This window comes from Siccirubricoccus phaeus (genome assembly GCF_008360935.1).
GTDB classification, from domain to species: Bacteria; Pseudomonadota; Alphaproteobacteria; order Acetobacterales; family Acetobacteraceae; genus Siccirubricoccus; species Siccirubricoccus phaeus.
In genome coordinates, this window is sequence record NZ_SRXO01000004.1 from 57,672 (window position 1) to 284,446 (window position 226,775).

General features: G+C 71.9%; 200 protein-coding genes, 1 tRNA gene and 2 pseudogenes (2 of these 203 cut by a window edge). 111 read left to right on the forward strand and 92 right to left on the reverse strand.

Annotated features, from left to right (window positions below):
- From E5N76_RS06905 to E5N76_RS06920, 4 genes are all read left to right on the forward strand, one after another.
- On the forward strand, positions 1-52 hold the 3' portion of the coding sequence (locus E5N76_RS06905; RefSeq protein ID WP_149536559.1) for a class I SAM-dependent methyltransferase. 842 nt of this gene lie to the left of the window's left edge; 52 of the gene's 894 nt are visible here — the last part of the coding sequence; the start codon falls outside the window, past its left edge; it ends in the stop codon at positions 50-52.
- On the forward strand, positions 49-816 hold the full coding sequence (locus tag E5N76_RS06910; protein ID WP_149536560.1) for a thioesterase II family protein: 768 nt from the start codon (positions 49-51) through the stop codon (positions 814-816). Before E5N76_RS06905 ends, E5N76_RS06910 begins: the two co-directional genes overlap by 4 nt.
- Before the next feature lie 83 nt (positions 817-899).
- On the forward strand, positions 900-1,973 hold the full coding sequence (locus E5N76_RS06915; RefSeq protein WP_187830026.1) for an efflux RND transporter periplasmic adaptor subunit: 1,074 nt from the start codon (positions 900-902) through the stop codon (positions 1,971-1,973).
- Positions 1,970-5,116 carry an efflux RND transporter permease subunit gene (locus tag E5N76_RS06920; RefSeq protein ID WP_149536562.1) on the forward strand — a complete coding sequence of 1,049 codons (3,147 nt, stop codon included), beginning with the start codon at positions 1,970-1,972 and terminating at the stop codon, positions 5,114-5,116. The genes E5N76_RS06915 and E5N76_RS06920 overlap by 4 nt, the downstream gene beginning before the upstream one ends.
- Before the next feature lie 41 nt (positions 5,117-5,157).
- Here the strand turns inward: E5N76_RS06920 and E5N76_RS06925 are convergent, their stop codons facing one another.
- Positions 5,158-5,574, reverse strand: coding sequence for a tellurite resistance TerB family protein (locus tag E5N76_RS06925; protein WP_149536563.1), 417 nt, complete (start codon positions 5,572-5,574; stop codon positions 5,158-5,160).
- Positions 5,575-5,620: 46 nt separating this feature from the next.
- A complete protein-coding gene (locus tag E5N76_RS06930) occupies positions 5,621-8,434 on the reverse strand; it encodes an ATP-dependent DNA helicase (RefSeq protein ID WP_149536564.1) in 2,814 nt (937 codons plus the stop codon).
- A gap of 236 nt (positions 8,435-8,670) precedes the next feature.
- Between E5N76_RS06930 and E5N76_RS06935 the strand changes: the two genes are divergently transcribed.
- The gene (locus E5N76_RS06935) at positions 8,671-9,474 is read left to right on the forward strand and encodes a ChbG/HpnK family deacetylase (protein WP_149536565.1); all 804 of its coding nucleotides are present in this window, start codon (positions 8,671-8,673) and stop codon (positions 9,472-9,474) included.
- Here E5N76_RS06935 and E5N76_RS06940 read toward each other — a convergent pair.
- Positions 9,434-10,426: a hypothetical protein gene (locus E5N76_RS06940; RefSeq protein ID WP_235907599.1), complete on the reverse strand. Its 993-nt coding sequence runs from the start codon at positions 10,424-10,426 to the stop codon at positions 9,434-9,436. The two genes, E5N76_RS06935 and E5N76_RS06940, sit on opposite strands and share 41 nt — an antisense overlap.
- A gap of 24 nt (positions 10,427-10,450) precedes the next feature.
- Between E5N76_RS06940 and E5N76_RS06945 the strand changes: the two genes are divergently transcribed.
- Positions 10,451-10,990: a cytochrome b gene (locus tag E5N76_RS06945; protein WP_187830027.1), complete on the forward strand. Its 540-nt coding sequence runs from the start codon at positions 10,451-10,453 to the stop codon at positions 10,988-10,990.
- A gap of 461 nt (positions 10,991-11,451) precedes the next feature.
- Here E5N76_RS06945 and E5N76_RS06950 read toward each other — a convergent pair whose 3' ends face one another.
- Positions 11,452-11,667 (reverse strand): hypothetical protein, encoded by a 216-nt coding sequence (locus E5N76_RS06950; RefSeq protein ID WP_149536568.1) that lies wholly within the window; start codon positions 11,665-11,667, stop codon positions 11,452-11,454.
- Between the two features lie 93 nt (positions 11,668-11,760).
- Between E5N76_RS06950 and E5N76_RS06955 the strand changes: the two genes are divergently transcribed.
- From E5N76_RS06955 to E5N76_RS07020, 14 genes are all read left to right on the forward strand, one after another.
- Positions 11,761-12,093, forward strand: coding sequence for a DUF1491 family protein (locus tag E5N76_RS06955; protein WP_149536569.1), 333 nt, complete (start codon positions 11,761-11,763; stop codon positions 12,091-12,093).
- 163 nt (positions 12,094-12,256) lie between these two features.
- Positions 12,257-12,967, forward strand: coding sequence for a response regulator transcription factor (locus E5N76_RS06960; protein WP_149536570.1), 711 nt, complete (start codon positions 12,257-12,259; stop codon positions 12,965-12,967).
- A 114-nt stretch (positions 12,968-13,081) separates the two neighbouring features.
- Positions 13,082-13,939 carry a MaoC family dehydratase gene (locus E5N76_RS06965; RefSeq protein WP_149536571.1) on the forward strand — a complete coding sequence of 286 codons (858 nt, stop codon included), beginning with the start codon at positions 13,082-13,084 and terminating at the stop codon, positions 13,937-13,939.
- Positions 13,939-14,556, forward strand: a complete 618-nt coding sequence (locus E5N76_RS06970; protein ID WP_149536572.1) for a 3'-5' exonuclease — start codon at positions 13,939-13,941, stop codon at positions 14,554-14,556. The genes E5N76_RS06965 and E5N76_RS06970 overlap by 1 nt, the downstream gene beginning before the upstream one ends.
- A gap of 119 nt (positions 14,557-14,675) precedes the next feature.
- Positions 14,676-15,503, forward strand: coding sequence for an isocitrate lyase/PEP mutase family protein (locus tag E5N76_RS06975; RefSeq protein WP_149536573.1), 828 nt, complete (start codon positions 14,676-14,678; stop codon positions 15,501-15,503).
- A 147-nt stretch (positions 15,504-15,650) separates the two neighbouring features.
- A complete protein-coding gene (locus E5N76_RS06980) occupies positions 15,651-16,346 on the forward strand; it encodes a 3-oxoacid CoA-transferase subunit A (protein ID WP_149536574.1) in 696 nt (231 codons plus the stop codon).
- Between the two features lie 116 nt (positions 16,347-16,462).
- The gene (locus E5N76_RS06985; RefSeq protein WP_187830029.1) at positions 16,463-17,101 is read left to right on the forward strand and encodes a 3-oxoacid CoA-transferase subunit B; all 639 of its coding nucleotides are present in this window, start codon (positions 16,463-16,465) and stop codon (positions 17,099-17,101) included.
- Positions 17,102-17,248: 147 nt separating this feature from the next.
- Positions 17,249-18,307, forward strand: coding sequence for an acyl-CoA dehydrogenase family protein (locus E5N76_RS06990; RefSeq protein WP_149536575.1), 1,059 nt, complete (start codon positions 17,249-17,251; stop codon positions 18,305-18,307).
- Complete coding sequence (locus E5N76_RS06995) at positions 18,304-19,077, forward strand: enoyl-CoA hydratase/isomerase family protein (RefSeq protein WP_149536576.1); 774 nt, start codon at positions 18,304-18,306, stop codon at positions 19,075-19,077. Before E5N76_RS06990 ends, E5N76_RS06995 begins: the two co-directional genes overlap by 4 nt.
- A 2-nt stretch (positions 19,078-19,079) precedes the next feature.
- Entirely contained in the window at positions 19,080-20,249 is a 1,170-nt protein-coding gene (locus tag E5N76_RS07000; protein WP_149536577.1) for an acyl-CoA dehydrogenase family protein, read from the forward strand.
- Between the two features lie 203 nt (positions 20,250-20,452).
- A complete protein-coding gene (locus E5N76_RS07005; RefSeq protein WP_149536578.1) occupies positions 20,453-22,312 on the forward strand; it encodes an ABC transporter ATP-binding protein in 1,860 nt (619 codons plus the stop codon).
- 168 nt (positions 22,313-22,480) lie between these two features.
- On the forward strand, positions 22,481-23,887 hold the full coding sequence (locus tag E5N76_RS07010) for an amidase family protein (RefSeq protein ID WP_149536579.1): 1,407 nt from the start codon (positions 22,481-22,483) through the stop codon (positions 23,885-23,887).
- 5 nt (positions 23,888-23,892) lie between these two features.
- Complete coding sequence (locus E5N76_RS07015; RefSeq protein WP_149536580.1) at positions 23,893-24,213, forward strand: hypothetical protein; 321 nt, start codon at positions 23,893-23,895, stop codon at positions 24,211-24,213.
- Between the two features lie 62 nt (positions 24,214-24,275).
- The gene (locus E5N76_RS07020) at positions 24,276-24,641 is read left to right on the forward strand and encodes a hypothetical protein (RefSeq protein ID WP_149536581.1); all 366 of its coding nucleotides are present in this window, start codon (positions 24,276-24,278) and stop codon (positions 24,639-24,641) included.
- A gap of 409 nt (positions 24,642-25,050) precedes the next feature.
- Here the strand turns inward: E5N76_RS07020 and hemA are convergent, their stop codons facing one another.
- From hemA to E5N76_RS07050, 6 genes are all read right to left on the reverse strand, one after another.
- Positions 25,051-26,277 carry a 5-aminolevulinate synthase gene (hemA, locus tag E5N76_RS07025; RefSeq protein WP_149536582.1) on the reverse strand — a complete coding sequence of 409 codons (1,227 nt, stop codon included), beginning with the start codon at positions 26,275-26,277 and terminating at the stop codon, positions 25,051-25,053.
- A gap of 201 nt (positions 26,278-26,478) precedes the next feature.
- On the reverse strand, positions 26,479-26,592 hold the full coding sequence (locus E5N76_RS07030) for a DUF2474 domain-containing protein (RefSeq protein ID WP_149536583.1): 114 nt from the start codon (positions 26,590-26,592) through the stop codon (positions 26,479-26,481).
- Positions 26,593-26,965: 373 nt separating this feature from the next.
- On the reverse strand, positions 26,966-27,997 hold the full coding sequence (cydB, locus tag E5N76_RS07035) for a cytochrome d ubiquinol oxidase subunit II (RefSeq protein ID WP_149536584.1): 1,032 nt from the start codon (positions 27,995-27,997) through the stop codon (positions 26,966-26,968).
- Positions 27,994-29,529, reverse strand: a complete 1,536-nt coding sequence (locus E5N76_RS07040; protein ID WP_149536585.1) for a cytochrome ubiquinol oxidase subunit I — start codon at positions 29,527-29,529, stop codon at positions 27,994-27,996. Before E5N76_RS07040 ends, cydB begins: the two co-directional genes overlap by 4 nt.
- A gap of 129 nt (positions 29,530-29,658) precedes the next feature.
- Positions 29,659-29,931 carry a hypothetical protein gene (locus tag E5N76_RS07045; RefSeq protein WP_149536586.1) on the reverse strand — a complete coding sequence of 91 codons (273 nt, stop codon included), beginning with the start codon at positions 29,929-29,931 and terminating at the stop codon, positions 29,659-29,661.
- 382 nt (positions 29,932-30,313) lie between these two features.
- Positions 30,314-31,348, reverse strand: coding sequence for a DUF2125 domain-containing protein (locus tag E5N76_RS07050; RefSeq protein ID WP_187830030.1), 1,035 nt, complete (start codon positions 31,346-31,348; stop codon positions 30,314-30,316).
- A gap of 64 nt (positions 31,349-31,412) precedes the next feature.
- On the opposite strand from E5N76_RS07050, the gene E5N76_RS07055 reads away from it, so the two are divergent.
- Positions 31,413-31,970, forward strand: a complete 558-nt coding sequence (locus E5N76_RS07055; RefSeq protein ID WP_149536588.1) for a gamma-glutamylcyclotransferase — start codon at positions 31,413-31,415, stop codon at positions 31,968-31,970.
- Between the two features lie 203 nt (positions 31,971-32,173).
- Here the strand turns inward: E5N76_RS07055 and E5N76_RS07060 are convergent, their stop codons facing one another.
- From E5N76_RS07060 to E5N76_RS30350, 6 genes are all read right to left on the reverse strand, one after another.
- Entirely contained in the window at positions 32,174-32,983 is an 810-nt protein-coding gene (locus E5N76_RS07060) for a class I SAM-dependent methyltransferase (RefSeq protein WP_149536589.1), read from the reverse strand.
- Positions 32,984-33,131: 148 nt separating this feature from the next.
- Complete coding sequence (locus E5N76_RS07065; protein ID WP_149536590.1) at positions 33,132-33,329, reverse strand: hypothetical protein; 198 nt, start codon at positions 33,327-33,329, stop codon at positions 33,132-33,134.
- The gene (locus E5N76_RS07070) at positions 33,326-33,907 is read right to left on the reverse strand and encodes an FkbM family methyltransferase (protein ID WP_187830031.1); all 582 of its coding nucleotides are present in this window, start codon (positions 33,905-33,907) and stop codon (positions 33,326-33,328) included. Before E5N76_RS07070 ends, E5N76_RS07065 begins: the two co-directional genes overlap by 4 nt.
- 121 nt (positions 33,908-34,028) lie before the next feature.
- Complete coding sequence (locus E5N76_RS07075) at positions 34,029-38,645, reverse strand: AAA family ATPase (RefSeq protein WP_187830032.1); 4,617 nt, start codon at positions 38,643-38,645, stop codon at positions 34,029-34,031.
- On the reverse strand, positions 38,642-39,292 hold the full coding sequence (locus E5N76_RS07080; RefSeq protein ID WP_149536593.1) for a thioredoxin domain-containing protein: 651 nt from the start codon (positions 39,290-39,292) through the stop codon (positions 38,642-38,644). Before E5N76_RS07080 ends, E5N76_RS07075 begins: the two co-directional genes overlap by 4 nt.
- 59 nt (positions 39,293-39,351) lie before the next feature.
- A complete protein-coding gene (locus E5N76_RS30350; protein WP_235907625.1) occupies positions 39,352-39,759 on the reverse strand; it encodes a DciA family protein in 408 nt (135 codons plus the stop codon).
- A 579-nt stretch (positions 39,760-40,338) separates the two neighbouring features.
- Here E5N76_RS30350 and E5N76_RS07090 point away from each other — a divergent pair.
- On the forward strand, positions 40,339-41,415 hold the full coding sequence (locus E5N76_RS07090) for an A/G-specific adenine glycosylase (RefSeq protein WP_149536595.1): 1,077 nt from the start codon (positions 40,339-40,341) through the stop codon (positions 41,413-41,415).
- Positions 41,416-41,587: 172 nt separating this feature from the next.
- Here E5N76_RS07090 and E5N76_RS07095 read toward each other — a convergent pair whose 3' ends face one another.
- Together E5N76_RS07095 and E5N76_RS07100 are read right to left on the reverse strand one after the other, a co-directional pair.
- On the reverse strand, positions 41,588-42,310 hold the full coding sequence (locus E5N76_RS07095) for a YdcF family protein (protein WP_149536596.1): 723 nt from the start codon (positions 42,308-42,310) through the stop codon (positions 41,588-41,590).
- Positions 42,311-42,554: 244 nt separating this feature from the next.
- Complete coding sequence (locus tag E5N76_RS07100) at positions 42,555-43,478, reverse strand: glycosyltransferase (RefSeq protein ID WP_149536597.1); 924 nt, start codon at positions 43,476-43,478, stop codon at positions 42,555-42,557.
- A 109-nt stretch (positions 43,479-43,587) separates the two neighbouring features.
- Here E5N76_RS07100 and E5N76_RS07105 point away from each other — a divergent pair, with 109 nt between their 5' ends.
- From E5N76_RS07105 to E5N76_RS07115, 3 genes are read left to right on the forward strand one after another with little or no spacing between them, the layout of a single operon-like run.
- On the forward strand, positions 43,588-44,694 hold the full coding sequence (locus E5N76_RS07105) for a GNAT family N-acetyltransferase (protein WP_149536598.1): 1,107 nt from the start codon (positions 43,588-43,590) through the stop codon (positions 44,692-44,694).
- Between the two features lie 49 nt (positions 44,695-44,743).
- Positions 44,744-45,007, forward strand: coding sequence for a hypothetical protein (locus tag E5N76_RS07110; protein WP_149536599.1), 264 nt, complete (start codon positions 44,744-44,746; stop codon positions 45,005-45,007).
- 3 nt (positions 45,008-45,010) lie between these two features.
- Positions 45,011-46,384: a putative O-glycosylation ligase, exosortase A system-associated gene (locus E5N76_RS07115; RefSeq protein WP_149536600.1), complete on the forward strand. Its 1,374-nt coding sequence runs from the start codon at positions 45,011-45,013 to the stop codon at positions 46,382-46,384.
- A gap of 73 nt (positions 46,385-46,457) precedes the next feature.
- On the opposite strand, the gene metW is transcribed toward E5N76_RS07115, so the two are convergent.
- Entirely contained in the window at positions 46,458-47,057 is a 600-nt protein-coding gene (gene metW / locus E5N76_RS07120) for a methionine biosynthesis protein MetW (protein WP_149536824.1), read from the reverse strand.
- Between the two features lie 71 nt (positions 47,058-47,128).
- A complete protein-coding gene (gene metX, locus E5N76_RS07125) occupies positions 47,129-48,283 on the reverse strand; it encodes a homoserine O-acetyltransferase MetX (protein ID WP_149536601.1) in 1,155 nt (384 codons plus the stop codon).
- A 320-nt stretch (positions 48,284-48,603) separates the two neighbouring features.
- Here metX and E5N76_RS30965 point away from each other — a divergent pair, with 320 nt between their 5' ends.
- From E5N76_RS30965 to E5N76_RS07175, 10 genes are all read left to right on the forward strand, one after another.
- Complete coding sequence (locus E5N76_RS30965) at positions 48,604-49,428, forward strand: chorismate mutase (protein ID WP_187830033.1); 825 nt, start codon at positions 48,604-48,606, stop codon at positions 49,426-49,428.
- 5 nt (positions 49,429-49,433) lie between these two features.
- Positions 49,434-50,531 carry a histidinol-phosphate transaminase gene (gene hisC, locus E5N76_RS07135; RefSeq protein WP_149536603.1) on the forward strand — a complete coding sequence of 366 codons (1,098 nt, stop codon included), beginning with the start codon at positions 49,434-49,436 and terminating at the stop codon, positions 50,529-50,531.
- Positions 50,521-51,411, forward strand: coding sequence for a prephenate/arogenate dehydrogenase family protein (locus E5N76_RS07140; protein WP_149536604.1), 891 nt, complete (start codon positions 50,521-50,523; stop codon positions 51,409-51,411). Before hisC ends, E5N76_RS07140 begins: the two co-directional genes overlap by 11 nt.
- A gap of 94 nt (positions 51,412-51,505) precedes the next feature.
- Positions 51,506-51,976: a DUF29 domain-containing protein gene (locus E5N76_RS07145; protein ID WP_149536605.1), complete on the forward strand. Its 471-nt coding sequence runs from the start codon at positions 51,506-51,508 to the stop codon at positions 51,974-51,976.
- A gap of 280 nt (positions 51,977-52,256) precedes the next feature.
- Complete coding sequence (locus E5N76_RS07150) at positions 52,257-54,401, forward strand: TonB-dependent siderophore receptor (protein ID WP_187830034.1); 2,145 nt, start codon at positions 52,257-52,259, stop codon at positions 54,399-54,401.
- Between the two features lie 113 nt (positions 54,402-54,514).
- A complete protein-coding gene (locus tag E5N76_RS07155; RefSeq protein ID WP_149536607.1) occupies positions 54,515-56,686 on the forward strand; it encodes a TonB-dependent siderophore receptor in 2,172 nt (723 codons plus the stop codon).
- The gene (locus E5N76_RS07160; RefSeq protein WP_235907600.1) at positions 56,683-56,988 is read left to right on the forward strand and encodes a DUF3649 domain-containing protein; all 306 of its coding nucleotides are present in this window, start codon (positions 56,683-56,685) and stop codon (positions 56,986-56,988) included. The genes E5N76_RS07155 and E5N76_RS07160 overlap by 4 nt, the downstream gene beginning before the upstream one ends.
- Complete coding sequence (locus tag E5N76_RS07165) at positions 56,985-58,541, forward strand: PepSY-associated TM helix domain-containing protein (protein WP_149536609.1); 1,557 nt, start codon at positions 56,985-56,987, stop codon at positions 58,539-58,541. The genes E5N76_RS07160 and E5N76_RS07165 overlap by 4 nt, the downstream gene beginning before the upstream one ends.
- Positions 58,541-58,870 carry a DUF3325 domain-containing protein gene (locus tag E5N76_RS07170; protein WP_149536610.1) on the forward strand — a complete coding sequence of 110 codons (330 nt, stop codon included), beginning with the start codon at positions 58,541-58,543 and terminating at the stop codon, positions 58,868-58,870. The genes E5N76_RS07165 and E5N76_RS07170 overlap by 1 nt, the downstream gene beginning before the upstream one ends.
- A 17-nt stretch (positions 58,871-58,887) precedes the next feature.
- Positions 58,888-59,547, forward strand: coding sequence for a DUF4198 domain-containing protein (locus tag E5N76_RS07175; protein WP_187830035.1), 660 nt, complete (start codon positions 58,888-58,890; stop codon positions 59,545-59,547).
- A 309-nt stretch (positions 59,548-59,856) separates the two neighbouring features.
- Here the strand turns inward: E5N76_RS07175 and E5N76_RS07180 are convergent, their stop codons facing one another.
- From E5N76_RS07180 to E5N76_RS07205, 6 genes are all read right to left on the reverse strand, one after another.
- On the reverse strand, positions 59,857-61,026 hold the full coding sequence (locus E5N76_RS07180) for a 2OG-Fe(II) oxygenase (protein WP_149536612.1): 1,170 nt from the start codon (positions 61,024-61,026) through the stop codon (positions 59,857-59,859).
- 43 nt (positions 61,027-61,069) lie between these two features.
- Positions 61,070-62,434 carry an MATE family efflux transporter gene (locus tag E5N76_RS07185; RefSeq protein ID WP_149536613.1) on the reverse strand — a complete coding sequence of 455 codons (1,365 nt, stop codon included), beginning with the start codon at positions 62,432-62,434 and terminating at the stop codon, positions 61,070-61,072.
- The gene (locus E5N76_RS07190) at positions 62,424-62,930 is read right to left on the reverse strand and encodes a winged helix-turn-helix transcriptional regulator (protein WP_149536614.1); all 507 of its coding nucleotides are present in this window, start codon (positions 62,928-62,930) and stop codon (positions 62,424-62,426) included. The genes E5N76_RS07185 and E5N76_RS07190 overlap by 11 nt, the downstream gene beginning before the upstream one ends.
- 636 nt (positions 62,931-63,566) lie before the next feature.
- The gene (gene folE / locus E5N76_RS07195) at positions 63,567-64,205 is read right to left on the reverse strand and encodes a GTP cyclohydrolase I FolE (protein WP_149536615.1); all 639 of its coding nucleotides are present in this window, start codon (positions 64,203-64,205) and stop codon (positions 63,567-63,569) included.
- A 286-nt stretch (positions 64,206-64,491) separates the two neighbouring features.
- The gene (locus E5N76_RS07200; RefSeq protein ID WP_149536616.1) at positions 64,492-65,136 is read right to left on the reverse strand and encodes a CoA transferase subunit B; all 645 of its coding nucleotides are present in this window, start codon (positions 65,134-65,136) and stop codon (positions 64,492-64,494) included.
- 3 nt (positions 65,137-65,139) lie between these two features.
- Positions 65,140-65,871: a CoA transferase subunit A gene (locus E5N76_RS07205; RefSeq protein ID WP_149536617.1), complete on the reverse strand. Its 732-nt coding sequence runs from the start codon at positions 65,869-65,871 to the stop codon at positions 65,140-65,142.
- Between the two features lie 161 nt (positions 65,872-66,032).
- Here E5N76_RS07205 and E5N76_RS07210 point away from each other — a divergent pair.
- Together E5N76_RS07210 and E5N76_RS07215 are read left to right on the forward strand one after the other, a co-directional pair.
- Positions 66,033-66,108: transfer RNA gene (locus E5N76_RS07210), tRNA-Ala, on the forward strand.
- Between the two features lie 193 nt (positions 66,109-66,301).
- Positions 66,302-66,763: a hypothetical protein gene (locus E5N76_RS07215; protein ID WP_149536618.1), complete on the forward strand. Its 462-nt coding sequence runs from the start codon at positions 66,302-66,304 to the stop codon at positions 66,761-66,763.
- On the opposite strand, the gene E5N76_RS07220 is transcribed toward E5N76_RS07215, so the two are convergent.
- Complete coding sequence (locus E5N76_RS07220; RefSeq protein ID WP_149536619.1) at positions 66,727-67,179, reverse strand: hypothetical protein; 453 nt, start codon at positions 67,177-67,179, stop codon at positions 66,727-66,729. The two genes, E5N76_RS07215 and E5N76_RS07220, sit on opposite strands and share 37 nt — an antisense overlap.
- A 366-nt stretch (positions 67,180-67,545) precedes the next feature.
- Here E5N76_RS07220 and E5N76_RS07225 point away from each other — a divergent pair, with 366 nt between their 5' ends.
- On the forward strand, positions 67,546-70,863 hold the full coding sequence (locus tag E5N76_RS07225; protein WP_149536620.1) for a DEAD/DEAH box helicase: 3,318 nt from the start codon (positions 67,546-67,548) through the stop codon (positions 70,861-70,863).
- A 125-nt stretch (positions 70,864-70,988) separates the two neighbouring features.
- Here the strand turns inward: E5N76_RS07225 and E5N76_RS29390 are convergent, their stop codons facing one another.
- The 4 genes from E5N76_RS29390 to E5N76_RS07235 all read right to left on the reverse strand — a co-directional run bounded on the left by E5N76_RS29390 (position 70,989) and on the right by E5N76_RS07235 (position 73,538).
- The gene (locus tag E5N76_RS29390) at positions 70,989-72,005 is read right to left on the reverse strand and encodes a CBASS cGAMP-activated phospholipase (RefSeq protein WP_187830036.1); all 1,017 of its coding nucleotides are present in this window, start codon (positions 72,003-72,005) and stop codon (positions 70,989-70,991) included.
- A 14-nt stretch (positions 72,006-72,019) separates the two neighbouring features.
- On the reverse strand, positions 72,020-72,451 hold the full coding sequence (locus tag E5N76_RS29395; RefSeq protein WP_187830037.1) for a PIN domain-containing protein: 432 nt from the start codon (positions 72,449-72,451) through the stop codon (positions 72,020-72,022).
- 3 nt (positions 72,452-72,454) lie between these two features.
- Positions 72,455-72,874 carry a hypothetical protein gene (locus tag E5N76_RS29400; RefSeq protein WP_187830038.1) on the reverse strand — a complete coding sequence of 140 codons (420 nt, stop codon included), beginning with the start codon at positions 72,872-72,874 and terminating at the stop codon, positions 72,455-72,457.
- Positions 72,875-73,262: 388 nt separating this feature from the next.
- Entirely contained in the window at positions 73,263-73,538 is a 276-nt protein-coding gene (locus E5N76_RS07235; RefSeq protein WP_149536621.1) for a hypothetical protein, read from the reverse strand.
- A 112-nt stretch (positions 73,539-73,650) separates the two neighbouring features.
- On the opposite strand from E5N76_RS07235, the gene E5N76_RS07240 reads away from it, so the two are divergent.
- A complete protein-coding gene (locus tag E5N76_RS07240; protein WP_149536622.1) occupies positions 73,651-74,172 on the forward strand; it encodes a type II toxin-antitoxin system CcdA family antitoxin in 522 nt (173 codons plus the stop codon).
- 6 nt (positions 74,173-74,178) lie between these two features.
- Positions 74,179-74,673, forward strand: a complete 495-nt coding sequence (locus E5N76_RS07245) for a hypothetical protein (protein WP_207791892.1) — start codon at positions 74,179-74,181, stop codon at positions 74,671-74,673.
- Between the two features lie 153 nt (positions 74,674-74,826).
- On the opposite strand, the gene E5N76_RS07250 is transcribed toward E5N76_RS07245, so the two are convergent.
- From E5N76_RS07250 to E5N76_RS07290, 9 genes are all read right to left on the reverse strand, one after another.
- Entirely contained in the window at positions 74,827-75,708 is an 882-nt protein-coding gene (locus E5N76_RS07250; RefSeq protein ID WP_149536624.1) for a hypothetical protein, read from the reverse strand.
- A gap of 129 nt (positions 75,709-75,837) precedes the next feature.
- Positions 75,838-76,071, reverse strand: coding sequence for a type II toxin-antitoxin system ParD family antitoxin (locus tag E5N76_RS07255; protein ID WP_149536625.1), 234 nt, complete (start codon positions 76,069-76,071; stop codon positions 75,838-75,840).
- Positions 76,072-76,534: 463 nt separating this feature from the next.
- Positions 76,535-77,452 carry a class I SAM-dependent methyltransferase gene (locus E5N76_RS07260; RefSeq protein WP_149536626.1) on the reverse strand — a complete coding sequence of 306 codons (918 nt, stop codon included), beginning with the start codon at positions 77,450-77,452 and terminating at the stop codon, positions 76,535-76,537.
- A 252-nt stretch (positions 77,453-77,704) separates the two neighbouring features.
- On the reverse strand, positions 77,705-80,662 hold the full coding sequence (locus E5N76_RS07265; protein ID WP_149536627.1) for a phospholipase D-like domain-containing anti-phage protein: 2,958 nt from the start codon (positions 80,660-80,662) through the stop codon (positions 77,705-77,707).
- A complete protein-coding gene (locus E5N76_RS07270) occupies positions 80,659-80,991 on the reverse strand; it encodes a hypothetical protein (protein ID WP_149536628.1) in 333 nt (110 codons plus the stop codon). The genes E5N76_RS07265 and E5N76_RS07270 overlap by 4 nt, the downstream gene beginning before the upstream one ends.
- 97 nt (positions 80,992-81,088) lie before the next feature.
- Positions 81,089-84,271, reverse strand: coding sequence for an anti-phage-associated DUF1156 domain-containing protein (locus E5N76_RS07275; protein ID WP_149536629.1), 3,183 nt, complete (start codon positions 84,269-84,271; stop codon positions 81,089-81,091).
- A gap of 16 nt (positions 84,272-84,287) precedes the next feature.
- The gene (locus E5N76_RS07280; protein ID WP_149536630.1) at positions 84,288-84,950 is read right to left on the reverse strand and encodes a DUF3780 domain-containing protein; all 663 of its coding nucleotides are present in this window, start codon (positions 84,948-84,950) and stop codon (positions 84,288-84,290) included.
- Positions 84,947-88,126, reverse strand: coding sequence for an anti-phage-associated DUF499 domain-containing protein (locus E5N76_RS07285; protein ID WP_149536631.1), 3,180 nt, complete (start codon positions 88,124-88,126; stop codon positions 84,947-84,949). Before E5N76_RS07285 ends, E5N76_RS07280 begins: the two co-directional genes overlap by 4 nt.
- Before the next feature lie 12 nt (positions 88,127-88,138).
- A complete protein-coding gene (locus tag E5N76_RS07290) occupies positions 88,139-88,333 on the reverse strand; it encodes a ribbon-helix-helix domain-containing protein (protein WP_149536632.1) in 195 nt (64 codons plus the stop codon).
- Between the two features lie 1,321 nt (positions 88,334-89,654).
- Between E5N76_RS07290 and E5N76_RS07300 the strand changes: the two genes are divergently transcribed.
- A protein-coding gene (locus E5N76_RS07300) for an IS5 family transposase (protein WP_149536827.1) occupies positions 89,655-90,466 on the forward strand; the annotation gives its coding sequence in 2 pieces (ribosomal slippage) (positions 89,655-89,985 and positions 89,985-90,466; 813 coding nt in all).
- A gap of 106 nt (positions 90,467-90,572) precedes the next feature.
- Here E5N76_RS07300 and E5N76_RS07305 read toward each other — a convergent pair.
- Genes E5N76_RS07305 through E5N76_RS07320 form a run of 4 tightly spaced genes read right to left on the reverse strand, consistent with a single transcriptional unit; the run spans position 90,573 to position 96,114 of the window.
- Positions 90,573-93,674: an error-prone DNA polymerase gene (locus tag E5N76_RS07305; RefSeq protein WP_149536633.1), complete on the reverse strand. Its 3,102-nt coding sequence runs from the start codon at positions 93,672-93,674 to the stop codon at positions 90,573-90,575.
- The gene (locus E5N76_RS07310; protein WP_149536634.1) at positions 93,671-93,898 is read right to left on the reverse strand and encodes a hypothetical protein; all 228 of its coding nucleotides are present in this window, start codon (positions 93,896-93,898) and stop codon (positions 93,671-93,673) included. Before E5N76_RS07310 ends, E5N76_RS07305 begins: the two co-directional genes overlap by 4 nt.
- A 13-nt stretch (positions 93,899-93,911) precedes the next feature.
- Complete coding sequence (locus E5N76_RS07315) at positions 93,912-95,441, reverse strand: Y-family DNA polymerase (protein ID WP_149536635.1); 1,530 nt, start codon at positions 95,439-95,441, stop codon at positions 93,912-93,914.
- Complete coding sequence (locus E5N76_RS07320) at positions 95,350-96,114, reverse strand: ImuA family protein (RefSeq protein ID WP_408021698.1); 765 nt, start codon at positions 96,112-96,114, stop codon at positions 95,350-95,352. The genes E5N76_RS07315 and E5N76_RS07320 overlap by 92 nt, the downstream gene beginning before the upstream one ends.
- Positions 96,115-97,085: 971 nt before the next feature.
- Here E5N76_RS07320 and E5N76_RS07325 point away from each other — a divergent pair.
- Positions 97,086-97,682, forward strand: coding sequence for a hypothetical protein (locus E5N76_RS07325; RefSeq protein ID WP_207791893.1), 597 nt, complete (start codon positions 97,086-97,088; stop codon positions 97,680-97,682).
- Positions 97,683-97,971: 289 nt separating this feature from the next.
- On the opposite strand, the gene E5N76_RS07330 is transcribed toward E5N76_RS07325, so the two are convergent.
- Positions 97,972-99,810 (reverse strand): sensor histidine kinase, encoded by a 1,839-nt coding sequence (locus tag E5N76_RS07330; RefSeq protein ID WP_149536637.1) that lies wholly within the window; start codon positions 99,808-99,810, stop codon positions 97,972-97,974.
- Positions 99,811-99,939: 129 nt separating this feature from the next.
- Between E5N76_RS07330 and E5N76_RS07335 the strand changes: the two genes are divergently transcribed.
- The 5 genes from E5N76_RS07335 (at position 99,940) to E5N76_RS07355 (ending at position 104,883) form a co-directional block, all read left to right on the forward strand.
- The gene (locus E5N76_RS07335; RefSeq protein ID WP_149536638.1) at positions 99,940-100,365 is read left to right on the forward strand and encodes a PadR family transcriptional regulator; all 426 of its coding nucleotides are present in this window, start codon (positions 99,940-99,942) and stop codon (positions 100,363-100,365) included.
- 57 nt (positions 100,366-100,422) lie between these two features.
- Entirely contained in the window at positions 100,423-101,880 is a 1,458-nt protein-coding gene (locus tag E5N76_RS07340) for an FAD-dependent oxidoreductase (RefSeq protein WP_149536639.1), read from the forward strand.
- Positions 101,877-103,109, forward strand: a complete 1,233-nt coding sequence (locus E5N76_RS07345) for an MFS transporter (protein ID WP_149536640.1) — start codon at positions 101,877-101,879, stop codon at positions 103,107-103,109. Before E5N76_RS07340 ends, E5N76_RS07345 begins: the two co-directional genes overlap by 4 nt.
- 101 nt (positions 103,110-103,210) lie before the next feature.
- The gene (locus E5N76_RS07350; protein ID WP_187830039.1) at positions 103,211-104,536 is read left to right on the forward strand and encodes a SidA/IucD/PvdA family monooxygenase; all 1,326 of its coding nucleotides are present in this window, start codon (positions 103,211-103,213) and stop codon (positions 104,534-104,536) included.
- Between the two features lie 89 nt (positions 104,537-104,625).
- The gene (locus tag E5N76_RS07355) at positions 104,626-104,883 is read left to right on the forward strand and encodes a hypothetical protein (protein WP_149536642.1); all 258 of its coding nucleotides are present in this window, start codon (positions 104,626-104,628) and stop codon (positions 104,881-104,883) included.
- A 114-nt stretch (positions 104,884-104,997) separates the two neighbouring features.
- Here the strand turns inward: E5N76_RS07355 and E5N76_RS07360 are convergent, their stop codons facing one another.
- On the reverse strand, positions 104,998-106,260 hold the full coding sequence (locus E5N76_RS07360; protein WP_149536643.1) for an MFS transporter: 1,263 nt from the start codon (positions 106,258-106,260) through the stop codon (positions 104,998-105,000).
- Positions 106,261-106,264: 4 nt separating this feature from the next.
- Entirely contained in the window at positions 106,265-106,840 is a 576-nt protein-coding gene (locus tag E5N76_RS07365) for a GNAT family N-acetyltransferase (RefSeq protein ID WP_149536644.1), read from the reverse strand.
- Between the two features lie 77 nt (positions 106,841-106,917).
- Between E5N76_RS07365 and E5N76_RS07370 the strand changes: the two genes are divergently transcribed.
- Positions 106,918-107,814 carry a LysR family transcriptional regulator gene (locus E5N76_RS07370; protein WP_149536645.1) on the forward strand — a complete coding sequence of 299 codons (897 nt, stop codon included), beginning with the start codon at positions 106,918-106,920 and terminating at the stop codon, positions 107,812-107,814.
- A gap of 21 nt (positions 107,815-107,835) precedes the next feature.
- Here the strand turns inward: E5N76_RS07370 and arsH are convergent, their stop codons facing one another.
- The 5 genes from arsH to E5N76_RS07395 are packed head-to-tail and all read right to left on the reverse strand — an operon-like array spanning position 107,836 to position 111,587.
- A complete protein-coding gene (gene arsH, locus E5N76_RS07375) occupies positions 107,836-108,585 on the reverse strand; it encodes an arsenical resistance protein ArsH (RefSeq protein WP_149536646.1) in 750 nt (249 codons plus the stop codon).
- Positions 108,586-108,597: 12 nt separating this feature from the next.
- Positions 108,598-109,680: an ArsO family NAD(P)H-dependent flavin-containing monooxygenase gene (locus E5N76_RS07380; RefSeq protein ID WP_149536647.1), complete on the reverse strand. Its 1,083-nt coding sequence runs from the start codon at positions 109,678-109,680 to the stop codon at positions 108,598-108,600.
- Between the two features lie 13 nt (positions 109,681-109,693).
- A complete protein-coding gene (arsB, locus tag E5N76_RS07385) occupies positions 109,694-110,788 on the reverse strand; it encodes an ACR3 family arsenite efflux transporter (RefSeq protein WP_235907602.1) in 1,095 nt (364 codons plus the stop codon).
- Positions 110,785-111,222 (reverse strand): arsenate reductase (glutaredoxin), encoded by a 438-nt coding sequence (gene arsC / locus E5N76_RS07390; RefSeq protein WP_149536648.1) that lies wholly within the window; start codon positions 111,220-111,222, stop codon positions 110,785-110,787. Before arsC ends, arsB begins: the two co-directional genes overlap by 4 nt.
- 11 nt (positions 111,223-111,233) lie before the next feature.
- A complete protein-coding gene (locus E5N76_RS07395) occupies positions 111,234-111,587 on the reverse strand; it encodes an ArsR/SmtB family transcription factor (protein WP_235907603.1) in 354 nt (117 codons plus the stop codon).
- Between the two features lie 2,015 nt (positions 111,588-113,602).
- Between E5N76_RS07395 and E5N76_RS07405 the strand changes: the two genes are divergently transcribed.
- Entirely contained in the window at positions 113,603-114,985 is a 1,383-nt protein-coding gene (locus E5N76_RS07405; RefSeq protein ID WP_149536651.1) for a carbohydrate porin, read from the forward strand.
- A 135-nt stretch (positions 114,986-115,120) separates the two neighbouring features.
- Here the strand turns inward: E5N76_RS07405 and E5N76_RS07410 are convergent, their stop codons facing one another.
- On the reverse strand, positions 115,121-117,727 hold the full coding sequence (locus E5N76_RS07410; protein ID WP_207791894.1) for a heavy metal translocating P-type ATPase: 2,607 nt from the start codon (positions 117,725-117,727) through the stop codon (positions 115,121-115,123).
- Positions 117,728-118,794: 1,067 nt separating this feature from the next.
- On the opposite strand from E5N76_RS07410, the gene E5N76_RS07415 reads away from it, so the two are divergent.
- Together E5N76_RS07415 and E5N76_RS07420 are read left to right on the forward strand one after the other, a co-directional pair.
- Complete coding sequence (locus tag E5N76_RS07415) at positions 118,795-119,028, forward strand: hypothetical protein (RefSeq protein WP_187830040.1); 234 nt, start codon at positions 118,795-118,797, stop codon at positions 119,026-119,028.
- Positions 119,029-119,049: 21 nt separating this feature from the next.
- A pseudogene (locus E5N76_RS07420) lies at positions 119,050-119,889 on the forward strand (carbohydrate porin).
- A gap of 1,504 nt (positions 119,890-121,393) precedes the next feature.
- On the opposite strand, the gene E5N76_RS07430 reads toward E5N76_RS07420, so the two are convergent.
- The 11 genes from E5N76_RS07430 to E5N76_RS07480 form a co-directional block, all read right to left on the reverse strand.
- Positions 121,394-122,128, reverse strand: coding sequence for a hypothetical protein (locus E5N76_RS07430; RefSeq protein ID WP_149536655.1), 735 nt, complete (start codon positions 122,126-122,128; stop codon positions 121,394-121,396).
- 265 nt (positions 122,129-122,393) lie between these two features.
- Entirely contained in the window at positions 122,394-123,743 is a 1,350-nt protein-coding gene (locus E5N76_RS07435; protein ID WP_149536656.1) for a sensor histidine kinase, read from the reverse strand.
- Positions 123,740-124,495, reverse strand: coding sequence for a response regulator transcription factor (locus E5N76_RS07440; RefSeq protein ID WP_149536657.1), 756 nt, complete (start codon positions 124,493-124,495; stop codon positions 123,740-123,742). Before E5N76_RS07440 ends, E5N76_RS07435 begins: the two co-directional genes overlap by 4 nt.
- A gap of 13 nt (positions 124,496-124,508) precedes the next feature.
- Positions 124,509-124,829 carry a TFIIB-type zinc ribbon-containing protein gene (locus E5N76_RS07445; protein WP_207791895.1) on the reverse strand — a complete coding sequence of 107 codons (321 nt, stop codon included), beginning with the start codon at positions 124,827-124,829 and terminating at the stop codon, positions 124,509-124,511.
- A 104-nt stretch (positions 124,830-124,933) separates the two neighbouring features.
- Complete coding sequence (locus tag E5N76_RS07450) at positions 124,934-125,371, reverse strand: hypothetical protein (protein WP_149536658.1); 438 nt, start codon at positions 125,369-125,371, stop codon at positions 124,934-124,936.
- A gap of 115 nt (positions 125,372-125,486) precedes the next feature.
- Positions 125,487-128,765, reverse strand: coding sequence for an efflux RND transporter permease subunit (locus E5N76_RS07455; protein ID WP_149536659.1), 3,279 nt, complete (start codon positions 128,763-128,765; stop codon positions 125,487-125,489).
- A 12-nt stretch (positions 128,766-128,777) separates the two neighbouring features.
- Positions 128,778-130,040 carry an efflux RND transporter periplasmic adaptor subunit gene (locus E5N76_RS07460; protein WP_149536660.1) on the reverse strand — a complete coding sequence of 421 codons (1,263 nt, stop codon included), beginning with the start codon at positions 130,038-130,040 and terminating at the stop codon, positions 128,778-128,780.
- Positions 130,037-131,287 carry a TolC family protein gene (locus E5N76_RS07465; RefSeq protein ID WP_149536661.1) on the reverse strand — a complete coding sequence of 417 codons (1,251 nt, stop codon included), beginning with the start codon at positions 131,285-131,287 and terminating at the stop codon, positions 130,037-130,039. The genes E5N76_RS07460 and E5N76_RS07465 overlap by 4 nt, the downstream gene beginning before the upstream one ends.
- 218 nt (positions 131,288-131,505) lie before the next feature.
- Positions 131,506-131,874 (reverse strand): hypothetical protein, encoded by a 369-nt coding sequence (locus tag E5N76_RS07470; protein ID WP_149536662.1) that lies wholly within the window; start codon positions 131,872-131,874, stop codon positions 131,506-131,508.
- 12 nt (positions 131,875-131,886) lie between these two features.
- The gene (locus E5N76_RS07475) at positions 131,887-132,282 is read right to left on the reverse strand and encodes a hypothetical protein (protein ID WP_149536663.1); all 396 of its coding nucleotides are present in this window, start codon (positions 132,280-132,282) and stop codon (positions 131,887-131,889) included.
- A 123-nt stretch (positions 132,283-132,405) separates the two neighbouring features.
- Positions 132,406-132,897, reverse strand: coding sequence for a MerR family transcriptional regulator (locus E5N76_RS07480; RefSeq protein WP_408021695.1), 492 nt, complete (start codon positions 132,895-132,897; stop codon positions 132,406-132,408).
- A gap of 171 nt (positions 132,898-133,068) precedes the next feature.
- On the opposite strand from E5N76_RS07480, the gene E5N76_RS07485 reads away from it, so the two are divergent.
- Entirely contained in the window at positions 133,069-133,449 is a 381-nt protein-coding gene (locus E5N76_RS07485) for a hypothetical protein (RefSeq protein WP_149536664.1), read from the forward strand.
- A 12-nt stretch (positions 133,450-133,461) separates the two neighbouring features.
- Positions 133,462-134,436 carry a cation diffusion facilitator family transporter gene (locus E5N76_RS07490; RefSeq protein ID WP_149536665.1) on the forward strand — a complete coding sequence of 325 codons (975 nt, stop codon included), beginning with the start codon at positions 133,462-133,464 and terminating at the stop codon, positions 134,434-134,436.
- 52 nt (positions 134,437-134,488) lie between these two features.
- On the opposite strand, the gene E5N76_RS07495 is transcribed toward E5N76_RS07490, so the two are convergent.
- From E5N76_RS07495 to E5N76_RS29410, 3 genes are all read right to left on the reverse strand, one after another.
- Positions 134,489-134,737 carry a DUF29 family protein gene (locus E5N76_RS07495; protein ID WP_149536666.1) on the reverse strand — a complete coding sequence of 83 codons (249 nt, stop codon included), beginning with the start codon at positions 134,735-134,737 and terminating at the stop codon, positions 134,489-134,491.
- Positions 134,738-134,891: 154 nt separating this feature from the next.
- A complete protein-coding gene (locus E5N76_RS07500; protein ID WP_149536667.1) occupies positions 134,892-136,394 on the reverse strand; it encodes an alkaline phosphatase in 1,503 nt (500 codons plus the stop codon).
- Between the two features lie 273 nt (positions 136,395-136,667).
- Positions 136,668-136,844 (reverse strand): hypothetical protein, encoded by a 177-nt coding sequence (locus tag E5N76_RS29410; RefSeq protein ID WP_187830042.1) that lies wholly within the window; start codon positions 136,842-136,844, stop codon positions 136,668-136,670.
- A gap of 441 nt (positions 136,845-137,285) precedes the next feature.
- On the opposite strand from E5N76_RS29410, the gene E5N76_RS07505 reads away from it, so the two are divergent.
- Complete coding sequence (locus E5N76_RS07505; RefSeq protein WP_149536668.1) at positions 137,286-138,689, forward strand: HlyD family type I secretion periplasmic adaptor subunit; 1,404 nt, start codon at positions 137,286-137,288, stop codon at positions 138,687-138,689.
- Positions 138,690-139,382: 693 nt separating this feature from the next.
- Here E5N76_RS07505 and E5N76_RS07510 read toward each other — a convergent pair.
- Positions 139,383-139,823, reverse strand: coding sequence for a MerR family transcriptional regulator (locus E5N76_RS07510; RefSeq protein ID WP_149536669.1), 441 nt, complete (start codon positions 139,821-139,823; stop codon positions 139,383-139,385).
- Positions 139,824-139,993: 170 nt separating this feature from the next.
- Here E5N76_RS07510 and E5N76_RS07515 point away from each other — a divergent pair, with 170 nt between their 5' ends.
- The 7 genes from E5N76_RS07515 to E5N76_RS07545 all read left to right on the forward strand — a co-directional run bounded on the left by E5N76_RS07515 (position 139,994) and on the right by E5N76_RS07545 (position 147,578).
- Positions 139,994-142,120, forward strand: a complete 2,127-nt coding sequence (locus E5N76_RS07515) for a heavy metal translocating P-type ATPase (RefSeq protein ID WP_235907604.1) — start codon at positions 139,994-139,996, stop codon at positions 142,118-142,120.
- On the forward strand, positions 142,113-142,652 hold the full coding sequence (gene lspA, locus E5N76_RS07520; RefSeq protein WP_149536671.1) for a signal peptidase II: 540 nt from the start codon (positions 142,113-142,115) through the stop codon (positions 142,650-142,652). The genes E5N76_RS07515 and lspA overlap by 8 nt, the downstream gene beginning before the upstream one ends.
- 25 nt (positions 142,653-142,677) lie before the next feature.
- Entirely contained in the window at positions 142,678-143,397 is a 720-nt protein-coding gene (locus E5N76_RS07525) for a cytochrome c biogenesis CcdA family protein (protein WP_149536672.1), read from the forward strand.
- Positions 143,394-144,020: a cation transporter gene (locus E5N76_RS07530; protein ID WP_149536673.1), complete on the forward strand. Its 627-nt coding sequence runs from the start codon at positions 143,394-143,396 to the stop codon at positions 144,018-144,020. Before E5N76_RS07525 ends, E5N76_RS07530 begins: the two co-directional genes overlap by 4 nt.
- A gap of 146 nt (positions 144,021-144,166) precedes the next feature.
- Positions 144,167-145,840, forward strand: coding sequence for a bifunctional protein tyrosine phosphatase family protein/NAD(P)/FAD-dependent oxidoreductase (locus E5N76_RS07535; RefSeq protein ID WP_149536674.1), 1,674 nt, complete (start codon positions 144,167-144,169; stop codon positions 145,838-145,840).
- A 160-nt stretch (positions 145,841-146,000) separates the two neighbouring features.
- Positions 146,001-146,906: an MBL fold metallo-hydrolase gene (locus E5N76_RS07540; protein ID WP_457852674.1), complete on the forward strand. Its 906-nt coding sequence runs from the start codon at positions 146,001-146,003 to the stop codon at positions 146,904-146,906.
- Between the two features lie 168 nt (positions 146,907-147,074).
- Positions 147,075-147,578 (forward strand): copper chaperone PCu(A)C, encoded by a 504-nt coding sequence (locus tag E5N76_RS07545; protein ID WP_187830043.1) that lies wholly within the window; start codon positions 147,075-147,077, stop codon positions 147,576-147,578.
- A gap of 153 nt (positions 147,579-147,731) precedes the next feature.
- Here the strand turns inward: E5N76_RS07545 and E5N76_RS07550 are convergent, their stop codons facing one another.
- Positions 147,732-148,418 carry a glycine zipper family protein gene (locus E5N76_RS07550; RefSeq protein ID WP_149536677.1) on the reverse strand — a complete coding sequence of 229 codons (687 nt, stop codon included), beginning with the start codon at positions 148,416-148,418 and terminating at the stop codon, positions 147,732-147,734.
- Between the two features lie 338 nt (positions 148,419-148,756).
- Between E5N76_RS07550 and E5N76_RS07555 the strand changes: the two genes are divergently transcribed.
- The 3 genes from E5N76_RS07555 to E5N76_RS07565 all read left to right on the forward strand — a co-directional run bounded on the left by E5N76_RS07555 (position 148,757) and on the right by E5N76_RS07565 (position 152,817).
- The gene (locus E5N76_RS07555; RefSeq protein WP_149536678.1) at positions 148,757-149,791 is read left to right on the forward strand and encodes an IS110 family RNA-guided transposase; all 1,035 of its coding nucleotides are present in this window, start codon (positions 148,757-148,759) and stop codon (positions 149,789-149,791) included.
- Positions 149,792-150,112: 321 nt separating this feature from the next.
- Complete coding sequence (locus E5N76_RS07560; protein ID WP_235907605.1) at positions 150,113-151,144, forward strand: IS110 family RNA-guided transposase; 1,032 nt, start codon at positions 150,113-150,115, stop codon at positions 151,142-151,144.
- Between the two features lie 710 nt (positions 151,145-151,854).
- Positions 151,855-152,817 carry a hypothetical protein gene (locus E5N76_RS07565; protein WP_149536679.1) on the forward strand — a complete coding sequence of 321 codons (963 nt, stop codon included), beginning with the start codon at positions 151,855-151,857 and terminating at the stop codon, positions 152,815-152,817.
- A 1,589-nt stretch (positions 152,818-154,406) separates the two neighbouring features.
- On the opposite strand, the gene E5N76_RS07570 is transcribed toward E5N76_RS07565, so the two are convergent.
- A complete protein-coding gene (locus tag E5N76_RS07570) occupies positions 154,407-155,294 on the reverse strand; it encodes a cation diffusion facilitator family transporter (RefSeq protein ID WP_149536680.1) in 888 nt (295 codons plus the stop codon).
- 241 nt (positions 155,295-155,535) lie between these two features.
- On the opposite strand from E5N76_RS07570, the gene E5N76_RS07575 reads away from it, so the two are divergent.
- The 16 genes from E5N76_RS07575 (at position 155,536) to E5N76_RS07645 (ending at position 169,475) form a co-directional block, all read left to right on the forward strand.
- The gene (locus E5N76_RS07575; protein ID WP_149536681.1) at positions 155,536-155,988 is read left to right on the forward strand and encodes a hypothetical protein; all 453 of its coding nucleotides are present in this window, start codon (positions 155,536-155,538) and stop codon (positions 155,986-155,988) included.
- A gap of 180 nt (positions 155,989-156,168) precedes the next feature.
- Entirely contained in the window at positions 156,169-156,309 is a 141-nt protein-coding gene (locus E5N76_RS31570) for a GDCCVxC domain-containing (seleno)protein (RefSeq protein WP_457852675.1), read from the forward strand.
- 88 nt (positions 156,310-156,397) lie between these two features.
- Positions 156,398-157,249 (forward strand): sterol desaturase family protein, encoded by an 852-nt coding sequence (locus E5N76_RS07585; RefSeq protein WP_149536682.1) that lies wholly within the window; start codon positions 156,398-156,400, stop codon positions 157,247-157,249.
- A gap of 37 nt (positions 157,250-157,286) precedes the next feature.
- On the forward strand, positions 157,287-157,889 hold the full coding sequence (locus E5N76_RS07590) for a Spy/CpxP family protein refolding chaperone (protein ID WP_149536683.1): 603 nt from the start codon (positions 157,287-157,289) through the stop codon (positions 157,887-157,889).
- Positions 157,858-159,051, forward strand: a complete 1,194-nt coding sequence (locus E5N76_RS07595; protein WP_149536684.1) for a putative sulfate/molybdate transporter — start codon at positions 157,858-157,860, stop codon at positions 159,049-159,051. The genes E5N76_RS07590 and E5N76_RS07595 overlap by 32 nt, the downstream gene beginning before the upstream one ends.
- A 45-nt stretch (positions 159,052-159,096) precedes the next feature.
- Positions 159,097-159,459 carry a hypothetical protein gene (locus E5N76_RS07600; protein WP_149536685.1) on the forward strand — a complete coding sequence of 121 codons (363 nt, stop codon included), beginning with the start codon at positions 159,097-159,099 and terminating at the stop codon, positions 159,457-159,459.
- Between the two features lie 184 nt (positions 159,460-159,643).
- Positions 159,644-160,045 carry a FixH family protein gene (locus E5N76_RS07605; protein ID WP_149536686.1) on the forward strand — a complete coding sequence of 134 codons (402 nt, stop codon included), beginning with the start codon at positions 159,644-159,646 and terminating at the stop codon, positions 160,043-160,045.
- 175 nt (positions 160,046-160,220) lie between these two features.
- Positions 160,221-161,369: a TolC family protein gene (locus tag E5N76_RS07610; RefSeq protein WP_187830044.1), complete on the forward strand. Its 1,149-nt coding sequence runs from the start codon at positions 160,221-160,223 to the stop codon at positions 161,367-161,369.
- Entirely contained in the window at positions 161,366-162,967 is a 1,602-nt protein-coding gene (locus E5N76_RS07615; protein WP_149536688.1) for an efflux RND transporter periplasmic adaptor subunit, read from the forward strand. The genes E5N76_RS07610 and E5N76_RS07615 overlap by 4 nt, the downstream gene beginning before the upstream one ends.
- Positions 162,964-166,128, forward strand: a complete 3,165-nt coding sequence (locus tag E5N76_RS07620) for an efflux RND transporter permease subunit (RefSeq protein WP_149536689.1) — start codon at positions 162,964-162,966, stop codon at positions 166,126-166,128. The genes E5N76_RS07615 and E5N76_RS07620 overlap by 4 nt, the downstream gene beginning before the upstream one ends.
- Positions 166,129-166,176: 48 nt before the next feature.
- Positions 166,177-166,305, forward strand: coding sequence for a hypothetical protein (locus tag E5N76_RS30970; protein WP_268921291.1), 129 nt, complete (start codon positions 166,177-166,179; stop codon positions 166,303-166,305).
- A 430-nt stretch (positions 166,306-166,735) separates the two neighbouring features.
- Entirely contained in the window at positions 166,736-167,080 is a 345-nt protein-coding gene (locus tag E5N76_RS07625; RefSeq protein WP_149536690.1) for a hypothetical protein, read from the forward strand.
- 165 nt (positions 167,081-167,245) lie between these two features.
- The gene (locus E5N76_RS07630; RefSeq protein WP_149536691.1) at positions 167,246-167,581 is read left to right on the forward strand and encodes a hypothetical protein; all 336 of its coding nucleotides are present in this window, start codon (positions 167,246-167,248) and stop codon (positions 167,579-167,581) included.
- A 61-nt stretch (positions 167,582-167,642) separates the two neighbouring features.
- Positions 167,643-167,933: a hypothetical protein gene (locus E5N76_RS07635; protein WP_149536692.1), complete on the forward strand. Its 291-nt coding sequence runs from the start codon at positions 167,643-167,645 to the stop codon at positions 167,931-167,933.
- A 70-nt stretch (positions 167,934-168,003) separates the two neighbouring features.
- Positions 168,004-168,549: an ABC transporter permease gene (locus E5N76_RS07640; protein WP_207791896.1), complete on the forward strand. Its 546-nt coding sequence runs from the start codon at positions 168,004-168,006 to the stop codon at positions 168,547-168,549.
- Between the two features lie 311 nt (positions 168,550-168,860).
- Positions 168,861-169,475 (forward strand): class I SAM-dependent methyltransferase, encoded by a 615-nt coding sequence (locus E5N76_RS07645; protein WP_149536693.1) that lies wholly within the window; start codon positions 168,861-168,863, stop codon positions 169,473-169,475.
- Positions 169,476-169,569: 94 nt separating this feature from the next.
- Here E5N76_RS07645 and E5N76_RS07650 read toward each other — a convergent pair whose 3' ends face one another.
- The 7 genes from E5N76_RS07650 to E5N76_RS07680 form a co-directional block, all read right to left on the reverse strand.
- Positions 169,570-170,787 carry an MFS transporter gene (locus tag E5N76_RS07650; protein ID WP_235907606.1) on the reverse strand — a complete coding sequence of 406 codons (1,218 nt, stop codon included), beginning with the start codon at positions 170,785-170,787 and terminating at the stop codon, positions 169,570-169,572.
- Positions 170,788-170,792: 5 nt separating this feature from the next.
- Positions 170,793-173,252, reverse strand: coding sequence for a heavy metal translocating P-type ATPase (locus tag E5N76_RS07655; RefSeq protein WP_149536694.1), 2,460 nt, complete (start codon positions 173,250-173,252; stop codon positions 170,793-170,795).
- Positions 173,253-173,266: 14 nt separating this feature from the next.
- Entirely contained in the window at positions 173,267-173,944 is a 678-nt protein-coding gene (locus E5N76_RS07660) for a hypothetical protein (RefSeq protein ID WP_149536695.1), read from the reverse strand.
- Entirely contained in the window at positions 173,941-174,156 is a 216-nt protein-coding gene (locus E5N76_RS07665; protein WP_149536696.1) for a heavy-metal-associated domain-containing protein, read from the reverse strand. Before E5N76_RS07665 ends, E5N76_RS07660 begins: the two co-directional genes overlap by 4 nt.
- Entirely contained in the window at positions 174,153-174,623 is a 471-nt protein-coding gene (locus E5N76_RS07670; protein ID WP_149536697.1) for a MerR family transcriptional regulator, read from the reverse strand. The genes E5N76_RS07665 and E5N76_RS07670 overlap by 4 nt, the downstream gene beginning before the upstream one ends.
- A 349-nt stretch (positions 174,624-174,972) precedes the next feature.
- Positions 174,973-175,170 carry a hypothetical protein gene (locus E5N76_RS07675; RefSeq protein WP_149536698.1) on the reverse strand — a complete coding sequence of 66 codons (198 nt, stop codon included), beginning with the start codon at positions 175,168-175,170 and terminating at the stop codon, positions 174,973-174,975.
- A 718-nt stretch (positions 175,171-175,888) separates the two neighbouring features.
- Entirely contained in the window at positions 175,889-177,025 is a 1,137-nt protein-coding gene (locus tag E5N76_RS07680) for an acyltransferase family protein (protein ID WP_187830045.1), read from the reverse strand.
- Between the two features lie 494 nt (positions 177,026-177,519).
- Between E5N76_RS07680 and E5N76_RS07685 the strand changes: the two genes are divergently transcribed.
- The 11 genes from E5N76_RS07685 (at position 177,520) to E5N76_RS07725 (ending at position 186,697) form a co-directional block, all read left to right on the forward strand.
- Entirely contained in the window at positions 177,520-179,964 is a 2,445-nt protein-coding gene (locus E5N76_RS07685; protein ID WP_149536700.1) for a heavy metal translocating P-type ATPase, read from the forward strand.
- A gap of 42 nt (positions 179,965-180,006) precedes the next feature.
- Positions 180,007-182,139, forward strand: a complete 2,133-nt coding sequence (locus tag E5N76_RS07690; protein WP_149536835.1) for a protein-disulfide reductase DsbD family protein — start codon at positions 180,007-180,009, stop codon at positions 182,137-182,139.
- A 58-nt stretch (positions 182,140-182,197) separates the two neighbouring features.
- Positions 182,198-182,560, forward strand: a complete 363-nt coding sequence (locus E5N76_RS07695; RefSeq protein ID WP_149536701.1) for a hypothetical protein — start codon at positions 182,198-182,200, stop codon at positions 182,558-182,560.
- 114 nt (positions 182,561-182,674) lie between these two features.
- Positions 182,675-184,090 carry a multicopper oxidase family protein gene (locus E5N76_RS07700; protein ID WP_149536702.1) on the forward strand — a complete coding sequence of 472 codons (1,416 nt, stop codon included), beginning with the start codon at positions 182,675-182,677 and terminating at the stop codon, positions 184,088-184,090.
- A gap of 53 nt (positions 184,091-184,143) precedes the next feature.
- Complete coding sequence (locus E5N76_RS07705) at positions 184,144-184,584, forward strand: DUF411 domain-containing protein (RefSeq protein WP_149536703.1); 441 nt, start codon at positions 184,144-184,146, stop codon at positions 184,582-184,584.
- A gap of 13 nt (positions 184,585-184,597) precedes the next feature.
- Positions 184,598-184,939, forward strand: coding sequence for a hypothetical protein (locus tag E5N76_RS07710; RefSeq protein ID WP_207791898.1), 342 nt, complete (start codon positions 184,598-184,600; stop codon positions 184,937-184,939).
- 12 nt (positions 184,940-184,951) lie between these two features.
- Positions 184,952-185,218, forward strand: coding sequence for a hypothetical protein (locus tag E5N76_RS07715; RefSeq protein ID WP_149536704.1), 267 nt, complete (start codon positions 184,952-184,954; stop codon positions 185,216-185,218).
- 52 nt (positions 185,219-185,270) lie between these two features.
- Complete coding sequence (locus tag E5N76_RS30975) at positions 185,271-185,399, forward strand: hypothetical protein (RefSeq protein WP_268921292.1); 129 nt, start codon at positions 185,271-185,273, stop codon at positions 185,397-185,399.
- 35 nt (positions 185,400-185,434) lie between these two features.
- A complete protein-coding gene (locus E5N76_RS07720) occupies positions 185,435-185,908 on the forward strand; it encodes a c-type cytochrome (RefSeq protein ID WP_408021696.1) in 474 nt (157 codons plus the stop codon).
- 10 nt (positions 185,909-185,918) lie between these two features.
- Positions 185,919-186,062, forward strand: coding sequence for a hypothetical protein (locus E5N76_RS29415; protein WP_187830046.1), 144 nt, complete (start codon positions 185,919-185,921; stop codon positions 186,060-186,062).
- Positions 186,063-186,130: 68 nt separating this feature from the next.
- Positions 186,131-186,697 carry a class I SAM-dependent methyltransferase gene (locus tag E5N76_RS07725; protein WP_149536706.1) on the forward strand — a complete coding sequence of 189 codons (567 nt, stop codon included), beginning with the start codon at positions 186,131-186,133 and terminating at the stop codon, positions 186,695-186,697.
- A gap of 150 nt (positions 186,698-186,847) precedes the next feature.
- Here the strand turns inward: E5N76_RS07725 and merA are convergent, their stop codons facing one another.
- From merA to E5N76_RS07740, 3 genes are all read right to left on the reverse strand, one after another.
- Complete coding sequence (merA, locus tag E5N76_RS07730; protein WP_408021697.1) at positions 186,848-188,320, reverse strand: mercury(II) reductase; 1,473 nt, start codon at positions 188,318-188,320, stop codon at positions 186,848-186,850.
- A 70-nt stretch (positions 188,321-188,390) separates the two neighbouring features.
- The gene (locus tag E5N76_RS07735) at positions 188,391-188,684 is read right to left on the reverse strand and encodes a heavy-metal-associated domain-containing protein (RefSeq protein ID WP_149536708.1); all 294 of its coding nucleotides are present in this window, start codon (positions 188,682-188,684) and stop codon (positions 188,391-188,393) included.
- Between the two features lie 23 nt (positions 188,685-188,707).
- Positions 188,708-189,043 carry a mercuric transporter MerT family protein gene (locus tag E5N76_RS07740; RefSeq protein WP_235907607.1) on the reverse strand — a complete coding sequence of 112 codons (336 nt, stop codon included), beginning with the start codon at positions 189,041-189,043 and terminating at the stop codon, positions 188,708-188,710.
- A 167-nt stretch (positions 189,044-189,210) separates the two neighbouring features.
- Between E5N76_RS07740 and E5N76_RS07745 the strand changes: the two genes are divergently transcribed.
- Positions 189,211-189,636: a MerR family transcriptional regulator gene (locus E5N76_RS07745; RefSeq protein WP_149536710.1), complete on the forward strand. Its 426-nt coding sequence runs from the start codon at positions 189,211-189,213 to the stop codon at positions 189,634-189,636.
- A 342-nt stretch (positions 189,637-189,978) separates the two neighbouring features.
- Here E5N76_RS07745 and E5N76_RS07750 read toward each other — a convergent pair whose 3' ends face one another.
- Positions 189,979-190,176 (reverse strand): hypothetical protein, encoded by a 198-nt coding sequence (locus tag E5N76_RS07750; RefSeq protein ID WP_149536711.1) that lies wholly within the window; start codon positions 190,174-190,176, stop codon positions 189,979-189,981.
- 260 nt (positions 190,177-190,436) lie between these two features.
- Between E5N76_RS07750 and E5N76_RS07755 the strand changes: the two genes are divergently transcribed.
- From E5N76_RS07755 to E5N76_RS07770, 3 genes are all read left to right on the forward strand, one after another.
- A complete protein-coding gene (locus tag E5N76_RS07755) occupies positions 190,437-191,036 on the forward strand; it encodes a hypothetical protein (RefSeq protein ID WP_149536712.1) in 600 nt (199 codons plus the stop codon).
- 368 nt (positions 191,037-191,404) lie between these two features.
- Entirely contained in the window at positions 191,405-192,223 is an 819-nt protein-coding gene (locus E5N76_RS07760) for a hypothetical protein (RefSeq protein WP_149536713.1), read from the forward strand.
- 1,169 nt (positions 192,224-193,392) lie between these two features.
- Positions 193,393-194,061, forward strand: a complete 669-nt coding sequence (locus tag E5N76_RS07770) for a family 16 glycosylhydrolase (RefSeq protein ID WP_149536714.1) — start codon at positions 193,393-193,395, stop codon at positions 194,059-194,061.
- Positions 194,062-194,203: 142 nt separating this feature from the next.
- On the opposite strand, the gene E5N76_RS07775 is transcribed toward E5N76_RS07770, so the two are convergent.
- On the reverse strand, positions 194,204-194,455 hold the full coding sequence (locus tag E5N76_RS07775; RefSeq protein ID WP_149536715.1) for a GMP synthase (glutamine-hydrolyzing): 252 nt from the start codon (positions 194,453-194,455) through the stop codon (positions 194,204-194,206).
- 667 nt (positions 194,456-195,122) lie between these two features.
- Between E5N76_RS07775 and E5N76_RS07780 the strand changes: the two genes are divergently transcribed.
- Positions 195,123-196,670 (forward strand): hypothetical protein, encoded by a 1,548-nt coding sequence (locus tag E5N76_RS07780; protein WP_149536716.1) that lies wholly within the window; start codon positions 195,123-195,125, stop codon positions 196,668-196,670.
- A gap of 715 nt (positions 196,671-197,385) precedes the next feature.
- The gene (locus E5N76_RS07785) at positions 197,386-199,713 is read left to right on the forward strand and encodes a glycoside hydrolase family 15 protein (RefSeq protein ID WP_149536717.1); all 2,328 of its coding nucleotides are present in this window, start codon (positions 197,386-197,388) and stop codon (positions 199,711-199,713) included.
- 81 nt (positions 199,714-199,794) lie between these two features.
- Here E5N76_RS07785 and E5N76_RS07790 read toward each other — a convergent pair whose 3' ends face one another.
- Together E5N76_RS07790 and E5N76_RS07795 are read right to left on the reverse strand one after the other, a co-directional pair.
- The gene (locus E5N76_RS07790; RefSeq protein ID WP_268921293.1) at positions 199,795-202,107 is read right to left on the reverse strand and encodes a heavy metal translocating P-type ATPase; all 2,313 of its coding nucleotides are present in this window, start codon (positions 202,105-202,107) and stop codon (positions 199,795-199,797) included.
- A 790-nt stretch (positions 202,108-202,897) separates the two neighbouring features.
- Positions 202,898-203,260 (reverse strand): hypothetical protein, encoded by a 363-nt coding sequence (locus E5N76_RS07795; protein WP_149536719.1) that lies wholly within the window; start codon positions 203,258-203,260, stop codon positions 202,898-202,900.
- A 257-nt stretch (positions 203,261-203,517) separates the two neighbouring features.
- Here E5N76_RS07795 and E5N76_RS07800 point away from each other — a divergent pair, with 257 nt between their 5' ends.
- Both E5N76_RS07800 and E5N76_RS07805 read left to right on the forward strand, forming a co-directional pair.
- Positions 203,518-203,781, forward strand: a complete 264-nt coding sequence (locus tag E5N76_RS07800) for a DUF2933 domain-containing protein (protein WP_149536836.1) — start codon at positions 203,518-203,520, stop codon at positions 203,779-203,781.
- On the forward strand, positions 203,778-204,443 hold the full coding sequence (locus E5N76_RS07805) for a methyltransferase family protein (RefSeq protein ID WP_149536720.1): 666 nt from the start codon (positions 203,778-203,780) through the stop codon (positions 204,441-204,443). The genes E5N76_RS07800 and E5N76_RS07805 overlap by 4 nt, the downstream gene beginning before the upstream one ends.
- A 188-nt stretch (positions 204,444-204,631) precedes the next feature.
- Here the strand turns inward: E5N76_RS07805 and E5N76_RS07810 are convergent, their stop codons facing one another.
- A complete protein-coding gene (locus E5N76_RS07810) occupies positions 204,632-205,036 on the reverse strand; it encodes a four-helix bundle copper-binding protein (protein ID WP_149536721.1) in 405 nt (134 codons plus the stop codon).
- Between the two features lie 293 nt (positions 205,037-205,329).
- Here E5N76_RS07810 and E5N76_RS31360 point away from each other — a divergent pair, with 293 nt between their 5' ends.
- From E5N76_RS31360 to E5N76_RS07840, 6 genes are all read left to right on the forward strand, one after another.
- Positions 205,330-205,473 (forward strand): DUF2933 domain-containing protein, encoded by a 144-nt coding sequence (locus tag E5N76_RS31360; protein WP_207791914.1) that lies wholly within the window; start codon positions 205,330-205,332, stop codon positions 205,471-205,473.
- Between the two features lie 482 nt (positions 205,474-205,955).
- Positions 205,956-206,816, forward strand: a complete 861-nt coding sequence (locus tag E5N76_RS07820) for a Spy/CpxP family protein refolding chaperone (protein ID WP_149536722.1) — start codon at positions 205,956-205,958, stop codon at positions 206,814-206,816.
- Positions 206,817-206,846: 30 nt separating this feature from the next.
- Positions 206,847-208,763 (forward strand): 2Fe-2S iron-sulfur cluster-binding protein, encoded by a 1,917-nt coding sequence (locus E5N76_RS31245; protein ID WP_207791899.1) that lies wholly within the window; start codon positions 206,847-206,849, stop codon positions 208,761-208,763.
- A gap of 1 nt (position 208,764) precedes the next feature.
- Positions 208,765-209,460 carry an iron reductase gene (locus tag E5N76_RS07830; protein WP_149536723.1) on the forward strand — a complete coding sequence of 232 codons (696 nt, stop codon included), beginning with the start codon at positions 208,765-208,767 and terminating at the stop codon, positions 209,458-209,460.
- A complete protein-coding gene (locus tag E5N76_RS07835; protein ID WP_207791900.1) occupies positions 209,457-210,290 on the forward strand; it encodes a cytochrome c3 family protein in 834 nt (277 codons plus the stop codon). The genes E5N76_RS07830 and E5N76_RS07835 overlap by 4 nt, the downstream gene beginning before the upstream one ends.
- 128 nt (positions 210,291-210,418) lie before the next feature.
- Positions 210,419-211,414, forward strand: a complete 996-nt coding sequence (locus E5N76_RS07840; protein ID WP_149536724.1) for a cation diffusion facilitator family transporter — start codon at positions 210,419-210,421, stop codon at positions 211,412-211,414.
- A gap of 253 nt (positions 211,415-211,667) precedes the next feature.
- Here the strand turns inward: E5N76_RS07840 and E5N76_RS07845 are convergent, their stop codons facing one another.
- Positions 211,668-213,506: a DUF3141 domain-containing protein gene (locus tag E5N76_RS07845; RefSeq protein ID WP_235907608.1), complete on the reverse strand. Its 1,839-nt coding sequence runs from the start codon at positions 213,504-213,506 to the stop codon at positions 211,668-211,670.
- A gap of 385 nt (positions 213,507-213,891) precedes the next feature.
- Here E5N76_RS07845 and E5N76_RS30050 point away from each other — a divergent pair.
- Positions 213,892-214,224, forward strand: a pseudogene (locus E5N76_RS30050) (c-type cytochrome); the annotation flags it as partial.
- Between the two features lie 66 nt (positions 214,225-214,290).
- Entirely contained in the window at positions 214,291-215,376 is a 1,086-nt protein-coding gene (locus tag E5N76_RS07855; protein WP_149536839.1) for a DUF2933 domain-containing protein, read from the forward strand.
- Between the two features lie 729 nt (positions 215,377-216,105).
- Here the strand turns inward: E5N76_RS07855 and E5N76_RS07860 are convergent.
- From E5N76_RS07860 to E5N76_RS07885, 6 genes are all read right to left on the reverse strand, one after another.
- A complete protein-coding gene (locus tag E5N76_RS07860) occupies positions 216,106-216,999 on the reverse strand; it encodes a CopD family protein (RefSeq protein ID WP_149536726.1) in 894 nt (297 codons plus the stop codon).
- Positions 216,996-217,385 (reverse strand): copper resistance CopC family protein, encoded by a 390-nt coding sequence (locus E5N76_RS07865; protein ID WP_149536727.1) that lies wholly within the window; start codon positions 217,383-217,385, stop codon positions 216,996-216,998. The genes E5N76_RS07860 and E5N76_RS07865 overlap by 4 nt, the downstream gene beginning before the upstream one ends.
- Positions 217,386-217,393: 8 nt before the next feature.
- On the reverse strand, positions 217,394-217,897 hold the full coding sequence (locus E5N76_RS07870; protein ID WP_149536728.1) for a hypothetical protein: 504 nt from the start codon (positions 217,895-217,897) through the stop codon (positions 217,394-217,396).
- 332 nt (positions 217,898-218,229) lie between these two features.
- Positions 218,230-218,583: a hypothetical protein gene (locus E5N76_RS07875; protein WP_149536729.1), complete on the reverse strand. Its 354-nt coding sequence runs from the start codon at positions 218,581-218,583 to the stop codon at positions 218,230-218,232.
- A gap of 386 nt (positions 218,584-218,969) precedes the next feature.
- Positions 218,970-219,824, reverse strand: a complete 855-nt coding sequence (locus tag E5N76_RS07880) for a copper resistance protein B (protein ID WP_149536730.1) — start codon at positions 219,822-219,824, stop codon at positions 218,970-218,972.
- A 200-nt stretch (positions 219,825-220,024) separates the two neighbouring features.
- Positions 220,025-221,974, reverse strand: a complete 1,950-nt coding sequence (locus E5N76_RS07885; RefSeq protein ID WP_207791901.1) for a copper resistance system multicopper oxidase — start codon at positions 221,972-221,974, stop codon at positions 220,025-220,027.
- Between the two features lie 302 nt (positions 221,975-222,276).
- Between E5N76_RS07885 and E5N76_RS07890 the strand changes: the two genes are divergently transcribed.
- The 4 genes from E5N76_RS07890 to E5N76_RS07910 form a co-directional block, all read left to right on the forward strand.
- The gene (locus E5N76_RS07890; protein ID WP_187830048.1) at positions 222,277-223,716 is read left to right on the forward strand and encodes a calcium-binding protein; all 1,440 of its coding nucleotides are present in this window, start codon (positions 222,277-222,279) and stop codon (positions 223,714-223,716) included.
- A 1,304-nt stretch (positions 223,717-225,020) separates the two neighbouring features.
- Positions 225,021-225,224 carry a heavy-metal-associated domain-containing protein gene (locus tag E5N76_RS07900; RefSeq protein WP_149536733.1) on the forward strand — a complete coding sequence of 68 codons (204 nt, stop codon included), beginning with the start codon at positions 225,021-225,023 and terminating at the stop codon, positions 225,222-225,224.
- Between the two features lie 31 nt (positions 225,225-225,255).
- Positions 225,256-226,044, forward strand: a complete 789-nt coding sequence (locus E5N76_RS07905) for a response regulator transcription factor (RefSeq protein ID WP_149536734.1) — start codon at positions 225,256-225,258, stop codon at positions 226,042-226,044.
- Positions 226,041-226,775, forward strand: partial view of an ATP-binding protein gene (locus tag E5N76_RS07910; RefSeq protein WP_149536735.1) — the 5' portion only. The gene runs 639 nt beyond the window's last position; only the first 735 of its 1,374 coding nucleotides appear in the window; it begins with the start codon at positions 226,041-226,043; the stop codon falls past the right edge of the window. The genes E5N76_RS07905 and E5N76_RS07910 overlap by 4 nt, the downstream gene beginning before the upstream one ends.

Genomic DNA, 226,775 nt, shown 5'->3' on the forward strand with positions numbered 1-226,775 from the left:
CGCGCTGCTGCAGGCGCTGCTGCGGGAACTGGCAGGGGAGGGGCGGGCATGAGCGCCGATCCCTGGTTCCCCTATGCGCCGGAGGCGGCGGAGACCCTCCTCGTCTGCTTCCCCTTCGCCGGGGGCTCCGCTGCCTTCTACCGCCCCTGGATGGCGCCGGCGCGGGCGCTGGGCCTGGCGCTGCTGCCGGTGGAGCTGCCCGGGCGCGGCTTTAGGCGGCAGGAGGCGCCGCTGCGCACGGCGGGGGCGCTGATGGCGGCGCTGGGCCCCGCGCTGCGCCGCCGGCTGGACCGGCCTTTCCTGCTGTTCGGCCATTCCCTGGGCGCCCTGCTGGCCTTCGAGGCGGCGCGGCATCTGCGCCGGCGCTACGCGCTGCTGCCCGCCGCCCTGGCCGTGTCCGGGCGCCACCCGCCGCATCTCGGCCGCGACCCCACCGGCTTCCGCCACGCCCTGCCGCCGCCGGAATTCCTGCAGGCGCTGCAGGGGCTGAACGGGACGGCGCCCGAGCTGCTCACCCATCCCGAATTCATGGCCCTGGCCGAACCCGCCCTGCGCGCCGACTTCGCCATGACCGAGCTTTACGCCTATGCGCCCGACGCGCCGCTGGACTGCCCGCTGCTGGCGCTGACGGGGGAGGCGGATCCGGAAGTCTCCGTGCAGGAAATGGCGGGCTGGGCGCGGCATGGCGCAGCCGGCTTCCGCCTGGTGACGCGGCCGGGCGACCATTTCTACCTGCGCGACCAGGCGGCGGAGGTGCTTGCGCAATTGCGCCTGGCTGCCCTCCGGCCCGTCCCCCTGCAACCCGCGCCGGCCTGACCGTGCCCGACTCGCTGCCCAGTCGCGATCCAGGCACGGAGGTCGCGGCCCGCGCACCGCGCCGCCGGCGGCTGCTGCTGCTTTTGCTTCCCGCCCTCGCCGCCGCCTGGGTCCTGGCGCGCCCGGCCCGGCTGCCGCCGCCCCCGCCCGCCACGGTCCGGCCGGCCGCGCCGCCCGCCCTCACCGTCGTCGCGGCGCGCGCCGAGCCGCGGCGCGTGCCGCGGCTCGTCCCGGCGGACGGGCCGGTGGTTGCCTGGCAGGAGCTGCGCCTCGGCATGGAGATCGACGGGCTGCGGGTGCGCGAGGTGCTGGTGGAGGAAGGCCAGGCGGTGGAGGCCGGCCAGCTCCTGGCGCGGCTGGACGATGCCGTGCTCGCCGCGCAGCACGCCAGGGCCGCGGCGCTGGTGGAAGAGGCCCAGGCCACCCTGGTCCTGGCGCGCGTCGAACTCGCGCGTACCCGCTCCCTCATCGCCACCCACACCGCCGCGCGGCAGGCGCTGGAGCAGCGCGAGGCCGATCTGACGCGGGCCGAGGCGCGGCTCGTCTCGCTGCGCGCCGAGCGCGACGAGGTGGCCGCCAGGCTGGCCCAGACGCGCATCCGGGCGCCCGATTCCGGCATCGTGCTGAGCCGCGACATCCTGCCCGGCAGCGTCTCCGTGGCCGGCCAGACCGCCTTCCGCCTGCTGCGCCAGGGGCGGGTGGAGATGGAGGCACGGGTGCAGGAGATGGACCTCGCCTCGGTACAGGCAGGCCAGCCCGTCGCGGTGCGGCATGGCAGCCGGCAGGTGGAGGGCAGGGTGCGCCTCGTCGCGCCGCTGCTGCCCGGGCAGGCGCGGCTCGGCATCGTCTATGTGAGCCTGCCGCCGGGCTCCGGCCTCAGCCCCGGCATGTTCGTCCTGGCCGAGATCGCCACGGGCGTCGCCGATCTCCTAGCCGTGCCGCAGGAAGCCGTGGTCTTCCGCGACGGCGCGGCCGGGGTCTTCGTGCTGGTTGGCGAGCATGTGGCGCTGCGGCGCGTGACGCTCGGCCCTAGGCTTGCCGATGGGGCGCTGGCGGTGGCGGCGGGCCTTGCCCCGGGCGAGGCCGTGGTGGGGGTGGGGGCCGGCTTCCTCGCCGATGGCGACCGCGTGCGCCTCGCCGCGGAGGCGCCGCGGTGACGGGCGAGCACGGCAACATCTCCGCCTGGGCCATCCGGAGCCCGGTGCCGACGGCGGTGCTGTTCCTGCTGCTGGGCCTCGCCGGCCTCGCCGCCTGGCCGCTGCTCCGCGTCAACAACATGCCGGATGTGGATCTGCCCGTCGTCACGGTGACGGTGGCGCAGCCCGGCCTGGCCCCGACGGAGCTGGAGGCGCAGGTGACGCGGCGCGTGGAGGACGCGCTCTCCGGCATCACCGAGGTGCGCCACATCTACTCCACGGTCACCGACGGGCTCTCCACCACCATCGTGGAATTCCGCCTGGGCAAGAACATCGACCAGGCGACCAACGACGTCCGCGACCATGTCGGCGAGATCCGCGCCCAGCTTCCGGCCGATATCAGCGAGCCGGTCATCCGGCGGATGGAGGCCACGGGCGGCGCCATCCTCACCTACACGGCGGCGGCCCCCGGGCTTTCCCCCGCCGCGCTGAGCTGGTTCATCGACGACACCGTGGCCAAGGCGCTGCTCGCCGCGCCGGGCGTCGCCGCGGTGACGCGCATCGGCGGCGCCGACCGGGAGATCCGCGTGGCGCTGCGGCCAGACCGCCTGCTGGCCTTCGGCATCACCGCGGGCCAGGTGAGCGCGCAGCTCCGGCTGGAGAACGTCAACCTGCCGGGCGGCCGGATGACGCTGGGCGAGGCGGAGCAATCGCTGCGCGCCCTCGGCTCCGCCGCCACGGTCGAGGCGCTGCGGGCACGCCGCATCGTATTGCCGGACGGGCGCTCCCTGCGGCTCGATGCGCTGGCCGAGGTGAGCGATGGCACGGCGGAGCTGCGCACCGCCGCGCGGCTGGACGGGCTGCCCGTCGTGGCCTTCGAGGTGAGCCGCAGCCGCGGCTCCTCCGAGCTTGCCGTGGCGGCGCAGGTCGAGGAGCGGCTGGACGCGCTGGGCGCCGCGCATCCCGGCGTCGAATTCCATCGCGTCGCCGCCACGGTGACCGACGTGCAGAGCGGCTATGATGCGGCGCTGGAGGCGCTGCTGGTGGGCGCGCTCCTCGCCATGCTGGTGGTATGGCTGTTCCTGCGCGACTGGCCGGCCACTTGGATCGCGGCGCTGGCCATGCCGCTTTCCCTGCTGCCCACCTTCGGCGTGATCTGGCTGGCCGGCTTCTCGCTCAACAGCGTCACCCTGCTGGGCCTCACCCTGGTGGTGGGGGTGCTGGTGGACGACGCGATCGTCGAGATCGAGAACATGGTGCGGCACCTCCAGGCGGCGCCGGAACGGGGGCCGCGCGCCGCCGCCTTCGCCGCCTCGGCCGAAATCGGCCTGGCCGTCATCGCCACCACCGCGACCATTCTCGCCGTCTTCGTGCCGGTGGCCTTCATGCCGGGCGTGGCCGGGCGGTTCTTCCGGGAATTCGGCCTCACCGTGGCCACCGCCGTTGCCTTCTCGCTGCTCGTGGCGCGGCTGCTGACGCCGCTGCTCGCCGCGCATTGCCTGCGCGCGGCGCCGCGCCAGGCGCGGGAGGCAGGCAGGGTCCGGCGCGCGGCCCTCGCCGCCCTTCGCTGGGCGCTGCGCCATCGCGCCCTCACGATTCTGGCGGCCCTGGCGCTGATGGGCGCCAGCCTCGCTTTGCTGCCCCTCGTCCCGCGCGACTTCATGCCGAGCCCGGATCGCGGCCGTTCCGTCCTGGCGCTGGAAATGCCGCCGGGCACCACGCTGCGCGGCACGGCGGCGGCGGTTCGGGAGGCGGAGGCAATCCTGCGCGCGCGGCCGGAGGTGGCCTCGGTCTTCGTCTCCCTCGGCACCACCATCAGCGGCAATGCGGGACTCGGCGCCGCCACGAAGACGGGCGAGCCGCGCATGGCGAATTTCATCGTAACCCTGAAGCCGCGCGCCGAGCGGAGATCGACGCAGCAGCACTTCGAGGCCGCGGTACGGCCCGCCCTGTCGCGCATCCCCGGTGCGCGCATCCGGTTCGGCGCGGATGGCCAAAGCGGGGCGCGGCTGCTGGTGACGCTGGCGGGCACCGATCCCGCCGCGCTCGCCGCCGCCGGGCGCGAGCTGGAGCGGCAGATGCGCGGCCTGCCGCGCCTGGCGGGGGTGCGCTCGGCCGCGAGCCTGGAGCGGCCGGAGCTGCAGATCCTGCCCCTGGAGGCGCGCGCCGCCGAGGCCGGCGTCTCCACCGCCGCCATCGCGACGGCGGCGCGCATCGGCACGATCGGCGACGTGAACCAGAGCCTCGGGCGCTTCGACCTGCCGGGGCGGCAGATCTACATCCGCACCATGCTGGACGAGGCGGCGCGCCACCGGCTGGAGGCGCTGCGCCTGCTGCGCGTGGAAAGCCGCGCCGGCCCGGCCGTGCCGCTCGGCAATGTGGCCGAGATCCGCGCCGGCAGCGGGCCCGCCAGCATCGTGCGGCTGGATCGGCGGCGGCAGGTGACGGTGGAGGTGGAGCTCGGCACCCTGGCCTTGGGAGAGGCGCTGGAGATGGTGAACGCGCTGCCCATCCTGCGCGACCTGCCGCCGGGCATCGAGCGGCGCGAGATCGGCGATGCCGAGACCATGCGGGAGCTGTTCGGGGGGTTCGCCGCCGCCCTCGCCGCGGGCGTGCTGCTGGTCTACCTCGTCCTGGTGCTGCTGTTCGGCGGCGTGCTGCAGCCGATCACCATCATGGTGGCGCTGCCGCTCTCGCTCAGCGGCGCCCTGCTCGCCCTGCTGGGCACGCAGCGGCCCTTCAGCATCTCGGCGGTGATCGGCGTGCTGATGCTGATGGGGATCGTGGCGAAGAATTCCATCCTCCTGGTGGAATACGCCATCCTGGCACGGCGGGAGCGCGGCGTCGGGCGCGACGAGGCGGTGCTGGAGGCGGTGCGCAAGCGTGCCCGCCCGGTCATCATGACCACCATCGCCATGGTGGCGGGCATGGCGCATATCGCGGCCGGGATCGGCGCCGATTCCGAGTTCCGGGCGCCGATGGCCATCGTGGTCATCGGCGGGCTCGTCACCTCCACCCTGCTCAGCCTGGTGGTGGTGCCGGTGGTCTATTCCTGCCTCGACGAAGCGGGGGACTGGATCGCGCGGCGGCGGCGCCGCGCAGGCGGGTCCGATCCGAGGCTTTCCGGCCCCTTGGCCGGCGGTGATCTTCGGCCGCGCCATTGAGCGGGAGCGCAACGGCGTCGCATGGATCCGGCGGACGCGGCCTAAATCACCTGGTACCGCGCCCGCGCCGCGCGCTCGATGGCGCCGGCGATCAGCCGGTCCAGGTCCAGCGCCAGGCGGAATTCCTGCAGGAATTGCAGCTCCGCCTGGGTCGCCTCGCCATCCGCCGCCGCCACCTCGCAGGCCAGGAGATAGGCGGTCTCGCGCAGCCGCGGCGGCAAGGCGTCGCGGATCAGGGTGCAGGCGCGGTCCAGCCCGTCCTCCCGCTCCAGCAGCTTCAGGCAGGTCTCGGTCACGCTGGCGATGCCGCTCGGGTGGAAATCGCCGAAGACCGGCAGCTCCTGCACCAGCCGAGACATCATCCCCAGCTCGGCATCGGACATCTGCCGGTCCGAGGCGCCCATCAGCACCATGGCGCAGACCAGCGCTTCCTGCGCGTTGAATCGGGTATTGGGCATGGGGGCCTCGCTTTCCGCCGTCAGGTCGCTTGCCCAGCGCGCGGCGTCAACTCGCGGTTCCGTCAGAGAGGAAGGCGCGGGTCTCCGCCACCGCCTCCGCCAGCCCCACCCGGCGAGGCTGCACCCCAGGCGGCAGCCCGGCCAGCAGGCGGGAAGGGCAGGAACGATCCAGCAGGACGAACACTCCCTTGTCATCCGCCCGGCGGATCAGCCGGCCGAAAGCCTGGCGCAGCCGATGGCGGGCCAGGGCGTCGTCATAGCCCTTGGGGTCGCCGCCCGAGAGATGGATCCGCCTTTCCCGGTGCAGGATGGAGGGGCGCGGCCAGGGCACCCTATCGAAGACCAGCAGGCGGAGGGACCGGCCGGGGACGTCCACCCCGTCCCGCATGGCGTCTGTGCCCAGCAGGCAGGCATCCTCCTCCGCCCGGAAGACATCCACCAGGGTGGCGTTGTCCATGGCATCCACATGCTGGGCGAAGAGTGGGATGCCGGCCTGTTCCAGCCCCTGCGCCATGTGGTGGTGGCAGTCCCGCAGCCTCCGGATGGCGGTGAAGAGGCCGAGCGCGCCGCCGCCCGAGGCCAGGAACAGCGCCTGCATCGCCGCCGCCACCTGGCCCGGCCGGCCGCGCTCCACATCCGTCACCACGAAGGCGCGGGTACGGGCGGCGTAGTCGAAGGGCGAGGCCAGGGCGGCGCGGATGGCCGGGGAAGGCAGGTGGCTGGCACCGGTGCGGGCCTCGGCGGTGTTCCAGACGGCGTCCGGCTCCTCCGTCAGCCCGGCGTCGCCCAGCCGGTCGAGCAAGGTGGCGGAGGTGATGAGCAGCCCATGCGCCGGCGCCGCGACGTTCAGCGCGAAGGGGGTGGTGGGGTCCAGCCAGTGGCGGTGCAGGCCGGCATCCACCTCCCGCCCGTCGCGCCTTGTCACGGCCAGCCAATCGACGAATTCCCGGCGCTCCCCGGGCGTGGGGGGCGGAGCGGCGAGGGTGCGGAGCATGGATTGCCAGGCCTTCAGCGGCAGCAGGGCGCGGCGTTCGATCCCGCGGGCAGCGGTTTCCAGGCGGATGCGGTCGCTGGTCTCCAGCTCCGAGACATCATCCTCCAGCCGGGCCTGCAGCCGGTCCCGCAGGGTGGCCAGCGGTTCCTCCAGCCGCTTCAGGGCGCGTTCCAGCGCCTCGGCGGCCTCGGCGATGCCCTCGCCCAGCGGGTGCAGGTCGCATTGCTGGTCATAGAGGCCGTCATCCTCTTCCGCCCGGGCCAGCACCTGGCGACGGGCGGCGCGGAGGAAGACCTCGGTGGGGTTGGCCAGGCGCTCCGCGGCGGCCTCGCTGACGGGCTGGCGGGGCTCCTCCGAAAGCCGGCTGGACCAGCCGAGGCCGGGCAGGGCGCGGGCGGCCTGCAACGCCGCCTCCATGGGCGGCAGCAGGTCCGGCAGGTCGCCGGCGAGTTCCTCGATGCGGCGGCGGAGGCCGCGGGCGCGGCTGCGGCCGCCCTCGGCGCCCAGCAGCCAGCGGCGCAATTCCGCTGTCTCGGCGCCAGTGACGGCGGCGCTGAAGGCGGCATCCGCGGCGTCGAACAGGTGGTGGCCCTCATCGAAGACGTAGCGGACCGGGCGGCCATCCTCGCCGCCGCCCAGCGCCGCCTGGACCATGACCAAGGCATGGTTGGCCACCACCAGCGTCGCGGTGCGGGCGCGGCGGATGGAATGCTCGACGAAGCATTGCTTGTAGCGGGGGCAGGCGGAGCGGATGCATTCGCCCCGCCGGTCGGCCAGCGGCCAAAGGGCTTGCGGCCCGTGCAATTCCGCGATCCAGCCAGGGAAATCGCCGCCCAGCAGATCGCCGTCCCGCGTCGCCAGCGCCCAGCGGGCGACGAGGCCGAGCGGCACCGCCATGTCCGGCTGGCTGGCCTGGCCCAGCATCTCCTCCAGATTCAGCAGGCAGAGGTAATTCTCCCGCCCCTTGCGCACCACCACGCGGCGGCGGCGCTCCTCCGGCTCCGGGTAGAGGCGGCCGAGCTCCTGGTCGATCTGACGCTGCAAATTGCGGGTGAAGGTGGAGATCCAGACCGGCGCGCCGTTGCGCTCCGCCCAGAGGGAGGCGGGGGCGATGTAGCCCAGCGTCTTGCCGGTGCCGGTGCCGGCCTCGGCGAGGACCAGGCGGGGCTGGCCCCGGTCGTCGCGCGGGGCGAAGGCGCCGGCGGCGGCGGAGGCGAAATCCGCCTGCTGCGGCCGCTGCTCCGCGCCTTCGCCGAGGATCTGGCCAAGGCGCTGGCGGGCTTCCGCCGGGGAGACGTCGAAGCTGGCGGGGGGCTGGGCCGGGCCGGGATCCTCCCACTCCGGCAGGCGGCGCCAGACCCTGTGGGCGTCGAGCGAGGGCTTTTCCGGGTCCCGGCCCAGGGCGGCGAGCACGGCGGGCGTCCAGGGCCAGCCGGCGGCCTGCTCCATCTGCGCGGCGAGGATGCCGGCATCCCGGTTCAGCGGCGTGTTGCGGCCCTGCGCCAGGTGGCGCAGCAGGGCGGTGGCGAGCTCCGGCAGCAGGGCGGCGGCGGCGGCATCGTCGCGCGGCGGGTCGAAGCCCAGCGCCATGGCCAGGCCGCGCGGGGTAGGGGCGGCAAGCTGGGCGGGGCGGCAGAAGGCGAAGAGGTCCAGCAGGTCGAAGGTGGCCTCGAAGCGGGGCAGGTCCAGGCGGCGGGCGGTGGCGGGGGCATGGACCAGCAGGGGCGGGGGGTGGTCGGCCAGGGCACGGGGCAGGGCAGCCGAGGGCAGCTCCAGTAACTCCCCATCGGGCGTCAGCAGGGTGGCGCGGCCATGGCCGGCGACCAGGGCCGGGGCATCGGGCAGCAGCAAACGGGGGGTTGGCATTGCCCGGCAGCCTAGCAGGGTAGGAACCGCTTCGCATTGAGGAGGGCTCCGCCCTCCTCAAACTCCACCCGCCAGGGCCGAAGAGCCCTTGGAACCCTTGAGTTTTGCGGTAGAACCGCCGCGCCTGGACTCATGGTTCCCAAAGGCCCTTCGGCCTTTGGTGGGGGGAGCCCGAGGGGGCGCGCGCCGTAAGGCACGCCTTACGGCGCGACGCCCCTCTCGGACGATGGTGCCACATGCCCGATGCCCGCTATCTCATCCTCAATTGCGACGATCTCGGCGCCAGCCATGCCGCGAATTGCGCCATTCACCGTGCCCTGACCCAGGGTGTCGCCACCAGCGCCTCGCTGATGGTCCCCTGCCCCTGGGCGCCGGAGGCGGCGCTGCTGTGCCGCGGCCATCCGCTGGGCATCCACCTCACCTTCACCAGCGAGTACCCGGCCTACCGCTGGCGCCCGCTGACCGCCGGCGCCTCCCTGCGCGACGCCGAGGGCTACTGCCACCCCACCACGGCGGCAGCGGTCGCCGCGCTGGACGCCGCCGAGGCCCGCGCCGAAGGGGCGGCGCAGATCGCCACCGCCCTCGCCTGGGGCGTCGACGTCACGCATCTGGACCTGCACATGAACGTGCTGCAGGGGCGGGACGATCTGTTCGAGGTGTATCTCGACCTCGCTTTGGCCTATCGCCTGCCGGTGCGCCTCCTGGGCGAGGCGGAGGCCGCGATCGCCGGCGCGGCGGCCCGGGCCCGCGCTGCCGCGCGCGGCGTGCTGAGCAACGACCACATGCTCTACCCCTGGCCGCGCCCCACGGCCGAGGTGCTGCGCGACGCCCTGCCGCATCTCCGCCCCGGCATCACCGAAATCTTCGCCCATCCGGTGGAGGACGGGCCGGAGCTGCGCGCCTATTCCCCCCGCTTCGCCGAGCTGCGCGCCGCCGACGCCGCCGGCATGCTGGACCCCGCCTTGCCTGCGCTGCTGGACGCGGCCGGCATCGTCCGCATCAGCTACCGGGTGCTGCGGGACCGGATGCGGGCAGGCTGAGGCGCGGCAGCGCCGTCTGCCCCAGCACCCAGCCTTCCCAGTGCCTTATCCAGGGATCCTCCGGCACGAAATCCGGCCTTGCCCCGTCCAGCACGCCGATCAGGCCGAGCAGGCCGATCAGCGAGTCGAAGCGGTCCTCCCCTGCCGCATCCGCGCCGAAGCCGGCCGCGATGGCCGCCGCCAGCGCCGCGCCCGGCACTACGCGACGCGCCGCCATCGCCTCCCGCAGCGCCGCTGCCAGCGCCTGGCGAGGCCCCTGGGCGCGCTTGCTGCCCGCCAGCTTCAGGCCGCAATGGCGCAGCGCCTCCGCCGGATAGACCTCCGCCAGCACCGCCACCCCCGGCGCCAGCAGTGCGTGCAGCCCGCCCTGAAAGGGCCAGAGGCGCACCGGCGCGCCCGAGGCCAGCGCCGGCACCAGCCAGTCCCGCCACGCTGCGATCGCCGCCTTGCCGGATTGGTTGGCGCCCAGGGTCCAGAACAGCGGCGCGCCGGCCGGGCGCTCCGCCGTCGCCCGGTCGCACCAGCGGGACAGCCCCTCCGCGCCGGCGAAGCCCAGCGCGGCGGCATGGGCAGCGCGCGTCATCCCCCGCAGGCCGCGCGCCGGGTAGAAGGGGCTGGCGGCGCACACCGTCTCCAGCCCCGCATTCACCGCGAAGAATTCCGGCCGCGCCGCCAGCCCGGCGAGGAATTCCGGAAACCCCGCCTCCGCCCGTCCCGCCGCATAGGCGCGCGGCAGGCCCAGCGGCAGATCGAGGCCGAGCGCCACCGGCGCCCCTGCCGCCAGCAGCGCCGGCAGCAGGGTGGCCACCTCGCCCACCGGCCGCGGCGCCTCCGCGCGCCAGATGCCGCCCTCGCGCCGCGCCAGGCTCAGCCAGCGCTTGCGCGGGTCGATGCTCCAATCGGCATGGGCGGCGATCAGATCGGGCAGGGCTCGGCCGGGCTGTGGCAGCATGCGGGACATTGGGGGGAGGGCAGGATGCAGAGCTACAACCCGGTTGCGAAGTGGTTCCACTGGATCACGGTGGCGCTGATGGCGGTGGCGCTGCCGGTGGGCTTCGTCATCCAGCACATCACGGAGGCGCAGGAGGGCGCCACCAAGATGGTGTTCTACGCCATCCATGAATCCGCCGGGGTGACGCTGTTCCTGGTGGTGCTGCTGCGCCTGCTCTGGCGGCTGAGCCACAAGGCGCCGCCCCTGCCGGCGAGCATCCCGGCGCCGCTGCGCCTGGCGGCGAATACCGTGCACCACGCGCTCTACGCGCTGCTGCTGGTGCAGCCGCTGCTCGGCTTCTTCGCCACCAACGCCTGGGGTTTTCCGCTGCAGGGCCAGACCGCCTATCTGGGCTTCATCGAGCTGCCGAAATTCATGGACGCGAATGAGGACCTCGCCGGGCAGTTGCAGGCGCTGCATACGATCGGCGGCTGGACCATCCTGGTGCTGCTCGTCCTGCATATCGGCGGCGTGGTGTTCCACCAGGCCGTCAGGCGGGACGGGCTGTTGCTGCGCATGGTGTAGCGCCGCCCCGAGGCTGCCCGCCGCCCCGGCGGCGGTAGGGGCGGCGCAGCTCGCGGAGCCGCGTCTCTTCGGCGCGCCCGCTGTCCTCGCGTGCCTCGCCGCTCCGTGCCGAACGCAGCGCCCGCGCCCTTTCAGGGCCGCCGCGGCAGGCTGCGCAGCGCGCAAAGCCGCGCCTCTGTCGGCGCCGCCCGCTGTCCTTGGGTGCCTTGCGGCCCCGCAAGGCGTAGCGCCCGCGCCCCTTCCGAGGCCGCCGCGGCAGGCTGCGCACTGCCCGCAAGGCGGCCCGTCCCGGGACCTCTCATGGCGCTGCCCATGCGGGCGCCGCGCAGCGGCGCCTCGCGGGGATCGCTAGTGTCCCGATGCTGAAGTCCTGCGGACTTCGTTCTCGGGCCACCAGCTTTGTTTTCAGTGTCCTGCCCGCTGCGTTCGCTGGAAATCCAGCGAACTTTGCGGGCAGGACACTAGATCGGCTTCTGCGCCTTCTCCAGCAGCCGGGAGAAGAAGCCGGGCTTCTTCCCCGCCTCCTTCGCCGGGACGGCCGTCTTCGCCGCCGCGGTGCGCTCCGCCTCCGCCTCCTTCGCCTTCTGGTCGAGCCAGCGCTCGAGGCTCATGCCCGCGCGAGCAGCGCGTTTCGCCTCATAGGCGCGCTGCCCCTCGCTCATCTTACGGTGATCCATGGGAACTCCTACGCGGCGCCAGATGTGGCGGAGCCGGGGCGGCAGGGCAAGCAGAGCTTGCCAGCGGGCGCGCCGGGCGGTTCCTATGCCCGCATGGAACCTCGCGTGAAAGCCGGAATCTGGGTTTCGATGGCGCTGCGCCTGGCCGATATCGCCGGCCGCAGCGGCGCCGTGCTGCGCAAGGGAGACCCGGATTCCGGCGGGATTCTCTGCGTCCTACGCGGTCGCGACGGGCTGCTGGTGCTGAGCCAGGTGCGCGACGCGGAAGGCCGCCCCGCCTGGATGCGCGGCACGGGCGAGGCGCCCGTCAATCAGGAAGCCGCCGACGCCTATGTGGACCGGCAGGTGCGACGGGACCCCGATCTATGGATCGTGGAATTCGACGCCCCCGATCTGCAACCCCCGTTTGAGGGGAAAGTATTGTAACACAACTCGTTGTCACGCTATCGCAATCTTGTGTATCCGCCCCTACGCGCCCGTGAGGTGCGTCTTTCTATCCCTGTGGTTTCAATCCCCCCTGTTCCAAGGCCGGGCGCGGAACGTCCGGGCGAAGGCGACGTTTTCACGCAACCCTATTTCCGGAGGCTTCATGGCATCCCCCCGCCCAATCCTGATTGTCGAGGACGATGCCGCGCTGCGCGCGACCCTCGCGGAGCAGCTTTCCCTGGATGGCGACTTCACCGCCGATGAGGCGGAAAGCGCGAAGGAAGCGGAGCTCAAGCTGGCACATGCGGATGCCCGCTACGACGCCATCCTGCTGGATATCGGCCTGCCGGACGGCGACGGCCGGGATTTTTGCGCCAAGCTGCGGCGGGATGGGCGGCGCATGCCGGTCATCATGCTGACCGGCAAGGACCAGGAGCAGGACGTGATCAAGGGCCTCGATGCCGGGGCGAATGACTACATCGCCAAGCCCTTTCGTCTGCACGAATTGCTGGCCCGGGTCCGCGCCCAGCTTCGCGTCTTCGATAATTCGGAGGACGCGGTCTTCATCATCGGCCCTTACCTGTTCCGTCCGGCCGCCCGGATGCTGCTGGAAGCGTCCCGGAACCGCAAGGTCCGGCTGACCGACAAGGAAAGCAACATCCTGAAGTATCTCTACCGGGCCGGCGGCCGGCCGGTGCCGCGGCAGATCCTGCTGAACGAGGTGTGGGGCTACAACAGCGCCGTCACCACCCATACGCTGGAGACGCATATCTACCGGCTGCGGCAGAAGATCGAGCCGGATCCGGCCAATACGAGGCTGCTGGTGACCGAGGGCGGCGGCTACAAGCTGAACCCCCTGGCCGACGCGGCCTGATCCCTGCCGGGCGCGGCGGGGGCCGTGCCCGGTTGTGCCTGGCGATTTTTCCTGGCCCTTGTCCCCTGGGATGGCAGTGGAGAAACTGCCCGCCCTGACCCCGGGGGAACGCCGATGCCCATCGTCTACGAAAAGCTGCTCAACTACCCGATCCCGGAGATCCGCCAGGCGCTCCGCTGGCAGGATGTGGCGCTGTATAATTTCAGCGTCGGCCTCGGCCAGGACCCGATGGATGAGCAGCAGCTCGATTTTCTCTACGAGCCCCGGCTGAAGGTCATGCCCTCCATGCCGGTGGTGCTCGGCGCGCCGGGCTTCTGGTCCCGCAACCCGGATACCGGCATCGACTGGGTGAAGATCGTGCATGGCGAACAGGGGTTGGTGCTGCACCGGCCCCTGCCGACCGAGGGCGAGATCATCGGCCGCTCCCGCATCACCGGGCTGGTGGACCGGGGCCCTGGCAAGGGCGCGCTGATGTATTCGGAGCGCGAGATCATCGATGCGGCGAGCGGCGCGGTGCTGGCCACCGCCACCTCCACCAGCTTCCTGCGCGGCGATGGCGGCTTCGGCGGGCCGGACGGCCCGGTGAAGCGGCCGCATCCGGAGCCGGAGCGGGCGCCGGACCTGTCGCTCGACCTCGCCACGCGGCCGGAGCAGGCGCTGGTCTACCGGCTGAACAGCGACCTGAACCCGCTGCATATCGACCCGGCCATCGCCAGGGCGGCCGGCTTCCCGCGGCCGATCCTGCACGGGCTCTGCACTTTCGGCACGGTCTGCCACGCCCTGCTGCGCACGCTCTGCGGCTATGACACGGCACGGTTCGGGCGGATGGATCTGCGCTTCTCCTCCCCGGTCTTCCCCGGGGAGACCATCCGGACCGAGATCTGGCATGAGGAAGGCGGCGCCGCCTTCCGCGCCCTTGTGGTGGAGCGGGACAAGGTGGTGGTGAGCAACGGCCTGTTCCGCTTCGCCTGATGCGCGGGGCGATGACCGGCGGGGCCGCGGCGCCGGCAGATGGACCGGCCGCCCTGGCCTGGGATGGCGGCCCGGTGGTGGTCTTCGATACGGAGACCACCGGCACCGGCTTCGGCGACCGCGTCGTCTCCCTGGGCGCGGTGCGGCTGGATGCGGCGCTGGCGCCGGAGGCGACGCTGCATCTCGCCTTCGCCCCCGGCATTCCCTGCCATTGGGGCGCGGCCCGGGTGCATGGCATGTCCGACGCCTTCCTGGCGCTGCACCCGCCCTTCGCCCTGCATGCGGCGGAGATTGCGGCGTTCTTCGCCGGCGCCATGGGCTGCGCCCATAACCTGGCCTTCGACCGGCGCATGCTGGGCGGGGAATTCGAAAGGCTGTATCTGCCGATCCCCTGGGGTGGCGAGCTCTGTACCCTCCGGGCCTGGCGCCGGGCGCGGCCCGGCGGCCGCGCCGGCCTGGCCCATGCCGCCGCGGCATGCGGCCTGGCACGGGAAGGCATGTTTCACGGCGCGCTGGAGGATGCATGGCTGGCCGTGCAGATTTTGCGTGCCCTGCACGGCCTGCCGCCGGCGATGATGCACCTGCACGGCATCACCAACGGGCCCGGGGAGTGCTGAGGCGGGCACGCTGTCCGGCCCGCCGCGGCGGGCTCCCTGGCCGCGCCACCTTTCGTCGCGGCCCGAAGGATTCCGCGCCGGGCTTCGGCTAACCGGTGCGCAGGAGGAGGAGGTCCGCCATGACGAATATCGCCGAACGTGCCGAACGCTTCGTCGCCCTGCATGGGACAGGCTGTTTCGTGCTGCCCAATGCCTGGGATGCCGGCAGCGCCCGGCTGCTGGCGGCGCTGGGGCCGGTGGCGCTGGCCTCCACCTCGGCCGGCGCGGCCTGGACCTTCGGGCGCCAGGACGGGGCCATCACGCGGGAGATGGCCGTCGGCAATGCCGCGGCCATCCTGGCGGAGACCGATCTGCCGGTCTCCGCCGATCTGGAGGATGGCTACGGCCCCGCGCCCGAGGATTGCGCCCTGACGGTGCGCGCCGCCGGCGAGGCCGGTCTCGCCGGCTGCACCATCGAGGACACGACGGGCAATCCCGCCGCGCCGATCCATGAATTCGACGCCGCCCTGGCCCGGGTGAAGGCCGCCATCGCCGCCGCCCACGCCCTCGGTCGGCCCTTCGTGCTGACCGCGCGGGCGGAGAATTTCCTGCATGGCAGGCCGGATCTGGAAGACACCATCCGCCGCCTGACGGCCTTCGCGGAGGCCGGCGCCGATTGCCTCTACGCCCCTGCCCTGCCGGATATGGCGGCCATCCGCCGGGTGGTGCAGGCGGTGGCGCCGAAGCCGGTGAATGTGCTGGCGGGCCCGCGCGCCGGGCTGGTGCCTCTGGCGGAGCTGGCGGCGGCCGGGGTGCGCCGCGTTTCCGTGGGCGGCGCCCTGGCCCGCGCCGCCTATGCCGCCGCGCAGGATTATGCTCGTGCCCTGCTGGGGGGCGATTTGCCGCGCTTCGCCGCCATTGCCCCGCATGCCGCCATCAACGGCGCGATGCGTGGCAAGGCGGGCTAGCGGTTCCGCCCGCAGGCTCATGGTTTCCAAAAGCCTTTCGGCCTTTGGCGGGGTGGGTCCGGGAGGGGCGGCGCCCCTCCCGGCACAGGGGGCTGGACCCAGGCCGCGGTGCGGGTTACCTCCAATCGACCCCCGGGAGGGAGATGGATGATCAACAAGATCGTGGCCTCGGTCGCCGAGGCCCTGGACGGCGTCAAGGACGGCTCCACCGTGCTGATCGGCGGCTTCGGCGCGGTCGGCCAGCCGGATGCGCTGATCGAGGGGCTGATCGAGCAGGGCGCCAAGAATCTTACCATTGCGCTGAACAATGCCGGCAGCGGGCATGTCGGCGTGGCGCGGTTGATGGAGGTCGGCCGGGTACGGAAGATCATCTGTTCCTTCCCCCGCAGCAGCGATCCGGTGGTGTTCGAGACGCTCTACCGCGAGGGCAAGCTGGAGCTGGAGATCACCCCTCAGGGCACGCTGGCCGAGCGCATCCGCGCCGCCGGCGCCGGCATTCCCGCCTTCTACACCGCGACGGCGGCCGGCACGCTGCTGGCCCGCGGCAAGGAGACGCGGGAATTCGACGGCCGGGAATACGTGATGGAGAAGGCGCTGAAGGCCGATGTGGCGCTGGTGGAGGCCTGGGAGGCCGATCGCTGGGGCAACCTCGTCTATCGGGGCTCCGGCGCCAATTTCAACCCGATCATGGCCATGGCGGCGGAGCTGACCGTCGCCCAGGTGCAGCACATCCGGGAGCTCGGGGAGCTGCACCCGCACATGGTCGGCACGCCCGGCGTCTATGTGAACCGCGTGGTCCAGGTGGATCGCGGCGGGGATTGGCTGAAGCCCGAAGCGCGCTAGAGCGGGATCGGTTGAGCTGCGCTCACCCGCCCCGCTCCAGCTCATTGTTCGGTCGTGTGATTCACGGTTTCGGTCGATTCGACCTCAACCGATCACGCTCTAAGGGAGGTTGGAGCATGCCCTTCGATCGTAACCAGATGGCCGCCCGCCTTGCCGCCGATGTGCCGGAGGGATGGTGCGTCAACCTCGGCATCGGCATCCCGACGCTGGTGGCGAACCATGTGCCGGCCGAGCGGGAGGTGATCTTCCAGTCGGAGAACGGCGTCATCGGCATGGGGCCGGCACCGGCCAAGGGCGCCGAGGATCCCTGGCTGATCAATGCCGGCAAGCAGCTCATCACCCTGGTGAAGGGCGCCAGCTTCGTCGGCCATGCGGACAGCTTCGCGATGATCCGCGGCGGGCATATCGACCTCTGCGTCCTCGGCGCCTTCGAGGTGGCGGAGAATGGCGACCTGGCGAATTGGGCGACGGGCGAGAACGACACCGCGCCCGCGGTCGGCGGCGCCATGGACCTGGCGGCCGGTGCCAAGCGTGTCTGGGTGGTGATGGAGCACACCACGAAGGATGGCCGGCCGAAGCTGGTGGAGAAGTGCAGCTACCCGCTCACCGGGCTGCGCTGCATCCGCCGGGTCTACACCAACCTGGCCGTCATCGACGTGCTGCCGGAGAAGGGCTTCGTGCTGCGCGACCTGGCGCCGGGCGTCACCTTCGAGGAAGTGCAGGCCAAGTCCGGCGCCAAGCTGCACCTGAACTAAATCCCCACGACGCCGCTGGCGCGGCGCCATGGGGGCCCCGGGTTTGCTGAAGGCCCGAGGACTCGCACAGTCAGTCGCGGCAAAGCCGCGACTGGACAACGGGTGGGCCGGGTTGGGCCGCCCACACGGGAATACGGGGAAACGCAGATGAGTGCCGCCGTGCAGGATGATCGCGCCGAAAGCATCCGGATGATCCGGGACAGCGCCGCCGCGGTGGCGCCGCCGGGCGGCGACCTGAAGCGGGTGCGGGAGTTGCGCTTCCAGGACCTCGGCTTCGACCCCGCGGTGTTCCGCGACATGGGCGAGATGGGCTGGATCGGCCTGCGCGTGCCGGAGGCGGCGGGCGGCGCCGGGCTGGGCCTCGGCGAGGCCTGCGCCCTGGCCGAGGAGCTGGGCGCTGCGCTGGTGCCGGAGCCGCTGATCCCCGCCATGCTCTCCGCCGCCATCCTGGCCGGCACGCCGCGCCTCGCCCCGCTGCTGGCCGGCGAGGCGGTGCTGCTGACCGCCTGGCAGGAGCGCGCCGATAGGCTGGAGGTGCCGGGCACACCGGACGCGCCGCGCCTGTTCATCCCCATGGCCGCCGGCGCGACCGCGCTGCTGCTGCCGGTGCGGGAAGGCGGCAAGCTGGCGCTGTACGAACATCCGGCGAGCGGCCTGACGATCGAGCGCACCCAGGATGGCGGCAATTTCGGCGCGCTGACGCCGCGGGCCGGCGCGGGCACGAAGCTGGCCGAGGATATCGGCCCCGCGCTGGAAGCGGCGCTGGAGGAAGCCGCGCTGCTGACCGGCGCCTATCTCCTCGGCGGCATGGAACGCGCCTTCGCCATGACGCTGGACTATCTGAAGACGCGCAGCCAGTTCGGCAGGATCATCGGCACCTTCCAGGCCCTGCAGCACCGTGCGGCGGACCTCAAGATGCAACTCGCCTTGACGCGCGCCAGCATCGAAAGCGCCGCCGCCACGCTGGATGCCGGCGCCACCGGCGATGCGCGGCGCGCCGCCGTTTCCCGCGCCAAGGCGCGGGCGGCGGAGGCCTCGCTGCGGGTGACGCGCGAATGCATCCAGCTCCATGGCGGCATCGGCTATACGGACCAGTACGATGTCGGCCTCTACCTGCGGAAGGCGATGGTGCTGGCCAACCAATTCGGCAGCGCCGCCCTGCACCGCAAGCGCTTCATGGCGGTGAGCCCGGAGGTGGAGGAATGAGCGACCCGATCTGCCGCGTCGTCAGCGAACGCGACGGCGCCGTCCTCATCCTCACCATCGACCAGCCGGCGCGGCGCAACGCGCTGGCCATGCCCATCCGCTTCCAGATGATCGAGGCGCTGCGGGCGGCGCAGGGCGATGCCGGCATCCGCGCCATCGTGCTGACGGGGGCGGGCGGGCATTTCTGCTCCGGCGGCGACATCTCCGGCATGGATGTCGAGTCTGCCCTGGCGGGGCGGGAGCGCATGCGGCTCTCGCATGAGCTGGTGCGGCTGATCGTGCTGGGATCGAAGCCCGTGGTCGCGGCGGTGGAAGGCTTCTGCGTCGGCGCCGGGCTCTCGCTCGCCTGCGCCTCCGACACCATCGTGGCGGCGGAGGATGCGCGCTTCGCCGCCGGCTTCGGCAGGATCGGGCTGATGGCCGATCTCGGCCTGCCACACACCCTGCCGCTGCGCGTCGGCCAGGGCAGGGCGCGGCAGATCCTGCTCTACCACGGGCAGATGAGCGCGGCGGAGGCGGAGCGCATCGGCCTGATCGACCAGGTCGTGCCGAAGGGCCATGCGCTGGCCACCGCGCTGGAGAAGGCGAAGTTCCTCGCGGAGCAGGCGCCGGCGCCGATGGCGCTGACCAAGCAGATGCTGGGCGAGGGGCTGGACCGCGCCCTGGAGCAGGAGCGGCATTTCCAGGCGACGCTCTTTCTGACGCAGGATTTCGCCGAGGGCCGCGTCGCCTTCCTCGGCAAGCGCACGCCGCATTTCAAGGGGGCCTGATTATGGACGCCATCCGCATCCCGCCGCCCGCCGAGCTGGACAGGCTGGAGGACGAGCATTTCCGCCAGGTGGTCCGTGCCTTCCTGCACGATAACTACCCGGAGCATCTGCGCAACCCGCCGAAGCGCCTGCACTGGGCGGAGAACAAGGAATGGTACATGAAGCTGGCCGAGAAGGGCTGGCTCTGCCCCGGCTGGCCGAAGGAGTATGGCGGCCTCGGCCTTTCCCCGGCGAAGCAGATCATCCTCACCGAGGAGTATGAGCGCTACGGCGTCGCCCGCACCAACGACCACGGCATCGTCATGCTGGGCCCGCTGGTGATCAAGTACGGGACGGAAGCGCAGAAGAAGTTCTTCCTGCCGAAAATCCTCTCCGGCGAGCATGTCTGGTGCCAGGGCTATTCCGAGCCGAATGCCGGCTCCGACCTCGCCGCGCTGCGGACCGAGGCGGTGCTGGAGGGCGACCACTACGTCGTCAACGGCCAGAAGATCTGGACCACCCTGGCGATGGACGCCAATTGGATTTTCCTGCTGGTCCGTACCGACAAGAACGCGAAGAAGCAGGAAGGGATCAGCTTCCTCCTGGTGGACATGAAGACGCCCGGCATCACCGTGCGGCCGATCATCAACCTCGAGATGCATGACGAATTCTGCGAGACCTTCTTCGACAATGTCCGAGTGCCGAAGGAGAACCTCGTCGGCACGCTGAACAAGGGCTGGGACATGGCGAAGGCGCTGCTCGGCTTCGAGCGCATCTTCCTCGGGTCCCCCCGCCAGTCCGGCTACGCGCTCTCGCGCCTGAAGATCCTCGCCGAGCGGATGGGGGTTTGGGAGGAGGCGGAGTTCCAGGACCGCTACGCCCGCCTGCGCCTCGAATTTGAGGACCTCAAGGCGCTGTTCGGCGTCTATGTCGAGAAGCTGAAGCGCGGCGAGAGCCTCGGCCCCGACGTCTCCATGCTGAAGGTTATCCAGACCGAGCTGTTCCAGAAGATCACCGACACCATGCTGGAGATCGCCGGCGAGAATGCCGGCCTGCTGGAGCCGATGGAGGGCAATCGCGACCTCAATATCGGCGGCCTCTACATCCAGGCGCGGCCGGCCACGATCTATGGCGGCAGCAACGAGATCCAGCGGAACATCCTCAGCAAGAACGTGCTCAACCTGCCGGGCTGAGACCAACGGTCGCTGGCAGCGACCGCCGGTCTCCGCCCTTTTCTTGCCTCAGACGCCGGGCACCAACCTCCGGCTGGCTTGGCTTCGCCGGACCGCCGGCGGGCCGCATTCGCGGCCTCGGCATTTGTCGGAGACAGATGCCGTTGCTACGAGGCGCCGCCGCGGGCATTGACAGCACGCCCCGCCGGGCGTTGCTGGCGCCCATGGCAAGCCTCCCCTTCGAGCGGACCCTCGACCCGGTCGCCGGCCCCGGCGAAAGCGCGAGCCGCCTGCTCGGCACGGCGGTGCCCGCCACCCCGCCGCCCTCCGGCCTGCTCGCCTTCTACTGGTACTTCATCCGCCAGGCGAAGGCGCTGTTCCTGCTGCTCTTCCTCTGCGGCCTGCTGGTGGCGGTGCTGGATGCGCTGATCCCGATCTTCATCGGCCAGCTCGTCGGCCTGCTCTCCACCCATGGCCCGGACCGGCTGCTCGCCGAGGCCTGGCCGCAACTCCTCGGCATGGCGACAGTGCTGCTGGTCGGCCGGCCCCTTGCCATCACCGCGCAGAACCTGGTCGCGGCGCAGGGCATCAACGGCAACGTCACCAGCCTGATCCGGTGGCAGAGCCATTTCCATGTCATCCGCCAGGGCTGGGCCTTCTTCCAGGAGGATTTCGCCGGCCGCATCGCCAACCGCGTGATGCAGGCGGGCCCCGCGCTGCGCGAAAGCGTGGTCCAGGGCGTCAATGCCGTCTGGTACATCATCGTCTATGGCAGCACCGCGGTGCTGTGGCTGACCCGGGCCGATCCGCGCCTGGCGCTGCCCGTGCTGTGCTGGTTCGCCGGCTACGTCATGCTGCTGCGCTTCCTCGTCCCGCGCATGCGCGAGCGCTCCCGCGCCGCCTCCGAGGCGCGCTCGCTCCTCACCGGCCGCATCGTGGACAGCTACACCAATATCCTGACGGTCAAGCTCTTCGCCCGGGCGGCGGATGAGGACGGCTTCGTGCGCGACGGCGTCGAGCGGCTGAATACCGCCTTCCAGCGCCAGATGCGCCTCGTCACTCTGAACAGCCTGCTGCTCTCCAGCCTCAACGCCACGCTGCTGACGGCGATGGGCGGGCTCGCCATCTGGCTCTGGCAGGCGGGCGAGATCGGCCTCGCCACCGTCGCCGCGGCGCTGCCCATGGGCTGGCAGATCGCCAACATCTCCGGCTGGGTCGCCTTCAACGTCACCGCCATCTTCGAGAATATCGGGGTGGTGCAGGAGGCCTCCGGCAGCATCGCCGTGCCCCCCACCGCGCCGGATCCGCCCGGCGCCAGGCCGCTCCGCATCACCGCAGGCGCCATCCGCTTCGAGCAGGTCCGCTTCGGCTACGGCCAGGAACGCGGCGTGCTCGACGGCTTCGACCTCGCCATCGCCCCGGGGGAGCGCGTCGGGCTGGTCGGCCATTCGGGCGCCGGCAAGACCACGGCGATCAACCTGCTGCTGCGCTTCTTCGCCCCCGAAGCCGGGCGCATCACCATCGACGGTCAGGACATCGCGACCGTCACCCAGGAATCGCTCCGCGCCGCGATCGGCGTGGTCACGCAGGACACCGCCCTGCTGCACCGCTCCATCCGCGACAACATCCGCTACGGCCGCCCGGATGCCGGCGAGGCGGAGATCGTCGCCGCCGCCCGCCGCGCCGCGGCGCATGACTTCATCCTGCAGCTCGTCGATTGGCGCGGCCGCCGCGGCTATGAGGCGCAGGTCGGCGAGCGCGGCGTGAAGCTTTCCGGCGGCCAGCGGCAGCGCATCGCCATCGCCCGCGTGCTGCTGAAGAACGCGCCCATCCTGGTGCTGGACGAAGCGACCAGCGCCCTCGATTCCGAGATCGAGGCGGCGATCCAGGAACAGCTCGCCGGGCTGATGGAGGGCAAGACGGTGATCGCCATCGCGCACCGCCTCTCCACCCTGTCCAGGATGGACCGGCTCGTCGTGCTGGATCATGGACGCATTGTCGAACAGGGCAGCCACGCCGCCTTGCTGGACCGCGACGGGGCCTATGCGCGGCTTTGGAAACGGCAATCCGGTGGGTTCCTGTAGAGCGTGATCGCCTGAGGGGAACTCACCAGTCACGCGACCAAACACAAGGCCAGAGCGGGGTGGGTGAGCGAAGCGCAACCCACCCTGCTCCAGGCGCCTTCCCGCGTTGACCACCCACCCCGCGCCGGGGACAATCCCTGCCCTGTCCAGCCTCCGGATATCCCGCCCATGACCGATCTCTGGCGCCTCTCCGCCACCGACCTCGCCACCCGCATCCGCGCCCGCGAGGTCTCTGCGCAGGAGGCGACCAAATCCGCGCTGGCCCGGCTGGACGCCGTGAACCCCGCCCTCAACGCCGTCATCGCGCATGACCCGCAGCAGGCCCTTGCCGCCGCCCAGGCGGTGGATGCGGCGCTCGCCCGCGGCGAGGATCCCGGGAGGCTGGCCGGCGTCCCCGTCACCGTGAAGGTGAATGTCGACCAGGAAGGCTGGGCCACCACCAACGGCCTGCGGCTGCAGCAGGACCTCGTCGCCAGCCAGGACAGCCCGGTGGTCGCCAACCTGAAACGCGCCGGCGCGGTGATCCTCGGGCGCACCAACACCCCTGCCTTCTCGCTCCGCTGGTTCACCCGCAATTCCCTGCACGGTGCCACGAAGAACCCGCGCGACCCGGGGCTGACCCCTGGCGGCTCCTCCGGCGGCGCGGCGGCCGCCGTCGCCGCCGGCATCGGCGCCATCGGCCATGGCACGGATATCGGCGGCTCCATCCGCTACCCTGCCTATGCCTGCGGCGTGCATGGGCTGCGCCCGACGCTCGGCCGCATCCCGGCCTGGAACGCCACGGCGCCGGACCGCGGCATCGGCGCCCAGCTCATGGCCGTCTCCGGCCCCATCGCCCGCAGCATCGCCGATCTCCGCCTCGGCCTCGCCGCCATGGCGCAGCCGGATCTGCGCGACCCCTGGTGGACGCCGGCGCCGCTGGAAGGCCCCGCCTTCCCCAAGCGCGCCGCTGTCTGCCTGGCGCCGGACGGCATGCGGGTGCAACCGGAGGTCGCCGCCGCGGTGCGCGATGCCGCTTCGCGGCTGGAGAAGGCCGGCTGGGTGGTGGAGGAGGTGGCGAACACCCCGCCGCTCGCCGAATGCGCCCGGCTCCAGGCCCTGCTCTGGCTGGCCGAGACCCGTCGCCCCGGCGGCGGTCCCTCGGTCTTCGAAACCGAAGGCGATCCGGATGCCATCGCCGTCTCCGGCTTCATGGCACGGCTCTGCCCGGAAGCCGGCCTGGCGGAGTTCCAGGCGGCGCTGCAGGCGCGCGTCGGGCTGCTGCGGCAATGGCTCGCCTTCCTCGAGCGCTTCCCGGCGGTGGTCATGGCGGTCTCCGGCGAGCTGCCCTTCCCGGACCATGACGACGTGACCAGCTTCGCCCGCTTCGAGGAAATCATCATGGCGCAGCTTCCGCAGGTCGGGCTGCCGCTGCTCAGCCTGCCGGGGCTGACCGTCTCCACCGGGCTGGTCGGCCGCGCGCCGGTCGGCGTCCAGCTCGTCGGCAGCCGCTACCGGGAGGATGTGCTGCTGGCCGCCGGCGCGGCGATCGAGGCCGGTGGCGTGCCGCCCGCGCCGATCGACCCTGTGGGCTGAACGCCATGCGCGGCGCGGCGCTGGCCCCGCTGCTGCTGCTCGGCGCCTGCGCCGGGCAGCAGGGCTGCGAGGCGGATTTCCTCAACCAGGGCAGAATGGCGGTGGAACAGCTCTACCTGACGCCGGAGACGGGCGGGCCAGCCGCGGATCTGTCGCCGGATGCGGCGCTGCCGCCCGGCGGCAGCCTGCGCCTGCCCTTCCCCGCCTCGGGCCGCTACCGGCTGCGCGCGGTCTGGGTGAATGGCCGGGACATCGCGCTCAGCGGCATCGAGGCCTGCGAGGTACAGCGCGTCGTCCTTGGTGACGGGGCGTTAAGTGCCGAATGATACGGATTGTCACGCAGCCTGTTCGATCCTAGTCTGCATCGACTTCCGTTCGGGAAACGTCCATGTTCCGCCGCCTCCTGCCCGCCCTGGCGCTGCTGGCCCTGGCTGCCTGCACGCCGCCGACCCAGACCGTGGTGGTCTCGCAGCCCGCCGCCGGCTGCGATACCCGGTTCAACGTGATCAATAATTCCTCGGGCACGGTGGAGCGGCTCTATTTCAGCCATTCCTCGCAGGGGAGCTGGGGCACCGACCAGCTCGGCCGGAACGTGCTGCCGCCGGGCACCCGCACCTCCTACCGCGCCGCCAATAGCGGCCATTACGATTTCCGCGTGGTCTGGGCGAATGGCCAGAGCGCCGAGCTGCGGCAGGTGAATATCTGCGCCGCCAGCAATATCTACGTCTCCAACCGCGGCCTCAGCGCGAGCTAGAGCAGATCGCCGGAGGGCGGCATCGCCCGGAGGCGTGAATCTGCTCTACCATCCATAAGCTAGAGCGGTTTCGCGCTGCACAGTCAGCGTGAAACCGCTCTAAAGCGCCGGCGCAGGTCGGCCGGCTCAACCCACGGATCGGAAAACTTACAGCCTGTCTCGAAAAGGTCCCGGCGGCGGTTCGGCGCGGGCCTTGCATCCTGGCCAGGGTCGCGGCGCTGCAGCGACGGCGCCAGCCGATGCGGTGGCGTCGGCAAGCCCGTGGAATTCATGCGAACAGCGCGCTGGCGCCAGCGGCAAGACGCGCCGCAGACCCATTTGTCGCACCGGGGGAGGAGTATCCTCCCCGGCGGCGGGTGGCGGCGCTGCCGCCAACGGGCGGCGTCCTCCCCTCGGACGTCAGGGCGCGCTATTCCGCCGCCAGCGGCGCCGTCCGCGGCAGCACCGCCCGCAGCGCCAGCACCAGCTCGGCGATCATCGCATCCGTGTGGAAGGGCGTGGCGCAGAGGCGCAGCCTTTCCGTCCCCCGCGGCACGGTGGGGTAGTTGATCGGCGTGGCGTAGAGCCCGTGCTCCACCAGCAGCCGCCGCGCCACCTGACGGCAGGCCTCCGCCTCCCCCACCCAGACCGGGACGATATGGCTGGGCCCGTCCATCCGCGGCAGCCCGGCCGCGTCCAGCGCCGCTTTCAGCGCCGCGGCGCGCGCCGCCAGCGCCGCGCGCCGGGCGGTATCCCGCTTCAGCACCCGCACGCTTTCCAGCGCCGCGCCGGCGACGGCCGGCGGCAGGGCGGTGGTGAAGATCAGCCCGCCGGCGACGCTGCGGATATAGTCCACCACCTCCGCGTCGCCGGCGATGTAGCCGCCCAGCACGCCGAAGCCTTTTGCCAGCGTCCCCTCGATGAGGTCGATGCGGTGCGCTACGCCATCGCGCTCGGAAATGCCGCCGCCGGTCGCGCCGTAGAGTCCGACGGCATGCACCTCGTCCAGATAGGTCATGGCGCCGTAGCGCTCGGCCAGGTCGCAGATGGCGCCGATCGGGGCGATGTCGCCATCCATGGAATAGACGCTCTCGAAGGCGATCAGCTTCGGCGCCTCGGCCGGCGCGGCGGCCAGCTTGGCTTCCAGATCGGCCAGGTCGTTATGCCGCCAGATCACCTTGCTGGCGCCTTTGGCGCCGCGCATGCCGGCGATCATCGAGGCATGGTTCTTGGCGTCGGAGAAGACGATGAAGCCCGGCAGCGCCTCCAGGATGGCGGCGATGCCGGCCTGGTTGGCGATGTAGCCGGAGCCGAAGAGCAGCGCCCCGCCCTTGCCGTGCAGGCTCGCCAGCTCCCCTTCCAGCGCCGCATGCAAAGGCGAGGTGCCGGAGATGTTGCGGGTGCCGCCGGCGCCGGCGCCGTGCTCCGCGACGGCCCGGGTCGCCGCCGCCAGCACTGCCGGGTGGGCGCCCATGCCGAGATAGTCGTTGGAGGACCAGACGGTGACTTCCCGGACGCCCTCCGGCGCATGCCAGAGATAGGTCGGGAACCGGCCGGCCAGCTTCTCCAGATGGGCGAATTCGCGGTAGCGCCCCTCCCGCTTCAGGGCGCCGAGCTGGTCGCGGCAATGGGCGAGGAAGGTATCGCGTGTGGTCATGGGCCTCGGCGCCGTGGCGATGGGCTGGGGGCGGAGCGGAAGGGCAGCGTAGGGCGGCATGATGGCGGGACCCCGATGACTCCGCCGCACCCCATGTGGCGGCGAGGGCGCCATCCTGTCGTCACCCGGCGCGGCCCGTCTGTGCCACCCGGCACGTGCCGGGTCCTTGATCCAGGTCAGGCCGCCCGGACGGCCCCGGGCCTAGCGCGGGATGAGCAGCCGGACAAGGCCCGCGGCCAGGAAAGTGACGCCCACCCCCGCCGCCCAGAGGGCGATGAACCACAGGATCCGGCGCGGTGCCGTGGACGCGCCCATGGGGTCCGGGCGGGGCGGCGCCCCATGGGCTTCCGGGGATGATCGGGGGCTTTGCCCCCGAACCCCCACCGGGGCCGGGACCTGGCCCCGGACCCCGGTCCGAGTTTCGGACCCGAGGGTTGAACCCGCGGACTCGGACCGGGATCCGGGGGGCGGTCCGCCCCCCGGCGAGGGTGCAGGGGGCAGGGCCCCCTGCCGGGAGTTCGGGGGCGAAGCCCTCATTGCTCCGACCTTATCGGTTTCGCCGAATTCGCACATATCGGCCGCCCCGTCCCGCGGTTTCACGCTGACTGTGCAGCGCGAAACCACTCTAGCTTATGGATTGTAGAGCAGATTCACGCCTCCGGGCGATGCCGCCCTCCGGCGATCTGCTCTAATGGTACCCCGCCCCGGCCTTCACCTTGCCGCGGAACAGCCAGTAGACATAGCCGGTATAGGCCAGGACCACGGGGATCAGCACCGCCGCCCCGACCAGCAGGAAAAGCTGGGAATCGCGCGGCGCCGCCGCTTCCCACAGGGTGATCCCCGGCGGCACCATCATCGGCCACATGGTGATGCCGAGCCCGGTATAGGCCAGGAAGAACAGGCCGAGCGCCCAGAGGAAGGGCCGCGCCTCCTGCGCCGGCGTGCCGTCCGACGGGCCGCGCAGGTCGCGGAACAGCAGCCATCCCAGCACCACCACCAGCACCGGCACCGGCAGGGCGGTGAGGATGGCGGGAAAGTCGAACCACCGCGCCCGGAAGGCGGGCAGCAGGAAGGGCATCACCGCGCTGACCACGGCGATGGCCGCCAGCAGCAGCACGGCGCAGCGCCGGGCCAGGCCGCGCGCCGTCTCCTGCAGCGTCCCTTCCGTCTTCCACACCAGCCAGCAGGCGCCGAGCAGCCCATAGCCCGCCACCAGCGCCAAGGCGGTGAAGACGGAGAAAGGCGTCAGCCAATCCCACCAGCCGCCGGCATAGGCCCGGCCTTCCACCTCGATGCCTTGCACCAGGGCGCCGAGGGCAAGGCCCTGCATCAGCGCCGCCACCAGGCTGCCGCCGGTGAAGGCGCGATCCCAGCCCCGCCGCGTGCCCTCCGTCGGGGCGCGGAAGCGCATCTCGAAGGCGACGCCGCGGAAGATCAGCGCCAGCAGCATCAGGATCAGCGGCATGTAGAGCGCCGGCAGGATGACGGCATAGGCCAGCGGGAACACGGCGTAGAGCCCCGCCCCACCCATCACCAGCCAGGTCTCGTTGCCGTCCCAGACCGGCGCCACGCTGTTGATGGCGGTGCCGCGATCCTCCTCCTTCTCCAGCGCCGGCAGCAGGATGCCGATGCCGAGGTCGAAGCCGTCCATGCAGACATAGAGGAAGATCGCGATGGCGATGATGGCCGCCCAGACGGTGGCGATCAGCTCGGCGCTCATGATTGCACCTGCGGAGCGGGCTGCGCCTGCGGGGCCGCGACCTGCGGCGCGGGCGTGATGCCCGCGGTGCGGATCGGCGGCTCCGACTCCGCCCCGCTTTCCTGCGCTTCCGGCGGATGGGCGAAGAGGCGGAACAGGTACCACATGCCGGCGCCGAAGACGCAGAAATAGACCACGATGAAGGCGGCGAGCGAAGCGGCCAGCGCCGGCGCGGCGATGGGGCTGGCGCTCTCCGCCGTGCGCATCAGCCCGTAGACGGTGAAGGGCTGCCGCCCGGCCTCCGTGGTGATCCAGCCGAAGGTGACGGCGATGAGGCCGGAAGGCCCCATGGCCACCGCCCAGCGCAGGAACCAGGGCGTCTCATACAGCCGCCGCCGCAGCCGGAGCCAGAGCGAGACCAGGCCGAGCCCGATCATCAGCAGCCCCATGCCGACCATGATGCGGAAGGCCCAGAACACCAGCGGCACGTTGGTCGGCCGGTCCGCCGGCGGGAAATCCTTGAGGCCGCGGATCTCTCCATCCCATTCATGCCGCAGGATCAGGCTGCCGAGGCGGGGGATCTCGATCGCCATCCGGGTTTCCTCCCGCGCCATGTCGGGCAGGCCGAACAGGATCAGGGGCGCGCCGCGCTGCGTCTCCCAATGGCCTTCCATGGCGGCGATCTTCTGCGGCTGGTGCTCCAGCGTGGAGAGGCCGTGCATGTCGCCGAGGACGGCCTGCACCGGCGCCACCGCCGCGGCCATCCACATGGCCATGGAGAACATGATGCGCGCCCGCTCGACGGTCGGGGCGGCCGCTTCGGGCGCCGCGCCGCTGGCGCGCCGCGGCCCGGCACCGGCGATGGCGGCCGGTTCATGGTCAGCGCCTGCGGCGCGCCGCGATCGGGCGCCCAGGCGCAGCAGGTGGAAGGCGCCGACCGCGCCGACGATCATGGCCGTCGTCAGATAGGCGCCGGTGATGGTGTGCAGGAAGCGATAGGGGAAGGAGGGGTTGAAGACGATCTGCCACCAATCCGCCGGCACGAAGCGCCCCACCGCATCCACCGCATAGCCCGCCGGGGTGTGCATCCAGGAATTGGCCGAGAGGATCCAGAAGCCGGAGATCAGCGTGCCGATCGCCACCAGGCAGGTGGCGGCGAAATGCAGCCCGCGCCCGACGCGGCCGAGGCCGAACAGCATCACGCCGAGGAAGCCGGCCTCGAGGAAGAAGGCCGTCAGCACCTCATAGCCCAGCAGCGGCCCGAGGATGGGGCCGGTGCGGTCCGCGAAGACCGACCAATTGGTGCCGAATTGATAGGACATGACGATGCCGGAGACGACGCCCATGGCGAAGTTCACGGCGAAGACCTTCAGCCAGTAGCGGAACAGGTCGAGATAGGCGGCCCGTCCGGTCCACAGCCACAGCGCTTCCAGCACCGCGAGGAAGCTGGCCAGGCCGATGGTGAAGGCGGGGAAGAGGAAGTGGAAGGTGACGGTGAAGGCGAATTGAAAGCGCGCGAGGTCGAGCGCGCTCGGCAAGGCGTCCCAGGACATGGGCACTCCTCCGGCGACGGCGGGTAGGCCCAAGCCGCGCCCGGCGAGGCCCCTTCCGGGGCGCCGCCTTCAGGATGACCCGGCCTCGCCGTTTCTGCGCGGCTTCTTACAGGGGAAGGCCCGCGAGGCTCAAGCCGCCGCGGGCAGCGGCTGCGGTATATCCCGCCCGACGAAGGTGACGCCGACCACCTGGCGGAGATTGCCCTCCACCAGATGCACCATTTCGGCCGGCATGGCGTCCAGGCGGATTTCCGCCTGCAGCACCTCGCCCTCCCGCAGCACGAGGAAGGCGTCGGCGGTCAGGTCGCGTTTGGCGAGGGGCTGCAGCAGGCGCGGCAGCAGGCCGGGCGAGGCCTCCGCGGTGACGAGGAAGCGCACGGCAACGAAAGCGGCGTCGGACATCTGGGGAACTCTCCGGTACGGCGGGGTGGGGCGGATACCCGGCGGCGCGGCACGCGCCGTACCCACGGCGCGGCTCAGGCGGCCGGGCCGGTAATTCGCGCAGTACGGAGAGAGAGGCTGATCATCGGGTGGAGCCTAGCCCGGTGGGCAGGTCAGGACAACCCCCGGGGAGGCATTGGAAGATCGGGGGTGCCGCCCCACGGGCGCCAATCCAGAAAAAAGACCCCGCCGCGACCCCGCCGTGCAACTCACGAGGCGCAAAACACCCACCGGGGTCCGGGGACTGGTCCAGTCCCCGGCGGGGTCCAGGGGCAGAGCCCCTGGCCGTTCCTGCTGTTTTTGTTGTTGTTTTCCAAGGTCAGGAGCGCTGCCCCCACGGCGCCTACTCCGGCCAGTTCACCGCCGGCAGCGTCAGCAGCGGCAGCCGGGCCAGCATCAGCAGCCGGTCCTCCAGCGTCAGCGGCAATTCGACCTGCGGCGGGCCGCCACCCTCGGCCGGGCGGCTCATCACCCGCAGCATCAGCCGGGCGGCCATGGCACTGCGCGGCGGCACCGCGCCGGCGGCCTGGGCAGCGTCCAGCGCCGCCTCCCCGCCCGTCACCCGCAGCGTGGCGGCGCCGCGCGGCTGCAGCGCGGCATCCAGCCGGACCTGGCCGGCGCCCTCCGCCCCCAGCGGCCCCCAGCGCAGGGCCAGGGCGGAGAGGGTCAGCACCCCGCCCGCATCCCGCCAGCGCGCCGCCTCCCGCGCCCGCACCGGCCCGGCGGGTAGCGGCCCGCTGAGGGTGCCGGTCAGGCTCAGCGCCTCCACCGCGGGGCCGAGCGCCGCCCCGGCCGGGCCCAGCATCTCCGGCGGCAGGCGCAGCCGGTCCAGCACCAGGTTCAGGCTGGCCGCCGGTTCCCCGGCGCCGGCGGCCAGCACCGTCTCCAGCCGCATCCTGAGGCTGCCGAGGCTGAGGGTACCGAGGCCGATTCCCTCCCCCTCCAGCACCAGCAGCCGCGGCCAGAGCGCGGCTTCCAGCGGCATCCGCGCGGTGAGGGCGGTGGCGCTGAGGGGCAGCTCCGCCCGGTCCAGCCGCAGCGCATGCCGCCCGGGCAACAGCACCTCCAGCGTGCCGAGCTGCGGCGGGGCGAGGCGCAGCATCACCGCCTCCGCCGCCAGCCCCCATTCCGGCTGGGACCAGCGGAGCGCCGGCACCTCCAGGGTCGCGGCCAGCGGCCAGCCGCCGCGCCGGGGCGGGCCATAGGCCACCTGCCGGCCGAGCGAGCGCTGCAGCGCCGCCCATTGGCCGAACCCCGCCTCCAGCTTTTCGGTCAGCCAGAACCAGGCCACGCCATGCGCCACCCCGAGCAGGAGCAGCGACAGGCAGGCCCCGAGGAGCAGGCGCGGCAGGCGGCGGCGGGGCGGCTTGGCGGACATGCAGGGCAGGGATATAGGCCGGAGCGGCGCCGGCGCGAATGCCCGGCCGGGACCGAATGCGCGCATGTCGCCTGCCGAGTTGCTGGATGCCGACGGGCATCTCTACGTCTTCGCCTATGGATCGCTGATCTGGCGGCCCGGCTTCGCCCATCTCGGCGCCCACCCTGCCCTGCTGCGCGGCTTCCACCGCCGCTTCTGCCTGTGGAGCCGGCTGTACCGCGGCACGCCGGAAGCGCCGGGGCTGGTGCTGGGGCTGGACCGCGGCGGGGCCTGCCGGGGCGTCGCCTTCCGGGTGGCGGCGGTGGAGGCCGCTTCGGTGCTGGATTACCTGGATGCGCGGGAGAATATCGGCGACGAGATCGTCTACACCCGCCGCCTGCTGGGGGTGCGGCTGCTGGACAGCGGCGCCGCTGTGCGGGCGGTGACCTATGTGGCACGGCGGGAGCACCCCGCCTATTGCCGGCCGGCGCCGGAGGCCGCGGCGGCGGCCATTGCCCTGGGGGTGGGGCAGGCGGGGCCGAACCGCGACTATCTGCTGAACACCGTGGCGCATCTGGCGGCGATGGGGGTGCGGGATCTGGGGCTGGACCGGATCGCGGCGCTGTTGCCGCCAGGGGGGTGACGGGGGGTTGCTCCCATGCTCCCAGCAGAGGGCGCTCTGCACTCCCGCCGGTGGTTGCCGGCGGCTCCGGCGATCCCTCCCCGGACCCCGATCAGAAGCCGCAGGTTGAACCAGCAAGCTTAGGGCGGGGTCCGGGGGGAAGCCTTCCCCCCGGCGGGGTCCAGGGGCAGCGCCCCCTGGCGGGGGCAGGGGCCGGAGCCCCCTCACCCCGGCAGCCGCGCCTCCGCCAGCGCCGCCATCAGCCCCGCCAGGCCGGAGGCCAGCCGCGCCACCTGCTCCGCCGCTGGCACCTCCGGCGACGCGCCGAGCTTCTCGATCCGCACCATCACGATCGAGGAGGGCTCGACCACAACCCGCGCCGGGGTGCGCAGCGCCGTGGCGACATCCAGCGCCCCCGCCCGGTTCCAGATGACGAAGCGGCCGTCCCGCAGGCTGAAATTATGCTGGTGCAGGCCGCTATAGCCCTCCTTCTCCGCCTCCTCCGGGAAATGCTGCAGCAGCACCCGGCCGCCGATGCGCACCATCGCCAGCATCTGCTCGATGCCTCGCAGCGGATCGTAGGAATGGTCCAGCGCGTTGCGGCAATGGGCGATGTCGAAGCTGCCGGGCTCCAGATACAGGGCCAAATCCTCCGCCGGGGCGAAGCGCGGCGCCACCGGCGGCACCAGCCCGTGCCGGGCGAACAGCGCGGCATAGCCCGCGGCGAGGGGATCGACCGGCACGACCTCCACCTGCCGCCCCGGCAGCACGAAGCCGACGCAGGTCAGCGGCCCGGAGCCGACATCGAGGATGCGGAGCGCCGCCTGGCTCGGCGCCCCTTGGCCCAGCTCCTCCGCTACCGCCGCCAGCCAGGGGTCCAGCGGGCGGCCGGGGTCCATCCGCGCGGCGAATTCCTCCGACCATTGCAGGCCGCCGCTGGCCATCCAGGCATCCCAGAACTGCAGCTCATGCCCGATGCCCGCCGACCAGGCGCGGAGCCGGGCCGCGATGTCGTCCTTGCACTTGGCGTCCATGCCGGAGACAGACCACCTTTCCTGCCCCTGCCACAAGTCGCGATGTGAAGGCGGCCCGTCACCGGGGCTGGCCGAGCGCCGACCAGGCCTCCGGCCCGCCGGAAGCTGCCGCCTCAACGGCCGGCGGGGGCGCCGAAGCCGCGGCGGCTCAGCGAATGGCAGCCAGGGGCGGATTGCCGGCGGCAGCGGCAAGGCCGGCCGCCGTCGTCACATGGAAGTCCAGCCAGCCCACCGCGAGGTCGGGGCTCCGCTCATACAGCCGCCGGAATCCCAGCCAGGCCTCCGCCGCATCGGCAAAGGACAGCCAGCGGCCGGCCGGCAATTCCTGGCCGAACAGCCCGCTCAATGGCCGTGGAATTGGGCCGCGACGAAGCTGCCCTCGCGGGGCGGGTCGGGGGGAACGGCGCAGTAATGCAGCGCCTGGTTCACGATCTGCACGCGGTCATAGCCGCAGGCCCGCAACAGGGCGAGCGCGTCCAACGAACAGGCTTCGATGGAGACATGGGCCGGCCGGCGGCCATCGCGCAGCAATTGCCCGGCGAAGGCCTCATCCATCCCCTCGATGTCGCATTTGAGGTAATAGGGTACGCCATGGCGGTCGAGCAGGTCGGGCAGCGTCAGCGTGCCGACCTCGATCTCCTCCGCCGCGTGCCCGCCCTTCTCGGCCCATGGCCTCAGGGCGCTGCTCCAGTCATCCTTCTCGTGATTGAGCCAGAAGCTGATCCGCTCGCCGCCACTGTGCCACAGCGCGGCCTCCTCGACAGCGAGGCGGCCAGCGGCGATGTCCTCCGGAAAGGCGGCCCTGGCTGCTGCGCAGAAGGCCGGATTCGCCTCCAGCGCCACGACGCGGAATCCCTTGGCGAGGTAGAACCGCGTATCGTCGCCGCGGTGCATGCCAAGATCGTAGATCAGGTCCCGTTGCACTGCGCCCGTCATCCTGTCGCCTTCGCCGCGATGCCTGGTCGGGAGGATATGGCCGGGGAGGATATGGCCGGCGGGCGCCCCCGGTGCAGGGGCCCGGCCCTGTGACACCCGAAGGGGGAGGCTACTCCGCCGCCTTGGAAGGCCCTTCCGCCATCTCCACCGCCCGGCCGAGATCGACGCTGAGCAGCCGACTCACCCCCCGCTCCTGCATCGTCACGCCGTAGAGCCGGTGCATGCGCGCCATGGTCAGCGGGTGGTGGGTCACGATCAGGAAGCGGGTGCCGCTTTCCTCCGCCATCCCCACCAGCAGGTCGCAGAGCCGCTCCACATTCGCGTCATCCAGCGGCGCGTCCACCTCGTCCAGCACGCAGACCGGGGCGGGGTGGCAGCGGAACACGGCGAAGATCAGGGACAGCGCCGTCAGCGCCTGCTCCCCGCCGGAGAGCAGGGAAAGGGCGGAGAGCTTCTTCCCCGGCGGCTCGGCATAGATTTCGAGCCCCGCCTCCAGCGCGTCCTCCGAGCCGACCAGCGCCAGATGCGCCCGCCCGCCGCCGAACAGCCGGGTGAAGAGGGCGCGGAATTCGGTGTCTACGCGGTCGAACACCTCCCGCAGCCTTTCCCGCCCCTCCCGGTTCAGATGGCCGATGGAGCCGCGGAGCTTGGCGATGGCGCTGCCGATCTCCTCCCGCTCCGAGGTGATCTGGCCGATGCGGGCATCCAGCTCCGCCAGCTCCACCTCGGCGCGGAGGTTGACCGGCCCCATCTCCTCCCGCTCCTTCGTCAGCCTTTCCAGCTTGCGGCGGGCGCGGTCCTCGGCGGTGTCGGAGAATTCCTCGGGCTGGGGCAGTTCGGCGCCCTCGCCCAGGCGTTCGGCGATGCGGGCGGCGATCGCCTCCGCCGCCTGCGCCGCCTGTTCCATGGCACCCTGGGCGCGGAGCTGCGCTTCCCGCGCCGTGGCGAAGCCGGCATCGGCGGCGCGGCGGGCCTCGCCGGCCTCCTGGCGCTCGGCCTCGGCGGCGGCGAGGGCGGCGGCGGCCGTCGCATGCGCCGCCTCGGCCTCGGCCAGCACGCGGCCGGCGGCCTGGCGCTGGGCGGCGGCCTCGCCCGGCGCCTCCGCCACCGCGTCGCGGGCGGCGAGGGCTTCCGCCCGGCGCTCCCGCAGCGCGGCCAGGCGGCCGCCCGCCGCCTCCGCCCGCCCGGCCCATTCCGCCCGCTCGGCGGCGAGGCTGACCTGGCGCTCCGCCATCCGGTCGCGCTCGGCGCGCAGCCCGGCCAGGGCTTCCAGCGCCGCCGCCTCGCCGGTGCGGGCGGCGGAGAGGGCGGCGCGGGCCGCCTCCACCCCGCCGCGGATGGCGGCGAGGTCGGGCAGCGCGGCGGCCTGCGCCGCCGCCTCGGCCAGCGCGGCTTCGGCCGTTGCCAGCTCCGCCGCCGCGCTGTCCCGCTGCGGCGCCAGGGCAGCGACGTGGCCGCGCGCCTCGGTGGCGGCGGCGGAAAGGCGGGCGACGGCCTCCTGCGCCTCGGCCAGCGCCGCTTCCGCCGTGGCGCGGGCCTGCCGCGCCTGGGCTTCCGCCGCCAGCGCGGCCTCGGCCGCACCGGCCGCCTCGGCGGCGGCGGCGCGCAGGCCGGGCAGGTCCGGCAGGCTTGCCGCATTGGTGGCGTCCAGCGCCGCCCCGGCCTCCGCCAGCTCCACGGTCAGCCGGGCGAGTTGCGGCGCCAGCGCCTCCAGCCGGCTTTCCGCCCGGGCGGCGGCGGCGGCGAGGCGCGCCGCCTCCCCCCGCGCCCGCTGCAGCGCCATTTCCGCCTCGGCCCGGTCGTCGCGCAGGCTGGCCTCGGCGGCGGCGGCCTGCCGTTCCGCCTGGGCGGCGGCATCGTACTCCGCCAGGGCGGCATCCGGGTTGGGCAGGGCGGCGAGCGCCGCGGCGGCGGCCTCGGCGGCGCGGGCGGCCTCCGTCTGCTCCGCCGCCAGCCTTTCAAGCTGCGGCGCCAGGGCGCCGAGGCGGCTTTCCGCCTCCGCCGCCGCGGCGCTCAGCCGGCTGAGCGCGGCCCGCGCCTCGGCCAGCGCCGCTTCCGTCTGGCGGCGGGCATCGCGGGCGGCGGCCTCTTCGGCCACCGCCTGCTGTTCCGCGGCGGCGGCATCATCGCGGGCGCGGCGGGCGGTCTCGGCCGCGGTGGCGGCCTCGGCCAGACGGGCTTCCGCGGCGCGCAGCCGGGCGCGCTGCTGCAGCCGGACGGCGCCGGGGTTCGGGGCATCCGGCCGCACCACATGGCCGTCCCAGCGCCACAGCGCGCCGTCCCGCCCGACCATCGCCTGGCCGGGCCGCAGCCGCGCCTGGGCCGCCGCGCCATCCGCCCCTTCGGCCAGCACGCCGACCTGGCTCAGCGCCCGGGCCAGGGCCGGCGGGGCGGAGACCAGGGCGGCAAGCGGCGCCAGCCCCTCCGGCAGGGGCGGCGGCTGATCCAGCGGCGGCAGCGCCCGCCAGTGCCGGGGCGCCGAGGCATCCTCCGGGCTGTCCAGCGCCTCCCCCAGCGCGGCGCCGAGGGCGGCTTCCAGCCCGGGCGGCACTTGCACCGCCTCCAGCACGGCGGGGGCGCTGCCAGTGGCCTTGGCCCCGGCGGCGAGGGTCTCGCGCAGCGCCTCCGCCTCCGCCCGGGCGCGGGCATGGGCGGCCTCGGCGGTGGCGGCGGCGCTGCGGGACTCCGCGTGGCGGGCGGCGGCTTCGGTGCGGGCGGCCTCCGCCCGGGCGATGGCGGCGAGCGCCGCCTCCAGCGCAGCCTCGGCCGTGGCGGCTGCCTGCTGCGCCGCCGCCAGCTCGGCAGGCGGGACCAGCCGGGCGCGGGCCGTTTCCAGCTCCTGCGCCAGCCGCGCATGCTGCGCCGAGGTCTCGGCGGCGCGCTGGGCGGCGGTGGCCTGTTCGGCGGTGGCGCGCTCCCGCTCCGCTTCCGCATCGGCGATGCGGCGGCGGGCGGCGGCGTGCGCCTCCTGCGCCGCGGCGCGGCTGGCCTCGGCGGCGGCGAGCGCCGCCTGGGCCTCGGCCAGGGCGGTCTCGGCGGCGGTGGCGGCCTGTTCCGCGGCGGCGAGGTTTTCCGCCGGGATGCGCTCGGCCAGGGCGGCCTCGTGGTCGCGGGCCAGCGCCGCATGCTGGGCGGCGATGCGGCGCTGCCGCGCCTCCGCCTCGGCGCGGGCGGCGCTCAGGCGGCCGGCCTCGGCCTCGGCGGCGCTGGCGGCGCGGCGGGATTCGGCGGCGCGGTCCTGGGCGGCGGCGCGGACCGCTTCCGCCTCGGCCAGGGCGGCGCGGGCGGTCTCCAGCGCGGCGGTGGCAGCGGCCAGGGCGGCGGCGGCCTCCGCCTCCCGCTCCGGCGGCACCAGCGCGGCTTCGGCCTCGGCCAGGGCGGCTTGCAGCCGGTCGTGCTGCTCCCGCAGCCTGGCGGTGCGGTCCCGGGCCGCGGCCAGCGCGGTGCCGGCGGCATTGGCGCGGGCGGCCTGCTCGGCGGCGTCCTCGGTGGCGGCGTTGGCGGCGCGTTCGGCGGTCTGCGCGGCGTCGCTGGCCTCGGCCAGCCGGGCTTCCGCCTCGGCCAGCCGGGCGGGCAGGCTGGCCTCCGCCGCTTCCAGCCCGCGCGCTTCCCGGGCCAGGCGGGTGACCGCCGCCTCGGCATCGCCGGCGGCCTCGGTGGCGTCCTCCAGGTCGCGCTCCGCCTGGGCCAGCCGGGCCCCGGCCGCTTCCAGCGCGGCCAGGGCGCGCTGCTCGGCGGCTTCCAGCCCCTCATTCTCCACCCGGCGGCGTTCCAGGGCGGTGCGGGCGCTGGCCTCGGCGGCGCGCGGGGCAGGCAGGGCGGCTTCGGCGGCGAAATTCCGGCGGGCGGCGGCTTCGGCCTCCGCCTCGGCCGCCTGGGTGGCGGCGCGGGCCGCCTCCAGCCCGGCCTCGGCATGCGCCAGCGCCGCCCGCGCCTTGGCGTTCAGCAGCGCCAGCCACTCCGCCTCCGCCCCGCGCACCAGGCCGGAGAGGTTGCGGTAGCGATTGGCCTGCCGGGCCTGGCGCTGCAGCCCCTGGCGCTGGGCGTCCAATTGCCCCAGCAGATCCTCGGAGCGCGTCAGGTTGGTCTCGGCCTGGCGGAGCTTCAGCTCCGCCTCATGCCGCCGCGCCCGCAGCCCGCTGATGCCGGCCGCCTCCTCCAGCACCTGCCGGCGTTCCTCCGGCTTGGCGCCGATCATGGCGGCGACCCGCCCCTGGCTGACCATGGCCGAGGCCCGGGCGCCGGAGCCGATATCGGCGAACATGGTCTGGACGTCCCGCGCCCGGACCTCCCGCCCGTTCACCCGGAAAGCGGAGCCTTCGCCACGGGCGATCTTGCGGCTGATTTCCAGCTCCGGGCTCTCGGCATGCGGCGGCGGGGCGAGGCCGGCGGCCTCCTCCAGATAGAGCGTCACCTCCGCCAGGTTGCGGCCCGGGCGGGTCGCGGTGCCGGCGAAGATCACATCCTCCATCTCGCCGCCGCGCATCGAACGCGCGGAGGTCTCGCCCATCGCCCAGCGCAGCGCCTCGACGACGTTGGACTTGCCGCAGCCATTCGGCCCGACGATGCCCGTCAGCCCCGGCAGGACCTCGACATTCACCGCCTCGGCGAAGCTCTTGAACCCGGCGATGCGCAGCCGCGCGAGCGTCGCCCGCGGCGCCTTGCGCGCCGCAGCGGACTCCTCCGGGGCGCTGTCCTGGGGGGGGGCGGCCTCCGCCTCGCTCAAGCCTTCTTCGCCTCCTCCACCAGGGCCTGGAAGCGCTCGAAGCTGATGCTGCCGGGCTGGTTGTGCGGGGCGCGGTTGCCGGCGCGGAAGGAGAAGGTGGGGGTGGCGCGGATCTCGTATTCCCGCTCGGCGATGGAGCGCTGCTCCAGGATGGCGCGGGCGAGATTGTCATCCGCCGCCACCTCGTCGAATTTCGGGCGCGGCATGCCGGCCAGGGCGGCCATCTGGGCCAGGCCGGCCAGCGGGTCGCGGCTGAAGGCCCAGCGATCCTGGTTGGCGAGCAGGGTGCCGATGAAGGGCTCGTACCGGTCCTCCGGCAGGGAGCGGGCGATCTGGGCCGCGGTCAGCGCCAGCCGGTCCAGCGGGAAATCCCGCCAGATCAGGCGGACGGCGCCCTTCTCCACCAGCTCCGCCTTCACCTTCGGAAAGACCTCCCGGTGGAAGGCGGCGCAATGGGTGCAGGTGAGGGAGAAGAATTCCTGCACCCGCACCGGCGCCTCGGCCGGGCCGGTGCCGCGCTCCCCAAGCCGCGGATCGGTGCCCGGGGCTGCCCCTTGGCCCACCCCCTGGGCCGGGGCAAGGCCGGGAAGCAGCAGGGCCGGGATGGCCAAGGGGATGGCCAAGGCGGTGCGGCGGGTCGGGGACATCGGACCTCCGGAGGCTGGGCGGAGTCCCCGCGGCCGGGGCTGGGGGCCGGGCCGGGGGGTCATCGGCGGTTCCGATAGACGCCCGCCGCCAGCTTTGCCAGCGCTTCCCGCAACTCGCCGGGGGGCAGGGCGGCCAGGGCGGCGCTCGTTTCCGCGGGCAGAGGGGCGGGGGGCGGCGGCGGTGCCGGGGTTTTCGGGGCGAGGCCGGGGAGCTGGACGAAGCGCAGCCTTTCCACCGCGACGCGGCCGAGATGGGTGTTGATCCGCTGGATAAGCTGGGGGGCGAGGTGGGTCAGCTCCATCGCCACCGGGCCGGCGCAGCCGAGGGTGAGGGTGCCCTGGGCCAGGCGTTGCGGGCGGGTGACGGCGGCGAGGGCCGGGCCGATGACGGTTGCCCAATCCGCCATCAGCATGGCACCGGCCGGGCTGCGACGCTTGAAGGCCGGGCGCGTCAGGGCCGGCAGCAGGGCGCCGAGGGGGCGGGGGCCGTAGGGGGAGCGGGTTCCATCGGGAGCAGCGCCTGCCGGCGGGGTGGCCGTGGAGGGTGGACCGCCGCGCGGCGCGCCCCGCCTCGGCTGGCCGGCCGGCTGCGCGGCGCCGCCGGAAAGGGGACCGCCGCCTGGCGAGCTGACTTCCGCCTTGCCATTCGGTTGTGGGGCGCCGCTGGGCGGGGGGCTGCCGGGGGAGGTGGCCGTCGCCGGGCTGCCCGCCCGCCGGGCGCCGCTGGGCGGAGGGCCGCTTCCTGGCGAACTGCCCGCCGCCACCCCGCCCGGCCGCGGTAGACCGCCGGGCGGAGGGCTGCTTCCTGGCGAACTGCCCGCCACTGCCCCGCCCGGCAGCGGTGCGCCGCCGGGCGGAGGGCCGCTCCTTGGCGAACTGCCCGCCACCGCCCCGTCCGGCCGCGGGGCGGCGGGGGGCAGGGAACCGCCCGAGGAGGCGGCGCGCTGCGGGCTGCCCGGCCGCGGCGCAGCTTTGGACCGGGAGCCCCCGGCGGGGCGCCCCCCGGGTGGGATGAGATTGCGCGGTTCGGGGCTATCCTTGGCCATATGGCCATCCTACCTCCCGCCGCCGCCTTGCTCGACTGGTATGACCGCCACCGCCGGGTGCTGCCTTTCCGCGCCACGGGCGGCGCGCCGGACCCCTATCAGGTCTGGCTCTCCGAGGTGATGCTGCAGCAGACCACGGTGGCCGCGGTGGGGCCGCGCTTCGCTCGCTTCCTGGCGCGTTTCCCGGATGTGGCGGCGCTGGCGGCGGCGCCCGATGCGGCGGTGATGGAGGAATGGGCTGGGCTCGGCTACTACGCCCGGGCCCGCAACCTGCTGGCCTGCGCTCGGGCGGTGGCGGCCGCCGGGGGCTTTCCGCGCACGGCGGAGGGGCTGCGGGCGCTGCCTGGCATCGGCCCCTATACCGCCGCCGCCATCGCCGCCATCGCCTTCGGCGAGGCGGTGGTGCCGGTGGACGGCAATGTGGAGCGGGTGATGGCAAGGCTGGCCGCTGAGGAACGCCCGCTGCCCGGCGTGAAGCCGGTGCTGGCGGCGCTGGCCGGCGGGTTCATGGCGGATGCGGCGGCGCGGGCGCGGCCGGGGGATTTCGCCCAGGCGCTGTTCGACCTGGGCGCGACCATCTGCACGCCGAGGACGCCCGCCTGCGCCCTCTGCCCCTGGCGCGGCGGCTGCGTGGCGCAGCGGCGGGGGGTGGCGGCGGAGCTGCCGCGCAAGGTGCCGAAGCGCGCCCGGCCCTTGCGGCATGGCGCGCATTTCCTGCTGCGGGACGCGGCGGGGCAGGTGCTGCTGCGCCGCCGCCCGCCGCGCGGGCTGCTGGGCGGGATGCTGGAATTGCCCGGCACGCCCTGGCGGGAGGGCGGCTGGGAAACGGCCGAGGCGCTGCCCTTCGCCCCGCGCCCCGGGCTGCGCTGGCAGGCGGTGCCCGGCCTGGCGCGGCATGGCTTCACCCATTTCGAACTTGAGATGCGGCTGTTCAGCGCCGAGGTGCCGGCGCTGGCGGTGGCCGAGGGCGAGGAGCTGCGGCCGCTGGCGGGGCTGGGCGCGGCCTTGCCGACGGTGATGCGGCGGGTGCTGGGGCTGGCATCCTCCTTCCCTCCCCCGCTGGCGGGGGAGGGTTAGGGTGGGGGTGGCGGAGCCGGGCGTGTCGCGCTGAGACACCCCCACCCCGACCCTCCCCCGCCAGCGGGGGGAGCTCCCGCCCTGCGCACCGGCCGCTCCAATGGTGGTGCGCGGTCTCCGGTGGCGGTGCGGTGCCCGGGCACCGGCGGCGACGGGCTTCGGAGCCCGCCCCTCACCCATCCCGCAGCCGGTACACCGCCCGCCCGGCCCATTCCCGCAGCGCGTACCAGCTCTGGGCCCAGCGATCCGGCCGCGGTACCCAGTCCGAGAGCCTGCCATCCGGCACCCGGTCCAGCCGCACCGGCGCCGCCAGCGTCACCAGCCCGGCCCGGGCGAAAGCCTCCTGGGAGCGCGGCATGTGCCAGGCATGCGTCACCAGCCAGGCGGTGCCGATCCCCTCGGCCCGCAGCAGCTCCGCGCTGAACGCCGCGTTCTCCCTTGTGTCGCGGGCGCGATCCTCCACCCAGCGCACCGGCACGCCGAATTCCTCCCGCAGCGCCGCCGCCATCACGCCGGCGATCGGCGGCTCCCCCCGCCCTAGCGCGCCGCCGGTGACCAGCAGCGGCAGGCCGGTGCGCCGTGCCAGCGCCGCGCCGGCGCGCAGCCGCTCCAGCGTCAGCGGCCCCACCTCCGCCCCGTCCCGCGTCCGCGCCGCCTCGCCGGAGAGCACGATGACGGCGCCGGGCGGCGCGCCGGCGGCCGGGTAGGGCTCGCCCACCCGCACCTCCCGCTCCAGCGAGGCGTAGAGCAGCCCGGCGCAGAGCGGCGTGGCGAGGAACAGCAGCAGCAGCGCCGCCAGCGCGACCAGCCCCCGCCGGCGCCCCAGGCCGCCCAGCAGCGCCACCAGCACGAGGAGCAGCGGCGGCAGCAGCAGCGAGGTCAGGGTCCCCTGCATGCCTTGTCCCCACCCGACCCCGCGCCGCTGGAGCGTGACCGGTCGAGGTCGAATCGACCGAGACCGCGAGTCACGCGACCAAACAATGAGCTGGAGCGGGATGGTAAGCGAAGCTCCACTGATCCCGCTCTAGTGTCCTGCCCGCGAAGTTCGCTGGATTTCCAGCGACGCAGCGGACAAGCAGGCCACTGAACAAAAGCTGGTGGCCCGAGAACGAAGTCCGCAGGACTGTGGAATCGGGACACTAGCTGTAGAGATGGGCCCGCTCCGCCTGCCGCACGCTGTCATCCGCCAGGATGTCGCGACGGATGCGGCGGCAGGCGCGCCAGTCGAACCAGGTGTTGAGGCCGTTCCAGCGCAGCCGCATGTGCCGGTGCCGCGCCCGGTAGAGGTCCAGCACATGCGCCGGCATCGCCGCCGCGCCTTCCTCCCACAGCAGGGGGTAGAGCATGTTGGCCTGCTGCCGCCGCACCGCGTAGCGCATCATCCGGTTGTGGTAGATCCGCCAATCGCCCGGGCGGAAGGGGGAGAGGGAGGGGTAGCTGAAGCCCGCCGCCTCGCAGGCGATGATGCGGCGGTCGTCCCGCTCCCCCCTGGTGTCCAGGTTCCATTTGATGAGGGTGCCGACCAGCCCGTCCTCCCCGAACATGCCGAAGGGCAGGCGGAGCCCGCGGCGGCGGAACGCCATCACGCAGCGGTCGCGCAGGGCGTAGAGGTTGCCGGCGATGAATTTCTCCCGCACCAGATTGGCGCGGAACGCCGCCCGGGTGCGGCCGGAGACGGGCAGGCCGGCGCAGGCATCCGCCTCCGGCGCCGCGGCGAAGGCGGCGAGGAAGCCGGCGATGCTGCCCGGGGCGATCATCACATCGGCATCGGTGAAGACATGGATCGCGGCGTCTTCCGGTGCCACCTCATGGGTGTAGTGGTTCCAGGCATTGGCCTTGTCGCCGCGCTGGATCACCACCGGCACCAGTTCGAAGCCTTGGTCCCCCTCTGGCGGCCGGTAGGCGCGGACCACCTCCTCCGTCCGGTCGCGGCAGCCATTGATGAGGACATGGACGCGCAGCCGGGCCTCCGCGGCGCAGGCGCCGATCGCGTCCAGGCAGGCGGCGATGCCGGCCTCCTCGTTGTAGGCGAAGACCGCAATCGACACGATAGGACCGGCCATGCGAATAAGCCCCTGGTTGCCCCTTCAATAGCCTCGCGCCGCGCCGGGCGCAGCCCCCCTTTCGCCATGCCGGCCGGGGAACGGCCGGGCGGAGTCTGGACCCATTGCCTTGCCTGATGATGAAGCCGGGCCGGCACCGCGGCTGAGCGCCGTGCCGGTCCGGGATTTCGCCGCGCTCGGCGCCGAATGGCGGGGGCTGGAGGCGCGGGCGGCGCCCTTCACCCCCTTCCAGTCCTGGTCTTGGGTGGGCTGCCTGGCGGCGGAGCGCTATGCCGACCCGGTGCTGCTGCGGGCGGAGCGCGATGGGCGGCTGCTCGGCCTCGCCCTCTGCAACCGCCGCGCCGGGCGGCTCTGCCTGGCGGAGGCGGGGGAGGCGGCGCTGGACGCGCCCTTCATCGAGCACAACGCGCCGCTGCTGGCGGCGGAGGCGGGGCCGGAGCTGGCCGCGGCACTGCTGCGGCGGGGCTGGCTTGTGCCGGGGGTGCGGTGGCTGGTGCTTTCGGGCGTCGCGCCGGGGCTGGCGGCGGCGGCGGGCGGCACCCCCTGGCGCTGGCAGGCACGGCCGGCGCCCTGGGTGGATTTGGCGGCGCTGCGGGCGGCGGGGCAGAGCCATCTGGCCGCGCTCAGCGCCAATGCCCGGCAGCAGCTCCGCCGCGCCCTGCGGGGGGCGGAACGCCATGGCAAGCTGCGGCTGGAGCGCGCCGCGACGCCGGCCGAGGCCGCCGCCTTCCTCGACCAGCTCATGGCGCTGCATGGTGCGAGCTGGCGGGCACGCGGCAAGCCGGGCGCCTTCGCCACCACCTTCGCCCGGCGCTTCCACCAGGCCCTGGTCGCCGAGGCCCTGCCGCGCGGGGAGGTCGATCTGCTGCGCGTCTCGGCCGGGGCGCGGGTGCTGGGGCTGCTCTACAATTTGCGCCGCTCCGGCCGTATTCACGCCTATCAGAGCGGCTTCGACCTGGCGGGCGAGGCGGGGCGGGACCGGCCCGGCCTGGTCTGCCACCATCTAGCCATCGAGGCGGCGCTGGCCGAAGGTGCCGCATGCTACGATTTCCTGGCCGGCGAGGCGCGCTACAAGCGCAGCCTGGCGAATGCCGAAGCGGCGCTGGTCTGGGCGGAGCTGGTGCCGCGCTGGTCGGCGGCGGGCCTGCTGGCCCGGGCGCGGCGCGGCCGGCTGGGCCAGGGCGTGCAGAGGTTGGTAAGGCGATGCGGGGCGTAATGGCGGCGGCCGGCGCGGCAGGCCGGCGGGGCGAAGGGCGTGGCGCGGCATGATCGATACCCTCGGAATTCTGCTGACCTGCTTGGCCTGCCTCTACGTCGCGATCCGTGCCGTGCAGCTCGACGCCATGCTGCCCTGGTTCCAGCCGCCGCGGCGGGAGGCGGGCGCGCCGGACGCCGCGGTTCCGGGGGAAGGCGCCGGGCCGGCCACGCCGTCGCCCGGGGCCCGGCCCCGCCGCGCGGCCGCACCGGCGCCGCGGCCAGCGCGGCCGGGCGGCTGGCGCGCCCGGGCCTGGCAGGACGGGGAGGGCTGAGCCGTGCTGCGCAGCCTCTTCCTCACCGGCATCTATTTCAGCTTCATCGGCCTCGGCCTCGCCGCGCCCTTCGTGCTCAGCCTCGGCTATGTCTGGGTCAGCATCTTCCGCCCGCAATCGGTGGCCTATGCCATCCTGCCGGCCATCCCCATCTCGCTCCTCCTCGGCGTGCTGGCCATCGGCTGGTTCGTGGTGCGGGATTTGCGCTACCCGCCGCGGCTGACGCCGGTGCTCTGCCTGATCCTCGCCATGGGCCTCTGGGTCACCTTCACCACCGCGGTGCTCGCCGTGGCGCCGGAAGCCGCCTGGGGCAAATGGGACTGGGCCTTCAAGACCATCGTCTTCTCCGCCTTCATGGTCTTCGTCTTCCGCTCCCGCATCCAGATCGAGGCGCTGGTGCAGGTGATCTGCTTCTCCTTCGCCGCGCATTTCCTGCTGGTGGGAGCGAAGACGCTGGTCAGCGGCGGCGGCTACGGCAAGGAGCTCGGGCTGCTCGGCGGCAATACCGGCTTCGGCGAGGGCGGCAATTTCGCCGCGGCGACGCAGATGTGCGTGCCGCTGCTGCTCTACCTCGCCCGCCACAGCCTGCTCGCGCCGCGCTGGAAGCTGACGCCCTTCGGCTATATCGGCCTCGCCTGCCTCGCCGTCGTCGCCTCGATCGGCACCTATCAGCGCAGCGCGCTGGTCGGCATCGGCGTGTTCGGCCTGGCGCTGTGGTGGCGCAGCAAGCGGAAGCTGCTGGTCGGCGGGATCTGCCTGGCGGGGGCGCTGGTCCTCGCCTTCGCCACCTCCTCCGCCTGGCTGGAGCGGATGGGGACGATCGACGACTACAACACGGAATCCTCCGCCCTCACCCGCATCCTGGTCTGGAAATGGACGCTCGGCTTCGTCGCCGAGCATCCCCTGGGCGGCGGCTTCCACAGCTACCTGATCAACGAGATCCGCAGCCCGCCGACGCCCGACCGGCCCGAAGGCGTCGTGCAGCAGGCCCGCGCCTTCCACAGCATCTATTTCGAGATGCTGGGCGAGCATGGCTGGCCTGGCCTGGCGCTCTTCCTGGCGATCAACCTGCTGACCCTGCTGAGCCTGGAGCGGGTGCGACGGCAGACGAAGGGGCTGGAGCAATTCGTCTGGTGCCGGGACCTGGCGACGGCGCTGCAATTGGCGCTGCTGGTGCTGCTCTCGAGCGGCGCCTTCGTCGGCATCGGGTTCCAGCCGATGTTCTGGTACCTCTTCGCCCTCGGCGCCTGCCTGCACCACCATTGGCAGCGCGCCTCCGCTGAAATCCGGGTGGCGCGGCGCGGGGAGGGGCTGGCGGCGGCCGGCTGGGTGCCGCGCCGCGTGCGGGAGGCGCGGGTGCGGGCAGCGGCGCGTTAGCCTGTCGCGACGAAGCCACGACAGGGCACCTGGGCAGGGCCACGGCCTGGCGAGCTCCGCGCGGCGCCCGTGCTCAGCGCCGGCGGAGCTGGAACAGCGCCTGCTCGCCGAACAGGTTGGCGAGGCGGGGGGAGCGGCGCCAGGGCGCCTTCAGCCCGTGCTCATCCACCGCCAGCCATTCCTCCACCACATAGCCGTCCAGGGCGCAGAGCCCGAAGAAATCCCGGATGGTGCAGGGGTGGATGTTCGGCGTCTCGTACCAGGCGCGGTGCCAGGTGCTGGTCATCGGCATGCGGCCCTTGGCCAGCAGGTGCCAGCGCACCATCCAATGGCCGAAATTCGGGAAGCTGACGATGGCGTGCCGGCCGATGCGGAGCATCTGCCGCAGCACCTCCCGCGGCTTCTCCACCGCCTGCAGGGTGCGGGAGAGCACGACATAGTCGAAGGCGCCGTCCGGGTAGAAGGCCAGGTCGTGGTCGGCATCCCCCTGGATGACGGCGAGGCCCGCCGCGACCGCCTGGGTGGCGGCCGCCATGTCGATCTCGATGCCCCGGGCATCGGCCGCCTTCTCCGCGGTGAGATGGGCGAGCAGCGCGCCGTCGCCGCAGCCGATATCCAGCACCCGGGCGCCGCGCGGGATCATCTCCGCGATCAGGCGGAGGTCGAGCCGCATGTTCTTGGCGACGTAGCGGATTTCGCTGCGCGGCAGCGGCGGGCGGAGATCCGCGGGCGAATCCGGCATGGCTAGACCCCCACCCGGTCCGCCGCGCCGGCGAGGAACCCGCCCAGCGCCCGGTGGAATTCCGGCTCCTCCAGCAGGAAGGCGTCATGCCCCTTGTCGGAGGCGATCTCCACGAAGCTGACATTCGCCGCCGCGGCGTTCAGCGCGCGGACCAGGGCGCGGCTCTCGCTGGTGGGGAACAGCCAGTCGGAGGAGAAGCTGGCGACGAAGAAGCGCGTCGCCGTGCCGCGGAAGGCGGCCGCCAGGTCGCCGCCATGCTCGGCGGCCATGTCGAAATAATCCATGGCGCGGGTGATGGTCAGGTAGCTGTTCGCATCGAAGCGGCGCACGAAGGTGCTGCCCTGGTGACGGAGATAGCTCTCCACCTCGAACACGTCCTCGAGGAAGGTCAGCGCCGCGGCGCCGCGCAGGCGGCGGCCGAATTTCCGCGTCAGCGCCTGCTCCGAGAGATAGGTGATATGCGCCACCATCCGGGCGACGGAGAGGCCCTGGGCCGGGATCCGCCCCTCCTCCCAGTAGCGCCCCCGCTTCCACTCCGGGTCGGCATGGATGGCGGCGCGCCCCACCTCGTGGAAGGCGATGTTCTGGGCGCTGTGATAGGCGGCCGTCGCGATGGGGGCGGCGGCGAAGACCGTCTCCGGGAAGGTCGCTGCCCATTCCAGCACCTGCATGCCGCCCATGGAGCCGCCGACCACCGCCAGCAGGCGCGGGATGCCGAGATGGTCCACCAGCTTCTTCTGCGCTTTCACCATGTCCCGAATGGTCACATTGGGAAAATCCGTGCCCCAGGGCCGGCCGAGCGGCCTTCCGGCCGGGTCCGTCATTTCCTCCCGCGGGCCGGTCGAGCCCATGCAGCCGCCGAGCACATTGGCGCAGATCAGGAAATAGCGGTCGGTATCCAGCGGCTTGCCGGGGCCGACCACGCTCTCCCACCAGCCGGGGCGGCCGGTCAGCGGGTGGCGCTCCGCCACATACTGGTCGCCGGTCAGGGCGTGGCAGATGAGGATGGCGTTGCTGCGGGCGGCGTTCAGCCGGCCATAGGTGCGGTAGGCGACAACGACCGGGGCAATGGTCACGCCGCAATCCAGCCGCATGCCCTCCGCGAACAGGGCGCGCTGATGGTCCACCTGCGGGAAGGGGGCGATCTGGGCGGTCATGCCGTTCCGTTCATTGGCCGTGTGCAGATGGGCGTATGCAATCTACTGGTCTGCGGCCGGTATGGTGCCTGCCCGCGCCCCAGGCGCAGCCCGGGGACGGAGAGGGACCCGGCAGGTCATTGGAAACAAAGGCTGCTGTCGCGCGGACGAAAGGGTCCGGCCGCGCGACAGCAGCAGGAATAGGGTGTGCCGGCCCGGTCTTCAACAGCGCCTGCGAGAGCGCCTGCACCCGCAGCCCCTGCCTTGGCGGCGCCCGCCCCCCCGGCTAAAGCAGGGCTGAAAGCCGGATCAAGATGACCCCGCCCCCAGATTCCGCCGCGATGCCAGGCCCTGAGACCATGCTCGCCGAGCTCCGGGCGGAGATCGACGCGCTCGACAGCGCCCTGCACGACCTCATCATGCGCCGCGCCGAGGTGGTGGCGCGGCTGGCCGCCAGCGGCATCAAGGCCGGGCGCCAGGCCAGCCCGCTGCGGCCGGGGCGGGAGGCGATGATCCTCCGCCGCCTGCTCTCCCGCCACCACGGCCCGCTGCCGCGCCTCGCCCTGGTGCGGCTTTGGCGGGAGATCCTGGCCGGCTCCTCCGCCATGCAGGGCGGCTTCGCCGTCGCCGTGCCCGCGGCGGGGGTGGAGCTGTCCCGCCTGGCGCGGGAGCATTTCGGCACCCCGACGCCGCTGCGCAGCGTGGAGACCGCGACCCGCGCCCTGGCCGCGGTGACGGAGGGGGAGGCGCAGGTGGCCGTGCTGCCCCTGCCGGAGGAAGGCGAGGCGCCGGAGGCCACCTGGTGGACCCGGCTGGAGGTGCCGCGGCTGCAGGTGGTGGCGCGGCTGCCCTTCTATGCCCCGAAGGCGGAGGGCCTCCCGGAGGCGCTGGCCGTCACCCAGGGCCGGGCCGACCCCTCCGGCGCCGACCGCACCCTGCTGCGCCTGGAGCTGGCGGAGGACCGGGGCCGCGGCGCCCTGGCCGCCGCCCTGGCGGCTGCCGGACTGCCGCCCCGGCTGATGCTGCTGCACCGCATCGGCGGCGTGGTGCTGGCGCTGGCGGAGGTGGAGGGGATGCTGGCGGCGGATGATCCGCGCCTCCTCGCCTTGTCCTTCGCCCGCGCCCAGATCCTCGGTGCCTACGCCGCGCCCGAGAGAGGAGAGTGACCCCGATGCCGAGCCTGCTGCCCCGCCCCACCATCCTCTCCATCGAGCCCTATGTCGGCGGGGAATCGAAGGTCCCGGGCGTCAACCGCATCGTCAAGCTGTCCTCGAACGAGGGTGCCTTCGGCGTGCCGCCCGGCGCCAAGGCCGCCTATGTGGAGCTGGCGGGGGAGCTGCACCGCTACCCGGATGGCGGTGCGGGGCCGCTGCGCGCCGCGCTCGGCGCCCGCTTCGGGCTGGACCCGGCGCGGATCGTCTGCGGCAACGGATCCGATGAGATCATCGCCCATCTCATCCTCGCCTATGGCGGGGAGGGGACGGAGCTGGTGATGAGCGCGCATGGCTTCGTCATGTACGACATCGCCGGGCGCTATGCCGGCTGCCAGATCATCAAGGTGCCGGAGAAGAACCTGACGGCGGATGTGGACGCCCTGCTGGCCGCCGTCGGGCCGCGCACGAAGCTGATGTTCCTGGCCAACCCGAACAACCCCACCGGCTCCATGCTGCCGGCGGCCGAGGTGGCGCGGCTGCGCGCCGGGCTGCGCGAGGACGTGCTGCTGGTGCTGGACAGCGCCTATGCGGAATACGTGACGCGCGACGACTACGATGCGGGCGCCGCGCTGGTGGAGGCCGGCACCAACACGGTGATGACCCGCACCTTCAGCAAGGTGTTCGGCCTGGGCGGCCTGCGGCTCGGCTGGTGCTACGGCCCGGCGCAGGTGATCGACGTGCTGAACCGGGTGCGCGGCCCCTTCAACGTGAACGCCCCTGCCATGGCCGCCGGCATCGCCGCGCTGGCGGAGCCGGGCTGGGTGGAGAAGAGCGTCGCCCACAACACCGAATGGCGGGCGAAACTGAGCGCCGCGCTGACCGAAGCGGGCATCGTGGTGCACCCGAGCGAGGGCAATTTCATCCTGGCGGATTTCGCCACCGCGGCGCGGGCCAGGGCGGCGGATGCGGCGCTGAAGGCGCGCGGGCTGATCGTGCGCGCCATGGGCGCCTACAGCCTGCCGCAATGCCTGCGCATCACCGTGGGCACCGCCGAGGAATGCATGATGGTGGCGGAGGCGCTGACCGCCTTCATGCGAAGCGCCGATGCGGCCTGAGCCGATCTTCAAGCGCCTCTGCCTGATCGGCGTCGGGCTGGTCGGCGGCTCCATCGCCCGGGCGGCGCGGGAGAAGGGCGGCGTCGCGGAAACCATCGTCGCGCATACCAGGCGGGACGCAACGCTGGCGCGGGTGCGGGAGCTGGGCTTCGCCGATGTGGTGGAACCCGACGCTGCCAAGGCGGTGGCAGGCTGCGACGGCGTCATCCTTTGCGTGCCGGTCGGCGCCTACGCCGGGGTGATGCGTGCCATCGCGCCGCATCTGGCGCCGGGCTGCGTGCTCTCCGATGTCGGCTCCACCAAGGGCAGCGTCATCCGCGACCTGGCGCCGCTGCTGCCGCCGGGGGTGCATCTGGTGCCGGCCCACCCCATGGCGGGCACCGAGCACAGCGGCCCCGATGCCGGCTTCGCCGCGCTGTTCGAGGGCCGCTACTGCATCCTGACGCCGCTGCCGGGCGGCGATCCCGCGGCGGTGGAGAAGATCGCCGAGCTGTGGCGCCGCTGCGGCTCCATGGTGGAGCGGATGGATGCGGAGACGCATGACAAGGTTGTCGCCATCGTCTCCCACCTGCCGCATCTGATCGCCTTCACCATCTGCGGCACGGCGGACGATTTGGCGGAGGAGACGCGGGAGGCGGTGCTGAAATTCGCCGCCTCCGGCTTCCGCGACTTCACCCGCATCGCGGCCAGCGACGTGGATATGTGGCGCGACATCTTCCTCAACAACCGCGACGCGCTGCTGGAAATGCTGGCGCGCTTCACCGAGGACAGCCATGCGCTGGCGCGGGCGGTGCGCTGGGGGCAGGCGGAGTTCATCGAGGACCGCATAAGACGCGGCAGGCGGATCCGGCGGGGGCTGATCGAGCGGAAGCAGGCGTGAGGCGGCGGGCGGGGCCGGCTGTGGCTGGCCTGGCCGGACCGCGGCTTCACTGAAGCACTGGATTCCCGCCCGGGCCGCCCTTAGCTTTGCCCCCATGGACGGGCTCTACGATTCCGACATCCTCCGCTGGTCCGAGCAGCAGGCCGCGCTGCTGCGACGGCTGGCGGCCGGGGAGCGGGTGAACGACGCCATCGACTGGCCCAACCTGATCGACGAGGTCGAGAGCGTGGGGCGCAGCCAGTTGAATGCGGTGGAAAGCCTGCTGGATGTCGGGCTGCGCCACCTGGTCCTGGCCTATGCCGCGGCGCGGAGAGAGGCAGTGCCGCATTGGCGGGCCGAGGCCCGCGCTGCCCTGGCCCGGGCCGGGCGTCTTGCCACCCCCGGCATGTTGCCGCGGCTGGAATTGCCGGAGATCTGGGCCAGCGCCCGCGACGTCGCCCTGGCGAAGCTGGCGGTGGAGGCGGGAATCGCGCGGGAGGTGTCGGAAGCCTGCCCCTTCACCCTGGCGGAGCTGCTGGACCGCCAGCCGGAGATCGACACCCTGCTTGCCCACCTCGACGCCTGACCCCCGCCCCGAGCCCTTTTAATTCCGATATCGTTCCATCCTCGGGCCGTGCCCGCATCGGCGCCGGCGGCGAGGCGGTGATGCCGCGGCGCCGGGCTGCGACGTCCTCGTCCGGCCCGTGCCTCGCCGGGCCCGGCGAGGCACCTCCGTCCCGCTTTTCCTCTCTTGATGACACTAAGAATCAATTGCAATTGGTTGCATCGGCACACCCCAGCCGTCACGAATCCCCTTGAGAACCGCCATGCGCCGCAGCCCAGCCAAACCAGGCCGTCCCCGCCTGGTGCCCCTCCTCGCCGCCTGCCTTTTCGCCACGCCGGCCGCCCGCGCCCAGACCACCCGGCCGGAGCCCGAAGGCGCGGTGCGCCTGCCGGAACTCAGCATCCAGGGCCAGGCGGAAACCGCCACCGGCCCGGTCCGCGGCTATGTCGCCGAACGCAGCGCCGCCGGCACCAAGACCGACACGCCCCTGCTGGAAACCCCGCAATCCGTCTCCATCGTCACCCGGGACCAGATGGATGCGCAGCGGCCGCAGACCATCCGCGACGCGCTGGCCTACACCCCGGGCATCGTCGCCGGCCAGGGCTTCAGCCGCAGCGACGAGACCTTCGTGATCCGCGGCTTCCAGGGCTCGGCGCAGAACAATTCCATCTTCCGCGACGGGCTGCGCTGGGGCGCCAACAATTACGGGCTGGGCCTGATCGAGACCTACGGGCTGGAGCGCATCGAGGTGCTGCGCGGCCCCGCTTCCATCCTGTTCGGCGCCGTGGAGCCGGGCGGCATCCTCAACCTCGTCAGCAAGCGCCCCACCGCGACGCCGCTGCATGAAATCGAGCTGAGCGGCGGCAGCTACGGCCACCGCCAGGTCGCCGCGGATTTCGGCGGGCCGCTCACCGCCGATGGCAGCCTCAGCTACCGCCTCACCGGCCTCTGGCGCGACAGCGGCACGATGATCGACCACATCCCGGACGATCGCCGCTACATCGCCCCGGCGCTCACCTGGCGGCCGAGCGCCGATACCAGCATCACCCTGCTCGGCAGCTATTACCGCGGCGACACCGCCTACAATTACGGCTACCCCTTCAACGGCACCGTGCTGCCCAACCGCAACGGGCCGATCTCCACCAGCCGCTTCGTCGGCCAGCCGGGCTTCGACAGCTACGAGACGGAGACCTTCTCCATCGGCTGGCTGGCCGAGCACCGCTTCGACGCGACCTGGACGGTGCGGCAGAATTTCCGCTACCTCACCGCCGATTCGACGATCCGCGACCTGCAGGTGGTCAGCCCCACCAGCGCCGCCGGCCTTTCGCCGGACCAGCGCAGCGTCGCCCGCTCCGCCGAGAACCGCCGCACCACCTCCACCCAGTACCTGCTGGACAACCAGGTTGAAGCGCGCTTCGCCACCGGGCCGCTCTCCCACACCGTGCTGGCGGGGTTCGACTTCGCCCAGACCCGCCTTGTCGATATCCGCGGCACCACCCGCACAGGCGTGCCCGGCCTCGACCTCTACGCGCCGAATTACCATCTCGGCATCCCGGTCGCGAAGCTCGGCACCACCATCAATTCGCTGAGCACGGTCAGCCAGCTCGGCCTTTATCTGCAGGACCAGGTGCGGATCGCGGACCGGCTGGTGCTGCTGCTGGGCGGGCGGCAGGACTGGGCCTCCACCGAGGTGACGAACCGCCTGGCCCGCAGCGTGGTGGCGCCGGAGGACAGCGCCTTCAGCGGCCGCGTCGGCCTGGTCTGGCTGCTGGATGGCGGCTTCGCGCCCTATGCCAGCTATTCCGAATCCTTCATCCCCAACACCACCGCCACCGTCGTCGGCGGCGGCGCGCTCAAACCCAGCACCGGCCAGCAATACGAGGTCGGGATCCGCTGGCAGCCGCCCGGCGCCCGCAGCCTCGTCAGCCTCGCCGCCTATGAGCTGACCAAGCAGAACGTGGTCGGCGCCGATGTCGCGCATCCCGGCTTCGCGACGCAGACCGGCGAGATCCGCGCCCGCGGCGTCGAGCTGGAGGGCCGCGCCGAGCTCTCCGAGAATTTCAGCCTCATCGCCAGCTATGCCTATACCGATGCGCGCATCATGAAGAGCAGCCTGCCGGCCGAGGTGGGGCGCACGCCGGCGGCGGTGCCGATGCACCGCGCCACGCTCTGGGGCGACGCCACCGTCACGGAAGGCCCGCTGCGCGGCCTCGGCCTCGGCGCCGGCGTGCGCTACAGCAGCGGCACGCGGGACACGGCGAACCTCATCAAGGTGCCGGATGTCGGCCTGGTGGACGCCATGGCACGGTACGATTTCAACGAGCAGTGGCGGCTTTCCCTGAACGCCACCAACCTGTTCGACAAGCAATATGTCGCCACCTGCACCTATGCCTGTTTCTACGGCGAGCGGCTGACCATCACCGCCGCGCTGCGCTACCGCTGGTGAGGCGAGGCGACGCGGACCCCGCATTCCGCTATTGCTGAAAGTAAGAATCAATTGCAATTGGCGCCGGGGCGCCCGCCCGAGGCGCCCTGCGACTTGCTTGCGGAAGAGATTTGATGCGGATTGCCCCAGTGCCCGGCCCGGCCAGGCTGCTTCCTCTGTTCGCCACCGCCTTGGCCCTGGCCGCGCCTGCCGCCCGGGCCCAGACCGCCCAGCCCGACGCCGAAGGCGCCGTGCGCCTGCCGGAGCTTCGTGTCCTGGGCGTCCGGGAGACCGCCACCGGTCCCGTCCAGGGCATCTCCGCCGAGCGCAGCGCCAGCGGCACCAAGACCGATACGCCGCTGATCCTGACGCCGCAGAACGTCACCGTCGTCACCCGCGAGCAGATGGATACGCAGAACGCCCGCAACCTGGGCGACGCGCTGCGCTACACCGCGAACGGCCAGGGCATCCTGTCCGATTTCCGTGGCGAGTACGGCACGGTGCGCGGCTTCACCCCGGACATCTACCTGGACGGGCTGCGCGTGCCCGTGCCGGTCGCGGCCCACAGCTTCCGCATCGAGCCCTGGGGCATGGAGCGGGTGGAGCTGCTGCGCGGCGCCAATTCCGGCCTCTACGGCCAGGGCAATCTCGGCGGCATCATCAACAGCATCAGCAAGGCGCCCTACATCGGCCAGCCGAACGAGGTGGCGATCCAGGGCGGCACCTTCGGCCGCATCCAGGGCATGTTCGATGTCGGCGGCACCGCCGGCCAGGGCGATACCCTGCTGTGGCGCCTCAACGGCCTGGTCCGCGATTCGGACACCTATGTGGATGCCGGCCGCGACAACCGCATCTACCTTGCCCCCTCGCTCACCTGGCGGCCGACCGGCGACACCACCATCACCCTGCTCGCCAGCTATATGCGCGACGATGCCGGCATCACCGGCCAGTGGCTGCCCGCCGCCGGCACGGTGCTGCCCAACCCCAACGGCACCATCCCGCGCGGCCGCGCGACGGGCGAGCCCGGCTGGGACCACTACCGCCGGACGCAATTCGGCATCGGCGCGCGCATCGAGCACCGGCTGAACGAGGATTGGACCCTGCGCTCCAATTTCCGCTACACCTACCAGGAGCTGGACTACCCCTCCATCTATGCCAGCGGCTTCAGCCCGGCCGGCCAGCAGCGCACCCTTGCCCGCGTCGCCTCCTACCAGAACCCGACCTATCGCAGCTTCGCCATCGACAACCAGGTGCAGGGCAGGGTGGTCACCGGACCGCTGGAACACACCCTGCTGTTCGGCGTGGACTACCGCATGCTGAACGCGCATGCGCGCACCTATGCCGCGGCCGCCGCCCCGCTGGACGTCTTCACCCCGAATTACGGCTACAATCCCGGCGCCCTGCCCATCAACGCCTCCACCAACCAGACGCAGGTGCAGACCGGGCTCTATCTGCAGGACCAGCTCCGGCTGGACCGCTGGTACCTGACGCTGACGGGGCGCCAGGATTTCGCCGATACCAGCACGCTCAACAACCGCACCGGCCGCGATTCCAGCCAGCGCGACAGCCACTTCACCGGCCGCGCGGCGCTGCTCTACGCCTTCGATTCCGGCGTCTCGCCCTATTTCGCCTACGCCACCTCCTTCCTGCCGAATATCGGCACCATGTCGCCGGCCCGCGGCGGCGGCGCCTTCTCCCCCACCACCGGCGAGCAGTACGAGGCCGGCATCAAATACCAGCCGCCCGGCCAGTCCAGCCTCTACTCCGCCACCATCTTCCAGCTTACCCAGCAGAACGTCCTGACCCCGGATCCGAACAACATCACCTACTCCGTCCAGACCGGCGAGGTCCGGGTGCGCGGGCTGGAGCTGGAGGCGCGCCTTGCCCTCACGCCGCGGCTCAACCTCCTCGCCGCCTGGACGGCGCAGGACCCGGAGGTGATGAAGACCAACATCGCCAACAATCTCGGCATGCGCCCGGCCGCCATCCCTTCCCAGACCGGCGCGCTCTGGGTGGACTACACCTGGCCGGTGGCGGAGGAGCTGCTCATCACCCTGGGCGGCGGCGTCCGCTACTACGGCAACTCCACCGGCAATGGCAGCCCGGGCCCCGGCTCCCCGCAATTCAACGTGCCCAGCTATACGCTGGTGGATGCGCTGGTGCGGGCGGATTGGCGGCAATGGCGGCTGGCGGTGAACGCCAACAATCTTGGCGATGAGAAATACGTCGCCGCCTGCTACACCCTCGCCTCCTGCAGCTATGGGGCGGGCCGCACCGTCTATGCGACGCTGAGCTACCGATGGTGAACGCGCTGCAACGCGCCTGGCAGGGGTTCCGCGCCTGGCGCTGGCCGGGCGTCCTCTCCCGCACCCTGGCCGCGGTGGTGGGCGGCTATGCGGTCGGCGCGCTGGTCTCCGTCGCCTGCGCCCTGCTGCTGCCCATGCCGCGGGCGGAGGCGGTGCTCACCGGCATGATGCTGAGTTTCGCCGCCTATGCCGGCGCCGTGCTCTGGGCCTTCGCCGCGCGCAGCGCCTGGCGGGCCTGGGCCGGCATCCTGCTGCCGGCGCTGCTGCTGGCGGCGGCAAGCTGGGCAGGGAGGGTCACATGAAGCAGGGCTTCCGCCAGTGCATGGCCTGGCTGCACACCTGGGCCGGGCTGATTCCGGGCTGGATCCTCTTTGCCGTCTTCCTCACCGGGACGGCTGCCTATTACCGCGGCGAGACCACTGCCTGGATGCGGCCGGAGCTGCGCACCGCCCTCCCGGCGCCGGACGCCGCGACGCTGGCGGTGCAGGAGCTGCAGCGGATTGCGCCCGACGGCCCCTGGTTCATCGGCCTGCCGACGGACTCCGACCCGCTGATCCGCGTCTTCTGGCGCTCCAGGGAGCAGCGTCGCTTCCGCGACGGCGTCATCGATCCCGTCAGCGGCCGGCTGGCGGAAGCCGGCGAGACGCGCGGCGGCGAATTCTTCTACCGCTTCCATTTCGAGCTGCACATGCCGCCGATCTGGGGCCGCTGGGTCGTCGGCGCCTGCGCCATGGCGATGCTGGTGGCGATCCTCAGCGGGGTCATCACCCATCGCCGCATCTTCGCCGATTTCTTCACCTTCCGCCCCGGCAAGGCCGCCGGCCGCTCCTGGCTGGACGCGCATAACGCGCTGGCCGTGCTGGCGCTGCCCTACCACCTGATGATCACCTATACCGGCCTCGTCACCCTGATGTTCATGTACATGCCCTGGGGCATCCAGGTGGCGTATCAGGGCAATTCCCAGGCCTATTTCGCCGATACGCTGGGCATTCCGCCGCCCGTCCGCCCGGCCGGCCAGGCGGCGCCGCTGACCGACATCGCCCCGCTGGTGGCGGAGGCGCTGCGGCGCTGGCCGGAGGCCGGGGTGCGGCGCATCTCCGTGCAGTCGCCGGGCGACGCCAATGCCCGCATCTCGCTCGGCCGTGGCGACGGGCCGGAGCTGCCGATCAAGCGGCAGGAGCTGGTCTTCTCCGGCACCACCGGCGAGCTGCGCGCGGCGACCGGCAACGAGGCGCCGGCGGTGCAGACCGCCGGGGCCATGTACCGCCTGCATTTCGCCCGGTTCGAGAGCCACCTCCTCCGCTTCCTCTTCTTCCTCTCCGGCCTGGCCGGCACCGCCATGGTCGGCACCGGCCTGGTGCTCTGGGCGGCGAAGCGGGTGCCGAAGAGGGCAGGCCAAGGGGCCGCCAGGCGCGGCTTCGGCCTGCGCCTGGTGGAGACGCTGAATCTCGGCACCGTCTTCGGCCTGCCCGTTGCCATGCTCGGCTTCTTCTGGGCCGACCGGCTGCTGCCGCGGGTGATGGAGGCGCGGTCGGACTGGGAGATCCGGATCTTCTTCGGCCTCTGGCTGCTCGCCTACCTGCATGCGGCGCTGCGCCCCGGACGGCGCGGCTGGGCGGAACAGGCGGGATTCGCCGCGCTGCTCGGCCTCGGCCTGCCGCTGCTGACCGCGCTGACGACGCGGTATCATCTGGGCGTCACCCTGCCGGCCGGGGATTGGCTGATGGCCGGGATGGATCTCGGCTTCCTCGGCTTCGGCCTGGCCTTCGCCCTGGCGGCGCGCAAGCTGTGGCGGGAGTCGCGCCGGGCGGCGGCAGCAGCGCCGCTCGGCCGGCTGCGGGCGGAGGGCGCGTGATGGCGGTGCTCGCCCTCGGCCTCGCCTATCCCGGCTTCCTGCTGCTCTCGCTCGCCATGGACCGGCACCACCGGGAGCTGCTGGGCGGCGCGCCGCCCCGGCCGCGGCGCCTGGCCCTGCGGCTGACGGGGGCGGCGCTGCTCGGCCTCTCCACCCTGCCCTGCTTCGCCCTCTGGGGCTGGTCCATCGGGCCGGTCGCCTGGTGCGGCGTGCTGACGGTCGCTGCCCTCGGCCTGGTGGCGCTGCTGGCCTTCGCGCCGCGCGCCGCCGTGCTGCTGGCCCCGCTGCTGCCGGTCTTGGGGCTCTCCGCCTGGATCGGCTTGGAATGAGGAAAGGAACGCCAATGATGATGCGATGGATGCCCCTTGCCGCCCTGCTGGCCGTCTCCGGCCCCGCCATGGCGCACCAGATCTGGCTGGAGCGGGAGGGCCAGACCGCCCGCGCCTATTTCGGCGAGCCGGTGGAGAATGTGCGGGAGAAGACGGGCGGGCTGCTGGACCGCATTCCCGGCCCACGCGCCTTCGCCGCCGACCCCGCCGCGCCGCTGCCGCTGACCCGCGCGGCGGACCATTTCAGTGCCACGCTGCCCGCCGGCACCGGCGATGTCCGGCTGGCGGAGGAGGGGCTGCCGCCCTTCGGCCGGGAGGAGAAGACCAAGACCGTCATGCTGGCGCGGGAGGGCCGCAGCGAGACCCGCCACGCGCTGGACCTGGAGCTGGTGCCGGTGGCGCCGGGCGGGAATGAGTTCACCGTCCTGCTGCGCGGCCAGCCCCTGGCGCGGGCGGAGGTGACGCTGGTGGCCCCACCGCGCTGGGAGCGGAAGCTGCGCAGCAATGCCGAGGGAAGGGTGCAATTCGAGACGCCCTGGGCCGGGCGCTACGTGGCGGAGGTGATCCACACCGAGGCGACGCCAGGCGGCAGCGGCGACGGCGCCTATGCGCGGCTGCGCTACGTCTCGACGCTGTCCTTCGTGGCGGAGGGGGGGATTCCCTGGACGGAGAGGTGAGGGCGGGGGCCTTGCCCCGTAGGCGCTAGAGCGTGATCGGTTGAGGTCAAATCGACCGAAACCGTGAGTCACGCGACCGAACAAAGAGCTAGAGCGGGGCGGGTGAGCGCAGCTCAACCGATCCCGCTCTAGAGCAGATCGCCGGAGGGCGGCATCGTCCGGAGGCGTGAATCTGCTCTACCCTTGGGAAATTCCGAAGAAAAACAAACAGGAAGATCGGGGGCGCTGCCCCCGAACTCCCGCCCGGGACTGGACCAGTCCCCGGACCCCGGTATGAGTTTTCCGACCCGACGGGCTGAACCAGCCGACTCACGCCGGGGTCCGGGGAGGGGTCCCCTCCCCAGCGGGGGTTGGCGGCACTGCCGCCAACGGGCGAGCCCCTGGCGGAGGCATGGCGGCGAAGCCCCCATTTCCCGTCGCCAAGGTCTTCCGCCCTTCCTCCCGCAGCCTCACCGCCGCCTCGTCGTACAGGAAGGGCAGCGTCGCGTAGCGCAGGCCGCGCGTCACCGGCCGCGCCTCATGCAGCAGGGAGCAGGAGAAGACGCAGGCCCCGCCCAGCGGCGGCCGGTAGCGCCGCGGGCCGAATTCCGGGAACCACAGCTCCCCACCCTCGAATTCGTCATTCAGGTTGATCGTCACCGCGAAGCGCCGATGCGCCGTGCCCGGGGTGGTGTTGTCCCGGTGGGCGCGGAAATGCCCGCCCTCGGCGCCGTCGTAGCAGGCGACGATGTAGCGCTCGATCCGCGTCGCGGTGAAGTGGAAGGCCTTGCGCAGCTCCGGCGCCAGGCGGCGCGCCAGCCTTTCCCGCAGCCCTTCCTGCAGCGCCGGGTCGGTGATCTGGCAATCCCGCCGCCGCTTGGTGGCGGGGTCATAGGTGCCGACCGTCCGACCCTCCCGCTCCACCATGAAGCCGCTCTCCTCGCCGCCCTGCGCCTGGTACCAGGCGATCAGGCGGGCGCAGAATTCCGGCTCCAGCACCCGGGGCAGCAGCAGCACGGGGGCGGGGCATTCCTGGCCGGTATGCAGCTCGGGCGGCGGCAGGCGGCGCAGCAGGTCCAGCAGCGCCGGCAATTGCGCCGCCGGGGCGGCGGCGATGAGGCGCAGCAGCGGGTCCAGCAGCAGCACCGTCGGGCCGAAGCGAAGGCCGCCGGCGCCGGGCGTCGGCCGGGCCACGCCGTAGAGGCGGCTGACCGCCAGGTCCCGGTCCTGCAGCACGCGCAGCCCGGGCAGGCGGTCCGTCACCGTCTCGGCCGGGTCGATGCTGAGGAGGAAGGCGGTGGCCTTGCGGTCATCCAGCAGCCCTTCCGCCTGCGCCGCCAGCAGGGCGGCGGCGCCCGGGCTGCCGGCCGGGCCGAGAAAGGCCAGCAGCACGTAGCGCCCTGCCGCGCTGGCGAAATTGTAGCGCGGATTGGCCGCCGAGGGGGCGAAGAACCAGGGGGCGGGGTCGCCGGGCGTCAGCCGGCGCGGGAGAGACGACATGGGCAACCTGCGAGGACCTCGCAGCTTCCCTAGAGCCCCTTCCTTACCCGGCGTGTGGCGCGGACCATACGGCTTGGCGAACTGACACGGCCGTGATCAGCCCATAGGCGGAGATGCCGAGGGCCACGGCGATGAACTGTCCCTCCAGCCCCCAGCCCAGCCCTTCCGAGAGCAGCCAGCCGCCGCCCACCGCGATGCCGATGCGGGAACAGGCGGCGATGGCCGGCCAGCGCATCCGCCCCGCCCCCATGGAGGCGAAATAGAGCGCCATGCCGACGCCGAAGCCGGGCAGGGCCGGGCCGATCAGCCCGATGGCCGCGGCGGCGATGGCGGCGACCGCCGGGTCGCTGGCGAAGAAGCGCGCGGTGGGGCCGGGCAGCAGGGAAACGAACAGCCCGACCGAGGCGGTGACGGCGAAGGCGAGCAGCCCGCCGGTCCAGGCGATGCGCCGCGCCTCCGCCCAGGCCCCGGCGCCGACGGCGCGGCCGACCAGCGCCGTCAGCGCCGAGCCGACCCCGAAGGCGAGCGGCACCATGAGGAATTCCAGCCGCGCGGAGACGCCATAGGCGGCGACGGCCGCGGCGCCGTGCCGGGCGATGGCGGCAGTGACCAGGATGGTGGTCAGGTTGGCGATGCAGGCCATGGTGCAGGCCACCAGCCCGACGGCCAGGATGCGCCTGAACAGCGCCGCCTGCAGCCCGACCCGGAGGGTGGGCACGAAGCCCGCCCCGCCGCGCAGCACCACCGCCGCCATGCCGATTGCGGCGAGCGCCATCATCACCGCGAAGGCGATGCCGGCGCCGGGCAGGCCAAGCCCCGCCTTCTCCATCAGCGCCCAGGCGAGCGGCGGGTAGCCGAGCCAGGCGAGGATGAGGACGCGGGAGGCCAGCGCATGCCGGCCCCCGCCGCGCAGCACGGAGGCGAGGGTATTGGCCAGCCAGGCCGGCACCGCGCCTGCGCCGAACAGCCAGGCGCAATAGCCGGCGGCCGCGTCCGCCGCTTCCGGCCCGCCGATCCAGCCGAGGATGGTGCGGGGGAAGCCGGCCAGGGCCACGGCGAAGACCAGGGCGAAGCCCAGCGCGATGACGACGGCATGCAGCACCAGGGCGGAGGCTTCCTCGCGCTTCCCGGCCCCCAGCGCCCGGGCGATGGCGGAGACCACGCCGCCGCCCATGGCGCCGGCCGACATCTGCTGCAGCAGCAGGGCGAAGGGCAGCACCACCGCCCAGCCGGCCAGCGCGGCCGTGCCCTGGCGGGCGGCCAGCACCGGCTCCACGAGCTGGCAGAGGGATTGCAGCACGGCGACCAGGGTGGTGGGGGCGGCCAGCGCCAGCACCCGGCGCAGCAGCTCCCCCCAGGGCGCCCGGACCTGCGAGGCGATGCGCGGCGCGGCGAGGCTATCGGCCATCTGGCGGGGTCTCCCCGAAACGGGCGCGGGTGGCGCGGCCGGCGCCGGGGCCGGGCAGCACGCGGATATCCTCCGGCCACAGGCGGGTGCCGGCGGAAGAGAGGACGGGCGGGGCGACGATCGGGCGGCCGGTGGCGGCTTCTTCCAGCACCACCGGCGGGCCCTCCGGCCCGGTCATCCAGCGATCCGCCCAGGCCTTCAGGGCGAGATAGGCCGGGAAGAAATCGCGGCCCTTCTCGGTCAGCCGGTATGCGTGCCGGGCGCCGGGGCCCCCCGAGGCGGAAATGGGGGTCTTCGCCAGCAGCCCGTGTTCCGTGAGCTGGCGCAGCCGGGCGGAGAGGATGTTGGGGGCGATGCCGAGATTGCGCTCGAATTCGTCGAAGCGGGTGGTGCCGTAGAAGGCCTCGCGCAGGACCAGCATGGCCCAGCGTTCGCCCAGCACGGCCATGGAGCGGGCGACGGGGCAGCGCATGCGGGAGAAATCGATGCGGCTCATGCGTCCTCCCGGCTGGCTTGCGTGATGCAAGCATTTTTGCTTGCGTGTTGCAAGCTGAGTTGGAAGCGCCGAGGTTGGCCTAGAGCGTGATCGGTTGAGGTCGAATCGACCGAGACCGTGAATCACGCGACCGAACAATGAGCTAGAGCGGGGCGGGTGAGCGCAGCTCAACCGATCCCGCTCTAGGGGGGGGGCGGGATGATCCGCGGCCGGTCCGCTGCTCGGACCTTGAGGCGAGGGGGGTGCGCTGGCGGATGGCGCAGGCCGCGCAAGTGGCTGGCGAGCCTCGACGGGTTTGCCGTCCTGCGCAGCCGTGCTGCTTCGGCGGGCGACGCAACGCAGCCCGGCGTTCGGCCTGTTTTGAAGGGTTCGCAGGCACGTCCCGGCGGGGCTGTGCCGCCCCGGCGTCGTGCGTCGTACGTCGGGCCGACGGTGTCGCGGTTGCCGGCATCGACGATGGCCGGCACGTCCTGCCCGAGGGCCTCCGAGGCTGGCTATAAAGCCGGCCGGCTCACCCCGCGGGCCTGAAACCCAGACCGGGGTCCGGGGACCGGTCCGGTCCCTGGCGGAGGTGCGGGGTCGCCGACGCTGCCCGCGACGGCTTCCTGCCAGGGGCCAGGGGCGGAGCCCCTGGCGTCACCCCTCGATCCCGCCCCGCTGCCCCGCGATCATCGCCAGGAACTCCTTGCGGGTGGTGGGGTTGTCCCGGAACGCTCCCAGCATCCGGCTGGTCACCATGGAGACCCCCGGCTTGTGGATGCCGCGCGTCGTCATGCATTGATGCGCCGCCTCGATCACCACGGCGACACCTTTGGGCTGCAGCACCTCATTGATGCAATTCGCCACCTGGGCGGTCAGCTTCTCCTGGATCTGCAGGCGCTTGGCGTAGACTTCCAGCACCCGCGCCAGCTTGCTGATGCCGACGACGCGGCCGGCCGGCAGGTAGGCGATATGCGCCCGGCCGATGATCGGCACCATGTGGTGCTCGCAATGCGATTCCAGGCGGATGTCGCGCAGCACCACCATTTCGTCATAGCCGTCCGTCTCCTCGAAGGAGCGGGCGAGGAGTTCCACCGGGTCCGTGGCGTAGCCGGCGAAGAATTCCTCATAGGCGCGGGCGACGCGGGCGGGGGTGTCGATCAGCCCTTCCCGGTCCGGGTCGTCGCCGGCCCAGCGCAGCAGGGTGCGGACGGCGGCTTCCGCCTCCTCCCGGCTGGGGCGGGCGTCCAGGGAGGCCTGGGTTTCGACCAGGCGCGGTGGGGTCTGGATGTTCAAGGTCTCGGTCCCATTTTGGCGCGCCGGGGGATCGGCTGGTCGGTCGCCCGCCCTCGGCTGCGCCTTTCGCACATGGGCGGCATCGGTACGGCTGCAATAGTCGCACCTTAGGCGGGAGTCACCAACCCCACCTCTTCGTGCCCTCCATACCCGGCCACCCGCGAGGGCCCCAACCGCTGATGTCTCAGAGCCTTCCGTCCCGAGGGGCCATCGGCATTCCCGACAGGCCCCGAGGAGAGCAAGGCCCCTCCGCCGCGGCGAGACTCAGGCTACGCCCGCCATCGGCTCAGGCATTGGCGAGGACGAACTCGGCCTCGGTCTTCGCCTTCACCTCTTCCAGCGTCACCTCCGGCGCCAGCTCCACCAGCTCCAGCCGCGTCTCGCCGCGGCGGGCGAGGCGGAACACCGCGAGCTCCGTGATCACCATATCCACCACCCGGGCGCCGGTCAGCGGCAGGGTGCAGGCCTTCAGCAGCTTCGGCTTGCCGCCGGCGGTGTGCTCCATCAGCACCACCACCTTCTTCACGCCGGCGACGAGATCCATCGCCCCGCCCATCCCCTTCACCATCTTGCCGGGGATCATCCAGTTGGCGAGGTCGCCATTCGCCGCCACCTGCAGCGCGCCGAGGATGGAGAGGTCGATATGCCCGCCGCGGATCATGGCGAAGCTGTCGGCGCTGCTGAAATAGGAGCTCGTGGGCAGCTCCGTGATGGTCTGCTTGCCGGCGTTGATGAGGTCCGGATCCTCCTCCCCCGCATAGGGGAAGGGGCCGAGGCCGAGCATGCCATTCTCCGACTGGAGCTGGACGTTCATGCCGGCGGGCACGTGGTTCGCCACCAGCGTTGGGATGCCGATGCCGAGATTGACGTAGAAACCGTCCTGCAATTCGCGGGCGGCGCGGGCCGCCATCTGGTCACGGGTCCAGGCCATGGCTCAAACCTCCTCCCCGGCGGCCGCCGCCGGTTCGCGCTGGCGCACGGTGCGCTGCTCGATCCGCTTCTCATAGCCCGGCGGGCATTGGACGATGCGCTTCACGAAGACGCCGGGGGTGATGATGTGGTCCGGGTTGATCTCGCCCGGCTTCACCAGATGCTCCACCTGCGCCACGGTCATGCGGGCGGCGGTCGCCATGATGGGGTTGAAGTTCCGCGCGGTCTTCCGATAGACGAGGTTGCCCTCGGTATCGCCCGTCCAGGCATGGATGATGGCGAGGTCGCCGACGATGCCGCGCTCCTGCACATAGGTCTCGCCGTCGAACTCCGCGGTGGGCTTGCCTTCCGCCACGGCGGTGCCGACGCCGGTCTTGGTGTAGAAGGCGGGGATGCCGGCGCCGCCGGCGCGGATCCGCTCGGCCAGCGTGCCCTGCGGGTTGAACTCGATCTCCAGCTCCCCGGCCAGGTACTGCTCGGCGAAGGTCTTGTTCTCCCCGACATAGGAGCTGATCATCTTCTTCACCTGCCGCGTCCTGAGCAGCAGGCCAAGGCCGGCATCGTCGATGCCGGCATTGTTGGAGACGATGGTGAGGTCCTTCACCCCGCTCTCCCGGATCGCCTCGATCAGCAGCGAGGGGATGCCGCAGAGGCCGAAGCCGCCGGAGAGGATCATCATCCCGTCGCGCAGCACGCCGGCCAGCGCCGCCGTCGCGTCCGGATAGAGTTTGCCCATGCGGGGATGCTCCTTCCCTGGCCGTGTCCCGAGGGGCGCAAGCTAATGGGGCCGGGCGGTGCGGGGAAGCCTGCTGAAGGGGCTGATCCGGCGGTGATGGGGGCCTTGCGCCCCCTGCGGGGGGCCGCTATACGCCGCCTCCTCTTCCAGTACTCCCTTGGGGGGCCATAGCTCAGTTGGGAGAGCGCTTGAATGGCATTCAAGAGGTCAGGGGTTCGACTCCCCTTGGCTCCACCAGTATAGAAACCGCCTCCGACCAGGGACTTAGCCGCCAGACGGTGTCCCAGGTCGGGGGCGGTTTTTCTTTGAGGGGTGCGGCGCCGGACACCGCCGGGACACCAGACGCCCGCGAGGCGGGTGGCCGCCCCAATGAATCCTTGGCCGGGGACAGCGGGCCGGGCCGGGAGCGCGAGCTCAACAAGGATCCAGCGTGACCGAGGGCCCCGAGGATCTCCTCGACCCCAGGCGGAAGCCGACCGACAGCCCGGAGGCGCCAGCCATGTGGATCGCGGGCCGGTGGCGGTTCGTCCCGTGGGTGCCTCCCGCGCTGCTGGCACCCTGCAACTCATTCGCCGAGGCCGTGGACCAGGCGCGCCGGTTCGCCACGGAGCGCGGCAAACTCCAAGCGAGGGTCGCAGCGAAGTCGTCGAACCCCTTCGAGTTGCTGGCCGCCGACGACGAGCTAGCAGCGCAGGAGTTGGCCGGGGACAGCAGCGGCCTTCCAGACGGTTCCGTGGCGCACGAGCTGCCTGCGGATCTCGGCGGCGGGCTCATCCGTGAGACGCCGACCGGCGACCTGCACGCGGAGGTGCTCGCGAGCCGGGCCGCGCTGGATCGGCTCTTGCCCGAACTCGGTCAGGGCACCCCGCCGCCAGCCTGGGGCGGCGGATAGGGGGTCGGCAGGCCAGCCGCGGCAAAGTGCCGCTCCATCGCGGCCACCTCCGGGGCGCTCCGGTCCAGCAGGCTGCACCTGCCGTGGTCCGCCTCGTGGGCGAGGATCTCTGCGAGCCTCGCCCGGGCGGCCCGCATCCGCGCGACCATGTCCCCGCTCCCGCTGACGTCGAGCGTCGGCCCGTACAAGCGGAGCAAGGCCCCGGCGAACCGTGAATCGCCGTTCCGCAGGTCGCGTTCGATGGCGTCCATCCGCTCCGCGTCGGTCATGGGACGCGGCTTCCTGCGCTCCCGGACGGCAGCGGCGAAGCCGACCTCCCTGGCCCGCAGCAGGACAGTCTTGCAGTCCTCGAACGACCGGCCGCCCGGGGTGCGACCCTCGGCCATCGCCCGCCGGATCTCCTCGTCCGGGGGCATGGCCCACACCGCATGCGGCCCAGAGGCATCCGCCTGGGCGCTCCGCATGCAGCCGCCAGCTCCATCTTCCATTGGTGCCCCTCCCTGTGGCGTGCTGGTTCCCATGCGCCCTCCACAGGGCAATGGTGCCTCGGGCCATGCCGCAAGGGAGTCCGCCCGGGCTGCAGGCGCGGCCCTCACCGAGGCACCGTTCAGAAAATCCGCGTTTTCCGAGACGTGGCGGGCCCGGCGGCAGCCCATGGCGCTTGTTTTCTTCCGCTCCCTCTTGAGATTTAGAGTAGAATAAGAGGCAGTCCCCTCCGCTTTCTGGTGTCTCCTGGTGGCGTGCTCGGGGCGCATTCCACCACAGGTGCCGCGAGGTCGGACATGAAGGTCGGCGACCGGCTGCTGCTGCCACGACGCTACGCCGTGGACGAACAGGTCAACGGCAATCCCATCCGGCAGCTCCTCCACCCCGAGCGGACCGCCACGGTCGCGGCCCGCCGCCTCACCTCCCGGGGTGCGCCCGACGGTTTCGTGCTCAATGCCGACGCCGGGAGGGCCGTCCTGCTCCTCGGACGGCGGCCGAAAGGCAACGAGGGCTTCGACCAGGTGCTCGTCGCACGGCCGGGTGTCCCGGCGGGGGACCGGCAGGTGGCCGCGGGCGTCGCGGTGAACGCCGCGTGGGTCGGTGCGCCTGACGCGGCGCCGAGCTGGCGTGCGCCGGGCGCCGCGGCCGAGGAGGCGAGGCGGTCCTGGGACGGCGCGTTCGCCTTCCGGGAGGAGGTCAAGGACGCGGATGGGAAGGTGACCGAGTGCGGCCTGCGGCCTCCCCAGGTCGGCGCGCTGTACGCGGTCCTCGCGCACTGGAGGGGGGTCGCGGACCCGGCGACAGTGGTCATGCCCACCGGCACCGGGAAGACCGAGACGATGCTCGCGATCCTCGCGCGGGAGCGGATGCCCCGGCTCCTCGTGGTGGTCCCCGGCAACGCGCTCCGCGACCAGATCGCCGGGAAATTCGAGACCTTCGGGCTGCTGCGGACGCTCGGCGTCCTCGGACCCGGCGCCCTGTTCCCCGTGGTCTGCACGCTGCGGCACAGGCCGCGCTCGGTCGAGGAGGCGGAGGACATCTTCCTGCGCTGCAACGTGGTCGTGGCCAGCATGCAGGTGCTCCAGGGCTGCGGCCGCGAGGTGCAGGAGCGGATAGCCCAGCTCTGCGGCGACCTCTTCATCGACGAGGCGCACCACGCCCCGGCACCGACATGGAGCGCCTTCCGCAAGCTGTTCCTGGCGCAGCCCGGCAACCGGGCGCTCCACTTCACGGCAACGCCCTTCCGCACCGACGGGAAGCTGGTGGAGGGCCGGGTGATCTTCAGCTATCCGCTGGCGAAGGCACAGGCCGACGGCTACTTCGTCCCCATCGCGCTGAGGAGCGTGATGGCCTGGGAACGCCCGTCAGCCGACGAGGCCATCGCCGCCGCGGCAATCGAGCAGCTCGATGCCGACACCGCCGCCGGGTACCGGCACGTCGTGATGGCCCGCACCGAGGACATCAACCGCGCCCTGGAGGTGATCCAGGTCTACGCGAGACTGGCGCCGCACCACGGGCCGACCCTCGTCCACAGCAGGATGCCCGAGGCGGAGCGCGAGGCCGCCCTGGCGCGCCTGCGCGGCGGGACCGCGCGGATCATCGTGTGCGTGAACATGCTCGGGGAGGGCTTCGACTTCCCGAACCTGAAGATCGCCGCCGTCCACGACTCCCACAAGAGCCTGGCCATCACGCTGCAGTTCACCGGCCGCTTCACGCGGGCGCACAGCGACCTCGGCCAGGCGACCGTCGTCGCCAACGTCGCCAGCCCCGACATGGAGGACCGCCTCCGGGACCTCTACGCCGAGGACGCGGACTGGAACCGGCTGCTGACCGAGCTGAGCTCCGGCGCCGTCGGGCGCCACACCCGCCGCTCGGACTTCCTTGACGGCTTCACCGGCCCGCCGTCCCCGGTCGCGCTGCAAAATGTGTTCCCGAAGATGAGCGCCGTTGTCTACCGCACGGGCTGCGCGGACTGGGCGCCCGGCCGCGCCGAGGGTGCCATCCGCAAGCGCGCGCGGATCCACGCGGGGCCGCTGCTCAACGCCGGGCGCCGCACCCTGGTCTTCATCACCCAGGAGCAGGAGCCGGTGCCCTGGGGCGCCGTGAAGGAGGTGTCCAACACGATCTGGCACCTCTACCTGCTGCACTGGGACCAGGACCGGGGCCTGCTGTTCATCAACAGCTCCGACAACGGCAGCCTCCACGAGGGTCTGGCGAAGGCGGTTTGCGGCGACGACGTTGACATCGTCGACGGCGACCGGGTGTTCCGCTGCCTGCACGGCGTCAACCGCCTCCTCCTCATGAACCTCGGCCTGAACCACACCATCGGCCGCGCGGTTCGGTTCTCGATGCACACCGGCTCGGACGTCGGGCGCGCCATGACGGAGGCGCTGGTCGGGAACAAGACTCGCTCGAACCTCTTCGGCATCGGCTACGAGGCGGGCAGCAAGGTCACCGTGGGCTGCTCGCGGAAGGGTCGGCTGTGGTCCTACCTCATCGCCCACGACATGGCGGAGTGGGTGGACTGGTGCCGCCACGTGGGCGCGAAGCTGCTCGACGACACCATCAAGCCGGAGGACATCTTCCGCCACGCCATGGTGCCCACGGAGGTCACGGAGCGCCCGCCGCTCGTGCCCATGGCCGTCGAGTGGGACGAGAGGCTGCTCAGGAAGCCGGAGCACCTCGTTAAGATCGAGGTCGGCGATGCCGCCGCTCCGCTGTTCGACGTCGACCTGGGCCCTGCCGAGCACACGGACGCCGGACCGCTCCGCCTCCGGGTGACAATCGCCGTCGGCGCTGACGCGCGGTCGTCCGACCTCGAGGTCAGGTTCGGGGCGAGCGGCGCCCGCTACGTTCCGGCGGGCGGCCCCCTTGCGTTCATCGATGTCGGTGGCAAGAGGACACCCCTGGGCGAGTGGCTCGCCGACAACCCACCCTGGGTGTACTTCGCCGACGGTTCGGTGCTGCGCGGGGACGAGCTCTTTACACCGCAGGGCGTGGCCAACCGCATTCCGTACTCCCGCGACCGGATCGTCGCCTGGAACTGGGCGGGCACGGACATCCGGAAGGAGTCCCAGAAGGAGCAGAAGCGCCCCGAGTCCGTGCAGTTCAAGGTGATCCAGTCGCTGCTGGCCCAGACCGGGGACGCCGCCTTCGACATCGTCGTCGACGATGACGACGCTGGCGAGGCGGCCGACGTGGTGGCCATCAGGGCTGCGCCGGGCCGCATCGTCGTCCACCTCTACCACTGCAAGTTCTCCAAGGAGACGAGGCCCGGCGCCAGGCTGGACGACCTATACGTGGTCTGCGGGCAGGCGCAGAAGAGCGTCCGGTGGCGCGGCGACGCGGAGGCGCTGTTCCGGCATCTCCAGCTTCGCGAGGGCCAGCGCATCGCGCGCGGCGCCCCAAGCCGGTTCGAGCGCGGCGACCTTGCCGCGCTGCGGCGGCTGGAAGGTCAGCTCCGCGGCGCCGAGCGGGAGTTCAGCGTCTTCATCGTGCAGCCAGGCCTGTCCCGCGCGGCGGCGGAGGGCGACCACCTGGAACTGCTCGCGGCCACCGAGACCTACCTCATGGAGACCTTCGGGCTGCCGTTGGGTGTCATCGCCAGCGCGTAGGCCCCTGTCGGCGCGTCGAAGTGCCAGGCGAGCCACTGCCACGACCGAGCCTGCGGTCGTGTCCGCGCGCGGCGAGCTGCCGAGCTGGGCGGAGGGCGGCCATGGGCAAGGGGGACCGCGCCGCATCAAAGAATTCCACGCGGCGTTGCCCAGGAGGCCCGGTGGCGGAGCATGCCCTCGACCGTCGTCCTGTCGCGCGAGTTCTCGAGTTCGCGCCACGCCTGCCGCGCCAGGTCGCCAAGAACGGCGGTCGCGCGGGGGCTGGCCCTGTCGAGGCCGAGATGCACCTGCTGCTCGGCGCTGGGGTGCCGGTCCAGCCGGACGTGCCGGTCCCGCAGGAGCCGCTGCGTGATCTCCAGGGCCATGGCTTCCTGCGCGGAGATGGTCACCGCGAACAACGCGCGGCCGAATAGCCGCCCCGGCAGCATCCAGCGCAGCGCGCCGTGGCCCCTGGGCCTCCTCGGGACATCGGCATGTCCCCCTCCCGCCGTCCCGACGCTCAGCATCTCCACCGTGTCCGGCCTCGCGCCGTAGCGGGCCATGATTTCTGCCAGGCCGATCAGGTCGGGCGCGTTGGCGACGATGCCGCCGTCGATCAGCGTCTCGCCCTCGACGAGGTGCTCCGGGAAATAGGTTGGCGCCGCCGAGGTGGCCAGCACCGCATCGAGGAGCGAGGCCCGGCTCGGCCTGTCCGAGATCCCCGCCGAACGGAAGACGATCGGCCTCGCGTTCTGCCTGCTGACCGCGACAGCCATGAGTGGTGCGGAGACGCTGGCGAGGGAGGTGCCTGCGTGGACCCCGAGAACCGATGCCGCCGCCTCCCGGAGGCCGTCTTGGCTGTAGCGGCTGGCGAGGATACCGACGCGCGGCAGGGGCGGCCAGAACCTGCGGCCGCATATCCTGGGGCGCCTGTCGAAGATGGCGCCGCCATGGCGCTCCATGGCCGCCCGGATCTCACCGGCGGGAAGGCCGCAGGCCAAGCCACAGGCGAGCAGGCCGCCGATGGACGTGCCGATGATCAGATCGAATCTGTTCCGGAGGGGCTCTCCTGACGCCTCCTCCAGCTTCTCCAGCAGCGTGGCCGAGAACAGTCCCCGGTAGCCACCGCCCGAGAGCGCCAGGACTTGGTAGCGTCGCTCCATTGCTCCCGGTCCGGTCAGTACGCGTGGACGGCCAGCTTGGGGAGTGTCGCTTGGTAGGGTTGCGCGGGCTCGACAAGGGTGAGGTTCCGCTGGAGCGCGGTGGCCACCACGATCCGGTTGTCGTCGTCCAGGTCGACGGTCTCGCCGCTCGGCTGCGTCATCTTGAGGTCCATCGACAGGAGGTGCGCCCAGGTTCTTCCGATCCTGTCGTCGACAGCCAGCAGGTGCCCCTGGTCGCGGACCATCGCCGTGAGCGTCTCGAGGTTCTGCAGGTAGCACGACCTGTCCCCCGAGGGAGCGAGTTGTGTGACCTCGTGCAGGGCCCGTCCGAACGAGATGACGCTCAGGTGGATGGCGCCGCGGCTGACGCCGTCGAGCCACTGCATCAACTGGGCGTGGCTGCCAGACGCGGCGTCCAGCAGGGCCTGGGTGCCTAGCAGGTACAAGCGCTAGCCTTCGGCGCTCGTTTCGGGACAACCATCCCGCGCCTCGTGCCGTCTGGTCACGCCGTATGCCTGCCTGCCGCGCGGACGCTGTCGCATCTCGGCTCTGAGCGAGACCGGACGGAAGCTCGGCTGCATCCGCAGCGCCTCGCCGAAGGAGACGTCGCGAGCCACCCAGCGGACCATGCGGGCAAGGTCCTTGAGCGAGATCATCACCACTTGGTCCTCCGGGTTCGTGCCGACCAACTGCACGCGCCCGGAGCGGACGGCGCGGAGCGTGCTGGTGAACTTGTCCCGGATTACCCGGACGGAGGGCTGCTCGTGGCTTGCCTCGCCGAGCGACTGACTTAGGGCGGCAACCAACCCCGCGTCGTCCTTCCGGGCCTGCAGGAGCTCCTCGACGTCGGCCAAAAGCTTCTGTTCCACGGCCCTCTCCCACCATCACCCCTTGTGTGGCCACGATCCAGACAATATGTGGCCACGCGTGCTCTTTCAAGGGCGAGAATGGTTGACGTGGCGGATGCGGGCGGTGCGCGGCGCCATGTTGACGCGCAGGATAATCACGGTGCAGTGCAAGCACTGGCTGCCTGACCCGCGCCCGGGCCCTCGGACAGCTTGCCTACGGTGCCGCCGTGACCAGCTGTCCGATTGGCAATCGCAACTGGCGAGGTGGCCCTCTCGCTATTCGGGGAGGCGGCCTACAAGGGAGGACGTTCGGGCTTTCCCGGCGTCACAGCGGCTTCCTGCCTTCCGCTTGCGCGCCAGGAGCAGCCCGTCGGACCGGCACACCGCTGCGCGCAGGCGCCGCCCGCCCTCATCCCACCGCCCGCCCTTCTGCACGGGGCCGCAACCCACGCCAGTGTCGCCATGCGTCCAATGCGAGTTGAGCCAGCGCCACGACACCCAAGGCCGTCGTGCCGATCCCCAGCGCCCAGGTGCCTAGGATGGCGACGGCGCCGCCGATGGTTGAACCCGGCGCCACGATGCCATCCAGCCAGCCATTCGGGAGGGGCTCACCCCCGTAGGCCATGAGCGCGAGCCCCGTCGCGCCAATGGACGCCATCATCGCGGCATAGGATGGCAGCTTCATGGTTTCCCCCTGCCTTCTGGCCATCGGGAACGCGTGGACAGCATAGGGGCTCCGGCCGCCCTTGCCAGGGCTCCCGACACCAGCGCTAGGTTCGGTCGCGGGAGGATCCCCCATGCCCGCCTACCCGCCCGAGCCCGTCATCATGGCCGAGGCCCAGCGCCTCGCCGCGGAGAACCTGGACCGCGACCTGGACCGGGTCGCCGAGCTGCTGGCCGAACAGGGCCATTGCGGCCCGGACGGCAAGCCCTACCCGGCGCGGACGGTGGCCAACCTGCTGGACAAGGAACTGAGGCGCAGGCGCGACGAGAGGTGGCGCGAGCGCAACCGCGAAGCAGCCGAATCATTCAATCAGTGGTTCGCGGACCATGGGCACGAGTTCATTATCAGTGGTGCCGCGACCCCGCAGGGTGCCGCCGAGGCGTCAGGCCATCCGGTGAATGGCCCCGCAGAGGTGGACGCGGTCCCGACCTCGTACTGCGTCCCCGCCGACGAGTACCCGCTGACCCCGGAGGAGTGCTGGTTCCTGATGCGCGGCTACATGGTCCGGCCCGCGCGGCAACCTACGGACGAGGAGTTCCACCGGATGCCCGGCCACATCGAGCTGCTGGTGGACTACCTCCGCCTCACTCACTGAGCGCCCGTGGCTCTCCCCATCTCGCCCCGCAGGACGTGGGTCGTCGGCCCTGGGCCGCTGCACCCGTTCACCCGGAAGCGGCGGCTGCCCGGCCCGCGGCGCACCCGACTCGCAGCCGTCCTCGAGGTGCCGCGCGGGAGCTACCTGTTCGAGCTGCGCGTCTCGGCCTGGCTGCACACCCGCCCGCCGGAACCACGCGACCGCTACCTCGCGCCGTGGAGCGAGGGCGAGCTGCGCCTCGCCCGCCGTCTCGCCCTGCAGCTCCGCATCCCCTGGACGGAGCCCCCGGCGGGCCTGGTGCGCCAGCTGGCAACCCAGGCGCGCTGGCTGCGGGGCGCGCAGCAAGGCGGGCGTTGCGGGATCAGGATCTGGCTGCGGCAGGCCGAGGAGTTGCCGCGGGCGCACTACCGGTGGCACCGGCACCTCCTGATGCGGAGGCGCCTGCTCGACTTGCAGCTGGCCGCGGCTCGCCGGAGACGGCAGGCGGACAAGGAGGCATGAGGTGACCGGTGACAAGAAGTCGGAGCTCGGTTCCCAGAAGGGCCGTAGCCTACCGGTATTCGCCGTGCCGGGGCGCGTCGGTGGCCCGCGCCGGTGCCTCGGACGCCAGCTCCTCGGAAGGCGCCGTCGTGCTGAAATTGGTCAAAGACGAGCTTAGTGGTGATACGCCACCCCCGCCGCCCAGTGGTCCTCGAACCGCGCGTATGCTGCGGTGACGACCGATGACCAGCTCGCATCCGGCGGCACCCCCAGCCAGGCGAAAGCTTCTTCGGGTCCTAGATCCGGCCATGTGTGCAGCCACCTCAATCGGTCCTCGACTGCCCCGGGCGGCAACACGAGGGATCCAGGGAAGGCATGCTCCCGCCCGGCTCGCGCGTCCTCGAGCAGGGTCGCCACAAGTTCGATGTTTCGGTCGGTATGTACGTCCAGCAGTTGGGGCGGCTCCTGCCCTAACGCCTTGGCAAGCTGGTTCTCCAGGTTGGCCAGGATGGTCCGCCCACGGCTCGGACCGGAGGACACCTCTGCAACGCTGCGACCCTCCCTGTTCCGCCGGTCGCCGACGATGCGCCCGTCGAAGCGGCCTCCGAGGTCCCACCAGTCCCAACGACCCAACCCGTTCAGCCATCGCCCGAACGCGCCGGTATCCGGATGGCGCTCCAGCCTCCTGCAGAAGCGCTCGAAAAACTCATCGAGACTCATCGTGTCCGCAAAACGCACGCTCCATTGCCGAAGGCCCAGCTGCCGCATCTCATCCTGGATCTTCCCGGTGTCGATGTTCCAAAGGTCGGCATCCCCTTCGATCTGCAGACCACCTGTGCCCTTTTCGGTGAAGGTGAGGTTCGCCTCGTACGCCTTCCTCACGTCCTCCGTCTCGTCGTCGAAGATCAGCCAGCCTTCAGGCACGTCACCACGCCGCCCTCGCTGAAAGCGAGCCAGCGACCCGCGGATTGCGTCAGCAGGAGGGGTGTCAGAGAAAGGCAGGATCACGTAAGCGACGGAGAACATGAGGCCGCCCTCTTTCATGACTCGCATCATGCGCCGAAGCAAAGGTCAGGGCATCTTCCGATGTCTTGAGGCGCGGTGAGGATTCCAGGGTCACCTCCGGCGCTCCCATGGCGACGCGCATGGAGACGTTGGACTCTAAGTTGCCGAGAGAGCCGAACGTCACGGTGCGGGTTCCGGAGGGACCGTGGCCTGCCGGTAGTCGCCGTGCCGGGGCGCGCCGGTGGCTCGCGCCAGCGCCTCGGCGGCCAACCTGTCCATGTAGCGGCGCAGCGCCTCGTCCACGACCTCCTGTGCGGTCCGGTGCCGTCCCTCGGCGATCATCCGGTCGATGAAGCGCCGACTCTCCTCGTCCAGGTTGCTCAAGGGGATGGTCAGGGTCTTCCTGTCGGTCATGCGGCGTCCCTCCTGGTGCGCGAAGGCTAGAACGCCGAGGGAGCGGTGGGAGCCCCTTCTGAGAGGCTCCACCTGCGCCTCCTGCGGCCTCCGAGAGGCGCCGCATCAATGCCGAGCAGCAGCTGACTGCCGTAGGAGGCGGAATGGACACTAGCGCCATGTGCTCCACCTACAGCTGCGCGGCGGGTATCTCGCCGGTCGTAGCATGCACCCGGACAACCGCAACTCCCTGACCAAAGTGCTCAAGGAACCCGAGGCCGTGCTGCCCAAGAAAGCGACGGAGTTCAGCGGCGGGTGCGCAGGATGCGCTTACGCAGTCCACGGATGCCCCGTGATGAAGGAGTGGATGGCAATGGACCGGGACTGGCGGCGCTGTGACGAGCCGTCTCGTGGCCGCCGACATCCCAGGCACCTTGTCGAGGAGCTTCCCTGTTATGATCTTAACGGGGCCAGGAAGACAGTGTCAGGCTGGATGGGCGAGCGTGCCGCCGCGTCGGAGGGCCCGTTCGAAGGCCTGGGTTTTCTCGCGCGCTGAGCGGCCCGGTGTGTTCGAGTATTCTCGGAATAGGTGCCACTCACTCTCCATGAGCGTCTTGATTCTACGGGGGTACTCCGATGATCCGCCTTTGATGAGCACGACGATGCCTTCAGCCTCGAACTTCGCAGGAATGTCGCCGAAACCACCCGCTACGTCGGCGTAACCGAAGCCGAGGCCCGCCGCGCGAAGCTGACGGCGAACCCGCTCCGGGTCAGCCTCGGCCCATCCCACCGACATCACCACTGCCACGCCGCCTGGCTGCAAGAGGCCGCTGACTGACTTTAGGAAGGGGAGGGACTTCGGCGCTGACCACGGCATCGCGCTCGACGAGATCACCATCGCGAACCGGCGGTCGGTGGACCAAGGTATGGACGCACATTCGAGTGTGACGCCAGGATTGCGCGCTGGGTGCGCGTGGCCGAACGCGATCGCCTCCTCCACGGGGTCGATGCCCGTCACAGCACAGCCGAGCGCTTTGGCCACGAGGCTTGCGACGGTCCCGGCGTGGCAGCCCGCGTCCAGGACGTCGCCGTTCAGCCCAAGATGGCGGTATAGCCCGATGGAGAGAGCGGTCACATCGAGGATGAGGTGACGGCGCTTCGAGGTCATCGGCCCCAGGACTGCAGGGTGGGCCATCGCGCCGTAGAATTCAGCATCCTCGGTACGCTCCCCGGAAACTACCTCGTCGAAGAGTTCCCGCATTCGGTGGACGGCAGCCGTGTCGTGGGCTCTGCCAAGAAGGTTCCAGACGTCGAACTCGCCTTCGTGGAAATCGATGCCCCAGCGTTCGGCCAGGGCGCGGTCGAGCGAGAAGATCTCGCTTCGGGACAGGGCGATAAGCACCTTATCTCCCTGAATTTTCCGCAGTTCAGCGTCCCGCTTGGCGACACTCGGCTCAGAAAAACTTGTGTCCACGTCTGTTTCAGCTCCGCGCAAGTGCGTGCGCCTTAGTTGAGTTGCTTTCCCGTGTATAGGGGATCCGGCGCGCCATTACGGGATGACCGGCGGGGCGAGGAATCGTCGTCGCTCCAGGGGAGGAGCCGGGCATCTGCAGCACCAATACCAGGAATGCGCGCTGTCGCGCGGATGCTGGCGTCACCATCCCTCCTGCATCACCCGGAGGACGTCCTGGCGCGCCAGCACCTTGGCGCAGGTCTCCCAGCCCTGTTGCCACGCCTTTTGGTCGGCCCGCAGCGTCTCACCCGTGGCGCTGCTTCCCCAGCGGATGTCGAAGGCGTTGGCCCGGCGCTTCCGGTCGGCGTACTTGCGCAGCTCGTCCTCGAGCCGGGCCTCGTCCTCGATCCACTCGTCGTCCAGCGTGTCCGGCAGCTGGCCGAAGATGTCGAAGCGGTTCTTCATGCGCGACGACAGGCGGTCGTAGATGACCTCGTCCCGGCTGCCCTCGTAGACGAGGTTCAACATGTCCACGACCTTGCGCGCCTGCCCGAACCGCTTGATGCGGCCGATGCGCTGCTCCAGCTTCGACGGGTTCCAGGGCAGGTCGACGTTGATGAGGGTGCCGAGCGCCTGGAGGTTCAGCCCCTCGCAGGCCGCGTCGGTGGCCACCAGGAGCCTGATCTCCCGCTCGCGCACGGCCACCTTGATGGCCTCCCGCTGCTGGCCGACGAAGCGCACGCCCCGGAACACGCCCGAGCGCCCGGCACCCGCGTAGAGCGCGACCGGCACGTCCGGGAACTCGGCCGCCAGGCACTCCGCGACCCAGCGCGCCGTGTCGTAGTACTGGCTGAACACGATGCAGCCCCATTCCCGGAGCCAGTGCCGATCGCGCAGGTAGTGCCGGACGACGCGGAGCTTCGGGTCGGCGGCGTCGCCGGTCGGCGGCTGCGCGGCGGCCTCCCGCAGAGCGGCCAGGAGCCGGTCCAGCGCCTTCCTCTCCGCGTCCGAGGGCACGCCGAGGTTCTTCAGGTCGTACTGCCGGTCGTCGTCGTCATCGGCCGCGACCACGGCAGGCTGCCCGGCGGCCGGAGCATCCGGCCGAGCTGGCTGCGCCGCCTCCGGCGGCATGAGCCCGTAGTGGCGGCCCAGCAGCTCCGCCGTCGCCAGCCCGGCCACCGTGGAGGAGCAGATGCGCTGGAGGAGCAGGCTCTTCATGAAGCCCGCGCCCTTGTTCCGGGCCATCAGCGCCTTGGTGAACGCCTCGGCCGCCTCGAACGCCTCCCGGAGCAGCAGGGTGGTCGCCACGGCCCGGCCGGTGTCGCCGAAGAAGGCCCGCGTCGGCCTGTCTGGCTCCGCCTCCCGGGGGTGGATCTCGACCTCGACCGGCTTCATCAGCCCGGCCTCTTCGAGCGCCCGGCGGCGCCGCAGCACCGTGTGCCGGACCACCGGGTTGTTCCGTTGAAAGAAGCCGAGGTCGCCGTCGTCGTGCAGCAGGCGATCCTCCAGCGTCGGCCGCGTGAAGGACGCGTCGAGGTCGGTGTGGGAGCCGGTGGTGACGAAGACGTCGGGCCGGACCCGGAGGTCGTCCCGGATCATGCCGAACAGGGGGTCGCTTTCCTTGCCCGGCGGCAAAGGATTCACGAGCCATGGCCAAGCGGCGTCCTCGGCGCGCGGCCGGGTCTCGCCCCGGACCAGCGACAGGGCATCGGCAGGCCGGTTCCGCCAGGCGGAGAAGGCGTCGCCGAGGACATGGTCGGCGCCGCTGGCCAGCACCCCGAGCAGGTCCCAGAGCTCCAGCGGGTCGGTCTGGATCGGGGTGGCGGTGCCGAGCAGGAGGTGCCGCGTCTTCGGCCCGATTCGCGCCATGAACTCCAGCAGGTTGTTCGGCCTACGGTCGCCGTCCTCGTCCTTGCCGCGGGCCTTGTGGGCCTCGTCCAGCACCACGATGCCGTAGGCCCCCTCGCCGGGGCGGGCTCGCTTCGCCAAGAGGTGCTCCGCCTCCTCGGACCTCTGCATGACGAGGCCGGTGGAGACGATGGCGACCCGGTAGGGGCATCGCACGATGTCCTGCGGGCCGCTGGTGCGGACCACGTGGCCCATGTGGTCCACCCAGACCTTCCGGGCGGAGACCCAGCGGGCCGAAGGGATGCCGAGCCGGTCGTAGAGCTCGACCTGCCACTGCTCGCAGAGGGTGGACGGGGTCAGGATGAGGGCCGGGCCGTCGCCCAGCAGGGACGTCACCAGGGCCGAGGTGGCGAGCGACAGGGTCTTGCCGACCCCGACCTCGTCGGCGAGGAGCAGGCGCGCGGCGCCGTAGACCTCCCGGTGCCGGAGGAACTCGGCCACGAACGCCTTCTGCCAAGGCTGAAGCCCCTCGCCGTTGCGGACGATGGGGGACTCGGCCAGGGCCGCGCGGGGGATGTCCGTGTCCCCGCCGACGGACCAGGCCGGGCAGTCTTCCAGCCGGATCTCCACCCTCTCCGCGCAGCGGCCGATCTCGCGGATGACGGCGTCGGGCATGGGCAGTGCCTTGCGCCAGAGGAATTCGAACTCGTCCTGGGTCCACCGGACGCCCTCGTCGCTGGTGTCCTCCCAGAGCAGCTCGTAGTGGTCCCGCCACGCCTCCTTCGTCTCGTTCACCGACCCCATGAAGGCCGTCTTCCGGCCGTCGGCCATGGTGATGACGCCCGCCTTGCCGTGGACGAGCGGCGCCGTCAGGCGGTCCACGACCTTCACCTCGACCTTCGGCTGGCCGTTCGCGTCCCTGGCGTTCAGCAGGTCACGCAGGCGCGCGAAGCGATCCTGCCGGAGCAGGGTCTCCAGCTCCAGGGGCGCGGCCCCGGCGCCGCCCTCCCACCACCGCTGGAGCATCGCCCGCGCGCGGGCCTCCTGCGAGGCGCGCAGGTCGTCCGGGTTCAGGTCGGAGTTGCAGACGATGCGGATCCGGCCGACCGACAGCAGCTCCTCGGCCGCGACCTCGAAGATGGAGGAGCGGAAGTAGCCTGCGATCCGGTCGTACTGCTGGGCACCGCGCAGCCGGTCGCGCAGGAAAGCGTGTTCCAGCCGAACCAGGCGGGACGAGAAGCGGTTGAGCACGCCGCCCGGCTGGGCGACGACCTCCGCCAGCGGCTGGATGCCCTGCGGTCCCGGCGTCATGGCTTGTTTCCTCTCGGGATCCTCTTGCCCAGCGGCCGGTGCTCGACCACGACGCTACGCAGCCGGGCATCCCGGGCAACGGCCATGCTTGGCTTCTTGGCCGGTTGAACCGCCTCCCGGTTGCCGCCTTCGGCGCACTTCCTGCTGCGTTTCCAAGCGGCGAAGAGCTGTGCCTGATGCTCGACAGCCTGTCTGAGGCGCCGATCCTGGTCCCCGGCCAGCACTTGATCCGCCCGCATCCGGTCGCGCGCGGGGGACTGCGCAGGGGCGGGGGATGGCTGCGCAACCTCCCGCCGCTCGCCGACCGGGCGGCCGTGCACGACGGTCATGTCATCAGGGGCCAGGGCTTCGTGCCCATGATCCCTGATCCGCTTCTCGTCCCGCGCCTTCGACCATCGCAACCGGGACATCCATCGGCTCCCGCCGTCAGAGGCGCTCGGACTGGATGATGCCCGCGAGCTGCCGTGCCGCGCTCGCCTCGGCCGGACGGTTGCGTGCCCACATGCGGCCGAACCATGCGGCGACGGCGCGGACGGAGGCGCGCTGCCGGACCCACTCGCCGAAGTGGTCGCGCAGGCCGTGCAGAACGCGGTCGGCGGCCGTCCTCGGGTCCTCCTCGCGCTCGGTCGCCAGCCGCAGCTCGTTGATGGCGTAGAGCGTCGGTCGCAGGATGCCCTCAGAGAAGGCATGCCCCGTCATCAGGGCGCGCCGGAACTCGGCGGGGCCCTTCAGGCAGGCCTTGTTCGGCGTCTTGTCCGCCATCAGGTCTTCCCAGCCGTCGGCCCGGTAGGCCTTGGCGAAGTTCTGGTAGTCGTCGAGCTTGCCGCCGGGCTGCCCCTGTGGGCGGTCCGCCTCGGCTTCCGTCATGGTTAGGTAGAACCGCTCGGTGGCCGTGAGGCGCTCCCAGAGGGACTCCTCGATGCCCTCCGGCGTCATCAGTTCCGTGGCGGTTTGGACGGCGAGGTCGATCATCTCCTCGACGAGGCCGCGCTCGCCGCGCACCCGGGGCCGGAGCGCCTCCCTGGTCATGTCCACGCCGTCGATGTGCGTGCACCCGGTCAGCACCTCCATGGCAGCGGCATAGCCCGCCATCTGCAGGTCGGCGCGGCTGAACAGGTTCTCGTCGCGCTGGCGGCCGCGCGCGCGCTGGTTCAGACCCATCAGGGTGCGGACCTGCTCCTCGACGCGGTGGCGGATGGCGGGCACGATCTCGTCGCGGTACGCCTGCTCGCTCCCCCTGCGCTTGCGCAGGACAAGGAGGACGGTCCCCTGCACGTAACCACCCTTCTTCAGCTCGCTGGTGGTCTCGGTGGAGACGTACCACGCGGCAGTCACCTGCAGTCCGGCGCCCCACACGATCTGGGCCATGTCGGCCCACACCCCGGCATCGGTGTGGGTGAACATGCAGACCTGCAGGCCGTTCTCCGGCATGTGGTCGGCCATCGCCTTGAAGGCAGCGACCATGTCAGCGCGGAACTTGTCACCCTTCCCCTGGATGGCCAACGGACGGCGGCTGTCCCAGGTCCAGGCAGCGAACGGCCCGGGCGGGTTCTTCCGTAGCCAAGCGATGAAGAACTCGGTGATCTCGTGGTAGTTGACCGCGTCGGCGTAAGGGGGATCGTAGATCCAGAGGTCCGATGGCGTTCGATTGGTGGATGCCCCGCCGACCCGGATGTTCCCCTTGCCAGCGATCGGCGTTGCGCGCTCAAGGTCGAGAACGTAGGCGATCTTGTAGCCATGGAACGCGCGGCCACCCCATGACGCGAGGGTGTTCAGCGCCTGGTTCACGAACACGCGGAGCGGGAGGTCCTGGGCCGGTGTCGAGCTCCACTGGCAGAGCTTCGCAGAGCGGTCGAGAACTCTTGCCAGGGCAACCCTTAACGCCGCCTCCTCCTCGCTGCCGAGCGACGCCTCCATCGTTTTCGCAAGCATCAGGAGATGCCGCGGCGTGAACAGATGGTGCCAATGAGTCCATCCCCGCGTACGGATGGGCTCGCTAGTCTTGTCCCCAGCCTCGATAGTCATGTCCGGTACGAGGCCGCGCTCCTGCCAAACAGCGAGGTTCTCCTTGACGATTGCCTCGATTCTGCAATCGCGCGCGATGTCATTCGTAGTGGGCGCGGCAAAGAATAGCCGCGGTCGAGCCTTGCCCTGTCTGACGTCCTCGCCGTCCATCCACTGGACGCAGTAAAGTCGCTCCTGGAGGATGTCGCCGCCGATCCATGCCCCCGGACCAGAGCCTGCCATCACAGGCTCAGCATCCGCCACCCACTGATGCGGGCGGGGCGCAACATCGGGCTTCTCCCAGCGGCGCAGCAGATTGCCGGTGCTGCCGTCCGCCTGCTGCGGCCCCTCGCCATCGCCGCGCAGCCTCGCGAAGGGAATGCGCCACTCGACCTCCTCGCCGCCCTCCCTGATGGCAAGAGTGTAGACGACGGATCCATCCACGAGCGTGCCGCGCCGCGCGGCCAGGATCTCCGCGTGCGAGGCACCCTCGACGATCTGGATGTCGAAGCGCTTGCGCCGCCGGTCAGGCACCAGCCGGGCGATGCAGCGCTTGTCCTGGCTCACCACCCAGGATGGGGCCAGTGGCACGAGCCAGCCAGTCTGCGGGTCGACCGCTTCGAGGCAGTAGAGGTATGCCTTCGCTCTGTGGCCATCGTCACTCTGCTCGATGCCGAGCCGGAGGATCTCCTCCTCGACCACGGCGAGGACGCGCTCCTGCTCTGCGGCGATGCGGCGGCGCGCCTCCTCGGAGGCGCCGATGATGTTGAGACTCCCCCAGTTCAGCATGGCTGCGATGGGGTTCAGGTCGCTCGCATTCGCCTCGCAGCCGATGCGGGCTGCCTCGAATGGGATGCTACCGCCACCTGCGAACGGATCGCCGACCTTCGGTGCGTGCCCGTAGCGCGCGATGCCAAGCTGGCGTATCAGATCTGGGAGCGAGGAGGCGTTCGTGCCAAGGTGGGCGTTCACGCGGGCCCAAACGCCAAGGCGCAGGGGGTCTTGGAGGTCGGACAGGTTCTCGACCTCCTCGGCGCGGCCGCAGAGGGAGACCTGCTCGGCGAATGGGAGGGCCAGGAAGGCTCTTTCCTTCAGCGACTCCCGGATGGCTTGGATGCGCTCACGCTCCGCCCGGCGGTCCTCCGCCTTGGTGATGTGTTCCAGTGCGATGCGGCGCCACTTGGCCTTGCTCTCCCGCCCGCCTGGCAGGTGGGTGACTTCGATGTATTCCGCCTTCTCGGCGGCGGAGACCGCGGTTGAGCCCCAGACCAGGTCGGCGCCGATGGTCGGCTGCCTGCGCAGCATGCCGCCGTCGTCCATGCCCATCAGAGCCTCGAACACCTCGAGATCACCATCGGGGTCGTCCGTGGCTGGCAGGAGGGCTGCGAGCACGCAGGCCCGCACGAGCACCAGCGGCTTCCGCCCCTTCCAGTACGCGCCGAGGATGGTGAGCGTCTGGCCAGTGTTGGCCTTGCGCTCCTTCTGCGCCTCGATGCCGACCTTCTGCGCGGGGAAGGCCCGCTCGATGAGGGCGGGCGCGTCCCTCAGGCTGAACGGTTCCAGGCCGCGCGCGGCGGGGCGGGCAAGCTCGACAACGGTGTCCATGGAATCCGTCCTGGGTTCAGGCCGCGGGGAGCGGGAGCTCAAAGAGGGGCAGGGACGTCGCGCTCTCGCGGTGCTTCGGCGCCGGGCCGCGCGGCCCGGCGCCGGTCTCGGCCGGGCCGCCCGACAGCAGCATGGCGAGGCCACGGGCGACGCGCGGCGTCGGGTTGGCGGCCACCCGCCCGGCCAGCCACCAGCGCTCCTCCGGGCGGAGCGCCTGCCAACTCGCAAGGATAGCCGGGATGTCCGCCTCGTCCCCGGCCGACACAGGCCAGGCTAGCGCCAGCAGCTCCAGGCCGAGCATCCGCTCGACCCGGTTCTCACCCGCCTGCCAGCGGCCGGGGGGAAGGTCCAGCGCGCGGAGGCGCTCGTTGAACTCGCGCTTCACCGGCTCGGCGATGGTGCCCCAGTGGGCGCGGGACATCCGGCACCGCTCCAGCTCGTCCGGCCGTCCCGCGGCGTGGCCCACGATGCCGAAATCCTCGACGAAGGTGACCTCCCCGGTCCGGCCCGTCGGCACCAGTACCTTCAGGTGGTGGGGCCAGTCGAGCACCGGGCATCCGAAGCCGGTGACGGCGGCCGACTGGGCCTGCCGCTTCGCTGCGGAGACGGCGCCGCGCGCATCCACCACGGCGGCATCCGCCCTCTCCGGCTTGCGGCGGCGGGTGGGAACCTTGCTCATGCCGACACCGTCGTGGGCTGGGTGATGCAATTGCGCGGGTCGACGATGTCGAGGCGGAGCTCATCCACGAAGCCAATCAGATCCCGCCCGGTCGGGAAGCTGACGCTGCGGGCCTCGGCCGTGACCGGGGCGTCATCGCCACCCACGGCCGCGCGGACGACCTCGATGACCCTGGCGATGGCGTCGCCCGTCAGGCGCGTGTCGCCGCCGAGGCGCATCATCACCGCCGACTGGCCCTCGCCGACGCTGAGGGACGCGACCTGGGCCTTGGCGGCCGCCGCGTTGAGCGCGTCCGCCAGCTGGAACACGTCGGCCGTGCTCGTCCGGCGAAGGGTCAAGGACAGGACGGCCGGGCGGTTCTCGTCCACCCAGTCGGCGACCGTCGGCGGGTCGTCACCTGGGGGATCGTCATCGATCCTGTCGTTCAGCCGGACGGAGAAGGTCTCCTCCCCCTCGATCTCGCCGTCCACGGCGAGGGCGCGGACCATGACCTCGCCGCTGCCAGCGACAGGGAACGGTCCCTCGTAGACGGTGCCGGACTCCCGCGGGGACAGGCCGCCAAGCGTGTAGCGGATGGTGGCCGCGGAGGGGCGCGCCACCAGCTCGACCATCTTGCCCTGGGCCGAGGGGATGACCCGGTGCTGGATGGTGATCTGGTTCCGCCAGGTCACCGGCTCCCCGGTCGGGTGCTGGCCGGAGGGATCCACGACCAGGAAGGACCACCGCAGGGCGGAGGTCTTGAAGCGGAGGTCCGTGATCTCCGGGCTGTCCGTCGACACGGCGGCGCCCTCAGCGGCATGGACGCGAGGCGTCGGGCCCGCGTCCAGCGCCTGGACCGAGAGCGTGACCTCGCCGGTGGCCGGGTCGCGGTGCTCCTGCGTGACCGACACGCGGGTCTTGTCCGGGGTGAAGGGCCCGCGCTCCACGCGGCCGTTCTCGCGGTCGCGCCACTGCTTCTTGCTGATGGCGAGGCGCTTCACCGCCTCCAGCCCGCCCGGCGGCAGCCAGACGAACTCGGGCTTCTCTTTTGCCTTGGCCGTGATGTCGGACCACGGGATCGTCTTGAAGGCGTCGCCCTGCGGCCAGAGCTGGTCCTCGATGCGGGCCTTCAGCATGTCGGCCTTCGCCTCGGGGTCGCGGATCAGCTTGCCGACCTTGTCCAGCGCCGTCTCGACCGCCATCTCGCCCGCGAGGCTGGAGCGGCCGCTCTGGTCGCGGGCCGTCCTCAGCTCCAGCTTGGCCTCCAGCAGGCCGGTGCCCTGGCCGGGCTTCCGGCCCGGGTACCAGACCCGGTTGAAGGTCTGCTCGATAGTGGTGAGCAGGTCGAACTCGGCCGCATTGCGCCGGTCCTGCACCTCCTCCCGCAGCGGGTCGTCAGTGCGGAGCTCCTTCAGCACCTTCTCAGCCGCGTAGAGGCGGCGCATCGCGCCCTCCAGGCTGGCGAAGTGCGTGGAGCTCCCCGTCACGACGAGGAAGTTGTTCTTCTGGACGAAGCCGCCGAACAGCTTCTCCGCCATTTCCGGCGGCAGCTTGCTGTCCGGGCTGATGACGATGAGCTTGCGGTCCTTCGAGAGGTCGATGTCGCCGAGCTCCGGCAGCGGCAGGACGTCCTGGTACGCCTTCCCCTGTCCGGCGGCGGGCGCGAAGACAACGCGGAGCCGGTCGGAGATGCCCTGGTCGATCCGGTTCTGCGGCGCCTTCTCGGCCTCGCTCTGGAGCCGCTTGGTGATGTTCTCCTGGGGTGCGAAGTAGACCACGTCGCCGACGCCGCGGTGCAGGTACCATGCCGCCTTCAGCAGCGAGTCGAAGGCGGCGGCGAACTCGTCCGCCGCCCGACCTGGCGCGATCAGGCACTCGACGGTCTGGTCACGGGTCAGGCCCGCCTTGGCGTCCAGACCCCGCATGAGCGAGGCGGCCAGGATTACGTTGGCGACCTGGGTGCCCGCGTCCGTGCCGGTCTCGCGGTCGATGGTTTCCGCATTGGACTGGCCGTTGTCGGCGATATCCTTGGCGATCGCCTCCTGCAGGTCGGACAACGGCAGAACCTCGTTCCGCATGTCCGGGTCATTGAGGTCCATGTGCTGGACCCCGATGAGGTGGACCGTGTTCGGGCGCCCCTCCTGCCAGACGTCGCGGACCACGCGGCTCACCATCCGCAGCAGGCCGCGGGTCTGCCGGAACTTCTCGTTGTTCCGGAACATGGCGACCACGTCGCGCAGGCGCGGGTGGAACGGGTAGCAACGGTGGATCTCGTCCGCGAACTGCTCCGGTGTCTTCGCCACCATGCGAGAGCGGACCGCCTCGTCCATGGCCTTGGCGTAGGCGTCAGCCACCTTGTCCACCTGGACCCGATCAGGCAGCTTCTCGAACAGGCGGCGGCGCAGGATCTCGAAGATCTCGTTCGAGTTCAGCGCAACCGGCGTGATCTCCTTCGCGCTGCGCCGGACCTCCTGGTCGAGGTTCGACAGCACCTGGGAGAGGCTCTTGCTGGCGCCCTGGTAGGCGGCCGACAGGTTGGAGACGACCACCATGGTGCGCGGCAGCTTGATGGCCGCCGAGAGCAGGTTCGCCAGCGCGTAGGTGGCGACGTTTGCCAGCGTGCCCTGGCCGACTGCCAGGGTCTGGGCGTTGTCGAGCCAGGGGGGCAGCTCGTCGAGGAGGATGAGGGTCGGCTCGTCGCCGATGAGCGCCATCCAGTCCTTCTCGTCCGGCGCCTTCGGCCCCGACTGCCAGAACTTGGCGAAGGCGTCGGCCTTGCCAAGCTGGCTGGCGATCTCGCCCCAGATGAAGTGGTCGGGGTTGGTGCGGCCGGAGAAGGCCACGACGCGGGCGGCGCCGAAGCCACTCGGCGCCTTGATGCCGTTGGCGTCCAGCACCTTGGTGCGCAGGGTGGGAGCCTTCGCGACGAGGCCGAAGGCGACCATGAGGTGCGTCTTACCGCCGCCCATGGCCTGGGTGAGGGTGTAGACCGCCTGGTCGCTGCGGCCGTCGAGCCGGGCGATGCCGAGCTCGAACATCTGCCGCATGCCGCCCGTGACGTGGTTTCGGGCGAAGAACGCCTCCGCATCCCTCTCGGCCGCCTTGATGACCTGGGCGATGTCCTCGATGTCCGGCTCCGGGTCGGCCCGGAGGACGCTGGGGTGGGGACGGCAGGCGTCCCGGACGGTGAGCAGCATGCCCCGGTCTCCTCAGGCGTTCGGCTGCGTGGGGACGGGCGTCTCGCGCCCGAGGAACTCGGCGAGGGCCTGCTGGACGAGGCTGGAGGCGCTGACGCCCCGCTCGATGGCCAGGATCTTCGTGCGCCGGATGATCTCGGCGTCGATCACGACGAGGAACTGGCGCCTGTCGGGACCCTGCCGGTCCTGCTCAGTGTCCCCGCCCATGCCCTGCTCTCCTTAGGCGCTAGATGCCTATAGAAGAATATAACCATAGGTTGGGATAGACCGGAAGAAGTTTCGCTCAGGAATCCGATCGAAAGTGGGCACCTGTGGCCGGAAATCCTTGATGCGTCCCAGTGCGGCTGCCCCCTCGGATCGCCGGACGTAGGTAACCGTCCGGTCTGGCCGCCTTTCCTGGCTACTGAGGGTTGCTGAGGCTGGCGACCTTATCGTCGGGCGTAAGGTCGATTGTAAGGTCATGAGCAGCGAGGCGGTCGCGGCGCGATAAAGCGCGGCTCATTGCTGCGCCCTGCGCAACGAACTAGGACAAGGAGCGTCTCGGCAGGAAGGATCTATGTCCCGTTTCAGAAGCCTCGTTTTGGCTGTGCTCGCACTTTCACCGGTGAGTGCCTTCGCGGATTGTCCAGTGGGGAGTTGGGCCAGCAGCCTGTATGCGGGTCCGGGTGGCGGGCTGTACGCTGGGCCCGGCGGCGGCCTCTATGAAGGTCCTGGCGGCGGTCTCTACCGAGGGCCAGGAGGTGGTCTCTATGAAGGCCCAGGCGGTGGTCTCTACCAAGGCCCAGGTGGCGGTCTCTACCAAGGGCCGGGAGGCGGTCTCTACCGCGGGCCGGGAGGCGGGCTGAGCGAGGGGCCCGGCGGCGGATTGTCTCGAGGGCCGGGCGGCGGGTTGTATCAAGGCCCTGGAGGCGGCCTCTATGAAGGCCCGGGCGAATACTGCAGCAACAGGCCGCCCTTGCCGGTCTTCGTGGAAATTCTCGACAGGCTCAATTTTCGTGCGGAAGCCGAGCTCATCCGCGCTCGCCTGAGGGAGCATCTTCGTTAGAAGTCAAGTAAGGCCGTACGTCCGCCGCGAGCTGGGTGGCTCGTCCTACGACGCGCGAGTGGACGAGGGTTGCCCGCGTGGGCGGGCCTATCCTCAGCGCAGGGAGGACGAGCCGTGGTGGAGGATAGTACCGTCTTCGTCGGGATCGACGCGGCGAAGCTGAAGCACGCGGTGGCCGTGGCTGAGCCCGGCCGGAACGGCGAGGTACGCTACATTGGCGAGATCGAGGCCAGCCCCGAGGTGGTGCGGAAGCTGCTGGCCCAACTGGCCGCGTGGCATGGCAAGTTGCACGTGTGCTACAAGGTGGGGCTGACCGGCTACGGCCTTTACCGCCAAGTTGTCGCGCTCGGGCCCGCCTGCAGAGACGGGCGCCGCGCCCGAGCGCAGCATGCTGGACGACGCGATGCCAGGGCTGGACGACGCGATGCCAGGGGTCGAGGCTTAGAGCGGCTAACAAAACGCATTTTGGTGCGTTATCTGGGTATGGCGAAGCCCCTGGTGCCTGACGACCTCTGGGCGGTCATCGAGCCGCTGTTGCCACCTGCGCGCCCGAGGCCGAAGGGTGGGCGGCCACCGGTGCCGGACCGTGCGGCGCTGACCGGCATTGTCTTCGTCCTCAAGACGGGTATCCAGTGGGAAGACCTGCCCGCCGAGATGGGCTGCGGGTCGGGCATGACCTGCTGGCGGCGGTTGCGGGACTGGCAGGCGGCCGGGGTGTGGGCCCGCCTGCACCGTGTGCTGCTGGAGAGGCTGCACGGCGCTGACAAGCTCGACTGGACCAGGGCCTCGCTGGACAGCGCGTCTGTCCCGGCGAAAAGGGGGGAGCGGCAACCGGCCCGAACCCGACGGACCGCGGCAGGCCGGGCACCAAGCGGCATGTTGTCGTCGATGGCCACGGCACCCCGCTCGGCCTGACGCTCAGCCCGGCCAACCGCAACGACAGCAAAATGCTGGCCGCCACCCTCGATGCCATCCCGCCGGTCCGGCGCCGCCGCCCGCCGGGCGGCAGGCCGCGGCGGCGCCCCGACAAGCTGCACGCCGACAAGAGCTATGACCACCGTTTCTGCCGGGACGACTGCCGCCGCCGCGGCATCGTCCCGCGCATCGCCAGGCGCGGCATCGAGGACAGCACCCGGCTTGGGTGGCACCGCTGGAAAGTGGAGCGGACCCTGGCCTGGATGGCCCGCTTCCGCCGCCTCACCATCCGCTACGAACGACGCGAGGACATCCACCTCGCCTTCACCACCCTCGCCGCCGCCCTCATCTGCCTGAACCAGGTCAGGCGGTTGTGTTAGGCGCTCTTAGACGGGTTCGGCAACCCGCTACCGGAAGTCTCGTGTCGGCACCCTGAAGCCACTGCCGAGTTGCAGGCCAGGTACCCGAGTATCCCGCGCGGGGCAGTCACCACCCCCACACCTCTATGCTCCGCAGCCGGTCGGAAAGATCCTCCAGCCGGTGGGCGACGACGTGGACCACCTCGCCCTCGCGCTGCACCCGGCCGCGGCAGGCCAGCATGCCCGCGGAGAGGACAAGGCGGCGCTGCCGCTCGAAGACGGATGACCAGACGATCAGGTTGGCCACGCCGGTCTCGTCCTCGATGGTGATGAACGTCACGCCCTTGGCGGAGCCGGGGCGCTGTCGCACCAGCACCATCCCCGCCACCGTCACCCAGCGCCCGTCGCGCGCTGCGGCGAGATCGGCGCAGGCCAGCATGCCGCAGGCGCGGAGATCCTCGCGCAGGAAGAAAACGGGGTGCCGCCGCAGGCTCAGGCCGGTGCTGCGGTAGTCCTCGACCACCTCGCGCCCCTCGGCCACCGGCGCCAGCGTGACGGGCGGCTCCACGGCCTCCGGACCCGGCCCGTTGCCGCGCTCCGCCGCGGCGAAGAGGGGCAAGGATTCGTCGGCAAGGCCGCGCACCGCCCACAGCGCCCGGCGCCGGTCGAGGCCGAAAGTCCGGAAGGCGTCCGCCTCCGCCAGCCGCTCCAGCCCCGCCCGGGGCAGGCCGGTGCGGCGCCAGAGCTCCTCGACCGAGCCGTAGGGCACCCTGCCCCGGTGCGCGACCAGCCGGGCGGCATCGGCGTTCGAAAGGCCCTGGACCATGCGCAGTCCGAGCCGGACGGCAAGGAATCGCCCAACCGGCTCCAGCGTGCAGTCCCAGCGCGAGGCGTTCACGCAGACCGGCCGGACCTCGACCCCGTGCTCGCGCGCGTCGCGCACCACCTGGGCGGGCGCGTAGAAGCCCATCGGCTGCGAGTTCAGCAGCGCCGCGCAGAACACGTCCGGGTGGTGACATTTCACCCAGGCCGAAGCGTAGGCGATCAACGCGAAGGAGGCGGCGTGGCTCTCCGGGAAGCCGTAGCTGCCGAATCCCTCGATCTGCGCGAAGGTGCGCTCGGCGAAGTCCCGGTCGTAGCCGTTCGCCACCATCCCGGTGATGAGCTTGTCCCGGAACACGGAGACGCCGCCCTGGAACTTGAAGGTCGCCATGCTGCGCCGGAGCTGGTCGGCCTCGCCCGGGCTGAAGCCTGCGCAGTGGACGGCGACCTGCATCGCCTGTTCCTGGAACAGCGGCACGCCGAGCGTCTTGCCGAGGACCTTCTCCAGCTCGGGCTTTGGGTAACTGACCGGCTCCTTGTCCTCGCGCCGCCGCAGGTAAGGGTGGACCATGTCGCCTTGGATCGGACCGGGGCGGACGATCGCCACCTGGATGACGAGGTCGTAGAAGGTCTTGGGCTTCAGCCGCGGCAGCATGGCCATCTGCGCGCGGCTCTCGATCTGGAAGGTGCCGAGCGTGTCCGCCTTCCGGATCATTGCGTAGGTCGCCGGGTCCTCTGGCATGATGCTCGCCATGTCGAGCCGCTCGCCCTTGTGGTCTTCCAGCAGCTCGAAGGACCGCCGCAGGCAGCCGAGCATCCCGAGGCCCAGCACGTCCACCTTCATGAAGCCGAGCGCGTCGATGTCGTCCTTGTCCCACTCCACCACCTGCCGCCCCGCCATCGCGGCGGGCGCGACCGGGACGAGCTCGTCGAGCCGGTCGTGCGTCAGCACGAAGCCGCCGGGATGCGTCCCGAGCTGGCGCGGGAAGCCGATCAGCTCGCGCGCCAGCTCCAGGGTCAGCCGCAGACGCCGGTCGGCGGGGTCGAGGTTCAGCTCCGTGGCGTGCTCCTCGGTGACGCCCTCCTCCGACCAGCCCCAGACCTGCGAGGCCAGCGCGCCGGTCACGTCCTCGGGCAGGCCCATGACCTTGCCGACGTCGCGTACGGCACCGCGGGCGCGGAAGCGCATCACCGTGGCGCAGAGCGCGGCGCGGTCGCGGCCGTAGCGGGCGTAGACCCACTGGATCACCTCCTCCCGCCGCTCGGCCTCGAAGTCCACGTCGATGTCGGGCGGCTCGCGCCGCTCGGCCGAGACGAAGCGCTCGAACAGGAGGCCGGAGCGCACCGGGTCGATGGAGGTGACGCCGAGCACGTAGCAGACGGCCGAGTTCGCCGCGCTGCCCCGGCCCTGGCAGAGGATGCCCTTGCTGCGGGCGCAGGCGACGATGCTGCGGACGGTGAGGAAGTAGGGCGCATAGCCAAGCTCCGCGATCAGCGTCAGCTCGTGGCGGAGCTGGGCCGCCACGTCATCGGGCACGCCTTCCGGGTAGCGGGACGGCGCGGCCGCCCAGACCAGCCGCTCCAGCGCCTGCTGCGGCGAGAGCGCCGGATCCTCGACCTCGTCCGGGTACTGATAGCGCAGCTCGTCCAGGGAGAAGCGGCAGCGCCCGACCACCTCCAGCGTCCGCGCGACCGCCCCTGGGTGGCGGCGGAACAGGCGCGCCATCTCCTCCGGCCCGCGCAGGTGGCGATCGGCGGAGCGCTCGCGGCGGAAGCCTGCGGCCTCGATGGTGCAGCCCTCGCGGACGCAGGTGAGCACGTCTTGCAGGATGCGCCGCTCGGGCGCGTGGTAGAGCACGTCGCCGGTGGCGACGGCGGCCACCCGGGCGGCGCGCGCCATGTCCTCGAGGGCGCGCAGGCGAACGGCGTCCCCGGGGCGGCCGTGCAGGGTCAGCGCCAGGTGAGCGCGGTCGCCGAAGTCGGCGCGCAGGCGGGTGAGGCGAGCCTCCAAATCCTTGTCCGGCCGGTCCGGCACCAGGATGGCGAGCAGCCCCTCTCCATGCGCCGCGAAGTCATCCCAGGACAGGTCGCAGCCGCCGTGGCCCGCCCGGCCCTTGCCCAGGGTGAGCAGGCGGCAGAGCCGGGCGTAGGCGGCGCGGTCGGTCGGATAGACAAGGCAGGAGGGACCGTCGGCGAGATCGAGGCGGCAGCCGACCACCAGCCGCACGCCGGAGTCCTTGGCATGGCGGTGGGCGGAGACGATGCCCGCCAGACTGTTACGGTCCGCGACGCCGAGCGCGGGAAGGCCGAGCGCGGCCGCCTGGGCGAACAGCTCCTCCGGGTGGCTGGCGCCGCGCAGGAAGGAGCAGTTCGTCGTGACCTGCAGCTCGGCGTAGGCGCCGGTCACGGCCTGCGGTGGTGCGGGCTGGTCGAGGGCGCCGGGCCCTCCGGGCGCCGCATCAGCACGTAGCCGCTGCGCTCGAGGTGGCGGACGAGCCGCTCGGCGGTGATCCGGGCCATGGCCTCGTCGGCGTGGTGCACGCGCTTCCGGCCGTCGTAGCGCAGCGCGAAGCTCAGGCTCTCCGCGATCTCCTCCGGGGTGGCGGGGCGCAGGCGTGGGTCGTCGATCACCGGAGGTCCTCCGTCAGAAGATGCCGTGCAGGAACCAAGTGAGGTCGCCAGTCGCGGGGTCGGCGCCGTCGCCGCGGCGGAAGAGCCAGAAGCGTTGCCCGGCCTCGTCCTCCACGGCCCAGTAGTCGCGCACCGCCCGCCGCTCGCCGTCGCGGCGCCACCACTCGCCCGCGATGCGCTCCGGCCCGTCGGCGCGCCGGACGCGGTGGCGCACCCGGCGCCAGGAGAAGGCGGCCGGTGGCTGGTCGGGCAGCACCGACAGCACCTCGACCGGCTGCGGCGGCGCGAGCAGGCGCACCGGCCGCGGCAGGCCGGACGGCCACACGGCGTGGCCGGGGTCGGCGAGCGGCGGCGCACGCCGGGCCGAGCGTTCGGGCACGTCGCTCTCGACGGGGAGGACGTGGAACACCCGCGCGGCGCCAAAGCGGGCGGCGAGTCGGTCCACCAGGGGCGCGAGGTCGACCTCCGCCCCCGCGCCACCCGCCAGCGGCACAGCGGCCTGCGCCGGGGCGAGCGGCTCGGCCAGGGCGACGACCAGGCGCATGGCGGCGACCCCGAAGCCGGGGTCCACCTCCTCCAGCCGCTCGCCGAGCAGCCGGGCGAGGTGGCGCGGGTCGCGCGTCGGCCGCGCGGTCCCGGCGCGCAGGACCTTGGTCGCGTCGTCCACCCGCTCGAACAGCAGGTCGAGGCGGCGCGCGCCGAGGCCCGCCCGCTCCAGCCCGGCGCAGACAGCCTCGGCCAGCCCGCCGATGGCGAGGCGCAGCGCCTCGGCGGTCAGCAATGGCTCGCGGAAGGCCAGAGTGTGCTGCACCGCCTCGGGAGGCACCACCGGCGTGATAGGCTCCGGCGCGCTGCCGAGTGCCTGGTCGAGACGCCGGAGCGCCTCCGCGCCGAAGCGCCGCGCCAGCGGGCCGCGCGGGGTCGAGACCAGCTGGCCGATGAGATCGAGCCCGAGCCGCCGCAGGCCCGCCACCGTCTCGCCGGGCAGGCGCAGCGCCGCCACGGGCAGCAGGGCAATGGCGTCGGCCTGCCCGCCGGGTGGGACCACCGTCACCGGGTCCCGCGCGTGGCGGGCCACCGCCCAGGCCGCGCCGGGCGTGTCGGCCACGGCGGCACTGGCGGTGACGCCCGAGCGCCCGAGGCGCCCGAGCAAATCCTTGAGCATCGCTTCCTCGCCGCCATGCAGGTGGGCGCAGCCGGTGACGTCGAGCCAGATCCCGTCCGGTGGGTCGGGAGCGGTGAGCGGGGAGTAGCGCAGGCACCAAGCGGCGACGTCGGCGAGCGCGTCGGCATCACCCTCTGGGTCGGCTACGGCTACCTCCAGCCCGGGCACCATGGCCTGGGCGTGGGCGAGCGGCATGCCTGGGCGCAGGCCGAGCACATGCGCAGCTCGGTTCGCCGCGACGACCGTGAGGCGGCGGCCGTCATGCGCGCGCGTCACCAGCGGTGCCTCAACCGGCGGCACGGCGGCGCCCTGCCCTTGGGCCCTGCGCAGCCGGTCGGTCGGCCAGGTCGGCAGCCAGAGCGAGACGACCCTGCGCATCGGGGCACTCCACAATCCAAGAGCAGGGTTCGCCGCCGCGGGCGCGCAGCAGCTCGAGCCGCCAGCGCGCCCTGCCGAGGCCGGGCGTGTCGGGCGACCAGGGCAGCGGCGGGGCGGAGGGCAGGGAAGCGACGCGCCAGCGGGTCACCGCTGCGCTCGGCTCGGCCAAGCCGGGGTCGTCGTGCCGGGGGCTGCGGCGGAGGGCGAAGGCGATGGCGCCGGTTGCCTCGGCGGCGAGCTGGAGGCGGCGCGAGGCGGTCAGGCCGAGACGGCCCGGCACCTCGCCGACCACGCCCGCGAGGCCGGGGTGACGCAGCCCCTCCTCAACGGCCGCCAGCACCTCCCGGCCCGCCTCGACGTGCAGGACGCGCTCCGGACCGAGGCCGACCTCGGCCAGGGCCGGGGCGAAGAGGTCGAAGTGGGTGGAGACCCACAGCACCGGTCCGGCCGCCCGGGCAAGGACGCTGGCGGCCAGCAGGGCCGCGGTGGCGCCGTGCTCGGTATCGGGGCCGGACCCGGCAGCCTCGTGCAGGGCGCCCCGGGCGATGCCGCCTCCGGGCAGTGCGGCATCAATCCCCGGGACGCCAAAAGGGACGACGGCCAATCGGCCCGGCGGGAGCGGGCGGCGCTCGATGCGCGCCACCCGCTCCCTGAGGTCCTCCAGCAATGCCATCCGACCGCTCCCGGCCATGTCCACCCACCTCCGTCGTCCGGAACATACAGCGAACAAACGAGTCGCGGGAAGGTCGGATCCACACCGACAGGTTGTGGGCGGTTGTGGAAAACGGGGGTTCATCCCGATGCCACGAGCATGGTGCGCTCCCCAGGCGGGTACCGGCAAAGCCGTCGCCGCTCCCGTTGGATCGCCTGCGGCTGCCTGGCCAGCGTGGAGGTTCCGTGGTTTGCCGAGCCATCGACGGTCCGGCGGCACCGCCTCCGGGCGCCGGGGGCCCGGCTCGGCTCTTCACCGTCGGCTCCCCGGGCGGTGCGTCGCCGCTGGCACCGAGGCCGCCGAGATCGGGTCGCTCGCCATGACCTAGTGGGTCACTTGTCTCGGACTGTGCCATTCCTGTGGGCTGCGGCCGCGCGGCGATAGCGGCCACGCGGGTATGAGCGCCCGAGCCGCCGAGGGCACGTGCATTGCCGCGTTGCTTTCGCCGTCGCTTCCGGCGTTTGCCGTTCCAGCGGAAGGGCGTGGGTTGCCGGGTCTGGGAGAGCGGCGCTCCTACGCTGCGTAGGTCAAGCACGAACGGACGAAGGTGCTCGCGGAGACCCGGATTGGGGTTCCCGTCGAGGAACCCGAAGAGGCGCGGCCAGCTATGCTCCCGCCGGATGGCCCCGGTCTGGCCCTCGCGCTCGGGCCGGGCGCGTCCGCCGCCCCCGCAGGGAGGGAAGGGGATGGCTCGAGGTGCTTCCAAGATAGCAATGGCCGCTCTGCTCCACCTGACGGCCTCCGGCGGCGCCCTGGCGAACCACTGCCCGCGGGAGTTCGGCTCGCAGTGCTGCGGGCGGACCGACCCGGGTCCGCATCCCAGGGCGGACGAGGGGTGGCGCTGGGTCTGCGAGTGGCCCGACGGCTGCCACCACCGGTGCCACGGGGTCAAGGACGAACCCGGGACCGGCGGGTCCGGGCCACCGTTGCTGATGCTTCCCCAGAACACCGTCCAGGGGAGCTGCCGCGCCTTCAACGAGCGCATGCAGTCGCCGGGGATCACCAAGAAGTCCGGGAAGACGCAGGCAGGGTGGGGCGGCTACACGGCGTTCGAGGTCCGGTTCGACGCGAAGTGGACGTGGAGTTCCGTCTCCTCGGGCCAGCAAGGCGGCCAAGTCAAGCGCTGCATCAAGGTCACGGCCGTCGTGCCGAACTTCAGGCTCGAAGTGGCCGAGCTGGACATCCTCCAATGGGAGCCCGGCTCGGAGCCAACGGGCAGGTGCAAGCAGGCATACGACGATTGGCAGCGGAGGGCCATGGCACACGAGCAGGAGCACGTCCCGCGCGCCGAGGCGATCGTGCGGGACAGGAATGCAGGGTGGAAGCCCCGCGCATTCACCCCGACCGTGTGCGGCACGGGAGCCGACGCGGCGGCGGCGCTGGATGACGCGAAACGGGCGGCGAAGGAGCGAGTGGAGGATCACGTGCGGCGCTCCGCCGAGGAGATCGCGCCCGTCATCGAGGAGAACGGGAAGGAAATGGACAAGAGCAACAAGGTCGGCTTCATGGACTGCTCCTCCTGTCCCTGAGGGACACGGCAGGTCCTCTTGGTGCGCCCTTGGCCGGATCGCGATCGGGCGCGGCATCGGGGACTCATCGAGGCGTCAGGGGGCGCGGGGTGGGTCCGCCACCCACCCCAAGTGGGGCCAGCGGACGCCAGGAGGGCCTGTGCCGCGCCGCCCTCGGGTCGCCTCCAGGAAATAACGATGCCAGCTCGACGCCATGCCGGGAGTCGGGCGAGATGCCCAACCCGGCGGCTCGACGGACTCCAATTTGGCGCGCCCGGGATCCGGTGGGCGACGCGCCCGCACGCCCGGATCACCCGGGCCGTCCCAGGGCCGCGACCAACGGCGCGCGCAGCCGATACTCGACGCCGCCGGGCGCGAAGGTGAGCTCCGCATCGGCGCCGAACTGGTGCGCCAAGCCGCGCTCCAGCAGCCGCGAGCCGAACCCGCGCCGCGCCGGGGGCCACACGCGCGGGCCGCCGCGCTCGCGCCAGCGCACCTCCAGCAGGTCGCCTGGCCCTGCGGTGGTCTGCCACGAGACCTCGGCGCGCCCCCCCGGGGCCGAGAGCGCCCCGTACTTCGCCGCGTTGGTGGCGAGCTCGTGCAGGGCCAGGTGCAGCGCGATGGCGGCCTCGGGCCGCAGCCACACCCCGGGGCCATCGGCGGACACCCGCTCGGCCCCCGCCTCCCCGCCCGCGTGCGGGGCCAGGGTGCGGCGGACCACCTCGGCGAGCGCGACGCCCTGCCACGCCCCCCGCGTGAGCAGGTCGTGCGCGGCGGCCAGAGCGACGAGGCGGGCCTGGAACGCCTCCCGGAAGCCCTCTGCCGTCGCGGCACCCCGCGCGGTCTGGGCGGCGATCGACTGGACGGAGGCGAGCGTGTTCTTCACGCGGTGGTCCAGCTCCCGCAGCAGGAGCCGCTGCCCCGCCTCGGCCTCCTTCGCCGCGGTCACGTCCCGCGCCAGCCCGGCCGCCCGGCGCACCCGCCCCTCCGCGTCGCGCACGGGGAAGCCGACGTCGCGCACCCAGCGCACCTGCCCGTCTGCGGGCCGGACGATGCGGTACTCGGCGTCGACCCGCCCGCCCGCGAGCGCGGCGGGCAGCGCCTCCAGCACCCGGGCGCGGTCCTCCGGGTGCAGCATCCCCGCCCAGCGGCCGAGGTCGTCCATGACCTCGGCGCGCGGCACACCCCAGACCGCCTCGAAGGCGGGGCTGAGGTACTCGAGGCGCCTGGTCTCGGCGTCGACCACCCAGAGCACGTCGGCCGTGGCCTCCGCGAAGCCGCGAAAGCGCGCCTCGCTCTCCCGTAGCGCCGCCTCGGCGCGCCGGGCCTCCTCGACGTTGGTGCTCGTGCCGAACCAGAGCTCGGAATGGCCCTCGCGGCCCCGCAGCGGCAGGCCGCGGCTCTCGAACCGCTCGTAGGTGCCGTCGCGGCCGCACAGCCGGTGCTCGACCCGGAGTTCGCCGGTTCCGACAGCGGCGCGCCACGCATCCAACACGCGGCCGCGGTCCTCCGGGTGTACGGCGGCGAGCCAGCCGAACCCGACCGCCTCCTCCGCGGTCAGGCCCGTGTGCTCGGTCCAGCGCCGGTTGGCGTAGCTCCAGGCACCGCCCGGACGGGCGCTCCAGACGAGGTGGGGCATGGTGTCGGCGGCGGAGCGCAGCATGGCGTTGGCGTCGGCCAGCTCGGCTGTGCGCTCCGCCACGCGCCGCTCGAGCTCCTGGTTGGCGCGCGCGAGCGCGTCGTTCGCCCGGGCCAGCTCCTCCCCCTGCGCCCGCAGCTCCTCGTTGGCGACGTGCAGCTCTTCGGCGAAGGTCTCCACCTCGGCCTGCCGCGCCTCGGCCGCGGCCAGCCTGCCCCGGAGCGCCTCGCCGCCGGAGGGAGCGGGCCCGCGCCCGACCGCGGCCAGCTGCGCGCGGACGGCGTGTAGTTCCGCGGCCATGGCGTCGCGCTCGCGGACGGTGGCGGCGACCTTGGCGCGCGCGGCCTCGGCCATGGCGTCGCGCTCGCGGATGGCGGCGGCGGCCTCAGCGCGCGCGTCCTCGGCCGCAACGAGGGCCTGCTCGACCTCGTCGTCCGTCCTGTCGCCGCCGGGCCCGTGCCGCCCCGGCTGCGGCGGGGCTCCCGACGAGTCTCTCCTGCTTCGCGCCATCCCGCCACTGCCGCCTAGACGCCATCCGGAACGGCGCCGCCCGGGGCGAGGTTCGTTCCCGCCCGCTTGCTCTCGGCGGAGCCAGCCCCCCTCCTTGATGCCTCGTTCTCCGAGGCATAGCGTCCCGGCATGCCCAAGCAGCCCGCCCTCCGCGCCGTCCCCCGTCCTTCCCCGGACTTCACCGACCGGGGGTACTGGGCCGGGACCATCAAGATGGCCCTCAGCCGCTTCTTCGTGCTCCAGGTCCTGCACGACGGCCCGGCGCATGGCTACGACATCGCGCGCGCCGTCGAGCGGACCACCAACGGCTGCTGCTCGCCCTCCGAGGGCGCCCTCTACCCGACGCTCCGCGAGTTCGAGCAGGGCGGCTACGTGACCTCCGAGACCGAGGTCGTCTCCGGCCGCGAGCGCCGCGTCTACACCCTGACCGACAAGGGCCGCGAAGCCTTCCGGGTCGGCCTGGAGGCGTGGATGGACGCCACCGCGGCGCTCACCGAGACCGGCCGCGCAGCCCAGGCCCGCGCCCGGGAGAAGGGGCCCGGCTGCAACTGCTGAGCCCCCATTTGCCCCCATACATCGCCCATCGAGGCGTGTTCTGACGGAGGATCCGAGATGAGCTGCTGCTCCAGCACCCACCGCGTTCCCGAGCCGCAGGCCGCCGGACGCGGCGCCCTCGAGAGCCTGCCCGTCGCCGTCATCGGCGGCGGCCCGGTTGGCCTCGCCGCCGCGGCGCACCTCCTGGAGCGCGGGCTCGAGCCGGTTGTCCTCGAGGCGGCGCCCCTGGTCGGCGCGGCGCCCCGGGACTGGGGCCACGTCCACATGTTCTCGCCATGGCGGTACAACATCGACCGGGCCGCCCGCGCCCTACTGGAGCGCCACGGCTGGACGGCGCCGGACCCGGAGGCGTTCCCGACCGGCCGCGACCTCGCCGAGGGGTACCTGGACCCGCTGGCCCGCCTGCCGGAGCTGGCGCCGCGCCTGCGGCTGGGCGCCCGGGTGACCGGCGTCGCCCGCGTCGGCGCGGGCAAGGTGCGCGATGCCGGGCGCGAGCTTCAGCCCTTCGAGGTGCGGTTCGAGGACGCACAAGGAAAGCAGGGACGAATCCTCGCCCGCGCGGTCATCGTCGCCACCGGCACCTGGGGGAACCCAAGCCCGGCCGGTTCCACCGGCCTGCCCGCCATCGGCGAACGCGAGGCGGCGGACCGCATCCGCTACGGCATGCCGGACGTCCTCGGCATCGGAAGCAGCCGCTACGCGCGGCGGAGGACCCTGGTGGTCGGCTCCGGCCACTCCGCCATCGGCACCCTCATCGACTTGGCCGAACTGGCGCGCGAGGTGCCCTGCACGTCGGTGGTCTGGGCGGCGCGGAGCGCGGACCTGACGCGGGCCTACGGCGGCGGGGACGCCGACCAGCTGCCGGAGCGCGGCGCGCTCGGCCAGCGGCTGCGGCGCCTCGTCGAGACCGGCACCATCGAGCTTCTGGCCCCCTTCTCCGTCGACGAGATCCGGCGCGGGCACGGCGGATCCTTGACGGTGCTGAGCGCCGAGGGACGCGCCGTGGAGGTCGACGAGATGGTGGTGGCCACCGGCCTGCGGCCCGACCTCGGCATCCTGCGCGAGGTTCGAACGGACCTCGACTCCGCCCTCGAGTGCCCCCGCGTGCTGGCACTGCTGATCGACCCCAACTTGCACTCCTGCGGCACCGTCCGGCCGCACGGCGCCGAGGAGCTGGCGCAGCCCGACGCAGGGCTTTTCCTGGCGGGCATGGTCTCCTACGGCCGGGCGCCGACCTTCCTGCTGGCGACCGGCTACGAGCAGGTCCGCTCCATCGCCGCCTTCCTCGCGGGCGACCTCGAGGCGGCGCGCCGGGTCGAGCTCGACCTGCCGCAGACCGGCGTGTGCTCGTCAAGCCGCGTGCTCCCTGGGGCAGCAGAGACCGAATCCTCGTGCTGCACGCCCGCGACCCCGCAGGGCGCCTGCTGCCCACCGAAGCCTGAGCTGGCCGAGGACGCGCCCTGCTGCGGCAGCGCGGCCCGCAAGGAAACGGCCCCAGCCGAGCCCGCCGAATGAGCCAGGTCGCCGCAGCCGGGGGCACCGCCCCGGTGGACCCGGCCGCCAGCCGCCCGAGGCTGGTGGTCGTGTCGGCGATCGGCGTGGCGCAGATCCTCGCCTGGGGCAGCAGCTACTACCTGCCCGCCGTCCTGGCCGGTCCGATCGCCGCCGACACCGGCTGGCCGCTTGGCTGGGTGGTTGGCGCGCTCTCCATCGGCCTGCTGGTGTCCGGGCTCGTCTCGCCCCGGGTCGGCCACCTCATCGAGCGCCATGGCGGACGCCCCGTGCTGGCCACGAGCGCCGCCCTGCTCGCCCTTGGCTTGCTCGGACTCGCCCTCGCGCCCAGCCTGCCGGTCTTCGTCGCAGCCTGGGTGGTCATCGGCTTCGGCATGGGGGCGGGTCTCTACGACCCGGCCTTCTCCGCCCTCGGTCGGCTCTATGGCGAGGAGGCGCGCCCGGCCATCACCCAGGTCACGCTGTTCGGGGGTTTCGCCAGCACCGTCTGCTGGCCGTTGACCGCCTACCTCGCCACGCACCTGGGCTGGCGCGGCGCCTGCCTGACCTACGCCGCGCTCCTGGTCGCGGTGGTGCTGCCCCTCTACCTGCTCGCCCTCCCGCGGGAGGCGGAGCGGCCGCCGAAGCCCGCCGCGGCAGGCGTGGCAGCGCCCGGTCACGTGCGGCCGGACCAGCGCACGGCATTCCTTCTGCTCGCGGCGGGCTTCACCTTGGCCTACGGCGCCATGACGATCATCGGCGTGCACCTGCTGATGCTGCTGCAGGCGCAGGGACTGGCGCTCGCCGCGGCGGTCGGCCTCGGCGCGCTGATCGGCCCGGCGCAGGTCGGCGGGCGCGTGCTCGAGATGCTGTTCGGCAAGAAGGCGCACCCGGTCTGGAGCCTGGTCGCGTCCTCGGTGCTGGTCGCGGTCGGCCTCGGCCTGCTCGTCGCCGCGCCCGGCCTCGCCCCGGCCTGCATCGTCCTCTACGGCATGGGCAGCGGCATCCGCTCCATCGTGCGTGGGACGGTGCCTTTGGCGATGTTCGGCCGCGAGGGCTACGCCATCCTCATGGGCCGCCTCGGACTGCCGACGCTGCTCGCCACCGCCGCGGCGCCGATGGTCGGGACGTGGCTGCTGGAATGGGTCGGGCCGTCCGGGACGCTGGCCGTCCTGTTCGGGGCGGCGCTGCTGCACGTCGCGCTCGTGGTGCCCCTTGTGCCGATGGCTCTCAGGTCACGTCGGTCCGCCTGAACCCATCGGGTCAGCACGAGGAGGCCACCGAGCATGACCACGGCATGTTCCAAGGGGCTGGAGGCCGATCTACTTTGCCTCGGCAACCTGGAAGCGAATCTATGGTCAGAAGGCTTGCGATCGTCGGCGGCGGGCCGAAGGCGGTCGCCATTGCGGCAAAGGCGGAAGTCCTCCAGGAAGAGGGTTTGCTCGACTGCGAAATCCACGTTTTCGAATCCAAAGAAATCGGCGCCTCCTGGACGGGGCGGCACGGCTACACCGATGGGGAGCAGGCGCTGTGCACGCCTGCGGAGAAGGATCTCGGTTTCCCATACGCGGAGATGCCCGGGGCACCCGAGGCCGCCGAGAAGATGATGGCGCGCTACTCCTGGGGCACGTTCAAGGCATCCAGGGGATACGCTGACTGGGTCGATCTCGGTCGCAGACGCGCGTCGCACCGCGAGTTCGCCGAGTACCTGATGTGGGCCTTCGACCGGAGCGGCGCTGCCCTGCACCTCGGCGAGGTCACTCGGCTGGAGAGGGCGCGCATCACAGGTCGTCAGGCCCGCGAGGGCTGGAAGGTCGAATGGAAGGAAGGTGCCGGGAAGGCTCAGCTCCTCGGGACTTTTTTCGACGGCGTGGTTGTCACGGGCCATGGCCCCGCCAGGCCCTTGGGCCCCACCAACAGCCCGCGGATGCTGGACGGCCAGAGGCTCTGGACCAAAAGGGAACGGGACAGGGCTCTCGGCCTGCTCGGCACCAGGGCGGTGTCGGAGGACGCCCCCTTGGTCGTGATCGGGAGCGGCGGCACCGCCGCGGCCGTGCTGGCGTGGCTCGCTCGCCAGGGGCACCGGGATCTCCCGATCTACCTGCTGGCCGAGCAGGCCACGTTCTACAGCCGTGGCAACAGCGTCTTCGAGAACAGGTTGTTCAGCGATCCCACCCAGTGGAAGGCGCTCACGCACGCGACCAGGAAGGCGTTCTTCGAGCGATTGACCCGCGGCGTGGTCTGGGATGCCGTCATGGAGGAGCTCGTCCAGCTCTCGGCCCTGAAATTCATCGACGGGCGCGCCACCGACATCACCGCCGCAGGGGCCGGGAACCTGACCCTCCAATGGAAGCGCAACCTCAGCCAGCTCGAGCTGGATCTCGGCGATGAGGAAACACATCAGGTCGAGGCGGGGCTGGTGATCAACGCGACCGGCTTCGACAATTGGTGGTTCCTGCGCCTGCTCCCGCCGGGCGCGATCCCATCCGACAGAAAGGAGCGGGCCGACCTCCTCGAGAGGCTGGCGCACGGGATGGGCGAGGACCTGACGTTCCGGGACGGATGGACGTTGCCCCGCCTGCACGCGCCGTTCCAGTCGATGCTGGTCGGCCCCGGCTTCGCCAGCCTGCTGGCCCTGGGGGACATGGCGGACCGCGTGCTGCGCCCCTACATGAAATAGGTCCCGCTGGCCTGCAGGCGGGGGCGCCACGACGCCATTGAAGCCAGCCCCACCGACCTATATATATAAATAGGTCATAGGAGGCTATCATGGTTGCCGCAGCCAAGACGAAGGTTCTTCGGAGCGTCTTCCTGGACCCGCAGATGGACGAGATCCTCCGGCAGGTGGCTTTCCGCCGCAACACCTCGAAGGGCGACCTGATCAGGACCTACGTCGAGCGGGGCCTGGAGGCTGATCGCGAAGCCCTCCTTCCGCAACGCGAGACTGCGGCCAAGGCGGTACCGTCGTCTCGCGGGCGTTCAAAGACGCAAGGTGGTACCACGCGCAAAACCGCGGTCCCCGCGTGAGCATACAAGCTCCCGGATTCCGGGAGCCGATGAGTGGCAGAGTCGGGAGCAACCCTCACTTAGCAGGCGCTCGTCCCCAGGTTGAGGAAATCTCCCGCCTTGACCGCCACGGGGCTAGGTTCCTGCGCCGCTCTTAACACGACCAAGCCGACGCAGGATGAACAGGCCCGTGAGCGTGACCACCGCGAGGTGCCCGAAGGCCAGCCCCCAGCCAACCACCCCGTCGCCGCCCGCGAGGTCGAGGAACCAGCCGACCCCGAGCGGCCCCAGGAAGCCGCCCGCGTAGCCCGCCATGCTGTGCAGGCCCATCGTGGCGCCGCGCAGGTGCTTCTCGGCCGCCTGGACCGTCCCGGCGGTCAGCGCCGCGCTGTCGAGGTAGATGGCAACGTTCCAGAGCATCACGGCGGCGGCGGCCAGCACGACCGACACGCCCGTCGTCCATCCCGTGGCCAGCGACAGCGCGGCCGCGGCTGTCATCGCCCAGAGCACCACCCGCGCCCGACCGTATTTCTGCGCGGTCTCGTTCCCGGTGACGGAGACCGCGACGCCCGCAAGGCCCGCCACGGTGAACAGGACGGCGGGCGAGGGCATCCACCCGGGCGCGCCGAGCCGGGCCGCCGTCGCGGCCAGGAAGGCGACGGCCCAGCCGCGCAGCGCGGCCATCTCCCAGGTGTGGATCGTGTAGCCGACGATCCACGCCATCGCCCGCCGGTTCCGGAACACCGGCCGGAAGTCGAGCAGCGCCCCGCGCGCGACGTCGCCCGGGCGCGGCGGCAGGTCGCGGGGCATCACCACGGCCGCGATGGCGAAGGCGGTGGCCGCGGCGACGCCGCCGAACCCGAAGGAGGCGCCCGGCCCGCCCAGGGTGTCGAACAGGCTGGCGACGGCGAAGGAGGCGGCGCCCGCGATCCCCACCCCCGCGGCGTGCCAGGAGACGGCCCGCGACTGCGCCGCGCCCGCCAGCGGGTCGGCGAGGGCCTTGAGGCCGACCATGTAGGCGCCCGCCCAGCCGACGCCCGCCAGGGCGCGCATCAGCAGGCCGGACCAGAAGCCGTCCGCCAGGAAGGCGAAGCCGAGGTGCGAGAGCGCGGTCAGGCCGGTGCCGATGAGGTAGACGCGGCGCACCGGGACGCGGTCGGTCAGGGAGAGCAGCACCGGGACGGCAGGGACGTAGGCGGCGAAGAAGATGCCGACCAACCATCCGGCCTCGGTCTTCGACAAGCCCCAGCGGTCGATGTAGCCGGGCAGCAGGGCCGGGAGGGTGAAGGCGCCGATCTGGGTCAGCACCTGCGCCACGACAATGGCGGCGACGAAGGCGGGGCTGCCCGGTGGCGGTGCCGTCCAGGCGGACGCCGCTCCAGGTCGGTCGGCCCGCATGGCGTCAGCCGCCCTCGGCGGGATCCGTGCGGTCGCCCTCGCCGAGCGTGCGCTGGAGCAAGACGCTGTCGAGCCAGCGGCCGTGCTTGCGGCCGACCGCGCTCAGCCTGCCGATGAGGCGGAAGCCGAAGGCTTCGTGCAGGCGCACCGAGGCGAGGTTCGCGCTGTCGCCCACCACCGCGACCATCTGCCGCAGCCCGAGCGCCTCACAGCGGGCGATCAGCCCGGCGAGCAGCAGGCGGCCGACGCCCCGGCCGACGATGTCGTGCCGCACGTAGACGGAGTCCTCGACCGTGTTCCGGTAGGCGGCGCGCGGCCGGTAGGCGCTGGCGTAGGCGTAGCCGAGGACGGTGCCGTCCCCGTCCTCCGCGACCAGGTAGGGCAGCCCGCGGGCAAGGACATCGGCCCAGCGGCGCCGCATCTCCTCCTCCCCGGGGGGCTCGGTCTCGAAGCTGGCCGTGCCGTGCAGGACGTGGTGGCCGTAAATCGCGGCGATGGCGGCGACGTCGGCATCCGCAGACGGCCGGATGCGGACGGCCGGGAGCGGCATGGCGACCGGGGAGGAATGTTGTGTGTCCATGCCGCCGAGCCTGCGGCCGCGGGGCCGGGAGCGAAAGGAAATTTTTCTGATGTGCCGCATGCGGATAAGTTTTCCGCATGCGCGACCCGAGCCTCCGCCAGCTGCGGACCTTCCTCTCCGTCGTCGAGACCGGCGGCGTCACCCCAGCGGCGCACGCGCTCGGCCTCACCCAGCCCGCCGCCAGCCAGCAACTGCGGGAGCTCGAGCGCGTCATGGGTGTCCGGCTGCTCGAGCGTGTCGCCGGGCGGGCGGTGCCGACCGCGGCCGGTCGGGCCCTCATCGAGCCAGCCCGTCGGGCCCAGGCGGCAGTCGAGGACGCCAGGGCGGTGGCCGCGGCGCACCGCTCCGGCGAGGCCGGGCGCGTCCGCCTCGGCACCGGCGCCACCGCCTGCATCCACCTCCTGCCGCCGGTGCTGGCGGAGCTGAACGAGTGGATGCCCGGCCTCGAGGTGATCATCGCCACCGGCAACACGCCAGACATCCTGCGCCGCGTCGAGGAGGGCGACCTGGATGCGGCGCTGGTCACGCTCCCGGCCGCGCTCGGCCGCTCGCTCACTACAACCCGGGTTGCCACCGACCCGCTGGTGGCGCTCCTCCCCGAGGCCATGGCGCCCAAGGGGCGGGCCTCGCTGACGGCCGCCGAGCTCGAGCGGCTGCCGCTGATCCTCTACGAGGCGGGGGCGAACACACGGGCCATCATCGACGCCTGGTTCCGCCGGGCGGGCCTGGTCCCCCGGCCGATCATGGAGCTGGGCAGCGTCGAGGCCATCAAGGTGCTGGTCGCGGGCGGCCGCGGTTGCTCGGTGCTGCCCGCGCTGGCGCTCGGCAGCGACGTCGCGGGCGCCGTGGTGCGCCCCCTGCGCCCGGCCCTCTCGCGGCAGCTCGCCGTGGTGCTCCGCAAGGAGAAGGTCGTCGACCGGGGCCTTGGCCGCCTGCTCGCTGCCCTGAAGGCTGCCGCGGGGCGTCCGGGCTGAGGCGGCGGCGACGCCCCCCAGCTATCGGCCGCTCGCTGCGCCGGACAGGACAGCCAGGTCGGCCTTGGCCTGCTTCTCCGCCCGCTCCTTCCGCTCGCTGTAGCGGTCGGTCAGGTAGCCCGAGCAGTCCCGCAGCAGGAGGGTGAACTTCACCAGCTCCTCCATGACGTCCACCACGCGGTCGTAGAGCGGCCCGGGCAGCATCCGGCCCGCCTCGTCGAACTGCTCGTACGCCTTGGGGACGGAGGACTGGTTTGGAATGGTGAACATCCGCATCCAGCGGCCGAGCAGGCGCAGCGTGTTCACCGCGTTGAAGCTCTGCGACCCGCCGGAGACCTGCATCACCGCGAGAGTCCGGCCCTGGGTCGGCCGCACGCCGCGGCTCTCGAGGGGGAGCCAGTCGATCTGGTTCTTGAGGATGCCGGTGACGGCGCCGTGCCGCTCCGGACTGCACCAGACCTGGCCCTCGGACCACAGGGAGAGCTCGCGGAGTTCGGCAACCTTGGGGTGGTCGGCGGGCACGCTGTCGACCACCGGCAGGCCATGCGGGTCGAACACCCGGGTCTCGGCACCGAAGCGCCGCAGGATCCGCTCGGCCTCGAGCGTCAGGAAGCGGCTGTAGGACCGCTCCCGCAGCGAGCCGTAGAGCAGCAGGATGCGCGGGGGATGGGTGGACGCTCCGGGCATGCCGAGCTTCGCCGCGTCGGGGATGTCGAAGTCGGACTCCGAGACGTTCGGCAGCGAGAGGTCCGGAAGGTTCACGTCAGGCATTCAGGTCTCCAATCAGGCGGCGCCGACCGGCGGGGCATCGGTCAGTGCCTCCTGGATTTCCTTGGCGGCGGCCCGGGCGGCTCGCGTCACCCCGGCGAGCGTTGCCGACGCCGTCCCGGTCCAGTCGCCGTAGCCGACCAGCCAGAGGCGCGGCTCGCGGATGGAGCGGCCGCTGTCCTGCACGGCCACGCGCCCGTCCGGCTCCAGCACGCCGAGCGGCGCGAGGTGGTCGAGGGCGGGGCGGAAGCCCGTGCACCAGATGACCGCGTCCACCCGGCTCCGGGAGCCGTCGGGCCAGACCACGCCGTCCGCCTCGAAGCGGACGAAGGGCCGCACGCTCTGCAGCGCGCCGCGCCCGCGGGCCTCCCGCACCGGCGGGACCATGACCACGTCGCCGAGGCCGCCCGGCGGGACGTCCGGCTCGCGCCCCTCCTGCCGCGCCTTCCAGCGCGCGGTGGCGCGCTCGAACAGCACCCGGCCGTCCACCTCGTCCGGCAGGAAGCTGGGCGGCGTCGGCGTCACCCAGGTCGCCTCGGCGACCTTCGACACCTCCGCGAGGATTTGCGCGCCCGAGTTGCCGCCGCCGACCACCAGCACGCGCTGGCCCGCGAACTCCTCGGGTGCGCGGTAGAAGGCCGAGTGGAGCTGGCGCCCACGGAAATCCTTGGCTCCGGGGTAGTCCGGAAGGAAGGGCCTGCTCCAGGTGCCGGTGGCGGACACGACGGCGGCCGCCGCCCAGGTGCCGCGGTCGGTGCGAACCAGCAGCCGGTCGCCACCGGCCTCCACGGCCTCCACCCGGACCGGGCGCCGGACCGGCAGGCGGTAGCGCTCCTCGTAGGCGATCAGGTAGGCCACCACGTGGTCGCGGTCGGGATACCCCTCCGGGACCGGCGGCATCGGCCAGCCCGGCAGCGAGCTCCATTGCGCCGGGGAGAACAGGCGCAGGGACTCCCAGCCGTGCCGCCAGGCGCCGCCCGGGGCGTCGGCGGCGTCCAGGATCTCGAAGTCGAGTCCCGTCCGGCGCAGGAAGTAGCCGGTGGCGAGGCCGGACTGCCCGCCGCCGATGACCACGACCCGCCTGCTGTGGAGATCCATCGCGCCGGGTCGCCTAGCCTGCCGCCGCCCGGCCCGCGCCGCGCTCGTACCAGCCGCGGGTCCGCATGACGATGTGGACGACGGACAGCATCACCGGCACCTCGACCAGCACGCCGACCACGGTCGCCAGCGCCGCGCCGGACTCGAAACCGAACAGGCTGATGGCGGCCGCCACGGACAGTTCGAAGAAGTTGCTGGCGCCGATCAGGGCGGAGGGTCCCGCCACGCTGTGCGCCGAGCCGCACTGCCGGTTCAGCAGGTAGGCGAGGCCCGCGTTCAGGTAGACCTGGATGGTGATGGGCACCGCGAGCAGCAGGATGACCAGCGGCTGCGCCAGGATCTGCTCGCCCTGGAAGCCGAAGAGCAGCACCAGGGTGGCCAGCAGCGCGACCAGCGACACCGGGTGCAGCGCCTTCAAGTTGCGCTGCAGGGCCGCCTCGCCGCCCGAGGCCAGGAGCGAGCGCCGCCAGATCTGCGCCGCGACGAGCGGCACGACGATGTAGAGGACAACGGAGAGCAGCAGCGTGTCCCAGGGCACGGTAATGGCCGACAGCCCCAGCAGCAGGCCGACCACCGGCGCGAAGGCCACCACCATGATGGCGTCGTTCAGTGCCACCTGCGACAGGGTGAAGTTCGGCTCGCCGTCGGTCAGGCGGGACCAGACGAAGACCATGGCGGTGCAGGGCGCGGCCGCCAGCAGGATCAGCCCGGCGATGTAGCTGTCGATCTGGCCCTCCGGCAGCCAGGGGCGGAACAGCCAGCCGATGAACAGCCAGCCCAGCAGCGCCATGGAGAAGGGCTTCACCAGCCAGTTCACGCCCAGCGTCACGGCGATGCCGCGCCAGTGCCGCGCCACCTGCCCCATGGCGCCGAAGTCCACCCGCAGCAGCATGGGCACGATCATCGCCCAGATGAGCAGGGCGACGGGGATGTTGACCTGGGCCACCTCCATGCGGCCGAGCGCCTGGAAGGGCCCCGGCAGCACGGCGCCGAGCGCGATGCCCGCGACGATGCAGAGCGCGACCCAGAGGGTCAGGTAGCGCTCGAAGGTGCCCATCGCTTCCCGGCGCCGCTGGATGGCGGCCTCGCCCTGCGCGGCTGCGCTCATGCCGCGTCTGCCTTCGAGACGCGCCGTCCGGCGGCGTCGACCACCGGCTCGCCGTCCTCCTTGGCGAAGGCGCTGCGCTGCGGATTCGGCAGGATGTCGAGCACCGTTTCGGACGGTCTGCAGAGTTTCACACCAAGTGGGGTCACCACGATGGGCCGGTTGATGAGGATGGGGTGCGCCATCATGGCGTCGAGCAGCTGATCGTCGGTCAGGGACGGGTCGCCGAGGCCGAGCTCCCCGTAGGGCGTGCCCTTCTGCCGCAGGAGGCCGCGCACCGGGACGCCCATGCGCCGGATGAGGTCGGCCAGTTCCTCCCGCGTGGGCGGGGTCTTCAGGTACTCGATGATCTCCGGCTCCTCGCCAGAGTTCCGGATGAGCGCCAGCGTGTTGCGGGACGTCCCGCAGGCCGGGTTGTGGTAGATGGTGACGGTCACGGCGGACCTCCTCAGGCTGCGGGGGTCTTGCGGGAGCGGGCGGCCAAGGTGGCCGGTTCGCAGGCGGGGGCGCAGGTCGCCTCCCCGCCGCAGCAGTTCTCGGTCAGGTAGGCAACGAGCGCGTTCATGGCGTCCGGGGCCATGGCGTAGATGATCTGGCGGCTGACGCGACGCTGCGTGACCAGCCCGGCGTGCAGCAGCTGCTGCAGGTGGAAGGTCAGCGTCGAGGACGGCGTCCCCAGCCGCTCCGCGATGGCGCCCGCGGGCAGCCCATCCGGGCCCGCCTCGACGAGCAGGCGGTAGGCCGCGAGCCGGTGCTCGTGGGCCAGGGCGCCCAGGGCCACCACGGCCTGCTTCGGTTCCACGCCATCCCTCCATTCTTCGAGGAGGGTCGGGATATCAGGACGGGCAGCGTGACGCAACGTCATTTCGAGGATTGCGGGACATTGGTTCCGCAGCAGGTGCCAGACCCGCTGGCCATGCTGGCCTTGACCAGCGCCATGCCCCGATTGCGCCCCCGTGCCGACATGCCCTCGACACACCGCCCGTGCACACGGAGCGTGCCAGAACGGGAGAAGAAAAAGCCGTCATGCGCCGGGTCACCGCCATCGTCGCACTGGGCCTGCTGGCCGCGCTTCCTGCCTGCGCCCAGCCCTACTACGGGGGGGCGCCCGCCTATCGGGCCTACGGCCCGGCACCGTACGCAGCCGCTCCGAGGTACTGGGGCGGCGGCGGGCACCAGCATCACCACCACGTGGCGCCGCGACATCACCGCCACCATCACCACGGCGGACATCACCGCCATGGTGGACACGGCCACCATGGCGGTCGCCACGACGGCGGCCACCGCCACTGAGGGCGCGAATCTTGGGGTGGCCGGGCCGCTCGGCGGCGCCTCGTCCTTGCGCTCTGGAGCGGCTGCGGGCCGCTGGACACCTGGTACGCCGAGGCGATTGGCCCGCTCGCCCTCTGGCGGGCCCGGGCCGACGAGGTCCGGGGCTACGCGGTCGACGTGGGCCACTTCTTCCGGGGGAACTCCCTCCGGAGGAACTCCCGGAGACAACTGCCGATGCCCAGATCCGCTTCTTTGCTGCGGTCTCCTGACCCGAGCGGCGGAGGCGGCGCACTCCCAGCCGGGCTCCGTCCCCAGTAGGGCCAGTGGCGGGCGGCGGCGCGTAGTGCGGGCATGGCAGCGCCGGGACTGACGTGTGGCAGGTCGGGCGCGGGAAATGCCAGTGCGCGCCGCCGAGGTGCAGGTGTCCCGGACACGGCCGTTCCGGTTAGACGCCCGCCTGTAGCCGGGCACCCAGCCGGGGCGCCCAAGCCGCCCTGACGCGGCGGCGCGGGATGGCCCGGCCGCCATGCCGAAAGGCGCGTGTCCCAATGACGTCCCATGGCCGTCATGCACCCGGCACACCGGCCGCCCATATGGAAACTGCCCGCATGGGAGAGGAAGCCGTCATGCAGTGGGTCACCGCCGCCGTCGCGCTGGGTCTGCTGGCCGGGGTCTCGGCGTGCGCCCAGCCTTCCCACCACGAGGTAACACCCGCCTATCGCGATGTGGCTCCTCTGCATTTCCACGATAGGCCATCGCTCCACCGGCACAGGGATCAGGCAGCCGCGATGGTCGTTGCAACCGCTAAGCGCGTGGCCCTTGAGGGCAGACCACGCGCCGGGACGCGCCTCGGCCTGGCGGACACGTCGGTTCCTTGGGGCCGGGCAGCCCTCGGACGGCCCGGCCTGGCGGTCGGATTCCAGCCCCCCGCGTGAGCGTCCAGGCTGGCGGCACCCCGCTCAGGAGGTCGAGATGCGCGGGCGCACCGTCCCCCCGCCCGGGCGGCCGCGGCGCCCGGACGGTGCGGCCAAGGGCCGTCGCCGTAGATCGGGTCGAAGTGCGAACCCTCGTCGCGCCGTCGGGCGGCCTGGGCAAGCACCCGGCCTCCCTTGGCAGCGTTGTCCGCGGTTGCCGGGGGCGCGAGGGCGGAAGCTTCCGCCAGGACGGCGGCGGGAACGCTGAACGGCATCGGCGGGCTCGCGGCGTCCGGGGCCAGCCGATCGCACGAACTCGTCGGCCGCCGCTGCGCCAGCCTGAAGTTGGAGTAACTTCACGGCGGGGTTGACGCGGGCAGCAACGCGATCGACGGCTCCCGGTCGGGTGCCGTGGCGCCGCGCAACTCCTTTTGCCACGCCTTGCGGCCCGAGGGAGGCTCGATGGATGAGGGAACCGAGGGGCCCCGCCCGGGCCGCCGAACCTGGCCGGGGCGGGATCCTGATCGCTTCCCCATGGGGGAATGCCCACCGACCGTCCGCAAGGGAAGCCGGGAGCGCGGGCGCTGGCCCGGCCCACCGGGGCCAGCCGGGACGGCACCGGAGGCGGCGCATGGGGCGGACGCGGCTGGCCGCGGCCGTCGCGGCGCTTGTCGCCTGGACCGCGGCGGCGGCCGCGCAGGGGGGACGCAAGCCGGGCGAGCCCAACGTCGGCCCACCCGAGGCGGCGCTGTTCCCCGATCTCGCGGCGCAGCAGGACCGCCTGGAGGAGCAGGGTTGGCTGGTGCGCGGCCAAGCCACCTTCGTCCTCCAGGGACACCCCCGCTTCCGTTCGCCCTACCGAGGCGAGAACAGCCTGAGCCCGACCGCCAACGCCCGAAACACCTTCTCGACCGACCTCATGCTGGGGCGGCGGCTGTGGCAGGGGGCGGAGGTCATCCTCGACGCCTCCATAACCCGTGGCTTCGGCCTGTCGAACTCGACCGGCGTCGCGGCCTTCCCCAACAACGAGGCGTTCCGGCTCGGCTCGACCGAGCCCTACTTCTACGTGCCGCGGCTCTTCATGCGGCAGACCATCGGCCTGTCGGAGGACACCGTCGAGACCGACGACGACCCGTTGCGCTTCACGGGGCCCCTGCCCCGCGAGCGCCTCACCATCACTGCGGGTAAATTCTCGGTCTGGGACATCTTCGACGACAACCGCTATGCCCACGACGCCCGCACCCAGTTCCTGAACTGGGCCCTGGTCGGGGCTGGGGGCTTCGACTTCGCCGCCGACGCGCGCGGCTGGACCTACGGCGCCGCGCTGGAGTGGGAGAACGGCACCTGGGGCCTGCGCGCGGGCGCCTTCCAGGTGGCGAGGCGGGTGAACAGCCTGTTCATGGACCCCGCCCTGACCCGCGCCTGGCAGGTCATCGGCCAAGTCGACCACTTCCACGCGATCAATGGCCGCCCGGGCGCGGTGCGCGTCCTCTACGGCGCCTCGCGTACCCGCCAGTCCAACTGGGGCGAGCTGTTCGAGAACGGCTTCGGCACCTTCGAGAAGAACCCCACCGGCTACCGCCTGAAGCACATGCTGGCGCTGAACCTCGAGCAGGAGATCACCGACGACCTCGGCGCCTTCGCGCGGCTGTCCTGGAACGACGGCCGGACGCAGAACTGGATGTTCACCGAGATGGACCGGGCGGTCTCGGCGGGGCTGTCGCTGCGCGGCCTGCGCTGGAACCGCCCGGCGGACACCGTGGGCCTGGCCACGAACGTCGGCTGGATCTCCGAGGGGCGGCGCCGCTACCTGGAGGCGGGTGGCATCGGCTTCATCACCGGCGACGGACGGCTGAACTACGCCCCGGAGTGGGTCACCGAGTTCTACTACGACGCCCAGGCGGCCCCAGGACTGAACGTTGCGCTGAACTACCAGCTCGCGGTGAACCCGGCCTACAACGCCGACCGTGGACCCGTGCACGTCCTCGCCGTCCGCCTGCGGGCGGCCTTCTGAACATGGAGCCCGCCGCGTTTTCCTGACACAGGCATGCCAATGGAGGCGCATGTCCAGATCGGCCAGCGGACCTTCTTCCGCTACGTCATCCAGCTGCTGATCGACAGCTTCACCCGCGCCTTCGCTCAGTGAGAGCTACGCGGGGTACGAGGACAGCTCCTTTCCGGATCCCGGGACCTTCGTGCCGTGCGCGGCAAGCCGACCGTCGGCATCGCGGTAGGCGAGGAGGCGGAGCGCGTTCGCGACGACGACCAGGGTCGAGCCCTCGTGGAACAGCACGGCCACGCCGATCTGGAGCCCGAGCAGCGTCGCCGGGATCAGGACCGCCACCATGCCGAGGCTGAGCCACAGGTTCTGGCGGATGATGCGGCTGGTTCGGCGGCTCAGGCCCACGGCGAAGGGCAGGTGCCCGAGGTCGTCGGCCATGAGCGCCACGTCGGCCGTCTCCAGCGCCACGTCGGACCCGGCGGCGCCCATGGCGATGCCGACGGTCGCGTTGGCCATGGCGGGCGCGTCGTTCACGCCGTCGCCGACCATCGCCACCTTCCGCTCCGCCCGCAGCTTCCGGATCGCCTCGACCTTGTCCTCCGGCATCAGGTCGCCCCAGGCCTCGTCGATGCCGACCTGCCGCGCCACCGCCTCGGCCACGCGCCGGTTGTCGCCGGAGATCATGATCATGCGGGAGATGCCGAGCTCGCGCAGCCGGGCGACCACCCGGGCCGCGGCCGGGCGCGGCGTGTCCATGAGGCCCAGCACGCCCAGGTAGCGCCCGCCCCGCCGCACGACCATCGTGGTGCGCCCCTGGACCTCAAGGTCCTCCACCGTGGTCCGCACCGCCGCCGGGAGCGACGGCCCCTCCACCTCGGCGAACAGCGCGGCCTTGCCGACGAACACGGCCTCGTCGTTTATCCGGGCCGCCAGGCCGCGGCCCGTGATGCTGCGCAGGTCCCGGGCTTCGGGCGGCTCGGCGCCGCCGCCGAGCCGCGCCCGCCCGTCGCGGACCACCGCGGCGGCGAGCGGATGGTCGCTGAGCGCCTCGACCGCGACGGCGGTGCCCAGGAGCTCGCGCTCCTCCGCGCCCGGCGCGGGCACCACGTCGGTGACGCGCGGCTTGCCTTCGGTCAGCGTGCCGGTCTTGTCGAAGGCGATGGCGCCGAGCGTGCCGAGGTTCTCCAGCGGCCCGCCACCCTTGACCAGCACGCCGCCGCGCGCCGCCCGGGCGACGCCGGACAGGACCGCGCTCGGGATGGCGATGGCGAGCGCGCAGGGGCTGGCGGCGACCAGCACGGCCATGGCCCGGTAGAAGCTGTCACGGAACGGCTCGTCCACCACCACCCAGGCGAACAGCAGGAGGACCACGAAGGCCAGGACGGCGGGGACGAAGACGCGCTCGAAGCGGTCGGTGAAGCGCTGGGTCGGCGACTTCTGCGCCTCGGCCTCGCTGACCATCCGCACCACGCGTGCGAGCGTCGTGTCGGCGGCCCGCCGGGCGACCCGGACCTCCATCGCCCCGCTGCCGTTGATCGTGCCCGCGAAGATGCGATGCTCGGCCCCCAGCCTGTCCGGCCGCAGGGCGGCGCGATCGGGGTCGTCGACGGCCCGCTTGTCCACCGGCACGCTCTCGCCGGTGACGGGGGCCTGGTCGACGCTGCTCGCGCCGCGGACGACAAACCCGTCGGCCGGGATGCGGGCGTTCGGCCGCACGACGACGGTGTCGCCGACCGCCAGCTCCTCGACCGGCATCTCCCGCACCTCGCCGTCGCGCCGCACCTCGGCCGTCCGCGGGGCGAGCTCGGCCAGCGCCTCGATGGCGCGCCGCGCCCTTCCCATGGCGTAGTGCTCGAGCGAATGGCCAAGGCTGAACAGGAAGAGCAGCAGCGCGCCCTCGGCCCACTCGCCGAGCGCGGCGGCGCCCGCCGCGGCGACCAGCATCAGGGTGTCGATCTCGAAGCGGCCGAAGCGGAGGGAGTCGATCGCGTCGCGCAGCGTGTAGAACCCGCCGAAGCCGTAGGCGGCGGCGTAGAGGGCGAGCGGCAGCCATGCGGGCGCGCCGGTTGCGACCGAGACCAGGTAGCCGACCGCGAGCAGCGCTCCGCAGGCGAGCGCGAAGACCAGCTCGGTGCTCTCGCCCAGCACGCCGCCATGCGCGTGAGCGTGCTCTTTCCCCTGGCGGTGACCGCCGACGCCGTGTCCGGCTTCGTGCCTGTGCCCCTCGGCCTCGTGCCCGTGGTCGCGGCCGTGCGGCTCCCGCCGCGGCGCCCGGTCCGCCTCGCCCGGCTCCGGCCCGCGGATCTGCACGCCCATGCCGTCGAGTGCGCGGCGGAGGGCCTGCTCGGAGGTCGCCTCCCGGTCGAACTCGATCCGCAGCAACCCGGACGCGGACGCCTCGGCCTCGACCACGCCGGGGATGCGCCGCAGCCGCTCGGAGACGATGCGGGCGCGGCGCTGGTGCCGGAGCCCGCCCGCGTCCCAGAGCACGTGGGCGAAGCGCTCGGTCAGGCGGGCTCCGGTAGCCTCGGCGATCCCCCGCACCCGGGCGAGGCTCAGCACGTGCGGGTCGTAGTGGATGCAGAGCTTGGCGGGCTCCCCGCCGCATGCGGGCACGACATGGACCCGCTCCATGCCCTCTCGGCCCGACAGCTCGCCGACGAGGCGCCCGACGCAGGCGTCCGCCTCGTCCGGCGCATCCGGGAGCAGGACGGGGAGGTCGAGGCGCAGACGCTGTGCTTCCTTCGCCATCATGGGCCCTCGGTTTTCGTGGAACAGGCGGGAAAAACGGTGGAACAAGGATGGAAACTTAGACGGGAGAAGTCCTCCAGAGCATACAACGTATGGTCCTCCAGCGTCTCACCCGCCCCTCCGGGCGACAGGGCCTCCGGCCAGCGGCGCAGCGGCGCGCTGGTCCCGGCGACGCCGATGGCGAAGGCGCGCCCGAGGTCGGCGGGAGCGTGCGAGTGCCCGGCCGTCCCGCCGTGGTGGTGTCCTCCGTGGCCGCGGTCATGCGGCATTCCGTCAGCCCTCCCTGCAGCCTCAACGCGGGAGGCCCGCCGCGTCTTCCCGGCGGGCAGCGGCACGGCGCCCACGCCCGGCGGCCTGTCCCGGGCCTGGCCCCCCGCCCTTCGGCCGTTGGCGGGCGGCGGGAGCGCTGAACGGCACCGGCGGGCTCGCGGCGTCCGGGGCCAGCCGATCGCACGAGCTCGTCGGTGGCCCCTGCGCCAGCTCGAACGTGAAGTAACTTCACGGCGACAGGGTTGACGCGGGCCGCTGCGCGACCGACGACTGCCGTGCGCCGCATCCGTGTCGCGCAACTCGCTTGCCGTGCTTTGCAGCCAGAGGGAGGCTCGATGGATGAGGGAACCGAGCGCTCCGCCCCGGCCGCTGAACCTGGCCGGGGCGGGGTTCTGGCCGCCCCCCCACGGACGCCGACCGACCGTCTTCGAGGGAGGCGGGGAAAGAGGATGGCGGCCCCGCCCATCGGGGGCAGCCGGGGCGGCACCGGAGGCGGCGCGTTGGGGTGGGCGCTGCTCGCCGTGGCCGTTGCGCCGCTCGTCGCCGTCCTCGCGCCCCTGGCCGCCCCGGCTGTGGCCCAAAGGTTCGGGAGTCCCGGCATGCCGAACGTAGGCCCGCCCGAGGCGGCGCTGTTCCCCGATCTCGCGGCGCTGCAGGACCGGCTGGAGGAGCAGGGATGGCTGGTGCGCGGCTAGGCGACCTTCGTCCTCCAGGGCCACCCCCGCTTCCGCTCGCCCTGCCGCGGCAAGGCCAGCCTGAGCCCGGCCCCGAACGCCCGGAACACCTTCTCCAGCGACCTCGTGCTGGGACGGCGGCTGTGGACCGGGGCGGAGTTCATCCTCGACGCCTCCGTCACCCGCGGCTTCGGCCTGTCGAACTCGACCGGAATCGCCGCCTTCCCCAACAACGAGGCGTTCCGGCTCGGCTCGACCGAGCCCTACTTCTACGTGCCGCGGGTTTTCGTGCGGCAGACCATCGGCCTGTCGGCCGACACCGTCGAGACTGACGACGACCCGCTGCGCTTCGGCGGCTAGCTGCCGCGCGAGCGCCTCACCATCACCGTCGGCAAGATCTCGGTCTGGGACATTTTCGACGAGAACCGCTACTCCCATGACGCGCGGACCCAATTCCTCAACTGGGCTCTCGTCGCCGCCGGTGCCTTCGACTTCGCCGCCGACGCGCGCGGCTGGACCAACGGCGTGGCCCTCGAGTGGGAGAACGGCACCTGGGGCCTGTGGGCTGGAGCCTTTCAGGTATCCCGGCGGGCGAACGGCCTGTTCATGGACCCCGCGGTGACCCGGGCCTGGCAGGTCATCGGCCAGGCGGACCGCTTCTTCCAGCTCGGCGGCCGACCGGGCGCGCTGCGTGTCCTGTACGGCGCCTCGCGTGCCCGCCAGTCCACCTGGGGCGAAGTCTTCGCCAACGGCTTCGGTACCTTCGAGCAGAACCCGGGGGGCTATCGCCTGAAGCACATGGCGGCGCTGAACCTCGAGCAGGAGCTCGCCGACGGCCTCGGCGCCTTCGCCCGGCTGTCCTGGAACGACGGGCGCGTCCAGCCCTTCGAGTTCACGCAGATGGATCGCGCCCTCTCGGCGGGCCTCGCGCTGCGCGGGCTGCGCTGCGGGCGACCGGCAGACACCGCGGGGCTCGCTGCCAACCTCGGCTGGATCTCGCGCGGGCAGCGGCGATAGCTGGGATCGGGCGGCATCGGCTTCATCGTCGGCGACGGGCGACTGAACTACGCGCCCAAGTGGGTGACCGAGGTGTACTACGACGCCCGGATCGCACCCGGCATCGACCTCGGACTCGACTACCAACTGGCGGTGAATCCCGGCTACAACGCCGACCGAGGGCCCGTGCACCTCTTCGCCGCCCGGCTCCGGACGGCGTTCTGAGCATGGGGCCCGCCGCGCCCGCCACTCCGCCGACGCCCGAACCCGAAACTCCGGCGCTTGCTTCGGCGGGCCGAGCGGCCGCTCAGCGGAACGAGGCCCCTCGGACCTACAATCCTTGATGAGGCCGGACAAAGGTGCAGGTCCAGGGCGTCCGGTAGCGGCAATAGCGCACGCCGTGGGGCGTGGCACCGCAGTAGCAGGCGGCGCTGCCCCAAGGCGCTTGCGACCGCTCTCCGGCGGCGCACCCCGCCAGCGCGAAGCAAGCGCAAAGCAGGATCCCGAAGCCCCTGGTGGAGGCGTGTCCGCGAAGCATGGCGCCTTCCACCCGGGCCGACGGTCTTCCGCCCCGGTGGAGCCGCTCGGCCCGGCGGGCCGCCCGGACAGCGCCGCCCAGGCCCGCTCTCCTATTGCCGCCACGCACCCACACACCTCCGGCCCATATCCATATGGAGTGTGCCAGGATGGGAGGAAGGCGTCATGCGCTGGGTCGCCGTCGCCATCGCGCTGGGTCTGCTGGCCGGGGTCCCGGCCTGCGTCCAGACTTCCCACCACGGGCTGGCACCCGCCTATGCGGCCCATGGCCTGGCGCCGCACCCGGTTGCTCCGCAGTGCCGGGGCGGGCAGCACCACCACGGCGCGGCACCGCCCCGTCACCACGAAAGGCCGTCGCTCCATGACCGCCATCACGGCAGACGTGGCGACGACGGTTGTCATCACGACCTCCTGAGCGCGTGATCCTCGAGGATGGTCCAGGCGCCGGGGCGCGCCCCGGGCGGGCGCGTCGGTTCCCTCGCGGCCGGGCAGCCCTTGGGAGGCCCGGCCGGTGGTCCGCGATCCCGGCTTCCATATCATTAGCCGGGCGGGGGGGCGCCGCGACCACGGGCGTGAGGTTGCAGACCGTCGCCGCCAGGGGGATCGAAATGCGCAGGCGCACCGTCGCCCGCCTGGCCGGACACCGCGCCCGGACGGTGCGGCTGAGGGCCGTCGCCGCGCGGTGGGTCGAAATGCGCCGGGGCACCGCCTGCCTGGGTCCGGGCGGCGTTCGGGTTGTGCGGCTGCGGGCCATCGCCGCGTGTCGGGTCGAAGTGCGGATCCTGGCCGCGCTGTCCGGCGGTCTGGGCAAGCACCGGGCCTCGGTCGACCACGTCGTCCGCGGTCGCCGGGGGGGCTAGGATGGCCGCTCCCGCCAGGGCAGCGACGGCCACCAGGGCATTGCGAAGAACCATGTGCGCTCTCTCCTACACTGGCCGCCTGGGAGATGGCAGCCGCGACGGACGTTGATTTCGGCCGCGAATGTCACAGGGTGCGTGCGGCGGCGCATCGTTTTGTTGCGGGACACCTGTCCCCAGGGCGACGGCCGCTTCGCCACTGCGATGGGCGTGCGACACCGACCAAAGGGCCAAGGTCGCGTCCTCGAAGCCTCGGGCGAAGGGGTGGGGATGCTCTGGGCCGGGAGGAGCCTGCGCAACACACACGCACTCGCCGGTCGGGCGGAGCACCGCCCCTACCGCTTTCCTGAGGCGAGTTCGACGGTCCGAGCGGCGCGCGGACTAGGCGGCGCTCCAAGTCGCCAAGGATTCGCCCCTGAGGAAGGCGGCGCCCAAGATGCTTCGTTGCGAGCCGTCGCGCGCCGCGACGCCCGGTTTGCAGGTGGGGAGCCGGACGTCATGGGCGTCGGCCATCCGTCGGTGGGGGCCGCTGGGTGACCCGGCGGCCCCCACCGACGGATGGCCGGAGGCGGCGGCTCAGCTTCCGGGAGGACGGGGGACGCGGTCCGCAGGTCCGTGGCTTCCCAGGAAACCAGGCTGGGCGCCATGACGGCGTTCTGGTGATTCACCTGGACCTTCAGCGGTGCCCCGCTCGCCTGATCCAGCCAGATCGTCTCGACGTAGGAGTATGTCGTGCCTGCGACCTGCATACGGCGCTCGAGGCAGAAGGCGTCGAAGGTTCCTGCGAGGACCTGCACCGGACCTGTCCCGACAACGCGCCACGTCTCGTAGACGTGGATGCTGTTGCTGTCGCGGCCAAGCGAGAAGTAGCCGAGGCGTTCCTCGCGGCCAGCTGGAGAGGGAACGCCCGTCACCAGCCGGGTCAGCTCGGCGCGACCGCTGCGGTAGAACGCGCTGGTCGCGGCCCAGTAGCCGAGGAACCTGCGCTCGCCGTTCGCCATCGTGCAGACCAGCGGGTCGTTGGCGTCCTGGCCGCGGTAGGCCAGCCGCCCGCCTGCCGACTGCTCCACCACCGTCCCCCCGGCGCGGGGCAGCGGAACTGATAGCTCTGGGCCTTCGCCGTCGACGCCGCCGCGAGCATGGCCGCGGCCAACACCATCATCGGACCATCTTCCTCTCCCTTCCCAGCCGCCCGTTGCCATGGACGAAGCCGGACGCGGTTGGGGCGGCCCTTCCGATCCCGCGCCGGTGGCGACGGGAAGCTGCCGCCCGGACATTGCGAAATAATAACGGATCCCACTCATTTTGTTACGGTGGCCGCGGCGAGCCCCGGCGTCAGGCGGGCCTGCCGTCGCCCGGAGCGGCGCGCGGCAGCCGCAACGCCGCCACGGTCCCCTGCCCCGGCACGCGGGCGAGGTCGAGCGTCCCGCCATGCGCCTCGGCGATGGCGCGCGCGGTGGGCAGGCCCAGGCCGCTGCCGCCCCCGGCCGCGCGGGCCCGGTCGCCGCGGAAGAAGGGCTCGAAGGCGCGGGCGAGATCCCCGGGCTGCAGGCCGGGCCCCCGGTCGCCCACCCGCACCTCCACGTCCGTCCCGGTCGCCAGCACCTCGACCCAGGGCTCGCTCCCGTATTTCAGCGCGTTCTCGACGAGGTTGCGGACCGCCCGCTTCAGCGCCACCGGCCGTGCCGGGACCATGGCGTCGTCCAGCCTGCGCTCCTCGACCGCCGCGCCGGACTCGGCGAACTCGTCCACCACCACCTGCACCAGCGCCGCGACCGAGACCGGGACCACCGGCTCCCCGCCACCGTCGCCGCCGCGCAGGTAGGCCAGCACGTCGCCCACCATCCCTTCCATCTCCGCCAGATCGCGCAGCAGCCTCCGGCGCAGCGCCGCGTCCGGCAGCTCGTCAACGCGCAGCTTGAGGCGGGCGAGCGGCGACATCAGGTCGTGCGAGAGCGCGCCGAGCGCCAGTGAGCGCTGGCGCAGCAGGTCGCGCACCCGCCGCATGGCCCCGTCGAGCGCCTCCGCGACCTCGCGCACCTCCCGCGGGCCGCCGACCGGCGGCAGCGGCGCGTCGCTGTCCGGCGGCAGGCCGCGCACCGCCCGCGCGAGCCGGGACAGCGGTGCCGCGGCCACGCGCGAGGCGAAAGCGACGCAGAGCAGCAGCGCGAAGGCGATCGCGCCGACGGCGACCCGGAAGGCGGCGTCGTCGGCCGCGATCAGCGACACGGCCAGCACCCGGGCGTTCACCCAGCTGCCGTCGGCGAGCCGGACGCTGACGATCGCCTCGCGCAGCGCGCCGTGGGCGGCGTCCGGGACGCCCGGGGCGGCGCGGAGCTCGCGCGCCACCTCGGCGAGGCGCCCGACATGGGCGAGGTCCGGCGCCGCCCTGGCCCGCTCCCGCGGCAGTTCCGGACCAGCGCCCCACGCCACCTCGACGTCGGGACCGGACAGGGCGCGGGCGAGGGACGGGCGATCGGACGGCGCGGCGCCCGCGATCGCCTCCACCGCCCCGGCGATCCGGTGCGCCGCGACCTCGGCCGCGCCGTGCTCGGCGGCCCGACGCAGCAGCGCGGCGTGCATGACGAGGCTCGCCACCAAGAGGAGGACCAGCGCGGCGGCACCGGGGGCGAGGATGCGCGCCGCGAGGGTGTCGGGCAGCCAGCGTCCCGGCCCGACGGTCACGACCACTCCACGTCGCAGGCGAGCATGTACCCGGCGCCGCGCAGGGTCTTGATCACCCCGACGGCTTCGTCGTGGCGGCCGCCGAGCTTGCCGCGCAGGCGGCTGACCTGGGCGTCGACCGAGCGCCCCAGGCCGCCGAAGGCGCGGCCGCGGGCGAGGTCGAGCAGCTGGTCGCGCGAGAGGACCCGCTGCGGCCGCTCGACGAAGGCGATCAGCAGGTCGTACTCGCCGCTGGTCAGCTCGACGCGCCCGCCGCCGGGGGCCGTGAGCTCGCGCCGCCGCGTGTCGAGCGTCCAGCCGCCGAACACGGCGCGGTCCCGGCCGCCGCCCACGCCCGCCGTCCCGCCGCCGTCCCGTCGGCGCAGCACGGCGCGGATTCGCGCCACCAGCTCGCGCGGGTCGGGCGGCTTGACCATGTAGTCGTCGGCACCGAGTTCGAGGCCGATGACGCGGTCGGACGCCTCGCCGAGCGCCGTCAGCAGGATCACCGGAAGGTCGCCCTGCGCGCGGATCTCGCGGCACAGCTCGAAGCCCGATCGGCCCGGCAGCATGACATCGAGCAGCGCGAGGTCCACCCGGGCGGCCCCGGCCAGCACCTCGCGCATCTCGACGCCGTTGCGCGCGCCGCTCGCGCGGAACCCGCTCCGGCGCAGCAGGGAGAGCAGCAATGGCCGCAGCTCCCCGTCGTCCTCGACGACCAGGACGTGCCGCCCCTCGCCCGAGAGGACGGGCGGCGGATCGCCTTCGCTCACGGCACCACCCGCCTCACTCGAACAGGTCCCGCAACCAGGATCTCCACTGATCGCCGATGCCTCCCTCGCGGTGGCCGCGGGGCACCGGCGGCGGGGGCCGCTGGCTCCAGCCACCGGCTGGCTGGCCGGGGGCGGGCAACGCGGACGGGGAAGGCGCGTCCCACGCCGCGCCGCGGTCGATGAGCTTGTCGAGCTCGCCGCGGCCGAGCCAGACACCGCGGCATGTCGGGCAGCGGTCGATCCTGATGCCCTCGCGGCCGCCCGCCACCAGGTCCACCCGGCACACCGGGCACAGCATCCCGGCACGGCTCTCGCCCTGCTGGACCTCGTCCATGTGTCCCTCCTTCGCTTGACGGGAACCGGCGGCCCGCCCGCGCCCGGCCGCGCGGCTCCGATGACCACGGCGGCGACCGGGACCGGCAGGTCGGCACCCGTGACTCACAGGGGCGAGCACCGCCCGATGGTGATGGACGGCGAGTCCGTGTCGGGCTCGTCGCCCGTTCGGCCCGACAGCCAGCCGCCCTGGTAGTAGGACTGGTAGCGCAGGGTGTCCCGGTTGATGGTGAAGTCGACCGTGCCGAAGATCCGGCACCTGAGCAGGCCGCGTCGAAAGTCGCCCTCGCAAGGATACCTCGCCCGCTTTCCATCCTCGCCCGCGACCCAGAGGAACTCGACGGAGGGGTGCTGCAGCAGCTCGCGCCACAGGGCGACGTCGCCGCCGTCGGCGCGCCGCACGACGTAGTCCTCGCCGGTCGTCCTGAACGGGGTGGCGACCCACTCGCGGGCCGTGCGGTCGTAGCGCATCCCGGCGGCCTGCTCGGCCACGCACAGCCACCCGTCCTGCGCCAGCGCGCGGTCGGCAACCACCATCGCCATCGCGCACACGAGGCATCGCCAGCCCACCGACCTGCCCGGCCCGGTGGGCGCGCAGTCCCGGCCGGGCGAGCAGGACGGGGGGACTGGAGAGTCGCTCCGCATCGTGCCTTCCCTCCTACTTGGCCGGGGTCCGGCGGCTCGCCAGCAGGGCGACCTCGGGCTCCGGCACGGGCCGGAGCCCAACATCCTCGAGCGGCGCCACGTCGGCGCTGCCGAACCTCGAGTACAGGGCGGGCAGCACCATCAGGGTGAGCAGGGTCGCGGTGATCAGGCCGCCGATGACCACCGTGGCGATCGGCTTCTGCACCTCGGCGCCTGCCCCTGTGGCGATCGCCATCGGCACGAAGCCGAGCGAGGCGACGAGGGCGGTCATCGCCACCGGCCGCAGCCGGTCCATCGCCCCCTGCCGGATGGCCTCGTCCCGGCCCAGGCCCTCGCCGCGCAACTGCTTGATGTGGTTCAGCATGACCAGCCCATTGAGCACGGCCACCCCCGAGAGCGCGATGAAGCCGACCGCCGCCGAGACCGAGAGCGGCATGTCCCGGAGCCAGAGCGTGGCGATGCCGCCGGTCAGCGCCAGGGGCACCGCGCTGAACACCAGCAGCGCGTCGCGCGGCGAGCCGAGGGCGGTGTAGAGCAGCAGGAAGATCAGGAAGAACACCGCGGGCACGACCACCGTCAGCCGCTGGCGCGCCGCCTCCAGGTTCTCGAACTGCCCGCCCCAGGTGATGAAATAGCCGGAGGGCAGGCGCACCTCGGCCTCCACCCGCGCCTGCGCCTCGGCCACCACCGAGGCGATGTCACGCCCCCGGACGTTGGCGGTGACGACAACGCGGCGCCTGCCGTTCTCCCGGCTGACCTGGTTCGGCCCCTCGGTCAGGCGGAACGACGCCAGGCTACGGAGCGGCACTGTGGCGGCGCCCGCCCCCGAACGGCCTTCCGAGGGCAGGGCCACGGGCAGGTTGCGCAGCGCCTCGATGTCGGCGCGCACCGCCTCCGGCACCCGCACCACGATGGGGAAGCGGCGGTCGCCCTCGAAGACCCAGCCCGCCTCGCGCCCGCCGATGGCGGTGCCGATGACCTCCTGCACCGCGCTCAGGCTGAGCCCGCGCCGGGCGATCTCCGCCTTGTCCACGGTGATCTCGAGGAAGGGCAGCCCGGTCGCCTGCTCCACCCGGACGTCCTCGGCGCCCGCGACGCCGCGCAGTACACCCGCGACCTGGTTGGCAGCGGCGAGCATCGGCCCGAACTCCTCGCCGAAGACCTTGACCGCGAGGTCGCCGCGGGTGCCCGCCAGCAGCTCGTTGAAGCGCATCTGGATCGGCTGGGTGAACTCGTAGTTGTTGCCCGGCAGGCCCCTGGCGGCCTCCTCGATGCGCCGGACCAGCTCCCCTTTGGGGAGCAACGGGTCGGGCCACTGCTCGCGGGGCTTCAGGATGATGAAGGCATCCGAGACGTTGACCGGCATCGGGTCGGCCGCCACCTCGGCGGTGCCGGTCTTCGAGAAGACGACCGCGACCTCGGGGAAGCGCGAGACCGTCTCCTCGACCCGGAGCTGCATCGCCTGCGACTGGGTCAGCGACGTCGAGGGGATGCGCAGCGCGTGCATGGCGATGTTGCCTTCGTCGAGTTGCGGGATGAACTCCGAGCCGAGCCGGGCGCCAAGGACAAGCGAGCCAAGGAAAAGCAGGGCAGAGGCGCCGATGACCGGCACCGGCCGCCGCAGGGCCAGCGCCAGCGCCGGGGCGTAGCCGCGCTTGAGCGCGCGGACCAGCCAGTTGTCCTTCTCCTGCACCTTGCCGGTGACCACCAGTGCGACCATCGCCGGGACGAAGGTGAGCGAGAGCACGAAGGCCACCGCCAGGGCGATGATCACGGTCAGCGCCATGGGCGCGAACATCTTACCCTCGACGCCCTGGAAGGTGAGCAAGGGCACGTAGACCAGGATGATGATCGCCTGCCCGAAGACCGAGGGCCGGATCATCTCCCGCGCCGAGGCGGCCACCGTCTCCAGCCGCTCGCGCAGGTGCAGCGTCCGCCCGAGCGCGTGCTGCCGCTCCGCCAGGTGCCGCAGGCTGTTCTCGGTGATGATGACGGCCCCGTCCACGATCAGGCCGAAGTCGAGCGCGCCCAGGCTCATCAGGTTGGCGCTGATGCCGCCCTCCAGCATCCCGGTCGCGGTCAGCAGCATCGTCACCGGGATGACCAGCGCGGTGACCACCGCCGCGCGCAGGTTGCCGAGCAGCAGGAACAGCACGACGATGACCAGCAGCGCACCCTCGGCCAGGTTCTTCGCCACCGTGCGGATGGTGGCGTCCACCAGCTCGGTCCGGTTCAGCACGGTGCGGAGCTCGATGCCGGGCGGCATCGAGCGGGCGATTTCCTTGATCTTGGCGTCCACCGCCGCGGCCACGGTGCGGCTGTTCTCGCCGATCAGCATCAGCGCCGTGCCGACCACGGCCTCCTTCCCGTCGGCACTCGCGCTGCCGGTGCGCAGCTCCTTGCCGACCTCGACCCGGGCGATGTCGCGCACCCGCACGGGGACGCCCTCGCGCGTCGTCACCACCACGTTGCGGATGTCCTCGATGGTCTCCAGCCGCCCGCCGGAGCGGACCACGTAGCCCTCGCCGCCGCGCTCCAGGTAGCCCGCGCCGCGGCTGGCGTTGTTGCGCTCGAGCGCCTCCGCGACATCGGCGAAGGACAGGCCGAGGCCAATGAGCCGCGCCGGGTCGGGCTGGACATGGTACTGCTTCACGTAGCCGCCGATCGCGTCCACCCCCGCGACGCCGGGCACGTTGCGGAGCTGCGGCCGGATGACCCAGTCCTGGAGTGTCCGGAGGTACGCCGTCCGCTCCAGTTCCGTCGTGAGGCGCTGGCCCTCGGGGGTCAGGTAGCTCCCGTCCGCCTGCCAGCCGGGGCGGCCGTCGCGGACCGTGTCGCCCTCGCGGCGCGGCGCCCAGTCCACCGTCCACATGTAGACCTCGCCGAGGCCGGTCGAGATCGGCCCCATGCGCGGCTCGACCCCCTCGGGCAGCAGCTCGCGCGCCTCGGTCAGCCGCTCCAGCACCTGCTGGCGGGCGTAGTAGATGTCGACATCGTCGCGGAAGATGGCGACGACCTGGCTGAAGCCGTTGCGCGACAGCGAGCGCGTGGATTGCAGGCCACGGATCCCGGCCAGCGCGGTCTCGACCGGGAAGGTGACCTGCTTCTCCACCTCGTAGGGCGAGAGGGCGGGCGCCAGGGTGTTGATCTGAACCTGGTTGTTGGTGATGTCCGGCACCGCGTCGATCGGCAGCGACTGCAAGGAGCGCAGGCCGAACCCGGCGGCGGCGGCGACCAGCAGCACCACCAGCCAGCGCTGGCGGACCGAGAAGTCGAGGATGCGTGCGATCACGTGGGCCGCCTTTCAGTGCGAGTGCTCGGCCTCGGATTTCCCGAGCTCGGCCTTGAGGACGAAGGTGTTGGCGGCGGCGTAGGGCTCGCCCGGGTCGAGGCCGAAGACCACCTCGACCCCCTCCTGGTCGCCGCGGCCGAGCACCACCTCGCGCTTCTCGAAGCCCTCCGGCGTTCGGACGAAGACGACGCTCTCGCTCTCGACCTGCTGCACCGCCGCGCGGGGCACCAGGACGTCCACGCGCTGCTCCTCGGTGGCGACCTCGGCGGTGACGAAGCCGCCCGGCCGGAAGGCGCCCTCCGGGTTCGGCGCCTCGACCACGGCGCGGGCCGAGCGGGTCTCCGGGTCCAGCACGGGGCTGAGGAAGACGATACGGCCCTCGCCGCGCGCCTCACCCTCGCCCCGGATCCGCACCGCCATGCCCTCCTTCACGAAGGTCAGGTCGGTGGGAGGCACCGCCATCTCCACCCAGACGGTGGACAGGTCGGCCACGGTGTAGACCTCCGCCTCGGCCGAGATGGCGGCGCCGAGCACGACGGGGCGTGCGGTGATCCGCCCGGCGATCGGCGCCCGGACCTCCTGGCGCCGCAGCGCCTCGATGGGCTGGCGCGGCAGGGCCTCGACCTCCACCTGACCAAGGCCTAGGGCCGCCAGCTTCTGGCGGGCGAGGTCGAGGCGGATCTGCGCCTCCTGCCAGTCGGTCCGCGCCTTCAGGAAATCCTGCTCGGCGGAGACCTTGCGCTGCCACAGCCGCTGCTCGCGCTCGAAGGTGACGCGGGCGAGTTCGGTGGTCCGCAACGCCGCGAGGTACTCACCCTTCACAGTGGCGATCTCGGCGCTCTCCACCAGGGCCAGGACATCGCCCACCGCGGCCGTGTCGCCGAGGCGCTTGTTCAGCGCCGTGACGATGCCCGCGACACGCGCCGGGACGCGGGCCAGCTTGTCGGCGTTCGCGGCCACGGTCCCGGGCAGGGAGACGCGCCGCGCCACGGTGCCGGGACCCGCCTCCGCCACCTCGATGCTGGCGGCGGCGACCTGCTCCTCCGTCATGCGGACGGTGCCCTCGGGCGCCTCGTCGCCGTGCTCCTCGCCCGGCCCGTGGGCGTGGCCGCCGCCCTTGCTGCCCGCGGGTCCCGCGGCTCGGGCCGAGGCCACGGCCTCGACCGGCGGCGCAAAGCCGAGGGCGGCACGCAGGGTGGCGGGCACGCCGGGCACCAGCACCGCGGCGGCGATGGCGAGGGAGGCGCCCGCGAGGAGCGTGAGGACGGATTTCATGGCGACTGCCTCCCGGCGGGGGCGAGGATCGGGGCCAGGGTGGCCGCACGGCCGCGCAGCCGGGTGATGTCGGCGCGCACCTGCTGCACCTCGAGCAGGGCGGCGTTGAGTTGCTCGCGCGCGTCGGACAGGGCGCGCTGGGCATCGAGCACCTCGAGCAGCGAGAACTTGCCCGCCGCGTAGCCCTCCCGCGCCGCGGAAGCGGCCTCCGTGGCGGCGGGCAGGACGACGCGGCGGAGCGAGTCGGCGGCGCGCCAGGCCTGGTCCAGGCGCCGCTCGGCGTCGGCGAGGGCCGCATTCAGGTAGAGCTGTCCGCGTTCCGCCTCGGCCTCGGCCCGGCTCAGTTCGGCCCCGGCCCGCAGGATGTTGCCCTGGTTCCGGTCGAAGACCGGCAGCGGCACGCTGAGGCCGAGCACGAAGGCGGTGTCGTCGCCCGCCTCCCGGAAGCGCCGGACCCCGGCGCCGACCGCCACGTCCGGGATGGCGTTGCGCCGCTGCACGTCCAGTTCGGCGCGGCGCTGGTCAATGAGGGCGTCCAGCCGCGCGCGGTCGAGTTGCTCCGGTGGCAGGGCCGCCGCCCTGGTGGGGTCGGGGCGCGGGCCGAGGTCGTCGAACCAGGCCGCCCGGGCGGGCATGACCTCGACCCCTGGCGTGGCCAGCAGCACGGCGAGGACCCGGAGCGCCGCACCCGCTTCCCGCTGCGCGCGCTCGGCGAAGACCGCGGCGGTCTCCCGCGCCACCTCGGCGCGGCGCTGCTGCGGGAAGGGCTCGCGCCCGGCCTCGACCCTGGCACGGGTGGCGCGCAGCACCTCGTCCGCCAGCCGCACCCGCTCGCGGGCGATCTCCACCGCCCGCCCGGTCGCCACCGCCTCCGCCAGCGCCCGGACCACCTCGCGCACCAGGTCGAGGCGGACCGCCTCGACATCCAGCCCGGTCAGCGCCACCGCGCGGTTCGCCGCCTCGATGCGCGCCTGCCGCTTGCCGCCGGTCTCGATGCGCTGGCTCAGGCTGTAGGTGGTCTCGAGGGAGCGGAGGCCACCGTAGGACCCGCTGCCGCCGATGTTCTCCGCGTTGAGGGTGAAGTCCGGGTTCGGGCGCAGCCCGGCGGTCACCCGGTCGCCCTGCGCCGCCCGGCGGCCCGCCTCGGCGCTGCGCAGGATGGGTGCGCGCGTCAGGGCGAGGTCCACGGCCTGCTCGGGAGAGGTGACCAGGAGCGTGGTGCCCGCCTCCGTAGGGGGCGACGCCACGCGAGTGGGGGCGGCCGCCTGTGCCGCGCGGCGCCGTGCCGGAGGGTCGGCCGCGTCGGACGGGGTGGTGGTCGTGACGAGGACAGCCGCGCCCAGCAGGGCGAACGGGAATCTGGAACGGAATCGAGGAGGCATGGCACCCGGGACGGACGGAACGCGAGGCGAGCCGCCGTCCCCGGTCTCTCCGGGGCGCAGCGGCTCAGGCGGCTCTGGTTCGGTCAGGCCCGGGGTGGGCGTGCGGGCGGCTCCACCGCGAGCGAGGCGTGGGCGTGGTCCGTGAAGGCCGGATGGCTCACGGCGATGCGGGTGGTGGGTGCCACGGGCTGCGGCGGCACCAAGCGGTCCGCCACTTGGCAGGCGCAGTGGCTGCCCGCGTGAACGATGCCGTGCGGCCGCGAGGGCGTGCCCGGACCGCCGTCCTGGTCGATTGCGGCCGAGACCGCCACGGTCGTGAGAGGCACGCCGGAGTTGACGGCCTCGGCGAAGGGCGGCACCAGCAGGGACGCGAGCAGGAAGGCGACGGCGAGCAGGCGGGCGATGACCGCCCGCCCCCTCGTCAGCCCTGTCCTGCCCGTGTCCTGGGTCATGGTCGGTCCGCCTCAGCGCACCGCGTCGACGTTGAAGCGGCCGGTCCCGAGATCGCCGCCGGGGCCGCGCAGGGTCACGGTCGCGCGGAACTTGCCGTCGAAGGGAAAATCGACCGGCGCCGCCAGGCGGTTCCCACCGGCGGGCCGGAATTCCAAGGTGCGCCGCTCGTTGCCGCGGGCCAGGACGACGGCGGTCGCGCTGAAGGCGGCGGCGTCCACGGGCTGCTCCTTCTCGTCCACGATGGACAGGGTTGCCTGGCCGCCGCGGACCACCAGCTCCACCTCGTGGCGGCCGATCTTGACCTCGTTCCCGCTGTGCGCGTGGCCGTGGCCCGCGCCCTGGGCCCAGGCCAGGGCAGGTGCCAAAAGAGCCGCCGCCGTCACGCCGGTGATGGTTCTACGCCGCACGATGCCTCTCCTCAACCGTTGTTCCGGAACCTGGCGAGTCCGCCGCAAGCGGTCAGCCACTTGGCGCACGTGTAAAACCTACAGCGACTGAAGATTCAAGCGTGAGCTTGGTCGCCGATTGCATCATTTCATGACGGAGCCCTCAACCATTCCGTGGGCGGCCGAGAGGCAGTGGCCGTGGTCGGTGAGGGTCCCGAGGACGCGGCACTCGGCGGCGACGCCGCCGCTGCACCCACTGCCCGCCAGGCGCGCCAGCTCGTCCCGCAGGGCCGCCAGCCGCCGGAGCTTGGCCTCGACCTCGGCGAGCTGGGAGACGGCCAGGGCGTGGGCGTCGCCGCAGGGGCGCTCGGGGCGGGCGGCCAGGTCCAGCAGCCTGCGGATGGCCTCGAGGCCGAAGCCGAACTCCCGCGCGTGCCGGATGAAGGTCAGCCGCGCCCGGTGCGGGCGCCCGTAGAGGCGGTGCCCGCCCTCGGTCCGCGCAGCTGGCGGCAGCAGGCCGATCTCCTCGTACCAGCGCACGGTCTGCACCTTGCACCCCGCCTCGCGGGCGAGCTGGCCGATGGGGATCAGGGCTCCTTCCTGGATGGCGGCCCGGCGGGTGGTCGGCATGTCCATGCAATCGAAGATGGGCCCGGACCGGCCCTGACGCAAACCGAACCCGGTGCCCGGGCGGTCGAGGCACGGGCAAGGAGGTGCGGAGCCAAATGCCGTCGGTGACGTTTGCAGCCGTGTTGATAGCCGTCGCGGCCGCCCATCCTGGCGGCCGCCCAGAAAGGAAGGCCGCATATGAACCTTCGCGAGGCCCTGGTGGGCATAACGATCCTGGCGGGAATGCCCGCGGCGGCCGCTCCGGCGATCGCGGCTGACGTTGCCGACCGCAGCCCGGTGCTGACGCAGGCCGCCGGGCAGCGCGGGGAGCACCCACGGGGCCCGCACTTCGATGCAACACAGGGCGGTGGCCAGCAGCCGCACAACCCGAATGCCGCCCCTACCCAAGCTGGCGGTCCACCGGCGCATTTCGATGCAACACAGGGCGACACCCAGCAGCCGCACCGCCCGGGTGCGTCCGGCCAGACCGGCGGGCCTCCGGCGCACTTCGATTCGACCCTGGGCGATACACAGCAGCCGCACACTCCCGGTCGCGGCGCGCCCTCACCCAACCGCTGATCCGAGACGCCGATGGGTGCCGGACACAGCCACGGGGCGGGCGCGAACGAGCGGGCATTGCGCTGGGCGCTGGCGCTCACCGGCGGCTTCATGCTGGTGGAGGTGGCCGGATCCTTCGTCACCGGCAGCCTCGCCCTGCTCTCCGATGCCGCGCACATGTTCACCGACACCGCGGCGCTGGCGGTCTCGCTCGCCGCCATCCGGGTCGCCCGCCGCCCCGCCGACCGCAGGCGGACCTGGGGCTACCACCGCTTCGAGATCCTGGCCGCGGCCTTCAACGCCTCGCTGCTGTTCCTGGTGGCGCTCTACATCCTCTGGGAGGCGTGGCAGCGCTTCCGCGCCCCGGTCGAGGTGCAGAGCCTCGGCATGCTGGCGGTCGCCGCCGCCGGGCTGGTGGTGAACTGGCTCTCCATGCGCCTCCTCGCGGGCGGCAGCGGGGAGAGCCTGAACATCAAGGGCGCCTACCTCGAGGTCTGGAGCGACCTGCTCGGCTCGGTCGCGGTCATCCTGGGCGCGGGCGTCATTTGGCTCACCGGCTGGGCCTGGGTGGACCCGGTGCTCGGCGTCGGCATCGCCCTCTGGGTGCTGCCGCGCACCTGGACGCTGCTGCGCGAGACCACCAACGTCCTGCTCGAAGGCGTGCCCGCCGGGATCGACCTCGACGCGGTCGAGCGCGCCATTCTGGACACCCCGGGCGTGCGCGGGGTGCACGACCTCCACGTCTGGGAGCTCTCCTCTGGCAAGGTCGCGCTCTCGGCCCACATCGAGGTGGACGCGACCCTCGCCCGCGTGGAGCGGCTGGAGGACGCGCTCGGCGCCATGCTGGCGGCGCGCTTCGGCGTCACCCACTCGACGGTGCAGGTGGAGCTGCCCGGCGCGCACGGCGGGCACGACCCGCACGCCGCCTGGGCGGCCGCCAAGGACGCGGGCGGACACGCCCACAACCACGAGCACGGCCATCCATCGCGTCGCGCGACGGGAGACTAATTCATTTCAGTAGCGTACAGAGATTGCGTGGTCGCCGCCTTCTTGGGCAGCCTCAGGCGGGGTCACCCGACCCGTCGACCCCGCCGCCCGGGCCAGGCGGCTGCGCACGGCTCTCCAGGCTCGCGCGGCTCACCCCTAGGCGCTCGATCTCCCGGGCAAGGTGCTCGTAGTCGAGCCCGATGGCCTCCGCGCCGCCGTGCTGCGCCGCGCGCAGGGCGGCGGCCTGCCGCCGGGTCCATTCTACGAAGTCCCGCTCGTAGAGCGCGGCCGCCTGGGCCGCCGGGGTCGAACCCACCACCATCGCTGCCTCCGCCGTCGGGTCGCAGGCCACGAACGTCGCCAGTGGGGAGACGTTCGTGGCCCTTGGGTGGAGCGGGAGGAGTGGAGGCCGGAGCCACCCGGCTCCTCCTGGATGGCCTGGGCCCGTTGCGGGCGCCCGGCATCCGGTCGTCAGGTCAGAGGAGCCAGCCGTCCGTGACGCTGCCGTTGGCCTGCTCGCCCACGCCAGGGCGGATTTGATCCAGCAGGTAGGCACCGAGTTCGGCCTGGTCGGTGTAATCGCGGCCGCTGCCCGCGAGCCGATTGCCGTTCGCGTCGAGGACGGAATCCTCCTTGCCCGCGAGGGCCAGGATGCCCTCGGCACCGGCACCGTAGGCGTAGAGGGGCACGAGCTGGTTGGAATGGCCGTTCCCGAACCATTGGTACTCGGGCACGCCGTCCCCGTTCCGGTCCTCCTGAACGCGCTGGTACGGGACGGCCTCGCCCTCCGGCCCGAACAGCAGGTGGTCGTGGTCGGCGGTGACGACGAGCAGCGTGTCCTCGAAGCTCGCCTCGCTCTCGGGCGAGTTGACCCAGTCGATGACCGACTTCACGGCGGCATCGAAGTCCAGGTACTCCTCGACCATCCGGCCGAAGTTGTTGCCGTGCATGGCGCGGTCCACGCCGCCGCCCTCGATGGCCAGGTAGAACCCATCGTCGTCGGTGCCGAGCTTGTTGAGCGCCGCCTGCGACAGTTCGGTCAGCGTCGGCGAGGTCTCGAGGCGGGGCACGGTGAGCGGTGCCTCGTTCTTTGGGTCGCCGCCCGTGCGGTAGAAGTTGGTGCCGATGAACGCCTCGGCGATCATCGCCAGCCGGAGGTCTGTGGGGTCGCCGGACCCGGCCGCCTGGATGTCGGCGCGATCCTGGAGGAGCTTCCAACTGGAGCCGTCATCCGACTTGAAGGTCCCGTCCTTGAGGGACTGCCAGAGGTCCTTGCCGATCCAGTCGTAGCGCGCCTCGGAAACCGGCTTGCCGTCGTCGTCGTAGTCCGGGTTGCCGGTGCCGCCGATGACGTCGAGGACACCGGCCTTGAACATCTCCTCGGCGATCTCGGTGCGGTTGGCGCGCGAGACGTTGTGCGCGCCCCCGCCCGCCGCCGGGGTGGCGTCGCTGAACTGGACCGTCGAGACGACGCCCGTCGCCTTGCCCTCGGAATTGGCGAGCTCGGCCAGGGTGAGCAGCGGGGCGCCGGTGCCGTCCACGTTGATTGCGTTGTTGTAGGTCTTCGCGCCGGTCATCAGCGACGTCATGGTGTTCGCCGAGTCCGGCGCGGTGCCCCGGTTCCAGTCGTAGCCGTCGAAGCCGCGCGCGAAGCCGTCGGCGCTCTCCCTCTCGGCCTTGGTGAAGTCGTAGTTCTGAGCCGGGGAGTAGACGGTCGCCGGGTTCTGCCGGAGCCCGGCGGGCCCGGGCAGCGGCTCGCTCCGCGTGTCCAGCGGATAGACCGACTGCGCCGTGGCGACGAAGCCGTCCTGGTCGACGGCGAGCTCCCCGGCCGGGCCGCCGCGCGGGTCGCCGAGATACTGCCGCACGGCCTCGAGCGTGTTGAAGCCCGCTCCGTCGGCGACCATGACAAAGATGTTCTTGACCTGCCCCGAACCGCTCGCGGCGGCGTCAGGCGTCGTAGACCCGTTCTCTGCCATGTCTGCTCCCGTGGCTCCGTGTCTGCGGTCGTCGTCCCTGCTTGGGCGACGGGTTGCCGCAATCAAACGGGAGCGCGGGGAGGTGTCGATCAACGCTCGGTTAAGTTCTCGTTGCAATATAAAGACAACGCAGGAATATTCATTGCAGACCCACGAGTGGCGCGAACGTAAAACATTCCCCACCGTGGTAGCCGCTGGCTGTTTTGTTCTGGCAGAGTTGCACCCCAGCTTGCAGGGGCGAGGTTTCCTCTCGCAATTCGGCGTGGGCGCAGGTCACCCGCGCATCCCAAGCTGGACATCGGGATCGGTGGCGCATTTGCGCACCGGCGGCAGCGACTGGACGGCCACCATTCCGAAGGCCGCCTCTACACCCTGCAACCGGCCATTTGGCGTCGCCTGCTTGGTCGGACGCCAGCCACCTGCACCGCCTCCAGCGTAGATGAAGGGCACGGGGGCCGAGTTCGTCGGGCCGCACTCCCGGGAGACCGACACGGCACTCCCGAGCCGCGGAGGGCATGGTCCTGCCGAGTGGGGATCTCGAGGTCGGCGAGTTCTTCCGCGGTCCGTCGTCCTGCAGCCACTCCGCCAGGCACCCCCAGTTTTCTGCGCGGTTGACGGCCGAAGCTGATCTGCCGCGTGGGTTGATCAGCAGCCCCGACGGCGATTCCGAGCTGGCACTGACCCGCGCCCTGGCCCAGCCGAGGGAGATGGGCGCCGCCATCGTGCTGGTCTCTCCCGCCCCATCCTGGTACAGGGCGTGGACGAGGCCTTGTGGCTGAAAGACGGCGCCGTGGTGATGTTCGGCCCACGCACGGAAGTGTTGAAACGCCTGATGGCGCCCCGACCCGCGGAGGTACCCGCGGCACCGTAGCTTGAAGGGAGTGCCGCGTGATGAGCGCGACCGGCAATACCCAGACCGCGCTGGCACCGGCCGCGCCGGGGACCACCCTGTCCCTGTCCAAGCCCAGCCCCGTCCTGCCGACCGTCCCGTTCCACCCGCTGCTGGACGTGCCCCAGCCGCGCACCCGTGCGCCGGTGCTCTTCGGGCTGGTGGTCTTCCTGGTCTTCGTCCTCGGCTTCGCGGCCTGGGCCGGGCTGGCGCCGCTGGCCGAGGCCTCGATCGCCCCCGGCCTGATCAAGGTCGAGGGCAGCCGCCGGACCATCCAGCACCTGGAGGGCGGCATCGTCCGCGAGATCCTGTTCCGCGATGGCGCAAAGGTGCGGGCGGGCGACGTTATTGCCCGGCTCGACATCACCCAGTCGGACAGCATGGTGGAAACCCACCGCGCCCAGCGTTGGGCCCTGCTGGCGCAGGACGCCCGGCTGGCGGCCGAGCTGAGCGACGCGCGGCAGATCACCTTCCCCGCCGACCTGGCCGGGAGCAGCGATGCCCGGGCGCAGGAGGCAATGACCGGCCAGCGGGCCCTCTACGAGGCGCGCGAGGCCAATACGAACAGCCAGATCCAGGTGCTGCAGGCCCGGATCGAGCAGCAGAACGCGGTCATCGCCGGGGCCCGCGGCCAGCTCACCGCGACGCGACTGCAGCTGGCCCTGGCCAAGCAGGAGGAGCAGGCGAAGCGTGGCCTGGTCAACCAGGGCCTTGGCCGCATGCCGGAACTGCTGGCCCTGCAACGGGCGGTCGCCGGGCTGGAAGGCCAGCTGGAGGACCTGAACGGCCAGATCGAGCGCGCCAACGCCTCCATCACCGAGGCCCAGAAGCAGATCCAGAGCACGCTCGACCAGCACACGCAGGAAGCCTCGACCGAGCGGCGCGACGTCCGCGCCAGGCTGGCCGAGGCCGAGGAGAAGCTGCGCGCGGCCACCGACGTCGCCACCCGGCGCGAGATCATCGCCCCCGAGGGCGGCACCCTGGTGAACCAGCGGGTCTTCACCCTCGGCGCGGTGCTGAAGCCGGGCGACCCGATCTTCGACCTGGTCCCAACACAGGACCGGCTGGTCGCCGAGGTGAACGTCCAGCCGACGGACATCGACGTGGTCTATCCCGGCCTGCGGGCCGAGGTGCGGCTGCCCGCCTTCAAGCAGCGCCTGGTGCCCTACCTGCACGGGCATGTGACCTGGGTGGCGGCGGATGTGACGATCAACGAGCAGTCGCGGCAGCAATACTATCGCGCCTACATCCTGATCGAGCCCGACCAGCTGGCGCACCTGCCCACCGTCTTCCTCACCCCCGGCATGCCCGTCGAAGCCCATATCCAGATCGGCCAGAGAACCTTCTTCCGCTACATGGTCCAGCCGTTGATCGACAGCTTCACCCGGGCCTTCCGGGAGCAGTAGGCCAGGGCGCGCTCTGTTCACTGTCGCAAGGCCCAGTGCCTGCAGAGCCGTACAAGGTGGCCCCCAGCAGGAGGGCTAGAAGCGGGTGACATCTACGCCAGGGCTCGGCCGCTCGGCTCTTCCATGACGCTCACCATTCTTGTTTCGCCACATACTTCCTGCCCATTGCGGCTGCTAGCGGAGGCAGCAGGGGCAGGTTGCGAACAAGGCGGACGGCAAGCCAGCGGCGAACCGTGCTGATGGAGTTGGGCACGTAGCGCTCAGGCCGGACGGGCGCCGCGCGGCTGGAAATCTTTGGGTAGCGCAGGTGCGGACAGCCGTCGCCGGGTGAGGCGGGGTTGCAAGGGAGGGGGACGGCAGCGCTCAGTCACGGCCCGAGGCACTGCCTCGGACACCGTAGGATGCGATGCAGAGCCTGGCGCGATGTGGAAGCCGCGCCATCAGTGGCCAATATTCCTCCGGCCAGGGCTCCGAGCGCAGGGTGTCGCGGTTCGCCGGGCGGAAACTTGGTGCGAGGATGGGGCTCACGGCCCAGAGGTGTAGGAGGGGATCGGGGCGATGCCGGGTGAAACCACCTCGTGGCACCCGTGCTGCGTTGCAAGCTCGCCGATCACCTGGCGAGTGGTCGGAGACGCTTGTCCGGCGGCTCGCCGCCAAATTGATCGACTGCTACTTCGTTGGGGATATCGCGGGTCACTGTCGGCGCCACCGCGGCTGGATAGCGTCTGAGTTGGGCGAAAGAGCTTGAACGATGCGGCACTCGGCGACCGTGCCGAGGCAGCACTGCCCGATGACATCCTGGAGCTCGCGGCGGAGGGCCTCGAGGGCGGCGATCTTGCGCTCGACCTCTTCCAGGTGCTCGCGGGCCACCTGGTCCACCGCCTCGCAGGACCGCCCCCGGTCGTCGGCGAGCTGGAGCAGCTCGCGCACCTGGTCGAGCGAGAACCCCAGCTCCCTCGCACGCCGGACGAAGCTCAGCCGCTCCAGGTGCGCCGTCCCGTAGCTCCGGTAGTTCCCGGAGGTCCGCGCGGGCGCGGGCAGGACGCCGACCCGCTCGTACCAGCGGATCGTCTCCACCGTCGTCCCGGTCGCCTTCGACAGGGCGCCGATGCTGAACGCTTTCTCCGATTCCATGCCTTGACCCTGTAGCGACTACAGGGTCCATATAGGGAGCCGCACGTCCCCGGCGCAACCCGGGGAAACCTGGGGGTTGTTCCCGGCGACGGAGAGGCGGCATGGCAGACGGCGATTTGGTGGACGAGGGCACGAGGCCCACGGCGGCCCTGAGATATCGGGTCGAGGGTATGGACTGCCCGAGCTGCGCCTCGAAGATCGAGACCGCCGTCGGCCGGGTGGATGGCGCGGAGGACATCCGGGTCAACTACGGCACCCAGATCCTGGCCCTCCGGCTGGACGAGGCCGCCACGCCCCGGACGGCCATCGAGGACCAGGTCCGCAAACTCGGCTACGGCATCGCCCTCGCCGAGGCGCCAAGGGTGGTCGCCGGTGAGCCAGGGGCGGCCGTTGAGACCGAGACCCGCGCTCCTGCCCGCAAACCCTGGTGGAAGGGCGCCAAGGCCCGGCTGGCGGCCGTCCTCGGCGGGCTGACGGCGGCCGGGTTCGCCGCCTCGCTCGCTGTTCCCTCCCTGGACCACTGGGCCTACCTGCCTGCCGCCGTGCTCGGCCTCTGGTTCTTCGGCCGCAAGGCCATCGCCGCCGCGCGCGCCGGTTCGCCCTTCAGCATCGAGATGCTGATGTCGATCGCCACCGTCGGCGCCATCGCCATCGGCGCGACCTCCGAGGCGGCGGTGGTAGTGTTCCTGTTCACCATCGGCGAGCTACTCGAAGGCGTCGCCGCCAGTCGGGCGCGGGCGGGCATCGAGGCGCTGGGCGCCCTGGTGCCAAGGACCGCCCTGCTCGTCGAGGGCGGGACGGCGCGCGAGGTGCCCGCCGCCAGCCTGAAGGTCGGCGACCTCGTCCTGGTGCGCCCAGGTGACCGCGTCTCGGCCGACGGCGAGGTGGCCGAGGGCGAGTCCGAGGTGGACGAGAGCCCGGTGACCGGCGAGTCCGTCCCCGTCCCCAAGGCCGAGGGCGCCTCCGTCTTCGCGGGCAGCGTCAACGCCTCGGGGGCACTCCAGGTCCGGGTGACGAAGCCCGCCTCGGACAACACCATCGCCCGCATCATCCGGCTGGTGGAGGAGGCGCAGGAGGCCAAGGCGCCGACCGCCCGCTTCATCGAGCGCTTTTCCGCCGTCTACACGCCCGCCGCAGTCGCCGCCGCGGCGCTGGTCGCCGTCGCGCCGCCGCTGCTGCTCGGCGCGGACTGGGGCACCTGGGTCTACCGTGGGCTGGCGCTGCTGCTGGTGGCCTGCCCCTGCGCCCTCGTCCTCTCCACGCCCGCGGCCATCGCCTCGGGGCTGGCGGCCGGGACCAGGCGCGGCCTGCTGGTGAAGGGCGGCGGCGCCCTGGAGACCATCGGCCGCGTCCGCACCGTCGCCTTCGACAAGACCGGCACCCTGACGGAGGGGCGCCCACGCGTGACGGACGTCCTCGCCCTGTCCGGCTCCGAGCGCACCCTGCTCGGCCTCGCCGCCGCGGTCGAGAACGGCTCCAGCCATCCCCTAGGCCGCGCCATCCTGGAGCGGGCGGCGGCGGACGGGATTCCGCTGCGCCCGGCCAAGGATTCACGCGCCATCCCTGGCAAGGCCGTCGAGGCGGTGGTCACCGGCAAGAGGGTCAGCGTCGGTTCGCCCTCTTACGCGGCCGAGAAAGCACCGCTCCCGGCCGAGGTGGAGCGCGCGGCCGAGGAGTGGGAGGGTCAAGGAAAGACAGTGGTCGTCGTCTCCGTGGACGGCGCGCCCACCGGCCTCATTGCCGTCCGCGACGAGCCGCGGGCCGACGCCGCCGCGGGCATCCGGGCGCTGCGCGACCTTGGGGCGCGCGCGGTCATGCTGACCGGCGACAATCCCCGGACCGGCAAGGCCATCGCCTCGGTCCTCGGGCTCGACGTGCAGGCGGGCCTGCTGCCCGAGGACAAATTGAAGGAAATCTCCGCCCTGAAGAAGAGGGCGCCCGTGGCGATGGTCGGCGACGGCATCAACGACGCGCCTGCCCTCGCGGCGGCCTCGGTCGGCATCGCCATGGGCGGCGGGACCGACGTGGCGCTGGAGACGGCGGATGCAGCCATCCTGAACAACCGCGTCGTGGACGTCGCCGCCCTGGTCGGGCTCTCGCGCGCGACGCTCAACAATATCCACCAGAACGTCGCCATCTCCCTCGGTCTCAAGGCGGTGTTCCTGGTGACAACGGTGGTCGGCATCACCGGCCTCTGGCCTGCCGTGCTCGCCGATACCGGCGCTACCGTGCTGGTGACAATCAACGCCCTGCGGTTGCTCGGATACCGGTTCCAGGGAGCGGCGGCGCATGGCTGAGCGAGCGACCACGGTGGGCGTGCACCGGCCGTCCGGCCTCCGGCTCGCATGGGCCTGGGGTGCGGCCACGGCACTGCTGGCCCTTGCGCTGGACCAGGCGACGAAGTGGTGGGTGCTGGCCGAGCTCATGGATCCGCCCCGCATCATCCCGGTCGCGCCGTTCTTCAACTTGGTGCTGTGGCACAACCGGGGTGTCAGCTTCGGCCTGCTGTCGGCGGACCACCCCGCCACGCCCTGGCTGCTGTCCACGCTCGCCCTGGCGATCGTCGCGGGCCTGGTCATCTGGATGACGCGCGACCGGCGCCCCGGGATGGCTGCCGCGGTCGGGCTCGTCGCGGGGGGCGCGCTGGGCAACGTCGTCGATCGCCTGCGGCATGGCGCCGTGACGGACTTCCTGGACTTCCACGCGGCCGGATACCACTGGCCCGCCTTCAACCTCGCCGACACCGCCATCTTCCTCGGCGTCGCGCTGCTCGCGGTCGGCGGGAGGGGCGAACCGGCACGCGCGCCGAGCTCCGCGGCCCAATCCTGAGGCTGTCGTGAACTCCCTCCTCCAGATGTCCGGCCTCCTGACCGCCTTCCTGGCGGGGATGGTCTCCTTCCTGTCGCCCTGCGTGCTGCCGCTGGTGCCCGGCTACGTCTCCTACGTCGCCGGTCGCTCGGTCGCCGCCGAGCGCGCGGCGCCCGGCCGCCTCGCGACGGTCGGCCTCAGCCTCTGCTTCGTGCTCGGCTTCGCCACCGTGTTCGTGGCGATGGGCGCCGGGGCCTCGGCCCTCAGCCAGGCCCTGCTCCGTTACCGCTACGAGGCCGGGATCGTGGGCGGGGTAATCGTCATCCTGTTCGGCCTCATGACCGCGGGCGTCCTGCGACTGATGCCGCTGCAACGCGACCTCCGCTTCATGCCGACGCTCAGCGGCGGCACGCCGCTCTCCGCCTATGTGCTCGGGCTCGCCTTCGCCTTCGGCTGGACGCCCTGCATCGGCCCGGTGCTCGGCGCCATCCTGGCCATGACCGCGACCGGCGACGTCAGCCACCTCGGCGTCGCGCTCCTGGCCACCTACGCGGCCGGGCTCGGCGTGCCCTTCCTCCTGGTGGCCGCCTTCGCGGACGCCTTCCTGCGCGGCCCGTTCCGTGCGCTGCGGCGCCTCGGGCGCGTCCTCCAAGTCGTGGCGGGCAGCATCATGGTGGCGATGGGGGTGGCCATGATCACCGGCCACCTCACCGACTTCGCCATCTTGATGCTCCGGCTCTTCCCCTCGCTCGGGAGCATCGGATGAGAGACGACGATAATGACCTGCCCAAGGACCTGACGCACATCACGCCGGGCTACCGGCGCGCGTTGTGGATCGTGGTGGGCCTGAACGTTGGCTACGGCCTCGTGGAGATGGTCGGCGGCTTCGTCTCCGGCAGCCAGGCGCTGAAGGCGGACGCCCTCGACTTCCTCGGCGACGGTCTCATCACCTTCCTCGGCCTGCTCGCCATCGGCTGGAGCCTCGCCTGGCGCGCCCGCTCGGCCCTCATCCAGGGCCTGTTCCTCGGCGCCCTCGGCCTGGGCGTGCTCGCCACGACCGGCTACCGGGTGCTGGTGCTGAACCAGCCCGAGGCCGAGCTGATGGGCCTCTTCGGCGCCATCGCGCTGGTGGCCAACGTGGCGGCCGCCGCGGTGCTCATCCCGCACCGGACGGGCGACGCCAACGTGCGCGCGGTCTGGCTGTTCAGCCGCAACGACGCCATCGGCAACCTCGCCGTGGTGGTCGCGGCGGGCCTCGTCTGGTGGACCGGCACGGCCTGGCCGGACCTCGCCGTGGCGGCCGTGATCGCCGGGCTGTTCCTCCAGTCCGCGTGGTTGATCGTCCGCGACGCCCGGGCCGACCTGCGCAAGGCCACTCAACCCGGATAGCGGCAGTTCGGCTGGCGGCTCGCTGCGGACAGCGGCCGCCACTGCCTCAAGGTCCCCGTCGCCGCGCTCTGCAAGGGACCGGCCCCTGTGGTGCCCAACGCGTCACCACGGAGCGGCGAAGAGCGCTCTTCCCGGAAGGAACACCCATGGACATCCGCACGCTGACGTCAGCTTTCTCTGTCGCGCCTCAGATCACGCCCGGTGAGGTGGCGGAACTCGCGGCCAGAGGATTCCGGGCGGTCGTCTGCAACCGCCCGGACTGCGAGGGCCCTGACCAGCCGAACTTCGCCGAGATCGACCGCGCCTGCCGGACGGCCGGGCTCGAGGCGGCCTATCTGCCGGTTGCCCCCGGCACGGTCGGCGGCGAGGACGCCAGGGCGTTTGGCCAGTTGCTGGACCGCCTGCCGAAGCCCGTCCTGGCGTTCTGCCGGACGGGCGCGCGCTCGGCGACGCTCTGGTCGCTGTCCGAGGCGGCACGCGGCCGCCCCGTGCCTGAGATCCCGGGCCAGGCCAAGGCCCATGGCCACGACATGAAGGACGTCGCGCGACGCGTCGCCAATGGCGGCCGGACGCCGACCGACACCGGCGAGATCCGGCACGAGGTGGTGGTGGTCGGCGGCGGCGCCGCGGGGATCGCGGTCGCCTCCGGCCTCAAGGCGCGCAAGCCGGACCTCGACGTCGCCATCATCGACCCGGCTGACACCCACTACTACCAGCCCGGGTGGACCATGGTGGGTGCCGGGGTGTTCCGGCCCGAGACGACCGAACGCGCCATGGCCTCCCTCATCCCGCGCGGCGTCCGCTGGATCAAGGCGGCCGTCGCGGCCTTCGAGCCCGAGAGCAACGCGGTCATCCTGGACGGCGGCCGGGTGGTCAAGTACCGCAGGCTGGTCGTGGCGCCGGGGCTCAAGCTCGACTGGCACGCCGTCGACGGCCTGGCCGAGACGCTCGGGCGCAACGGGGTGACCTCGAACTACCGCCGGGACCTGGCGCCCTACACCTGGGAGCTCGTGCGCGGCCTGAAGCACGGGCGCGCGGTGTTCACCCAGCCGCCGATGCCGATCAAGTGCGCGGGCGCCCCGCAGAAGGCGATGTACCTCTCGGCCGACCACTGGCGTGACCGGGATCGCCTCAAGGACATCCAGATCGACTTCTTCAACGCCGGTGGGGTGCTGTTCGCGGTGGAGGAGTACGTCCCCGCCCTGATGCGCTACGTGGAGCGGTATGGCGTCGGGCTGAACTTCCAGCACAGCCTCGCCCGGATCGATGGACCGGCCCGTACGGCCTGGTTCACGCGGACGGCTCCCGACGGCTCGAAGACCGAGGTCGAGGAGCGGTTCGACATGATCCACGTCGTCCCGCCCCAGACGGCGCCGGACTTCGTGCGCGTCTCGCCGCTCGCCGACGCGGTGGGCTGGGTGGACGTCGACCCGGGCACCCTGCGGCACAGGAGCCTTGAGGGCGTCTACGGCCTTGGCGACGCCTGCAACGCGCCGAATGCCAAGACCGCCGCCGCGGCCCGCAAGCAGGCCCCGGTGGTCGCGCACAACCTGCTGAAGGACATTGGGGCGATCGGTGCCGCCGACGCGATCTACGACGGCTACGGGTCCTGCCCGCTCACCGTCGAGCGCGGCCGCATCCTGCTCGCCGAGTTCGGCTACGGCGGCAAGCTGCTGCCGAGCTTCCCGGCCTGGCTGATCGACGGCACGAGGCCCAGCCGTCTCGCCTGGTTGCTGAAGGAGCGCGTCCTGCCGTTTGTCTACTGGCAGGGCATGCTCAAGGGTCGGGAATGGCTGGTGACGCCCAAGCTGGCGGACTAGCTGACCAGTGGCCCCCGACGCCCGCTCCGCGGGCCTCCCGCCTGGGGAATGGCAGCACCCGTAGGAGGACACCCCCCTTCAGCGCCCGGCATCCAGCGGCCGGGCAGCCGCTGCCTGCAATCCGCTCCCCAGGCAGCAACGCACCTGCAAGGAGATGACCATGGCTGACCATCATCCGGTGGTGACCGGCTTCTACCACGAGGACACCAACAGCATCGCCTACGTGGCCGCGGACCCCGCGACCGGGCGCTGCGCGATCATCGACCCGGTGCTCGACTTCGACCGCGCCCGCCGCGGCACCCACACCACCTTCGCCGACCGGATGGTGGCGTTCGTGCGGGAGCAGGGACTGACGGTGGAGTGGATCCTCGACACCCATCCGCACGCCGACCACCTCTCCGCCGCGCCCTACCTCAAGGAGGTGTTCGGCGCGCCGACCGCCATCGGCGAGCATGTCGTCACGGTCCAGAGGATCTGGAAGGAGATCTACAACCTCCCCGGCTTCCCGGCCGACGGCTCGCAATGGGACCACCTGTTCAAGGACGGCGAGCGCTTCCGTATTGGCGAGCTGGAAGCGGAGGTCATCTTCTCCCCCGGCCACACGGCTGCCTCCATCACCTACGTCGTCGGGGACGCCGCCTTCGTCCACGACACGCTGTTCATGCCGGACGGCGGCACGGCCCGCGCCGACTTCCCCGGCGGCGACGCCCGCGCGCTCTACCGCAGCATCCGCCGCATCCTCGAGCTCCCGCCGGGGACCCGCCTCTTCACCGGCCACGACTACCAGCCGGGTGGACGGGAGCCGAAATGGGAATCGACCGTCGCCGGGCAGCGCGAGCACAACATCCACCTGCGGGGCGGCGTGACCGAGGACGCCTTTGTCCGGGCGCGCGAGGAGCGCGACCGGACGCTCTCCCTCCCCGGCCTGCTTCTGGACGCGCTCCAGGTCAACATCCGGGGCGGGCGGCTGCCAGAGCCCGAGGCGAACGGCGTCTCCTACCTGAAGATCCCGCTGAATTACTTCCGCGAGACCGGCTGCGCGGCCATCCGCGCGCCGAAGGACTGAGCGTCCCCATGGAGAACCTCGCCCCCGCCTCGGCCGCCCTGGGTGGCGCGCTCACCCAACCCGGATATGGCAGTTTGGCTGGTGGCTTGCTGCAATCTCTCAAGGTTATCGGAAATGGACGGTGCAATGCCTCTGCTCACCCATCCGCGCCGACTGCTTGCAGTTTGGATGGTCCTGCTCCTCGCTGCTGCGCCATCCTGGCCCGCGGCCGCCCAGGAGGCGCGTGGCAGCGCAATCGAGATTGAGCGCGCCTGGACGCGCGCCACCGGCCCGACAGCGCAGACGGCGGTCGCCTACGTCGCGGTCCGGAACCACGGCACGGCGCCGGACCGGCTCGTCTCCGCCTCCTCGCCCGAGGCGCGCGCGGTCGAGATGCACGAGACCACCATGGAGGGCGGCGTCATGCGCATGCGGCCTGTCGAAGGCGGCATCGTCGTCCCGCCCGGCGGGCTCGTGCGCCTGGAGCCGGATGGCGGCGGCGTTCACCTGATGCTGGTCGGACCGGCGCGCGCCTTCGCCCGGGGTGAGCGCGTTCCCCTGACGCTGCACTTTGAGCACGCTGGGGGTGTGCAGGTGGACATGACCGTCGAGGCGGCGGGGGCGCGACGCCCGGCCGCCGAGGGCGGCCACCGACACGGCGAGCACACGCCGGGCTCCCGCCCGCGGGGATAGGCGGGAAAGCCTGCTCCGCCGCACGACATTCCTGGCGGCGCCGCGTCAGCCGATGACCGCAACCGCGGAGGCGGCTACTTCGACAGCAGTCGCGGCCACTTCGCCCAGCGGGGCCGGAGTGTAGCGCCTCTCGTACCGGGCCTGAGCCCTGCCCTAGTGGCGATGACGGTGTCCCCCGAAATGACGGTGGCCGCCGAAATGGTGATGACCAAAGTGGCGGTGGCCGAAATGGTGGTGATGGCCGAAGTGACGGTGGCGATGGCCCCAGCCGCCGCCGAAGAAGCCGAAGGACACGGAGGGACCGCCGAGGTAGGGGCCGTAATAGGGCGGCGCAGCCCAGTAGGATGGGGCACCGTAACCGTAGTAGGTGCTCGGCGGGTAGGAGTACGTGCCTGCCACGGTCGTCGGCAACCTGTTGCCGCTTGCCGTCATGCATTGCAGGTAGGCCGTATCGTACCGCCGCTGGAGGCTGCCCGCCGAGGCCTGCGCGGTCCCGGCGCCGACGGCCGAGCCCGCCAGCAGGCCGCCCCCGGCCCCGATCGCGGCACCTGTCCCGGCGTTGCCGCCCGCCGCCCCGAGCAGGGCACCGGCGGCGGTGCCGAGCACCGTGCCGACGGCGGCGCTGCCGACCGCGCTCTGGTTCGCCGCCTGCTGGGGCGAGCCGCCGCCGATCTGCTGCTGCGCGTGGCTTCGGCAGGCGACGTCCTCGCGCTGGAACTGCGTGAGGTCCTTGCCCTCCGACGGGACCACCAGGACGCTGGGACCGGTCGGCGGCGCGACGGTGCAGGCGCCGAGGGCGAGCACCCCGATGAGTGCGGCGGAAGACCTGAGCCCCGGCATGGCGGCGTTCCTCCGGCCCGCCTCACGGCCGCCCGTAGCCGGGCGGGCTCCTGGGAAAAACGTCCTCGGGGAACGCCGGTTCGGCATGGCACATGCGCTGCCACTGAGTGTCTATCCGGGAACAAGCGGCCACTTTTCAGTAACTTACGATCAGACCCCGCCCGAACTGACCATGGTTGTCCGTGATCGGCGCGGGCGCACGCAGGTTCAGCCGCCGATGGCAAGTGGCTGATTCTACAGAGCTTGTTCTCGGACATGGGGTAATCGGGGCGGGCCGCCTCCCCGACGCCTGGCTGGCTAGGATCAGCTCCGGGCATGCCACCTCAGGAGGAGCCGCCATGGAGCAGTATGTCGCGCTCGACGTCTCGCTGAAGGAGATCAGCGTCTGCGTGATCGACGGCAAGGGAGCCGTGAAGTTCGAAGGCAAGGTGGCGGCGGAGCCTGCTGCCCTGATCAGCCTTATCCGCAGCAAGGCGCCGCAGGCTGCACGTGTGGGCCTTGAGACCGGCGCCACCTCTCCATGGCTGTACCATGCGCTGAAGAAGGCAGAACTGCCCGTGGTGCTGATGGATGCACGGCATGCCAATGCCGCGCTCTCGATGCGGCCGACCAAGTCGGATCGTAGCGATGCCCGCGGCCTGGCCGAGATGCTCCGGATGGGATGGTATCGCGCCGTCGCCGCCAAGAGCTTTGCCTCGCACGAGCGCTTGGCGCTGCTCGGAGCCCGACGTCGCCTGGTGGAGATCCGCGTCGACCTGGATGGGCAGATCCGTGGCCTGCTGAAGACCTTCGGCCTGATCCTCGGCAAGGGAAACACCGATGCCCTGATCCGCCGCGCCGAGGCCCTGGCGGAAGGCAACCCGGGCATCAGCGGCTTGGTGGCCAAGCTCGCCGAGGTGCGGCGGCAGGTCGTCGTGCAGGTCGCCGCGCTGGACCGCGACATCCGCCGCATCGTGCGCAGCGAGCCCGTCCTCAAGCGGCTCATGACGGTGCCCGGAGTTGGGCCGGTCACCGCCCTGGCCTTCCTCTCCACCATCGATGACCCGGAGCGGTTCAAACACGCCCGCGACGTCGGTCCCTATCTCGGGCTGACGCCGACCCGCTACCAATCCGGCGAGACTGACCGGCGCGGGCGCATCTCGAAGTGCGGCGACGCCTTCACCCGAACCTGCCTGTATGAGGCAGCCAATGTGCTGCTGACGAAGGTGCAGCGGTTCTCGCCGCTCAAGGCATGGGGCACCCGCTTGGTGCAACGGATCGGCGCCAAGAAGGCGCGTGTCGCGGTCGCCCGCAAGATCGCCGTCATCCTGCACTGCATCTGGACAGACGGCACCGAGTTCTGGTGGACGCGCGAGGACGCCAAGATGGCCTGACCCACGCGCCACCATCCAGGCTCCGCTCCGGCGGAGAGGCTGTCTCTGCCAGGACGGTGGGTGGCGGCGACCGCGCAGTGTCCGTTGGCCGATCCAGCGTATCCCGCTCGATCAGGCCGCCTCAGACATCGCGGCACCCCACCCCTGACCCCCATCATGGGGCGGATCACACCGACCCCGGAGAGAACCATGACCCCGGCAGCGGCCAGCCTCCAATCCGGTACTTGACCTGGGAGCCCCGGTTAGATGGGGTGGGCGCCCCCTTCCGGCGGCGTCGTCATGCCAAGGTTGGCTCGTGAGGAGCACCGGAAGGAGGCAGCCGTGTCGAATGCCTGCACGATTGGACTGGATTTGGCGAAGCATGTCCTCCAGGCGCATGGCGCTGACGAGGCTGGTCGAGTTGTCTTTCGCAAGCGGCTGCGACGCGACAAGGTGCTGGAGTTCTTTGCGTCCCAGCCGCGCTGCCTGGTGGCGATGGAAGCATGCGGTGGCGCTCACTATTGGGCACGCGAGATCAGCAGGTTGGGACACGAGGTCCGGCTGATCCCGGCCTCGTATGTGAAGCCCTTCGTCAAGCGTCAGAAGAATGACATGGCCGACGCAGAAGCCATCTGCGAGGCGGCGCAACGACCGGCGATGCGCTTCGTGGCCGTGAAAAGCGAAGAACAGCAAGCCAGCGCGGTCGTATTCCGAGCCCGCGATATCCTGGTACGGCAACGCACCCAGCTCATCAACGCCCTGCGTGGGCACTTGGCGGAGTATGGGATGGTGGTCGCCCAGGGGCCGAGCCATGTGGCCAAATTGATCTCGCACGTCGAGGATCCGACCAGTGGACTACCCGATGCGGCCCGTTCGACGCTGGGCGTCCTCATCGAGGTCCTCAAGTCCCTGGACGACCGCCTTCGACGGCTGGATACCGAGATTGTGCGTCGCGCCAAGGAGGATGAGGTGGCGCGGCGACTGGCAACCATCCCCGGAGTGGGGCCGGTGACGGCAACAGCCCTCGCAGCTTTGGCTCCGGCGGCCGAGACCTTCCGGAAAGGACGTGATTTCGCGGCCTGGATGGGGCTGACGCCGCTGCAAAGGTCGACAGGGGGCAAGCAGAAACTCGGACGAACCTCGAAAATGGGAGAGCGCACGCTGCGCCGCCTGCTGATTATCGGCGCATCGTCAGTGGTGCAGCAGGCCAGCAGATGCGGCGCTCCCGAAGGTTCGTGGCTGGCGCAGATGCTCTCGCGCAAGCCGCGCATGCTCGTGGTCGTCGCCCTCGCCAACAAGATGGCCAGAACGGCCTGGGCCTTGCTGGCGAAGGGCGAGACCTATCGGTCTCCGGCCGTGGCAGCCTCGGGCTGACTGCGGTTCGGGGCCGCCGGACGCAGGATGGTCGAAAGGATGGTATGGCGCACAGTGACGGGAACGGGATCGGCAAGCCAGTTGTTCTCTATGCGCCCCGAGCGCGGCGATTAGATTTGGAGCCGATCTGCGAACTCCCATACGGGCCCGCGGCGCTGAATGGCCGCACCGAAGGCCGGACAGAAGTCAGCACCCAACTGCGCCCGCATCACCCCGCAGATTTTCCTTGCGTCCATGGGGGCGCCTACAGAAGAGAACGGACACTGAGGCAGCCGGTTCTGCCTGATTGCAATCCGCTCCAGGACCCTGGCCATGCCTTTCCGCATGGGCGGATCTGCCCTGCCGTTCATATCCAGGCACCCACGTGGAATTAGCCGATCCACAGGCATTCACAGGAAGACAGTGAAGTTGAGGCGCCACACGATGTCGCCCGCATTTCGAGCAGTTCAGCGAAATAATCGCCTAAAGGGTTTAAGATAGCAACCATTACCCTAATATCAAATCACAATAACCGCTCGACGAGAACACGACCTCGGACTTTTTCTCGCCAAAAGTGGTGCAGAGCCGAAATCTCGTTCTCTTGCATAGTATCGTACAGGTTCAAGGAGTTTTCTCCCGCGCGAATCGGGGGCGCCCGCCAAACATTACGAAAATTGGCAGGTTTTTTGTTCCTCGGTTCAACTTTTCAGCAGCACTAGAGGGAGGCTCAAATGAGCGCCGATACGCTGACGATCTTGAAAGAAGCAGCCAAGTTCATAAAGAGCGTTACCGGCTACGACAAGACCGGCTACGGCAAGAAGGACGACGACGACAACACCGACTACGGCAAGAAGGATGACGACAAGAAGGACGACGACAAGAAGGACGACGACAAGAAGGACGACGACAAGAAGGACGACGACAAGAAGGACGACGACAAGACCGACTACGGCAAGAAGGACGACGACAAGAAGGACGACGACAAGACCGACTACGGCAAGAAGGACGACGACAAGAAGGACGACGACAAGACCGACTACGGCAAGAAGGACGACGACAAGAAGGGCGACGACAAGACCGACTACGGCAAGAAGGACGACGACAAGAAGGGCGACGACAAAAAGGGCGACGACAAGACCGACTACGGCAAGAAGGATGACGACAAGACCGACTACGGCAAGAAGGATGACGACAAGAAGGGCGACGACAAAAAGGGCGACGACAAGACCGACTACGGCAAGAAGGATGACGACAAGAAGGACGACGACAAAAAGGGCGACGACAAGACCGACTACGGCAAGAAGGATGACGACAAGAAGGACGACGACAAGACCGACTACGGCAAGAAGGGCGACGACAAGAAGGATGACGACGACAAGAAGGGCGATGATGGAAACAACTCAGATGACCACACGGTAAAGGTGGTGCATGACAAGGATGGCGATCAGACATATTTCGCCAGTCACAAGACTGAGAAATTTGTCTTCGATAAAGGCGACGGGGGTCATGACGTTATAAAGAACTTCGACGGAAAGGACGGCGACCACCTCGAGATCCACGGCAAGTACGAAGTAGGCAAAAACAAGGATGGCGACGTCGTCATCGAATGGGGTAAGGGCGACACCATTACGCTCGACGGACACCACGAATTCAGCCCGAGCTGGATCAGCGATCACAAGGACCATGTGTGGTAAAGACTACGGCGTAGCCTGAACACACGGTCTCGGAGCTTTACAGGTGCCAGTGCCGGGCGGGAGCGTCCATGATGACTCGCCCCACTGGCGGGGCGCTGCGAGGCTACGGTGCAGCGCCTCCCGGGTCTTGCCCCGGCATGGCTGGGCACGCTTTGGTGTGCCCGGCTCTATCGCAGGTCGCGTGATCATTCGCGCGCATGATAAAGCCAGCGCACACAGCAACCTCTTTCGACCGCTACCAGGGGCTTGGGCTTCGCGGCGCCTGTGTGGGACGACTGCACTCGGCCTCTCCGCGGACGCAGGACGGCAACGTGGTCCGCCTGCCACCTCCGGAACGGGCACGCAACGCCAGCGGTCGCGCGTCAAGCAGTATGCCGCCTACGCAGCATCCCGCCCACGAGGGCGGCGCCGAACCGAACCGCCTTCTCGACACCGGTGGGTCCACAACTCGCCCGACGTCCAACACGACACAGGACAAACATTCTGAGGAACGCATTCTGAGGAGCGCGATCACCGCCCGCGTCGGTCGAGATGCGGAAACCGCCTCTCACTGCGCTGGCCCGCCGCTTCGCCGAGATCGTACGTAGCTGCGGCTCGGCCATAATGCAGGGCGCTGAGCGCCAGCCGCCGCGCTCAAGGGGTGGCTCGCAGACGCGTTGAAGAGCGGTGTACCTACCGTGAAAAATCGTCGCTGCTTGCCCGCAGCAGGACTGCGCCGCAGTGAGGGTCGCGTTCACCACACCGCGGCGCAGTCGGCAAGCGGAGAGACAAGCGGGCAAGCTCAAGCTGTCGAAGCGTCAGACTTACGGCCATGCCAACTTCGATCTGCTCCGGCGCCGGGTGCTCCTCGCCCCCGGAGCCACATTTGCGGCGAAAGAGGCGTCGAAACGGGCAGGCCCGGTGTCGCCATTGCGTAGTTCCGCCCTCACGGGAAAGCTGTCTACCAACGGCGGCGGATCGGCTCTGGAGCTGGCTGCGTTTCCAGGGAAACCACGCCGTTCGCCCCATCGACGGATGTGGGTATGAAAAAGCCCCCCTGCCAAGGCAAGCTGGCAGGGGACATAGGAACTGGTAAGTAAAGAACTCAAGAGGATGATTCGCATGGGCGTCAGAGAACTGACGTCCTCTGATAAAACGCTGGCCGCGAGGGCACGTTCCCTGGGCAAGCCCGATTTTCACGCCTGGACCTGAAAGACGGAGCACTTCCGTAGCTCGTGGGCACAACACCATCGGTACCGTCGGCGCCGGGCGAGGCAGCGTCACCGCTTAGGTGACCGGCGCCCGGCTGGCGGCACAATGTTTCCGAGGCTGGCCAGGGCACCTCACGAATGCGGGCTACGTCGCGTGTCCAAGCACGGGCCGGAGACCTTGCCGTTTCGTGCATGGCACGAAATGGCGTTCGCGGCCACGATCCAGACCGTCGGGTGGTCTTGTGAAGAACCAGGAAAGGTTGGTCGCAGGGCTTCCCGGCAGCTTGCACCCATGACTACGCCTGGTTCGAGCTGAACGAGAATAGACTCCACACTCCGACGATCCTGGGGGTGCCCCATGCTATCGGGCACCCCCTCTTTTCCCGGCGATAGCGGCGCCTACAGCACCAGCACGCCGTGTTGCTTGGCCTTGCCCTCGGGCTCGACATGGATGGTGATGACGGCCTCGCCGACCTCGTCGCGCAGCGCGTGCTCGATGCGGTCGCAGATGTCGTGCGCCTCGGAGACGGGCATCGCGCCGGGCACCACGAGGTGGAACTCGACGAAGACCATCCGGCCCGCGCGCCGCACCCGCAGGTCGTGCGCCTCGATGGCGCCGTCCGCATGGGCCGAGATCAGGTCGCGGACGCGGCCGAGCGTCTCAGGGTCGGGTGCCTCGTCCATCAGTCCGCCGACCGAATCCCGGACCAAGCCCCATCCCGTCCAGAGGATGTTCACGGCGACCACCGCCGCCAGCGCCGGATCGAGCCAGAGCCAGCCGGTGAGTGGGACGAGGGCGAAGCCGACCAGGACGCCGCCGGAGGTGACCACGTCCGTCAGCAGGTGCCTGCCGTCGGCGACCAGGGCCGGGGAGCGCCAGCGCCGCCCGAAGCGCAGCAGCACGGCGGACCAGGCGGCGTTCATGGCCGTCGCCGCGCCGTTGATGGCCATGCCGAGGAGCGGCGCGTCCACTGGGCGCGGGCTCAGAAAGCCGAGGTATGCCTCGCGCAGGATGGACAGGGCGGCCAGCAGGACGAGGACGCCCTCGAGGACGGCGGAGAAGTACTCCGCCTTGTGGTGGCCGTAGGGATGGTTGGTGTCCGGCGGCAGCGCGCTGACCCGCAGCGCGACCACCGCTGCCGCGGCGGCGGCCACGTTGATGATGCTCTCGAGCGCGTCCGAGTAGAGGGCGACGCTGCCGGTCACCCACCACGCGCCGAACTTGATGGCCAGGACCAAGCAGCCGACGACGAGGCTGCCGAGGGCAAGCTGGACGGCGCGCGGCATCGGGGAACTCCGGTCTTGATGGTTGCCGTCGGCCGAGCCCCCAAGCGGGCGGGGTGCGCCCGTGAGGGGAGCAGGGGCCTGCCCGTTCCCGTCCGGCGAGTGCCATCGTACCCGACGCTTGGACAGGCGCTCAATCGTGCCCGGCATCGAGGCAGCCATGCCCCGGTGGCCGGATGGCCTACATCGTTGACCCGGTCCCGTACTGGTCCGACAGTGCGGCCAGGAAGACAGGGAGGATGCCATGACCGCGCCCATGCGCGCCCTGCTCGGCTTCGTTGCCGCCGTGCTCTCCGTGCTGACCTTCCACCAGGGCATGTGGGCCGTGCTCTACGTGCTCGGGATGATGCCGCGCGCGCCCTACCCAATGACCCCGGTGCCGCCCCTCGGGGTGCCCCTGATCGTCAGCCTCTGCTTCTGGGGCGGGCTCTACGGCCTCGTCTTCGGGCTGGCGCTGCCCCGTCTGCCACGGGCGCCCATGTGGCTGCTGGGGCTCGGGCTCGGCCTGCTCGCCGCGCTTGTCGGCTGGTTCGTGGTCGCCCCCCTGAAGGGCCAGCCGGTGGCGAGCGGCTTCGACCCCGCCCGGATGCTGGCCTCCGTCCTGATCAACGGCTTCTGGGGCATCGGCGTCGGCGTCATCCTTCCCTTCCTGCTGCCCAGGGGCGCGGGGCGCGCCTGGTCCGTGTCGAGGGGCTAGCCGCCGCACCCGGATCACCACGGTCAGGGCAGGATCTTGTTCGCGCTCGACCAGGCCGATGCGTGAGGGCCCGATGATCCTGGAATCGGCCATCACCTGCCCGGCCTGTGGCACGGCGAAGACCGAGACCATGCCGACCGACGCCTGCCAGTTTTTGCCGATTGCACCGGCTGTGGGGTTCTGCTCCGCCCGAAGCCCGGGGACTGCTGCGTGTTCTGCTCCTGCGGCACTGTGCCGTGTCCGCCGGTCCAGGCCGAGGGCGGCCTCACTTGCTGTCGCGCCGCGACACCGCCCGCGCCATCACCGGCGGACCCACGCTGAAAGCCGCGCATGGTAGGAACCCTGCTCGGTGCCACAGGTCACGGCCCAGGCATCAGCCACCCCACGTAGCTGAAAGGAGGCGAACGCCATGGCAGAGGCCGCCAGCCCCTTCGTCCACGAGCCCCTGGTCCGGCTCGGGGCCTTCGCCGGGGTCTTCGTCCTGATGGCCCTCTGGGAGGTGCTGGCCCCACGGAGGCCGCAGGCCATCGGCCGCCGATGGCGCTGGCCGAACAACCTGGGCGTCGTGGTCCTGGACACGCTCGTTATCCGCGTCCTGTTCCCGGCGGGTGCCGTGGGTGTGGCGATGCTCGCGCAGGCCCATGGCTGGGGCCTGCTGAACGTCCTGCATGCACCTGGTTGGGTCGCCGTGCCGGTGTCGGTGCTCCTGCTCGACCTCGCCATCTACGCCCAGCACGTTGCCTTCCACCACGTACCGGTGCTCTGGCGCCTGCACCGCATGCACCACGCCGACCTGGAGTTCGACGTCACCACGGGCGTGCGCTTCCACCCCGTCGAGATCGTGCTCTCCATGCTCATCAAGGCGGCCGTGGTCATCGCGCTCGGCGCGCCGCCGTTCGCCGTTCTCGTCTTCGAGGTGCTGCTGAACGCCACCTCGATGTTCAACCACGGCAACGTCCGTCTGCCAGAGTGGCTGGACCGCGTCGTGCGCTGGGTCGTGGTCACACCGGAGATGCACCGCGTCCACCACTCCGTCCTGCGCCGGGAGACCGACAGCAACTTCGGCTTCAACCTGCCCTGGTGGGATCGCCTGTTCGGCACCTACCGTGCCCAGCCCGAGGCGGGCCACGAGGGCATGACCATCGGCATCGACCGCTTCCGCGACCCGCGCGAGCTGCGGCTCGATCGGATGCTGCTCCAGCCGCTCCGCGGCGACGGTCCCCCTCCAGGTCACGTGGAACCCCGGGGCGAGATCTCGTAGCGTGCTAGGAATGGCGCCGTCGAACCGGGAACAGGCCATGACGCTTCGCTCCGCCCTCCTCGTCCTCCCCGTCGCCACCGCCTTCGCTGCAGCTCCCGCCTCCGCCCAGCACCACCACGGCGGCCACGGCCAGCCAGCTCCGTCCCCCTACGCCGGGATGCAGGCTCGCCCGGTGAAGGCCCTGTCCGACCAGCAGCTGGCCGACCTCCGCGCCGGGCGCGGCATGGGCATGGCGCTCCCGGCGGAGCTGAACGGCTACCCGGGTCCGCTCCACGTCCTGGAACTCGCCGACGCGCTCGGGCTCACCCCGGAGCAGCGCGAGCGGGTTCGGAGCCTGCGCGAGGCGATGACGGCCGAGGCGGTGCCGCTGGGCGAGCGCCTGATCGCCGAGGAGGCGGCGCTCGACCGGGAGTTCGCCTCGCGGACCGTGACCCCTGCCTCGCTGGAGGTCGCCACGGCCGCCATCGGGCGCACCCAGGCGGCGCTCCGGGCCGCGCACCTTCGCTACCACCTCACGATGGTGGAGGTGCTCACGCCGGAGCAGGTCCGCCGTTATGGGGAGCTGCGCGGCTACGGGAGCGGCGCCGTGCCGCGCCAAGGGGGCGAGGATGGCGGCGGGAAAAGACCTGAGCCACGCTAGTCCGGCAGGGTCGGCCCAATGCCGCCGGACCTCCTGGTCCGGCGAGCTGGGCGGTGCCTGCGGCGACCTCGGCACCTTCGTGCCGCTGGTGGTCGGCGCCATGACCGTCGCGGGGCTCTCGGCGGCGGGCGTGCTGTTCGGGTTCGGCACCTTCCTCGTCGCGGCGGGCCTGTCCTACGGCATTCCCATCGCCGTCCAGCCCATGAAGGCGGTCTCGGCCGTCCTGCTGACCGGCGGCCTTGGCCCCGGCGAGCTCGTGGCCACTGGCTTGGTCACCGGTGTGGTCCTGCTGGCGCTCAGGGCGAGGGGCGCCATCGGGCGCATCGCCCGCGCCTTGCCGCAGTCAGTGGCGGCCGGGCTGCAGCTCGGCCTCGGCCTGGCCATGGCCTGGCTCGGCCTCAAGCTCGCGACCGAGACACCCTGGCTTGGCGGCCTGTCCCTGGTGGCGCTGCTCGGACTGATGCGGCTGCCCCGTGTCCCGGCGGCCCCGCTCGCCCTGGCGCTGGCCTTCGGGGCCGCATGGGCGGCGGGGCTGACCGCATCGCCCGACTGGCCCGCCTTCGACTTCGTGCTCCCGGCCCTCCACCTACCCGCGAGCTGGGCCGAGGTTTGGCGGGGCGTCGTGTCCGGCGTCCTGCCGCAGCTGCCCCTGACCCTCACCAACGCGGTCATCCTGACGGCCCTGCTCGCGCGGGAGCTCTACCCGGACCGCGCCCGGCGCGTGACGGAGCGGCGGCTGGCGGTGGGCACCGGGCTGGCGAACCTGCTGCTGGCACCGCTCGGGGCCATGCCGATGTGCCTGGGCGCGGGCGGCCTGCAGGCGCAGCACCGCTTCGGAGCCCGGACGGGTGCGGCGCCGGTCATGCTCGGGGCGGCGCTGCTCGTCCTCGGCCTCTGCTTCGCGGACGGGGCGGCCGCGCTGTTCGCCACCATCCCGGCCGGGACCATCGGTGCCCTGCTGCTCGTGGCCGGATCCGATCTCGCCCTGTCGCGGCGCCTGTTGGACGCCCGCCCGGACTGCTGGCCCGCCATCGGCGTCGCGGCCGCGCTGACGGTGGCGGTCAACCCGGCGGCCGGGCTGGCCGCGGGCTGGGCCATCGAGGCCGGACGCGGCGTGGCGAAGCGGGTGTTCGGCCGGGACGTGCGGCGCGAGTCCTGGTAGACACCGCCCCTTCTAGCCCTGGCCCTCCGGAGCTATGTTGGCGCCATGCTCCCCCGGCTCGCCAGGCTGGTCATCGCTGCCATCACGATCTGCGCCTTCCTCGGCGCCGGTCTGGTGCAGAACCTGCCGTCCGCGCAGGCGGACACGGCGGGCATGACCATGATGGCCGACATGGGGGACGACGGCGCGGCGATGCCCTGCCACGACACCAGGACCCCTCCGTGCCAGGACAAGGTACCCGGGTGCATGATCGACCTGGGCTGCCTCTTCGTGGTCGGCATCCCCGTGCCGCCCGCGCCCGCTGTCTCGGTCCCGGCCTGGTCCTGGGTGGCCTACTGGCAGTCCGTGCGGCTCTTCGAGGGCGTCTCGCCCGAGCCTTACCTGGGGCCGCCCATCCGCCTCGTCTGAGCTAGCCGCCCGCGCGCCCCTCCGGCTGCCGCGGCTTCGCCCCGCTTCTTCCCCCGTTTCACGAGCGCCTCGCCGCCCCACGGGCATCGCGGCGCGACCGGCGCCGGGCGGCGAGCGGGACTCCTCCAGACAACAGCAGCCGCTCGCCCCCTGTCGTGGGCGGCCCACGGATTGGGAAACAACGATGCTCTCCAAGCTCCTGCGCGCGGCCGTGCTCGGTGCCGCCCTGGTAACCTCCGCCCCCGCGTCCACCGCCTTCGCCGCCGCCAGCGACTACCGCTTCGAGCTGGCCAGCGCCCGGCCCGCCGGGCCGGGCAAGACCGACGTCACCGTCCGCCTCGTGCGCGTGCGGGACGGCAGGCCGGTGCCGGACGCCGTCGTCTTCCAGACCCGGGCCGACATGGCGCCCGCGGGCATGCCGACCATGACCGGCAACGTCGCCCCGCAGCCGGGCCAGCAGCCGGGCACCTACCGGTTCCAGGTCGACACCGGCATGGCCGGGGGCTGGGCGCTGACGCTGAGCGCCAAGGTCCAGGGCGAGCCCGAGACGGTCCGCTCCACGGTCACCTTCAACGCGGCCCAATGAGATGGCCCGCCCCACACGAGGGGCCGCCGGGCCCCCGAGGCGCGCCGGGCGAGGACCCGACGCGGCCCTCGCGCTCGGCCTGACGCTCGCGCTCCTGGCCGGGCCGGGCCAGGCTCAGACCAGGACGGCGCAGCGGACCCTGGGGGGAGCACCCCCCGGGGCCACGCTGGAGAGCGTGCTCGCCGTCGCCCGCCAGCTCAGCCCCGAGCTGGCGGCCCGCGCGCTCGACACCGCCGCGGCGCGGGCGCGCGTCACCGTCGCCGGGTCGCTGCCCGACCCGACGATTCGGGCGATGTCGGACGAGATGCCCCGAACCTCGGGGCCACGGCAGAACATGATGATCTACTCGTTCGAGCAGGACATCCCGCTCTGGGGCAGGCGCGACCTGCGGCGGCAGGTCGCCCGGGCCGAGGTCGGCCAGATGGCGGCCCAGGCCCAGGCGGCCGAGGCCGAGCTGGTCGAGCGGGTGAAGGTGGCCTTCGCCCGCTACTACACCTCCCATGAGGCGGTCCGCCGGACGGCGGACCTCCACCGGGCCATCCATGGCGTCGCCCAGGTCGCCCGCGAGCGCTACGCCCGGGGCCGCGGCGAGCAGCAGGAGGTGTTCCGGGCCGAGGTCGAGACCACGCGCGTGGCCACCGAGATCGCGCGCCTCGAGGCGGCGCTCCGGAGCGCCCAGGGCCAATTGAACGCGCTGCTCGTCCGTCCGGCCGACGCGCCGCTCGCTCGACCCGAGCGGTTGCGCCCGCTTCCCGACACACGCGCCCTGGACATCGCCCGGCTGGCCGAGCGGGCCAGGGGCGGCAACCCGATGCTGGCGGCCGACGCGGCCGCCATCACCGGCGCGGAGACCAACCGGAGGCTGACGGACAGGAACTGGTACCCGGACGTCACCCTGGGTGCAGCCGCCGTCGACCGGGGGAGCTACGGGCCGACGGGTTTCCAGGCGTGGATCGCGATGAAGGTCCCGCTCCAGTGGGGCCTGCGCGAGGCGCAGGCGCGCGAGGCCGTGGCCCAGGCCGGGGCGGCGCGCGCCCGGCTGGAGGCCCGCGAGCAGCAGCTCCGGGGCGATCTGGCCGAGACCGTGGCGGGCTTCGGGGGCAGCCGCCGGACCGCCGACCTCATCCGCCGCCAGCTCCTGCCGCAGGCCGAGGCGCTCGTGCGCTCCGGGGCGGCCGGGTACGGCTTCGGTCGGGTGGACCTCGCCACCGTGCTGCGGGCGCAGCACGACCTCGCCGACTTCCGCCTGCAGCTCCTCGCCGCCGAGTTCGATGGCCAGCGCCAGCTCGCGGCGATCGAGCGCCTTGTGGGAGGCGACCTGTGACCGCCCGTCAAGCTCTTCGCGCCATCGGCGCCGCCTTCGTGCTTGCCACCGGGGCGGGTGGCCTCTGGCTCGCCGCCGACCGGTTGCCTGGGCTGGTGGCGCGTGACGCCGTGGCGCAGCAGGCGCCATCGCCCGGGCGCCAGCCGCTCTACTACCGCGACCCCTCGGGCGGGCCGGACTTCTCGCCGACCCCCAAAAAGAACGCGCAGGGCCGCGACTACGTCCCGGTCTACGACGAGGCCGAGCAGGCGCCACCCGCGCCAGTACCGGCGCCCGCCGCCCCGGCGCGCCAGCCGCTCTACTACCAGGACCCGTCCGGCAGGCCCGAGTACTCGGCCACACCAACGAAAGCCGCCGACGGGCGCGACTTCGTCCCGGTCTACGAGGACCCCGGCGCGCCGTCCCAGTCCGCGGCGCCCGCCCCGGCGTCCCCCGGCGGACGTGGCCGGATCCTCTACTACCGCAACCCCATGGGCCTGCCCGACACCTCGCCGGTGCCCAAGAAGGACTCGATGGGGATGGACTACGTCCCGGTCTACGAGGACGAGGCCAACCAGCCCGCGGGCACCGTCACGGTCAGCCCGGAGCGGGTGCAGATGCTCGGCGTCCGCACCGAGGTGGCGGCCGAGCGCGCGATGACCCGCTCCATCCGGGCGGTCGGCACCATCGCCGTGGACGAGCGGCGGCTCGCGGTCGTGGCCCCGCGCTTCGAGGGCTGGATCCAGAGGCTGCTCGTCAATGAGACGGGGCAGCCGGTGCGGCGCGGCCAGCCGCTGTTCGAGGTCTACAGCCCGGAGCTGGCGGCGGCCGAGCAGGAGTACGTCATCGCCCGGCAGGCCGAGGGCGCCATGGCGCACGCCGACCCCGCCATGCGCGGTGGCGCCGCGGGCATCGCCGCCGCGGCGCTGGCGCGGCTGCGCAACTTCGACCTGCCCGCCGAGGAGGTGGCCCGCCTGCGGCGCACCGGCAGGGTCGGCAGCACGCTCACGCTGACATCGCCGATGGACGGCGTGGTGCTGGAGAAGACCGCGCTGCAGGGCATGCGCTTCGCGCCGGGCGACACGCTCTACCGCATCGCCGACCTCTCGACCGTCTGGCTGCTGGCTGACGTCTTCGAGCAGGATCTGGGGCTGGTCCGGCCGGGCCAGGAGGCCAGCATCGCCATGACCGCCTACCCCGACCGCCGGTTCGCCGGGAAGGTCACCTTCGTCTACCCGACCTTGAACGCGGCCACCCGCACGGCCAGGGTGCGCGTCGAGATCCCCAACCCTGACCAACTCCTCAAGCCGGACATGTACGCGACCGTGGAGATCGCGGCGCCGCTCGGCACCGCGCCGGTGGTCGCCGTGCCGGACTCCGCGGTGCTCGACAGCGGCACGCGACAAGTGGTGCTCGTGGAGCGCGCCCCGGGCCGCTACGAGCCGCGCGCCGTCCAGACCGGCCGCCGCGCCGACGGCCAGGTCGAGATCCGCCAAGGAATCCGGGCGGGCGAGAAGGTGGTGGTCGGCGCCAACTTCCTCATCGACGCGGAGAGCAACCTGCGGGCCGCGCTGCAGTCCTTCGCGGCGCCCGCCCCGGGCCAGGAGCAGCCCCGATGATCGCCCGCGTCATCCGATGGTCGGCGGCCAATCCTTTCCTGGTGCTGCTCGCCACGCTGTTCCTGGTCGGCGCCGGGGTCTGGGCGGTCCGCAACACCCCGCTCGACGCCATCCCGGACCTCTCCGACGTCCAGGTCATCGTCTACACCGACTACCCCGGGCAGGCGCCGCAGGTGGTCGAGGACCAGGTCACCTACCCGCTGACCACGGCGCTGCTGACCGTGCCCCGGTCGAAGACCGTGCGCGGCTTCTCCTTCTTCGGCTCGTCCTTCGTCTACGTCGTCTTCGAGGACGGCACCGACCTCTACTGGGCGCGCAGCCGGGTGCTCGAGTACCTCAGCCAGGCGGCGCGGCGCCTCCCCGCGGGGGTGACGCCCTCGCTCGGGCCCGACGCGACCGGCGTGGGCTGGGTCTACCAGTACGTCGTCACCGGGGCGCAGCGCACGCTGGCCGAGCTAAGGTCCATCCAGGACTGGTTCCTGCGCTACCAACTCGCCCGGGCGGACGGCGTGGCCGAGGTGGCCAGCGTCGGCGGCTTCGTCCAGCAGTACCAGGTCGTGGTCGAGCCGCAGAAGCTCCAGGCCTACCGCATCCCGCTCTCGCGCGTCACCGAGGCTATCCGGTCCAGCAACCGCGACGTGGGCGGCCGCTCGGTCGAGATGTCGGAGACCGAATACCTGGTCCGCGGCCGCGGCTACCTGCGCGGGATCCAGGACATCGAGCAGATCGTCCTGGCGGTGCAGAATGGCGTCCCCGTGCTGCTGCGCGACGTCGCCCGGGTGGAACTCGGGCCTGAGGAGCGCCGCGGCATCGCCGAGCTGAACGGCGAGGGCGAGGTGGTCAGCGGCATCGCCCTCCAGCGCGAGGGCCAGAACGCGCTCGCCGTCATCGAGAGCGTCAAGCGGCGGCTCGCCGAGATCGCGGGCAGCCTGCCCGAGGGGGTGACCGTCTCCCCGGTCTACGACCGCTCCGACCTCATCGGCCGCGCCATCGAGACCCTGAAGCACACGCTCGTCGAGGAGAGCGCCATCGTCGCGCTGGTCTGCGTGGTGTTCCTGCTGCACGTCCGCAGCGCCCTGGTGGCCATCATCATGCTCCCCGTCGGCGTCCTCGTCGCCATGGCCCTGCTGCACGCGCTCGGCCTGAGCTCGAACATCATGAGCCTGGGCGGCATCGCCATCGCGCTCGGCGCCATGGTGGACGCGGCCATCGTCATGGTCGAGAACGCCCACAAGCGCCTGGAGCACGCGGCACCGGGGGCGTCGCGCGTCCAGGTCATCACCGAGGCCGCCGTCGAGGTGGGTCCGGCGCTGTTCTTCAGCCTCGCCGTCATCACCGTCTCCTTCCTCCCGGTCTTCACCCTCGAGGACCAGGAGGGGCGGATGTTCCGGCCGCTCGCCTTCACCAAGACCTTCGCCATGGCGGCGGGCGCCCTGCTGTCGGTGACCCTGGTGCCGGTGCTGATGCTGCTGTTCGTCCGCGGCCGCATCCTGCCGGAGCGCCGCAACCCGGTGAACCGGGTGCTCATCTGGCTCTACCGCCCCCTCATCGCGGGCGTCCTCCGGGCGAAGACGCTGACCGTCCTGCTGGCGCTCCTCGCGGTCGGCGCGACCGCCTGGCCACTCGCGCGCCTGGGCAGCGAGTTCATGCCGACGCTGAACGAGGGGACGCTGATGTACATGCCGGTCAGCCTGCCCGGCCTGTCCGTCACCAAGGCAGCCGAGCTGCTGCAGACCCAGGACCGCATCATCCGCAGCTTCCCCGAGGTGGCGAGCGTCTACGGCAAGGCCGGGCGGGCGGCCACCGCGACCGACCCGGCGCCGACCGAGATGTTCGAGACCATCATCAACCTGAAGCCGGAGGCCGAGTGGCGCCCGGGGGTCACGGTGGACTCCCTCATCGCCGAGATGGACGCGGCGCTGCGGATGCCCGGCGTCAGCAACGCCTGGACCATGCCGATCAAGGCGCGCATCGACATGCTCTCGACCGGCATCCGCACCCCGGTTGGGGTCAAGGTCTATGGCCCGGACCTGGCGGGCATCGACCGGCTCTCGCGCGAGGTCGAGGCCGCGATCCGGACCGTGCCCGGCACGACCAGCGCCTTCGCCGAGCGGGTCGAGGGCGGCTACTACCTCGAGATCGAGCCCGACCGGGCGGCGCTGGCCCGCTACGGCCTGACCGTCGGCGACCTGCAGGAGACCATCGCCACGGCGCTCGGCGGCGAGCCGGTCACCACCACGGTCGAGGGCCGCGCCCGCTACACGGTGAACGTCCGCTACCCGCGCGGCCTGCGCAGCGACCCGCAAGGAATCGCCGCCCAAGTCCTGGTCCAAGGCATGCAGGGCGCCGCCATTCCGCTGGGCCAGCTGGCGACGGTCCAGCTGCGCCGTGGCCCGCCGACCATCCGGACCGAGAACGCGCAGCTGGTGAACTACGTCTACGTGGACATGCACGGGCGCGACGTCGGCGGCTACGTCGCCGACGCGCAGCGCGCCGTCGCCGAGCGCGTGCGGATGCCGCCCGGCTACCACGTCGAGTGGAGCGGGCAGTTCGAGTACATGCAGCGCGCCAAGGCGAAGCTGGCGGTCGTCGTGCCGGTCACGCTGCTCCTTATCTTCGTGCTGCTCTACCTGAACTTCGGGCGGCTGACCGAGGCGCTCATCGTCATGCTCTCGGTGCCCTTCGCGCTCGTGGGCGGTGTCTGGCTGATGCACCTGATGCACTTCAACCTCTCCGTCGCCGTCGCGGTCGGCTTCATCGCGCTGGCCGGGGTCGCCGCGGAGACCGGGGTCATCATGCTGATCTACCTGGACCACGCGCTCGACGCGGCGCACGCGCGATGCCGCGCCGAGGGTCGGCCGCTGAGCCAGTCCGACCTGCGCCACGCCATCATGGAGGGCGCCGTGGAACGGGTACGGCCGAAGATGATGACGGTGACCGCCATCATGGCGGGACTGGTGCCCATCCTGTGGAGCACCGGCACCGGCTCGGAGCTCATGCAGCGCATCGCCGTCCCGATGGTCGGCGGCATGGTCTCCTCGACGGTGCTGACGCTCCTGGTCATCCCGGCGATCTACGGCCTGGTGAAGGGCTGGCACCTGCCCCGGGCGCAAGCGGCAACGGCCCCAGAAGCGCAATCGCTGGCGAGGGCGGCCGAGTGATGGGCGGCGCTGCGCGAGTGGACGTAGAGCACGAAGGAGAACAACGACATGATGCAGGACGGTGGCATGATGGGCGGGATGATGTGGGGCATGGGGCTGGTGTGGCTCCTCCTCATCATCCTGCTGGTCCTCGGAATCGTGGCGCTCCTGAAGTACCTCTTCTCGCGCGGCCGCTGACCGGGAGCGCGGCTGGCGCAGCTTCGCGGGGGTCGCCGGGGCCGAGCGCACGCATCTCATCGCGAGGCCAGGTGCCGACGTCATCTTCGGCCGCCACGCCCTGTTGACCTTGCCACGTGGGAGGGCCGGAGGATCCGGCCCTCCCAGCGGCACGGAGGACGGCGTGGTTGACGACGGGAGGCCGAAGTGCGCGCCCCGACCGGGATGCGCTCGGTGCATCGAGGTCGAAAGCGCACGGCATTTCACCTCGCGCCGCCGCCGGTCCAGTCTCGCGGCCGCCGGTGGGTGTCGCCCGCGTGACCGGCAGGAGGCCCGAATGAGCGGCTTTGGAGTCCCGCATGGGATGGTTCTCTCGCCGTCGGCGCACCCAGCCGCAGGGTCGGGCGGCCAGCGCCTTGAACCACTCGCCCCCTCCACCTAGGTCGACAACATGGTGCTCCGCCTTCTCGGGCCGTTGCTCGCCATCCTGGTCGCCGTCGCCCTGGTCGGGGCGCCAGCGGTCCAGGCGGCCTCCGCTGTCCGGTGCGACACGATGCACATGGCCGCCGCGGAGCACCGGGCTTCCTCCGGCGACGCCCAGGCACCTGCGCCCTGCAAGACGGCCCCCGCCTGCGTCGACGCGCTCGGCTGCGTCTCCCTCGCCAGCCTGCCCGCGCCCACGATCTCGGCGGCGTCGCCGCTGACCTGGACCTCCGTTGCCTACTGGACCGGCGCCGACGTCCGCGAGGGGCTGTCGATCGAACCCGCGCTCGATCCTCCCATCCCGTTCGCCTGACCGCCGGGGCCGCCCACCCGGGCGGTTCCGGTCGGCCGCCGTCCGCCCGATCCGGCGCGTCATGCCCGGGCCGCGCGGGCGCCGCGGAGCAAGGCACGCCGCCGGTTCCCCGGGGCACGCACCCCCACGCGCCGCGCCACGCGGCACAACGAAGGGATTCGAGAGATGAACACCTCCACCCCCACGCAGGACCTCGCCCCGGGCGCGCCCGTCCCGCGCGACGACAGCAGCCGACCATCGAGGCTTTCCGCCGTCTGGGCCAGCGCCCCAGCGTTCCTGCGGGGGCGCAGCGGCCTCCTCGTCCTGGCGGCCGCGCTCGCGGCGACCGGCCTCCTGGCCGGGTGGGCTTGGCTCGGAGCGGCGGCGGTGCTGCCGCTGCTCTACACCCTGCCCTGCGCCGCGATGATGGCGATGTGCATGAAGGGTCACGGCGGCTCCGACGGGAACGCCTCGGCCAAGCCGGGCATCCCCGCGAACCCAGGCGGCAGCCCGTCCCACTGACGTGTGCAACTGCGGTTTCGAAGGCGCCGCCTGCGCCCGAACCGAATCAAGGAGACCTACCATGACGACGAAGCGCATTCCCGTGGCCGCCACGGTCCTGCTCGCCACCGCCCTCGGTGCGGGGACGTCCCTCGCCCAGGGAAACCAGCCCCAGGCGCCGCAGGCCCCGGCGCCGCAGCACGCCCCCGACCAGGGCATGATGGGGCGGGGTGGCATGATGGGCCACGGCGGGATGATGGGTCAGATGGACCCGGCGCAGATGAACCGCATGATGGAGAACTGCAACCGGATGATGGAGAGCATGCAGCGCTCCCCGTCCGCCCCGCGCGGTGGCCAGCCCGGCAACGGCTGACCGAAGGGGCCCCGCCGCCCACCATTCGGGCGGCGGGGTGCCCCACGAGCCTCCGGGAGGGCTGCCATCCGTGACCACCCCCGCGAACTGGCTGTCCGCGCTGCGCGCCTACCTGCTGACAGTCGCCGCGGCTGACCTCGCGTGGGAGGCGGCCCACCTTCCGCTCTACACGCTCTGGCGGACCGGGACGGCGGGCGAGAAGCTGTTCGCGGTGGTCCACTGCACGCTCGGCGACCTCCTCATCGCCCTCGCCTCGCTGGTCCTCGGCCTCGTGCTCGCCGGGCACCGGGACTGGCCCGTCCGGCGGTTCGGGGCGGTCGCCGCGCTCACCATCGCGTTCGGGCTCGGCTACACCGCCTTCAGCGAATGGCTGAACATCGTGGTCCGCGAGAGCTGGGCCTACTCCGAACTGATGCCGGTGGTGCCGGTCTTCGGGTTCGACGTGGGTGCCTCGCCCCTGCTGCAGTGGCTCGTCGTGCCCGCGCTGGCCCTTCGTTTGGCCCGGAGGGCGGCGCACGGCCGCCAGACATCACCGTTGCCGGGAATACGAGCGGAGCCGGTGTCTCAGAAACGCCGGACAGATGGGAGAGAAACACGATGCACGGAAAGCACATGAACGTCCGCGGCGCGCGGCGTCGGGGTTCTGCACCGCGTGCAGCGATGTGCCTGTTGGCCTTTGGCCTGCTGCTGGCGGGCTGCAGCGGGCCGATAACCGTCGCCGACACTTCCAGCCGGGAGATCGGGCAGGGTCTCCCGACTTCGCCGTTGCCGCACGTGCGCGGCATACCGAGCCCGTTCGGCCCCGGCGGGCGTGTCGGCGTTTGGCCGGGACCGGGGCGGCCTACCGCACCATCATGAATGTCAGCGGCCTCCCCGTCGTGGCGTTCGACCCGATCCCCGGAGCCGAACCGGGATGAAGGACCCACCATGGGTATCTACGAGCGCTTCGTCCTCCCCCGGCTAATCGCGCTCGCCATGCGCAACCGGGTGCTCGTGCCCTTCCGCAAGCGGATTGGGCGTGAGGCCACGGGCCGGGTGCTGGAGCTCGGCATCGGCTCGGGCCTGAACCTCGCCTTCTACGGCCCGGACGTCACCTCCGCCGTCGGGGTCGACCCGTCGCCCGCGCTGCTCCGGATGGCCGAAGCCCGGTCCCGCGGCGCGCGCTCCCCAGTCGAGCTTGTCGAGGCCGCGAGCGAACGGCTGCCCCTCGAGGACCACAGCGTCGATACCGTCGTGACCACCTGGACGCTGTGCAGCGTCGGTGATCCGGTCGCGGCGCTGCGGGAGGCGCGGCGCGTCCTGCGGCCCGGCGGCGCGCTGCTGTTCGTGGAGCACGGCCTTGCGCCCGACCCGGGCGTCGTCTGGTGGCAGGACCGCCTCACGCCCACCTGGAGGCGCATCGCCGGGGGCTGCCACCTGAACCGCAAGATGGACGACCTCGTCCAGGCGGCCGGGTTCCGGCTGGACGACCTGAAGACCGGCTACTTGCCGGGCCCGAAGCCGCTCACCTCCATGTACGAGGGCCGGGCCCGACCGAGGTGACGGCCGTGCAGAACCCGGCTCTCCAGACAGGGCAGCCGCGCGCCATGGCGTGGCCTCTTTGCGTCAGGTGCCGCGGTCGGCGCGCGACCCTCGGCTACGCCTTTGCGGACCCGGCCGCGCCGGACGGACGCTCCGACCGGAACAGCGCAATCGACGCCAGGGCCGCGGCCGCCTCCATCGCGGCGAAGGCTCCGAGCGCTGTCCCGAAGCCGAAGCGGAGCAGCTCCCCGAAGACCAGGCTGCCGAGCCCGAAGCCGACGAACAGGGTGAAGACGTTCAGCCCCATTGCCTGCCCCGGCCGCTTGCCGCCGAGCGAGGTGACGATGCCCGCGAACAGCGGCTGCGTCATGTCGTAGCCCAGGGAGAGGAGCATCGCGACCAGCGGGGCGAGGACGACGGGGAAGCCGACGATCAGGAGCGCGGCGGCGAGGGCGCCGAGCGCGAGGCCGACGGGCAGCAGCCGGGCACGGCCCCAGCGATCCGCCGCCCGGCCGATGAGCGGCCCGAGCAGGAACCCCGGCACGCCGTATCCGAGCAGCGCCAGGCCGATGCCGACGGGACCGATGTCGTAGTGCCGTTCGAGGTACACGGCGAGCCAGGTGAAGATACCTGAGTGGAACACCGAGTTGACGAGGATGTAGCCGTAGGTGCGACGCCCCCGCGGCGTGCCGAGCAGCTCCCGATAGCCGCGGAAGAGGTCCCCGAGCGTGCCCGTCACCGGCGTGGCCGCGGCGGCGGCGATGCGGCGATAGGGCAGGAACAGGAGCAGGAGACCAGCCCCGGCCGCCCCGACCACGAGGAACAGCCCCTGCCAGCCGACGAACGGAACGACAAGGGCGCCCAGCGGCGCGCCGAAGGCCATCCCTCCGGCCATGGCGCCGAACAGCCACCCGAGCGGGCGGCCGCGCTGCTCGTACGGGAACATGCGGCCGACGAGGGCGAGGCCGAGCGGCACGACGCCGCTGGCGCCGAGCCCTGTCAGGATCCGCCACAGGGCAATCTGCTCGATGGAGGCCGCCGTCGCCGTCAGGGCGGTGAGCGCCGAGAAGGCCGCCAGCGACGCGAACATCACGCGGTGGATGCCGAGCCGGTCGGCCAGGAGGCCATAGACGAGCGTCGCGATCCCGTAGGGGATCAGGTACGCCGGAACGATGAGCCCGATCCTCTCGACCGACGTCCCGAAGGTGTTCGACAGGGCGGGTATGATCGGCGCGACCATGTAGGCCTGGAAGAAGATGACGAAGGTGGCCGCCGCGAGCATCCGGAGGAGGCGCTCGCGCTCGTCGAGCGCCCCGGCCAATTCCTTGCCCACCCCGCTCACGCCGCGGTCGGCGTGGCCGCCGTCCCTGTCGGTTGCCCGACGCTCGAGATGGCCTCGAAGAACAGCCTGGGCTGGCCCGAGAGCGAGTTGACGAAGATCGCCGTGACGCTGACCGCCATGGCGACCATCGCCCACACCGGGTGGATGAGGCCAGTGGCCGCCACCGGGATGCCGACGCCGTTGAAGAGGAAGGCGAGCGCCACGTTCTGCAGCATCTTGCCGTAGCTGCGGCGGCTGACCTCGCGGGCGACCGGCAGGGCCTCCAGGCGGTTCGACAGGATGATGATGTCGGCGGATTCGATGGCGATGTCGGTGCCGCCGCCCATAGCGATGCCGACGTCGGCCTGCATCAGCGCGGGCGCGTCGTTGATGCCGTCGCCGACCATGGCGACCCGGCTCCCGTCAGCCTGCAGGCGGCGCACCGTCTCCGCCTTCTCGTGCGGCAGGACGCCCGCGTGCACCTCCTCGATGCCGAGCTCCGCCGCGACCCGCCACGCCGCGCGCTCGTTGTCGCCGGTGACCATGATGGGCGTGACTCCCGCCCGGCGCAGCGCCGCGACCGCCCGCGCCGCGTCCGGCCGGAGCGTGTCGCCCAGGGCCAGGGCCCCAAGCGCGCGCCCGTCCCGGGCCGCGGCGATCACCGTGCGCCCGGCTTCCTCCAGGGCGCCGATCCGTCCGGCGAGGCGCGCCAGGTCGATGCCGCGCTCCGCCAGGAAGCGCGGGCTGCCGACAAGGACCTCGCCGCTGCCGATGCGCGCGGCGACGCCCTTGCCGGGGACGGCCTCGAAGGATTCAACCTCCGGCGGGACGGCACCGCGTTCGAAGGCCGCCTTCACCACCGCCTGCGCGAGGGGGTGCTCGGAGGACGCCTCGGCCGCGGCGGCCAGGGCGAGGAGCTCGTCCTCCGTCCCCTCAACGGCCTCGACCTCGCGCACGAGCGGGTGCCCCTCGGTCAGCGTGCCGGTCTTGTCGAGCACGACCTTCGTCGCCAGCCGGTAGCCCTGGAACGCCTCGCCCGTGCGCATCAGGATGCCCCGCTCCGCGGCCTCCCCGGCCCCGCGCACGATGGAGAGCGGCGCCGAGATGCCGACCGCGCACGGATAGCCCATGACGAGCACGCTGAGGCAGGCGAACACCGCCCGCTCCACGTCGGCCTGCCCCGTGGCGAGCCAGGAGCCGACCAGCCAGCCGACGAGGGCGAGCCCGGCGACCACGAGCACGGTCGGCGTGTAGACGCGCAGCACCCGGTCGACGAGGTGCAGGAGGCCGGGCTTCAGCGCCCGCGCGTCCTCGACCTCGCGGACGATCCGGTGCAGGAAGCTGCCCTCGCCGACCGCGGTGGCCTCGACCAGCAGCGTGCCGGTCGTGTTGATGGAGCCGCCGATGACGGCGTCACCCTCGGCCCTCTCGACCGGGATGGGCTCGCCGGTCACCAGCGACTGGTCGACGCCGGAGCGGCCGCCCACGACCTTGCCGTCCACGGGGATGCGCTCGCCCGGGCGGATGCGGACCAGGTCGCCGACCCGAACCGCCTCGAGCGGCACCTCCGCCTCGGCGCCGTTCCGCAGGACGCGGGCCGTCTCGGCCTGGAGGTTGAGCAGCTTCTTCACCGCCTGCGAGCTGCGCGTCTTGATGATGAGCGAGAGCCACTCGGAGAAGATGTGGTAGGTCGCGACCATCACCGACACGGCGAAGAACGCCGCCGTCGGATAGCCCGGGCGGTCCACGGCGAGCCCGATGGCGCCGCCGACGAGGCCCGCGAAGGCGCCGATCTCGAGCAGCACATGCTGGTTCAGGATGCCGCGCCGCAGCGCCTGCCAGGCCATGACCAGGATGTGCTGCGCGACCCCGAAGACGAGCACGACGGCGAGCGCCGCGACGGCCCACGGCCCGATCCGCGTCAGGTGGCCCTGCAGGTTCAGGTAGAGCAGGCCCAGGGCCATGACGGTGAGGCCGCCGGTGGCGAGGCTGGCGGCCCAGAGGCTGGTCTTCTTCAGGACCAGGAACACCATGGCGCCGAGGCTGAGGCAGACCAGGGCGGGAAGGAAGCCGATCCAGCCGACCGTCGGGTCCGCGATGATGGGGATGGAGGCGATGCTGAGTGCCACCGCGATGACGAAGCGGCGGCTCTCGCGGACGAGGTCGCGCTCCTCCTCCTCGAAGCTGCGCAGCTTGCGCGGGTCGGAGACGGTGTAGCCGATGTCGCGCAGCACCCCGAGCAGCTGCTCGGGGCGCGCCACCTTGGGGTCGTACTCGACGAGCGCCTGCTCGTGCGTGAGGCTGACCGCGACCTTGTCGACGCCGGGCTGGCGCCCGAGCGCCTTCTCGACGGTGCCGGTGCAGAGCGAGCAGTGCAGGCCGCCGATGCGGGCGCGGATCCGCGCCCGGTCCGGCCGGGCGGCGGGCTCCTCCGTCCACGGGCGGAAGCCGGGTTCGGCTGTTGCTGCCGTGGCCATGGTGATCTCCTTGTTCACGGCCCCGCCGGGGCGGACAGGCCGAGCTTGATGGACCAGGCGCCGAGGACGACGAGCAGCAGGCCCGTCCAGACCGGCAGGCGCCGGGACAGCCCCGCGAGCCAGTCGAGCGCCCGCCGGGCGGGCTCGAAGAGCACGGCGAGGACGAGCGGCAGCGACAGGGCGAGGCCGAACAAGGCGAGCGAGACGAAGCCGCTGGCGAACGTCGCCCCGGACGCGCCGCCCGCGGCCGCCGCGCCGAGCAGGACAAGGAGCAGCGGCCCGGCGCAGGGCGGGATGTTGAGGCCGAGCAGGAGGCCGAGGGCGGCCGAGCCGCGGGTGCCGGACAGGCGCGCGAGGCCCGGCCCCAGGGAGACCATCAGCGCCCCGGCCCTGCCCGTGAGGCAGAGGAAGCCAATCAGCACGTAGACGGCGCCGAGCCCCACCCAGGCGGCCCGCTGGAACCCCGCGAAGGCGCTGCCCAGCACGACCGCGAGCACGCCCAGGGGGCCGACGAACACGGCGCGGGTGGCCGCGAAGACGCCGACCTGGGCGAGCTTGCTGGCCGCGCCGCGGCCCTCCAGGTGCTTGATGACCAGGAGCGTCGAGCCGATCGAGCACGGCTCGACGAAGCCCAGCAGGCCGAGGCCCACCGGGAGCAGAACCAGGCTCGCCAGGGTGGCGCCGTCGGTCACCGGCGCTCGACGACGCGGAAGCCGGGCTTCTGGATCGTCGCGACCAGGCGCTCCTCGTCCGTGGCCTGCGGGTCGTAGAGGACGCGGGCCTCGCCCTCGGCGAACGAGACGGAGACCGCCTTCACGCCGGGCTCCTTCTCCACGAGGCCTTTGACGGTGTTGGCGCAGCCGTCGCAGCGCAGGCCCTCGATCCTGAAGGTCGCGTTCTTCATCGGTGGACTCCCTTCGTGGTTTGGCTTGGGTTGGAACAGCACGCCGTCCCGCCGTCGCCGGAGTGGTGAGTCAGCGCGTCCATGATCGAGCACGCATGCAGGCCGCCGCGCCCGGGGCAGGCCGCGATCAGCCGCTCCAGCGCGGCGCCGATGTCCTGAAGACGCTGGATCTTGCGCTGGACGTCATCGAGCTTCGCCGTCGCCCGCTCTCGCACGTCGGAGCAGTCCGCGGCGGGGTCGGCTCGCAGGGCCAGCAGCTCGTGAATCTCGCGCAGGGAGAAGCCGAGTTCCTGCGCGTCCTTGATGAAACGGATGCGCTCGACCGTGTCGGCCGGGTACAGGCGCACGCCCGCCCCCTCCGGCTTCGGCGGCTGCGCCACCAGGCGCTGCCGCTCGTAGAACCGGATCGTCTCAACGCCGACGCCTGCCGCCCGGGCGGCCCTGCCGATGGTCAGTCCCGCAGTCATCTCGTCACCTCGCGCCCGATGTGGGGTCCGTACCTAAGTACGGAATCAAGGGGCAAAATGACGAGGTCGGGCCGCTGGCTTCGCGGCAGCTTCCACAGCCTTCGTTGGTCCCCGGTGCCGCCCGCCGGGAAATGCGGCGCACCCGGTCGGGCGGACAAGGCATCTCACGCCCAATGGGTCGTCGATTCCCGACAGCAGCTTGGCGGCGGAGCTGCGGGGCCCGCGTATTGCGGCCTTGTATGGTTCCTCCCGATTTCTGCGGCCTCGGGTTCGCCCCCCCTGAGCCAGCCCGATCAGGAGGCCCAGTTCCCATCCGGCCCTTGGCCCGAGGCTCGACTGGCCAACCTCCTCAGTGGCGGGACCGATCCGGCGCCCGCGCCCCGACCGACGTGAGATAGGCCTCCGCCAGGACCGAACCCGGCGACGCATCGCTGCAGAGCGCCTCTAGGGCGCGCAGCAGGTGCTCGGCCGCCTCCGCCTGCCCCTCCGCCAGGGCCCGCTCGAGCGCCGCCAGGATCTGCTCCTCCAAGCTCTCGGGTGGCGGCATCTTCTCCTCCGTCGATGATGCGGGTCTCCAAGACCGTGCCCCCTTCCCCTGTGGGAAGGTCAAGCGCCCCGGCGGCTCGGCCGCATACATACTTTGAAATACTCGGTCGGGCCGTCCCGGCCTGGGGTCCGGACGTTCGTGGTGGAAACCGTCTAGCCCGCCCCGCAGCGCTGGGGACGGCAACGAAGGAGACACGCCGGGATGATCGACACCAGGACGCTTCGCCGCACCGGCCTCGCGTTGGCGTTGGGCCTCTCGCTCGCGGCCTGCGCCCAGCAGGCAAGTCCCCCGCCCGCCTAGCAGACCGGTGGCATGTCCGGCATGGGTGCACAGGGCATGGCGGGGCACAGCATGTCGGGAATGCAGGGCTACAACATGTCCGGCATGAGCTGACCCTGCCGTGTGGAAGGGCCGGATGCTCCCGCCTCGGTCACCCGACCGGCAAGGAGGCGGGAGTGGTGGCGACAAGGTGCAGGGCCCCCGGCTCGCGCTGCCCCGCTTACGAGGGGGCGTCGGCACCAGCCGATTGCGCGCGGCGTCCCGCTCGGGATGCCTGTGGCGCATCGAGACCGAGAGAATGTGGCATTTCGCCCCGCGCAGCCGCCGGTCCAGTCCTCCTGACTGTTACTGGCGCCTGGCCCGGGCGGCGGCGCGGGAGCCAAAGTCGTTCGCGGTGGCGGAGTGACGGTTGTTGCCGAGCCGTGGAATCCTGCCCTGGTCAGGCGCCAGGCCGTTCCGTCGCCGCCCGTGCGAGGCCGAGCGGCGGCGGCGCAACCCGCCGCCGCAGGATCCAGCGCTGGGCAGGCATCTCCACCCAGCGCCAGGCCAGCCAACCGACCAGCAGTGTGGCCAGGTAGCCCGCCACCATCAGCGCGGCTCGCCCGGGCGAGCCCGGGTCGATCAGCCGCAGCGCCCCGACCACCGCGGCCTCGACGAAGACCCAGCAGAGATAGATGCCGAACGACGCCTCGCCGAGTTGCAGCAGCAGGTCCGGCCGCGCGGGCACCGGGCGGCCGAGGCCCGCCAGCCAGATCGTGGGGACGAGGGCGGCCAGCCCCAGCGCGGCGAGCGCGTCCTGCCCGAGCAGCAGCCCGGCCGGAAGCCCGGCCAGGGCTGGCCAGAGCAGGGCACGGGGCAGTCGGCCCTCGGTCGCGAGGCGACCGAGGGAAAGTCCGATGCCGAACTCCAGGAAGAAGCGCAGCAGCCCGAGATGCAGCGTGTGGTTCAGCGAGGGCGCCGGGCCCCAGCGCGTCAGCAACCAGAGGCCGAGCAGTCCGCCCGCCGCCACCAGCGCCACCGCAGCGCTCGGCAGCCGCAGCAGGCCGCGGAGCAGGAAGGGAAAGGCAAGATACCCAGCCCATTCGGCCGACAGGGCCCAGGAGGGATAATTCCAGGTGAAGCGCTCGGTCGTCTCCCAGGCGTTCAGCAGGGCGAGCTGCAGCAGGAAGTCGCGCAGGCCGAAGCGGTCCGGGTCACGGATGGTCACGCCCAGCGCGACCGCCAACCCCACCAGCAGCGCCAACGCCAGCAGCGCCAGGACGTGCAGCGGCCAGATCTTGGCCACCCGCCGGAGCAGGAACTGGCCGATCCCGGCCAGGCTCATTGGCGGCCGCGCCCGGTAGCCGAGCCAGAGGGCAAAGCCCGAGAGCAGGAAGAACCCGTCCACCCCGAGATAGCCGCGGCGCAGCACGGGCGCGAGCCAGGTGTAGGTCTCGGTCACGTGCAGCGGCAGGTCGAGGTGGTAGAGAACGACCCAGCCGATGAGGAAGAAGCGCAGCCGGGTCAGCCCCGCGTGCCGCGCGCCGCCTCCCTCCGCAGCGCCTGCCGGATCCGCCGGACGACCGTCCTGCCCCATGCCCTCTCCTCGCCCGATGCAACATTGGATCGGCCGCCCGATGCGGGACATCGCCTGGACGGGCAAGTTGCTTGGCCGTCAGTAGCCCGAGGCGCCCTGCCCCGTCGGGTGCCGCCCTCCCCCTCTGGACCTCGCCGAACCCTTTGTCTTCGGCCACGGAGCGGGCGCGCCACCGCATGCGGACCTCGCGGCACCGCTGCCACCGCTTTCATACTTTGACATACTGGATCGGCTCGCCGGACGGCGTCGGGCCGATTCCTCCCGCGAGACTCGGCGTTGCCCGGGCCGCGATGAAACGCGTCATCCTCGTCCTGCTTGCGGTCTTCCCTCCGGGTGCCGTCGATGCCGCATCGGGCCTCCACGACATGGTCCGGCCTCGCAGTTCCAGACCAGTTCGAGGTGGCCGGGCGCCGCCCCTCGCGGCAGCGCTTGACCTTGCCATTGTGGGAAGCCCCATCTGATCCGGCAGTCGAGATTGTCGGGAGGCGGGCGGGATGGACGCTCTGACTGCGGAAACCGGGACTGCCGCGAAGGCCGGGGGCGGTGCCGAGGTGGACATCGGCATCGAGGGGATGAGCTGCGCCTCCTGCGTCGGCCGGGTCGAGCGGGCCCTGAAGCGGCTGCCCGGCGTCTCCGACGTCTCGGTGAACCTCGCCACCGAGCGGGCGCGCGTCACCTTCATCGGTGCGCCGGACACGGCGGCGGTGGCCAGGGCCGCGGAGGAGGCGGGATACGGGGTTCCCGTGGCCGAGTTCGACCTGAACGTCCAGGGCATGACCTGCGCCAGCTGCTCGGGCCGGGTCGAGCGGGCGCTGAAGCGGGTGCCGGGCGTCGTCGAGGCCAAGGTGAACCTGGCCACGGAGCGCGCCCGTGTCACCGCCGCCCGGGGCGCCGTCACAGCCGATCAGCTCGTCGCCGCCGTTCAGAAGGCGGGATACGAGGCCAGTCCGGTCGAGCAGGCGCTCTCCCCGGCGGAGGAGACCGATGCGGCGGCGGCCCGGAGCCGCCGCGACCTGTTCCGCCTCGTGGCTGCGGCCGCGCTCTCGGCGCCACTCCTGCTCGGTATGGCCGGGCACCTGTTCGAGGGCGGGTGGATGCTGCCCGGCTGGGTCCAGTTCGCCCTGGCGACACCGGTGCAGTTCTGGCTGGGCTGGCGGTTCTACGTGGCCGGGTGGAAGGCCGCGCGGTCCTTCAGCGGCAACATGGACCTGCTGGTCGCGCTCGGAACGACGGCCGCCTGGGGCCTGAGCGTCTACGAGCTGCTGACGGCGCACGGGGACCACGCGCCCGCGCTCTACTTCGAGTCCTCGGCGCTCATCATTACCTTCGTCCTGCTCGGCAAGTGGCTGGAGGCCCGCGCCAAGGGGCAGACGGCCTCGGCCATCCGCGCCCTCATGGATCTACGGCCCGACAAGGCGCGCCTGCGCAGGGGCGGCATCGAGGTCGAAGCGCCGCTTTCCGCGGTCCGGGTCGGCGACGTCGTCGTGGTCCGCCCCGGCGAGCGCATCCCAGTGGACGGGCGCGTCATCGACGGCGGCGGCAGCGTGGATGAGTCCATGCTCACAGGTGAGAGCCTGCCAGTGGAGAAGGCGGTCGGCACCAAGGTGACCGGCGGCTCCATCAACACCGACGGCCTCCTCATCGTGGAAACCAATGCCGTCGGCACCGAGACGGTGCTCGCAAGAATTGTCCGCCTGGTCGAGGGCGCGCAGGCGTCCAAGGCGCCGATCCAGCGGCTGGTGGACCGCGTCAGCGCGGTCTTCGTGCCGGTCGTGCTCGGCATCGCGCTAGCCACCTTCGTCGGCTGGTGGGCGGTCACCGGCGACGCGACGGCGGCCGTCCTGAACGCGGTGGCGGTGATGGTCATCGCCTGCCCCTGCGCGCTCGGCCTGGCGACGCCGACCGCCATCATGGTCGGGACCGGCGCCGCGGCCCGGCACGGCATCCTCATCAAGGACGCCGAGGCGCTGGAGCGGGCGCACGCGGTCACCACGGTCGCCTTCGACAAGACCGGAACCCTGACCGAGGGGCGTCCCGAGGTGACCGACGTCGTCCCGGCAGATGGGGCGGGCGCGGCGGAGGTCCTCCGCCTGGCCGCCGCGCTCCAGGCCGGGAGCGAGCACCCGCTGGCGGCCGCCGTCCGGCGCCGGGCCGAGGCCGAGGGCATCCCGCAGGGATCCGCCAAGGATTTCCGCGCCCTCGCCGGGCGGGGCGTCTCCGGCGAGTTCGAGGGGCGCGCGCTCGTCCTCGGCAACCGGCGCCTGCTCGAGGAGAACGGGCTGGCCGGGGACGCGCTCGCCCCGGTGGCCAGGGACTTCGAGGCCGCCGGGCGGACCGTGTCCTGGCTGGCGGAGACGGCGCCGAACCACCGAACCCTCGGCCTTGTTGCCTTCGGCGATGCCGTCAAGGATTCGGCCAGGGCCGCCGTCGACCGGCTGCACCGCCAGGGCATCGAGACGGTCATGCTGACCGGCGACGGCCGAGGCGCCGCGGCCGTCGCCGCCGGATCGCTGGGCATCGGCAGGGTGGTCGCGGAGGTGCTGCCCGAGGGCAAGGCCGAGGCGGTCGCCGGGCTGCGCGGCGAGGGCAAGGTGGTCGCCATGGTCGGTGACGGCGTCAACGACGCGCCCGCGCTCGCCGCGGCCGACGTCGGCATCGCCATGGCGACCGGCACCGACGTCGCCATGCACACGGCGGGCGTGACCCTGATGCGCGGCGACCCGGCGCTGGTCGCGGGGGCCATCGACGTGTCGCGGCGGACCTACCGCAAGATCCGGCAGGGGCTCTTCTGGGCCTTCGTCTACAACCTGGTCGGCATCCCGCTGGCGGCGCTCGGCCTGCTCAGCCCGGTGGTCGCGGGCGCGGCGATGGCGTTGAGCAGCGTCAGCGTGGTCACGAACGCGCTCCTGCTCCGCGGCTGGAACCCACGGTCAGAGTAGGGGGCGACCATGAGCATCGGAGGAGCGGCGGGCGTGGCTGGCATGTTCTCCAAAGCCGCCCGGCGCCAAGAGCGCTTCGGGACCCTCTCGGAAGCTCTCGCGGGCTGCCTGCGCCTGCTCGCCGCGGCGCTCGTCGCCCTTGTCCTGGCGTGGCCCGCCGCTGCGCCGTCGGCCGCGAGTGGCCCGTGGGTGTCCGGGGAGACCATGCGCGCCCGCCTGCTCGCGGCGACCGACGCCGCCGGATCCGACAGGGAGATCAGGGCGGGGCTCCAGGTCTCCCTGGCCGAGGGCTGGGACACCTACTGGCGCTCCCCTGGGGACGCCGGGGCGGCGCCCACGGTGGACTGGTCCGGCTCGGCGAACATCGCCTCGGTGGGGTGGCGCTGGCCCGCGCCCACCCGGTTCACGCTGTTCGGCCTCGAGACCTTCGGCTACCTCGACGAGGTCGTCTTCCCGCTGACCGTCCGACCCGAGCGGCCAGGCGAGCCGGTCGCACTGCGGGGCAGGCTCGACATCCTGGTCTGCAGCACCGTCTGCGTCCCGAGGAGCCTGGAGCTTTCGCTCGACCTGCCCGCGGGTACGGCGGTGGTGGACCCGGAGGCGGCCAACCTCATCGCCCGCCACGAGGCCCAGGTGCCGGACGACGGCTCGCGGTCCGGGCTCGCGGTGGACGGCGTCGCCGCCGTCCCCGGGAACCCGGCCGCCCTGGAGGTCAGGCTCTCCTCCAGGCAGCCGCTCTCGGCGCCGGACGTCATCGTCGAGAGCGACAGGTGGACCTTCGGCAAGCCGGAGGTTTCCTTCGCCCCCGACCGCGGGACCGCGACGGCGCGGCTGCCCGTGACCTCGGGGCCGGACGCCGTCGGCATGCCGGGCACCGGCGTCACCGTGACCGTGCTGGACGGTCCGCGGGCGGCGGAGATCCGGGGCACGGTCGCGGCGGGCGCCGCGCGAACGGCGTGGGGCGGCCTGCTGCCGTTCCTGGGCCTGGCGCTGCTCGGCGGCCTGGTCCTCAACCTGATGCCTTGTGTCCTGCCGGTGCTCAGCCTCAAGCTGATGGCCGCCCTGCGCCACCACGGGCGGGCGCGCCGCCAGGTCCGCCTCGGCTTCCTGGCCACGGCGGCGGGCGTCGTCGCCTCCATGCTCGCCCTCGGCGGCGCGCTGGCCGGGCTCAAGGCCGCTGGGCTCGCCGTCGGCTGGGGCATGCAGTTCCAGCAGCCGATTTTCCTCGTGGCGATGGCGGCCGCCCTCACCGTCTTCGCAGCGAGCCTCGCCGGGCTGCTCGAGATCCCGCTGCCGTCGCGCCTGGCGACCGCGATGGGCCGCGCGGGCGGGGACGGGCTCGCGGGCAGCTTCGCCGCCGGGGCGTTCACCACGGTGCTGGCGACGCCGTGCTCCGCCCCCTTCGTCGGCACGGCCGTCGGCTTCGCGCTGGCGCGGGGCCCGGCCGAGATCCTGGCCATCTTCGGCGCCCTGGGGGCGGGGCTGGCCGCGCCGCACCTCCTGGGCGCCGCCTTCCCCGGCCTCGTCCGCCTCCTGCCGAAGCCGGGCCGGTGGATGATCGCGCTCCGGCGCGTGCTGGCCGTCGCCCTGGCGGGGACGGCCGCCTGGCTCCTCGCCGTGCTGGCCGCCCAGACCTCCTGGGAGGCCGCGGTAGCGGTGGCTGTCGCGCTGACGGTGCTGGCCGGGGCGCTGGTGCTGCGCCCGCGGATCGGCCCGCCCGCCGCCGCGGCCGTGGTTGTCCTCGCCCTCGCGGGGGCCGGAGCCGCGCCCGTCGTGCTTCGGGCGGCTCCGCCGAGCGCAGCGGCGACGGCCTGGGCGCCCTTCGACGAGGTGGCCCTCCGGCGCCTGGTGGCCGAGGGCAAGGTGGTCCTCGTGGACGTGACCGCGGACTGGTGCGCCAACTGCAAGGTCAACGACGCCCTGGTCCTGGAGCGGCCCGAGGTGGCGGCAGCCCTGGCCGAGCCTGGCGTCGTCGCCATGCGGGCCGACTGGACCCGCCCGGACGTCCGGGTCTCCGACTACCTCGCCAGGAACGACCGCTTCGGCATCCCCTTCAACGCGGTCTACGGCCCCGGCGCCCCGCGGGGCATCGTCCTGTCCGAGGTCCTGACCCGGGAGGCGGTGCTGGACGCGCTCCGGCGCGCCCGCGGGGCCGACCTGGTGTCGCCGCGGTGAGGGGGGCCGGGCGGGCATGACCTTGCAGGGCAAACGCCGAGGGACATATCGTGCGGCCATGGGCATGCCCGTCCTCAGGCGCCTGCTGCTGGTCCTGACCGCCCTCGCCTTCGTGCTGGCGACGGCGCTGCCGGGGGCTGCGTCGGCGATGCCCATGCCCGGCGGCGCCATGATGGCCGGAGGTCCCGGCCAGCCCTGCGGCGACTGCCCGGCCAAGGCGCCTGGCGGCGACGGCGGCACCAAGACGATGCCCTGTAGTGCCCTCGCCTGCTCGGGTGCCGTCGTCGGCCTGACGGCGCCGACGGTCCTGGGCGCGCCCGTGGCCGTCGCGTTCGAGTACGCGGCGCGGGCGCCCGCGAGACAACGGGGCAGGACGCTCCCGCCCGACCCCTTCCCGCCTAGACCGCTCCCCCTCGTCTAACCGCCGCCCGCCGTTGCGGGCCGCGGCCTGAGTTCCATGGGTCCGGCCTCCACCGGGCCCGCGCCGCGCACCCGCCCTCGCGCGGGCCGCGTCGGCATGAGGAGGACAGGGATCATGCCAATCAACACACCGCCGGAGCTCACCCGGCGGCAATTCTGGAAGGCGGGCGGTGCCCTCGCGCTGGCGGGTGGGCTTCCCGCCAAGGGACATGCCGCAACTGCCACGAGCGCGCCCGTTTCCCTGCGGCTGACCGCCGCACCGGCCCACGCGCCGATGGTCGGCGACGACCACCCCGCCACGGCCGTGTGGGCCTATGGCGGCTCGGTCCCCGGGCCCGTGCTGCGGGTTCGCCAGGGCGTGCGGTTCCGTGCCGTCGTCGAGAACCGCCTGGACGAGAGCACGACCGTGCACTGGCACGGCATCCGCCTGCCCAACGCCATGGACGGCGTGCCCGGGCTGACCCAGCCGCCCATCCGGCCCGGCGGGCGCTTCGCCTACGAGTTCACGCCACCGGACGCCGGGACCTTCTGGTACCACCCACACGACAACAGCCTGGTGCAACAGGGCCGCGGGCTGGCCGGGGCGCTCATCGTCGAGGAGGCCGAGCCACCCCGGGTGGACCGCGAGCTGGTCTGGGTCATCCAGGACTGGCGCCTGACGCGCGACGCCCAGGTCGCGCCGGGGTTCGGCGGCCGCATGGAGACGGCGATGGCGGGCCGCCTCGGCAACACGGTCACCGTCAACGGCCGGGTGCCCGACGCGGTGCGCGTCCGCTCGGGCGAGCGGGTGCGGCTGCGCATCGTCAACGCGGCGACCGCGCGCATTGTGGCGCTGCGGTTCGAGGGGCACCGGCCCGTCGTGGTCGCCTTAGACGGACAGCCCTGCGCGCCGCACGAGCCCGTAGGCGGGCGGCTGCTGCTCGGCCCCGCCATGCGCGCCGACGTCATCCTGGACATGGCGGGCAAGCCGGGGAGCCGCCACGCCGTCATCGACGACTTCTACGACCGCCTCGCCTACGAGCTCGTCGCCCTCGCCTACGAGCGCGCCGCGCCGCTGCGCGACCATGCCCTCGACGCCCCGGTGCGCCTGCCGCCCAACCCGCTGCCCGAGCCGGACCTGGCCTCGGCGGAGCGGCACGAGCTCGTTCTCCAGGGCGGGATGATGGGCGGCATGGGCATGATGGGCATGCGCGGGGCGGCCTGGGCCATCAACGGCATGTCCATGACCGGCAAGGGGGACACGGACATGCCGCCGCTGCTGAGCCTCGCGCGCGGCCGAACCTGCGTGCTGTCGCTCCGCAACGAGACCGCCTGGTGGCACCCGATGCACCTGCACGGCCACAGCTTCCGGGTGCTGACGCGGAACGGCACCGCGGTGGCCGGGGCGGAATGGGGCGACACGGTGCTGGTCGAGCCGCGCCAGACCGTGGAGGTCGCCTTCGTCGCCGACAACCCGGGCGCCTGGATGCTGCACTGCCACGTCATGGACCACGAGGTCAGCGGCCTGATGGGCGTGCTGCGGGTGGCCTGACCCAGCCCGGAAGCCAAACCCAAACCCGAAACCCAAAAAAAGGACAACCGACGATGACCTCACTCTCCCGCCGCGCCACCCTGCTTGCGGCCCTTTGCCTCCCGCTGCCCGCGCTGGCGGAGGCGCCCACGCAGGTCACGCTCCACAAGAGCCCGCAATGCGGCTGCTGCGAGGACTACGCGGCCTACCTCCGGCGGAACGGCTTCGCCGTCGACGTCCGGCCGACCCACGACCTGGCGACGCTGAGCCGCGAGGCGGGTATCCCCGAGGAGCTGGATGGCTGCCACATCGCCGTTGTCGAAGGCTACGTCGTCGGGGGCCACGTCCCCGTGGAGGCCATCCGCAGGCTCCTGGCCGAGCGGCCGCCGCTGCGCGCCATCACCCTGCCGGGCATGCCTCTCGGCTCGCCGGGAATGGGGGGAAGGAAGCAGGAGCCGTTCACGATCCGCGCCGTTGCCAAGGACGGCAGCATCAGCGTCTACATGGCGATCTGAGGGGGGTTCGCCGATGACAACCCAATCGGACCTCGTTGAAGCGCGCTCGCCGTTCCGCGCTTTCGGCGACCGCCTCCCGCCGGTGCTGCGCGGGCGGCGCGCACTGGCCGTGCTCGGGCTCGCCGTCGTGGCGGCGGGCCTGGCCTCGCAATGGACCTGGCTCACCGCCATCGGCGTGGCCCCGATCCTGGTCACCCTGGCTCCCTGCGCCGCGATGTGCGCCCTGGGCCTGTGCATGTCCGGGAAGTCAGGCCAGTCGTGCCACGCGGGCGAAGCCCGGACGATGCCGCGCGGGGCCGCGTCCACCTCGCAGATGCAGAACCGCGCCCCCGGGATTCAGGCACGAGGCAACTGAGGGAGGCAGACCATGACAAGGATTTCGAGGCACCTGCTGGCGGCCTCCGCCCTGCTCGGGGCCGCCGCGCTCGCCGTCCCGGCGCTCGCCCAACGTGGTGACGGCGGCATGACGGGGCGCCCTCACATGAACGGCTCCGGGATGATGGGCGGCCGCATGGGCCGGGGCGACATGGCGCAGATGTGCGGCAGGATGATGCAGGGCATGCCGGGCGGTGAGCATGGCGGGCGACCGAACCAGCAGTGGCGGCGCCGGGCGCCCGCTCCCGACCGCGGCTGAGCGCGGCGGCAGGGTCCGTGCGATTTCCCTTGTGGGCAGGAGGGAGGCCGCGATGCAGGGCATGATGGACGGCATGGCCGGAATGATGTGGGGCATGGGCCTCGTGTGGCTCCTCATTCTCATCCTGCTGGTCCTCGGCGTCGCGGCGCTCGTGAAGTACCTGTTGGGGGGCAAGCGGTGACGAGACGAGGTCAGGGGACGTGGCGGCGGCGACCTGTGCTGCTCGCCACTGCCATCACTCTGTTCGCGGCGGCGGTGGGCGGCGCGGCGCTGCTCCCGGGGCATGGTCGGCCGGGCCCGGCATCGACCGCGATCGATCCCAGCGATCCGGCGCAGGTCGCCCTCGGCCGCCGCGTCTACGGCGAGCGGTGCGCGGGCTGCCACGGCGCGAACCTCGAGGGCCAGCCGGACTGGCAATCGCGCAGGCCCGACGGGAGGCTGCCCGCGCCCCCGCACGACGCCTCGGGGCACACCTGGCACCATGCGGACGACGTACTGTTCCGGATCACCCGGGACGGCACGGCCGCCATCGTCGGCGGCGGCTACGAGAGCGACATGCCGGGCTTCGGGGGCGTGCTTTCGGACGCCGAGATCCGCGCGGCCCTCGCGTTCATCAAGAGCACCTGGCCGGAACGCGAACGTGACCTCCAGGAGCGCCGGAGCCGCCTCGAAAGCGAGGCGGCCAGGTGACCGCGTGCAGATGGCCGCAACCGCCAATCGGCCGCGCCCGGCCGAACACCGCAATTCGGTCAAGCGGGACACGGTGCTGGTGTGGCTTCCTGTCACCGTACCGCTGGCGCTCGGCGCCGCGGCGTTCGTGAAGCAACCGCTCTCGGGCCGCTGACCGGATGAGTCGAGGACGCATGAGCCTCATACGATCGCTTCATCCTGCCCCGTCTTCTCGCGCTGGCCATGCGGAACCGGGAGCTCGTGCCCTTCCGCCAGCGAGTCGGGCGCGCCGCTTCGGGCCGGGTGCTGGAGCTCGGCATCGGCTCTGGCCTGAACCTCGGCTTCTACGGCCCGGACGTCACCTTGGTGGTCGGCGTCGACCCGTCGCCCGCGCTGCTCCGCATGGCGGAGGCACGGTCCCGGGGCGGCCGCATCCCCGTCGAGCTCGTCGAGGCGGCGGGCGAGCGGCTGCCCTTGGACGACCGCAGCGTGGACACCGTGGTGGCCACCTGGACGATGTGCAGCGTCGGCAACCCCGTCCGGGTGCTGCGGGAGGCGCGCCGCGTCCTGCGGCCCGGCGGCAGGCTGCTGTTCGTGGAGCACGGCCTCGCGCCCGACCCGGGCGTGCGCTGGTGGCAGAACCGTCTCACGCCCGCCTGGAAGCGGGTCGCCGGGGGCTGCCACCTGAACCGCAAGGTGGACGACCTCGTCCAGGCGGCGGGGTTCCGATTGGATGACCTGAGGACTGGCTACCTCCCGGGTCCGAAGCCGCTGACCTTCATGTACGAGGGCCAAGCCCGGCCATGTTGACATCGGCTTGCCATTGCGGCGCGGCCGCGAACCACGCCTCAGCGAGCCCCATCCGGAACGCCGCATCGTCCATGGAAGAGGCCAGGTAACACGGAGCGGCGATCACCGGCGGGCGTGGCCAGCCCGAAAGGAGCCGCTTGGCAGCGCTCATTAGCCCGCGCAGCAGGACAGCTTCCCGACCTCCTTGGAGAAGCTCAGCGCCGCCAGCTTCAGGCCCTCGACCGTGGTCAGGTAGGGGAAGATCGTCGCCGACAGGTCGGCCACGGTCAGCCCGCGCTTCACCGCCAGGACGGCGGTCTGGATGCTGTCTCCGGCCTCCGGCGCCAGGATGTGCGCGCCCAGGAGCCGACCGCTGCCGCGCTCCGCCACGAGCTTGATCAGCCCCCGAGTGTCCCGGGCGGCCAGCGCCCGCGGCACCTGGTCGAGCGGCACGACCCTGGCCTCGACCTCCAGGCCCGCACGCCGGGCTGCTGCCTCGGTTAGGCCGACGCTCGCGACCTGCGGGTCGGTGAAGGTCACCTCCGGCATGGCCGTGGCGTCGTAGCGCGGCGCGCCGTCGGCGCCGAGCGCGTTCTCCGCGGCGACCTTGCCGCCGTGGGCCGCCATGTAGACGTAGAGGTCCCGGCCGGTGACGTCGCCCGCCGCGTAGACCCCCGGGCGCGCCGTGCGCATCCGGTCGTCGACCTGGACGGCGCCGCGCGCGTCCAGCGCCACGCCAGCCTCCTCCAGGCCCATCCCGGCAGTGTTCGGCTTCCGGCCGGTGGCCACGAGGACGCGCTCGGCCGGGAGCGTCATGGCCCGGCCATCGGCACCCCGGACAACGAGTTCGACCCCGCCGCCCCCGGCCTGCCGGATGGCCTCGTAGGCCACCCCGCAGCGGACATCGACGCCTTCGGCGCGGAGGTAGTCGGCCAGCGCCGCGCTCACCTCCGGCTCTGCGCCGGGCAGCAGCCGGGACCGGCACACGATGGTCACGCGCACGCCGAAGCGGGCGAACATCTGCCCGAGCTCGCAGCCGATGACGCCGCCGCCGATCACCAGGAGCGAGGCGGGAAGCGCCTCGAGTTCCATCGTCGTCGTGCTGGTGAGCCAGGGGACCGTGTCGAGCCCGGGGATCGCCGGTGCGGCGGGCGACGTCCCGATGGCGATGATGACCTTGCCGGGCCGGTAGGCCGCGTCCCCGACCGTGACGGCGCCGTCCGGGGTGAGGCGCGCCCGCCCCGGGACGTAGGAGACGCCCGGGTAGTCCGGCAGGAGATCGGCGTACTTCACCTGCCGGAGGCTGGCGACCAGCTCGTCCTTCTGCGCGACGAGGGCCTTCCAGTCCTCCAGCCGCGCCGATGCGGTGATCCCGGCGAAACGCGAGGCGGCGCGGGCCTGGTGCAGCGTTTCCGCCGCCCTGATGAGCGCCTTTGACGGGACGCAGCCGATGTTGACGCAGGTGCCGCCGATGGCCCCCTCGCCGACCAGCGCGACCTTGGCGCCAAGCTCCGAGGCGCGGATCGCCGCGGCGAAGCCCGCCGACCCAGCGCCAATGACAACGAGATCCGGGGCGCGCTCGCCTCGGCCCGGCTTGGCCCCACAGCAGTCGTGCTGGGCGGGCTGCGGTGCGAAGAAGTTCACGGGAATTCCTTTGCTTTTCCTTGGTCTGGCGGCCTAAGCGGAGCGCCGACGCCAGTGGGCCGCCCAGGGCCTACTGCACCGCCCGCGACGGGAACCCGGCGTTCGTCGTCGCCTGCACCAGGGCCGCGACATCGGTGCGCGCGTCATCGAAGGTCACCGTCGCGGTCGCCGTCCCGGATCCTTCGGCGACCGCCACCCGGCTTACGCCGGGCACGCGGGAAAGGGTTCGCTTCACGATGGGGGCGCAGGTGACGCAGGAGATGTTCTGCACCTCGAGGGTCGCGGTCCGCTCGGCGGCGGAGGCGGCGGCGCCGGTGGCCAGGAGGAGACCCAGGGCGGCGGCGACGCGGGTGATCGGCTTCATATCCGGCTTCCTTTCCGGGACGGCTACAGGAGGATCGACGCGGCGTAGGGGAAGGCGAGAGCCGCCGCGACGAGGATGGTCGCGCTCCAGAGGGCGACCTTGGCGATGCGATTGGAGGCGGGCCTCGCGCAGTACGAACCCTCGGCGCAGGCCGCGGCCTTGGGCTTGCGGTAGACCGCGAAGAACCCGCCCGCGAGGCAGGCCAGTGCAGCGGCCAGGAAAATCGGTTGGTAGGGCGCCAGGGCGGTCAGGTTGCCGATCCAGGCGCCGCTGACGCCGACGAGGAACAGGCCGAGGGGCAGCAGGCAGCAGCTCGCCGAGCCAAGGGCGGCCAGCAGCCCCCCGACGGCCAGGAGCACCGTCGGCGCCCTCCTTCCGTCCCTGGTCCGCTCCTTCGTTGCCCTGGGGGCGAGGGCGCCCCTTTCCGCTTGGTCACTCATGGCCGCTTGGCCTTCTTCGTCATCTGAGACCAAGATAGGAGCTGTAGTAACTACAGGTTCAAGAGGGAATCTGTACCCCTGAGGAGATGGCGGTGGACGGCAAGCGGCAAGGCATCTCGATCGGCGACCTCTCCCTGCGGACGGGGGTCAACATCGAGACCATCAGGTACTACGAGAAGGTCGGCCTGCTACCCGCCCCCGGGCGGACGGAGGGGCGGCACCGGGTGTACGGGCCCGCGCACGTCGCCCGGCTCACCTTCGTCCGGAGGAGCCGCGAGCTGGGCTTCAGCCTCGACGAGGTCCGCAGCCTCCTGAGGCTCGTCGACGGTGGCCACGGCTCGTGCTCGGACGTCCAGGCCGTGACCCTCGAGCACCTCGAGGAGGTGCGGAGGAAGATCGCCGATCTCCAGCGGCTGGAGCGGACCCTGAGCGAGGTCGCGTCGCGGTGCCAGGGCGGCTCGGTGCCGGACTGCCCCATCGTCGAGGCGCTCTATGCATCCCCGAACCCCTAGGTCCTCAATGAGGCAGATGCGCTCGACCACGTCGGTCGGGTACACGCATAGGCCCGCCCTCCGACCTGGGCGCCTGCTCCACTGGGCGCCGCCGCTCGTAGAACCGGATCGTCTCGGCGCCAACACCCGTCTCGCGGGCGATCCGGCAGATGGTCAGCCTTGCCGTCCCGGAAGGGCAGCTTCGTGTCCGGGTCGCGGGCCCCGTCCATGTTGGTTGCCGTCTCCTGCGGCTCCTCCCGCCTCCCGATGGCCCGGGGGTCGGCTTCGCCCCTGAGCCAGCCCGTCAAGGGGCACCACTTCCCCCCCCCCCTCTCCAGCTCGCATCTCGACTGTCTGCCGCCCTCAGTGGCGAGACCGCTCCGGCGCGCGCGCCCCAATCGCTGCGAGGCAGGCGTCCGCCAGGGGTGTTCCCGGCGACGCGTCTCCGCAAAGCGCCTCCAGGGCGCGCAGCAGGTGCTCGGCAACTTCCGACCGGCCCTCGGCCAGGGCCCGCTCGAGCGCCGCCAGGATCTGTTCCTCCAGGCTCGGGGGTGACGGCATCTCCTCCTCCGTCGACGGATGTGGGGCGCGCGAACGCTGCGCCCTTCCCCCGTGGGAAGGTCAAGCGCCCCGGCGGCCCACGGCCGCATACATACTTTGAAATACTCGGTCGCGCCGTCTCGGCTTGGCCGCCGGGCGTTCCCCGTGGAAAGTCCGTCGCGCCTCCCGCCGCCGCCCACCCCGGGCGCCGGTGCGGCGCGGCGCGGCGGCAGACACGGTCCATCGGCAGCGCCGGAGGCCGCAATGAGGAGACGCACCGGATGATCGACACCAGGACACTTCGCCGCACCGGCCTCGCGCTCGCGGCCTGCGCCCAGCAGCCGAGCCCCCCGCCGCCCCAGCAGACCGGCAGCATGTCGGGGACGGGCACCCACCAGCGCCACGACAAGCGTGCGATGGGGGGCATGCACGGCCACGACGTGTCCGGCATGAACATGCAACAGATGGCCGCCCACTGCGCCGAGATGCGTCAGCAGATGCGGCCGGGCGCCGCTATGAGCCCGGACATGCAGGCGACGATGGCGCACCGCGACCAGATGCATCCCCACGCGGGCACCGCGGGCGCCACATCCGGCGGCGCGGGGCAGCACGGCACTGACGGGAGGCGGGGAGCGGCCGGAGCCGCCCCCGGCTGCCCGAACCCTGCGGCTTGGAACCGCACCGTCCGCAACGGCGGCGAGTTGGCGATGACCGAGACCGAGCCGAGCGCCATGCCAAGGCGGCGGCGATCGGGCCGAGCAGGATGGCGAGCATGGGGTGGAGCAAGGCCGCCGCCCGCGGCACGCCGGGCGCCACGCGCCGTAGGCCAGATCGGCGGCACCGTCAGCGCCCACGCCGTGTCCGTCAGGTCGCTGTCGTAGCGCAACCCGCGCCGCGTCGCGGCGCGACGATGTCCCGGCATCCACGTGCACGGTCACCCGGCATGGCTGCCGCCCAGAAAAACGCAAGCGGGTCCAAAGCCTCAATACCTTTTTGAATGGGCCTTACGCTGAATTCAAATTAGACGCCTTGACTTGTTCTTACCTCCAGAACTCCGCACCCAGTAAAATGGCAGGGAAAGTTATTCGAATTCGTAAGTAATGCCAATTAGAAATCGCCTTCTCTTGCGTAGCGCCCATCCGGTTCCTGGCATTTCTTTCCGCATGAACCGGGATCGCCCACCGGATGATACGAGGACGCATATTTTCTTTGGTCCCTGGTTCATGGTTTCGTCATTGAGGAGATTTGCATGGGCATTCTTACACCGCCGCCTTCCCATGAGGATGACAAGGTGACTAACAGCTACAAGCCAGCAGGTGGCGGCGAGCAGCCCACAAAGCCCATGAAGGGCGAGAAGCCCGAGCAACCCACGAAGAACGACAAGCCCGAGCAGCCCGCGAAGGGCGAGAAGCCTGAGCAGCCCATGAAGGGCGACAAGGACCACAAGGGCGAGAAGCCCGAGTATCCCGTGAAGGACGACAAGGGCGACAAGGGCGACAAGCCTGAGCAGCCCGTGAAGGACGACAAGGGCGACAAGGGCGAGAAGCCCGAGCAGCCCGTGAAGGACGACAAGGACCACAAGGGCGAGAAGCCCGAGCAGCCCGTGAAGGGCGACAAGGGCGAGAAGCCCGAGCAGCCCGTGAAGGGCGACAAGGGCGACAAGAGCGACAAGGGCGACAAGCCTGAGCAGCCCGTGAAGGACGACAAGGGCGACAAGGGCGAGAAGGACCTCCACGGCGGGAAGGACCAGCACGACGGCCACCCGGCAAAAGTCGTGCACGACAAGCCAGGTGACCAGTACTACTTTGCCGATGGCAAGGACGAAAAATTCGTCTTCAGCGGCAAGTCCGGCGGTGACGACACCATCAAGGGCTTCGATGACAAGCACGACGCCATCAAGATCGAAAACGACTACAAGTTCGAGATCGACTACAACGGCAACCACGACGGCGACGTCGTTATTACCTGGGGCAAGGACAACATGATAACGCTTAAAGGTGTCGAGCAGATCGAGGAGAGCGTCGTCAAGGGGTTCGACCAACACCAGTCAGATTATCCGTGGGCCTGATCCGGCAAGCCCAGACCCTCCGCGAGTTTCCGGACGGGTTCTGATACAGGGCGAGGCATCGCTGATGCCTCGCCCCCCCACTGGCGGGCTGCCGAAAGGATCCGATTCAGCGCCTGCCGACCCCTGCGCCAGCACGGCCGGGCCTCGGCACGATCCGGCCATCCCAGCCCTTGTTGCCGATCAGCTACCGCGACCTCGAACTGACGCTCGCCGACCGCAGTGTCGTGGTGGCGCACACCACCGTTTTTCGCTGCTGGGATGACAGACCTCGCCGCCTGAACTGATGCCGCCACCACTCCGAAGATAATCAATGCCATCTCCAAACCGTCCCATGACGGCACCGGCGTGGGAGCATTCCGAGGGACTGAGTTCCGTCGCGGTGCGCGGCTGCGCGCTGACCGCCACGAACCGAACCTGCCTCGCGGAGGTGGCGCCGAGCGCCTGCGCCAACGCGGTGCCCTGGCAATTATGCAAACTGAACAAGGCGAAGCCGAGGCAGGCTTTTGCGGCAGCGGCCATGCCGTGCTGCGCGCCAGCGGGTCCACCTTCCGACTTCAATGCAATGAGACGCACCCTCTCCTCACTCCGGGCACCGCGGCGGCAGCGATGCGGCAGGCATGACATGGAGGCGAGAACGGATACCGCGCGCATCCGGCAGCGCCATCCGGCGTGGCCGTCGAGATCGAGTGGATGAGTCCGCCCCGCGCACGAATGGCGCGATGCGTGTCGAGCACCTGCCGCGCGACGGAAAAACTCGCAGGCATTACCGATCCGAAAGGCGCCAGTCCGATGCATCCGGCCGTCTGATACATCACGCTCGTTCGCCTATCCGGCGGAGTCCGACTGCCGTGGAGCCAAGCTTCGCTGCCGCAAAGCGCGCAGCGCAAGATCATTCTCCAAGTATTCCGCAGGCAAACTCATCAGCAAATTCGCTAGGCTCCGAGCCGATTTCACATTTGCGAAGCAGAAACGTGTGTCAAGTTCAATGCTTGTACTGCACATCCGCGTGGGGTTAACCGGGCGCGCCACCGACCTTCGCGTCAGTGCGCGACGCAAGTCAGGGAAAGTACGGGGACACGCGATCTCCAGCTGCAGTCCGGTTGTGCGCCATCGACGCTTGCCAGGCTGCCCCGCTCATAACGACGCCTCCAATCCGGGAGACTATTTTTTTGAGCAAGGCCTTCTACGAAAGCTTCAACAACGGAATCGGAGCACTCAACCACACCTGGGGCAAGGGCATCGACACCAGCGTACCCGGCCAGGTCACGGTCAGCGGCAACAGCGGCATCATGCAGAAGCCCTGGGGCGCCGCCGCAGGCCAGGGCTACGGCACCTACAAGATCGTCGCGAAGCTGAACGGGGCGGACGAACCCGGCCCCGCGGGGCTGCTGTGGCCCGGCGACGACAAGTGGCCGGGGCCGGAGATGGACCTGGTCGAGTTCATCGACGGCCGCCCCTACGGTACCATTCACCACAAGGGCTCGAACGGGAAGGATGTCTGGCGCTCGAAATACTACAACGGCGTGAACGAGGACCTGGTCCACACCTACGAGCTCAAGTGGGAACCGGGCAAGGCCACCTTCTACGTCGACGGCAAGAACTGGGGCAGCTACACCACCAACATCGCCGAGGACTACGCGAATGGCGGGGTGAACATGACCTTCAGCATCATGAACAGCAACAAGGACACCTCGATCACGGTGTACGAGGTCAGCTACAAGCCCCTGAAGGGCTCGAAGCTGGAGGAGGAGACGGTCGAGGAAGGCAGCTGGGACGCGAACGGCATGGACAGCACGGCTGCCGCAGCGAAATCCAGCTCGGATTGGGACTTCGCCTGATCGATCCGGCGTCGCGGGGCCTTCGCGCGGGGCGTCCCAATCGCGCCGAACGACGGGAGTGCGCATGCCCAGGTCATGTGCGTACCCAGATCAGGGGTGAGCGGGCGGGACCGTGGCCCCGCCCCCATCTCGTCCGACTCGGTTACTCCCACTCGATGGTGCCGGGCGGCCTCGAGGTGATGCCACAGGTCACGCGGTCAATGCCGCGCACCCCGCAGGCTACGCGGCTGGCCTGGCGCATCAGCAAGCCCATGTCGGGAGGTAGACGTCGGCCGTCCTGCAATCCGTGCTGGTCGCCGCCCGCAGTGCAGGCCTGATCGTAGGTTTGGCCATCGCCCACGACCCTCGCGGTCCGCACCGCCAGCCTGGCCCGGTGGTTGTGCCGAAATGGCATGTAAGCCTACGTGGTCCACCCCTCGGGCATCCCGGTCCCACGCGGATCGCGGGCGAAGACCGACCGGCTCGACATGGCCATGCTGCTGGGCGCGCTGGCGTCCTGGCTCAGGGGCGAGCAGAACGCCTGCCGGACGGCCGCCGTCCCCTCCCGCAGGCAGGAGGACGTGCGGCGTCAAAGCCGAGAGCGCACCAAGCTGGCCACCGAGCGCACTGGCCCCGCCAGCCGGATCCGGGCATTGCGGACGCTGCATGGGCTCGTCGACGTCCGCCTGCCCCTCCCCCGGGCCATGGCGCCGTCAGCTGGACGGCCTTCCTGGAGAAGGCCGAGCGATGGCGGCCGCAGGAGCGCCGTGCGGGTCCGCGCCTGCGCCTGTGGAGGCGCCTTCGGGGGGGAAAGCGACGCCACCATTTTCCGCGCCGCGAGCCCGGCATCGCACTCCTTCCCAAGGTCGCCGCGGCTCACCGGACGAAATTACCCAGGTGCCCGACGCAACGGCCCCTACTTGGGACATTGTGTCATTGTGTTGCTGGGGACCCGCAGCACGAGAACCTCAATTGCGGACAATCGCCGCAGGCAAGGAGACTTCCGGCTCTACGCAACGGCCCCTCGGCGGAGTGTTAGTGCGATGAGTTCCTCCGTACTCCAGCACGAACAACGGACACGAGTGCCCGACGACAGAGAACCGCGCAAACAGCGCCGCACCGCCACGGTGCCGTTTCGGGTGTGGCGTTGGCTTCTCCTGGCCCTGACCGGAGCCTTCTTTCTGCTGGATGTCAAATCCGGGCAGCCCTGGGACGGCGACGGAGAGCTTTTCATCCTCAACGCGCTGAACATCATCCAGGGCCAGGGCTATGCTTCCACCGGCTATGTGGTGAATCCGGCGAACGCCATCCACCCGGCGGCGTACCCACCCGGCTTGCCGCTTCTCCTGGCACCGGTGATCGGCATGTTCGGCGTCGACTACGTCGCCATGAAGACGGTCATCGCCGCCTGCTACGTGATCACCCTGGTCGTGGTGGCAGGTTTCTCTGCCTCGAGGCTGGAGGAGGTGTGGGTCTTTGCCCTGGTCGCGGTCCTTGGCCTGAACCCGTTCGTCTGGGAGTTCAAGAACGTCCTCTTCTCCGAATTCGCCTTCATGCTGTTCGCCTATGTCGGCCTCTTCGCCTTCGACAGGCTGGACATCGTGGCCATCGGCGGGTCGTCTCGTCGCCTCGCCCCCTGGCTGTGGACCATGGCGAGCGGGCTCGCGCTCGGTGCGGCCTATGAGGTGCGGGCGATCGGCATGGTGCTCCTCGCCGCCGTGGCCGCCATCTGCATCCTGCGATTCACCCGGCTGCGCCACTACGGCGTCGTCCTCCTGCTGCTGGCGGCGGCGGAGATCGGCCTGATCAGCCGGATGTTTCCGGCCGACCTCGGGACCTACGTGTTATACTTCGGGGATTCGTCCGGCGGCATGGTCGCCGCGATCGCCCGCAGGACGCTCATCGCCAGCAAGGACTACATCGGCGCCGCGGCGGAGCTCCTTCGCGGCGGCCGCGGGCACTGGACGCCCGTCCAGGTCGCGGCCTTCGGCGCGGTGCTGGCCCTGTCGGCCTTCGGCGTGGTGCGGGCGGTGCGGCGGCGGCTGACTGTGTTCGAGGCCTTCCTGCTGCTCTATATCGGCGCGCTGCTGCTCTACCCCGTTTCCCTGGAGCCCGCCCGCTACGCGCTGCCGATCCTGCCACTGTTCGTGTTCTACTTCCTTCTCGGAGCGCAGGAATGGCCCTGGCCCCGGCTCGGCACTCCCCTCAAGGCGGCGGCGGTCGCCGTGACCGTGGCGCTGCTCTACATGCCCCAGTTCCCGGAGCGGAGCCTCGAGTACACGGCATCGGTGGACGACGCCGAAGCCGCGGAGCTTTTCCAGGAGATACGGACCCGCGTGGCGCCCGACGCCCTGGTGCTCTGCTCCAAGCCGACGGTCGTCGCGCTCTACGGCCAGCGCCGGGCGACCAACCCACCGCTGAATCCGACGGAGGAGGAATTCTGGCAGTTCGTCCGGCAACGCAGGGCGGGCTGGATGGTGGAGGCGAAGGCACCGATCTACGACGATGAGGTCGCGGAGATCATGCCGAGGCTGCGAAACCGGCTCGAGCGGGTTTTCGAGAACCGGCTGTTCGTGCTGTACCGCATCCCGGCCGATCACCCGGGCCAGGAAGGGACGATGTCGCCCTGAGTGGCCGGTCTGCGGGAATCCCCTGCACCACGGCGGAGCCACTCCGGAGCCGACTACACGACGGCGGCAGGGCAAGCATTCGCCAGGAGCGTTCCCGGCGAGGCGTCCCCGCAGAGCGCCGCCAGGGCGCGCAGCGGGTGCTCGGCTGCCTCCGACCGCCCCCGGCCAGGGCCCGCTCCTCCAGGTTCGGGGAGGGCGGCATCTTCCCCTCCGTCCGCGATGCGGGCCGCCGGGGCCGTGCGGCCTTCCCCCGCAGGACGGTCAAGCGCCCCGGCGGCCCGGCATCGCTTACATACTTTGAAACACTCGGCCGCGCCGCCTCGGCGTGGCGCCCGGACGTTCGAGGTGGAGGCCGTCCTCCCCATGAGCGACGGCACCAACCCCGGATGCCGGTGGGGCGCCTCGACGGGCACCGCCCATCGGCGGCGGGAACCGTGACGGAGGAGACGCACCGGATGGTCGACACCAGGCCCATTCGCCGCACCGGCCTCGTGCTGGCGCCCGGCCTTGGCGCCACGGCCCGCGCCCGGTGGCGTAGCCCGCCTCTCGTGCGGCAGTCCGGAGGCGTGTCCGGGACGTCTCCGGAAACCCAGGCGCCGAGCCGCCGACGTGTCCGGCCTGGAGCGGCACGAACCGCTCCCAACCGTGGGTCCACACCCTCCTCTTGGTGCCTCTGCGAATGAGCGACAGCTGACCGGATAGGACGCGAGACACCATGGAAGCGCCCGGCGTGCCCGGCATACCGCCGACCTGGACCAGCAGCGACAAGGACATGGTCGGGACGAGCCTCGGCCCGGCGCGCCTGTGGTTTACGGTGGGCCACGGCATCGTCAACGAGGTCTACTGGCCGCGGGTGGACATCCCGCAGATCCGCGACCTCGGCTTCATCGTCGCCGACGGCCGGGGCTTCTGGAGCGAGGTGAAGCGTGGCGTCGACTACACGATCTCCACGCCGGGGCCGGGCATCCCCGCGGTGCAGGTCCTGCACCGGCACAGCCGCTTCGAGCTCGCGCTGCGCATCACGCCGGACCCCGAACGGGATGTCCTGCTCATCGAGGTGGAACTCACCGGCGACGGCGACCTGGCGCCCTACGCGCTGCTCGCGCCGCACCTCGGCGGCACCGGCCGGGGCAACCGGGCCGAGGTCTTCACCAGCCGCGGCCGGGTGGTCCTCTGCGCCGAGCAGGGCCCCTTCGCCCTGGCCCTCGCGGCGGCCGACGCCAGCCAGCGGGACGCGTGGCGCATGGCGGGCGCTGGCTGCGTCGGGGTCAGCGATGGCTGGCAGGACTTCGCCCGCAACGGCACGATGACCTGGACCTATGACCGTGCCGGACCAGGCAATGTCGCGCTCATGGGCAAGCTGCCGCGCCGCTCCGTGCTGGCCCTTGGCTTCGGCAGCGGCCAGCAGGCGGCGGCGACGCTCGCCATCTCGGCCCTGGTCCAGCCCTTCGAGGCGGTCTGGCGCGAGCAGGTGCGCGCCTGGCAGGCCTGGCACACGAAAATGGCGCATGCCCAGGGTCTTCCGGGCGAGTTCCACGAGCAGGTCCATCTCTCGGCGATGGTGCTCAAGGCGCACCAGGACAAGACCTACCCAGGCGCCATGGTGGCCAGCCTCAGCATCCCCTGGGGCAACGCCACGGACGACGTCGGCGGCTACCACCTCGTCTGGCCGCGCGACCTCGTGGAAAGCGCCGGGGCTCTCCTGGAACTCGGGGCGGCCGAGGAGGCGCGGGACATCATGCGCTACCTGATCGCGACCCAGCTTGAGGACGGTCGCTGGGCGCAGAACCAGTGGCTTGGCGGTACGCCCCGCTGGTGCGGGATCCAACTCGACGAGGTGGCCTTCCCCGTCCTGCTCGCTGCGGCCCTCGCCGAGCACGACGCGTTCGGCGGCATCGAGGCGCGCGACATGGTGCGCCGGGCGCTGGCCTTCATCGTGCGGCAGGGGCCCGCGACGGACCAGGATCGCTGGGAGGAGACGGCCGGGATCAACACCTTCACGCTGGCCGTCGCAATTGCGGCGCTGGTCTGCGGCGCCGGGTTCCTGGACGAGTCCGAGCGGGGCGACGTCCTCATCCTGGCCGACGACTGGAACGCGCACATAGAGGAGTGGTGCGGGGTCGAGGGGACGAGGCTCTCGCGCGAGCACGGGGTCGGCGCCTACTACGTCCGGGTCGCCCCGGCCCGCGTCATCTCGGACCGCGCGGCGCTCCAGGACGTCGTGCCGCTGAAGAACCGTGACCGTGACCCGAACCTCCCGGCCGCGGAGCAGATCTCGACCGACTTCCTGCAACTCGTGCGCTTCGGGCTCCGGCGGCCGGACGATCCGCTGGTGCGGAACAGCGTCGCGCTCGTGGACGCGCTGTTGCGGGCCGAGACACCAAGCGGGCCGCTCTGGCGCCGGTATGTCGGCGACGGCTACGGAGAGCACCTGGACGGGCGGCCGTACGACGGGACCGGCCAGGGGCGGCCCTGGCCGCTGCTGGCCGGGGAGCGCGGCCACTACGCGCTCCTCGCCCACGAGGACGCCGAGCCCTACCTCCGCACCATGGCCGCCGTCAGCGGCCGGTTGGGCCTGATCCCGGAGCAGGTGTGGGACGGCGACCCGCGGCCGCGGGAGGGCCTCCATCCCGGCCGCCCCTCCGGCTCGGCGATGCCGCTGGTCTGGGCGCACGCCGAATTCGTCAAGCTGGCCGTCAGCCTGCGGGAGGAGCGCCCGGTGGACAGGCCGGAGGCGGTGTGGTTGCGCTACGCGGGGCGCAGGCCGCGCCCGACTTCCGCGCACTGGTCGCAGCGAATGCCCGTGACGACGATCCGGGCGGGGCAGTCCCTGCGGGTCCTGCACGAGGCGCCCGCGGTGCTGCGATGGGGCGTCGACGGCTGGCGGGAGGCGTCGGAAACGCCGACCACGCCGGGCCTCCTCGGCCTCCATGTCGCCGACCTGCCAACCGGAGGGCTCCATCCCGGCCAGGTCGTCCACTTCGCCTGCGACGCCTGGCCCGGACGGGAACGCGCCGTCGCCGTCGTGGAGGCGGAAGCCTGACCCAGGGCAAGGCGCCCCGCCGCGCCATGGCGAGGCGTGCGGCCACCCTGGTGTCGGCGACGGCGCGGCTTGGTCGCGTCCTTACCCAAGCCGCACCGTCCGCAGCCGCAGCGAGTTGGCGATGACCGAGACGGAGCTCAGCGCCATGGCCAGGGCCGCGATGATCGGGCTGAGCAGGATGCCGAGGACCGGATACAGCACCCCCGCGGCGATCGGCACGCCCAGTGCATTGTAGATGAAGGCAAAGAACAGGTTCTGCCGGATGTTCCGCATCACCGCGCGCGACAGGTGCCGCGCCCGCGCGATGCCCGCGAGGTCGCCCTTCACCAGCGTCACGCCCGCGCTCTGCATGGCGACGTCCGTGCCGGTGCCCATGGCGATGCCGACATCGGCCTCGGCCAGCGCCGGGGCGTCGTTCACCCCGTCGCCCGCCATGGCGACGACCTTGCCCTGCGCGCGGAGTTCCCGGACGATGCGGTGCTTGTCCTCGGGCAGCACGTCGCCCTGGAACTCATCGATGCCGAGCTTCCGCGCGACCGCCTCGGCGGTGGTGCGGTTGTCGCCGGTCAGCATGACGATGTGGATGCCGTCGGTTCGCAGGCTCTCCAGCGCGGCCGGGGTCGTCGCCTTGATGGGGTCGGCCACCGCGATGACGCCGCCCGGCTTGCCGTCCACGGCCAGGAACAGCGCGGTGCCGCCCTCGCGCCGGAGCTCGTCGGCCCGGGCGGCGAGGTCGCCCAGCTCCACCCCGAGTTCCTGCATCAGCCGCGCGTTCCCGAGCGCGACCCGACGCCCGTCCACCGTGCCGGTCACGCCCTTGCCGGTGACAGAGGCGAAGTCGGCGGGCTCCTGCATCTCCACCCCACGCTCGCGCGCCGCGGCGACGATGGCGGCGGCCAGCGGGTGCTCGCTGGAGCGCTCCAGGCTGGCCGCCAGCGGCAGCGCCTCGTCCTCGGTCAGGCCGGGCGCCGGGACCACGGCCACCACCTTGGGCTTGCCCTCGGTCAGCGTGCCGGTCTTGTCCACCACCAGCGTGTCCACCTTCTCCATGTGCTCGAGTGCTTCGGCGTTCTTGATGAGCACACCGGCGCCCGCGCCCTTGCCGACGCCGACCATGATGCTCATGGGCGTCGCCAGCCCCAGGGCGCAGGGGCAGGCGATGATGAGCACGGAGACGGCCGCGATCAGCCCGTAGGAGAGCGCGGGGGACGGGCCCCAGACCGCCCAGGCGACGAAGGCCAGCGCCGCGACGGCGATCACCGCCGGGACGAAGTAGCCGGACACGGTGTCGGCCATGCGCTGGATGGGCGCCCGGCTGCGCTGGGCCTCGGCGACCATGGCGACGATGCGCGAGAGCATGGTGTCGGAGCCGACCTTGTCGGCCCGCATGACCAGCGAGCCGGTGCCGTTCACCGTGCCGCCGATGACCTTGGCGCCGGGCGCCTTCTCCACCGGCAGGGATTCGCCGGTGACCATGGACTCGTCCACGGCGCCGCTCCCCTCCAGCACCTCGCCGTCCACCGGCACGCTCTCGCCCGGGCGGACGCGCAGCCGGTCGCCGACATGCACCTCGGCCAGCGTGATCTCCTCGTCCGAGCCGTCCGCGCGGATGCGGCGGGCGGTCTTGGGCGCCATGTTCAGCAGGGCGCGGATGGCGCCGCCGGTCCGCTCGCGCGCCCGCAGCTCCAGCACCTGCCCGAGCAGGACGAGGACGGTGATCACCGCGGCCGCCTCGAAGTAGACGGCGACCGTGCCGTCGGGTCCGCGGAAGCCCTCAGGGAAGACGCCGGGCGCCAGGGTGGCGACGACGCTGTAGAGGTAGGCCGCGCCGGTGCCGAGCGCGATCAGGCTGAACATGTTCAGGCTGCGGTTCACGACCGACTGCCAACCGCGCACGAAGAACGGCCACCCGGCCCAGAGCACGACCGGCGTCGCCAGCAGGAACTGGATCCAGGTCGAGGCCGTGGGCGAGACGAGGTGGTGCAGGTCGAGGCCGGGGATGTGGGCGCCCATCTCCAGGACGACGATGGGGATGGTCAGCACGAGCCCGACCCAGAACCGCCGGGTCATGTCGGCGAGTTCCTCGTTGGGCGCGGCCTCGGCGGTGACCTCCAGCGGCTCCAGCGCCATGCCGCAGATCGGGCAATTGCCCGGCCCCTGCTGCCGGATCTCCGGGTGCATCGGGCAGGTGTAGATGGCGGCCTTCTGCGCCGCCGTCGGCGCGGCCTCCTTCTCCGGTTTCAGGTACTTCTCCGGGTTGGCCTCGAACTTCGCCCGGCACCCGGCCGAGCAGAAGTGGAAGGTCTGCCCGTGGTGTTCCGCCCGGTGCTCCGAGGTGGCCGGGTCAACCTTCATGCCGCAGACCGGGTCGGTGACCAGGGCGGCATCGGCCACCGCCGCTTCCCCATGGCCATGATGACCATGGCCGTGGTGGTGCCCGGCGTGGTGATCGTGTCCGTGCCCCTCGTGTCCATGTCTGCCCTGCTGGCCGCTCATGCCTGTCGCCTCCGGTTTGGCCCGCAACGCCGCAGGCCCGTTTGGGTGTCAGGAACCCAAGGTGGGGCTTCCAACCATGGGAAGGTCAAGGCTGCGCCTGAACCGCCAGCCGACAGCGTCGGCCTTGTTCGTGATGGGCACCGGCGCCGCCACGCCTACGGTGTCGTCGCCACCCTGGCTCCTGGGATCATGCTTCCGCGGCGGCCACACGCGCATTGACCCGGCGCAACTTCACGCATGTGCCGCTGGCCGCGGCTTCCGAAGCGGCCCTCAGCAATGCTTTGTCATAAACGGGCCCGGACAGATCTGGCGACCGCGCGTGCAGGAGGTGAGCGTGGCCATCCGGCGTGCAAGAGGTCTCCAGCGGCGCTTTGACAAACACGGCTTGCCCGAAGCGCGCGATGATCCCCGGACCGGGGGGCGCCAGCGCAGGCTCCCAGTAGCCCAGTGTCAGTGACGCTGACGGTGCCTATCCGTCTTGCTGAGACGATCAGCCGGACTTGGTGTGATACCGCTAAGCAGATGCCATGACCCACGGCTGTGAGCGGAGAGTGGTATCGCGCCATGAACGTCCTTGGCGCGGTGGCGAACCAGTGGGAGGGTCAGTATCGCGGCTCGCCGGTATGAGGCGCCTGCACCGGCCCGGTGGGAAGCCGTCGCGCCACGCGGCTTCCCGTCCGGAAATCGCCTATCGGCGCTGCTGTCTGCCCTGCTCGTGGCCGTGCCCCGTGCCAGGGTTACCAGGGTGCGTCATCTCGGCGCCACTCGTGCCTTCGCCCTTGGGGTCGATGGATGGCGTGCCACCGCCCATGTGCCTCCCGCCCATGCGGCTGTGGTCCATCTCGACGTTGCCACCACCCTGCGGTTTCAGCGACGGCGCGGGGCCGCTGGGGGACTGGCCCTGCCGCTGTGGACCGCCCATGCGGCTGTGGTCCATCTCGACGTTGCCGCCGCCCTGCGGATTGAGCGTCGGCTGCGCCAGCGCCGCGCCCCCGAAAAGCGCGCCGACCATCGCGCCCGCGATTGCCGTCGTGAAAAGCCTGCGAGTCACTGTCTTCCTCCATGCCCGGTGCCGTCGGCGCGCCTGCGCGCCCGGCCACGGGGCTCATGGCGCCTGCACTTGCTTCAGGCGCGCATCGGACTCTGCCGTCCGCTCCATGCCGACGGGAAGGCGCAACGGGAGCGCAGCAATGTTTTGTAAAGATCAGGTGCTGAGGAATGCCGGAGTTCAATCCCGGCATTGATCCACCGCAAAGAACGGCGCGCAACGATGCTGCAATCTGCCAAAAGGAGAACAGGAGGATCCGAATGGAAACCCGCCCACATGTCCCACTGTGGCGCACGAGGGGCGGCGTCGTCCTCCTGGGCTTCCTCGCGGTCGGCGCCTTTTACTTGCTGACCGAGCACACGGCCCACCTCCTGGGCGCCCTGCCCTACCTGCTGCTCCTGGCCTGCCCCCTGATGCACCTGTTCATGCACCATGGCCATGGCGACCACGACAGACATGAGGAGGCAGGCAGTCGCGAGGGGGCGGGTGCCGAGCGCGAGCAGCCCCAGGGCGGCGTGTCATGACGCACGGCGCCCCCGCCTACGGCCTCTGGACCCTGGTCGCCCTGAACTCCCTGGTGTTCATCGTCTTCGCGCTCAGCTTCGGCAAGCCGCGGACCCCGTGGGACTGGCGCTCCTTCGGCGCCTTCAGCGGCTTCGTCGTGGCGCTGTTCGCCGAGATGTACGGCTTCCCGGTGACCATCTACCTGCTCTCCGGCTGGCTGCAGGCGCGCCACCCGGGGGTGGACCTGCTGTCGCACGACGCGGGGCACCTCTGGTGGACCGTCTTCGGCCTCGAGGGCGACCCGCACTCCGGCGCGCTGCACATCCTGAGCTACGCCTTCATCGGCGGCGGCTTCGTCCTGCTCTCCTCGGCCTGGAAGGTGCTCTACCGGGCGCAGAGGGCGCACCGGCTGGCGACGACGGGCCCGTACGAGCGTCTCCGGCACCCGCAGTACGTCGCCTTCATCGCCATCATGTTCGGCTTCCTCCTGCAGTGGCCGACGCTGCTGACCCTGCTGATGTTCCCGGTCCTGGTCGGCATGTACGTCCACCTCGCCCGCGCGGAGGAGAGGGAGGCGCGCCGGGAGTTCGGGGCCGAGTACGACCGCTACGCGGCGGCTGTCCCGGCGTGGTTCCCACGGCCGGGCGGCCGCGCCCCTGCGAAACGGCCGACCGCCGGGTGACGTCCGAGCCCGGGGCCATTCTGCCGATGGGCCTGGCTTGCGCTGCGCGGGCCGCCCCGACGGCGCGGCTGGAGGTCCGGCAGGGTCCGAAGGTCGCCGTGTTCGGGGCGCCAGGCGGCGAGCGGGTCTGGGCGCGCCACTGAGATTGGGGCCGGGTTCCGCACGCCCCGCGGCGCCCCTGGGCCGACTCAGGCGGACATGCTGCGCAGCGCCTCGGCGCAGGCCCGCTCGCAGCGGCGGCAGGACTCGGCGCAAATCCGGCAGTGCGCGTGCTGGCTGGCGTGGCGCTCGCACTCCTCGCCGCAGAGGCGGCAGGCCGTCTCGCAGGCCGTCAGCATCTGCCGGATCAGCTCCTCGTTCGAGCCGGTCCGACGCGTCGCGATCGAGCCCGCCGCGGCGCAGACATCGGCGCAGTCCAGATTGAGGCGGATGCACTGAGTGAGTTGCTGCACCATCTGCTCACCGAGGCAGGCGTCGGCGCAGGAGGTGCAGGTCTGCGCGCAGGAGTAGCACTCCTCCAGGCAGCGGATGAGCGCGTCGTTCGTGCTGCCTTTGACGTGTGGATGCGAAGCAATCATCTGCTGGGCGTGCATGCGGAGGTCTCCTTGTCCGGGGGTGACGGGGTCCCTGCCGCGGCCGGGCCGCGCGCATGCCCCGTCACGGCGATGAACACGACCCGCGCCGGGGAGTTCTTGCCGCGCGCCACGATTGACCGGACGCTTGGCGAAGCGCGCCGCCGTGCCAATCCCCAAGGGGGCAGAAGCCACTGATCCCATTGGGTGGCGGCCGTCGCCCGAGCGCCGGGCATCGGGCCGCAGCAATGAAATGACACTTACGGTCGGGCATCGGAGGCGCGCCTCCCTGACCCGGCCCGGCGTCGGCTCGCCTGGAGCACTACGAGCACACGCTCGGCGCGCTGCCCTACCTGCTGTTGTTGGCGTGCCGCCGATGCAGCTGTTCACACACCACGGGCACGGTGGGTATCGGGCGCACACCGAGGCATCAACGGAGCGGCCCCGCGCGCCGGTGACGGAAGGATGACCGCGGCCGCTCCCTCGCGGTCACCACGGTTCCCTTTCGCGCGCCTGTCGCTGCGCGTGCTCGATCAGCAGATGCGGCTGAGCCGGAGCGCCGAGGTGCGGGTGCGGCTCGTTCGCCCGCCGGACGGGCGTCCCGTGACCGGCATCGCCATTGCCGAGCACAAGCTCGAGACGCTCGTGGGCTCCGCGGGAACAGCAGCCTCGTCCTGGCGGACACCGGCTCCGCCATGGCGGCCGCGAAGCAGAAATGTTTTGAAAAATATGGCTTTGCGGGGAAGCGCTACACTGGCGCCAGTGCCGGGTGCGGCCCACGCAGCACCCGGTGTCCTGATTTGGGAGTTCGCGACTGTGCCTGGGCCGGATCGAGCCCCGCCCAGCCGACCAACCTGAAGGGTGTAACAGGCTTCGCCTGCCATCCACCGGCGCTGGCGGCGCCAGCCCGACGCCCCCCCATGATGAGGAGGACCGCCGAATGTCGATGAAGCACACGCTGCGTACCGCAGCCACGGTCGCTGCCCTGCTGCCCCTGTCCTCCTTCGGGATGGCCGAGGAGGCTCCCCGGCAACCCGTCAGGCTCGCCATGATGGACATGGAGATGCCGATGGGCGGCGGAGGGATGCAGCAGCAAGGCTCGGGCGGCATGCGCATGGACGATGACATGCGCATGGGAGGCGCACAGGCCCAGACTGCCCAGGGCAACACTGGGATGCCCGGCATGGGCCAGACCGGCCAGCGCGGTGGCATGGGCGTGGGCGGCATGTCGGATGACGGCATGATGCGGATGGGTGGCGGGATGCCTGCCCAGGGCCAGGGGCAGATGCCGATGGGGCAGATGCCGCAGCAGCAGGGCATGGGCCAGGAGCCGATGGCGGGCTGCATGGCGATGATGCGCAACATGATGCGCATGGGCGCCGCGCAGCCGGGGATGGCCCCGATGCAGGGTGCCGGGCCCGCCGCCACCCCCGGCATGGGCATGGGCGCCATGGGCGGCACGCAGGCCATGGGCAGCTCCGCCGCCCGGCTCGAGGGCCGGATCGCGTTCCTCCGCACGGAGCTGCGCATCACGGACGCCCAGGCGGCCGCGTGGGATGCCTTCGCCAACACCCTCCGCTCCGGCCGCGAACACCTCGACGCGGCGCGCGCGGCGCTGCAGGAAGGCACGACGGCGGTGGACCCGATGGCGCGGCTCGAGTCCTTCGAGCGACACCTGCGGGAGCGGGCCGAGGCGATGCACATGACGCGGATGGCCTTCAGCACGCTCTACGCCCAGCTCGACGACGCGCAGAAGCGCGTGGCGGCCTCCACCATGCTGCCGTTCATCGGGACGTTCTGAGCGCGGGCGCCATTCGCCAAGGGACATTTGATGCGCCAGTGGCTACTCGCGGCCGTGCTCGGGGCATGGCTGACCGGCGCGGCGGCGGCCCAGGTCGCTCCCGGCGACCACAGCGCGCACCATCCGGGGCAGGCGCCCCCGGCCGCGGGCACGACGGCACCGATGCCGGGCGCCGCGCCGCAGCCGACCGGCGGCTGCGGCGGCATGATGGGCTGCATGGGCGGCGGCCCGCGGCCGTTCTACGCGACCCTGCTGGACATGCCCGCGCTCACGCCCGAGGCGCGCCGGATCATCGAGACCGAGGCCGAGCGCCGCATCGGGTGGGGATCGCAGGCGGTCACCTCGGGCGGCGCACGGCTGCACCACGCGCTCGCCGCCAACGACGACCTGGCGGTCCGGCAGGCCATCACCGGCCTGCGCGAGGGGCTGCAGATGCTCGAGAGCGGGACGGCAGCGTTGCGGGCCGTCGAGGCGGGCGCCGCGCCCCGGCAGATCGCCCTGGCCTGGTTCCGGGACCAGCTCGCCCTGCCCCCGACCCAAGCCGCGGCGACGGCCATGACGATGGATGAGGGACCATGGGGCCTCTCCTGGTATCACCTGACCACCATGGCGTTCCTGGTGGCGTTCCTCCTCGGGACGCTGGCGCTCCAGTTCGGCCGCATGCGGCGGGTCAGCGGCCTCGTCGCGCGTCTCGCACGGCCCGGCACCGCGCCCGCCTCGGGGCCACCGGCGCCGCCTCCCGCACCGGCCCCAAGCCCCCCGGCGCCCGAAGCACCCGCCGCGGCGGTCGCGATGCCCGTGGCCGCAGCCGCCGTCCCAGCCCCGGCCGTCGCTCCCGCCCCTTCGCCAGCAGCGGCCACGGCGGCGGCCAAGCGGCCCTGGTCGGGCACGCTGCGGGTCGCGGCCATCTTCCGCGAGACGCCCTCCGTGAAGACGTTCCGGCTGGTGGACCCTGGCGGCGGCGACGTCCCCTTCACCTTCATGCCGGGCCAGTTCCTGACCTTCTCGGCGGAGCTCGACGGCAAGACGGTGAGGCGCTCCTACACCATCGCGTCGTCGCCGACCCGGCGCAGCTACGTCGAGGTCACGGTCAGGCGGGAGGAGCAGGGGCTCATCTCGCGGCACCTGCACGACCGCGTCGCGGTCGGCGACTCCCTGGAGGTGTCGGCCCCCTCGGGCGTCTTCACCTTCATGGGCGAGGAGGCCAGCATCGTCCTGATCGCGGGCGGGGTCGGCATCACCCCGATGATGAGCGTCGCCCGGTACCTGGCCGACCGCGCCTACCCCGGCGAGATCTTCTTCCTCTGCGGGGCGCGCAGCCCCGAGGAGTTCGTCTTCCGCGAGGAACTCGAGTACCTGCAGAAGCGGCACCCGAACCTGCACGTGGCGGCGACGATGTCGCGCGCGGAGGGGACCGCCTGGATGGGCTCCACGGGCCCGGTCTCCAAGGATTTCATCGCCCGGGTCGTCCCGGACATCGCCAGGCGCCGGGTCCACCTGTGCGGCCCGCCGCCGATGATGGAGGCCGTGAAGGCCGCGCTGGCCGAGCTTGGCGTCCCCAAGGAGCAGGTGAGGACGGAGGCGTTCGGCCCGGCCCGGGGCGTCGTGCCCGGCCCGGCCGCGCCCCTGCCGCCCGTCCCCGTCCCGGCCGAGGTGGCCGCGGCCGCGGCGGTCCCGCGGGTGGCCACGGCGGAGGTCCGCTTCGCCAGGTCGGGCAAGGCGGGCGCGCTGGCGCCGGACCAGACCGTCCTGGAGGCCGCCGAGGCGATCGGGGTGCCCATCGACTACTCCTGCCGCGTCGGGATCTGCGGCGCCTGCAAGGTGCGCCTCCTCGAGGGCTCGGTCACGATGGAGGTCGAGGAGGGGCTGCCTCCCGACGAGAAGGCGCAGGGCGTCATCCTGGCCTGCCAGGCGAAGTCCGTCGGCAACCTCGTCGTCGAGGCGTGACGTGAGCGAGACCGAACGCCTGGCCGTCGGCGCCCTGGTGAGCGTCCTGGCTCTCGTGGCCCCCGGCTTCCTGCTGCACGAGGCCCCGCGCTTCCCCGGAAGCCTTGCCGGTGGCCTGCTGGGCATCGCGGGCGCCACCCTGTTCGTGCTGCTGCTCGCCTACTCCCTGGTCAAGCGCAGCGCCTGGGTGCGCGCGAGGGCCACCGGCTACGTGTCGATGCGCGGCGTCCTCTCCTTCCACGTCTACACGGGCGTCGTGGGCGCGCTGCTCGGCATCCTGCACAGCGGCCACAGGTACCAGAGCCCCCTCGGCGTCGCGCTGGTCTCGGCGATGCTGGTTGTCGTGCTGAGCGGCTTCGTCGGTCGCTACTACCTGGCGCAGGTCGGTGCCGACCTGCGCGAGCAGCAGGCGTCACTCGGGCTGCTCAGGGCCCGCTACGACCTGCTCGCCGCCGGGCGCGCGGCGGCGGGCGCTCAGCCGCTGATGGGCTCGGGCGCCGGGGTCTCCGGCCGCGACCTCCGGCGCCTGGTCGGCGCCATCGCCGACCTGGAGTACGCCATCGCCCGGCGCGAGGTCATCAAGCGGGCGCTCTCGCGGTGGACGGTCCTGCATGTGGCCGCGGCCCTCGTGCTGTACCCTCTCCTCGCGCTCCACATCTGGAACGGCGTCTACTTCGGCCTGCGGTGGCTGCCGTGAGGGTCACCTCGGCACTCTACCTGGCGCTCGCGCTCCTCGGTGCCACGGCCGCCGTGCTGGTGCCGCTCCTGATGTACCGATCGGGCTCTGAGGGGCTGCCGAGCTGGCGCTCCGCGGCGATCCCCGGACCGCTGTCGGCCGCGCACGCCTTCCTGGAGGGACGCTGCGAGAGCTGCCACACGCCGGACCGCGGGGTCGAGGCGGTGTCCTGCCTCACCTGCCACGCGACAGCCGCACCGGAACTCCTGCCGAAGCCCTCGACCGCCTTCCACGCGAACATCGGCGAATGCGCGGGCTGCCACGTCGAGCATGGGGGGCGCGGCCGCCGCCCGGTCAACATGGACCATTCGGTGCTGGCCACGGTGGGTCACGCCCGGGCCGCCGAAGCCGAGGCGGGCGCCGCGGCCACGGGCGGGAACGGCTTCCGCCACGCGATGGCTCAGTTGCAGGCACTGCTCGCAGGCAGCGGCGCCGACCTCGTCGGTGGCCCGCTGAACCGGCGTTCCCTGCCGCCCGGCGCGGCAGCAACCCTTGACTGCGCGGGCTGCCACGCCAACCGCGACCCGCACCGGACCCTGTTCGGCCGTGAGTGCCAGGACTGCCACCGCACCGATGCTTGGTCGGTCGCTGCCTTCCGGCATCCCTCGCCGCGCTCGCCGGACTGCGTGCAGTGCCACCAGGCGCCGCCGAGCCACTACATGATGCACTTCGAGATGATGGACCGGGGCATCACCGGGCAGCACCACGCGTCTGTCGAGCAATGCTTCCTCTGCCACCAGACGGACTCCTGGAACAACATCAAGGGCGTCGGCTGGTTCGACATGCACTAAGTCCCGGTCGGCGCCGTCACTGGGGTCTGGGGAGCAGTCTGATCGGATGTAATGAGCCGCGTCGGCGGGGCTTCGTCGCCGACGCTCCTCTCAAGCGCCTGCGCCAGTATCCATAGGAGGCACTAGCCATGTCGATGTCTCACGGCGGCCATGCGGGTCATATGCCTGCGAGCGACGATCGCAAGGCACTCATCATCTCGGGCTGGCTCACCGGCCTCTACTTCCTTGTCGAGCTCGGGATCGGCCTCTGGACGGGCTCGGTCGCCGTCATGTCCGATGCCTTCCACACCTTCTCGGCCGTGGGTGGCGTGCTCATCGCTCTAGTCGCGATCCGCCTAGGCGAGCGACGGTCCAGCCCCGCGCGCACCTTCGGCTATATTCGGGCCGAAATCCTCGGGGCCCTCTTCAACGGCCTGTTCCTCGTCGCCATGGCCCTTTTCGTGCTGTGGATGGGCGCAATGCGTCTTATGGAACCGGTCGAGCTTGCGACCACGCCGATGCTGATCGCGGCAGGGGGCGGCATCGCCACCGAACTGGTCGCACTCTGGCTGCTCTACGAGCGCCAGAAAGGGAATCTGAACATGCGGGGCGCCTTCTGGCACATCGTGCAGACTTTCGTCGGCAGTTTTCTTATCATCGTCTCAGCCCTGGTGATCCGCTTTACCGGTTTCCTCGCCATCGATCCGCTGCTCGGCATGGCCTTCGGTCTCGTCCTGCTCTGGGCCTCCTGGGGCATCCTGCGCGAGGCGCTGCACATTCTGCTGCAAGGCACGCCCGAGGACCTCGACCTGGAGGCTGCGATTGCAGCCATTCAGGAGTTGGAGGGCGTCACCGACGTGCATCACGTCCATGCCTGGAGCCTCACATCCGGGCGCAATGTCTTCTCGAGCCATGTCTGCGTTCGAAACTGGCAGGAGGGCGAGCGGGTGCTGAAGCAGGTGAACGATCTCTTGCGCGGCCGATTCAAGGTCCACTTTTCGACCACGCAGATCGAGGAATACTGCCTTGCCGGTGAGGAGGGAGCAGCCGAGATCGACATCACGCGGTCGCAAGCAAGGTCCGGACAGGTCGCGCAGGCAACCCGTCCGCGGCGGGAGGAACGGGACGTCCACCGCGGTCATTGACGGATCGGCATACCAATTCAGGACTTCCGCGACACCACGGCTCCCCGGGACACCCGCGCCGCAGCCTTGCCTACACTCTCCGTTCCACTGCTCCCCAAAGCCCTCATTCCCGTGGACGCCGCTCGGCCACCACGGCCCCTCCCGCGGGCGAGACCGGCGGTTGCGACCGCAGCGTCGCGGCGCCTGCCCGCGCGGCGGGGCGAAGGAAAGGGCTGCGCCCACCCGACGCTCCGCCGCGCGCCGAAGCGCCACGTCACCCGCCCGCGTCGCCGCCGGAGGCTGACCGCGCGGTCCCGATCGGCCCGGAATACAGCGTGGAGAAGCCCCGCTCGGCCGCGGCGTCGCGGAAGGCCCGCGCCGCCTCCACCGCCTGCGAAACGACGCCCACGATGGCCCGCTCCTGCGACAGCAATGGGTTGTCGGGGCGGGTCCGGTGGCGGTTCGCCTCGACCTGGGCCGCTGCCGCCGCGACGAGGCGCATCCACGGCTGGAACTCCTCTGACAGCAGATACCGGCTCGTTCGCATCGGGTGCAGCCAGCGCAGCAGCCCCACCGTCCAGGGGTTGGACGTGGCCTGGACCCAGGGCTTCAGGAAGCTGCGGTAGAGCGCGAGGCCGGTCTCGGACACGGCGCGGACACGCTCGAACGCCTCGCGCGGCGGCGGCGCGAAACGCAGATCCTCGACGGCCCGCGGCTCGAAGCGGACGGCGGCCCGCCCCGCTGGCGGCCGCGCGCCACCATCGGGCGTATCCTCGATCCGCATCTCGTACAGGCCGGGCGGCAGCGCCTCGATGTCGGCGAGGCTGGCGAGGATCGCCCGGTGCTCGCGTCGCGCCACGGCGGCCGAGACGAAGATGCCGAGGTGCCCGACGTGCGGGTTGATGAGGTAGACGATGCGCTGCCCGGCCGCCTTCAGCGCCTCGGTGCTGCCGTAGACCGCCGGTATCCATCCGAGCGCCTGGTGCGGCGGGGTGATGTCGTCGCCCTCCGAGGCGAAGACCACCAGCGGGTTGCGGACGCGCCGGAGGTCGGCGACGCAGCCCTCGCAGATGCGGAAGACGCCCTGCTCGACCTGGTTGCCGATGAACAGGTTCTCGACGATCGCGGCCATCTCCTCGCGGCCAAGGGAATGGAAGCCGCCCCACCAGCGCTCGAACCGCAGGAAGCGCTCGCGTTCCGTGTCCACCTCCGCGAAGAGCCGAGCGTACTTCTCCCAGATGGCCCGCTCCGGCTTTAGGTTCTCGAAGTTGGCGGCGAGCCAGGCGCCGTCGAGACGCCCGCCGCCGAGGTCGGCCGCGAGCTCGGCGAGCCAGGCGCCGCCGAGCAGGCCACCCGCGAGGCGCATCGGGTTCACGCCGGACTCGCCTCCCCAGTAGGAGAGCGGGGAGCCGTTCAGCACGGCGGCCCCCACCAGGCCGCAGCAGTCGGCCGAGAGCAGCGCGACGGCCCAGCCAGCCTGGCAGTTGCCGTAGAGCACGGGCGGCTTGCCCGGGTGCCGCTCGGCCACCGTCTCGACGAAGCGGCGCAGGGCATGGTGCACGTCGGCCAGCGTCTGCCCGCGGCAGGGCTCGGGGAAGAAGACCACGAAGTAGACCGGGTGGCCCTCCCCGAGCGCCATGCCGACCTCGGAGTCCTGCTTGAAGCCGCCGATGCCGGGGCCGTGCCCGGCGCGCGGGTCCACGACGATGACCGGCGGCTTCGCCGGATCGGGAGCGAGCACCCGGGCCCCATCGGCGGGACCGAGGATGCGGAGCAGGGCGTAGTTCGCCGGGCGAGGAAGGGTGCGAGCATCCAGCACCGTCTCCGAGCGGAAGTCGAGCAGCGGCGGCAGGCCCAGCCGCTCGTGCTCCAGCGTGCCGTCCGCGCGCTGGCGGAGCGTGTCCCAGAAGAGGATCGACCGCTCCCAGAAATCGCGCTGGTACTCGAGCAGGTCGACCCAGGGCAACGCCGGACCGGGCAATGAGGCGCCAGCCATGCCGACGGAGGCTACGGGCGTCCCATCCCCGACGGCGCGCTCGTGCCTCCGCTGCCCGCGCGAGGCGACCTCCGGACTGCCCGTTGCATCCTCCGCTGCCGCCACTGTGCCGTCCATGGCCATGCCCCTCCTCGCGTTCCGAGGCACGACTGTGGGCCAGGCGGTCGGAAGCCGGTTTGACGTGACGCAAGTTCTGCGCGGGGCAATAGTTTGTCACGACGCAGCGGCCCGGCCGGGCTCCTCCGGTGCTGACCTCTCGCCGCACGGCCCCTACCGCAGTGCTGGCGGCGTCTTGCGGGGCCGCCCTCGACGAGGAGAGCGACATGGCGCTGAACCTCACGACATCACCCCACGAAGGAGCCAATAGGGGCATGTCCGGCCGGGAGCGGGCCTGGCCGTCGGACCGTCCTTGCTGTGGCCGTGCTGGCATCGGTGACCGGCCTCGGCGCGGCCTTGCTGCTGACGGCCGGAGGCGGCCACAACCGGCCCGCCGAGGGAGCCGACGCAACTCTACGCTCAGCACTGCGCCTCCTGCCACGGCGCGGAGCTGGAAGGACAGCCGAACTGGCGCCAGCGCGGACCGGACGGACGCTTGCCAGCACCGCCGCACGACGCCACCGGCCACACCTGGCACCACTCGGACGCGCAGCTCTTCAAGCTTACGAAGCGCGGTCCCGCTGGCCTCGTGCCCGGCTACGCGAGCGACATGCCCGCACTCGGCGAGGGGCTCAGCGACGGCGAGATCCGCACCGTGCTGCTCTTCATCAAGAGCACCTGGCCTGCGGGCGTCCGCGCGAAGCAGGAAGCGCTTGGGGCAGCGAGCCAGCAGCGTTGAGTCAGGCGTCCTGACGACGGCCTCACGGCGGGCGCACGTTGCTCTGAGCGTCCGCTCCCATGCGTCCTGCGGGAGCACTACGAGCACACGCTCGGCGCGCTGACCTACCTTCTGCTGGCGTGCCCGCTGATGCGCCCTTTCGCGCACCACGGGCACGGTGGGCATCGGGCACACACCGACGCACCGGCGGAGCGGCCCGGCCCCGCGGGCCGGTGGCGGAAGGAAGACCGCGGGCGCACCGCGGCCGCTCCCTCGGGGTCGCCATGGCTCCCTTTCGCGCGCCCGCCGCCGCGCGGCCTGGTTGCGGCGCCGCCGGGTTCCGGCCGTCGGCTTGGGCAACGCGGCCCCCCTTCTCTCTCGCACCTCGATGGTGACCTGGGCGATTCCGAGCCCCGCCAGGTCCTGTCGGATTACATAGTGTTGCTGGCCTCCGCGGCTGTTGCACGCAGCGCGCGCCATGCCGACCTTTCCTGGGCGACGGACCGCTTGCGCGGCACACGGACGGCGCGGGTGGCAACGTCGGCTGCTCCAAGGCAGCAGGACTGGAGGCGCGGCCCGATGCCGAGGCGCCAAGTCCCGCTCGCACGCGCCGGTGTGGCTCCAGCCGCTCCTGGCGGGCCAGGCGGCGCGCGGCTCGGCGGCGTCAGGCTCCCCGGTGTCCCGATCACGCGAGGAGGGGAATCCGATGCTCAGACATCTCATCATCATCGCCACCGCTTCGGCACTCGCGGCCTGCTCCGCGGCAACCCCGAACTTGGCGAGCCATGGCACCGCGCCGGGCCAGGTCTTCGGCCGGGCCCCCACTCACCTGGAGAACTCGCCAGGCGGCGGGCCCGAAGTCCATCGCCCGCTCCCGCCCCTCGGCGAGGGCATCGCGGCGAGTGGCGCCTGGGTGGGCGGAGCGGGCGACGGAGGGCCGACGATCGTCCACCAGGGAGGCGGCCGAGGTGGCCTCGGCTCCTCCGCCGGAGGGGCGGTCACCGGCGGCACGGGCGAGGGCGGACCCGAAGTGCGGCATGGGCATTTGGCGGGCGGAACGCTGGGCCGCTAGCTTCGATCCTGGAAGGAGGGCGTGCCGTTCGTCCCATCGCCGAGTGGACGGAAAAAACCCCCTGCCGAGGCAGGCTGGCAGGGGGGCGTCGAGACGCGTAAAGACTAATCCACAAAAGAGGAGGATGACTCACATGGGCACTAAGATATGGGCGCCGAGAAAGTGACGGCCCGTAGGGAGAATGCCAATGCCAGGGGTTGTGTTCCCTGGCCAGAGTGCTTTTTTTACGTAATCTCAAAGTATGCCTCCCTGGGCCAGGTTTTCCAAATCACCTGTCATACCGCTGGCTTCAAGATGAAACCGGAGTACCGGCTTATCCGCTGGCCGCCCCACGTGGCGACAACCGTCCGGCGGTAGTGCTCGCGCAAGCCTCGTTCCGACTCCCGGACTCGGGAATACTTGACAGGTGGGTGGCTCCTAGATGCGTGGGGGCAGCCCCAAGTCCAATCTAAAGAGCTGTTTCCACAACGACCAATGGTTGGGTGGATCTGATGTCCGCAAGCAGCCTGCGGATCCCGCCTCTCCCGCCGGATGCGGACCGTCTCGATCCCAAGCGCCGTTTCTTTCAATACGGAACTGGCGTCCGGCGAAGCGGGGGGACGGCGCTCGCCCCCATCAATCGGGACGCCATTGCTGCCGTTCCATCCCAAGCAATGTTGCAGCATCAGGTTGCAGAGGAGTTCGGTTTTGTGGCTGGGGATCGAGGGAAAAAGGCATAGCTAGATCCAAAGCCGCGGGCGTCGCTGGTGCGGCAGTGCGTCCTCCGGTGGGCCAAGAAGGCGCCCGAGCGCCGGGCGCTTCCGCTTCGATTGGGGAGCGACGCCGGTAGCTCAGCCCATGCCCTGCATGGCCGTGGGCGAGTCGGAGACCATCTCGGCTGCCGCCCAGAGCACCAGCAGGGCGACGATCGCCTCGACCTCCACCGAGCGCGCCAGCCTGGCCCCGGCCCCTGGGGCACGGGCCGCCAGCGCTGGGGTCAGGCGGAACCGGTGCCACGCCGCGAAGCCAAGCAGCGCCGCCACCAGGGACACCTTGGCCAGGAGCGCCCAGCCGTACCAGGAGCCGAGGAGCTCGCCGATCCCGCCCAGGATCCACCAGGCGAGCAGCAGGCCAGCGGCCACAAGCACCGGCACGGCCACGGATGAGATGCGGGCCCAGTCCTCGACGAGGCGCGCCGCGCCCGGGCCGTCGCGCCGCGCCGCCCAGGCAAGCGGCGGCAGGCTGCCGATCCAGTACGCGGCCACCAGCAGGTGGACCAGCAGCAGACCCGCGAGCAGCGGCCGCGGCGCGAGCGCGGTGGTGTGGCCGAGGAGCGCGTAGCTGGCGCAGACTACGACACCCCCGGCCGCCGCCAGGGCCGCCCAGCGCGACCCGAGGGAGAGCGCCGCCACAAGCAGCAGGCCGACGCCGCCAAGGCCATAGGAGGCGCCAGCGCGCGACCCGAGCACCACACCCCACGCCTCGGGATCGAGGAGGCTCTCGCTGCCCGTCAGCTCACCGACCTGCGCCACCAGGACGCCGAGTCCGGCGGCCATGCCCAGCAGGGCGGCGGAAGCCGCCCAGCGACGCAGCCGTGCGCCGTCCACCTCGCGGCGGGCGCCGAACAGCAGCGCAAAGAAGGCCAGGCCCGAACCGCCGAGGCTCCCCGCGTAGTAGGCGGCGCGCAGCGCCACCGCGACGCCGCCCCAGCCCACCTCCCCCGTCCGCAGCAGCGCGAGGATCATCGGGCGGCAGGATCAACCCGGAAGCGCACGGTGCCGCCGCCGACGTGGCCGTCGGGCGAGGCGCCGCGCCACTCGATGCGGTAGGCGCCCGGCGCCAGCCTGTCCTGCACGGCGGCGCGCACCTCCTGCACCGCGGCCCCGCGCTCGCCCTCGCGGGCCAGCCTCTTCTCGCCTCCGGCCTCGTCCAGCAACCGCAGGGTCACCACCCGCAGCGGGCCCTGGAACATCAGGACGACGGCGGGCGGGGTGCCCCGGACCACCGCGCCGTCGGCGGGCTCGGAGTGGTGGAGGTCGGAGTGCGCCAGCGCGGGGCCTGCGGCGGCGAGGCCCAGGGCGACGGTGGACGCGGCGGCGAGGGCGCGCCTCCGGGAAAGCAAACCTATCATGTCGAACCTCACACTTCTCGGATGGCCGCCGCGCGGGGCGGCACGGCTCGCACAAAGGAATGAGCGTCCCCCGGTCCGCCGGGCAAGGTGCTGGCCCCCGTCCGGGAGGCGCCAGCAACAATTCGAAATGCTGCCCCTGACTTCGCACCGGCGCAGGCCGTGACGCGGCGCCGCAGCCTGGCCACCTCCGCTTCGGGGCCGAGCAGCGTCGGGGCGGTGCGCAGCACGACACGGGCGGTCTCCGGCCCCGCCTGGCTCACCTCGACCTCGAAGCGGGGGCTGCGCCGCCAGGGGGCCAGGCCCGCAGGCATTCCGAAGGCCGTGATGCGGGAGCCCTGCCCTCCGGAAACCACTTCCAGCCGGAAGGGGCCATCCGCATAGAAGTCGGCCAGGCAGGAGGCGAGGCGCGCCGCGTTGCCCCTGGTCACGACCACCGCGGCGGGCGGGCGGTCGCGCAGGTCGGGTGCCCGCGCGCAGGCGCCCAAGAGGGGCGGCAGCAGGAGCGCGGCCATGGTGCGAACGCGACGAACTGACCTGGTGACCATCAATGGACGTGCGGCCGTTCCCCCTGGGTGTGGTGCTCGTGCCCGGACGCGGCGGCGGGTGCCACGGCGGTGGTCTGGGGAACCCCTCCCAGGCCTTCGCCGGTGGCGTGGGCGGGCACCGAGGCCCGTCCCGTGCCCCCCGATGCTCCGGCGCAGGCCGCCAGCAGACCGGCCGTCGCGGCGAGAAGAAGGGTTGTCCGTGTCCGCATGTGTCCTCCATCCATCGGCGTGGGCGCGCGCCTTGAACGCGGCGCCCACGGAAAAGGCGTATCGAGGGCGCCGACGCCCTGGGGGCGGCTCTACCCGCGGAACGGCATGCCGTTCTCGTGGCCGTGCCGCACCTCCGGTCCGCCTTCGCCGGAGTTGCCGACGATCGTGCCGCCGGACGGGCTGCCGAGGTTGCCGCCGCCCATGCGGCTGTGGTCCATCTCGGCGTTGCCGCTCCCGCCCTGCGGCGACAGCGTGGGCGCCGGTCCACCCCGGCGCTGGCCCTGGCCGCCCATGCGGCTGTGGTCCATCTCGACATTCCCGCCGCCCTGCGGCGACAGCGTGGGCTGCGCGAGACTGGGCTGCGCGCCGAAGCCGAACAGGATGGCGACGCTGGCCGACGCGACGAGTCCGGCAAACTTCCTACCCATCTTGAAGATCTCCACTTGGCCGCGCATCCCAAGTCGGTGCGCCGCTCCGATACGAATGCCCGCGCGGGAGCGCCGCCGCAACGGCGCACCGCGTTCCGGCAAAGCTTCGTAACGCCCGCTCGGCCGCACGGACCGGACGTTCAGCAGGACCGGCGGGCGCCACACCCCAAGCTGTGTTCCGCACGCCATTGGGCACACCCGCGCGGTCTGCGCCGCTTAACTTCGACGCCGACCTGGGGGCGCAGGGTCGTGGCGCCGCCTCGCAACGCCTGGAGGATTCGATGGCCCGTCCGCCTGGCCAGCGGCGGCATCCGCCGCATCGGCGGCGCGGCGGACAGCGGCGCAACTGAGCGGCGCAGGCGCGCCGGGGCGAACCCGGCGCGCCACCCGCGCCCGGAGGATCAGAAGAAGAGACGGATGCCCGCGACCACGGTCGACTGCGAGGGCTTCTCGCCGAGGCGCCGGTTCAGGCCGGTGGCGCCGCCGTTGAAGCTCTCGAAGGAGTAGCCGATGTAGGGCGCGAACTCGCGGGTGATCTCGTAGCGCAGCCTGATTCCCACCTCCGTCCGGTAGAGCCCTGGCGCGATCAGCGCCTCCCGGTCCCAGCCGGTGGAGAAGTTCATCTCGAACTCGGGCTGCAGCACCAGCCGGTTGGTGATGAGCAGGTCGTAGGAGGCGGCGGCGCGGGCGAGGAACACGCCCTCGCCGCCGACGAAGCCCTGCAGCTGCACCTCGAAGAAGCCCGGCGCCAGGCCCTGCAGCGAGATCACGCCGTAGGTGCGCGGCGGCGTGCCCTCGTGCGGGTCGATGCGGAAGTCGTGCCGCACGCCCGCCTGGATGTCCCAGTAGTAGCCGAGCAGGCGGGAGTAGAGCACCTGCAGCTCCGCCCGCTCCAGCCCGCCGCGCTCGCGGTTGGTCTCGCCGCGCGTGTTGACCCAGACGCGGTGGTAGTCGGTGCCGTAGTAGCCCAAGCCCTCCCAGGCGTAGATCGGGTTGCCGCGCCCGGTGCTGCGGATTTCGTTCTGGTCGAACAGGACGGCGCCGAAGTAGAGCGGCGGGTGCCTGGCGTCGATGCCATGCGTCTCGGGCGCCAGCAACCCTCCGCCCGGGGCGGGGGACGGGTCCGCCGCGGTCGCCCCGGACGCGGCGTGGGCACCATGGCCGCCGCCCGGTTGCGCCCAGGCCGCGGAGGAGGCGAGCGCGGCGGCGAGGAGGACCGCCGCCACGCCCTTCGATGCCTTGACCTTGGCGTTCATGCTGCCTCCTGCGGCGTCAGATCGAGACCGGCCGGGCCGACAGCCCCACTCCCGACGCCATTTCGCGGCCCGTGCACGTGGCCTGCAGGGGACGTGGTCTGTGCCGAGGCCAGCGAAAGGAAGGCCAGAGCCAGTGCCCTGCCCACGACGAAGAGCAGCCGAATGAGGATTGTTTTCATCGCCTGTGCAGCCCTCCGCGCTCAGTGCACATGTAGGGCAGTCACAGGCTGCGCCGCGGGCCGCGGCGCCGACGCGACCGGAGCCCCGTCCCGCACGACGCGGAAGACCCGCATCATGCCGCTCTCCATGTGGTAGAGCAGGTGGCAGTGGAAGGCCCAGTCGCCCTCGGCGTCCACGATGACGTCGACGTCGAGCGACGTGCCGGGCTTGACGTTCACCACGTGCTTGCGCGGGTTGAACGCCCCGTTGCCGAGGTCCGGCACCATCCACATGCCGTGCAGGTGCATCGGATGGTTCATCATGGTCTCGTTGATGAAGCGCATGCGCAGGCGCTCGCCGTAGCGGGCGACGATGGGCTGGGCGCGCCAGAACTCGTTGCCGTTCATCGACCAGATGTAGCGCTCCATGTTCCCCGTCAGGCGCACCTCGATGATGCGGTCGTAGGGCCGCCACTCGGGGTCGGGGCGCAGCGGGCGCAGGTCGCGGTAGGACAGCACGCGGGCGCCGGGCGGCGCGCCTGTATCGTGCACCACCGGGTCGGCCATCGCCATGCCGCCATGCCCGGTGTGCGCCTGAATCCCACCTGCCGTGGTCGTGGCCGGGGTGCCTGGCCCGTGCGCGCCAGCCACGGGCGGAGCACCGTGCCCCATGGCGGCATGGTCCATCGCGCTGTGGCCCATGGCTGAGTGGTCCATCGTCGGCTGGCCCTGCGGCGCCCCCGGCATCTGGTGCCCGGCATGCGCCCCGCCCGCCGGGGCGGCGGGCTGGCCCTGCATCTCGCCGTGGTCCATCCCCGAGGACGGCCAGACATGGCCGGGCTGGTCATGCTCGGGACGCGGCGTGCCGCGGTCCAGCCCCGTCGGACCCGGGTTCATCATCATGTCCGCCATGGTCAGGACCGGGCGCGGCCGGTGCGGCGGCAAGGATTCGACCGGGGCGTCCATGCGCGGCGCCAGGCGCGCCCTGGCCCAGCCGGTGCGGTCCATGGTCTCCGCCAGGATCTGGTACTGCCGGTCCTCGCGCGGCTCGACGATGACGTCGTAGGTCTCGGCGACGGCGATGCGGAGCTCGTCCACGACCACGGGCCGGATGTTGTTCCCGTCCGCCTGCACGACCGTCATCTTCAGGCCGGGGATGCGGACGTCGAAGTAGGTCATGGCCCCGGAGTTGATGAGGCGCAGGCGCACGCGCTCGCCCGGCCGGAACAGCAGGGTGGCGGGCGTCTCCGGCCGGAAGCCGTTGACGAGGTAGCGGTAGGTCGCGCCGGTGATGTCGGCGATGTCGGTGGGGTCCATCCGCATGTTGCCCCACTCGATGCGGTCGCGGATGATCGCCCGGCGCGCGTCCGCGTCCGGCGCGCGGTTCAGGTCGCGGATCAGGCCGACCAGCGTGCGCCGGTTCCAGTTGTAGTAGCCGGGGTCGCGCTTGAGGTTCTGGAGCGCCCGCGCCGGGCGCTCGTCGGTCCACTCCGAGAGCTGAACGACGTGGTCGCGGTCGTAGCGGAAGGGCTCCGGCTCGCGCGGGTCGATGACGATGGGCGCGTAGAGGCCGCGCTGCTCGTGGTCGAGGTTGTGCGCGTGGTACCAGTAGGTCCCGGACTGCACGACGGGGAAGCGGTACTCGAAGGTCTGGCCGGGCCCGACGCCCTGCGAGAAGCCCGGGCTGAAGCCGGGCGCGCCGTCCATCGCCGCGGGCAGGATCAGCCCGTGCCAGTGGATGCTGCTTTCCCTGTCCAGCCGGTTCGTCACCCGGATCACCGCCTCCTCGCCCTCGCGCAGGCGGATCAGCGGGCCGGGGAACTGGCCGTTGACGGTCACCGCCGGGCGGTCGGTGCCGTTGATGTTGACCACCCGCTCCTCGAGCGTCAGGTCATGGCGCTGCGCCAGCGCGGGCGCCGCCAGGGCCGCCAGCATGGTCCCGGCCAGCGACAGTCGCCGCAGCGCGCTCCCGATCTTGAATGTCCTCGTCATCCCGGCACCTCCAGCCCCGGGCGCCAGCGCCGCCCGAGGTTCCCAATCGGTGCCGAAAGCTGACCTCCGGATCCGCCGCCCGCAACATGCGAAGGCGGCCCAGACATACTTCGTAATGCAAGCCGATGCCTCGGCCAGGGGCGGCCGCCACCCCGGGCGGACGGTTCGGCTGCGTGACGCTGACACACTATGTCATGGAACCGGCCTCAACCCCCGCCGGACGCCTCGTGTTCACCTCCCGCCGCGCGGCCGGGCCACCGGGCGTTCCCGCGCGGCTCCGGCACGAGGCAGGGGAGCACGGCATGACGAACAAGACCAATGCCCACTGGAAGACACACCCGGCGGACAAGCCCATCGAGGTCGGGCAGGTTTCCCTCACCATCACGGGCAAGCCCGACCACCAGCTGGCCATTGGCGGGCCGGGCAAGGACACCTTCGGCGGCACCGGCGCGGCCGACCACTACTGGGGCCTGGACGGCGGGGACCAGCTCGGCGGCGGCCCCGAGGGCGACGTCCTGATGGGTGGCAAGGGGCCGGACCTGCTCTCGGGCGGCGAGGGCGTGGACCACCTGCACGGCGAGGAGGACGACGACACCCTTTACGGCGCCGCGGGCGCGGATGGCCTAATGGGCGGGCCGGGCAACGACTACCTCGACGAGGGACCAGGCCACAGCAGCCTGGACGGCGAGGAGGGCAACGACACCCTCGTGGGCGGCACGGGGCCAGACGCCTTCATCGTGCGCCCCGGCTCGGGCGACGACGTCGTGAAGGACTTCACCGCGGGCCCGGGCACCGGTGACCACCTCGCCCTCCAGGACATCCGCTGGAAGGACCTCTCCTTCGCCGACACGAGCGGTGGGGTGAAGATCAGCTGGGACGGCGGCTCGGTGCTGCTCGAGGGCGTGAAGAAGTCCGACCTGGCGCAGGACGACTTCATGTTCTTCAACCAGCCGGATCTGCCGCCGGGCGTCCGCGCGCCCAAGGGGCCGACCCCGGAGCGCCCGACCCCTAGCGAGAACGGCCCGGAGATCACCGGCGCCCTGCCCAAGGCGGACAACAGCCTGGTCCCCGGTCCCGGCGAGAAGGCCAGCACGCTTGCCTTCGACAAGTACGCGGCCATCATCGGCACCGGCAAGGGCGAGTGGCTGCGTGGCAGCGGCGCCTGGGACCAGATCTTCGGCCGCGGGGGCAACGACCACCTGGTCGGCAAGGGCGGCGACGACGTGCTCGACGGCGGCGAGGGCAAGGACCGCCTGAACGGCGGCGACGGCCCTGACATGCTCGAGGGCGGCCCGGGCGACGACACCCTGCACGGCGGCGCCGAGAACGACGAGCTGATGGGCGGCGACGGCAAGGACTGGCTCGATGAAGGCCCGGGGCACGGCATGCTGGAGGGCGGCCCCGGCGACGACACCTATGTGGGCGGCGCGGGCTCGGACGCCTTCATGGTCTCGCCCGACAGCGGCAACGACGTCGTCCTCGACTTCCGCGCCAAAGGCTTGGCGCAGGGCCTCTTCGACCACATCGCGTTCATGGAGATCGACGCGGACGACGTCACGGTGAAGGACACGGACAAGGGCGCCCGGGTCGCCTGGGACGTCAACAAGGACGGCAAGGACGACGGCTCGATCCTGCTCGCCGGGGTCGCCAAGGCCGACCTGCGGCAGAGCGATTTCATGTTCGACACGCCCCAGTTCGTCGCGGGCATCAACGACTTCGGGTCCTGGTACATCTTCGCCTGACGGCCGAAGCTGCCGGTCCCGGTGCTCATGTCCCCACCGTGCGAGGGGCGATGGCCACTCGCACGGTGTTGGTCCGGGCTGCGGTTCCGGTCCGGGGGCCTTGCTCGGTCGGCACCAAGCGGCGTAGCAGGTATTCCGAACTCTGGAATTGCTTTCCCGAGTCCGAAACCAGAGGGAGAAGACCCGATGTCTGTGAATGGTCACTTTGCTAAGTGGGCCGCTCTTGGCGCCGTTGTCGGAGCGCTCAACGCCTGTTCCCCGGCGCCGCAGCCGCGCGCGAGCAGTGCGCCCGCGCAGCCGGGAGCGGGCGGCGCGCCGACCCTGACCCAGCCGGGCGGTGGCTACGAGATGGACCACAGGCAGATGGGCGGCAGCCAGGGCCCCAGCGCGGGCTCGCCGACCCTGACCCAGCCGGGCGGTGGCTACGAGATGGACCACAGCCGCATGGGCGGAAGCCGCGGTGCGGGCGGCGGAACCCCGTCCGTGAACGTGACCGGCGGCGGCACCTCGGGGGCCGAGTTCACCCACCCCGGGGCCAGGGGAACCGGCCACGCCCACTGACATGGCCACGGCCGTCGCGCCGGGCCATCAGGCGCGGCGGCCGCGGGAGGGTGCCAGTCTCCCGTGAGGGCCGCCGCCCGCGCTGCCCGTGGCAGCAGTTCCGGGCCGGGCGGCGCGGCGGGCCAGTGGGTCCCGGCTCGCTGCCCCGCGGGCGGCCAGCGCCTTGGTGATGGCGAGCCAGCCTCAGCGCCGACCCTCTCCGCCCGGCGGCGTGGCCGTCCCGCCAGGGCCAGCACTGGTCGCGTCCCCGGCCGTTGGAGCGCCCGGCGGCCGCGCGGCGTCCCGGGCGCGCTCCTCCGACCGCATCCGCAGGTGCCGGAGCCGCTCCTCGATCTCCGCCTGCGTCGGCTGCCGGTGCCGACCGCCCTGAACCGCGTCCTGGCGGCCGATGCGTGAGTGCAGGTCGTCCATTGACTGTTGAGCCAGCGGGGTGCGCCCGGGGGCGAGGACCGCCGCGGCAAGAAGGAGCCCGAGGCCCAGGGCGGCCACGGGCGAGAACGCGGCCCCGATGCGACCTGGGGGCTGCAGACCGCCCGGCACGTCACCGGCTCGCGAATGGCTCCGAGAGAGCATCGTCGTCCCTCCCCTCTCCAGCGGCTTGCTCCGGCCCTCCGAACGCGGTCCCGGCACCGGGTTCGCCGCCGGAAATGCGACAAAACATGTCTGAGCCGCCCATGCGTCGATGCCTGACTTGACCCTCCGACGGTGGCAAGCCCCATCTGGGCGGCCGAACGGAGGTCGGCATGGTCGTGTTCAGGATTGCGGGCATGCGGTGCGGCGGGTGCGTCCGGAGGGTGACTGCCGCCCTGCGCGGCGTGGAGCCGGGGGCCGAGGTCCAGGTGGACCTGCAGCGCCGCGAGGTCACGGTGACGGGCACGGCGGAGGCGGACGGCCTCGCCCGCGCGCTGCGCGAGGCGGGCTACCCGGGCGAGAGGCTGGATTCCTGATGCGTGGCCTCGCAACCTGGCCGGGCCGCAGATGACGACCCCGGCGCGCGGAACCCTGGACCCGTTGGGCGCCGAGCCGCCGGGCCGACGCGGCCTGGATCCGGAGGCGCACATCCTCGTCGTCGAGGACGACGCGCCGACGCGCCACCTGATCGCCAAGCTGCTGCGCGAGAACGGCTTCCGCGCCACCGGCGTCCGCGACGGCCTGGAGATGTGGGAGACCCTGAGGAACGCGGACGTCGACCTGGTCCTGCTCGACGTCATGCTGCCCGGCGAGTCCGGCCTGGAGCTCCTCCGCGCCCTGCGCACCGAGCATGCCGCCCTGCCGGTCGTGATGGTGACCGCGAAGGGCGCCGAGACCGACCGCGTCCTCGGCCTCGACCTCGGGGCGGACGACTACCTGCCCAAGCCCTTCGGACGGCAGGAGTTGCTGGCCCGCATCCGCGCCGTCCTGCGCCGCGCCCGCTTGCCAGCCAGCGGCCCTGGGGACGCCGCTGGCCGCATCCTCCGCTTCGAGGGCTGGACGCTCGACACCGCGCGGCGCGAGCTGCTCTCGCCCGGCGGCGCGGTCATCGACCTTTCGGGAGCCGAGTTCGACCTGCTTGTCGCCTTCCTCGAACATCCCCAGCGCGTGCTGGCGCGCGACCAGATCCTGGAACTGTCGCGCGGCCGCCTGGCGGACCCCAACGACCGCAGCGTGGATGTCCTGGTGAGCAGGCTGCGGCGCAAGCTCGAGGGCGAGGAGGGCGGGACGGCGATGATCAAGACGGTCCGCGGCGCGGGTTACATCTTCCTCCCCAGGGTGGAGCGCCTCCCGTGAGGCGCGCCGTCCACTGGCTCTCGCCCGCGAGCCTCGCGGGCAGGACCGTGCTGACGCTGCTCGCTGGGCTGCTGGCATTCCACCTTGGGAGCGTGTGGCTGCTGGAGCGCGGCGTGGAAGGCGCCCTGGAGGACGCGCGCGAGGCCCACACGGCGGACCACGCCGCGACAGCCGCCCGCGTCCTCGACGCGATGCCCGCCGAGGTGCGCGAGGCGGCGGCGCGCGGCCTCTCCTCGCCCGGCTTCACGGTCGCCTGGGCAACCTCGCCGTCGCCGGGCTGGCGCGACGGGGCGGCCCTCGCCCCGCTCCGCGCCCGCCTGCAGCGGCAATTGCCGGACCCGGCGGGCCTGCGGCTCGGCCTTGCCCCGGCGGCGGCAGGCGACGTCTCGCGCGTCCGGGGCGGGATCCGCCTCGCGGACGGCACCTGGGTCACCTTCGAGGCCCCGATGCCGGACCTGGCGTATGTCCCAAGCCACGCGTCCCTCGCCTCGCTCAGCGCCATGGCGCTCGGCATCGTCCTGGTCTCCGTCCTGGTGGTGCGCTGGATCACCAACCCGCTGCGGCGGCTCGCCAAGGCGGCGGAGGACTTCGGCAGGGGCGTGGCCCCGGTTCCGATCCCGGAGGACGGTCCGCAGGAGGTGCGCGAGGCTGCGCACGCCTTCAACGCCATGCAGGCGCGCATCCATCGCCTGGTCGTTGACCGCACGCAGGCGCTGGCGGCCGTCAGCCAC

What these genes read in the sequence shown, in the direction of transcription:
- E5N76_RS06910 (WP_149536560.1), top strand. Translation starts at nt 49, where the DNA reads ATGAGCGCCGATCCCTGGTTCCCCTATGCGCCGGAGGCGGCGGAGACC.
- E5N76_RS07405 (WP_149536651.1), top strand. Translation starts at nt 113,603, where the DNA reads ATGGGGCGGACGCGGCTGGCCGCGGCCGTCGCGGCGCTTGTCGCCTGG.
- arsH (WP_149536646.1), bottom strand. Translation starts at nt 108,585, where the DNA reads ATGCCTGACGTGAACCTTCCGGACCTCTCGCTGCCGAACGTCTCGGAG.
- E5N76_RS07225 (WP_149536620.1), top strand. Translation starts at nt 67,546, where the DNA reads ATGAAGGTCGGCGACCGGCTGCTGCTGCCACGACGCTACGCCGTGGAC.
- E5N76_RS07820 (WP_149536722.1), top strand. Translation starts at nt 205,956, where the DNA reads ATGTCGATGAAGCACACGCTGCGTACCGCAGCCACGGTCGCTGCCCTG.
- E5N76_RS06990 (WP_149536575.1), top strand. Translation starts at nt 17,249, where the DNA reads ATGAGTGCCGCCGTGCAGGATGATCGCGCCGAAAGCATCCGGATGATC.
- E5N76_RS07680 (WP_187830045.1), bottom strand. Translation starts at nt 177,025, where the DNA reads ATGGGGCAGGACGGTCGTCCGGCGGATCCGGCAGGCGCTGCGGAGGGA.
- E5N76_RS07185 (WP_149536613.1), bottom strand. Translation starts at nt 62,434, where the DNA reads ATGGCCGATAGCCTCGCCGCGCCGCGCATCGCCTCGCAGGTCCGGGCG.
- E5N76_RS07595 (WP_149536684.1), top strand. Translation starts at nt 157,858, where the DNA reads ATGGCGGCGGGAAAAGACCTGAGCCACGCTAGTCCGGCAGGGTCGGCC.
- E5N76_RS07515 (WP_235907604.1), top strand. Translation starts at nt 139,994, where the DNA reads ATGGACTGCCCGAGCTGCGCCTCGAAGATCGAGACCGCCGTCGGCCGG.
- E5N76_RS07350 (WP_187830039.1), top strand. Translation starts at nt 103,211, where the DNA reads ATGGTCAGAAGGCTTGCGATCGTCGGCGGCGGGCCGAAGGCGGTCGCC.
- E5N76_RS07165 (WP_149536609.1), top strand. Translation starts at nt 56,985, where the DNA reads ATGAAGCAGGGCTTCCGCCAGTGCATGGCCTGGCTGCACACCTGGGCC.
- E5N76_RS07340 (WP_149536639.1), top strand. Translation starts at nt 100,423, where the DNA reads ATGAGCTGCTGCTCCAGCACCCACCGCGTTCCCGAGCCGCAGGCCGCC.
- E5N76_RS07600 (WP_149536685.1), top strand. Translation starts at nt 159,097, where the DNA reads ATGCTCCCCCGGCTCGCCAGGCTGGTCATCGCTGCCATCACGATCTGC.
- E5N76_RS07900 (WP_149536733.1), top strand. Translation starts at nt 225,021, where the DNA reads ATGGTCGTGTTCAGGATTGCGGGCATGCGGTGCGGCGGGTGCGTCCGG.
- E5N76_RS07670 (WP_149536697.1), bottom strand. Translation starts at nt 174,623, where the DNA reads ATGACTGCGGGACTGACCATCGGCAGGGCCGCCCGGGCGGCAGGCGTC.
- E5N76_RS07785 (WP_149536717.1), top strand. Translation starts at nt 197,386, where the DNA reads ATGGAAGCGCCCGGCGTGCCCGGCATACCGCCGACCTGGACCAGCAGC.
- E5N76_RS07110 (WP_149536599.1), top strand. Translation starts at nt 44,744, where the DNA reads ATGATCGATACCCTCGGAATTCTGCTGACCTGCTTGGCCTGCCTCTAC.
- E5N76_RS07565 (WP_149536679.1), top strand. Translation starts at nt 151,855, where the DNA reads ATGAGCGCCGATACGCTGACGATCTTGAAAGAAGCAGCCAAGTTCATA.
- E5N76_RS07010 (WP_149536579.1), top strand. Translation starts at nt 22,481, where the DNA reads ATGACCGATCTCTGGCGCCTCTCCGCCACCGACCTCGCCACCCGCATC.
- E5N76_RS07860 (WP_149536726.1), bottom strand. Translation starts at nt 216,999, where the DNA reads ATGATCCTCGCGCTGCTGCGGACGGGGGAGGTGGGCTGGGGCGGCGTC.
- arsB (WP_235907602.1), bottom strand. Translation starts at nt 110,788, where the DNA reads ATGAGCGCAGCCGCGCAGGGCGAGGCCGCCATCCAGCGGCGCCGGGAA.
- E5N76_RS07370 (WP_149536645.1), top strand. Translation starts at nt 106,918, where the DNA reads ATGCGCGACCCGAGCCTCCGCCAGCTGCGGACCTTCCTCTCCGTCGTC.
- E5N76_RS07450 (WP_149536658.1), bottom strand. Translation starts at nt 125,371, where the DNA reads ATGGCGATGGTGGTTGCCGACCGCGCGCTGGCGCAGGACGGGTGGCTG.
- E5N76_RS06930 (WP_149536564.1), bottom strand. Translation starts at nt 8,434, where the DNA reads ATGCCAACCCCCCGTTTGCTGCTGCCCGATGCCCCGGCCCTGGTCGCC.
- E5N76_RS06975 (WP_149536573.1), top strand. Translation starts at nt 14,676, where the DNA reads ATGACGAATATCGCCGAACGTGCCGAACGCTTCGTCGCCCTGCATGGG.
- E5N76_RS07530 (WP_149536673.1), top strand. Translation starts at nt 143,394, where the DNA reads ATGAGAGACGACGATAATGACCTGCCCAAGGACCTGACGCACATCACG.
- E5N76_RS06985 (WP_187830029.1), top strand. Translation starts at nt 16,463, where the DNA reads ATGCCCTTCGATCGTAACCAGATGGCCGCCCGCCTTGCCGCCGATGTG.
- E5N76_RS07760 (WP_149536713.1), top strand. Translation starts at nt 191,405, where the DNA reads ATGGGCATTCTTACACCGCCGCCTTCCCATGAGGATGACAAGGTGACT.
- E5N76_RS07840 (WP_149536724.1), top strand. Translation starts at nt 210,419, where the DNA reads ATGTCGATGTCTCACGGCGGCCATGCGGGTCATATGCCTGCGAGCGAC.
- E5N76_RS07460 (WP_149536660.1), bottom strand. Translation starts at nt 130,040, where the DNA reads ATGAAATCCGTCCTCACGCTCCTCGCGGGCGCCTCCCTCGCCATCGCC.
- E5N76_RS07200 (WP_149536616.1), bottom strand. Translation starts at nt 65,136, where the DNA reads ATGGCCTGGACCCGTGACCAGATGGCGGCCCGCGCCGCCCGCGAATTG.
- E5N76_RS07055 (WP_149536588.1), top strand. Translation starts at nt 31,413, where the DNA reads ATGTCGCCTGCCGAGTTGCTGGATGCCGACGGGCATCTCTACGTCTTC.
- E5N76_RS07755 (WP_149536712.1), top strand. Translation starts at nt 190,437, where the DNA reads ATGATCGACACCAGGACACTTCGCCGCACCGGCCTCGCGCTCGCGGCC.
- hemA (WP_149536582.1), bottom strand. Translation starts at nt 26,277, where the DNA reads ATGACCACACGCGATACCTTCCTCGCCCATTGCCGCGACCAGCTCGGC.
- E5N76_RS07710 (WP_207791898.1), top strand. Translation starts at nt 184,598, where the DNA reads ATGACAACCCAATCGGACCTCGTTGAAGCGCGCTCGCCGTTCCGCGCT.
- E5N76_RS07100 (WP_149536597.1), bottom strand. Translation starts at nt 43,478, where the DNA reads ATGGCCGGTCCTATCGTGTCGATTGCGGTCTTCGCCTACAACGAGGAG.
- E5N76_RS07715 (WP_149536704.1), top strand. Translation starts at nt 184,952, where the DNA reads ATGACAAGGATTTCGAGGCACCTGCTGGCGGCCTCCGCCCTGCTCGGG.
- lspA (WP_149536671.1), top strand. Translation starts at nt 142,113, where the DNA reads ATGGCTGAGCGAGCGACCACGGTGGGCGTGCACCGGCCGTCCGGCCTC.
- E5N76_RS07905 (WP_149536734.1), top strand. Translation starts at nt 225,256, where the DNA reads ATGACGACCCCGGCGCGCGGAACCCTGGACCCGTTGGGCGCCGAGCCG.
- E5N76_RS07590 (WP_149536683.1), top strand. Translation starts at nt 157,287, where the DNA reads ATGACGCTTCGCTCCGCCCTCCTCGTCCTCCCCGTCGCCACCGCCTTC.
- E5N76_RS07410 (WP_207791894.1), bottom strand. Translation starts at nt 117,727, where the DNA reads ATGATGGCGAAGGAAGCACAGCGTCTGCGCCTCGACCTCCCCGTCCTG.
- E5N76_RS07235 (WP_149536621.1), bottom strand. Translation starts at nt 73,538, where the DNA reads ATGAAGCTGCCATCCTATGCCGCGATGATGGCGTCCATTGGCGCGACG.
- E5N76_RS07320 (WP_408021698.1), bottom strand. Translation starts at nt 96,114, where the DNA reads ATGGCATTGCTGGAGGACCTCAGGGAGCGGGTGGCGCGCATCGAGCGC.
- hisC (WP_149536603.1), top strand. Translation starts at nt 49,434, where the DNA reads ATGCCGAGCCTGCTGCCCCGCCCCACCATCCTCTCCATCGAGCCCTAT.
- E5N76_RS06965 (WP_149536571.1), top strand. Translation starts at nt 13,082, where the DNA reads ATGCCCATCGTCTACGAAAAGCTGCTCAACTACCCGATCCCGGAGATC.
- E5N76_RS06970 (WP_149536572.1), top strand. Translation starts at nt 13,939, where the DNA reads ATGCGCGGGGCGATGACCGGCGGGGCCGCGGCGCCGGCAGATGGACCG.
- E5N76_RS07330 (WP_149536637.1), bottom strand. Translation starts at nt 99,810, where the DNA reads ATGGCGCGAAGCAGGAGAGACTCGTCGGGAGCCCCGCCGCAGCCGGGG.
- E5N76_RS07080 (WP_149536593.1), bottom strand. Translation starts at nt 39,292, where the DNA reads ATGTCCCCGACCCGCCGCACCGCCTTGGCCATCCCCTTGGCCATCCCG.
- E5N76_RS07635 (WP_149536692.1), top strand. Translation starts at nt 167,643, where the DNA reads ATGACGACGAAGCGCATTCCCGTGGCCGCCACGGTCCTGCTCGCCACC.
- E5N76_RS07270 (WP_149536628.1), bottom strand. Translation starts at nt 80,991, where the DNA reads ATGACCGTCGTGCACGGCCGCCCGGTCGGCGAGCGGCGGGAGGTTGCG.
- E5N76_RS07570 (WP_149536680.1), bottom strand. Translation starts at nt 155,294, where the DNA reads ATGCCGCGCGCCGTCCAGCTTGCCCTCGGCAGCCTCGTCGTCGGCTGC.
- E5N76_RS07550 (WP_149536677.1), bottom strand. Translation starts at nt 148,418, where the DNA reads ATGCCGGGGCTCAGGTCTTCCGCCGCACTCATCGGGGTGCTCGCCCTC.
- E5N76_RS31245 (WP_207791899.1), top strand. Translation starts at nt 206,847, where the DNA reads ATGCGCCAGTGGCTACTCGCGGCCGTGCTCGGGGCATGGCTGACCGGC.
- E5N76_RS07005 (WP_149536578.1), top strand. Translation starts at nt 20,453, where the DNA reads ATGGCAAGCCTCCCCTTCGAGCGGACCCTCGACCCGGTCGCCGGCCCC.
- E5N76_RS07380 (WP_149536647.1), bottom strand. Translation starts at nt 109,680, where the DNA reads ATGGATCTCCACAGCAGGCGGGTCGTGGTCATCGGCGGCGGGCAGTCC.
- E5N76_RS07090 (WP_149536595.1), top strand. Translation starts at nt 40,339, where the DNA reads ATGGCCATCCTACCTCCCGCCGCCGCCTTGCTCGACTGGTATGACCGC.
- E5N76_RS07700 (WP_149536702.1), top strand. Translation starts at nt 182,675, where the DNA reads ATGCCAATCAACACACCGCCGGAGCTCACCCGGCGGCAATTCTGGAAG.
- E5N76_RS07170 (WP_149536610.1), top strand. Translation starts at nt 58,541, where the DNA reads ATGGCGGTGCTCGCCCTCGGCCTCGCCTATCCCGGCTTCCTGCTGCTC.
- E5N76_RS07445 (WP_207791895.1), bottom strand. Translation starts at nt 124,829, where the DNA reads ATGGACGAGGTCCAGCAGGGCGAGAGCCGTGCCGGGATGCTGTGCCCG.
- E5N76_RS07750 (WP_149536711.1), bottom strand. Translation starts at nt 190,176, where the DNA reads ATGCCGTCACCCCCGAGCCTGGAGGAACAGATCCTGGCGGCGCTCGAG.
- metW (WP_149536824.1), bottom strand. Translation starts at nt 47,057, where the DNA reads ATGCGGCTCGACCTCCGCCTGATCGCGGAGATGATCCCGCGCGGCGCC.
- E5N76_RS07020 (WP_149536581.1), top strand. Translation starts at nt 24,276, where the DNA reads ATGTTCCGCCGCCTCCTGCCCGCCCTGGCGCTGCTGGCCCTGGCTGCC.
- E5N76_RS07000 (WP_149536577.1), top strand. Translation starts at nt 19,080, where the DNA reads ATGGACGCCATCCGCATCCCGCCGCCCGCCGAGCTGGACAGGCTGGAG.
- E5N76_RS07885 (WP_207791901.1), bottom strand. Translation starts at nt 221,974, where the DNA reads ATGACGAGGACATTCAAGATCGGGAGCGCGCTGCGGCGACTGTCGCTG.
- E5N76_RS07735 (WP_149536708.1), bottom strand. Translation starts at nt 188,684, where the DNA reads ATGAAGCCGATCACCCGCGTCGCCGCCGCCCTGGGTCTCCTCCTGGCC.
- E5N76_RS07280 (WP_149536630.1), bottom strand. Translation starts at nt 84,950, where the DNA reads ATGAGCAAGGTTCCCACCCGCCGCCGCAAGCCGGAGAGGGCGGATGCC.
- E5N76_RS07050 (WP_187830030.1), bottom strand. Translation starts at nt 31,348, where the DNA reads ATGTCCGCCAAGCCGCCCCGCCGCCGCCTGCCGCGCCTGCTCCTCGGG.
- E5N76_RS07845 (WP_235907608.1), bottom strand. Translation starts at nt 213,506, where the DNA reads ATGGACGGCACAGTGGCGGCAGCGGAGGATGCAACGGGCAGTCCGGAG.
- E5N76_RS06925 (WP_149536563.1), bottom strand. Translation starts at nt 5,574, where the DNA reads ATGCCCAATACCCGATTCAACGCGCAGGAAGCGCTGGTCTGCGCCATG.
- E5N76_RS07060 (WP_149536589.1), bottom strand. Translation starts at nt 32,983, where the DNA reads ATGGACGCCAAGTGCAAGGACGACATCGCGGCCCGGCTCCGCGCCTGG.
- E5N76_RS07665 (WP_149536696.1), bottom strand. Translation starts at nt 174,156, where the DNA reads ATGAAGAACGCGACCTTCAGGATCGAGGGCCTGCGCTGCGACGGCTGC.
- E5N76_RS07175 (WP_187830035.1), top strand. Translation starts at nt 58,888, where the DNA reads ATGATGCGATGGATGCCCCTTGCCGCCCTGCTGGCCGTCTCCGGCCCC.
- E5N76_RS07500 (WP_149536667.1), bottom strand. Translation starts at nt 136,394, where the DNA reads ATGGCAGAGAACGGGTCTACGACGCCTGACGCCGCCGCGAGCGGTTCG.
- E5N76_RS07645 (WP_149536693.1), top strand. Translation starts at nt 168,861, where the DNA reads ATGGGTATCTACGAGCGCTTCGTCCTCCCCCGGCTAATCGCGCTCGCC.
- E5N76_RS07015 (WP_149536580.1), top strand. Translation starts at nt 23,893, where the DNA reads ATGCGCGGCGCGGCGCTGGCCCCGCTGCTGCTGCTCGGCGCCTGCGCC.
- E5N76_RS07325 (WP_207791893.1), top strand. Translation starts at nt 97,086, where the DNA reads ATGCTTCCCCAGAACACCGTCCAGGGGAGCTGCCGCGCCTTCAACGAG.
- E5N76_RS30975 (WP_268921292.1), top strand. Translation starts at nt 185,271, where the DNA reads ATGCAGGGCATGATGGACGGCATGGCCGGAATGATGTGGGGCATGGGC.
- E5N76_RS07250 (WP_149536624.1), bottom strand. Translation starts at nt 75,708, where the DNA reads ATGATGCGAGTCATGAAAGAGGGCGGCCTCATGTTCTCCGTCGCTTAC.
- E5N76_RS07555 (WP_149536678.1), top strand. Translation starts at nt 148,757, where the DNA reads ATGGAGCAGTATGTCGCGCTCGACGTCTCGCTGAAGGAGATCAGCGTC.
- E5N76_RS07630 (WP_149536691.1), top strand. Translation starts at nt 167,246, where the DNA reads ATGAACACCTCCACCCCCACGCAGGACCTCGCCCCGGGCGCGCCCGTC.
- E5N76_RS07240 (WP_149536622.1), top strand. Translation starts at nt 73,651, where the DNA reads ATGCCCGCCTACCCGCCCGAGCCCGTCATCATGGCCGAGGCCCAGCGC.
- E5N76_RS07810 (WP_149536721.1), bottom strand. Translation starts at nt 205,036, where the DNA reads ATGCACGCCCAGCAGATGATTGCTTCGCATCCACACGTCAAAGGCAGC.
- E5N76_RS06945 (WP_187830027.1), top strand. Translation starts at nt 10,451, where the DNA reads ATGCAGAGCTACAACCCGGTTGCGAAGTGGTTCCACTGGATCACGGTG.
- E5N76_RS29390 (WP_187830036.1), bottom strand. Translation starts at nt 72,005, where the DNA reads ATGGAGCGACGCTACCAAGTCCTGGCGCTCTCGGGCGGTGGCTACCGG.
- E5N76_RS07535 (WP_149536674.1), top strand. Translation starts at nt 144,167, where the DNA reads ATGGACATCCGCACGCTGACGTCAGCTTTCTCTGTCGCGCCTCAGATC.
- E5N76_RS07290 (WP_149536632.1), bottom strand. Translation starts at nt 88,333, where the DNA reads ATGGGCGGGGACACTGAGCAGGACCGGCAGGGTCCCGACAGGCGCCAG.
- E5N76_RS07040 (WP_149536585.1), bottom strand. Translation starts at nt 29,529, where the DNA reads ATGTCCTGGGACGCCTTGCCGAGCGCGCTCGACCTCGCGCGCTTTCAA.
- E5N76_RS07205 (WP_149536617.1), bottom strand. Translation starts at nt 65,871, where the DNA reads ATGGGCAAACTCTATCCGGACGCGACGGCGGCGCTGGCCGGCGTGCTG.
- E5N76_RS07265 (WP_149536627.1), bottom strand. Translation starts at nt 80,662, where the DNA reads ATGACGCCGGGACCGCAGGGCATCCAGCCGCTGGCGGAGGTCGTCGCC.
- E5N76_RS07620 (WP_149536689.1), top strand. Translation starts at nt 162,964, where the DNA reads ATGATCGCCCGCGTCATCCGATGGTCGGCGGCCAATCCTTTCCTGGTG.
- E5N76_RS07575 (WP_149536681.1), top strand. Translation starts at nt 155,536, where the DNA reads ATGACCGCGCCCATGCGCGCCCTGCTCGGCTTCGTTGCCGCCGTGCTC.
- E5N76_RS07030 (WP_149536583.1), bottom strand. Translation starts at nt 26,592, where the DNA reads ATGGGCGCGTCCACGGCACCGCGCCGGATCCTGTGGTTCATCGCCCTC.
- E5N76_RS07480 (WP_408021695.1), bottom strand. Translation starts at nt 132,897, where the DNA reads ATGGACATGCCGACCACCCGCCGGGCCGCCATCCAGGAAGGAGCCCTG.
- metX (WP_149536601.1), bottom strand. Translation starts at nt 48,283, where the DNA reads ATGACCGCCCAGATCGCCCCCTTCCCGCAGGTGGACCATCAGCGCGCC.
- E5N76_RS07880 (WP_149536730.1), bottom strand. Translation starts at nt 219,824, where the DNA reads ATGAACGCCAAGGTCAAGGCATCGAAGGGCGTGGCGGCGGTCCTCCTC.
- E5N76_RS07470 (WP_149536662.1), bottom strand. Translation starts at nt 131,874, where the DNA reads ATGACCCAGGACACGGGCAGGACAGGGCTGACGAGGGGGCGGGCGGTC.
- E5N76_RS07490 (WP_149536665.1), top strand. Translation starts at nt 133,462, where the DNA reads ATGGGTGCCGGACACAGCCACGGGGCGGGCGCGAACGAGCGGGCATTG.
- E5N76_RS07365 (WP_149536644.1), bottom strand. Translation starts at nt 106,840, where the DNA reads ATGGACACACAACATTCCTCCCCGGTCGCCATGCCGCTCCCGGCCGTC.
- E5N76_RS07805 (WP_149536720.1), top strand. Translation starts at nt 203,778, where the DNA reads ATGACGCACGGCGCCCCCGCCTACGGCCTCTGGACCCTGGTCGCCCTG.
- E5N76_RS07690 (WP_149536835.1), top strand. Translation starts at nt 180,007, where the DNA reads ATGTTCTCCAAAGCCGCCCGGCGCCAAGAGCGCTTCGGGACCCTCTCG.
- E5N76_RS07745 (WP_149536710.1), top strand. Translation starts at nt 189,211, where the DNA reads ATGGCGGTGGACGGCAAGCGGCAAGGCATCTCGATCGGCGACCTCTCC.
- E5N76_RS07870 (WP_149536728.1), bottom strand. Translation starts at nt 217,897, where the DNA reads ATGGCCGCGCTCCTGCTGCCGCCCCTCTTGGGCGCCTGCGCGCGGGCA.
- E5N76_RS07360 (WP_149536643.1), bottom strand. Translation starts at nt 106,260, where the DNA reads ATGCGGGCCGACCGACCTGGAGCGGCGTCCGCCTGGACGGCACCGCCA.
- E5N76_RS06950 (WP_149536568.1), bottom strand. Translation starts at nt 11,667, where the DNA reads ATGGATCACCGTAAGATGAGCGAGGGGCAGCGCGCCTATGAGGCGAAA.
- E5N76_RS07625 (WP_149536690.1), top strand. Translation starts at nt 166,736, where the DNA reads ATGGTGCTCCGCCTTCTCGGGCCGTTGCTCGCCATCCTGGTCGCCGTC.
- E5N76_RS07585 (WP_149536682.1), top strand. Translation starts at nt 156,398, where the DNA reads ATGGCAGAGGCCGCCAGCCCCTTCGTCCACGAGCCCCTGGTCCGGCTC.
- E5N76_RS07180 (WP_149536612.1), bottom strand. Translation starts at nt 61,026, where the DNA reads ATGTCGTCTCTCCCGCGCCGGCTGACGCCCGGCGACCCCGCCCCCTGG.
- E5N76_RS07525 (WP_149536672.1), top strand. Translation starts at nt 142,678, where the DNA reads ATGTCCGGCCTCCTGACCGCCTTCCTGGCGGGGATGGTCTCCTTCCTG.
- E5N76_RS07540 (WP_457852674.1), top strand. Translation starts at nt 146,001, where the DNA reads ATGGCTGACCATCATCCGGTGGTGACCGGCTTCTACCACGAGGACACC.
- E5N76_RS06980 (WP_149536574.1), top strand. Translation starts at nt 15,651, where the DNA reads ATGATCAACAAGATCGTGGCCTCGGTCGCCGAGGCCCTGGACGGCGTC.
- E5N76_RS07155 (WP_149536607.1), top strand. Translation starts at nt 54,515, where the DNA reads ATGCGGATTGCCCCAGTGCCCGGCCCGGCCAGGCTGCTTCCTCTGTTC.
- E5N76_RS07045 (WP_149536586.1), bottom strand. Translation starts at nt 29,931, where the DNA reads ATGTCCGACGCCGCTTTCGTTGCCGTGCGCTTCCTCGTCACCGCGGAG.
- E5N76_RS07145 (WP_149536605.1), top strand. Translation starts at nt 51,506, where the DNA reads ATGGACGGGCTCTACGATTCCGACATCCTCCGCTGGTCCGAGCAGCAG.
- E5N76_RS07605 (WP_149536686.1), top strand. Translation starts at nt 159,644, where the DNA reads ATGCTCTCCAAGCTCCTGCGCGCGGCCGTGCTCGGTGCCGCCCTGGTA.
- E5N76_RS07190 (WP_149536614.1), bottom strand. Translation starts at nt 62,930, where the DNA reads ATGAGCCGCATCGATTTCTCCCGCATGCGCTGCCCCGTCGCCCGCTCC.
- E5N76_RS06995 (WP_149536576.1), top strand. Translation starts at nt 18,304, where the DNA reads ATGAGCGACCCGATCTGCCGCGTCGTCAGCGAACGCGACGGCGCCGTC.
- E5N76_RS06955 (WP_149536569.1), top strand. Translation starts at nt 11,761, where the DNA reads ATGGAACCTCGCGTGAAAGCCGGAATCTGGGTTTCGATGGCGCTGCGC.
- E5N76_RS07545 (WP_187830043.1), top strand. Translation starts at nt 147,075, where the DNA reads ATGGTCCTGCTCCTCGCTGCTGCGCCATCCTGGCCCGCGGCCGCCCAG.
- E5N76_RS07510 (WP_149536669.1), bottom strand. Translation starts at nt 139,823, where the DNA reads ATGGAATCGGAGAAAGCGTTCAGCATCGGCGCCCTGTCGAAGGCGACC.
- E5N76_RS07705 (WP_149536703.1), top strand. Translation starts at nt 184,144, where the DNA reads ATGACCTCACTCTCCCGCCGCGCCACCCTGCTTGCGGCCCTTTGCCTC.
- E5N76_RS06935 (WP_149536565.1), top strand. Translation starts at nt 8,671, where the DNA reads ATGCCCGATGCCCGCTATCTCATCCTCAATTGCGACGATCTCGGCGCC.
- E5N76_RS06940 (WP_235907599.1), bottom strand. Translation starts at nt 10,426, where the DNA reads ATGCTGCCACAGCCCGGCCGAGCCCTGCCCGATCTGATCGCCGCCCAT.
- E5N76_RS07685 (WP_149536700.1), top strand. Translation starts at nt 177,520, where the DNA reads ATGGACGCTCTGACTGCGGAAACCGGGACTGCCGCGAAGGCCGGGGGC.
- E5N76_RS07775 (WP_149536715.1), bottom strand. Translation starts at nt 194,455, where the DNA reads ATGCCATTTCGGCACAACCACCGGGCCAGGCTGGCGGTGCGGACCGCG.
- E5N76_RS30965 (WP_187830033.1), top strand. Translation starts at nt 48,604, where the DNA reads ATGCCAGGCCCTGAGACCATGCTCGCCGAGCTCCGGGCGGAGATCGAC.
- E5N76_RS07485 (WP_149536664.1), top strand. Translation starts at nt 133,069, where the DNA reads ATGAACCTTCGCGAGGCCCTGGTGGGCATAACGATCCTGGCGGGAATG.
- E5N76_RS07095 (WP_149536596.1), bottom strand. Translation starts at nt 42,310, where the DNA reads ATGCAGGGGACCCTGACCTCGCTGCTGCTGCCGCCGCTGCTCCTCGTG.
- E5N76_RS06960 (WP_149536570.1), top strand. Translation starts at nt 12,257, where the DNA reads ATGGCATCCCCCCGCCCAATCCTGATTGTCGAGGACGATGCCGCGCTG.
- E5N76_RS07675 (WP_149536698.1), bottom strand. Translation starts at nt 175,170, where the DNA reads ATGCCGCCACCCGAGAGCTTGGAGGAGCAGATCCTGGCGGCGCTCGAG.
- E5N76_RS07890 (WP_187830048.1), top strand. Translation starts at nt 222,277, where the DNA reads ATGACGAACAAGACCAATGCCCACTGGAAGACACACCCGGCGGACAAG.
- E5N76_RS07695 (WP_149536701.1), top strand. Translation starts at nt 182,198, where the DNA reads ATGGGCATGCCCGTCCTCAGGCGCCTGCTGCTGGTCCTGACCGCCCTC.
- E5N76_RS07495 (WP_149536666.1), bottom strand. Translation starts at nt 134,737, where the DNA reads ATGGTGGTGGGTTCGACCCCGGCGGCCCAGGCGGCCGCGCTCTACGAG.
- E5N76_RS30970 (WP_268921291.1), top strand. Translation starts at nt 166,177, where the DNA reads ATGATGCAGGACGGTGGCATGATGGGCGGGATGATGTGGGGCATGGGG.
- E5N76_RS07335 (WP_149536638.1), top strand. Translation starts at nt 99,940, where the DNA reads ATGCCCAAGCAGCCCGCCCTCCGCGCCGTCCCCCGTCCTTCCCCGGAC.
- E5N76_RS07655 (WP_149536694.1), bottom strand. Translation starts at nt 173,252, where the DNA reads ATGGCCACGGCAGCAACAGCCGAACCCGGCTTCCGCCCGTGGACGGAG.
- E5N76_RS07865 (WP_149536727.1), bottom strand. Translation starts at nt 217,385, where the DNA reads ATGATAGGTTTGCTTTCCCGGAGGCGCGCCCTCGCCGCCGCGTCCACC.
- E5N76_RS07345 (WP_149536640.1), top strand. Translation starts at nt 101,877, where the DNA reads ATGAGCCAGGTCGCCGCAGCCGGGGGCACCGCCCCGGTGGACCCGGCC.
- E5N76_RS07275 (WP_149536629.1), bottom strand. Translation starts at nt 84,271, where the DNA reads ATGGACACCGTTGTCGAGCTTGCCCGCCCCGCCGCGCGCGGCCTGGAA.
- E5N76_RS07285 (WP_149536631.1), bottom strand. Translation starts at nt 88,126, where the DNA reads ATGCTGCTCACCGTCCGGGACGCCTGCCGTCCCCACCCCAGCGTCCTC.
- E5N76_RS07315 (WP_149536635.1), bottom strand. Translation starts at nt 95,441, where the DNA reads ATGCGCAGGGTCGTCTCGCTCTGGCTGCCGACCTGGCCGACCGACCGG.
- cydB (WP_149536584.1), bottom strand. Translation starts at nt 27,997, where the DNA reads ATGAGCGCCGAGCTGATCGCCACCGTCTGGGCGGCCATCATCGCCATC.
- E5N76_RS29415 (WP_187830046.1), top strand. Translation starts at nt 185,919, where the DNA reads ATGGCCGCAACCGCCAATCGGCCGCGCCCGGCCGAACACCGCAATTCG.
- E5N76_RS07355 (WP_149536642.1), top strand. Translation starts at nt 104,626, where the DNA reads ATGGTTGCCGCAGCCAAGACGAAGGTTCTTCGGAGCGTCTTCCTGGAC.
- E5N76_RS07140 (WP_149536604.1), top strand. Translation starts at nt 50,521, where the DNA reads ATGCGGCCTGAGCCGATCTTCAAGCGCCTCTGCCTGATCGGCGTCGGG.
- E5N76_RS07505 (WP_149536668.1), top strand. Translation starts at nt 137,286, where the DNA reads ATGAGCGCGACCGGCAATACCCAGACCGCGCTGGCACCGGCCGCGCCG.
- E5N76_RS07255 (WP_149536625.1), bottom strand. Translation starts at nt 76,071, where the DNA reads ATGACCGACAGGAAGACCCTGACCATCCCCTTGAGCAACCTGGACGAG.
- E5N76_RS07725 (WP_149536706.1), top strand. Translation starts at nt 186,131, where the DNA reads ATGCGGAACCGGGAGCTCGTGCCCTTCCGCCAGCGAGTCGGGCGCGCC.
- E5N76_RS07800 (WP_149536836.1), top strand. Translation starts at nt 203,518, where the DNA reads ATGGAAACCCGCCCACATGTCCCACTGTGGCGCACGAGGGGCGGCGTC.
- E5N76_RS07220 (WP_149536619.1), bottom strand. Translation starts at nt 67,179, where the DNA reads ATGCCCCCGGACGAGGAGATCCGGCGGGCGATGGCCGAGGGTCGCACC.